191 protein-coding genes, 2 tRNA genes and 2 pseudogenes are annotated in these 188,873 nt (G+C 60.8%); 73 read left to right on the forward strand and 122 right to left on the reverse strand.

Annotation, left to right across the window (positions count from 1 at the left end):
* Window positions 1–60 precede the first annotated feature (60 nt).
* From QLQ16_RS10075 to QLQ16_RS10175, 21 genes are all read right to left on the reverse strand, one after another.
* Entirely contained in the window at window positions 61–2,010 is a 1,950-nt protein-coding gene (locus QLQ16_RS10075; protein WP_283224566.1) for an Ig-like domain-containing protein, read from the reverse strand.
* A 37-nt stretch (window positions 2,011–2,047) separates the two neighbouring features.
* Window positions 2,048–3,007, reverse strand: coding sequence for an OmpA family protein (locus QLQ16_RS10080; RefSeq protein ID WP_283224567.1), 960 nt, complete (start codon window positions 3,005–3,007; stop codon window positions 2,048–2,050).
* Between the two features lie 223 nt (window positions 3,008–3,230).
* The gene (locus QLQ16_RS10085; protein ID WP_283224568.1) at window positions 3,231–3,518 is read right to left on the reverse strand and encodes a hypothetical protein; all 288 of its coding nucleotides are present in this window, start codon (window positions 3,516–3,518) and stop codon (window positions 3,231–3,233) included.
* A gap of 18 nt (window positions 3,519–3,536) precedes the next feature.
* Window positions 3,537–4,700, reverse strand: coding sequence for a beta-N-acetylhexosaminidase (gene nagZ, locus QLQ16_RS10090; protein ID WP_283224569.1), 1,164 nt, complete (start codon window positions 4,698–4,700; stop codon window positions 3,537–3,539).
* 36 nt (window positions 4,701–4,736) lie between these two features.
* Complete coding sequence (gene acpS / locus QLQ16_RS10095) at window positions 4,737–5,135, reverse strand: holo-ACP synthase (protein WP_283224742.1); 399 nt, start codon at window positions 5,133–5,135, stop codon at window positions 4,737–4,739.
* Complete coding sequence (locus QLQ16_RS10100; protein ID WP_283224570.1) at window positions 5,132–5,881, reverse strand: pyridoxine 5'-phosphate synthase; 750 nt, start codon at window positions 5,879–5,881, stop codon at window positions 5,132–5,134. Before QLQ16_RS10100 ends, acpS begins: the two co-directional genes overlap by 4 nt.
* Window positions 5,878–6,627 carry a DNA repair protein RecO gene (recO, locus tag QLQ16_RS10105; protein ID WP_283224571.1) on the reverse strand — a complete coding sequence of 250 codons (750 nt, stop codon included), beginning with the start codon at window positions 6,625–6,627 and terminating at the stop codon, window positions 5,878–5,880. Before recO ends, QLQ16_RS10100 begins: the two co-directional genes overlap by 4 nt.
* A gap of 9 nt (window positions 6,628–6,636) precedes the next feature.
* Window positions 6,637–7,689: a GTPase Era gene (gene era, locus QLQ16_RS10110; protein ID WP_283224572.1), complete on the reverse strand. Its 1,053-nt coding sequence runs from the start codon at window positions 7,687–7,689 to the stop codon at window positions 6,637–6,639.
* Window positions 7,686–8,372 carry a ribonuclease III gene (rnc, locus tag QLQ16_RS10115; protein ID WP_283224573.1) on the reverse strand — a complete coding sequence of 229 codons (687 nt, stop codon included), beginning with the start codon at window positions 8,370–8,372 and terminating at the stop codon, window positions 7,686–7,688. The genes era and rnc overlap by 4 nt, the downstream gene beginning before the upstream one ends.
* An 11-nt stretch (window positions 8,373–8,383) precedes the next feature.
* Entirely contained in the window at window positions 8,384–9,349 is a 966-nt protein-coding gene (lepB, locus tag QLQ16_RS10120; protein WP_283224574.1) for a signal peptidase I, read from the reverse strand.
* Window positions 9,349–11,157 carry a translation elongation factor 4 gene (gene lepA / locus QLQ16_RS10125; RefSeq protein ID WP_283224575.1) on the reverse strand — a complete coding sequence of 603 codons (1,809 nt, stop codon included), beginning with the start codon at window positions 11,155–11,157 and terminating at the stop codon, window positions 9,349–9,351. The genes lepB and lepA overlap by 1 nt, the downstream gene beginning before the upstream one ends.
* Before the next feature lie 495 nt (window positions 11,158–11,652).
* Complete coding sequence (locus QLQ16_RS10130; protein WP_283224743.1) at window positions 11,653–13,089, reverse strand: DegQ family serine endoprotease; 1,437 nt, start codon at window positions 13,087–13,089, stop codon at window positions 11,653–11,655.
* 89 nt (window positions 13,090–13,178) lie between these two features.
* On the reverse strand, window positions 13,179–13,613 hold the full coding sequence (locus QLQ16_RS10135; RefSeq protein ID WP_283224576.1) for a hypothetical protein: 435 nt from the start codon (window positions 13,611–13,613) through the stop codon (window positions 13,179–13,181).
* An 81-nt stretch (window positions 13,614–13,694) separates the two neighbouring features.
* Window positions 13,695–14,939: a beta-ketoacyl-ACP synthase II gene (gene fabF / locus QLQ16_RS10140; protein ID WP_283224577.1), complete on the reverse strand. Its 1,245-nt coding sequence runs from the start codon at window positions 14,937–14,939 to the stop codon at window positions 13,695–13,697.
* 6 nt (window positions 14,940–14,945) lie between these two features.
* Window positions 14,946–15,182 (reverse strand): acyl carrier protein, encoded by a 237-nt coding sequence (gene acpP, locus QLQ16_RS10145; RefSeq protein WP_019427049.1) that lies wholly within the window; start codon window positions 15,180–15,182, stop codon window positions 14,946–14,948.
* Window positions 15,183–15,245: 63 nt separating this feature from the next.
* Window positions 15,246–15,989 carry a 3-oxoacyl-ACP reductase FabG gene (gene fabG, locus QLQ16_RS10150; RefSeq protein ID WP_283224578.1) on the reverse strand — a complete coding sequence of 248 codons (744 nt, stop codon included), beginning with the start codon at window positions 15,987–15,989 and terminating at the stop codon, window positions 15,246–15,248.
* Entirely contained in the window at window positions 15,986–16,936 is a 951-nt protein-coding gene (gene fabD, locus QLQ16_RS10155; RefSeq protein ID WP_283224579.1) for an ACP S-malonyltransferase, read from the reverse strand. Before fabD ends, fabG begins: the two co-directional genes overlap by 4 nt.
* Window positions 16,937–17,004: 68 nt before the next feature.
* Window positions 17,005–17,982, reverse strand: a complete 978-nt coding sequence (locus QLQ16_RS10160) for a beta-ketoacyl-ACP synthase III (RefSeq protein WP_283224580.1) — start codon at window positions 17,980–17,982, stop codon at window positions 17,005–17,007.
* Complete coding sequence (gene plsX, locus QLQ16_RS10165; protein ID WP_283224581.1) at window positions 17,979–19,043, reverse strand: phosphate acyltransferase PlsX; 1,065 nt, start codon at window positions 19,041–19,043, stop codon at window positions 17,979–17,981. The genes QLQ16_RS10160 and plsX overlap by 4 nt, the downstream gene beginning before the upstream one ends.
* Before the next feature lie 111 nt (window positions 19,044–19,154).
* Window positions 19,155–19,337, reverse strand: coding sequence for a 50S ribosomal protein L32 (rpmF, locus tag QLQ16_RS10170; protein ID WP_283224582.1), 183 nt, complete (start codon window positions 19,335–19,337; stop codon window positions 19,155–19,157).
* Window positions 19,338–19,475: 138 nt separating this feature from the next.
* The gene (locus tag QLQ16_RS10175; protein WP_283224583.1) at window positions 19,476–20,021 is read right to left on the reverse strand and encodes a YceD family protein; all 546 of its coding nucleotides are present in this window, start codon (window positions 20,019–20,021) and stop codon (window positions 19,476–19,478) included.
* 25 nt (window positions 20,022–20,046) lie between these two features.
* Here QLQ16_RS10175 and QLQ16_RS10180 point away from each other — a divergent pair, with 25 nt between their 5' ends.
* Together QLQ16_RS10180 and QLQ16_RS10185 are read left to right on the forward strand one after the other, a co-directional pair.
* Window positions 20,047–20,667 (forward strand): Maf family nucleotide pyrophosphatase, encoded by a 621-nt coding sequence (locus QLQ16_RS10180; protein ID WP_283224584.1) that lies wholly within the window; start codon window positions 20,047–20,049, stop codon window positions 20,665–20,667.
* Window positions 20,664–21,434 carry an SAM-dependent methyltransferase gene (locus tag QLQ16_RS10185; RefSeq protein ID WP_283224585.1) on the forward strand — a complete coding sequence of 257 codons (771 nt, stop codon included), beginning with the start codon at window positions 20,664–20,666 and terminating at the stop codon, window positions 21,432–21,434. The genes QLQ16_RS10180 and QLQ16_RS10185 overlap by 4 nt, the downstream gene beginning before the upstream one ends.
* A 4-nt stretch (window positions 21,435–21,438) precedes the next feature.
* On the opposite strand, the gene QLQ16_RS10190 is transcribed toward QLQ16_RS10185, so the two are convergent.
* The 4 genes from QLQ16_RS10190 to QLQ16_RS10205 are packed head-to-tail and all read right to left on the reverse strand — an operon-like array spanning window position 21,439 to window position 24,436.
* Window positions 21,439–22,425: a S49 family peptidase gene (locus QLQ16_RS10190; protein ID WP_283224586.1), complete on the reverse strand. Its 987-nt coding sequence runs from the start codon at window positions 22,423–22,425 to the stop codon at window positions 21,439–21,441.
* A gap of 2 nt (window positions 22,426–22,427) precedes the next feature.
* Complete coding sequence (locus tag QLQ16_RS10195; protein WP_283224587.1) at window positions 22,428–22,793, reverse strand: Rieske (2Fe-2S) protein; 366 nt, start codon at window positions 22,791–22,793, stop codon at window positions 22,428–22,430.
* A 13-nt stretch (window positions 22,794–22,806) separates the two neighbouring features.
* Entirely contained in the window at window positions 22,807–23,475 is a 669-nt protein-coding gene (locus QLQ16_RS10200; RefSeq protein ID WP_283224588.1) for an HAD family hydrolase, read from the reverse strand.
* Window positions 23,447–24,436, reverse strand: a complete 990-nt coding sequence (locus QLQ16_RS10205) for an RluA family pseudouridine synthase (RefSeq protein WP_283224589.1) — start codon at window positions 24,434–24,436, stop codon at window positions 23,447–23,449. Before QLQ16_RS10205 ends, QLQ16_RS10200 begins: the two co-directional genes overlap by 29 nt.
* Before the next feature lie 578 nt (window positions 24,437–25,014).
* Between QLQ16_RS10205 and QLQ16_RS10210 the strand changes: the two genes are divergently transcribed.
* Entirely contained in the window at window positions 25,015–27,897 is a 2,883-nt protein-coding gene (locus tag QLQ16_RS10210) for an Rne/Rng family ribonuclease (protein WP_283224590.1), read from the forward strand.
* Between the two features lie 62 nt (window positions 27,898–27,959).
* On the opposite strand, the gene QLQ16_RS10215 is transcribed toward QLQ16_RS10210, so the two are convergent.
* From QLQ16_RS10215 to hemC, 5 genes are read right to left on the reverse strand one after another with little or no spacing between them, the layout of a single operon-like run.
* The gene (locus QLQ16_RS10215) at window positions 27,960–29,459 is read right to left on the reverse strand and encodes an FAD/NAD(P)-binding protein (RefSeq protein WP_283224591.1); all 1,500 of its coding nucleotides are present in this window, start codon (window positions 29,457–29,459) and stop codon (window positions 27,960–27,962) included.
* 29 nt (window positions 29,460–29,488) lie between these two features.
* Complete coding sequence (locus QLQ16_RS10220) at window positions 29,489–30,781, reverse strand: heme biosynthesis protein HemY (protein ID WP_283224592.1); 1,293 nt, start codon at window positions 30,779–30,781, stop codon at window positions 29,489–29,491.
* A gap of 4 nt (window positions 30,782–30,785) precedes the next feature.
* Window positions 30,786–31,823 (reverse strand): uroporphyrinogen-III C-methyltransferase, encoded by a 1,038-nt coding sequence (locus QLQ16_RS10225; protein WP_283224593.1) that lies wholly within the window; start codon window positions 31,821–31,823, stop codon window positions 30,786–30,788.
* Window positions 31,820–32,617 (reverse strand): uroporphyrinogen-III synthase, encoded by a 798-nt coding sequence (locus QLQ16_RS10230; RefSeq protein ID WP_283224594.1) that lies wholly within the window; start codon window positions 32,615–32,617, stop codon window positions 31,820–31,822. The genes QLQ16_RS10225 and QLQ16_RS10230 overlap by 4 nt, the downstream gene beginning before the upstream one ends.
* A 6-nt stretch (window positions 32,618–32,623) precedes the next feature.
* Entirely contained in the window at window positions 32,624–33,541 is a 918-nt protein-coding gene (gene hemC / locus QLQ16_RS10235) for a hydroxymethylbilane synthase (RefSeq protein ID WP_283224595.1), read from the reverse strand.
* Window positions 33,542–33,615: 74 nt separating this feature from the next.
* On the opposite strand from hemC, the gene ppc reads away from it, so the two are divergent.
* The 6 genes from ppc to QLQ16_RS10265 all read left to right on the forward strand — a co-directional run bounded on the left by ppc (window position 33,616) and on the right by QLQ16_RS10265 (window position 42,090).
* Window positions 33,616–36,537, forward strand: coding sequence for a phosphoenolpyruvate carboxylase (gene ppc, locus QLQ16_RS10240; protein WP_431310407.1), 2,922 nt, complete (start codon window positions 33,616–33,618; stop codon window positions 36,535–36,537).
* Window positions 36,538–36,583: 46 nt separating this feature from the next.
* Window positions 36,584–38,032, forward strand: a complete 1,449-nt coding sequence (gene argH / locus QLQ16_RS10245) for an argininosuccinate lyase (protein WP_283224597.1) — start codon at window positions 36,584–36,586, stop codon at window positions 38,030–38,032.
* 113 nt (window positions 38,033–38,145) lie between these two features.
* The gene (locus tag QLQ16_RS10250) at window positions 38,146–38,634 is read left to right on the forward strand and encodes a bacteriohemerythrin (RefSeq protein ID WP_283224598.1); all 489 of its coding nucleotides are present in this window, start codon (window positions 38,146–38,148) and stop codon (window positions 38,632–38,634) included.
* A gap of 171 nt (window positions 38,635–38,805) precedes the next feature.
* Window positions 38,806–39,960 (forward strand): alpha-hydroxy acid oxidase, encoded by a 1,155-nt coding sequence (locus tag QLQ16_RS10255; RefSeq protein WP_283224599.1) that lies wholly within the window; start codon window positions 38,806–38,808, stop codon window positions 39,958–39,960.
* Between the two features lie 92 nt (window positions 39,961–40,052).
* Window positions 40,053–41,282 (forward strand): DNA polymerase IV, encoded by a 1,230-nt coding sequence (dinB, locus tag QLQ16_RS10260; RefSeq protein WP_283224744.1) that lies wholly within the window; start codon window positions 40,053–40,055, stop codon window positions 41,280–41,282.
* Window positions 41,248–42,090, forward strand: coding sequence for an enoyl-CoA hydratase-related protein (locus QLQ16_RS10265; RefSeq protein ID WP_283224600.1), 843 nt, complete (start codon window positions 41,248–41,250; stop codon window positions 42,088–42,090). The genes dinB and QLQ16_RS10265 overlap by 35 nt, the downstream gene beginning before the upstream one ends.
* 197 nt (window positions 42,091–42,287) lie before the next feature.
* Here QLQ16_RS10265 and polA read toward each other — a convergent pair whose 3' ends face one another.
* Window positions 42,288–45,128 (reverse strand): DNA polymerase I, encoded by a 2,841-nt coding sequence (polA, locus tag QLQ16_RS10270; protein ID WP_283224601.1) that lies wholly within the window; start codon window positions 45,126–45,128, stop codon window positions 42,288–42,290.
* Window positions 45,129–45,223: 95 nt separating this feature from the next.
* Between polA and QLQ16_RS10275 the strand changes: the two genes are divergently transcribed.
* Together QLQ16_RS10275 and QLQ16_RS10280 are read left to right on the forward strand one after the other, a co-directional pair.
* Complete coding sequence (locus QLQ16_RS10275; RefSeq protein ID WP_283224602.1) at window positions 45,224–46,174, forward strand: homoserine kinase; 951 nt, start codon at window positions 45,224–45,226, stop codon at window positions 46,172–46,174.
* Window positions 46,175–46,186: 12 nt separating this feature from the next.
* A complete protein-coding gene (locus tag QLQ16_RS10280; RefSeq protein ID WP_283224603.1) occupies window positions 46,187–46,984 on the forward strand; it encodes a BPSS1780 family membrane protein in 798 nt (265 codons plus the stop codon).
* Here QLQ16_RS10280 and QLQ16_RS10285 read toward each other — a convergent pair.
* Window positions 46,941–47,417, reverse strand: coding sequence for an FKBP-type peptidyl-prolyl cis-trans isomerase (locus tag QLQ16_RS10285; protein WP_283224604.1), 477 nt, complete (start codon window positions 47,415–47,417; stop codon window positions 46,941–46,943). The genes QLQ16_RS10280 and QLQ16_RS10285 overlap by 44 nt on opposite strands.
* 165 nt (window positions 47,418–47,582) lie before the next feature.
* Window positions 47,583–49,988, reverse strand: a complete 2,406-nt coding sequence (locus QLQ16_RS10290) for a UvrD-helicase domain-containing protein (protein ID WP_283224605.1) — start codon at window positions 49,986–49,988, stop codon at window positions 47,583–47,585.
* Between the two features lie 213 nt (window positions 49,989–50,201).
* Between QLQ16_RS10290 and QLQ16_RS10295 the strand changes: the two genes are divergently transcribed.
* Together QLQ16_RS10295 and QLQ16_RS10300 are read left to right on the forward strand one after the other, a co-directional pair.
* On the forward strand, window positions 50,202–50,408 hold the full coding sequence (locus tag QLQ16_RS10295) for a hypothetical protein (RefSeq protein ID WP_283224606.1): 207 nt from the start codon (window positions 50,202–50,204) through the stop codon (window positions 50,406–50,408).
* 180 nt (window positions 50,409–50,588) lie between these two features.
* Entirely contained in the window at window positions 50,589–51,566 is a 978-nt protein-coding gene (locus QLQ16_RS10300; protein WP_283224607.1) for a GMP reductase, read from the forward strand.
* A gap of 137 nt (window positions 51,567–51,703) precedes the next feature.
* Here the strand turns inward: QLQ16_RS10300 and QLQ16_RS10305 are convergent, their stop codons facing one another.
* From QLQ16_RS10305 to QLQ16_RS10355, 11 genes are all read right to left on the reverse strand, one after another.
* Complete coding sequence (locus QLQ16_RS10305) at window positions 51,704–52,435, reverse strand: sulfite exporter TauE/SafE family protein (RefSeq protein WP_283224745.1); 732 nt, start codon at window positions 52,433–52,435, stop codon at window positions 51,704–51,706.
* 2 nt (window positions 52,436–52,437) lie between these two features.
* On the reverse strand, window positions 52,438–53,310 hold the full coding sequence (locus QLQ16_RS10310) for an alpha/beta hydrolase (RefSeq protein ID WP_283224608.1): 873 nt from the start codon (window positions 53,308–53,310) through the stop codon (window positions 52,438–52,440).
* Between the two features lie 95 nt (window positions 53,311–53,405).
* Window positions 53,406–55,562: a TonB-dependent receptor plug domain-containing protein gene (locus QLQ16_RS10315; protein WP_283224609.1), complete on the reverse strand. Its 2,157-nt coding sequence runs from the start codon at window positions 55,560–55,562 to the stop codon at window positions 53,406–53,408.
* Between the two features lie 68 nt (window positions 55,563–55,630).
* A complete protein-coding gene (locus tag QLQ16_RS10320; RefSeq protein WP_283224610.1) occupies window positions 55,631–57,082 on the reverse strand; it encodes a DEAD/DEAH box helicase in 1,452 nt (483 codons plus the stop codon).
* 40 nt (window positions 57,083–57,122) lie between these two features.
* Entirely contained in the window at window positions 57,123–57,692 is a 570-nt protein-coding gene (gene dcd / locus QLQ16_RS10325; RefSeq protein ID WP_283224611.1) for a dCTP deaminase, read from the reverse strand.
* A gap of 70 nt (window positions 57,693–57,762) precedes the next feature.
* Window positions 57,763–58,848 carry a BMP family ABC transporter substrate-binding protein gene (locus QLQ16_RS10330; RefSeq protein WP_283224612.1) on the reverse strand — a complete coding sequence of 362 codons (1,086 nt, stop codon included), beginning with the start codon at window positions 58,846–58,848 and terminating at the stop codon, window positions 57,763–57,765.
* A 93-nt stretch (window positions 58,849–58,941) separates the two neighbouring features.
* The gene (locus QLQ16_RS10335; RefSeq protein ID WP_283224613.1) at window positions 58,942–59,991 is read right to left on the reverse strand and encodes an adenosine deaminase; all 1,050 of its coding nucleotides are present in this window, start codon (window positions 59,989–59,991) and stop codon (window positions 58,942–58,944) included.
* Between the two features lie 115 nt (window positions 59,992–60,106).
* Window positions 60,107–61,243 carry a BMP family ABC transporter substrate-binding protein gene (locus QLQ16_RS10340; RefSeq protein ID WP_283224614.1) on the reverse strand — a complete coding sequence of 379 codons (1,137 nt, stop codon included), beginning with the start codon at window positions 61,241–61,243 and terminating at the stop codon, window positions 60,107–60,109.
* Between the two features lie 44 nt (window positions 61,244–61,287).
* Window positions 61,288–62,208, reverse strand: coding sequence for an ABC transporter permease (locus tag QLQ16_RS10345; RefSeq protein ID WP_283224615.1), 921 nt, complete (start codon window positions 62,206–62,208; stop codon window positions 61,288–61,290).
* Window positions 62,208–63,284, reverse strand: a complete 1,077-nt coding sequence (locus tag QLQ16_RS10350) for an ABC transporter permease (protein ID WP_283224616.1) — start codon at window positions 63,282–63,284, stop codon at window positions 62,208–62,210. The genes QLQ16_RS10345 and QLQ16_RS10350 overlap by 1 nt, the downstream gene beginning before the upstream one ends.
* Window positions 63,271–64,800, reverse strand: a complete 1,530-nt coding sequence (locus QLQ16_RS10355; RefSeq protein ID WP_283224617.1) for an ABC transporter ATP-binding protein — start codon at window positions 64,798–64,800, stop codon at window positions 63,271–63,273. The genes QLQ16_RS10350 and QLQ16_RS10355 overlap by 14 nt, the downstream gene beginning before the upstream one ends.
* Window positions 64,801–64,944: 144 nt before the next feature.
* Between QLQ16_RS10355 and guaD the strand changes: the two genes are divergently transcribed.
* Together guaD and QLQ16_RS10365 are read left to right on the forward strand one after the other, a co-directional pair.
* Entirely contained in the window at window positions 64,945–66,282 is a 1,338-nt protein-coding gene (gene guaD, locus QLQ16_RS10360; RefSeq protein WP_283224618.1) for a guanine deaminase, read from the forward strand.
* Complete coding sequence (locus QLQ16_RS10365; protein ID WP_283224619.1) at window positions 66,279–66,515, forward strand: oxidoreductase-like domain-containing protein; 237 nt, start codon at window positions 66,279–66,281, stop codon at window positions 66,513–66,515. Before guaD ends, QLQ16_RS10365 begins: the two co-directional genes overlap by 4 nt.
* Before the next feature lie 14 nt (window positions 66,516–66,529).
* Here QLQ16_RS10365 and QLQ16_RS10370 read toward each other — a convergent pair whose 3' ends face one another.
* From QLQ16_RS10370 to QLQ16_RS10380, 3 genes are read right to left on the reverse strand one after another with little or no spacing between them, the layout of a single operon-like run.
* On the reverse strand, window positions 66,530–67,231 hold the full coding sequence (locus QLQ16_RS10370) for a DNA alkylation repair protein (protein WP_283224620.1): 702 nt from the start codon (window positions 67,229–67,231) through the stop codon (window positions 66,530–66,532).
* Between the two features lie 3 nt (window positions 67,232–67,234).
* Window positions 67,235–67,561 carry a thioredoxin family protein gene (locus tag QLQ16_RS10375; RefSeq protein ID WP_283224621.1) on the reverse strand — a complete coding sequence of 109 codons (327 nt, stop codon included), beginning with the start codon at window positions 67,559–67,561 and terminating at the stop codon, window positions 67,235–67,237.
* The gene (locus QLQ16_RS10380; RefSeq protein WP_283224622.1) at window positions 67,558–68,514 is read right to left on the reverse strand and encodes a LysR family transcriptional regulator; all 957 of its coding nucleotides are present in this window, start codon (window positions 68,512–68,514) and stop codon (window positions 67,558–67,560) included. The genes QLQ16_RS10375 and QLQ16_RS10380 overlap by 4 nt, the downstream gene beginning before the upstream one ends.
* Window positions 68,515–68,610: 96 nt before the next feature.
* On the opposite strand from QLQ16_RS10380, the gene QLQ16_RS10385 reads away from it, so the two are divergent.
* Genes QLQ16_RS10385 through QLQ16_RS10395 form a run of 3 tightly spaced genes read left to right on the forward strand, consistent with a single transcriptional unit; the run spans window position 68,611 to window position 73,408 of the window.
* Window positions 68,611–70,767, forward strand: a complete 2,157-nt coding sequence (locus QLQ16_RS10385; RefSeq protein ID WP_283224623.1) for a thiamine pyrophosphate-dependent enzyme — start codon at window positions 68,611–68,613, stop codon at window positions 70,765–70,767.
* A 21-nt stretch (window positions 70,768–70,788) separates the two neighbouring features.
* The gene (locus tag QLQ16_RS10390; RefSeq protein ID WP_283224624.1) at window positions 70,789–72,366 is read left to right on the forward strand and encodes an indolepyruvate oxidoreductase subunit beta family protein; all 1,578 of its coding nucleotides are present in this window, start codon (window positions 70,789–70,791) and stop codon (window positions 72,364–72,366) included.
* A 49-nt stretch (window positions 72,367–72,415) separates the two neighbouring features.
* Entirely contained in the window at window positions 72,416–73,408 is a 993-nt protein-coding gene (locus QLQ16_RS10395) for a Bug family tripartite tricarboxylate transporter substrate binding protein (RefSeq protein ID WP_283224625.1), read from the forward strand.
* A gap of 96 nt (window positions 73,409–73,504) precedes the next feature.
* On the opposite strand, the gene QLQ16_RS10400 is transcribed toward QLQ16_RS10395, so the two are convergent.
* From QLQ16_RS10400 to QLQ16_RS10415, 4 genes are all read right to left on the reverse strand, one after another.
* Window positions 73,505–74,131, reverse strand: coding sequence for a Crp/Fnr family transcriptional regulator (locus tag QLQ16_RS10400; protein WP_283224626.1), 627 nt, complete (start codon window positions 74,129–74,131; stop codon window positions 73,505–73,507).
* Window positions 74,132–74,201: 70 nt separating this feature from the next.
* Window positions 74,202–75,500, reverse strand: a complete 1,299-nt coding sequence (locus tag QLQ16_RS10405; protein ID WP_283224627.1) for a glycerate kinase type-2 family protein — start codon at window positions 75,498–75,500, stop codon at window positions 74,202–74,204.
* 82 nt (window positions 75,501–75,582) lie between these two features.
* The gene (locus tag QLQ16_RS10410; protein WP_431310408.1) at window positions 75,583–76,572 is read right to left on the reverse strand and encodes a Bug family tripartite tricarboxylate transporter substrate binding protein; all 990 of its coding nucleotides are present in this window, start codon (window positions 76,570–76,572) and stop codon (window positions 75,583–75,585) included.
* 79 nt (window positions 76,573–76,651) lie between these two features.
* Entirely contained in the window at window positions 76,652–77,716 is a 1,065-nt protein-coding gene (locus tag QLQ16_RS10415; RefSeq protein WP_283224747.1) for a tartrate dehydrogenase, read from the reverse strand.
* Window positions 77,717–77,814: 98 nt separating this feature from the next.
* On the opposite strand from QLQ16_RS10415, the gene QLQ16_RS10420 reads away from it, so the two are divergent.
* The gene (locus QLQ16_RS10420) at window positions 77,815–78,726 is read left to right on the forward strand and encodes a LysR family transcriptional regulator (RefSeq protein ID WP_283224628.1); all 912 of its coding nucleotides are present in this window, start codon (window positions 77,815–77,817) and stop codon (window positions 78,724–78,726) included.
* A 233-nt stretch (window positions 78,727–78,959) separates the two neighbouring features.
* Here QLQ16_RS10420 and QLQ16_RS10425 read toward each other — a convergent pair whose 3' ends face one another.
* A complete protein-coding gene (locus tag QLQ16_RS10425; protein WP_283224629.1) occupies window positions 78,960–79,778 on the reverse strand; it encodes a hypothetical protein in 819 nt (272 codons plus the stop codon).
* A 308-nt stretch (window positions 79,779–80,086) separates the two neighbouring features.
* On the opposite strand from QLQ16_RS10425, the gene QLQ16_RS10430 reads away from it, so the two are divergent.
* On the forward strand, window positions 80,087–81,490 hold the full coding sequence (locus QLQ16_RS10430) for an 8-oxoguanine deaminase (RefSeq protein WP_283224630.1): 1,404 nt from the start codon (window positions 80,087–80,089) through the stop codon (window positions 81,488–81,490).
* A 1-nt stretch (window position 81,491) separates the two neighbouring features.
* Here the strand turns inward: QLQ16_RS10430 and QLQ16_RS10435 are convergent, their stop codons facing one another.
* The 3 genes from QLQ16_RS10435 to QLQ16_RS10445 are packed head-to-tail and all read right to left on the reverse strand — an operon-like array spanning window position 81,492 to window position 83,905.
* Window positions 81,492–82,001 (reverse strand): hypothetical protein, encoded by a 510-nt coding sequence (locus tag QLQ16_RS10435; protein WP_283224631.1) that lies wholly within the window; start codon window positions 81,999–82,001, stop codon window positions 81,492–81,494.
* Between the two features lie 12 nt (window positions 82,002–82,013).
* Window positions 82,014–83,030, reverse strand: coding sequence for an AraC family transcriptional regulator (locus QLQ16_RS10440; RefSeq protein ID WP_283224632.1), 1,017 nt, complete (start codon window positions 83,028–83,030; stop codon window positions 82,014–82,016).
* Between the two features lie 35 nt (window positions 83,031–83,065).
* On the reverse strand, window positions 83,066–83,905 hold the full coding sequence (locus QLQ16_RS10445; RefSeq protein WP_283224633.1) for an oxidoreductase: 840 nt from the start codon (window positions 83,903–83,905) through the stop codon (window positions 83,066–83,068).
* A gap of 195 nt (window positions 83,906–84,100) precedes the next feature.
* Between QLQ16_RS10445 and QLQ16_RS10450 the strand changes: the two genes are divergently transcribed.
* The 3 genes from QLQ16_RS10450 to QLQ16_RS10460 all read left to right on the forward strand — a co-directional run bounded on the left by QLQ16_RS10450 (window position 84,101) and on the right by QLQ16_RS10460 (window position 86,287).
* Window positions 84,101–84,448, forward strand: coding sequence for a CidA/LrgA family protein (locus QLQ16_RS10450; RefSeq protein WP_283224634.1), 348 nt, complete (start codon window positions 84,101–84,103; stop codon window positions 84,446–84,448).
* Entirely contained in the window at window positions 84,445–85,173 is a 729-nt protein-coding gene (locus QLQ16_RS10455; RefSeq protein ID WP_283224635.1) for an LrgB family protein, read from the forward strand. Before QLQ16_RS10450 ends, QLQ16_RS10455 begins: the two co-directional genes overlap by 4 nt.
* Window positions 85,174–85,240: 67 nt before the next feature.
* Window positions 85,241–86,287 carry an Ldh family oxidoreductase gene (locus QLQ16_RS10460; RefSeq protein ID WP_283224636.1) on the forward strand — a complete coding sequence of 349 codons (1,047 nt, stop codon included), beginning with the start codon at window positions 85,241–85,243 and terminating at the stop codon, window positions 86,285–86,287.
* Between the two features lie 60 nt (window positions 86,288–86,347).
* Here QLQ16_RS10460 and QLQ16_RS10465 read toward each other — a convergent pair whose 3' ends face one another.
* From QLQ16_RS10465 to xdhC, 5 genes are all read right to left on the reverse strand, one after another.
* Window positions 86,348–87,841, reverse strand: coding sequence for a tripartite tricarboxylate transporter permease (locus QLQ16_RS10465; protein WP_283224637.1), 1,494 nt, complete (start codon window positions 87,839–87,841; stop codon window positions 86,348–86,350).
* Between the two features lie 46 nt (window positions 87,842–87,887).
* The gene (locus QLQ16_RS10470; RefSeq protein ID WP_283224638.1) at window positions 87,888–88,361 is read right to left on the reverse strand and encodes a tripartite tricarboxylate transporter TctB family protein; all 474 of its coding nucleotides are present in this window, start codon (window positions 88,359–88,361) and stop codon (window positions 87,888–87,890) included.
* An 8-nt stretch (window positions 88,362–88,369) separates the two neighbouring features.
* On the reverse strand, window positions 88,370–89,353 hold the full coding sequence (locus QLQ16_RS10475) for a tripartite tricarboxylate transporter substrate binding protein (RefSeq protein ID WP_283224639.1): 984 nt from the start codon (window positions 89,351–89,353) through the stop codon (window positions 88,370–88,372).
* A gap of 137 nt (window positions 89,354–89,490) precedes the next feature.
* Window positions 89,491–90,702 carry a urate hydroxylase PuuD gene (locus QLQ16_RS10480; protein ID WP_283224640.1) on the reverse strand — a complete coding sequence of 404 codons (1,212 nt, stop codon included), beginning with the start codon at window positions 90,700–90,702 and terminating at the stop codon, window positions 89,491–89,493.
* Window positions 90,703–90,879: 177 nt separating this feature from the next.
* Window positions 90,880–91,668, reverse strand: a complete 789-nt coding sequence (xdhC, locus tag QLQ16_RS10485; protein ID WP_283224748.1) for a xanthine dehydrogenase accessory protein XdhC — start codon at window positions 91,666–91,668, stop codon at window positions 90,880–90,882.
* 85 nt (window positions 91,669–91,753) lie between these two features.
* Between xdhC and QLQ16_RS10490 the strand changes: the two genes are divergently transcribed.
* Entirely contained in the window at window positions 91,754–92,290 is a 537-nt protein-coding gene (locus QLQ16_RS10490; protein ID WP_283224641.1) for a hypothetical protein, read from the forward strand.
* A gap of 4 nt (window positions 92,291–92,294) precedes the next feature.
* On the opposite strand, the gene QLQ16_RS10495 is transcribed toward QLQ16_RS10490, so the two are convergent.
* From QLQ16_RS10495 to uraH, 5 genes are all read right to left on the reverse strand, one after another.
* A complete protein-coding gene (locus QLQ16_RS10495; RefSeq protein WP_283224642.1) occupies window positions 92,295–92,951 on the reverse strand; it encodes an HAD family hydrolase in 657 nt (218 codons plus the stop codon).
* A gap of 78 nt (window positions 92,952–93,029) precedes the next feature.
* Window positions 93,030–95,390, reverse strand: a complete 2,361-nt coding sequence (gene xdhB / locus QLQ16_RS10500; protein ID WP_283224643.1) for a xanthine dehydrogenase molybdopterin binding subunit — start codon at window positions 95,388–95,390, stop codon at window positions 93,030–93,032.
* The gene (gene xdhA / locus QLQ16_RS10505) at window positions 95,391–96,863 is read right to left on the reverse strand and encodes a xanthine dehydrogenase small subunit (protein ID WP_283224644.1); all 1,473 of its coding nucleotides are present in this window, start codon (window positions 96,861–96,863) and stop codon (window positions 95,391–95,393) included. It abuts the gene before it with no gap.
* A 182-nt stretch (window positions 96,864–97,045) separates the two neighbouring features.
* Window positions 97,046–97,438: a nuclear transport factor 2 family protein gene (locus tag QLQ16_RS10510; RefSeq protein ID WP_283224645.1), complete on the reverse strand. Its 393-nt coding sequence runs from the start codon at window positions 97,436–97,438 to the stop codon at window positions 97,046–97,048.
* Between the two features lie 29 nt (window positions 97,439–97,467).
* Window positions 97,468–97,821, reverse strand: coding sequence for a hydroxyisourate hydrolase (gene uraH, locus QLQ16_RS10515; RefSeq protein ID WP_108287030.1), 354 nt, complete (start codon window positions 97,819–97,821; stop codon window positions 97,468–97,470).
* A gap of 130 nt (window positions 97,822–97,951) precedes the next feature.
* On the opposite strand from uraH, the gene QLQ16_RS10520 reads away from it, so the two are divergent.
* The 4 genes from QLQ16_RS10520 to QLQ16_RS10535 all read left to right on the forward strand — a co-directional run bounded on the left by QLQ16_RS10520 (window position 97,952) and on the right by QLQ16_RS10535 (window position 102,818).
* A complete protein-coding gene (locus QLQ16_RS10520; protein ID WP_283224646.1) occupies window positions 97,952–98,617 on the forward strand; it encodes a GntR family transcriptional regulator in 666 nt (221 codons plus the stop codon).
* Window positions 98,618–98,638: 21 nt separating this feature from the next.
* A complete protein-coding gene (gene puuE / locus QLQ16_RS10525) occupies window positions 98,639–99,589 on the forward strand; it encodes an allantoinase PuuE (RefSeq protein ID WP_283224647.1) in 951 nt (316 codons plus the stop codon).
* A 117-nt stretch (window positions 99,590–99,706) separates the two neighbouring features.
* Window positions 99,707–101,482 (forward strand): 2-oxo-4-hydroxy-4-carboxy-5-ureidoimidazoline decarboxylase, encoded by a 1,776-nt coding sequence (uraD, locus tag QLQ16_RS10530; protein ID WP_283224648.1) that lies wholly within the window; start codon window positions 99,707–99,709, stop codon window positions 101,480–101,482.
* An 82-nt stretch (window positions 101,483–101,564) separates the two neighbouring features.
* The gene (locus tag QLQ16_RS10535; RefSeq protein ID WP_283224649.1) at window positions 101,565–102,818 is read left to right on the forward strand and encodes a M20 family metallopeptidase; all 1,254 of its coding nucleotides are present in this window, start codon (window positions 101,565–101,567) and stop codon (window positions 102,816–102,818) included.
* Here the strand turns inward: QLQ16_RS10535 and QLQ16_RS10540 are convergent, their stop codons facing one another.
* Window positions 102,819–104,153 (reverse strand): FAD-dependent oxidoreductase, encoded by a 1,335-nt coding sequence (locus QLQ16_RS10540; protein WP_283224650.1) that lies wholly within the window; start codon window positions 104,151–104,153, stop codon window positions 102,819–102,821.
* Between the two features lie 327 nt (window positions 104,154–104,480).
* On the opposite strand from QLQ16_RS10540, the gene QLQ16_RS10545 reads away from it, so the two are divergent.
* The 6 genes from QLQ16_RS10545 to QLQ16_RS10570 all read left to right on the forward strand — a co-directional run bounded on the left by QLQ16_RS10545 (window position 104,481) and on the right by QLQ16_RS10570 (window position 112,257).
* Window positions 104,481–105,962 (forward strand): nucleobase:cation symporter-2 family protein, encoded by a 1,482-nt coding sequence (locus QLQ16_RS10545; RefSeq protein ID WP_283224651.1) that lies wholly within the window; start codon window positions 104,481–104,483, stop codon window positions 105,960–105,962.
* A 201-nt stretch (window positions 105,963–106,163) separates the two neighbouring features.
* A complete protein-coding gene (locus QLQ16_RS10550; protein ID WP_283224652.1) occupies window positions 106,164–108,461 on the forward strand; it encodes an NADP-dependent malic enzyme in 2,298 nt (765 codons plus the stop codon).
* Window positions 108,462–108,631: 170 nt separating this feature from the next.
* Complete coding sequence (locus QLQ16_RS10555) at window positions 108,632–109,666, forward strand: ABC transporter substrate-binding protein (RefSeq protein WP_283224653.1); 1,035 nt, start codon at window positions 108,632–108,634, stop codon at window positions 109,664–109,666.
* A gap of 139 nt (window positions 109,667–109,805) precedes the next feature.
* Window positions 109,806–110,624, forward strand: coding sequence for an ABC transporter ATP-binding protein (locus tag QLQ16_RS10560; RefSeq protein ID WP_283224654.1), 819 nt, complete (start codon window positions 109,806–109,808; stop codon window positions 110,622–110,624).
* 15 nt (window positions 110,625–110,639) lie between these two features.
* Window positions 110,640–111,407, forward strand: coding sequence for an ABC transporter permease (locus QLQ16_RS10565; RefSeq protein WP_283224655.1), 768 nt, complete (start codon window positions 110,640–110,642; stop codon window positions 111,405–111,407).
* Window positions 111,408–111,426: 19 nt separating this feature from the next.
* The gene (locus tag QLQ16_RS10570) at window positions 111,427–112,257 is read left to right on the forward strand and encodes an urease accessory protein UreD (protein WP_283224656.1); all 831 of its coding nucleotides are present in this window, start codon (window positions 111,427–111,429) and stop codon (window positions 112,255–112,257) included.
* 118 nt (window positions 112,258–112,375) lie between these two features.
* On the opposite strand, the gene urtE is transcribed toward QLQ16_RS10570, so the two are convergent.
* The 5 genes from urtE to urtA form a co-directional block, all read right to left on the reverse strand.
* Window positions 112,376–113,080 carry an urea ABC transporter ATP-binding subunit UrtE gene (gene urtE, locus QLQ16_RS10575; protein WP_283224657.1) on the reverse strand — a complete coding sequence of 235 codons (705 nt, stop codon included), beginning with the start codon at window positions 113,078–113,080 and terminating at the stop codon, window positions 112,376–112,378.
* A 2-nt stretch (window positions 113,081–113,082) separates the two neighbouring features.
* On the reverse strand, window positions 113,083–113,958 hold the full coding sequence (gene urtD / locus QLQ16_RS10580; protein WP_283224658.1) for an urea ABC transporter ATP-binding protein UrtD: 876 nt from the start codon (window positions 113,956–113,958) through the stop codon (window positions 113,083–113,085).
* Window positions 113,955–115,079 carry an urea ABC transporter permease subunit UrtC gene (urtC, locus tag QLQ16_RS10585; RefSeq protein ID WP_283224659.1) on the reverse strand — a complete coding sequence of 375 codons (1,125 nt, stop codon included), beginning with the start codon at window positions 115,077–115,079 and terminating at the stop codon, window positions 113,955–113,957. Before urtC ends, urtD begins: the two co-directional genes overlap by 4 nt.
* 14 nt (window positions 115,080–115,093) lie before the next feature.
* Complete coding sequence (urtB, locus tag QLQ16_RS10590; RefSeq protein WP_283224660.1) at window positions 115,094–116,677, reverse strand: urea ABC transporter permease subunit UrtB; 1,584 nt, start codon at window positions 116,675–116,677, stop codon at window positions 115,094–115,096.
* Between the two features lie 219 nt (window positions 116,678–116,896).
* Window positions 116,897–118,174, reverse strand: a complete 1,278-nt coding sequence (urtA, locus tag QLQ16_RS10595) for an urea ABC transporter substrate-binding protein (RefSeq protein ID WP_283224749.1) — start codon at window positions 118,172–118,174, stop codon at window positions 116,897–116,899.
* 225 nt (window positions 118,175–118,399) lie between these two features.
* On the opposite strand from urtA, the gene QLQ16_RS10600 reads away from it, so the two are divergent.
* From QLQ16_RS10600 to QLQ16_RS10635, 8 genes are all read left to right on the forward strand, one after another.
* The gene (locus tag QLQ16_RS10600) at window positions 118,400–118,702 is read left to right on the forward strand and encodes an urease subunit gamma (RefSeq protein WP_283224661.1); all 303 of its coding nucleotides are present in this window, start codon (window positions 118,400–118,402) and stop codon (window positions 118,700–118,702) included.
* Between the two features lie 35 nt (window positions 118,703–118,737).
* The gene (locus tag QLQ16_RS10605; RefSeq protein ID WP_283224662.1) at window positions 118,738–118,902 is read left to right on the forward strand and encodes a hypothetical protein; all 165 of its coding nucleotides are present in this window, start codon (window positions 118,738–118,740) and stop codon (window positions 118,900–118,902) included.
* Window positions 118,903–118,909: 7 nt separating this feature from the next.
* On the forward strand, window positions 118,910–119,236 hold the full coding sequence (locus QLQ16_RS10610; protein WP_283224663.1) for an urease subunit beta: 327 nt from the start codon (window positions 118,910–118,912) through the stop codon (window positions 119,234–119,236).
* Between the two features lies 1 nt (window position 119,237).
* Window positions 119,238–120,956, forward strand: coding sequence for an urease subunit alpha (ureC, locus tag QLQ16_RS10615; protein WP_283224664.1), 1,719 nt, complete (start codon window positions 119,238–119,240; stop codon window positions 120,954–120,956).
* Entirely contained in the window at window positions 120,956–121,552 is a 597-nt protein-coding gene (gene ureE, locus QLQ16_RS10620; RefSeq protein WP_283224665.1) for an urease accessory protein UreE, read from the forward strand. Before ureC ends, ureE begins: the two co-directional genes overlap by 1 nt.
* Window positions 121,542–122,231 (forward strand): urease accessory protein UreF, encoded by a 690-nt coding sequence (locus QLQ16_RS10625; protein WP_283224666.1) that lies wholly within the window; start codon window positions 121,542–121,544, stop codon window positions 122,229–122,231. The genes ureE and QLQ16_RS10625 overlap by 11 nt, the downstream gene beginning before the upstream one ends.
* Window positions 122,228–122,899 carry an urease accessory protein UreG gene (gene ureG / locus QLQ16_RS10630; protein ID WP_283224667.1) on the forward strand — a complete coding sequence of 224 codons (672 nt, stop codon included), beginning with the start codon at window positions 122,228–122,230 and terminating at the stop codon, window positions 122,897–122,899. Before QLQ16_RS10625 ends, ureG begins: the two co-directional genes overlap by 4 nt.
* A gap of 32 nt (window positions 122,900–122,931) precedes the next feature.
* A tRNA-Ser gene (locus tag QLQ16_RS10635) sits at window positions 122,932–123,019 on the forward strand.
* A gap of 53 nt (window positions 123,020–123,072) precedes the next feature.
* On the opposite strand, the gene QLQ16_RS10640 is transcribed toward QLQ16_RS10635, so the two are convergent.
* Window positions 123,073–124,038, reverse strand: coding sequence for a Gfo/Idh/MocA family protein (locus tag QLQ16_RS10640; protein ID WP_283224668.1), 966 nt, complete (start codon window positions 124,036–124,038; stop codon window positions 123,073–123,075).
* Window positions 124,039–124,121: 83 nt separating this feature from the next.
* On the opposite strand from QLQ16_RS10640, the gene QLQ16_RS10645 reads away from it, so the two are divergent.
* Together QLQ16_RS10645 and QLQ16_RS10650 are read left to right on the forward strand one after the other, a co-directional pair.
* Entirely contained in the window at window positions 124,122–124,490 is a 369-nt protein-coding gene (locus tag QLQ16_RS10645) for a hypothetical protein (RefSeq protein WP_283224669.1), read from the forward strand.
* On the forward strand, window positions 124,487–125,044 hold the full coding sequence (locus QLQ16_RS10650) for a hypothetical protein (protein WP_283224670.1): 558 nt from the start codon (window positions 124,487–124,489) through the stop codon (window positions 125,042–125,044). Before QLQ16_RS10645 ends, QLQ16_RS10650 begins: the two co-directional genes overlap by 4 nt.
* Before the next feature lie 24 nt (window positions 125,045–125,068).
* On the opposite strand, the gene hemW is transcribed toward QLQ16_RS10650, so the two are convergent.
* From hemW to rph, 3 genes are read right to left on the reverse strand one after another with little or no spacing between them, the layout of a single operon-like run.
* Window positions 125,069–126,280: a radical SAM family heme chaperone HemW gene (gene hemW / locus QLQ16_RS10655; RefSeq protein WP_283224671.1), complete on the reverse strand. Its 1,212-nt coding sequence runs from the start codon at window positions 126,278–126,280 to the stop codon at window positions 125,069–125,071.
* On the reverse strand, window positions 126,277–126,891 hold the full coding sequence (rdgB, locus tag QLQ16_RS10660) for an RdgB/HAM1 family non-canonical purine NTP pyrophosphatase (protein WP_283224672.1): 615 nt from the start codon (window positions 126,889–126,891) through the stop codon (window positions 126,277–126,279). The genes hemW and rdgB overlap by 4 nt, the downstream gene beginning before the upstream one ends.
* Before the next feature lie 18 nt (window positions 126,892–126,909).
* Complete coding sequence (rph, locus tag QLQ16_RS10665; protein ID WP_283224673.1) at window positions 126,910–127,668, reverse strand: ribonuclease PH; 759 nt, start codon at window positions 127,666–127,668, stop codon at window positions 126,910–126,912.
* Between the two features lie 176 nt (window positions 127,669–127,844).
* Here rph and QLQ16_RS10670 point away from each other — a divergent pair, with 176 nt between their 5' ends.
* The 4 genes from QLQ16_RS10670 to QLQ16_RS10685 all read left to right on the forward strand — a co-directional run bounded on the left by QLQ16_RS10670 (window position 127,845) and on the right by QLQ16_RS10685 (window position 131,984).
* Complete coding sequence (locus QLQ16_RS10670; RefSeq protein WP_283224750.1) at window positions 127,845–128,747, forward strand: YicC/YloC family endoribonuclease; 903 nt, start codon at window positions 127,845–127,847, stop codon at window positions 128,745–128,747.
* An 11-nt stretch (window positions 128,748–128,758) separates the two neighbouring features.
* Window positions 128,759–129,379, forward strand: coding sequence for a guanylate kinase (gene gmk, locus QLQ16_RS10675; RefSeq protein WP_283224674.1), 621 nt, complete (start codon window positions 128,759–128,761; stop codon window positions 129,377–129,379).
* Between the two features lie 30 nt (window positions 129,380–129,409).
* Window positions 129,410–129,610: a DNA-directed RNA polymerase subunit omega gene (rpoZ, locus tag QLQ16_RS10680; RefSeq protein WP_108322400.1), complete on the forward strand. Its 201-nt coding sequence runs from the start codon at window positions 129,410–129,412 to the stop codon at window positions 129,608–129,610.
* Between the two features lie 103 nt (window positions 129,611–129,713).
* On the forward strand, window positions 129,714–131,984 hold the full coding sequence (locus QLQ16_RS10685; RefSeq protein WP_431310409.1) for a RelA/SpoT family protein: 2,271 nt from the start codon (window positions 129,714–129,716) through the stop codon (window positions 131,982–131,984).
* Window positions 131,985–131,989: 5 nt separating this feature from the next.
* On the opposite strand, the gene greB is transcribed toward QLQ16_RS10685, so the two are convergent.
* The 37 genes from greB to QLQ16_RS10870 all read right to left on the reverse strand — a co-directional run bounded on the left by greB (window position 131,990) and on the right by QLQ16_RS10870 (window position 164,980).
* A complete protein-coding gene (gene greB, locus QLQ16_RS10690; protein WP_283224675.1) occupies window positions 131,990–132,562 on the reverse strand; it encodes a transcription elongation factor GreB in 573 nt (190 codons plus the stop codon).
* A gap of 136 nt (window positions 132,563–132,698) precedes the next feature.
* Window positions 132,699–132,950, reverse strand: a complete 252-nt coding sequence (locus QLQ16_RS10695) for a DUF6900 domain-containing protein (RefSeq protein WP_283224676.1) — start codon at window positions 132,948–132,950, stop codon at window positions 132,699–132,701.
* A gap of 145 nt (window positions 132,951–133,095) precedes the next feature.
* The gene (locus QLQ16_RS10700; protein WP_283224677.1) at window positions 133,096–133,881 is read right to left on the reverse strand and encodes a DNA adenine methylase; all 786 of its coding nucleotides are present in this window, start codon (window positions 133,879–133,881) and stop codon (window positions 133,096–133,098) included.
* A gap of 165 nt (window positions 133,882–134,046) precedes the next feature.
* Window positions 134,047–134,583, reverse strand: coding sequence for a hypothetical protein (locus tag QLQ16_RS10705; protein ID WP_283224678.1), 537 nt, complete (start codon window positions 134,581–134,583; stop codon window positions 134,047–134,049).
* Window positions 134,580–135,110 (reverse strand): N-acetylmuramoyl-L-alanine amidase, encoded by a 531-nt coding sequence (locus QLQ16_RS10710; RefSeq protein ID WP_283224679.1) that lies wholly within the window; start codon window positions 135,108–135,110, stop codon window positions 134,580–134,582. Before QLQ16_RS10710 ends, QLQ16_RS10705 begins: the two co-directional genes overlap by 4 nt.
* A gap of 75 nt (window positions 135,111–135,185) precedes the next feature.
* Complete coding sequence (locus QLQ16_RS10715; RefSeq protein WP_283224680.1) at window positions 135,186–135,629, reverse strand: hypothetical protein; 444 nt, start codon at window positions 135,627–135,629, stop codon at window positions 135,186–135,188.
* A 12-nt stretch (window positions 135,630–135,641) separates the two neighbouring features.
* A complete protein-coding gene (locus QLQ16_RS10720) occupies window positions 135,642–136,790 on the reverse strand; it encodes a hypothetical protein (protein WP_283224681.1) in 1,149 nt (382 codons plus the stop codon).
* A gap of 55 nt (window positions 136,791–136,845) precedes the next feature.
* On the reverse strand, window positions 136,846–140,943 hold the full coding sequence (locus QLQ16_RS10725; RefSeq protein WP_283224682.1) for a phage tail protein: 4,098 nt from the start codon (window positions 140,941–140,943) through the stop codon (window positions 136,846–136,848).
* Window positions 140,940–141,428, reverse strand: a complete 489-nt coding sequence (locus QLQ16_RS10730; RefSeq protein WP_283224683.1) for an NlpC/P60 family protein — start codon at window positions 141,426–141,428, stop codon at window positions 140,940–140,942. Before QLQ16_RS10730 ends, QLQ16_RS10725 begins: the two co-directional genes overlap by 4 nt.
* Window positions 141,425–142,291: a DUF2163 domain-containing protein gene (locus QLQ16_RS10735; RefSeq protein ID WP_283224684.1), complete on the reverse strand. Its 867-nt coding sequence runs from the start codon at window positions 142,289–142,291 to the stop codon at window positions 141,425–141,427. Before QLQ16_RS10735 ends, QLQ16_RS10730 begins: the two co-directional genes overlap by 4 nt.
* A gap of 29 nt (window positions 142,292–142,320) precedes the next feature.
* Window positions 142,321–142,935 (reverse strand): DUF2460 domain-containing protein, encoded by a 615-nt coding sequence (locus tag QLQ16_RS10740; protein WP_283224685.1) that lies wholly within the window; start codon window positions 142,933–142,935, stop codon window positions 142,321–142,323.
* Window positions 142,936–142,942: 7 nt separating this feature from the next.
* Complete coding sequence (locus QLQ16_RS10745) at window positions 142,943–145,501, reverse strand: hypothetical protein (RefSeq protein WP_283224686.1); 2,559 nt, start codon at window positions 145,499–145,501, stop codon at window positions 142,943–142,945.
* 21 nt (window positions 145,502–145,522) lie between these two features.
* A complete protein-coding gene (locus QLQ16_RS10750; RefSeq protein ID WP_283224687.1) occupies window positions 145,523–145,816 on the reverse strand; it encodes a hypothetical protein in 294 nt (97 codons plus the stop codon).
* The gene (locus QLQ16_RS10755; RefSeq protein ID WP_283224688.1) at window positions 145,813–146,214 is read right to left on the reverse strand and encodes a hypothetical protein; all 402 of its coding nucleotides are present in this window, start codon (window positions 146,212–146,214) and stop codon (window positions 145,813–145,815) included. The genes QLQ16_RS10750 and QLQ16_RS10755 overlap by 4 nt, the downstream gene beginning before the upstream one ends.
* Before the next feature lie 8 nt (window positions 146,215–146,222).
* Window positions 146,223–147,026, reverse strand: coding sequence for a hypothetical protein (locus tag QLQ16_RS10760; RefSeq protein ID WP_283224689.1), 804 nt, complete (start codon window positions 147,024–147,026; stop codon window positions 146,223–146,225).
* Window positions 147,027–147,090: 64 nt separating this feature from the next.
* Window positions 147,091–147,561: a hypothetical protein gene (locus QLQ16_RS10765; protein WP_283224690.1), complete on the reverse strand. Its 471-nt coding sequence runs from the start codon at window positions 147,559–147,561 to the stop codon at window positions 147,091–147,093.
* A complete protein-coding gene (locus QLQ16_RS10770; RefSeq protein WP_283224691.1) occupies window positions 147,558–147,863 on the reverse strand; it encodes a head-tail joining protein in 306 nt (101 codons plus the stop codon). Before QLQ16_RS10770 ends, QLQ16_RS10765 begins: the two co-directional genes overlap by 4 nt.
* 15 nt (window positions 147,864–147,878) lie before the next feature.
* Window positions 147,879–148,208, reverse strand: coding sequence for a DUF2190 family protein (locus QLQ16_RS10775; protein WP_283224692.1), 330 nt, complete (start codon window positions 148,206–148,208; stop codon window positions 147,879–147,881).
* 8 nt (window positions 148,209–148,216) lie between these two features.
* Complete coding sequence (locus QLQ16_RS10780) at window positions 148,217–148,750, reverse strand: HNH endonuclease signature motif containing protein (protein ID WP_283224693.1); 534 nt, start codon at window positions 148,748–148,750, stop codon at window positions 148,217–148,219.
* A 1-nt stretch (window position 148,751) separates the two neighbouring features.
* On the reverse strand, window positions 148,752–150,983 hold the full coding sequence (locus QLQ16_RS10785) for a prohead protease/major capsid protein fusion protein (RefSeq protein WP_283224694.1): 2,232 nt from the start codon (window positions 150,981–150,983) through the stop codon (window positions 148,752–148,754).
* Between the two features lie 73 nt (window positions 150,984–151,056).
* Window positions 151,057–151,347 carry a hypothetical protein gene (locus QLQ16_RS10790; protein ID WP_283224695.1) on the reverse strand — a complete coding sequence of 97 codons (291 nt, stop codon included), beginning with the start codon at window positions 151,345–151,347 and terminating at the stop codon, window positions 151,057–151,059.
* The gene (locus QLQ16_RS10795; protein ID WP_283224696.1) at window positions 151,344–151,766 is read right to left on the reverse strand and encodes a hypothetical protein; all 423 of its coding nucleotides are present in this window, start codon (window positions 151,764–151,766) and stop codon (window positions 151,344–151,346) included. The genes QLQ16_RS10790 and QLQ16_RS10795 overlap by 4 nt, the downstream gene beginning before the upstream one ends.
* Complete coding sequence (locus tag QLQ16_RS10800; RefSeq protein WP_283224697.1) at window positions 151,763–151,963, reverse strand: hypothetical protein; 201 nt, start codon at window positions 151,961–151,963, stop codon at window positions 151,763–151,765. Before QLQ16_RS10800 ends, QLQ16_RS10795 begins: the two co-directional genes overlap by 4 nt.
* Window positions 151,964–152,067: 104 nt before the next feature.
* Complete coding sequence (locus QLQ16_RS10805) at window positions 152,068–152,628, reverse strand: hypothetical protein (protein ID WP_283224698.1); 561 nt, start codon at window positions 152,626–152,628, stop codon at window positions 152,068–152,070.
* A complete protein-coding gene (locus QLQ16_RS10810) occupies window positions 152,625–153,908 on the reverse strand; it encodes a phage head spike fiber domain-containing protein (protein WP_283224699.1) in 1,284 nt (427 codons plus the stop codon). Before QLQ16_RS10810 ends, QLQ16_RS10805 begins: the two co-directional genes overlap by 4 nt.
* Window positions 153,901–154,560, reverse strand: a complete 660-nt coding sequence (locus QLQ16_RS10815; RefSeq protein WP_283224700.1) for a hypothetical protein — start codon at window positions 154,558–154,560, stop codon at window positions 153,901–153,903. The genes QLQ16_RS10810 and QLQ16_RS10815 overlap by 8 nt, the downstream gene beginning before the upstream one ends.
* Window positions 154,561–154,594: 34 nt before the next feature.
* Window positions 154,595–156,073 (reverse strand): phage portal protein, encoded by a 1,479-nt coding sequence (locus QLQ16_RS10820; protein WP_283224701.1) that lies wholly within the window; start codon window positions 156,071–156,073, stop codon window positions 154,595–154,597.
* A gap of 5 nt (window positions 156,074–156,078) precedes the next feature.
* Window positions 156,079–156,303 carry a phage head-tail joining protein gene (locus QLQ16_RS10825; protein WP_283224702.1) on the reverse strand — a complete coding sequence of 75 codons (225 nt, stop codon included), beginning with the start codon at window positions 156,301–156,303 and terminating at the stop codon, window positions 156,079–156,081.
* Between the two features lie 20 nt (window positions 156,304–156,323).
* On the reverse strand, window positions 156,324–158,378 hold the full coding sequence (locus QLQ16_RS10830; RefSeq protein WP_283224703.1) for a phage terminase large subunit family protein: 2,055 nt from the start codon (window positions 158,376–158,378) through the stop codon (window positions 156,324–156,326).
* Window positions 158,375–158,989 (reverse strand): hypothetical protein, encoded by a 615-nt coding sequence (locus QLQ16_RS10835; RefSeq protein WP_283224704.1) that lies wholly within the window; start codon window positions 158,987–158,989, stop codon window positions 158,375–158,377. The genes QLQ16_RS10830 and QLQ16_RS10835 overlap by 4 nt, the downstream gene beginning before the upstream one ends.
* A 152-nt stretch (window positions 158,990–159,141) precedes the next feature.
* Window positions 159,142–159,936 (reverse strand): hypothetical protein, encoded by a 795-nt coding sequence (locus tag QLQ16_RS10840; protein WP_283224705.1) that lies wholly within the window; start codon window positions 159,934–159,936, stop codon window positions 159,142–159,144.
* A gap of 111 nt (window positions 159,937–160,047) precedes the next feature.
* Complete coding sequence (locus QLQ16_RS10845; protein ID WP_283224706.1) at window positions 160,048–160,389, reverse strand: hypothetical protein; 342 nt, start codon at window positions 160,387–160,389, stop codon at window positions 160,048–160,050.
* A complete protein-coding gene (locus QLQ16_RS10850; RefSeq protein WP_283224707.1) occupies window positions 160,386–160,721 on the reverse strand; it encodes a hypothetical protein in 336 nt (111 codons plus the stop codon). Before QLQ16_RS10850 ends, QLQ16_RS10845 begins: the two co-directional genes overlap by 4 nt.
* 364 nt (window positions 160,722–161,085) lie before the next feature.
* A complete protein-coding gene (locus QLQ16_RS10855; protein WP_283224708.1) occupies window positions 161,086–163,728 on the reverse strand; it encodes a VapE domain-containing protein in 2,643 nt (880 codons plus the stop codon).
* Between the two features lie 3 nt (window positions 163,729–163,731).
* Window positions 163,732–164,040 carry a hypothetical protein gene (locus QLQ16_RS10860; RefSeq protein WP_283224709.1) on the reverse strand — a complete coding sequence of 103 codons (309 nt, stop codon included), beginning with the start codon at window positions 164,038–164,040 and terminating at the stop codon, window positions 163,732–163,734.
* A complete protein-coding gene (locus tag QLQ16_RS10865; RefSeq protein ID WP_283224710.1) occupies window positions 164,037–164,504 on the reverse strand; it encodes a phage regulatory CII family protein in 468 nt (155 codons plus the stop codon). The genes QLQ16_RS10860 and QLQ16_RS10865 overlap by 4 nt, the downstream gene beginning before the upstream one ends.
* 221 nt (window positions 164,505–164,725) lie before the next feature.
* Window positions 164,726–164,980, reverse strand: a complete 255-nt coding sequence (locus QLQ16_RS10870) for a transcriptional regulator (RefSeq protein ID WP_283224711.1) — start codon at window positions 164,978–164,980, stop codon at window positions 164,726–164,728.
* A gap of 62 nt (window positions 164,981–165,042) precedes the next feature.
* On the opposite strand from QLQ16_RS10870, the gene QLQ16_RS10875 reads away from it, so the two are divergent.
* Entirely contained in the window at window positions 165,043–165,528 is a 486-nt protein-coding gene (locus QLQ16_RS10875; RefSeq protein WP_283224712.1) for a hypothetical protein, read from the forward strand.
* 95 nt (window positions 165,529–165,623) lie between these two features.
* Window positions 165,624–166,352, forward strand: coding sequence for a hypothetical protein (locus QLQ16_RS10880; RefSeq protein WP_283224713.1), 729 nt, complete (start codon window positions 165,624–165,626; stop codon window positions 166,350–166,352).
* On the opposite strand, the gene QLQ16_RS10885 is transcribed toward QLQ16_RS10880, so the two are convergent.
* Both QLQ16_RS10885 and QLQ16_RS10890 read right to left on the reverse strand, forming a co-directional pair.
* Window positions 166,338–166,598: a hypothetical protein gene (locus QLQ16_RS10885; protein WP_283224714.1), complete on the reverse strand. Its 261-nt coding sequence runs from the start codon at window positions 166,596–166,598 to the stop codon at window positions 166,338–166,340. The genes QLQ16_RS10880 and QLQ16_RS10885 overlap by 15 nt on opposite strands.
* A gap of 10 nt (window positions 166,599–166,608) precedes the next feature.
* Window positions 166,609–167,067 (reverse strand): hypothetical protein, encoded by a 459-nt coding sequence (locus tag QLQ16_RS10890; protein WP_283224715.1) that lies wholly within the window; start codon window positions 167,065–167,067, stop codon window positions 166,609–166,611.
* A 144-nt stretch (window positions 167,068–167,211) separates the two neighbouring features.
* On the opposite strand from QLQ16_RS10890, the gene QLQ16_RS10895 reads away from it, so the two are divergent.
* The 17 genes from QLQ16_RS10895 to QLQ16_RS10975 all read left to right on the forward strand — a co-directional run bounded on the left by QLQ16_RS10895 (window position 167,212) and on the right by QLQ16_RS10975 (window position 177,196).
* Window positions 167,212–167,595, forward strand: coding sequence for an Lcl C-terminal domain-containing protein (locus QLQ16_RS10895; RefSeq protein WP_283224716.1), 384 nt, complete (start codon window positions 167,212–167,214; stop codon window positions 167,593–167,595).
* Window positions 167,596–167,629: 34 nt separating this feature from the next.
* Window positions 167,630–167,800 carry a hypothetical protein gene (locus QLQ16_RS10900; RefSeq protein WP_283224717.1) on the forward strand — a complete coding sequence of 57 codons (171 nt, stop codon included), beginning with the start codon at window positions 167,630–167,632 and terminating at the stop codon, window positions 167,798–167,800.
* Window positions 167,797–168,117, forward strand: coding sequence for a hypothetical protein (locus tag QLQ16_RS10905; RefSeq protein ID WP_283224718.1), 321 nt, complete (start codon window positions 167,797–167,799; stop codon window positions 168,115–168,117). Before QLQ16_RS10900 ends, QLQ16_RS10905 begins: the two co-directional genes overlap by 4 nt.
* 312 nt (window positions 168,118–168,429) lie before the next feature.
* Window positions 168,430–168,615: a hypothetical protein gene (locus tag QLQ16_RS10910; protein ID WP_283224719.1), complete on the forward strand. Its 186-nt coding sequence runs from the start codon at window positions 168,430–168,432 to the stop codon at window positions 168,613–168,615.
* Entirely contained in the window at window positions 168,612–168,914 is a 303-nt protein-coding gene (locus QLQ16_RS10915) for a hypothetical protein (protein WP_283224720.1), read from the forward strand. Before QLQ16_RS10910 ends, QLQ16_RS10915 begins: the two co-directional genes overlap by 4 nt.
* Window positions 168,907–169,320, forward strand: coding sequence for an Lcl C-terminal domain-containing protein (locus QLQ16_RS10920; RefSeq protein WP_283224721.1), 414 nt, complete (start codon window positions 168,907–168,909; stop codon window positions 169,318–169,320). The genes QLQ16_RS10915 and QLQ16_RS10920 overlap by 8 nt, the downstream gene beginning before the upstream one ends.
* Before the next feature lie 28 nt (window positions 169,321–169,348).
* On the forward strand, window positions 169,349–169,813 hold the full coding sequence (locus QLQ16_RS10925; protein WP_283224722.1) for an Lcl C-terminal domain-containing protein: 465 nt from the start codon (window positions 169,349–169,351) through the stop codon (window positions 169,811–169,813).
* Window positions 169,814–169,852: 39 nt separating this feature from the next.
* Complete coding sequence (locus QLQ16_RS10930; protein ID WP_283224723.1) at window positions 169,853–170,215, forward strand: four helix bundle protein; 363 nt, start codon at window positions 169,853–169,855, stop codon at window positions 170,213–170,215.
* A 272-nt stretch (window positions 170,216–170,487) separates the two neighbouring features.
* A complete protein-coding gene (locus QLQ16_RS10935; protein ID WP_283224724.1) occupies window positions 170,488–171,576 on the forward strand; it encodes an RNA-directed DNA polymerase in 1,089 nt (362 codons plus the stop codon).
* Window positions 171,573–173,696, forward strand: a complete 2,124-nt coding sequence (locus tag QLQ16_RS10940; protein ID WP_283224725.1) for a ParB/RepB/Spo0J family partition protein — start codon at window positions 171,573–171,575, stop codon at window positions 173,694–173,696. Before QLQ16_RS10935 ends, QLQ16_RS10940 begins: the two co-directional genes overlap by 4 nt.
* On the forward strand, window positions 173,693–174,202 hold the full coding sequence (locus QLQ16_RS10945) for a hypothetical protein (RefSeq protein WP_283224726.1): 510 nt from the start codon (window positions 173,693–173,695) through the stop codon (window positions 174,200–174,202). The genes QLQ16_RS10940 and QLQ16_RS10945 overlap by 4 nt, the downstream gene beginning before the upstream one ends.
* Complete coding sequence (locus tag QLQ16_RS10950) at window positions 174,199–174,543, forward strand: hypothetical protein (protein WP_283224727.1); 345 nt, start codon at window positions 174,199–174,201, stop codon at window positions 174,541–174,543. The genes QLQ16_RS10945 and QLQ16_RS10950 overlap by 4 nt, the downstream gene beginning before the upstream one ends.
* 185 nt (window positions 174,544–174,728) lie before the next feature.
* On the forward strand, window positions 174,729–174,998 hold the full coding sequence (locus QLQ16_RS10955; protein ID WP_283224728.1) for a hypothetical protein: 270 nt from the start codon (window positions 174,729–174,731) through the stop codon (window positions 174,996–174,998).
* The gene (locus tag QLQ16_RS10960) at window positions 174,995–175,246 is read left to right on the forward strand and encodes a hypothetical protein (RefSeq protein WP_283224729.1); all 252 of its coding nucleotides are present in this window, start codon (window positions 174,995–174,997) and stop codon (window positions 175,244–175,246) included. Before QLQ16_RS10955 ends, QLQ16_RS10960 begins: the two co-directional genes overlap by 4 nt.
* A 41-nt stretch (window positions 175,247–175,287) precedes the next feature.
* Complete coding sequence (locus QLQ16_RS10965) at window positions 175,288–175,746, forward strand: class I SAM-dependent methyltransferase (RefSeq protein WP_283224752.1); 459 nt, start codon at window positions 175,288–175,290, stop codon at window positions 175,744–175,746.
* Entirely contained in the window at window positions 175,743–176,144 is a 402-nt protein-coding gene (locus tag QLQ16_RS10970; protein WP_283224730.1) for a hypothetical protein, read from the forward strand. The genes QLQ16_RS10965 and QLQ16_RS10970 overlap by 4 nt, the downstream gene beginning before the upstream one ends.
* Before the next feature lie 338 nt (window positions 176,145–176,482).
* Window positions 176,483–177,196 (forward strand): tyrosine-type recombinase/integrase, encoded by a 714-nt coding sequence (locus tag QLQ16_RS10975; protein ID WP_283224753.1) that lies wholly within the window; start codon window positions 176,483–176,485, stop codon window positions 177,194–177,196.
* A gap of 45 nt (window positions 177,197–177,241) precedes the next feature.
* Here the strand turns inward: QLQ16_RS10975 and QLQ16_RS10980 are convergent.
* From QLQ16_RS10980 to QLQ16_RS11005, 6 genes are all read right to left on the reverse strand, one after another.
* Window positions 177,242–177,318, reverse strand: a tRNA-Arg gene (locus QLQ16_RS10980).
* 55 nt (window positions 177,319–177,373) lie between these two features.
* Window positions 177,374–178,891, reverse strand: a complete 1,518-nt coding sequence (locus QLQ16_RS10985; RefSeq protein ID WP_283224731.1) for an ABC transporter substrate-binding protein — start codon at window positions 178,889–178,891, stop codon at window positions 177,374–177,376.
* Window positions 178,888–179,718, reverse strand: coding sequence for an ATP-binding cassette domain-containing protein (locus tag QLQ16_RS10990; RefSeq protein ID WP_283224732.1), 831 nt, complete (start codon window positions 179,716–179,718; stop codon window positions 178,888–178,890). The genes QLQ16_RS10985 and QLQ16_RS10990 overlap by 4 nt, the downstream gene beginning before the upstream one ends.
* Window positions 179,715–180,704, reverse strand: coding sequence for an ABC transporter ATP-binding protein (locus QLQ16_RS10995; protein WP_283224733.1), 990 nt, complete (start codon window positions 180,702–180,704; stop codon window positions 179,715–179,717). Before QLQ16_RS10995 ends, QLQ16_RS10990 begins: the two co-directional genes overlap by 4 nt.
* Window positions 180,701–181,543 (reverse strand): ABC transporter permease, encoded by an 843-nt coding sequence (locus QLQ16_RS11000; protein ID WP_283224734.1) that lies wholly within the window; start codon window positions 181,541–181,543, stop codon window positions 180,701–180,703. The genes QLQ16_RS10995 and QLQ16_RS11000 overlap by 4 nt, the downstream gene beginning before the upstream one ends.
* Complete coding sequence (locus tag QLQ16_RS11005) at window positions 181,536–182,498, reverse strand: ABC transporter permease (protein WP_283224735.1); 963 nt, start codon at window positions 182,496–182,498, stop codon at window positions 181,536–181,538. Before QLQ16_RS11005 ends, QLQ16_RS11000 begins: the two co-directional genes overlap by 8 nt.
* A 43-nt stretch (window positions 182,499–182,541) precedes the next feature.
* Between QLQ16_RS11005 and QLQ16_RS11010 the strand changes: the two genes are divergently transcribed.
* The 3 genes from QLQ16_RS11010 (at window position 182,542) to QLQ16_RS11020 (ending at window position 185,208) form a co-directional block, all read left to right on the forward strand.
* Complete coding sequence (locus QLQ16_RS11010) at window positions 182,542–183,558, forward strand: P1 family peptidase (RefSeq protein ID WP_283224736.1); 1,017 nt, start codon at window positions 182,542–182,544, stop codon at window positions 183,556–183,558.
* A gap of 169 nt (window positions 183,559–183,727) precedes the next feature.
* Window positions 183,728–184,366, forward strand: coding sequence for an MBL fold metallo-hydrolase (locus QLQ16_RS11015; RefSeq protein WP_283224737.1), 639 nt, complete (start codon window positions 183,728–183,730; stop codon window positions 184,364–184,366).
* Between the two features lie 185 nt (window positions 184,367–184,551).
* Window positions 184,552–185,208: a class I SAM-dependent methyltransferase gene (locus QLQ16_RS11020; RefSeq protein ID WP_283224738.1), complete on the forward strand. Its 657-nt coding sequence runs from the start codon at window positions 184,552–184,554 to the stop codon at window positions 185,206–185,208.
* Between the two features lie 10 nt (window positions 185,209–185,218).
* Here the strand turns inward: QLQ16_RS11020 and QLQ16_RS11025 are convergent, their stop codons facing one another.
* A complete protein-coding gene (locus QLQ16_RS11025; RefSeq protein ID WP_283224739.1) occupies window positions 185,219–186,010 on the reverse strand; it encodes an exodeoxyribonuclease III in 792 nt (263 codons plus the stop codon).
* A 10-nt stretch (window positions 186,011–186,020) separates the two neighbouring features.
* On the opposite strand from QLQ16_RS11025, the gene pyrE reads away from it, so the two are divergent.
* The 3 genes and pseudogenes from pyrE to QLQ16_RS11040 form a co-directional block, all read left to right on the forward strand.
* Window positions 186,021–186,725: an orotate phosphoribosyltransferase gene (gene pyrE / locus QLQ16_RS11030; RefSeq protein WP_283224740.1), complete on the forward strand. Its 705-nt coding sequence runs from the start codon at window positions 186,021–186,023 to the stop codon at window positions 186,723–186,725.
* 635 nt (window positions 186,726–187,360) lie between these two features.
* Window positions 187,361–187,693 carry a hypothetical protein gene (locus QLQ16_RS11035; RefSeq protein WP_283224741.1) on the forward strand — a complete coding sequence of 111 codons (333 nt, stop codon included), beginning with the start codon at window positions 187,361–187,363 and terminating at the stop codon, window positions 187,691–187,693.
* Window positions 187,694–187,717: 24 nt separating this feature from the next.
* Window positions 187,718–188,125, forward strand: a pseudogene (locus QLQ16_RS11040) (IS21 family transposase); the annotation flags it as partial.
* Between the two features lie 206 nt (window positions 188,126–188,331).
* Here QLQ16_RS11040 and istA read toward each other — a convergent pair.
* Window positions 188,332–188,873: pseudogene (gene istA, locus QLQ16_RS11045) on the reverse strand (IS21 family transposase); the annotation flags it as partial.

Raw genomic sequence — 188,873 nt, forward strand, 5'->3', positions numbered from 1 at the left:
CCGGAACATGCGTCCTGCCCACAGGTGCCGACGGTGTCGGCGTTGAGACCCTGTCCCCGATCAATTCAGGTGGGGGAGTTTGAGGTGGCCATAAGTGGGGGAATTTGGGTGGCCATCAGGGAGTTCATCATTGTTGAATGTAGAGGGAGAGGGAGACGACGACGGTTTCACCTCTATCACTGCTGACTGAAGCTGGAACTCCCACCTTTCATTTTTGTTAACTACGCTGTAGATATTTCCTGCGAGATCTGTATAAGAAATCGAAAAACGATCCTTATCGAATGCCGTTATAGCGTCACCTTGTGCAATCGGAATCACGGAGGAGTACGAAAAAGTACCAGCCTCCGCGACGTCAGTTGGACTGCCTGCTATCAGCTTCAAGCTTTGATAGCGAATATGATCAGTAAATGTCTGGGCACCCTCACTGTAGAAAATTGGGGCCTTCAAATCCACCGTGAACGACTGATCCGTCGATTTCAGAATATTGCCGGCCAAATCAACGATTGAAGCCTTGAGCACATATTGGGTATTGGCTCCTTCACCACCCAATATTTGATTAGTGTTGTTGTAAGTCCATGCGCCATTGGCTTCAACATCGACGTAAGACTGCGACTTGACTTTGCCATCCGTACCCAAAACTTGAACCCGGACTTTGCCTGTGAAACCAGTGTTGCTGTTTCCGATGTTTCCATGGAAAGTGAGCGCTCTTTGATTGGTTAAATAATCTGAACCTGCATTTGGATTTGAAACCAAATCGCCTGAGTCCTGATCAAGCTTCGTCACCGCAATGGTAAATTGCGAATTGGTATCCGGATTGGCATTGGTGTCAATCGTGATCTCTTTTTGAACAAGCTCAGCCCCAACCGCGTTGCCTGCCTTGTCCACCACTTGTGCCTTCAGCTTGTAGGTGCCATCGGCCAACTTCTGGGCCGAGTTATCCCATGACCACCCCCATTGCCCACCCGTATTGACAGGCTCCACATATTGAAAAGCCAGCACTTTACCTGTTGAGTCCAGCAGTTGCAGTTCAACAAGATCCCCGTTCTTTACGAACGTGTTGGTGACCGTCCCTTTGAAAGTCAAGGTGTTGTCCGACGTATTGAAGTCAGACGGACTGACACCAGTATCCGCATCGATAGAGCCAATCTGCACCGAGACGCTTTGGTTGTCACTGTCCGCTGACCTGTCCACCACAAACGAGGGGCCCGCCAACGATTCAGACACATTCCCTGCCGCATCTTTCACCACCACCGAATACGTCACCTCCCCATTGGCCAATGCCCCGTCATCCGGAATCTGCACCACGAATTGACCCTGATCGTTCTTGGTCGTTGAGGTGTACGTTTTGCCTGCAATGGTCACTGTGGCGCTGACTGCATCGGCATCTGCGGTGATCAGCAACCTGGGGGTGTTGTCCGAGGTGATGCTGTCGCTGTTGCTCACGCCCGTGTCATCTTCGGTCGCCAACTTGGCTGCCGTGACTTTGGGTGGCTTTGTGTCGCCTGCGCCTGTACCGCCCCCGCCACCACCTGCCCCGACCAAAGCCAAAGGAGCTGCCCAAATGGGATTGAAGCCTGCTGCAGTCAAGACCCCGACAGCGGCACCCGAAGCCACCACGGGCTCACCGCCGAGCGCCATACCCACGAACTTGCCGCCATCAGACAGGCTAGCCACCGTTGACGATGTCGCGCCAGACTCTGGAATATAGGCGTGGTAAACGCCAGCTTCCGCCTCTCCGATCAAAGCATTGAAGTCGGGGACGGTGTTTTCGAAATAGTCGGTGATCAACAGGTCCGTGGCATTGGAGCCCGAAAAGCTGACACTCAAATCTTTGCCAATGCGCTTGGCCCGGATATTGTCAGGTGCCATGCCTGTGGTTTCATCAACCAGCAAATACTTTGCCGCAGGCTGTGACTTGATTTTGACCGGCTGGTTAGCGGCGGCTGGGATATCAACCGTCGTGGACTTCTCCGAGCCATGGTTAATTTTGACTTTGTAGGATTTTTTCATCGTTCAAGGTGTATTTGTTATTGGGTTTCACGAAGGCTTAGCGCTTGGCGCCAGTGACCACAATTTCAACGCGACGGTTGGGTGCGTGACAAATTTTGTTTTCAGGCGTGCGTTTTCTGCCGCAACTGACTTTGATCAGATGCTCTTCGCCTAAACCCTCCACTTTGAAACCCCGCGTCGGATGGACGCCTCTGGACTTGAGCTGATCAGCAACCACTTGCGCACGCTTCAAGGACAGCTTCTGGTTGAGTTTGGCTGAACCAATGGCGTCGGTATGGCCCACCACGCGGATACGCTCGACTTTGCTGTAATCGCGCAGCAGGTTTTGGACCAGGTTTTCAATCGCGTTGAAACTCGACGCTTTGAAGTCGGCTTTGCCGAACTCAAACAAGGCATCGGTTTCCAGTGCATACAAGCGGGACGGCACAACTTTGGGCGCAGGCACCACCACTGGCGCGGCCAACACGGCTGGTGCAGGAGTTGCTGCAAAGGCAGTTACGGCCGTCACGGTTGCCGGGGTCTGACAAGGCTGTACAAGAGGTGCTCTGGAGACCGTGTGAATTTGCTGGGCGGTCTCCGTCAGATCGCGTCGCGCCTGTTCGCTGGAGACCTCAATCAAGGCACCCCAAGCGTTTGGAGCTTCTGCCACTTTGAGAAACAAGGTTTTGCCCGCTTGGAATGACCAGGGCTGAACCGGCGTGGTGTTGCCCATATGCTGATATTGCGCGTCATTCAGGACAGCATGAATCTCCACCTTGCCAGGGCTTGAACAAAACTCGGTGTAACCACCTTTGAGCAATGACGTGTGATAACGCCCTGCCAGATAGACATTGACCGGCTCTAAGGTTCCCACAGACCGCATGCGGTAAATGATGATGCGTGATTGGTTCAGGGGAGCTGGTTTGATGGAGGCGAATTTTTCACCGAAAACCTCCATGACAGGTGCAGCGGGTCCGCTGCTTTGCACGGGTGTTTGTGCGAACAAAGAGGTGGCCAAGCCAAGCCCCCCTAAAACGCCAACCCATTTTTGGATGCATCGAACAAACGACGCGGGACGCTCTACAAAGTGATCCACCTAAGCTCCTTCGGTCTGACAAGGGAGCTTTAATGTAAATTAATATTTAAGTTTTATTAGAAGAAATTTAGGTATATTTAAATATTACTTTTAGTGAACTGCTGTTGCCAATGCTTGATGAATTTTTCTTCATGCATTGCATGAACTACGGGTTTTCCCTGGGTGCATTGCGCCCCACCAAGTCTTCGCGCACTTCACGCGCCTGCACATCGATCACATCGGAAGAGGTGGGCCCGGCACCACTTTGAAAGCGCTGGCGCATCCCTTGGTATTGCTGCCAAACGATGGCAAGCTGCGGTTTGCGTCCAGTGAGGAGCCAGCGCACAGAGGCATACACGACATAAAGCACAAGTGCTGCCAACATACCCACCAAGAGCAGCATTCCCAAGAGGGTCAACAGCAATCGCAAGATCCAGCGCATCAAGGTTTCCACAAGCATCTTTCTCAAAAATCAAGGCAGCCGGTCGAGCGCCTGCATGTAATCAGCCGAACGCACCAATTCGTCCCAAGCCCGAGCGGGCGAGCGGGGCAAGAGGTTCAGGCGGCGCTCTTCACTGACCTCGTTGGGCTGCCAGTGGCCTTTGACTTGGGCTTCGGCCAATTGGTCGAGCACCTCGTCCAGTTCAGCGCCAGCGTTGACGGCGGAGCGGTTGCACAACAGCGCCAGATCACAGCCCGCTTGCAGCGCGGTGATCACCGCCTCGGTGTAGCTCAGGGTGCGGCCGTCCATCTGGCGGGCAGCCGCCATCGACAGGTCGTCGGTGCAGACCACGCCCTGAAAGCCGAGTTGTCCGCGCAAGATGTCTTGCAGCCAGCGCGGCGAAAAACCAGCCGGGCGGCTGTCGACCTTGCTGTAGATCACATGCGCAGGCATCACGGCGGTGAGCACGCTGGTGAGCCATCGGTAAGGCTGCGCGTCGTCGGCCAGGATGGCTTTGAGGCTGCGCTTGTCGATGGGCAACGCCACATGCGAGTCGGCCTTGACCGCCCCGTGCCCGGGAAAGTGCTTGCCGCAGTTGCCCATACCGGCTTGCAACAGGCCTTGCATCAGGCTGCGGGCCAAGAGGCTCACCACACGCGGGTCGCGGGCAAAGGCGCGGTCGCCAATGACTCCGCTTCGGGAAGCGCCGGGCCGCCCCAAGCTTCCCGAGCCCCCTTGGGGGGCAGCAAGGGCGTGCCCTTGCGTGGGGGCTACATCCAAGTGGTCCAGATCGAGCACGGGTGTGAAGCTGAAATCGACGCCGCAGGCCCGCAATTCGCTGGCCAGAACGAAGCCCGCCGAAGTGGCCGCTTCGCAGGCCTTGAGGACACCCGAGCCGGGTTGGCCTTGGTCGTCATGACCCCACATTTCGCCAATCGCCCGCATGCTGGGCAAATGCGTGAAGCCGTCGGTGCGAAAGCGTTGCACACGGCCGCCTTCGTGGTCCACCGCAATCAGCAAGTCAGGTCGGATGCTTTTGATGTCGGCGCACAAATCACTCAGCTGTGAGCGGCTTTGCCAGTTGCGGCCGAACAGGATCATGCCGCCCACCAAGGGGTTGGCCAGGCGGCGGCGGTCCACGGCGCTGAGGCTGTGGGCTTCGATGTCCAAAATCAGGGGGGCGTGAATGCTCATGGCTTGTCTAGGCAGTTCGGGGTGAACAAGGGGATTTCAAGGCTGGCGGGTTTCCACCACACAAAAGCTGGCGGCGTATTCCGATTCGTCGGTCACGGTGATGTGGGCGCTCAGGTTTTTGGCTTCAAACCAATCCTTGAGCACCCCATGCAGCACGATGACCGGCTGGCCACTGGGCAGTTTGCCGACCTCGCACAAGCGCCAAGTCATGGGCATGCGCATGCCCAGGCCAATCGCTTTGCTGAAGGCCTCTTTGGCCGAAAAGCGTGTGGCGAGGTAACGCACACCGCGCTCGGGCCAGCGGGTGCTGCGGGCTTTCCATGTCGCCATTTCGGCATCCGACAAGACCTTGGCGGCAAAACGTTCGCCGTGCCGGTCCAGGCTGGCCTGGATGCGGCGGATGTCGCAAATGTCGGTGCCGATGCCGTAGATCATTTGTGCAGACAAGCCAGATAAGCCTGCACCGTGGCGGCATAGCCCATCTCCAGCGCGTCGGCGATCAGGGCGTGACCAATCGAAACCTCTTGCAAGCCCTTCACGGCGGTCACAAAGGCCGGCAAATTGTCCCGGTTGAGGTCATGCCCTGCATTGAGACCCAAACCGGCTTGGCTGGCGGCTTGCGCTGCATCGGCATAGCGCTGCAACTGGACGGCGTTGTCGGGCGTGCCCCAGGTGGCCGCATAAGGCTCGGTGTACAGCTCCACGCGGTCGGCGCCCGCAGCACGGGCAGCGGCCATTTGCTCTGGCACAGGATCCATGAACAGGCTCACCCGCACGCCCAGCGCTTTGCACTCATCGATGAGGGGCTTGAGGCGCTGGGCGTCTTGCGGGAAAGTCCAGCCGTGGTCGCTGGTGAACTGGCCTTCGCTGTCGGGCACAAAGGTCACTTGGTGTGGACGCACGGCACGCACGTGGTCCATCAGGTTGTGGAAGGGGTTGCCTTCGATGTTGAATTCTCTGTCGGGCCAGGCTTGCATCAGGGCGTGAAGCTCGCTCACATCGCTGGCGCGGATGTGGCGTTCGTCGGGCCGGGGGTGGATGGTGATGCCCTGTGCGCCCGCTTGCAGGCACAGCTGGGCCGCACGTGTGACGCTGGGGATGCCCAGGTGGCGCGAGTTGCGCAAGAGCGCCACTTTGTTCACGTTCACCGACAGGGCCACGTTGGAGGAGGAATGGGTCATAAGGTTTGAAGGTCCAGCATCATTTGGCGGGTGCGCAATGCACCCACACCGCAATGGTAGTTGAGCATTAGGCGCATGGGGCGTTGTAACTGGATCAGCAAGTCGCCGCAGTCGCGCACCAAAGCCGTCATCGGATGCACGTCGTCCAAAGCGGCTTGCAGCGCCAGCCACTGGCGGCCCGTCAGCGCATGGCGGTCATCGGCCGGCACCCATTGCAGGCCTGCTTCTGGCACCAAGGCATAGTGTTCATCGTCCCCCAAGGATTTGAGGGTGAGGGTCTGGGCATTGAGCGCGGGCAAGAGGCCAATGTCCTTGAGCAAGATCAGCTCAAAGCCGCGCAGGGCCCATTGCAGCGCACTGGGCTCGCCACTGGCCAGCAAACGCACCGCTGCGGCATAGACCTCGAACAAATGTGCGTGCGCATCGTCGCGCACCAACAAGCGCATGAGCAACTCATTGAGGTAGTAGCCCGACAAGAGGGCCTCACCCGTGGGCATGACATGCCCACCCACCCATTCGGCCGACTTGAGGGTGCGGATGTCGCCGTCACCGCCAAAGGTCAGCGATAAGGGCTGCAAGGGCAAGAGCACCGGACGAAAACTGGAACTGGGGCGCTTGGCCCCTTTGGCCACCACCGCCACACGGCCATGGTGGCGAGTGAAAACTTCCAGGATCAGACTGGTTTCGCTCCAGTCGTAGCGGTGCAGCACATAAGCTGGCTCATCCGCGATCCGTTGGGTCGCCATGTGGGGTGTTTATTCGTAGCCGAAGGAGCGCACGCGGGCTTCGTCATCGGCCCAGCCCGAACGCACTTTGACCCACAGCTCGATGAAGACCTTGGCGTCCAATAGCTTTTCCAGCTCCATGCGGGTCTCGGTGCCGATGCGCTTGAGCTTTTCACCCTTGTCACCGATCACCATGGCCTTGTGGCCTTCGCGCTCGACCACGATGGTGGCCGCAATGCGCAGCATGCGTTTGGAGGTGCGGCCGGGCTCTTCGTCAAACTTGTCGATCACCACCGTGGAGGTGTAAGGCAGTTCGTCCCCCGTCAGACGGAAAAGCTTTTCGCGCACCATTTCACTGGCCAGGAATTTCTCGCTGCGGTCGGTGAGTTCGTCTTCGCCGTGCCACCAGGCTTGCTCGGGCAGGTATTTCTCGCAAACACCGAGCAAGCGTTCGATGTCTTTGGGCTGCTTGGCCGACATGGGAAAAAACTCGGTGAAGGCGTGACGCTCTTGCATCTCGCCCAACCAAGGGGCGATGTCACCGCGGCGGTGCACGTTGTCGAGTTTGTTGGCCACCAGCAAGACCGGGATGCCGGGCTTGAGCAGGGCCAAGACCTTGGCGTCTGCCGTGGTGAAGCTGCCCGCTTCGACCACGAACAAGACCAGGTCCACATCGCCCACCGCGCCCACCACGGTTTTGTTCAGCGACTTGTTGAGCGCTGTGCCGTGGATGGTCTGAAAGCCGGGCGTGTCGACAAACACAAACTGGTTGGCGCCTTGCGTGCGGATGCCGGTGATGCGGTGGCGCGTGGTCTGGGCCTTGCGCGAGGTGATGCTGATCTTTTGGCCCACCAAGGCATTGAGCAAAGTTGATTTGCCCACGTTGGGCTTGCCCACAATGGCCACCAGGCCGCAGCGCTGCCCCTCAACGGCCACAGGTGCGGCCAGAGGCTCCACGGGCAACGCGGCAGCTTCTGCGCTGTCACGCGGCTGGATGGTCACGCCAGCGATCTGGACCGGGCGGCGCACGATCTGTTCATGCGCGGTGCGCTCGGCTTCGCCAGGTTTCTTGTCGGTGCTCATGCGGCGCTTTCTGATTTGAGGGTGTTCAACATGGCCGCGGCTGCGGCCTGTTCGGCTGCGCGGCGCGATGCGCCCGTGCCTTGTTCTGTTTTTCGCAATTCGGTCACTTCGCACGAGACTTCAAACACCTGCCGATGGGCGGCACCCGAGGTGCCGATGACGGTGTATTTGGGCAAGGCCAATTTGCGGCCTTGCAGCCATTCTTGCAATTCGGTTTTGGGGTCTTTGCCCACCGCTTGCATGTCGGGTTTGATGTCCACTTTTTCGAACAAGCGCTCCACCAAGGCTTGGGCGTCTTTGTAGCCACCGTCCAAGTACACCGCCCCGATGATGGCCTCCAAGGCATCGGCCAAGATGGAAGGCCGGTTTTGACCGCCAGAGCGCATCTCGCCCTCGCCCAAACGGATCACAGAGGGCAAGTCCAGCGTCTTGGCCAATTGGTGCAAAGTGTCTTGCTTGACCAAGTTGGCCCGCACACGGGACAAATCACCCTCGGGCAGTTGCGCCAGCTGCACATACAGCATGTGCGCTACCGACAGGTTCAAGACCGAGTCGCCCAAAAACTCCAGGCGCTCGTTGTGATCTGCGCTGAAACTGCGGTGCGTGACCGCCTGCTGCAATAAGCCAGGCTGGCGAAACGCGTAACCCAGGCGAATTTGCAAAGCGGACAGGAGTTCGGACATGGGCAGCGCCATCAATCAAAAGCGCCGATGCGCTTGAGGTTGCCAAAGTTCATCCAGACCAAGAAGGCTTTGCCCACGATGTTGGCATCGGGCACGAAACCCCAGTAACGGGAGTCGGCCGAGTTGTCGCGGTTGTCACCCATCATGAAATAGTGGCCCGCAGGCACTTTGCAGCGCACACCTTCGACGGTGTACTGGCAGTTTTCACTGAAGGGGAAAGGGTCCACACCTGGCACAAATGCAGGACGGTCGTTGTCCATGATCGCTTGATGCGGCTTGCTGCCCAGCTTCTCGCTGAAGTGCTTGAAGTAGCGCATGGTCGATTCGTCGAAATAATCGGGCAAGGCTTGGGTCTCGATGGGCTGGCCATTGAGGGTGAGCCTTTTGTTCAGATAAGCCACCTCGTCGCCCGGCACACCCACCACGCGCTTGATGTAGTCCACACTGGGTTTGGGTGGGTAGCGAAACACCATCACATCACCGCGCTGCACAGGCGTGCCTTCGGTCAGCTTGGTGTTGAGCACCGGCAAGCGAATGCCGTAGTGGAACTTGTTCACCAAGATCAAATCGCCAATTTGCAGCGTCGGGATCATCGAGCCCGAAGGGATCTTGAAGGGCTCGAACAAAAACGAGCGCAAGATGAACACCACCACAATGACGGGGAAAAGGCCCGCCGTCCAATCGAGCCACCAAGGCTGCATCAGCAGCTTGTCGCGCGCGTCCTGGATGTCGGTGTCGATTTTCTCGATGCCCATCTTGTTGAGATCAAGGCGGCGCTGGGCGGCTTGCGCTTCGAGTTGCTCAGCCGCTTGTTGGCGGCGCGGCAAGAACACGAAACGCTCGGCCAACCAGTAGACCCCGGTGATGACCGTGGCCATGAACAAGAGCAGTGCGAAGTTGCCCTCGATGAAACCGAGGTACCAGCTGCCGGCATAGCCGACAAAAGCGGCCAACACCAAAGACGTCAAAAACTGCATCAATCTTCCACCTGCAAAATCGCCAAGAACGCCTCTTGGGGCACCTCGACCGAGCCAATCTGTTTCATCCGCTTTTTACCCGCTTTTTGTTTTTCGAGCAGTTTGCGTTTGCGGGTGATGTCGCCACCGTAGCACTTGGCCAACACGTTCTTGCGCAAGGCCTTGATGGTTTCACGGGCAATGATGTTGGCGCCAATGGCCGCCTGGATGGCCACGTCGAACATCTGGCGGGAAATGATCTCGCGCATCTTGGCCGCCACGGCGCGACCGCGGTACTGCGCCTGGGTGCGGTGCACGATGATGGACAGCGCATCGACCTTTTCGCCGTTGAGCATGATGTCGACTTTGACCACGTCCGACGCACGGTATTCCTTGAACTCGTAGTCCATGGAGGCATAACCTCGGCTGACCGATTTGAGCTTGTCAAAAAAGTCGAGCACGATCTCGCCCAATGGCATCTCGTAGGTCAACATCACTTGCCGGCCGTGGTAGGCCATGTTCATCTGAACGCCGCGCTTGAGGTTGGCCAGCGTCATGACGGGGCCCACATAGTCTTGCGGCATGTACAGGTGCACCGTCACGATGGGCTCGCGGATCTCTTGCAGCTTGCCCTGATCGGGCATCTTGGAGGGGTTTTCCACCATGATGACTTCACCGTCGCCTTTGACCACTTCATAGACCACGCTGGGTGCGGTGGTGATCAGGTCTTGGTCGAACTCGCGCTCCAGACGCTCTTGCACGATTTCCATGTGCAGCAAACCGAGGAAGCCGCAACGAAAGCCAAAACCCAGCGCTTGCGACACTTCAGGTTCGTAGTGCAGCGAGGCGTCGTTGAGCTTGAGCTTTTCGAGGGCGTCGCGCAAGGCGTCGTACTGGTTGGCTTCGGTCGGGTACAAACCGGCAAACACCTGCGGCTGGATTTCCTTGAAACCAGGCAAAGCTTCAGTGGCGGGGCCCATGTTGTTGGGCAGCTTTTTCTCCAGCGTCACGGTGTCGCCCACTTTGGCGGCCTGCAACTCCTTGATGCCCGCGATGATGTAGCCCACCTCACCGGCCTTGAGCGCGTCGCGTGGCTGGTTGGCGGGGGTGAACACACCCAGGCTGCCCGCTTCATAGACAGCATTGCTGGCCATCATGCGGATGCGTTCGTTTTTGAGCAGCTGGCCGTCCACCACGCGCACCAACATGACCACACCGACGTAGCTGTCAAACCAGCTGTCGATGATCATCGCCCGCAAAGGCGCGTCAGGGTTGCCTGTGGGCGCAGGCACCTTGGCCACGATGGCTTCTAAGATTTCATCAATGCCCATGCCGGTCTTGGCCGAGCAAGGAATCGCGTCTGTCGCATCGATGCCGATCACATCTTCCACTTCTGCTCGCGCGTTGTCAGGATCGGCGTTGGGCAAATCCATCTTGTTGAGCACCGGCACCACTTCCACGCCCAAATCGAGTGCGGTGTAGCAGTTGGCCACGGTCTGCGCTTCCACGCCTTGACTGGCATCGACCACCAACAAAGCACCTTCACAGGCCGACAGCGAGCGCGACACTTCATAAGAGAAGTCCACGTGTCCAGGCGTGTCGATCAGATTGAGGTTGTAGATCTGGCCATCTTTGGCTTTGTATTGCAGCGCAGCGGTTTGGGCCTTGATGGTGATGCCGCGCTCTTTCTCGATGTCCATCGAGTCAAGCACCTGGGCTTCCATGTCACGCGCTTCCAAACCTCCGCAACGCTGAATCAAGCGATCGGCCAGCGTGGATTTGCCGTGGTCAATGTGCGCAATGATCGAAAAATTTCTGATGTGATTCATCAACGAAGGTCTGCAAGTAGGTGTGGATCAATGATCCGAAAAAGAAAAAAGGGCGCGTCTTTTGAATGACGCGCCCTGAACCAACAATCTATGGCAACTGCGATAGTTGGGACTTCATTGTAGGCAAATTGCCTGGTTCGCAAAGCCCCCAAATCGCTTCAGACCGGTCGTTGCTGCTGTGCAACATGAAAATTATCCACAACTTATGCACAAGCCATCGAATATTTCATGGAACAACTTGTGGAAGGTCTGTGAATCAACGGTGGATTCATCCGGTGAATCTCGCATCGTGAATTCGTACCTGTCTGATATGCCATGAATTCATGGTCAAGACGTCTGATTTTATCCAAATTCGTTATGAGAACCCATAGAAGTTAGCGTTCGCCCACATGCAAAGATTGACATCCATGGTCGAAAAAAATATTTCTATCCCCCCTGAACCCGGTGGAAATAACCCAGCAAAGCCGCGGGGCTCTTGACAATCACCGCGCCCATTCATTTGGCAGGTCGGATCAAGACGTACTGAGCGGCATCGCCCCGGCGGATCAACAAGCTCACCGGACGGCTTTTGTCGAGCTTGGCCACCACCGACTCGAACTCCTTGACATTGACCACTTCCATATTGGCCACGGCCAGGATGAGGTCGCCCTCTTGAATTCCCGCTCGCGCTGCGGCATCACTGGCACTGTCGACCACCACACCCCCGCGCACCCGCGCCTCTTTTTTCTGGGCGGCGCTCAGGTCACTGACCACCAACCCGAAACTGGAAGCTTTCGTCGGAGCGGATTTTTTCTCAGTGACAGGGGCCTCGGCCTTTTCCGCTTCGATTTCGGCCACCGTGATGCTCAGCTCCTTGCTGGCACCGCGGCGAAACACCGTGATCGGCGCGCGTGTGCCCGGCTTGGTGTTGCCCACCCAGCGCGGCAGGTCCGACATTTTTTCGATCGTTTTGCCGTCGAACCTGGTGATGATGTCGCCCGCCTCAATGCCCGCCTTGTCGGCAGGGGCACCCTCTTCCACGCCGCGCACCAAGGCACCCTGTGCTTTACCCAAGCCAATCGACTCGGCCACCTCTTTGGTCACCGGTGCAATCTGCACACCGATGCGGCTGCGGGTCACACGGCCTGTTGCCCGCAGTTGATCGCTCACGCGAATGGCTTCATCCATCGGAATGGCAAAGGAAATGCCCATGAACCCACCCGAGCGGGAATAGATCTGGCTGTTGATGCCCACCACTTCACCGCGCATGTTGATCAATGGGCCGCCTGAGTTGCCAGGGTTGATCGCCACATCGGTCTGAATGAAGGGCAGGTACTCGCCCGTGTCACGCTGCTTGGCGCTCACGATGCCGGCCGTCACCGAGTTTTCAAGCCCAAATGGTGACCCGATGGCCATGACCCACTCGCCCACTTTGAGGCGACTGACATCGCCCACTTTGACGGCCGGCAAACCCGTCGCCTGAATTTTGACCACTGCGACATCGGTGCGTTTGTCCGCCCCAACGATGCGGGCCTTGAATTCGCGCTTGTCGGTCAGCGTCACCATCACTTCATCAGCGCCATCGACGACATGGGCATTGGTCATGATGAAACCATCCGAACTCAGGATAAAACCCGAGCCTACACCGCGAGGTTGTGCTTCTTCAGGCGATTGTTGGCGATTGGGCCGGGGTGACTGGCGCGGCACATTGGGCATGGGGGTGCCAAAAAAGCGCCTGAACAACTCCTGCATTTCTTCGTCTGGACCTCCAGCGCCTGCCGCATTGGTGCGCACCTTTTCCAAGGTCCTTATGTTCACCACCGATGGACCCACCTGCTCCACCAACTCTGTGAAATCGGGCAGGCCGCGCACCGCTGATGCGGCATTTTGAGCCCAGGCTGCTTGAGGCAAGCCAACACCAGCAGCTCCCCACAAGAGCAAAGCGCCCGACATGGCCAGTGCATATTTCTTCAATGCCATTTTCAACATCGATTCATCCCTTGATTTGAAACCCTGCGCAGTGTTGCGCCCAGTGTGAAGACTCATATTTTCAGCGGCGAAGCGCGCCTGAGCTCAGGTCTTGCATCGCCCATGGGGCGCGAATATACAGCGCAACGAAAACCATGCCAAGACAAGGGCATGGTGGCGCGATGGAGCAAAGCAAACTGTCGGCGAAGGGGGGCTCTAACAGGGGCATTTAAACCTTGGCAAACCACAAAGAGGCTGTGCCCCGTGTCCAGCAACACGTGCACATGAACGGGGTGTTCATGGCGCTGAAGATCTTGCCAATGCCAGCCCTGACCATCCCAGAGCAGTTGACCTTCAGAAAGAAAATCGCGTTTCGCCAAGACCATGGCAGTGGTCACCGAGATGAGCCAACACATCAGCGCCATGATCTCTAAAAAGCCCTTGTTCTGGCTGAGCTCTCGCCAAGCCAACAAAGCGACTGCGGACAGCACTGCCAAAAGCCAGCTCAAGCGCGCTCCCCAAACAAAACGCCCCACCGGGTAAACCACAGGCGGGGCGTTGTGCATGGCGCGAACCTTGACTTGGACTCGTCAGATGCGTTTGAACACCAGAGAGCCGTTGGTACCGCCGAAGCCGAAGTTGTTTTTCAGGGCCACGTCGATTTTCATGTCGCGCGCCGTGTTGGCGCAGTAGTCCAGATCGCACTCGGGATCGGGGTTGAGCAGGTTGATCGTTGGTGGCACTTTTTGATGGTGCAAAGCCAACACGGTGAACACGCTCTCAATACCGCCTGCACCACCCAAAAGGTGACCGGTCATGGACTTGGTTGAGCTGACCACGGTTTTGTACGCATGATCGCCCAAAGCCGCCTTGATGGCATTGGTTTCGTTGATGTCACCCAGCGGCGTGGAGGTGCCGTGAGCGTTGAGGTAATCGATCTGGTCGGCATTGACGCCGGCGTTGCGCATCGCATTGATCATGGCGCGGCGTGGGCCGTCCATGCTCGGCGCGGTCATGTGACCGGCGTCAGCGCTCATGCCATAACCACCCAGCTCGGCATAAATTTTGGCGCCGCGTGCTTTGGCGTGTTCGTACTCTTCGAGCACCATCACGCCAGCACCTTCGCCCAAGACAAAACCATCTCGGTCTTTGTCCCAAGGACGTGAAGCCGCTGTGGGGTCGTCATTGCGTGTCGACAAGGCCCGCATGGCGGCAAAACCACCGACACCTAAGGGCGAAACGCAAGCTTCGGAGCCACCCGCAATCATCACATCCGCGTCGCCGTATTCGATCAAACGACCGGCTTCGCCAATGCTGTGCAAGCCTGTGGTGCATGCGGTCACAACGGCCAAATTGGGGCCTTTGAAACCACTGCGCATCGAGACATGACCTGAAATCATGTTGATGATCGAGGCTGGCACGAAAAATGGAGAAATTCGACGCGCGCCGCGCGCTGTGTATTCGGTGTGGGTGTCTTCGATCAGCGGCAAGCCGCCGATGCCCGAACCAATCACCACACCAATGCGGCAGGCCTCGTCTTCCGTCAGGGCTTCGCCTGTCAGCAGACCGGCGTCTTGGATCGCCTGTGTTGCTGCAGCAATGCCGAAGTGGATAAAACGGTCCATCGTCCGAGCTTCTTTGCTCGAAATGTAGGACTCAAGATCAAAGTTCTTGACTTCACCCGCAAACTTGCAAGCTATGGCTGAAGCATCAAAACGTGTGATCGGGGCAATGCCGGACTGACCGGCAATGAGGCTGGACCATGCATCGGCGACCGTGTTGCCCACGGGGCTGATGCATCCCAAACCCGTGACAACAACGCGGCGCCGGGTCATCGTCGATCAGGCCTTCTTGCTTTGGGCGTAGTCGATCGCAGCTTGCACCGTGGTGATTTTTTCTGCGTCTTCGTCAGGAATCTCGATGCCAAACTCGTCTTCGAGTGCCATCACCAGTTCCACTGTGTCCAAGGAGTCGGCACCCAGATCGGCCACAAAGGCTTTTTCGTTGGTGACTTGTGACTCTTCAACGCCGAGTTGTTCAGCAATGATTTTCTTGACACGTGCTTCGATATCGCTCATGGGGTCCCTCTGAGGGTTGTGAAAAATGAAGATTTTACCTGTCTGGAAGGGGTTTCCAGAAAATCAGGCCATGAACATGCCACCATTGACATGCAATTCTTGACCTGTGACATAGCCCGCGTGCGTTCCGGCCAGGTACGCGACCGCGTGGGCGATGTCTTCAGGCTTGCCCAAATGGCCCAGAGGAATCTGGCCCAGCAAGGCTTTTTGTTGTTCTTCGGGCAAGCTCGCGGTCATGTCGGTCTCAATGAAACCAGGGGCCACGCAGTTCACGGTGATGTTGCGACTGCCCAACTCGCGTGCCAGCGCACGGGTCATGCCCGCCACACCGGCCTTGGCAGCGGCGTAGTTGGCCTGGCCGGGGTTGCCGGAGGCGCCCACCACGCTGGTGATGCTGATGATGCGGCCATAGCGCTGCTTCATCATGGGACGGATCACCGCGCGGCTCATGCGAAAGACTGCCTTGAGGTTGGTGTCGAGCACCGCATCCCAATCATCGTCTTTCATGCGCATGGCCAAGGTGTCGCGGGTGATGCCCGCGTTGTTGACCAGCACTTGCAGGCCGCCGTGCTCTTTGACGATGGCATCGATCAGGGCTTCGCCAGCGGCCGCGTCATTGACATTCAAGTTCGCACCGCGACTGCCGGGGAAGGCCGACAGGGCCTGGCTGATCTTGGCAGCACCGTCATCGCTGGTGGCGGTGCCAATGACCACAAAACCTTGTTGCGCCAGATGCAAGGCAATAGATGCCCCAATGCCGCGCGATGCACCGGTGACCAGTGCAATTTGTTTTTGGGCTTCGCTCATGCCAGCAATCCTTTGATTTCAGACAGGGTGGCGGGGTCGTACAAGGCCACGCCATTCAATTCAGCATCGATCCGCTTGGTCATGCCCGCCAGCACCTTGCCGGGGCCGCATTCGACCAGGGTGCTCACGCCACGGGCCTTGATGGCCTGCACGCACTCGACCCAGCGAACGGGGCCAAAAGCCTGACGGTACAGCGCGTCGCGGATGCGGTCGGCATCGGATTCGATGGCCACATCGATGTTGTTGAGCACCGGAATCTGGGGCACACCCAAAGTCAGTGTGGCGAGCTTCTCACGCAGCTTTTCGGCTGCCGGCTTCATCAGGCTCGAATGGAAAGGTGCCGACACGGGCAAGAGCAGTGCACGCTTGGCGCCCATGCTTTTGAGCACTTCGCAGGCTTTATCGACTGCAGCCTTGCTGCCCGCGATCACGGTTTGCGCTGCATCGTTGAAATTCACGGCTTCCACGACTTCAACGCTGTCTGCGGCAAATGTGGCTTGGGCTTGTTTACAGCCCTCAATGACTTTGTCGGAAGCCAGGCCCAAAATCGCGGCCATCGCGCCCACGCCCACGGGCACGGCTTCTTGCATGGCGGCAGCGCGCAGGCGCACCAGGGGAGCGGCTTGCGTCAAAGTCAACACACCGGAAGCCACCAAGGCGCTGTATTCACCCAAGGAGTGACCCGCCACCACGGAAGGCTTGGCGCCGCCCTCGGCCAGCCAGGCACGGTAAGCAGCAACGGCCGACACCAACATCACGGGCTGGGTGTTGGTGGTCATGGCCAGCGCTTCTTTGGGACCTTCATGGATCAATTTGGCCACGTCTTCGCCCAGTGCGTCCGAGGCTTCTTTCAGGGTTTCGAGCACCACGGGATGATCACCCCAAGCGTCCAGCATGCCCACAGATTGCGAGCCCTGGCCGGGAAAAACAAAAGCAAATGTTGTCATGTGCAAATTGGGTATCTGTAAAGAATCCGGGTGAGCGTGCCGAGCATCGCTGACCCGAGCCTGTCAAATCAATAACGCAGGAGCACCGAGCCCCAAGTGAAGCCGCCACCCACGCCTTCGAGCATGAGGGTCTGACCGCGCTGGATGCGGCCATCGCGCACGGCGGTGTCCAGCGCCAGCGGGATCGAAGCGGCCGAGGTGTTGCCGTGCTGATCGACCGTCACCACCACCTTGTCGGTGCTCAGCTTGAGCTTTTTGGCGGTGCTTTGCATGATGCGGATGTTGGCCTGGTGAGGGATCAGCCAATCAATGTCGGCATCGGTCAGGTTGGCTTTGGCCAGACTGGCACGGGCGGTTTCTTCGAGCACGCCCACCGCCAGCTTGAAAACGGCCTGGCCGTCCATCTTGAGGACGGGGTCACCCAAAATGCTGCCCCGGTTGACGTGACCGGGCACGCACAGGATGTCCTTGTGCTTGCCATCGGCATGCAAATCAGTGGCCAAAATGCCCGGCTTGTCGGAAGCTTCCAAAATGACCGCGCCTGCGCCGTCACCAAACAACACGCAGGTGGTGCGGTCCTTGAAGTCGAGGATGCGGCTGAACACCTCCGCGCCAATCACCAAGGCGCGCTTGGCCGAACCCGACTGGATCATCGAATCGGCAATCGTCAGTGCGTAAATGAAGCCACTGCACACCGCTTGCACGTCAAATGCAGGACAGCCTGCGGTGCCCAGTTTGTGCTGGACCATGGTCGCCACCGAGGGGAACACCATGTCTGGCGTGGATGTGGCCACAATGATCAGGTCAAGCTCGTCGGCAGAAATGCCTGCGGCGGTCAAAGCCCTGCGCGCAGCTTCGGTTGCCAGATCGCTGCTTCCTTGGGCATCGGCAGCGAAGTGGCGGGCACGGATGCCCGTGCGCTCCACGATCCAATCGTCAGAGGTTTCAACACCTTGCTGCGCCAACTCGGCAGCCAGGTCGGCGTTGGTCAGGCGTTTTTCGGGCAGGTAACTGCCCGTGCCCAAGATGCGGGAATAAATTCTCATGGTGTGGTGACCGCTGCTTCTGCCCGATCGGCTTGCGCCCCCATCAACAAGGGGGCGGCATGCGCGATGCGTTCACGAACGCGATCCAGCAATTGGTTTCGGGCTGCATCATAAGCCCGGTTCAAGGCTGTCTCAAAAGCAATCTCGTCGGCCGAGCCGTGGCTCTTGAACACCAGCCCGCGCAAGCCCAGCAAAGCCGCACCGTTGTAACGGCGATGATCAACACGATTTTTAAATGCAGATAAGACTGGATAAGCCAAAATGGCTGCAATCTTCGTGAAGATATTGCGAGAAAACTCAGTTTTAAGGAAGCCACCGATCATGGTGGCCAAGCCTTCGCTGGCCTTCAGGGCCACATTACCGACAAAGCCGTCACAGATGACGATGTCGACCGTGCCTTTGAAAATATCGTTGCCTTCCACGTTCCCGTGGAAGTTCAAATCACCCGCATTGCCTGCAGATCGCAACAATTCGCCAGTTTTTTTGATGATTTCATTGCCCTTAATGGCTTCTTCACCGATGTTGAGCAAACCCACCGTGGGGTTTTGCTTGTCCTGCAGGACGGAAACCAAGGCCGAACCCATCACCGCAAACTGCAGCAAGTGCTCTGGTGTGCAGTCCACATTGGCCCCCAGGTCGAGCATGGTGGTCCCGCCACCTTTGAAGTTGGGCATTTGGCCTGCAATGGCTGGGCGGTCAATGCCGTCCATGGTCTTGAGCACATAACGGGCAATGGCCATCAAAGCGCCCGTGTTGCCTGCCGAGACGGCAGCACCCGCCTTGCCATCGCGCACCTGCTCGATGGCGATGCGCATGGAGGAGTCTTTTTTCTTGCGCAGTGCAATTTCCAGCGGATCGTCCATCTCCACCACTTCGGTGGCGGGCACCACATGGGCGCGAGGATCCGACAAAGCACTCAAGGCCTCCGGACGCCCCACCAAAAGCAAATGGGCATCGGGATGTGTCAACAGGAAGCGTCGGCATGCAGCCAGCGTGACGCGCGGACCGTGGTCACCGCCCATGCAATCGACTGCCACAGTGATCGGGGTAGGCGAGGTCATGGCATCCTTGAGCTCAAAACAGAAATAAACAAATCAAAGACCACAAAAACAAAAGCCCGATGCTACTTTAAAAGTAGCGCCGGGCCTCTGGAGGCTGAGGGCTGACGCCGATCAGGCTTCGGATTTGTTTTTCAGCACCTGACGGCCACGGTAGAAACCGTTGGGGCTGACGTGGTGACGCAGGTGGGTTTCGCCGGTGGTGGGTTCCACAGCGATGCCAGGCACGTTCAGTGCATTGTGCGAACGGTGCATACCGCGCTTGGAGGGCGATTTTTTGTTTTGCTGAACAGCCATGATGGCTCCTTGGAAGCTTGGAGGCCGCGCAAATACAACGCAGCTTCTGGTTGATGAGAGTGGTCACCCAGCAAAGAACTGAGCGAAGCCATCGATTATAGCCTAAGCCAGAGCCGCTGAACAGACCCGAGCAAAAGATCAAGACTTGCCCGTTTTCAGTCCGGCCAAAACCCCAAAGGGGTTCGGTTTGGCCGACTCGGATTCAAACTCCGGGTCCACCGCCGACATGGGCATGACTTTGGGGCAGACCTCGTGCAAAGGCACCAAGGGCAAAGACAAAATCAACTCGTCCTCGATCAAGGCCAGGGCATCAAAATCTCGGCTGATCACCAAAATGTCCTCTTCGGCCTCATCGTCCAGCGCCGCGGCCGTGGTTTCATCGGCCACAAACCGGAAGGAGCGTTCGGCCTCGACCGTCTCTAGTACCGGCGTCAAGCAACGCTGGCACTGCATGGGCAAATCCACCGAGGCCTGCAAATCGAGCCAAATCTGATCGGCACCGCCCGACTGGGGCACCAAACGCCCCATCAAGCGCCAGAGCACTTGGCCCGCTTGCAAGTCACCGGCAAACTGCTCGTCGAGCAAACGCGGCAAAGTGCCCAAGGGCGACTGCCCTTGGAGGTTTGCGCCATCGCGGGCAAAGGCCACGACATCCAAATGCGAGGGGTCCAACTTTTTTTCCATGCCTGCAGTGTAAGAGAATCCCCCCATGAGCATTTCCGCAACCCCTCCTGTTTTGTTGTCCGGCGACCAGCGCCCGGTGGTGCTGGGTTCGACCTCGCGTTACCGCCGCGAATTGATGGAACGCCTGCGCATTCCCTTCTCGGTGGCCGCCCCTGATGTGGACGAAACACCCGCTGCTGGCGAATCGCCGCGCGATCTGGCTTTGCGTCTGGCCTTGGCCAAAGCCAAAGCTGTGGCCGCCAAACACCCCGATGCGGTGGTGATTGGCTCTGACCAAGTGGCCGATCTGGCGGGCCAGCCTTTGGGCAAACCAGGCGAGCACGCCCGTGCCGTGCGACAGCTGCGCCAGATGCGCGGCCAAACCGTGGTGTTTCAAACCGCTTTGGCCGTGGTGTGTCTGGCCACCGGTTTTGAAGCGGTCGATCTGGCCGCTGTGCGTGTGGTCTTTCGCGACCTGAGCGATGATGAAATCGAGGCCTATTTGCAAGCCGAGAAGCCCTATGACTGCGCTGGCAGTGCCAAAAGCGAAGGCTTGGGCATTGCCTTGCTCGAATCCATCGACAACGACGACCCCACCGCACTCATTGGCCTGCCCTTGATCCGCACCGCACGTCTGCTGCGCCAAGCTGGAGTGAAACTGCTGTGAACGCCACGCCAACCCCAGGTCGCCTCTTTTTGGTGCCCACCCCACTGGACTTTGGCTGCGCCGAACAAGCCCCAGTGAGCGATGTCCTGCCCGACAGCACCCTGGCCGTTGCGGCCAGCTTGCAGCACTGGGTGTGCGAGAACGCCAAAAGTACACGGGCTTTCCTCAAGCGCGTGAACGCATCACACCCGTTGGCGGCACCGCTGGCCGAGCAACAGATCACTGAACTGCCGCGCCACGTGCACAAAAAAGGCGACCACCAATCGGGCTTTGATGGCAAACCCTTGCTGGCCGCCGCTTTGAAGGGCCACAACATCGGACTGATCAGCGAAGCGGGCATGCCCGCTGTGGCCGACCCGGGCAGCTCGGTGGTGCGGGCCGCGCACGATCTGGGCTTGCGTGTGATCCCGTTGGTGGGCCCCGTGTCATTGCTTCTGGCCTTGGCTGCCAGCGGCCTGAATGGCCAGAACTTTGCTTTTGTGGGCTACTTGCCACAAGACGCCGGCGAGCGGGCCGCGCGGCTCAAACAGCTCGAATCGCTGGCCCACAAAACCGGCCAGACCCAGCTATGGATTGAAACGCCTTACCGCAACGCCGCCATGCTCAGCGGCTTGTTGCAAAGTTTGCAAGGCGGCACGCGCTTGGCCATCGCCAGCGGCCTGACCTTGCCTTCAGCGCGCATCCAGAGTCACACCGTCGCGCAATGGAAAAAGGGCCTGCAAGGCCCTGATGGTCACACGCCCGCGGTTTACGCCATCGGGCCCTGAAGGGTCAGCGCAGTGCCGAACCCATGCGCAAGGCGTGGACAGCGCCCTCGCCCATCGCGGCACCAAAGCGCTTGGCCAAGCGCTCAGCCACGTTTTCGTGACGCGAGTAATCGATCACGTCCGGTGCTTTGACCACATCACGGGCCACGCCATCCAAGCTGCCCAAAGCGTCGGCCAAACCCATGTCCACGGCTTGTTGACCGCTCCAGAACAAGCCGCTGAACATCTCAGGCGTTTCTTTCAGGCGGTCACCCCGCCCCTGACGGACCACCTGGATGAACTGGGAATGGATCTGATCGAGCATGGCCTGTGCGTGCTTGCGCTGGGCTTCGGTTTGCGGGCTGAACGGGTCCAGAAAACCCTTGTTAGCGCCAGCCGTCATCAGGCGGCGTTCCACACCCAATTTGTCCATCAATCCGGTGAACCCAAAGCCGTCCATCAAAACGCCAATGCTGCCCACGATGCTGGCCTTGTCGACAAAGATTTGGTCGGCAGCTGCCGCAATGTAATAAGCAGCCGATGCGCAGGACTCTTCCACCACCGCGTAAATCGGTTTTTTGTGCAGCGCTTTGAGGCGGCGGATTTCGTCGTTGATCAAACCAGCTTGAACAGGGCTGCCCCCAGGCGAGTTGATCAACAACACCAAGGCTTGCGAGCCCGAATCTTCCAGCGCACTGCGCATGGCAGCCATGACGTTTTCCGCGCTGCCCTCGCCTTCCCCACCGATCTCGCCTTTGATGGCCACCATGGCCGTGTGCGGCATGCTGGGGCTGGTCGAGGGCGAGTTGTAGCTGAAAGCTTGCCAAGCGATCAGGGCGATCAAGAACAACCAGGCCAAGCGCAAAGCGGTTTTCCAGCGGCGCGCCGTTTTTTGCTCATGCAAAGTGGCAAAGGCCAGCTCCTCCAAGGTGCGGCGCTCCCAACTGCGGTCAACCGCAGGCGCTGCATCGGCCGAGGTCGTGGTGAACTGGGGTTCGCGAGGGTCTTGCATGGTCAAAATTCAACAGGTTTCAAGTTGTAGGCAGTATGCCAGTGAACCACGCCATCGCGCTCTGACAACTCGATTTTCACCAAGCCTCCACGGCAAGGCCCGCCCGAGCAGGCCCCTGTGTCGGGCTGGTAAGTGGCCCCGTGCGTGGCGCACATCAACCAACGGCCCGTGTTGTCAAAAAATCGATCGGGTTGGTAGTCCATCTCCATCGCCACATGGGTGCAACGGTTCAGGTAGGCGTACACACCACCTTGGTAACGGATGGCAAATGCACGGCAAGTTTGTCCTGCATAGACGATGTCAAAAGGCACCGCCCGCCCACCGTTGACCAGGTCAGCGCTGTTGCACAAAGGGATCGTCGCGTCCATGAACACCCCCGCTTCAAGCGTGTTGCAACAACCAGTCGTGCAGGTCTTGCACGCTGTGGGCCACATGGCGTGGCTTTAAGACATGGAATGCCTCGGGTTCGTGCGCGCCATAACTCACACCGACGCTGGCACAACCGGCGTTCAAGGCCATCTGCAGATCGTGCGTGGTGTCACCGATCATCAATGTCCGCTCGGGCTCCACGCCAAATTCACGCATCAACTCGTGCAGCATCAAGGGACTGGGTTTGCCCGCGGTTTCATCGGCGGTGCGTGAGCCATCGAACACATCGCGCAGGGCCACGTCGCGCAAGGCTTCGTTCAAGCCCTGACGGCTCTTGCCTGTGGCCACCGTGACCCAATGGTGCCGCGCCTTCAAGGCATGGAGCAAGGGCAAGACACCGTCAAAAAGACTGATGTCGTTTTGGTGCGCCATGTAATGGTGCCGGTAACGCTCACCCAGCTGGGGGTATTTGTCTTGAGGTACGTCCGGTGCAGCATGGGCCAGCGCAGGCATGAGCGCCATGCCGATCACATAAGAAGCCGCTTCACGGGAGGGCTCTTGCCCGCCCACATCGACCACGGCCCGCTGGATGCAACGCGTGATGATGGCCGTGGAGTCGAACAGGGTGCCATCCCAGTCGAAGGCGATCAAATCAAACTGACGGGGTCTTGAGCTGGACATGGTCAACGTAGGCTTTCAGTTCAGGGGGCAAATCGGCTTGCAAGGCCACACGCTCGGCCGAGACGGGGTGGTTGAACTGCAAACGCCAGGCATGCAGAAACATCCGCTTGAGGCCCTGCTTGGGCAGCGCCTTGTTCCATTCAAAGTCGCCGTATTTGTCGTCACCAGCAATCGGATGGCCATTGCTGGCCAGGTGCACCCGGATCTGGTGGGTGCGCCCGGTTTTGATGGTCACCTCCAGCAACGTGGCACCGGCCAGGCGCCGCGACACCTTCACCAGCGTGATCGAGCGCATGCCGTCCGGATCCTCCGGGGTGGTCACTTTGACGCGCCGCTCGCCATCGGGCAACAAAAACTTGTGCAGCGGTTGGTCAATCACCTTGAGTTTGGCGGGCCATTCGCCTTTAACCAGCGCCAAGTAGGTCTTGCCGGTTTCGCGTTCTCGGAACTGGTCCTGCAGGTTTTTCAGAGCGCTGCGCTTTTTGGCCACCAGCAAAATGCCGCTGGTGTCACGGTCCAGCCGGTGAACCAGCTCCAGCAATTTGGCTTGCGGGCGGGCCTGGCGCAATTGCTCGATCACACCAAAGCTCACGCCCGAGCCACCATGCACCGCGACCCCGGCAGGTTTATCGATCGCCAAGAGGCTATCGTCTTCTAAAAGGACGGGGAATTCTCGTCCCGGGGCCGGCTTGGCCGCCTTTTCGGCCACTTTGTCGGAAATGCGCACCGGCGGCAGGCGCACTTCGTCGCCGTTTTCCACCCGGGTTTCCGCACTGGCGCGGCCCTTGTTGATGCGGACCTCGCCGCTTCGGATGATCCGGTACACATGGGTTTTGGGCACCCCTTTGAGGTGGCGCATCAAAAAGTTGTCCAAACGCTGACCGGCAGATTCCTCGTCCACCAACAACCATTTGACGGCGGGCGTCGCCGCAGCAGATTCGGCCCCTATAATGTGATTCACTGGCAATTGGCTGTAAGTGGTTGATTCAAATGGAAATGAATTCCTGAGGACAGGAGTTTAGTCCACCACCACCGCGCCAAACCAGAAGGTCGATGCCACCACCGGCACGATTTGCAGACTGAAGGCCAACGCCGACAGTGGCCAATCGCCCCGGAGGTTGGGCCGACGCTCAGAAACCCAGATACGGAATACCCCAAGTTCAGCAGCCTCAGAAGGCTGCTGAACGGATCAAAGCGAGATGTTTGTGTTGTTCGGAACTTTGCTGATGTGGATGGAGTGGCTCACAAAGCCAAGCTCTGTCGTCACGCCGCGTGCCGGGCAGTTTGTCTTGGACACCGGGGGAAGCCCCCGGCAGTGGACGAATCTCTGCACAACTTTCCACTCGCCCCATCCACGCGCCACGATCCCCATTCCTGTGCTCACGCGCAGCTGAATGGCGGTCACCATCGGCAATTCCCTTCGTTTCGAGCGTCAGCTTTGGCAACGTGGACCCCTAGAGGGTCGGTTGTAAATCGCTCGTGTGCGTGCTTCAAAGTACTGCACCACCCGCGCGACACTGATTAAAGAAGGAATGCATCATGAAACGGATGCTGATCAACGCTACGCAGGCTGAAGAACGCCGCTTGGCCATCGTCGACGGACAAAAACTCCTCGACTACGAAATCGAAATCGAAGGCCGCGAACAGCGCAAGGGCAACATCTACAAAGCGGTCGTGACCCGCGTAGAGCCTTCGCTGGAAGCTTGCTTTGTGGACTACGGCGAAGACCGCCATGGCTTCTTGCCCTTCAAGGAAATCTCTCGCCAATACTTTGCCGAAGGCGTCTCCGTCAGCCAGGCCCGCATCAACGATGTGATCCGCGAAGGCCAGGAACTGATGGTTCAGGTCGAAAAAGAAGAACGTGGCAACAAGGGCGCAGCCCTGACCACCTTCATCTCGCTGGCCGGTCGCTACGTGGTGCTCATGCCCAACAACCCCCGTGGCGGTGGCGTCAGCCGCCGCATCGAGGGCGATGACCGCGCCGAGCTCAAAGAAGCGATGGACCAGCTGGAATACCCCAAGGGCATGTCCATCATCGCCCGCACCGCTGGCATCGGCCGCTCCGCGCCCGAGCTGCAGTGGGATCTGAACTACCTGCTCAAACTGTGGAGCGCCATCGACGGCGCTGCACAAGGCAAAGGCGCTTTCCTGATTTATCAAGAGTCGAGCTTGGTGATCCGCGCCATCCGCGATTACTTCAACAACGACATCGGCGACATCCTGATCGACACCGACGACATCTACGAACAAGCTCAGCAGTTCATGAGCCACGTGATGCCCGAATTCGCGCCCCGCGTGAAGCGCTACCGCGATGACGCACCGCTGTTCAGCCGCTTCCAAATCGAGCACCAGATCGAATCGGCCTATGCACGCACCGTGCAACTGCCTTCGGGCGGCGCCATTGTGATCGACCACACCGAAGCCTTGGTGTCGGTGGACGTGAACTCGGCCCGCGCCATCAAGGGCGGCGACATCGAAGAAACTGCCACCCGCACCAATTTGGAAGCCGCCGACGAAGTGGCCCGCCAGATGCGCCTGCGCGATCTGGGCGGCCTGATCGTGATCGACTTCATCGACATGGAAGAGAGCAAGAACCGCCGCGAAGTGGAAAACCGCTTGCGCGACGCGCTGCGCCAAGACCGCGCCCGCGTGCAGTTCGGCACCATCAGCAAGTTCGGCCTCATGGAAATGAGCCGCCAGCGCTTGAAGCCTGCATTGAGCGAGGGGGCGTCCATCCCCTGCCCACGTTGCGGCGGCGCTGGCCACATCCGTGACACCGAAAGCTCGGCACTGCAAATTTTGCGCATCATCCAGGAAGAGTCCATGAAGGACAACACCGCCGCCGTGCACGCCCAAGTGCCCGTCGAAGTGGCTGCCTTCTTGCTCAATGAAAAGCGCCCCGAGATCGCCAAAATCGAATTGCAGCAACGCATCAGCGTGCTGCTGGTGCCCAACAAGTCGCTGGAAACCCCGCACTACAAGCTCGAGCGCTTGAAGCACGACGACCCGCGCTTGGACCGCATTGAAGCCAGCTACAAGATGGCCGAGATCGTCGAAGACGCCACCACCGTGACCCGCCGTTCACAAGAGCCCACCAACAAGCAAACGCCGGTCATCAAAGGCGTGTTGCCTGACGCCCCCGCGCCAGTGGCGCCGGTCAAGGTGGAAGCGCCTGTGGCCGCCAAACCAGTCAAAGCGGCAGCGCCCGTGAAAGCTGCCGCTGCCAGCGGCGGTTTCTTTGGCTGGCTCAAGCGCTTGTTCGGTGGCAGCACCGAAGCCGCCAAGCCCGCCGTGGCCGACAAGAAAGACGAAAAAACCCGCGAAGGCCGCAACGGCGAGCGCAATGGTGAGCGCCGTGAAGGTGGCCGCGATGGCCGCCGTGACGGTCGCCGTGATGGCCGCCGTGGCGATCGCACTGAGCGCCCCGAAGGCGAAGCCCGCGCACCCCGTGAAGGTGGTCGCCGTGGTGAAGGCCGCAACGAAGTGCGTGATGGCGAAGGCCGCCCCGCACGTGGCGAGCGCACAGAGCGCTCGGCTGGCGAGCGCCAGCCCCGCGAAGGTCGCCGCGAACGCGGTGACAACAACCGCAACGAGGCCCCAGCCGAGTTGGCCGCCGATGGCACCGAAGTGCGCACCGAGCGCGCACCACGTGGCGAAGGTCGCCGTGAACGCGGCGAAGGCCGCCGTGAACGCGGCGAACGCCGCAACAACGACAAAGCCCCAGGCGAGTTGAACACGGCTGACAACGCCGTGGCCATCGAAGGCCAGGAAGCGCCCGCAGACAACGCCGCGCAGACCGAGAACAACGGCGAGCGCCGTGAACGCCGCTCACGCGACCGTTATGGCCGCGACCGCCGCGAACGCGCTGGCGAAGCCCGCCAAGACAACGGCAGCGAAAACGCCAGCGACAACGCCATCAACGATGCCGCCCCCGCGACTGAGGTGACCGAACAAGAACGCCCCGCACAGCGCTCTTACTTCGAGCGTGCACAGCAAGCCGCCGCCGAAACCGCCCCACAGCAGGCCACGGCTGCTGCCGAAACCCCAGCTGTGGTCACGCCCGAAGCAGCGCCTGCGGCCCCTGTCGCTGCAGTGGTTCCTGCAGCAGTGGTGCCCGCCCCAGTGATCACGCAAGTGTCTGCCGCTGCACCGAGCGCTGCCCCCCAGCCTTCACGCGGTCTGCCCAAAGTGGCCAGCTACACCTTGCCGCTGGAAAGCCTGCAAGACATCGCGCAAACCTCCGGTCTGGTCTGGGTCAACTCCGACGCCGACAAGATCGCAGCGGTGCAAGCGGCCATCGCCGCCGAACCCAAGCCTGTGCATGTGCCGCGCGAGCGTCCACCCGCCGTGGTCGTGAACGAGGGTCCGCTGGTCTTGGTGGAGACACGCAAAGACCTGAAAGACATGAACTTGCCTTTCTGAGCGTGATGCGCTGATCACATCAGCGTCGCCCCCCAAAGCCGAACCCCTGGGTTCGGCTTTTTTCATGCGCCTTGTATAACCCGCAGCATGTCCGGCACCGTCCGGGCCACATGGCCACCGATGAACATGGCGCCGATGGGGTCTCCGAAGGTGCCCAAGGTGGCGGGACCCACCACGCGCAAATCGGCTTGCGCCTGCCCTGCCGCATTCAAGGCGCAGCACTGGGCATCCACGGCCAAGCCCATGCGCACATCGTCCAGGCGCACATGGCCTTGCGCGGTCAAGCTCTGCAGCAAGGGGTTTTCAGCCAGGCCCGCCGCCGTGTCCAGGCCCGTGCAATTGACCACAACATCGAATGTTTCGGCGCTGTGCTGCCGCTGTCCATCGACTTTGCGCGAAAGGCTCAAACGCAAACCGGGGCCCGATGTGGCCTGGGCCGCTGCCTGAACCTGTCCTGCCCAAAACTGCAACTGGCCAGCGGCCAAGGCCTTTTGCACAGCGGTGTCGGTTTGTGGCACCGAGCGAAATCGGTGCACGTCGTACCAAACCCGCAAGCGCTGGAAAAACCTGTGCTTTTGTGCCAGCGGCAAGCGCGGCCACAACTGCCACAAAGCATCGCGCAGTTCATCAAACGGCACCGTCCAGCCCACGCCTTCGACCGAGACCTGCGCCATGCGTTGGCGAAGCGCTCTGAGCAAAGCCCTGACGGTTGGCGCAGGCCCCGCTTGTTGCAAAAAGTCAGGGACGGGGTTGGCCAATCGGTCCATGAGCACACCCCCTGGCAATTGGTCGAGCACTCCGGGGGAGTCGATTTGGGTCAGCACAGGCAACACCGGCCCTTGCGGTTTGGGCATCAAGCCACGCCTGGACATCACCACCAGAGGGCCCGCATGGCCTTGGCCCAGCAAAGTGGCCAGGGCGTCACGCGCGGTCAATCCGCCGCCCAAGACCAAGACCCGCGCATCCAAGGGGATGGCCTTCAGGCGCTGGGTGTCCAAACCGTTTTCGATCACCGCAGGGTGATCCCGCCAAGCGTCTGCAAACGGTGGGGGCAAGCGCAAAGGCGGGTTGCCAGTGGCCAACAAGAGCATGTCCGCCTGAATCACCTGACCAGCTCGTGTGCGCAAATGCCAGCCCGTGGCGGTGCGCTGCGCGTCCACGGCCACGTCTTGGACATGCGAGATCTGGCAGCCATTGACCGACCCATGAGCGTGGGCCTCCAGCGTCTGGGCCAGATAGCGCGCAAAGTCAGATCGGCGCATGTACCGCGCACCATCGGCATGCAGGGCATGGGGGTCGGTTTGATTCAAGCCTTGCGCTTGACACCAACGGGTGAAATGCCAGGCCTCTTGCGGGATGGCCGTGTGCACATAAGTGGGTGCATTCAGGCGGTGATCAGGGTCGGTGGTCGAGTAGGCCATGCCTTGCCCCAACTGGGCACGCGGCTCAACCAGGGTGATGGCCAAGGGCTGCGCGGTTTGCCGCACCAACTGAACCGCCAAACAAACGCCGGTGTAGCCGCCGCCCACAATCAGCACCCGGGGCAAAGCAGCGTGGTTCACCGCGGGCCGCCGATCAAAACCCAAGCGGTTCAGGCGCCGACCAAGGCGGCTTGCTTCCAAGCCTGCGCGGCGGCGGCAGCGTCTTCGCGTTGTTCGGCCAATTCGGCCAGCGCCAACCAGGTGCGGCGCTGCAGCTCAGGCTCTTGCAAGCCCTTGGCCGCTTGCGTCAACAAGGCCTGGGCCTTGCCCCACAGGCGGTGGCGCAAACACACCATGCCCGCCAGGTACTGCAAACGCGGATCACGCGGCTGGGCCTGTTGCAAACCCTCCACACGGGCCAGGCTTTGTCGCGCATCGGCGGCTTGCGGATCGGGCAGGCTCAACTCCAGCGCTTGCACGACGCGCAGCTGTTGAAAAGGAGACCAGTCGGCGGCACCTGCCTGCATCGGTGCCCACAATGGCTCCAACCACAAGCGGGCTGTGGCCGCCGCCCCGCCCAAGGCCATGAAGCGCAAGGCCACTTCGGCCGCCACATCGGGCATCTTGCGTTGGCTGGGGTTCAATTTTTGCCAGAGCTTTTGCACACCCTCTGCGTCACGCACTTGCGTGAGCCACTCCAGGATCAAGCCACGCACCAGGCTCTCGGCTGCTGCAGGCGAGAAGGCACGGTGCTTGGACAGCAGCACCGCGGTGTCGAGCGCTTGCGCGGTTTGCCCCGCCAAACGCGACGCTTTGAGCAACAAGCGCATGGCCACCATGCGGCGCCCCACAGCGGTGGGCAACTCTTGCAGACGGTCCAGACTGGCCTTGGCGTCGCGGTCATCGAGCAACCAGCGTGCCGCGCGCAACTGCACGCCTTCGGTCAGCGTCTGTCGCTCGGCAGCCGTGCCTTCTTGGGCTTGCATGACGGCTTGGGCCAAATGGTGCTGCCGGAGGGCCTTGTCTTGCAAAGCGTGGGCCGACTCGGCCGCCAAGACGTGGGAGAGTGTGCGCAAGGACACCGCATGGTCCAGCGTCAAGCCGGCCGCTTGCATGGCGGATTCTTTTTCCAGGGCGTTTTGCGCCGACTTGCGGGCCCGCAAAAAACGCCCGGCCATGAAGTGGCTGATCGCATCGAGCAAAGCCGCATGGGCGGCGCGCTCTTTTTGCTGCAAACGCCAGCGCTGCGCCTGCTTAGGCAAAGCGAACAAAGCGGCCAAGGCTTGCTGCGCCACGACCACCAAAAACACCACCGAAGCCAAGACCAGGAGCACCAAATTGAGCGACAGGTCCACACGGTAAGGCGACAGGAACACCGTCACCGTGCCTTGGTTGTTGCCAGCCAGCCATGCACCGGCTGAGGCCAGTGCAAACAAACTCAATAGCCACAGAGCTGCGCGCATGGACTTACCTTCCTGCCGCAGCGGTGGACAAGGCGGTCAGCGACGCCTCCAGGCGCGGCAACTCGCTGGACTTCATTTGCACACCCGCTTGCTCCAGCAATTGAAGCATTTGGGTAGTTTTGCGCGAGGTCCCATCGGCGTAGCGGCGCACCATGACCGCAGCCGAGCCCAAGTCGTTGCGGGCCGCGTCTTTTTGCCGGGCCAGCAAACCCAAACGGGCATTGAGCAGCTTGAGTTTGAGGTTTTCGCGCAAGAAAAAGCTTTGCTCTGGCGAAACCAAGGCGGCATCGGGGGAGTCGATGCGGCTCACACGCACCAAATCACGCAGCTGGTCGCCAAAACGGTTCAACCCTGCCATCCACCAAGAAGGTGCCACAGGCGCGCCCTGGGCATCCACTTTGGGCTGGGGCATCTGCGCGGGCAGTTGCTGATTGGCCAGCACCAGGCTGTCCACCATGGCCACGCCCTCGTCCAACTTGATCAACAAGCCGGGCAGGTCAAAAGCGGGGGTGGCGTTCAACCGCTCCAGGTCTTTTTCGAGGGCCCGCTGCACTGGGGCCAGACGCGGCTGGGCCGCGCGTTGCACCCGCTGCTGGGCCGATTTGAGGGCGGCCACCAAAGGCTCGGCGCTGCCGGTCAGTTGGGCTTGCTGCTGAGCCATGCGCAAGGCCGCTTCGATGTCCACCACCAGGTTTTCATCGCGTGAGCGTGACAGGCTTTGTATCAACTCGTCCAGCTGGCTGCGCTGCAGGGCCACTTCGCCCAAGCGGGCCTCGACCAGCCCCAGTCGAGCGGCGCTGTCCTTGACGGTGTCTTGCGCCTGCTTGGCCCAGGCTTTGGCTTCGAGCGACTGCTGACCGGCATCGGCGCTTTGCCGCGCCAGCTGCTCTTGAATGCGAGAGAGTTTTTGCCACAAGGCCACCGACACCAGCAAAGCCACAGCGGCCACGCCCAGCGCCAGCCAGATTTTCCAGTGCCGCAGGAAAGGGGCAGCAGGCGCTGCGGTTTCAGGGGCGGGTGCTTGATCGGGCATGGAGGTCATGAAAGTGATTTTATCGATTCAGCTTGCGATTTCAGTGACGCAGGCACCAGATGCACACGCCCCCAGCCCGACAGGCGCAAACGCTCGGCAATGCGTGGGTGGGTGGCCAAAGCTTGTGCCGTGGACACGTCCAGCCCCGGGCAAGCCTGCTGCAAATGCACCGCCGCCTCTGAGCTGCTGAACAGCCACCACGCACCGCTGTGCGTGGCTTGTTGTGCCCGGGCTTGCTGCGCATCGGACAAGGCCGGTGCGCGGCGCACATAGGCCACGGTCTGTGCAAGCTTCAGGCCCACGTCTTCGATCTGCTGGGCCAGCCAGTCGCGCCCGGCCAGCTGGCCTGTGGCGTCTGCCCCGCGCACGATCAAAACGGTGGCCTGAGCCTGAGCCTGCGCCTTGGCTGCACGGGCGCTTTCAGACACGACGGCCCACAAAGCCTCCGAGTCGAACTGTTGGGCATCGGCAGGGGGTGCATCGATGTGGTCTGCAGGCCATCCCGCCGCCAGCAAGGCCGCTTGTGTGCCCGGACCGGTGGCCCAAGCGCGGCAAGCGTGCAAGGCCACGCCTGCAGGCTGAGCGGCCATGAAAAAGCGCACCGCATTGGCGCTGACAAACATCACCGCGAAGCACTGGGGCACCAGCTGCCAGGCCGACTGCAATGCCTGCACATCGGGCAGCGGTGCAATCTCGATCAAGGCAAAGGCCTCGGCCTGCACGCCTTCGGCCTGCAAGGCCTGCACCCAAGGCCCGGCTTCGCGCTCGGGGCGGGTGACCAGGACCGTGGTCAGGGCTGACATGGCGGCTTAATGCGCCCCGCCCTGCTGCAGCGCCTGCGCCACGCGCAGGCCCAAGGCCTCGGCTGCAGGCAAGTCCGTCGCAGCGATGTCCGACGCCGCCGTCACCAAGGTGGTGTCGCCTTGCGGGTCGCCCCAGGCCGCTTGCAGCTTGAGCGCACCACCGTCCATGACCGCGTGCGCCGCCAAAGGCATGGAGCAGCTGCCGCCCATGGCGCGGCTCACGGCCCGCTCGGCGGCCACGCGCTGCCAAGTCACGCTGTCGGCCAGCGGCGCCAGCAAGGCACGCAAATCAGCGCGGTCGCTGCGAATTTCAATGCCCAAGGCGCCTTGGCCTGCGGCGGGCAGCATCTCGGTGGTTTCAAAAATATGGCGAATGCGGTCGGTCAACCCCAAGCGCTTGAGGCCTGCCGCTGCGAGCACGATGCCCGCATACTGGCCTTCGTCGAGCTTGCGCAAACGGGTGTCCAAGTTGCCGCGCAAAGGCTCGATCTTCAAATCGGGGCGCAAGGCACGCAGCAGCACCGTGCGGCGCAGGCTCGATGTGCCCACCACCGCGCCTTGCGGCAAGTCTTCAAGCCGGGCATAGGTGGAAGACACCCAAGCATCACGTGGGTCTTCGCGCGCCATCACGCAAGCCAGCTCAAAACCTTCGGGCATGTCCATGGGCACATCCTTGAGCGAATGCACCGCGATGTCGGCGCGGCCTTCGTGCAAGGCCACTTCGAGTTCTTTCACAAACAAACCCTTGCCACCCACTTTGCTCAAACTGCGGTCCAGGATCTGGTCGCCTTGCGTGGTCATGCCCAGCAATTGCACGGTGCAGCCCAAGCCTTCGAGCAAAGCTTTGACATGCTCGGCCTGCCACAGCGCCAGTCGGCTTTCACGGGTGGCGATGACGATGTGGGGTGCTTGCGGCTTGGACACGTGGGATTTCCCGGCAAAAAGGCCTCATCAAGATGAAACCGGTTGGTAATTAATCAGGGCTGGCCGATGCTAGCATGAGGCACGGCGCCACAAGCGCTGCACACCCCCTTGCCGAAACACCCTTCACCGCACACCTCTCGATGAAACAGGCCCCCAAAGACACCGCCGCAGCACCCGCCAAAACCGCCGCTCGCGCCAGCAAAACCGACAAACGCGACAGCGAACGCCCCCTGGTCGAAGACATTCGCCTCTTGGGTCGCATTTTGGGCGACGTGATCCGCACGCAAGAAGGCCCCGAAGCGTATGAACTGGTGGAGCAAATCCGCAAGCTGTCGGTGGCTTTCCGTCGCGACGCCGACCATGAAGCCGACAAGGCGCTGAAAAAGCTGCTCAAGGGCCTGCCTGGCGACCGCGCTGTGAGCGTGATCCGCGCCTTCACTTATTTCTCGCACCTGGCCAACCTGGCCGAAGACCGCCACCACATCCGCCGCCGCGCCATCCACGAACGTGCAGGCCACACCCAAGAAGGCAGCATCGACGTGGCGCTGCAGCGCCTGCGCTGGGCGGGCATCACGCCCAAAAGCATTTCGGACATGTTGGCCACCAGCTTCGTCTCACCTGTGCTCACCGCCCACCCCACCGAAGTGCAGCGCAAAAGCATTCTGGACGCCGAGCGCGACATTGCCCACCTGCTGACCGAGCGCGATGCCATCAAGGCCCGCGCCGCTGCGGTCAATGCCGCCAAGGACGCACTGACCCCCAAAGAGCTGGCAGCCAATGAGCAACAAATCCGTGCCCGAGTGATGCAGTTGTGGCAAACCCGCCTGCTGCGCTTCACCAAGCTCACCGTCGCGGATGAGATTGAAAATGCGCTGAGTTACTACGAAGCGACTTTTTTGCGCGAAATCCCCAAGCTCTATGCCGAGCTGGAAGAAGCCCTGCCCGGTCAGCCCATTGCCAGCTTTTTGCGCATGGGCCAGTGGATTGGCGGTGACCGCGACGGTAACCCCAATGTGACCGCGAAAACCTTGGAACACGCGCTGACCCGTCAAAGCGATGTGGCCCTGCGCCATTACCTGACCGAGGTGCACTACCTGGGCAGCGAATTGTCCCTGTCGGCCATGTTGGTGCCCTTTGGCCCCGACATGCTGGCCTTGGCCGAGCGCTCGCCCGACACCAACGAACACCGCCAGGACGAGCCCTACCGCAGAGCGCTCACGGGCATTTACGCGCGCCTGGCCGCCACCCTCAAAGGCCTCACGGGTGGCGACGCCGCACGTCACGCCGTGGCCCCGCAAAACCCCTACGGCAGTGCCGAGGCCTTTTTGGCCGACCTGCGCGTGATCGAAGCGTCTCTGTGCAGCCACCACGCCGAGGCCTTGGCCGCCCAGCGACTGCACCCGCTGATCCGCGCCGTCGAAGTGTTTGGCTTCCACCTGGCCACGGTGGACCTGCGCCAAAGTTCAGACCAACACGAACAAGTGGTGGCCGAACTGTTGACGACAGCCCGTGTCGAAAAGCACTACAGCCAGCTCGACGAACACGCCAAGCAAGCCCTGCTGCTGGGCCTGCTGAACGATGCCCGCCCGCTGCGCGTGCCGGGTGCCGACTACAGCGAACATGCCGTGTCGGAGCTGGCCATTTTTGAAACCGCCAAGCGCATGCTCGGCAGCTTTGGCCAGCAGTCGATCCGCCACTACATCATCAGCCACACCGAAACCGTGAGCGATTTGCTCGAAGTCTTGCTGCTGCAAAAAGAAGTGGGCCTGATGCGCGGCACGCTGGACGGTGACGCCATCAACGACCTCATCGTGGTGCCGCTGTTCGAGACCATCGAAGACCTGCGCAACGCCGCACCCATCATGCGCGACTTTTATGCCCTGCCCGGTGTGGCCGCGCTGATCCAGCGCTCGGGCGGCGAGCAAGACATCATGCTGGGCTATTCGGACAGCAACAAGGACGGCGGCATCTTCACCAGCAACTGGGAGCTCTACCGCGCCGAGATCGCGCTGGTCGAGTTGTTTGAGAAACTCGAACGCAGCCACGGCATCACCTTGCGCATGTTCCACGGCCGAGGTGGCACGGTGGGCCGGGGCGGTGGCCCCAGCTACCAAGCCATCTTGGCGCAGCCGCCCGGCACCGTGCGCGGTCAGATCCGCTTGACCGAGCAAGGCGAAGTCATTGGCGCCAAATTCGCCAACCCCGAAATCGGCCGCCGCAATCTGGAAACCCTGGTCGCCGCCACTTTGGAAGCCACCCTGCTGCAACCCACCAAACCCGCCACACGGGCTTTTCTGGACGCGGCAGCCGAGCTGTCCGAGGCCAGCATGGACGCCTACCGGGGGCTGGTGTACGACACCCCGGGATTCACCGACTACTTCTTTGGCGCCACCCCACTCAAAGAGCTGGCCCAGCTGAACATCGGTTCGCGCCCCGCATCGCGCAAAGCCCTGCAAAAAATCGAGGACCTGCGGGCCATCCCCTGGGGCTTCAGCTGGGGCCAATGCCGCCTAACCCTGCCCGGCTGGCTGGGCTTTGGCTCGGCGGTTCAAGCCTTTTTGGACAAACCCGACGCGGCCGAGCGCAAAGCCGCGCTGGCCTTGCTGCAAAAAATGTACCGCCAGTGGCCGTTTTTCCGCACCCTGCTGTCCAACATGGACATGGTGCTGGCCAAGAGCGACCTGGCCTTGGCCTCCCGGTATGCCGAACTGGTGGGCGATGCCCGCCTGCGCAAAAAAATCTTTGCTGCGATCGAAGCCGAATGGCACCGCACGGCCGACGCCCTGGCCCAGATCACCGGCGAGAAAAACCGCTTGGAAAGCAACCCGGCGCTGGCCCGCTCGATCCGCCACCGCTTTCCGTACATCGACCCCCTGCACCACCTGCAAGTCGAGCTGATCCGCCGCTACCGGGCAGGCTTGGCCGATGAACGGGTGCAGCGCGGCATCCACATCTCGATCAACGGGATCGCGGCGGGCTTGCGCAACACGGGTTGAGATCTGATTTCGGGCGGCGGCTTGCCGCCCGATAAAATCGGGGGCTATGACAAACCAACTCGACAAAAAATCCCAAGCCTGGTCCGCGCTCTTTTCTGAACCCATGAGCGAGTTGGTCAAGCGCTACACCGCCAGCGTGTTCTTTGACAAGCGCCTGTGGCAAGCCGACATCCAGGGCTCTTTGGCGCACGCCGAGATGCTGGCCGAGCAAGGCATCATCAGCACCAACGACCACGCCGACATCCTGCGCGGCATGGCGCAAATCACGCAAGAGATCGAGTCCGGCGCTTTCGAGTGGAAGCTCGACCTGGAAGATGTGCACCTGAACATCGAAGCGCGTCTGACCCAGCTGGTGGGCGACGCGGGCAAGCGCCTGCACACAGGCCGCAGCCGCAACGACCAAGTGGCCACCGATGTGCGCCTGTGGTTGCGCAGCGAGATGGACCTGATCATCGATTTGCTGGTGGACCTGCAAAAGTCGCTGGTCGATGTGGCCGAGCAAAACGTCGAAGTGATCCTGCCGGGCTTCACCCACCTGCAAGTGGCCCAGCCCGTGAGCTTTGCCCACCACCTGTTGGCCTATGTGGAAATGTTCAGCCGCGACGCCGAGCGCATGAGCGACGTGCGCCGCCGCACCAACCGCCTGCCTTTGGGCAGCGCCGCCTTGGCCGGCACCACCTACCCGCTGGACCGCGAACGCGTGGCCCGCACTCTGGGCATGGTCGATGAACAAGGCAACGCACAGGTTTGCCAAAACAGCCTGGACGGCGTGAGTGACCGCGACTTTGCGATCGAATTCACCGCCGCAGCTTCGCTGTGCATGGTGCACATCAGCCGCTTCTCTGAAGAGCTGATCTTGTGGATGAGCCAAAACTTTGGCTTTGTGCGCATTGCCGACCGCTTTACCACCGGCTCGTCCATCATGCCGCAGAAGAAAAACCCCGATGTGCCCGAGCTGGCACGCGGTAAAACCGGTCGCGTGGTCGGCCACCTGATGGGCCTGATCACCCTGATGAAGGGCCAGCCCCTGGCCTACAACAAGGACAACCAGGAAGACAAAGAGCCGCTGTTCGACACCGTGGACACGCTCAAAGACACCCTGCGCATTTTCAGCGAAATGGTCGGCGGCCAGGTCACCCCCGCCACCGGCCAAAAAGAAGGCGGCATCACCGTGAACGCTGCCGCGATGGAAGCGGCTGTGAAAAAGGGCTACGCCACGGCCACCGACTTGGCCGATTACCTCGTTAAAAAGGGCCTGCCCTTCCGTGACGCCCACGAGGTGGTGGCCCACGCGGTCAAGACTGCCCAAGGCCTGGGCGTGGACCTGTCAGAGCTGCCGCTGGAAACCCTGCAAAAGTTCGACAGCCGCATCGAAGCCGATGTGTTCGGCCCACTCAGCCTGCAAGGCTCGCTGAATGCCCGCAACACCTTGGGCGGCACAGCGCCTGCGCAGGTGCGGGTGCAGATTGCGCGGCACCGCGGCCGTTTGGCTTGAAACCCCTGGGGTGATCGTGGGCTGGCTGGGTGAACGCCCAGCCAAGCCGCTTCCTCCGCCATAATTTGGCATCTCAACGCCCTTGCAGGCGTTAAACCACTCCCATGACCGACATGACCACTGCTGCCCCCACCCTGATGCCCTGGACCGAATCGCTCACCACCGGCGATGCGCGCATGGATGAGACGCACCAAGAGTTTGTGGACATGATCAACAAGATCCTGGCCACGCCTGAGGCTGAGCAATTGCCCATCTACAAAGAGTTCCTGAACCACACGGTCGAGCACTTTGCACAGGAAGAACGCTGGATGCTGGCCACCGGCTTTTCGGCCGACAACTGCCACGCCGAGCACCATGCCACCATCTTGGAAACCATGCGCGTGGTGGAAGCCCACTACCTCGACAGCGACACGACCATCATCAGTCGCATGGCTGAAGCACTGGCCGAATGGTTTCCAGGTCATGCCAACAGCATGGACGCGGGCTTGGCCGCTCACCTGAAGTCCGTGGGTTTTGACAGCGTGACCGAAACCTTGGCCGACCCATCGGCCATCAAGAACGTGACCATGTCCGGTTGCGGCAGCGTCAGCTGCACCAGCTGAGCGCAGCTCAGCCGATCGCCCAGCAAAGTTCGGCTCCTGCGGGGCCATCCCTTCAACCGGACACCAAGAAATTTCACAGCGGCTGTCCCAAGTTTCACAGCCCTGACGGCCTTCGGCGGCTAGGATGCCTGTTGCTTTTGACAACAGACAAACCACCCGGAGACCGCCCCCATGCCCGTGATCACCAACATCGAAGACCTGCGCGTTTTGGCCGAAAAGCGCGTGCCGCGCATGTTCTACGACTATGCCGACAGTGGCTCCTGGACCGAGGGCACCTACCGCGCCAACGAAACCGACTTTCACAAGATCAAGCTGCGCCAGCGCGTGGCTGTGAACATGGAAAACCGCACCACCGCCACAAAAATGGTCGGCATCGACACCAAAATGCCCGTGTGCATCGCCCCCGTGGGCCTGACGGGCATGCAGCACGCCGACGGCGAAATGCACGCGGCCATGGCGGCCAAGAAGTTCGGCATCCCCTTCACCCTCTCGACCATGAGCATCTGCTCCATCGAAGACATCGCAGCGCACACGCAAGCGCCGTTTTGGTTTCAGCTCTACATGATGCGGGACCGCGATGCCATGATCCGCATGATCGACCGCTGCAAGGCCGCCAACGTGAGCGCCCTGGTGCTCACGCTCGATTTGCAAGTGATCGGCCAGCGCCACAAAGACCTCAAAAACGGCCTGACCGCGCCACCCCGCCCCACCCTCGCCAACATCATCAACCTGATGACCAAGCCCCGCTGGTGCCTGGGCATGGCCGGCACGAAACGCCACACCTTCGGCAACCTGGTGGGCCACGTCAAAGCCGTGACCAACATGAAGTCGCTGGCCTCGTGGACCAACGAGCAGTTTGACCCGACCCTGAATTGGGAAGACATCGCCTGGGTCAAGAAACAATGGGGCGGCAAGCTGATCTTGAAGGGCATCATGGACGTGGAAGACGCCAAGCTGGCCGTGGCCAGCGGGGCCGATGCCATCGTGGTCAGCAACCACGGCGGTCGCCAACTGGATGGCGCACCCAGCAGCATCGAAGCCCTGCCGGCCATCGTGGCCGCCGTGGGCAGCCAGATCGAAGTCTGGATGGACGGCGGCATCCGTAGCGGCCAGGACGTGCTCAAGGCCTGGGCCCTGGGCGCCAAAGGCACCATGATCGGCCGCGCCATGGCCTATGGCTTGGGTGCCATGGGTGAAGAAGGCGTGACCAAAGCGCTGCAAATCATCCACAAAGAGCTGGACGTGACCATGGCCTTTTGTGGCCACACCGACATCCAGAACGTCAACACCAACATCTTGCTGCCGGGCACCTTCCCGACCGCCTGAGCGCTGGCGGCTCGCGCTATGCTTGAAGGGTGACCATCGCCCCTTCCGTCGCCACACCATTTAGCCCTGTGCGCCGCATTGCCCACCTCGACATGGACGCGTTCTACGCGTCCTGCGAGTTGCTGCGCTACCCGCAACTCAAGGGAATGCCGGTGGTCATTGGCGGTGGCCGGCGCAAAGAAGACGATCTGCTGGGCAAGCTGCAGGCGGCCTACCCCGACGGCGAATGGACCGAGGACAACTTTGCCGAGCGGCTCGATGAGATTCCAGTCGACTTCTTTCCGCGCATCGAGGGCTACACCGGGCGAGGCGTGATCACCACCGCCACCTATGCGGCCAGGCAGTTCGGCATCGGCTCTGCCATGGGCCTCATGAAAGCGTCCAAGCTGTGTCCGCAGGCCATTTTGTTGCCGGTGGACTTTGACCGTTACCGGCATTTCTCGCGCACCTTCAAAGCCATCATCACCGACATCGCCCCCGTCATGCAGGACCGGGGCGTGGACGAGGTCTACATCGACTTCACCCACGTGCCCGGCGGCCAACGCGAGGGCGGGCGCGTGCTGGCACGGCTGATCCAGAAAAGCATTTTTGACGCGACGGGCTTGACCTGCTCTGTGGGCGTGGCGCCCAACAAGCTGATCGCCAAGATGGCCAGCGAGTTCAACAAGCCCAACGGCATTTCCATCGTCCGCGAAGACGACCTGCAAACCCTGATCTGGCCGCTGGCCTGCCGCAAGATCAACGGCGTGGGGCCCAAGGCCGATGAAAAGCTCAAAGGCTTTGGCATCCACACCATTGGCGACCTGGCCGGACGTGAGCTGCACTGGTTGGTAGAAAACTTTGGCAAAAGCTACGGTGCGTGGCTGCACGAGGCGGCCTGGGGCCGCGATGACCGCCCGGTGGAGACCGAGAGCGAGCCCGTCAGCATGAGCCGCGAAACCACGTTTGAGCGCGACCTGCATGCCGTGCGCGACCGCGAAGAGCTGGGCGCCGTTTTCACTCGCCTGTGCCAGCAGGTGGCGGCCGATTTACAGCGCAAGGGCTACGAAGGCAAAACCATCGGCATCAAGCTGCGCTATGACAACTTCCAGGCGGTCACCCGCGACCAAACCCTGAGCGAATACACCGCCGACCCCAAGCAGATCCGCCAGATCGCGGGGCAATGCCTCAAGCGGGTGGACCTGTCACGACGTCTGCGCCTTCTGGGCGTACGGGTGGGCTCGCTGGTCAAAGCCGGGACAGTGCCAGCCGAGTCCGCGCGTTACCCTTCACCGCAGGAGACACCCCATGAACAAACTGAGCTGCTTTTCCCTGACGACTGAGGGCCATGTGGCCCACCTGGTGATGAACCGCCCCGAGGCGATGAACACCATGCATCCTACCTTTTGGCGCGAGCTGCACGAGGTGCTGACCGACATCCACAAAGCGGGCACGGCGCGGGCGCTGGTGATCTCGAGCACCGGTAAACACTTCAGCGCGGGCATGGACCTGCAAACCTTTGGCAGCGCCATCCAGATGGACGACACCAGCGCCGAAGGCCGCTCGGCCGTGTACGACCTGCTGACCGACATGCAGCACACCTTCACCTTGCTCGAAGAGTTGCGCATCCCGGTGATCGCGGCCATCCACGGCGGCTGCATTGGCGGCGCGGTGGACATGGTGACCGCCTGTTGCATGCGCTATGCCTCGGCCGACGCGTTCTTTTGCATCCAAGAAATCAACATCGGCATGGTGGCCGACGTGGGCACGCTGCAACGCCTGCCCAAGCTGCTGCCCATGGCGCTGGTCAAAGAACTGGCCTACACGGGCCGCCGCCTGAGTGCCGACAAGGCGCTGGCCCACGGCCTGGTGAACGAAGTGCTGCCCACCCACGAAGCCACCGTGGCCGCCGCCGTGCAAGCGGCCAAAGAAATCGCCAGCAAACCGCCCGTGGCCATCTGGGGCACCAAGCAAGTGCTGCACTACGCCCGCGACCACAGCACCGAAGACAGCCTGCGCCACATGGGCTGGCTGCAAGGCGCGATCTGGAGCAACGCCAATGTGCGCGAGGCGATCAGCGCCATGCAACAAAAACGCGAGGCGAACTTTGCGCCGCTGCCAGCGCTCAAGGGCTTCAGGGAGTTCGGCTGAATCTCAGCTCGGCGATGGCTCATCCTCTGATCCGTCATCGCGAGCGAAGCGTGGCGATCCAGTGCCAGACCCATCACGGCCACTGGATGGCCACGTCGCTGCGCTCCTCGCAATGACAGCCAGTGCCATCGCGAATGGCGCCCAGCAGCCCAGCACTTGACCCAACTACGTGCGCTGCACGGTGCGACGGGCGTCAATCAGTGCGCCTGCTCCCAATTAGGCCCAAAACCCACTTCGGCCAAGAGCGGCACTTTCAGATTGGCCACACCCGCCATGATGCGCGGCACCTCGGTGCGCACCCACTCGATTTCTGATTCAGGCACCTCAAACACCAGTTCGTCGTGCACCTGCATGATGACCTTGGTGGCCTTGCCTTGTTCGTCGAGCGCCTTTTGCACCGCGACCATGCTCAGTTTGATCAGGTCGGCGGCCGTGCCCTGCATGGGTGCGTTGATGGCGGCGCGTTCGGCCCCGGCGCGGCGCGGGCCGTTGGGGCTGTTGATCTCGGGCAGCATCAGGCGGCGGCCAAACACGGTCTCGACATAGCCCAACGCCTTGGCCTGTTCGCGGGTGGCGTCCATGTAGTGTTTGACGCCCGCAAAGCGCTCAAAATAGCGGGTGATGTAGTTCTTGGCCGCGGTGTTGTCGATGCCCAAGGCCTTGGCCAGACCAAAGGCGCTCATGCCGTAGATCAGGCCGAAGTTGATGGTCTTGGCGTAGCGGCGCTGCTCGCTGCTCACGGTGTCGGGCGTGGCGCCAAACACCTCGGCCGCCGTGGCCTTGTGCACGTCCAGCCCTTCGTGAAAGGCTTTGAGCAAGGCCGCGTCGTCGCTCAGGTGCGCCATGATGCGCAGCTCGATCTGGCTGTAGTCGGCGCTGGCAATCACACAACCCGCCGGCGCCACAAAGGCCTCGCGCACCTTGCGCCCTTCGGCGGTGCGCACCGGGATGTTTTGCAGGTTGGGGTCGTTGCTGGACAAACGGCCTGTGACGGCCACCGCTTGCGCGTAATTCGTGTGCACACGGCCCGTGCGCGGCAAAGCCAGCTGCGCCAGCTTGTCGGTGTAAGTGCCTTTGAGCTTGGCCAGGCTGCGGTGCTCCAAGATGCGGGCGGGCAGCGGGTAATCCTCGGCCAGTTTCTCGAGCACCTCTTCGTCGGTGCTGCGTGCCCCGGTGGCGGTTTTCTTGATGACAGGCAGGCCCAGCTTGTCAAAAAAGATTTCGCCCAGCTGCTTGGGACTGGCCAGGTTGAAGGGCTGGCCGGCGATCTCGTAGGCCTCGGTTTCGAGCTGAACGATGCGCTCGCCCAGCGCCTGGCTTTGCGCGGCCAGCGTGGGCGCATCGATCAGCACACCGTTGCGCTCGATGCGGTAGAGCGCTTCGCTGGTGGCAATTTCCAGGTCGTAAACGTACTTGAGCCCGGCGTACGCCTCGATCTGCGGCCACAGCGCCAAATGCACGTCCAGGCACTGGTCAGAGTCTTCGCAGGAATAGTGCGCAGCTTTGTCCACATCGACCTGCGCAAACGGGATCTGGTGCGCACCCTTGCCGCACAGGTCTTCGTAGGTCACGCCCCGGCGGCCCACATGGCGCTCGGCCAGACTGCTCAGGCCGTGCGGCTTGTGGACTTCGAGCACATAGCTCTCCAGCATGGTGTCGTGCGCGTAGCCCTGTACCTCGATGCCGTGGTTGGCGAACACATGGCGGTCGTATTTGATGTTCTGGCCCAGCTTATGTCGGGCCGGGTTTTCCAGCCAGGGCTTGAGCTTGGCCAGCACATCGGCCTGCGGCAGTTGCTCGGGCGCACCCGGGCCGTTGTGGGCCAGCGGGATGTAGGCCGCTTCGCCGGGCGTGACGCTGAGCGAAATACCCACGATCTCGGCGCGCATGGCGTCGAGCGAAGTGGTTTCGGTGTCAATCGCAGTAAGGGCTGATTGCTCGATGCGAGCCAACCACTGATCGAACAGGGCCCAGTCGAGCACCGTGTCGTATTTCAAATCACCTTGCACGGCGCTGGCGGCACTGTCCAACTCGGGCAGTGCCGGGGCCGCTTCCGTCTCGTCGCCACCAAACAAATCCCCCATGCCCGTGTCTTTGGGTTTGGCCGCTTTGGCTTTGGCCACAGGCGCGGGCACGGCCCCACCCAGCGACTGCACCAGCCCCTTGAAACCATAGGTCTGGTAGAAATTGAGCAGCTTGTCTTTGTCGGGCTCGTGCAGGTGCAAGCTGGCCAGCGAGGGCAAATCGGGCACCCAGCCGTTCAGGTCGCAATCGGTTTTCATGGTCACCAGCGCCCGGCCCTTGGGCAGCCAGTCCACCGCCTGGCGCAGGTTCTCGCCCGCCACGCCCTTGATCGCGTGGGCGTTTTCCATGAGCTTGTCGAGCGAGCCGTATTCCATCAGCCATTTGGCCGCCGTCTTGGGGCCCACCTTGGCCACACCGGGCACGTTGTCCACCGTGTCGCCCACCAGGGTTTGGTAGTCGATCATCAGCGAAGGCGGCACGCCAAACTCTTCGGTGACACCCGCCACATCGCGCACCTTGCCGTTCATCGTGTCGATGATGGTGATGTGCTCGTTGACCAATTGGCTCAAGTCCTTGTCGCCGCTCGACACCGTGACTGGGATGCCTTGCTGAGCGGCCACATGAGCCAAGGTGGCGATCACGTCGTCGGCTTCCACCCCAGGCACGTCCAGCACCGTCCAGCCCATCAGGCGCACCAATTCGTGGATCGGCTCGATTTGGCTGCGCAAATCGTCGGGCATGGGGCTGCGGTTGGCCTTGTATTCGGGGTACAGCGCGTCGCGGAATGTGGGACCCTTGGCATCGAAAACGCAAGCGGCGTAGACGGTGGGCACATCTTTGCGCAGCCGCTCCATCATGTTGATCATGCCGCGAATGGCCCCGGTGGCAGCGCTGGTGGGGTCGCCGGGCACGGCCCGCAAGTCCGGCATGGCATGGAAGGCGCGGTACAGGTAGCTGGAGCCATCGACCAGCAAGAGGGTCGGCTTGGATGTTTCGGGGGTGTTTTCGCTCATCCCCCGATTGTGTACCGGCTCCAAGCACTTTCTTGCCCCTCTACAATCGACACTTTCCCATCCGGCCAGCCCTCTGGCCCCTCACAAGCTTTCCCATGGCGGTATTCACCGAAGTCTCCGAAGCCCAGGCCGATGACCTGATGCAGTCCCTGAATCTGGGCAAGCTGACCGCTTTGCGCGGCATTGAGGGCGGCATTGAAAACACCAACTACTTCGCCACCACAAGCCAAGGCGAGTACGTTCTCACCCTGTTCGAACGCCTGACGAAAGAACAGCTGCCTTTTTATCTGTTCTTGATGAAGCACCTGGCCGGACGCGGCATTCCGGTGCCCGACCCTGCGGCCAACCGCGATGGCGACATCCTGCACACCGTGAGCGGCAAACCCGCTGCCGTGGTCAACAAATTGGCCGGCAAAAGCCAGCTGCAACCCCAGGCGGTCCACGCCGCCGCCGTGGGCGACATGCTCGCGCGCATGCACCTGGCAGGGGCCGACTTCAACCGCAGCCAGCCCAACTTGCGCGGCCTGCCCTGGTGGAACGAGACGGTGCCGGTGGTGCTGCCCCACCTCGATGAGGCCCAAGCGGCCCTGCTGCGCAGCGAACTGGCCTTTCAAAACCACATCGCCGCCAGCTCCGCCTACAGCGCCCTGCCCCGTGGCCCGGTGCATGCCGACTTGTTCCGCGACAACGTGATGTTCGACGGCGAGCAGCTGACGGGCTTTTTCGATTTCTATTTCGCGGGTGTGGACACCTGGTTGTTTGACCTGGCCGTGTGCCTGAACGACTGGTGCATCGATCTGCCCAGCGGCTTGCACGACAGCGAGCGTGCCCAAGCCATGCTGAAGGGCTATGCCGCTGTGCGCCCCTTGAGTGCGGCGGAGCGCGACTTGCTGCCCGCCATGCTGCGTGCGGGCGCTTTGCGCTTTTGGATTTCACGCCTGTGGGACTACCACCTGCCACGCGAGGCCTCGATGCTCAAACCCCATGACCCCACACACTTTGAACGGGTTTTGCGCGGGCGAATTGCGCAACCCCTGTCGCTTTGATCTACTGAGCCCATGCAACTGAACATCGTTCCGGCTCGCACCGGCTTGACTTGGGCCCGCCAGGGCATCCGCACTTTTTGGCGTCAACCGCTGGCCCTGTCGGGCTTGTTCTTTTTGTTCATGGCGGTGGTCTCGGTGATGTCCATCGTGCCGCTGATTGGCGGCGCCTTGGCGCTGGTGCTGCTGCCCGCCTTGACCTTGGGCATGATGGCCGCCACCGAAGTGGCCGAAGACAAACGTTTTCCCATGCCCGGCCTGTTGTTTGCGGCCCTCAAATCCGGCCCGCAACGCAAAGCCATGCTGCAGCTGGGCGCTTGGTATGCGCTGGCATTTCTGATCATCATGGGCGTTTCGATGGTGGTGGACGGCGGCACCTTTGCCCGCGTGTACCTGACGGGCGCCAACATGACGCCCGAAGTCGTCAACTCAGCATCGTTTCAAGCCGCGATGTGGGTGTCCATGGTGCTCTACGTTCCACTGGCCATGATGTTTTGGCATGCCCCCGCGCTGGTGCATTGGCAAGGCGTGGCCCCGGTCAAAAGCTTGTTTTTCAGCTTTGTGGCCTGCTGGCGCAATCTGCGCGCCTTCATGGTCTACGTGGCGGTCTGGTTTGGCGTGTTCATCGGGGTGGCGCTGGTCTCGATGTTGGTCGCCAGCTTGCTGGGCGATGCCAGCTTGCTGATGGCCATTTTGATGCCCGCCGGGCTGATGGTCGCGGCCATGTTTTTCACCTCGATGGTGTACTCGGTCCGCGACTGTTTTCAGGTCAGTGGTGATGCCCATGCGCACCGTGCGCATGACGGTGTGTGACCTCTTCGGCTGAAGCGGCACGCACTTCCAGCACCTTGAGGCTCAAGCTCAGGTTCTGACCGGCCCAGGGGTGGTTGCCGTCCAGGATGACCTGGTCGCCTTTGATCTTGATGACGGTGAACACCTGCTCTTGGCCTTCGGGCGTGCGGCCACGCAGCTGACCGCCGACCTTAACGCCGGGCGGAAAGTCTTTTTTGGAGATGGTCTGCACCAGCGTCTCGTCGCGTTCGCCAAAGGCATCGGCTGCGGCCAGCTTCAAAGTGGTCTCAAAGCCCACGTCCTGACCTTCCAGCGCTTCCTCGATCTTGGGCAGGGTGTTCTCGTAGCCGCCATGCAGGTACGAGGTCGGCTCTTGCGCCTTGTCCAACAGTTGGCCTTGGGCGTTCACCACTTTGTAGTGCATGGTGACGACGGTATCTTTTCCAATTTTCATGGGCTTCTCAAGTGTTCAAAAGTGATGATTGTCGTTCAGTCTGGCGTCCGCCAAGTCAGAACAAGCGAACCATCGCCAGCAGGGCTGGCTCCTACACATGCAAGCCAGAAGGCATTTTTGTAGGAGCTTGCCTGCAAGCGATGGCCAGCAGAGGTGCACATCCGCTCACACCAGCGTGAGTTTGGCCACGCTCAGCGCCAGCCATTTCACGCCGTGGCGCGGGAAGTTCACCTGAGCACGCGCATCGGCCCCTGTGCCCTCCACCGCCAGCACTTTGCCTTCACCAAACTTGGTGTGAAAAACTTGCTTGCCTGCGGTGATGCCGTGCTCCGGCGCGGCTTTTTGCACCGGCACCGGCGGGCTCTTGTAGGTTTCGGTGCTCAGGCTGCTTTGGCCCCAGGCTGGGCGGGCATGGCGGTTTTGGGCAGGGGTTTGTGGCCAGCCACCACCGCCGCCCAATCCACCGCTATATCCGCCACCGTTGCCGCCCAGATTGGCAAAGCCCGCCTGCTTGGGCGTGATCCACTTGAGACAGTCTTCGGGCAATTCGTCAAAAAAGCGGCTTTTCAGGTTGTAGCGCGTCTGGCCGTGCAGCATGCGGGTTTGCGAATGGCTCAGGTACAGGCGCTTGCGGGCACGGGTGATGGCCACGTACATCAGGCGGCGCTCTTCTTCGAGGCCGTCAAAATCGTTCATCGAGTTCTCGTGCGGGAACAAGCCCTCTTCCAGACCGGTGATGAACACCGCGTCAAACTCCAGGCCCTTGCTGGCGTGCACGGTCATCAGCTGCACTGCGTCTTCACCAGCTTGGGCCTGGTTGTCGCCCGCCTCCAGCGAAGCGTGGGTCAAGAAAGCCGCCAGCGGGCTCATGGTCACGCCGTCTTCGCTGAACTCATCCGTGGCAGGTGCATCGCTGGACAGGCCCTGGCTGGCCGGGCTTTGCGTCAAAACTGAGCCGCCCTGCGTCATGGCCACCGCGCTGCGGCCAAAGCCTTCTTGCGTGACAAAGCTTTCGGCGGCGTTGACCAGTTCTTCCAAGTTCTCCACCCGGTCCGCGCCTTCTTTTTCGGCGCGGTAGTGGTTGACCAAGCCGGTCTTGTCCAGCACCAGGTCAATGATTTCGCGCAGCGTCAGCCCTTCAGTCTGCTCGCGCAACACATCAATCATGGCCACAAACGCGGCCAAATTGGCGCCTGCCTTGCCGGTGGTGGCGCTCACCGCATCGTGCAACGAGCAGCCTGCGGCGCGGGCCGCGTCTTGCAATTGCTCGATGGAACGCGCTCCGATGCCGCGTGGCGGAAAGTTGACCACCCGCAAAAAGCTGGTGTCGTCGTTGGGGTTCTCCATCAGGCGCAAATAAGCCAGCGCGTGCTTGATCTCGGCCCGCTCAAAGAAGCGCAAGCCGCCATACACCCGGTACGGAAACCCGGCATTGAACAGTGCAGTTTCCAGCACCCGACTTTGCGCGTTGCTGCGGTACAGCAGCGCCACTTCCTTGCGCTCAAAACCGTCTTGTTTGACCAGCTGGCGCAATTCATCGACCAGCCACTGCGCTTCGGCAAAGTCGCTGGCCGACTCGACCACACGCACCGGCTCGCCCGCGCCCTGATCGGTGCGCAAGGTTTTGCCCAAGCGGGTCTTGTTGTGGCTGATCAGGTGGTTGGCCGAGTCCAGGATGTTGCTGAAACTGCGGTAGTTCTGTTCCAGCTTGATCTGGTGCTGCACCTGGAACTCGCGCACAAAGTCGGCCATGTTGCCCACGCGGGCCCCACGGAAGGCGTAAATGCTCTGGTCGTCGTCGCCCACAGCTAGGATGGCGCCTTCGCTGCCCTCGCCCGGCAAGCCCACCAACAGCTTGAGCCAAGCGTATTGCAGTTTGTTGGTGTCCTGAAACTCGTCCACCAACACGTGGCGAAAGCGGCGGCGGTAATGCTCGCGCACATGCGCGTTGTCGCGCAGCAGTTCATACGAGCGCAGCATCAGCTCGCCAAAATCCACCACGCCTTCGCGCTGGCATTGTTCTTCGTACAGCTGGTACAGCTCCACCTTGCGGCGGGTCTCGTCGTCGCGCACCGTCACATCACCGGGGCGCTGGCCGTCTTCTTTGCAGCCCGAGATGAAATACTGCAACTGCTTGGGCGGAAAGCGGTCTTCGTCCACATTGAACTGCTTGCACAGCCGCTTGACAGCCGACAACTGGTCTTGCGTGTCCAAAATTTGAAAGGTCTGCGGCAAACCCGCCAACTGGTGATGCGCCCGCAAAAACCGGTTGCACAGGCCGTGGAAAGTACCAATCCACATCGCGTTCACGTTCACCGGCAGCATGGCCTGCAAACGCAGCTTCATCTCCTTGGCGGCCTTGTTGGTGAACGTCACCGCCAAAATGCCACCGGGCGAAACCTGCGAAGTCTGCAGCAGCCAAGCGATGCGCGTGGTCAACACCCGCGTCTTGCCCGACCCCGCCCCCGCCAAAATCAGCGCGTGCTCGGGCGGCAAGGCCACCGCACGGTGTTGCTCTTCGTTGAGCTGGGCGAGCAAGGGGGATGAAGTGTGGGGGATGTCTGACAGCATAGGCAAGGATTGTAGAAGCTGCACCGTTGGCCATCGGCCTGACCTGCGCCTGCACTGCCCACTGGGCAACACAGGGACAGCCCTCGATGGCGAAGCCCGTGGGGGCTCACAACCGTTGACAAACAAGGGTTTTCTCTAGAACCGCCACCCTCTGACAAGGCGCATACTGTATATACCGTTTATGGACAGCATTGACCCCTTCAACAACTTCACATGTTTCGCCTGACTTTCTCGCAGCTCATGAGCCGCCTGGCCTGCTACATGTACAAGCCCAGCGCCACCGGCTCCTACGACTGCGGCTCCACGCAGCTGGGCATGGTGGCTTCATCCACGGTGGCCCACGCGCATTGGCCCGCCGCCCCCCAAAACGATGCGCCGCGCCTGAAAATCAATGTGCGGCCCCAAGTCCCCCAACCCTGATTCCAGGCACTTTCGACCTGTCAGACAATCCGGGTAGAATCAGCCACCGGGCCCAAGATTCTTGCGCCCGGTTTTTTTTGCCCTGAATCTGCAACGGGTTCAACCTGAGGGTCAAGAAAACCGGCCAAGCCAAGCGCTCACTCGTTCTTTCAACGATCCTTTTTGGAGCTTGGTTTTCTCATGGAAATTTTTGATTACGACAACATCCTGTTGCTGCCACGCAAGTGCCGCGTGGAAAGCCGTTCCGAGTGCGACGCAGGCGTCACCTTGGGCAGCCGCACCTTCCGACTGCCGGTGGTGCCCGCCAACATGAAAACGGTGATCGACGAGTCGATCTGCCTGTGGATGGCGCAAAACGATTACTTCTACGTCATGCACCGTTTTGACCTGGACAACGTCCAGTTCGTGCGCGACATGCATGCCAAGGGCGTTTACGCATCGATCTCGCTGGGCGTCAAAGCCCCCGACCGCGCTACCGTGGACGAGCTGGCCGCCGCTGGTTTGGTGCCTGAGTACATCACCATCGACATCGCCCACGGCCATGCCGACAGCGTGCGCGACATGATCGGCTACATCAAGGCCAAACTGCCCACGAGCTTTGTGATCGCGGGCAACGTGGCCACGCCCGAAGCCGTGATCGATCTGGAAAACTGGGGCGCGGACGCGACCAAAGTGGGCGTGGGCCCCGGCAAGGTCTGCATCACCAAGCTCAAGACCGGTTTTGGCACGGGCGGCTGGCAGCTGTCGGCCCTCAAGTGGTGCGCCCGCGTGGCCACCAAGCCGATCATTGCCGACGGAGGCATCCGCAGCCACGGCGACATCGCCAAAAGCATCCGCTTTGGCGCGAGCATGGTCATGATCGGTTCGCTGTTTGCTGGCCACGAAGAGTCGCCCGGCAAGACCGTCGAGGTCAACGGCGAGTTGTTCAAGGAGTACTACGGCTCGGCCTCTGACTTCAACAAGGGCGAGTACAAGCACGTGGAAGGCAAGCGCATTCTGGAGCCTGTCAAGGGCAAGCTGGCCAACACCCTGATCGAGATGGAGCAGGACGTGCAAAGCTCGATCAGCTACGCCGGTGGCACCAAGCTGATGGACATCCGCAAGGTGAACTACGTGATCCTGGGCGGCGACAACGCCGGTGAACACCTGTTGATGTGAACCCACCGCAGCGTTCGTGATCGAGGGGAGCCATGGGCTCCCCTTTTTTGTGTCCTGCGGTTGGTCGGGGCGTGAGCGACGACAAGGTACGTTGTGGGGCGGGCTTTGTCAGAGCTGAAGCTCTGACCTACAGGGCATCATTGCAAAGCGCGCAGCGCCAGCATCAAGCCGCTGGCCACGAGCAAGCCGCAGATGATTTGCCGCAAACGGGCCACGGGCACGCGGTGCGCGATGCGGTGACCCAGCCACACGCCCAGCAAGGCCACGCCCATCAGCACGCCCCATCGCTGCCAGATCACGGCGCGGCTCAAGTGCCCATCCCAAGCCATGCCGAGCAGCACGGTGCTGGCGGCCACGGTGATGATCATGGGAGTGCTGGCGCGCATCTGCTGCACGTCACGCAAACGGCGGCTGAGCCAAGCGACCACCAAGGGGCCTGCGGTGCCAAAAATCAGCTCCACCACGCCAATGGCCGTGCCCACAGGCAGGGCCCAGCCTGTCGCAGGCTGCGGGGCAGGGGCTGCAGCGGGGCGCAAGGCATTCAGGCCCACGGCGGCCACATACAAGCCCAGCAGCATCAAAGGCCAACGGGCCTGCAGGTGCGGCATCAGCCACAAGCCGATCAAGGTCCCAGCCACCAGGCCGGGCAGCAGGCGGCGCAGTTCACGCCACTGCACTTGCCGCCAATTGAGTCCGCTGTGAAACGCTGAAGCGGGCACGTCCATGAGCAAACTCATGGCCACCACTTCGGGCAAGGGCCATTGCCATGCCAAAAGCGGCACGATGACCAGGGCCGAGCCAAAGCCGGTCAGGCCCAGCACGGTGTAGCCCAGCAAGACCACCCCCAGGGGGTAGAGCCACTCTTGCACGCTCAAGCGGGCAAATCGATCAAGGCCTTGGCCAAGGCATGCAGGCGCGAGCCAGATCGGGTCAGGTCGGTCACCACGCTGAAATGGTTCAGGCCCGGCAGGTCTTCACAGACCGGCACCGTCTTAGGCCCCCAGGCTTGGTGGATCAAGCGGTTGTGGCGCAAAAATTCGGGGCTTTCATCGCCCCCCACCAAGGTGTAGAGCACGCCTTTGGATGGGCGCTGCCATTTGGCGGGGCTGGCCATGCGCACATGGGCAGGGGTGATGCGCAGATCGGCCTGCACAAACGGGGTCTTGCGGATCGGCTCGAGGTCATACAGGCCTGAGATGGACATGGTTTTGCGCACCAGGCCAGCGGGCAAATCGCGGCCAACTTTTTTCCAGTCACAGCCCAGCATCATGGCCGCCAAGTGTCCACCTGCCGAATGGCCGATCACGGTGATGTTGCTGCGGTCGCCCCCGTGCTCCCCAATGTGGCGCCAAACCCAGGCCAAAGCCCGGCTCATTTGCACCGCGATGTCAGGGATGGTCACCGGTTGCGCCTCGGTGCCGGGGCACAGGTCGTAGTTGACGACCACCACACAAGCGCCCATGTCGCGCAAGGCCGGGGCCACAAAAGAGTGGTCAGATTTATCCAGGCTGCGCCAGTAACCCCCGTGGATGAAGACCACCACCGGCGCGCCAGCACGGGGCGCGGGAAACACGTCCAGCGTCTCCTTGGGGCCTTCACCAAAGCGCAAGTCCAGCTGCGGCTTGAGGGTTTGACGCGCCTGCTCAGAGGCTTGGCGCCAATGGTCGAAGTGCTCGGCAAAATCCGGCACCAAGGCCCGGTTGTTGTAATTGCGGTCGTGCCAAGCAGCGTCTTTGAGGGCCATGGGGTGTCTCCTGAAAATTCACCACCATCTTGGCACAGGCCTTGCGCCCCAGCTGCCCAATGCGGGACAGCCGCCCCGCGCCTGCACACCCGTGGTCAGATTTTCATTTCCAGGCGCAATTGCACCATGCGCCAATTTGAGGTGTGGGTACGTGCGGTTTCGGAAACGGCGTTGCCGATGTATCGGGTCCCTGTCACATAGTCTCGGGGCGTGAGGTTGCTGACCGTCAGGCGTATGCCCGTGTTGGCCGACAGTTTCCACAAGCCATACACATCGACCACACGCTTGCTGCCTTGGTAGGCCCACTGCTGCTCACTGCGCCGGGTGTCGTAATCGGGGTTCCAGTTGAAGTTGCCCCCCAGGGTCAAGGGCATGCTGCGCACGCGGTAATCGCCACCGAAGTTGGCGGTCATGCTCGGCTGCTGGTCAAGCCGGTTGTCCGGCCCGGGAACCTGCAGAACCTTGGAGTGGAAAAAGCTCATGTTGCTGCGAATGTCGATCGGCAACGCCTCCGGCCAAGCCTGGTCCAAGCGGAACTTGGCATCCAGCTCCAGGCCTTGCGTGACGGCATCGCCCACGTTGATGGGGGTTGACACCCACTTGTTGGTCGAAGCGTTCAAAGCCGTGCTGTAACGAATCAAATCGCTGATGTTGCGTCGGAACACGTTGGCGCTCAGCACACCGCCAGTGGCCAAATAACGCTCAAAAGACACATCGATGCCCGTGGCCAATTCGGGCCGCAAATCCGGATTGCCCACGCGGTCAGGACGGGTCGGACTGTTGGGCTCACGCGAGGGCACATAACGCGCCACCAAGTTATACAGCGTAGGGGTCTTGTAACTGCGCGTCAGGCTCATGCGCACCTGGTCACGCTTGTTGGCATCGGGCTTCCATACGGCATGCAGCAAGGGTGTCCAGACCGAGCTGTGGTTGGATTTGAAACCTTGCTCGTTGGTGCCTTCGGTCACGATCGACTCGTACCGCAGGCCGCTATGGGCCGACCAATTGGCGTTGATCTTGAACTCATCTTGCGTATAAGCGGCCCAGCGAAAGGTGCGGGCTTGCAAATCACCACCATCCTCGCTCACGGCCGCATTGGCCTCCTCCACGCGACGCACACCTTCCAGCTCCAGACCACTGACGACCTGGTGGCCGTTGGCCATGGCATGGGTCCACTTGCCGTTGAGGGTGTAGGAACGGTCCACGAAATTTTGTGTCTCAAACGTGTTCAGCAACAGCGGCGTGCTCGCCCCCGTCTGGTCGAAGCGGTAGTCGTACTGGGATTGACCGACTCCAAAACGCAGCTCCAGCCGGTCATCGGCGGACAAGCGCTGAGCCCACTGCCCATTCAGACGCCCCATCGAATAGGTGCTGCGGTTGCGTGTGTTGGCGGCATCCGTCAGCGCGGGCGTTGCCCCCAACATTTGACTGGACCGGATCGTCCCCAAAGCCTCGTATTCGGAATGGATCAAAAACGGGGTCAGCGTCAGGCTTTTGCCTTGTTCGCCACGCCACTGCAAACGGGCATTGGCATGTATGGCCTGGCGACGCCCCACCGACTCGATGTCGCGGATGCGCACGTCATCGCCTGGATCGGCCTCGCTCACGGTGTGGTTCACTTCAGGACGCTTTTGATCCATGGCCGACAAGGTGAAGGTCCCTGCCAGCGGCTCTGTTTGAATGTTGTGTACCCAATTGACCTGTGTGGAGCCTTCCCCGCGCTCTTGGGTGCGGGTGATTTTCAGATCGTCGGGATTGGCTTTTTGCCCTTCGCGCAAGACGATGTTGATGGTGCCGGCAATGGCCCGCGCACCGGTTTCAGCGGTGGGTGCCCGCAAAATTTCAATCCGCTCCACTTGCTCGGGGGTGAGGGAGTCAATGGAAAAACCGGGGGGCACACGCTCACCGTCCATCAGGATTTGGGTATAGCCGCCGCCCAGGCCTCGCATGCGGATGGCACCACCGCGCCCAGGGGCGCCGCCAATGGTCACGCCTGGCAAACGCTTGAGCACCTCGCCCAGTGTGGCATCGCCTTGTTTTTCGATCTCTTCGCGGCCAATCACGATCTTGGCGGCGGTGGATTCCCGGCGGGTTTCGGTGTCATTGTTGCGGTTGCTGCGGATTTCGATCCGGCCCAGGTCGGTGGCGGGAGCGGTTTGGGCAACCGACAAAGCCGGCAGGGCCACGCAGCCTGCGACCAAGAGATGGCCCAGCAAGGGTGCGACAGCAAAGGATTGAGGGAATTCACGCATGGCGTGATTTTGACAGCGCCAGAGGCCTGGCATTTGAAGCCCGGGTAAAGACCGGGCTCCAGCGGTGATCATTCGCCGGTTTTGAACAGCGCAGCCACTTTGCGCTTGGGTTTGATGTTGGCCGAAATCGATGAACGGGGCGTCTTGGGCGCCGCCGACTCCCAGCTGGGCGCGGCATCGGCTGCAGGCGCTTCGTAGGGCTTTTCAAAGAAAGGATCGCGGTTGACGGGCGCGGGGCGGAAGCCACCACGGCGCTCACGCGGCTCAGCGGCATCGCGCGGATCAAAGTCTTCGCGGCGACGGCCTTCGTAGGCACGACCACGCGGGCGCTCGTCCGAACGTTCGCGGTCTGTGCGCTCGCCACCAATGCGCGAACGGTCGTCAAGCTGCAAGGTTTCGACCTCGAGCTTTTTCTTGATCAGCTTTTCGATGTCACCCACCAAGCGGGTGTCGGACGGGCTGACCAAAGTCACCGCCAAGCCCGACGCACCTGCACGGCCTGTGCGGCCAATGCGGTGCACATAGTCTTCGGCGTTGAAGGGCACATCGAAGTTGAACACCGCAGGCACATCCTTGATGTCCAGACCGCGGGCGGCCACATCGGTACAAACCAACAGATCAACTTCGCCTTGTTTGAAGGCTTCCAAAGCCTTGAGGCGTTCGTCTTGGCTCTTGTCGCCGTGCAAAGCGGCGGTGCGCAAACCTTCGCGCTCCAGCGAACGGGCCAAACGGCCACAACCGAGTTTGCTGTTCACAAAGATGAAGGCTTGTTTGATGCCGCGGTCGGTCAAAACCTTGCGGATCACGCGGCGCTTGTCGTCGTCTTGAGCGGCATAAAAACGCTGCTCCACCGTCGAGGCGGTTTCGTTGGGGCGGGCCACTTCGATGGTGACCGGGTTTTGCAGATAACTGCCGGCCAGGCGCTTGATCTCAGGTGAGAAAGTGGCCGAGAACAGCAAGGTGGTGCGCTGCTTGGGCAAGAAGCTCAAGATGCGCTGCAAATCGGGCAAGAAGCCGATGTCCAGCATGCGATCGGCTTCGTCCAGCACCACGTACTCGACTTGGTTGAGCACCGCGTTTTTGGCTTCGATGTGGTCCAGCAAACGGCCAGGTGTGGCCACCAGCACCTCAACGCCTTTTTTCAGCTCCAGGGTTTGGGGCTTCATGTCCATGCCGCCAAAGACCACTGCGCTGCGCAGCTGGGTGTACTTGGCGTACATCTTAATTTGTTGGGCCACCTGATCGGCCAACTCGCGGGTGGGCAAGAGCACCAAAGCGCGCACAGGGTGGCGGGCTGGCGAGGTGGAGGGGTTTTCGTGTTTGAGCAGGCGTTGCAGCAAAGGCAGCGAGAAAGCCGCTGTTTTGCCCGTGCCCGTTTGGGCAGCGCCCATGACGTCTTGGCCCGTCAACACCACCGGAATGGCTTGAGCCTGAATGGGCGTCATGGATTCGTAGCCCATTTCGGCCACGGCTCGTGCCAGCGTGGGTGCCAGCGATAAATTGGAAAAAGATGCAGTCATTAGCCCTGCATTGTCGCATTTTGGGCTGACACGCCCAAAATCACGTCTTAGGCAGGGTCACACCCACTTGGCCCTGGTACTTGCCACCACGGTCTTTGTAGCTGGTTTCGCAGACTTCATCGCTCTCAAAGAACAAGACCTGGGCGCAACCTTCGCCCGCATAAATCTTGGCGGGCAAGGGGGTGGTGTTGGAAAACTCCAGCGTCACATAGCCTTCCCACTCGGGCTCAAAGGGTGTCACGTTGACGATGATGCCGCATCGGGCGTAGGTGCTTTTGCCCAAGCAAACGGTCAGCACATTGCGCGGAATGCGGAAATATTCCACCGTGCGGGCCAGTGCAAAACTGTTGGGCGGGATGATGCAGACGTCGGACTCGATGTCCACAAAGCTTTTCTCGTCGAAATTCTTCGGGTCCACCACCGTGCTGTAGATGTTGGTGAACACCTTGAACTCGGGCGCGCAGCGGATGTCGTAGCCGTAGCTGCTGGTGCCGTAGCTCACGATTTTCTGGCCGGCGGCGTTTTGGCGGATCTGGCCGGGTTCAAACGGCTCGATCATGCCGTGCTGCTCTGCCATGCGGCGGATCCATTTGTCGCTCTTGATGCTCATGGTGTGCCCTTGTGTCAATGCCGCTATTTTAGGGGGGCTCGCCCTACGCTCGGGGCGTAGGGCTTTGCGTTCATCGGCTGATCTTGCCCTGCACGCCCTGGACCAGGTAGTTCATGCCCAAAATCTGACCGTCGTTCAGGCTTTGGCCTGCGGAGATCACTTCGCGGCCCTCGTTGTCGGTGATGGGGCCAGCAAAGGGCAGCAATTTGCCCGCGCCCACCTGCTTTTGTTTGGCCAAGATTTCGTCTTGCACCTTCTTGGGCACCTTGGGGCCAAAGTCGCCCACGCGGATCATGCCGTCCTTCACACCGCCCCACACGCTGCCCGAAGTCCAGCTGCCGTTGATGGCGGCCTTGACTCGGGCGGTGTAGTAGTCACCCCACTGGTGGGTCACGGCAATGATCTGTGCATCGGGGCCGGCTTTGCGCATGTCCGAGTGGTAGGCCACCGCCATCTTGCCGCGCTCTTGGGCTGCGGCCATCACGGCTGTGGAGCCGGTGTGGAAGGCGATCACATCCACGTCTTGGTTGAACAAGGCCATGGCCGCTTCGCGCTCTTTGGGTGGATCGAACCAGGCGTTGAGCCAGACCACTTTGACGATGGCTTTGGGGTTGACCGAGCGCATGCCCAAAGTGAAGGCGTTGATGCCTTGCAGCACTTCAGGAATGGGAAAACCCGCCACATAACCGGCCACATTCGATTTGGTCATGCGCCCAGCGGCGATGCCGGCCAAATAGCGGCCTTCGTAATAGCGGGCATTCGAAGCCGCCACGTTGGCCGCGGTCTTGAAGCCGGTGACCGACTCGAACTTCACATTCGGAAAGTCCTTGGCCACCTTGAGCGTGGGCTCCATGTAGCCAAAGCTGGGCGTGAAGATGATCTGGTGGCCTTGGCTGGCCAGGTCGCGGATCACGCGCTCGGCATCGGCGCCTTCGGGCACATCGGCCACAAAGGTGGTCTTGACCTGATCACCCAAAGCCTTCTCGACGGCCTTGCGGCCCTCGTCGTGCTGACGCGTCCAGCCCGCCTCGGTGATAGGCGAGACATAGACGAAGCCGGCCTTGATCGGCTCGGCAGATTTGGTGGGTGTTTGTGCCTGAACGGCAATCGGAAAAAAGCAAGCGGCCACGAGCGTGGCAGCGAGGTTTTTGTACATGGTAGTCCTCTACATGGCCCCGAAATTGAACAAAACAAAGCCCGCCGGGGCAGCGGGCTTTGGCATTATTTTAGCGGCGCACGACCTGCGCCCTCAGTCTTGTTCCGCAAAGCCCAAGAAACAGGCTTTGAGTTCATGCATCCAGTGGTGTTTGTCTGATTCGGTCGCGAAGCTCGCTTCGATGCTGTTGGCGGCCAATTTGTAGGCTTGCTGGGCATTCAGGTGCAGGGCTGCAAAGGTCTGCAGGTAGTTGTCGTTCAGGTAGCCACCAAAGTAGGCGGGGTCGTCTGAATTGAGGGTCACGCACAAACCTGCGTCTAGCATCTGGCCCAGGTTGTGATCGGCCAAGGTTTTGAACACGCACAGCTTGAGGTTGGACAGTGGGCACACCGTCAGCGGCATGCGGCTGTCGGCCAGGCGTTTCATCAGCGCCGCATCGTGGATTGCCTGCACACCGTGGTCGATGCGTTGAACTTGCAAGATATCCAGGGCGCTCCAGATGTAGGCGGGCGGCCCCTCCTCGCCCGCATGGGCCACCACATGCAGGCCCAATTCGCGGGCACGCGCAAAAACACGGGCAAACTTTTCAGGCGGGTGGCCCACTTCGCTCGAATCAAGCCCCACGCCGATGAACTGGTCACGCCAAGGCATGGCTTCTTCCAGCGTGGCCAATGCATCGTCTTCCGACAGGTGGCGCAAAAAACACAGGATCAAATCGGCGCTGATGCCCCACTTCGCCTGTGCATCGCGGCAGGCGCGGTGCAAGCCCTCGATGACCGCGCCCATGGCCACGCCACGGGCGGTGTGGGTTTGCGGGTCAAAGAACAACTCGGCCCGCACCACATGGTCAGCAGCAGCCTTCTCAAAGTAAGCCCAGGCCATGTCGTAGAAGTCTTGCTCGTGCAGCAACACGCTGGCCCCGGCGTAGTACAGGTCCAGAAAACTTTGCAAGTTGGTGAAGGCATAAGCCCTGCGCAAGGCGGCCACATCGGCATAGGGCAGCTGCACACCGTTGCGCTGGGCCAGTGCAAAAATCAATTCAGGCTCCAGCGAGCCTTCGATGTGGATGTGCAGCTCAGCCTTGGGCATGGCCTTGAGCAAGGCGGGCAAGCGATTGGACGGGATGGCGTGGACTTTGAACATGCGGATTCCCCAAAACAACAGGTGTCTCCATGTTACGCCCGCACCCAGAAAAAAGGCTGCCCGAAGGCAGCCTTTTTGGGGAATTCAACAACCCAAAGGTTGTCAGATCGCCGGCTTACTTGCCGCCAGGGATCTTGCCTTCCACGCCCTTGACGTAGAAGTTGATGCCACCCAAGAACTTGTCGTCAGCGACGGCGTCCTTGGCCAGCACTTCTTTGCCGTCTTGACCCATGATCGGGCCCTTCCAGATTTCGAAGGTACCGGCTTTCAGGCCGGCTTTGATCTCTTCCACTTTCTTCTTGGTGTCTTCGGGCACGTCAGCGGCCACCGACACGAAGTCAATGGCGCCTTCTTTCACGCCCCACCAGCTTTGACCGGTGGCCCACTTGCCTTCGAGCGCGTCACGTGTGGCCTTGATGTAGTAAGGACCCCAGTTGATCACGGCCGAACCCAGGTGGGCTTTGGGGCCGTAGGCGGTCATGTCGGAGTCCCAACCAAAGGCGCGCTTGCCCATCTTCTCGGCGGTCTGCAGCACAGCAGGCGAGTCGGTGTTTTGCATCAGCACGTCAGCGCCGCCATTGATCAGGGCTGTGGCGGCTTCGGTTTCTTTCGGTGGGTTGAACCAGTCGTTGACCCAAACCACTTTGGTCTTGATCTTGGGGTTCACGGATTGCGCACCCATGGTGAAGCTGTTGATGTTGCGGATCACTTCAGGAATTGGGATGGAGCCGACCACACCAATGGTGTTGGACTTGGTCATCTTGCCTGCCACGACGCCAGCCATGTAAGCGCCTTGGTAGGTGCGGCTGTCGTAGGTGCGCATGTTCTCGGCGGTTTTGTAGCCGGTGGCGTGCTCGAACTTGACGTCCTTCAAATCGGCAGCGGCTTTGAGCATGGGCTCCATGTAGCCGAAGGTGGTGCCGAAAATCAGCTTGTTGCCTTGACCGGCCATGTCGCGGATCACGCGCTCGGCGTCAGCGCTTTCCGGCACTTTTTCGACGAAGCTGGTGACGATCTTGTCACCGAATTCTTTTTCCAGGGCTTTGCGGCCGTTGTCGTGCGCAAAAGTCCAGCCACCGTCACCCACAGGGCCCACATAGGCAAACGCGATCTTCAGGGGTTCGGCTTTGGCAGCTGCTGGCGCTTCGGCCTTGGGGGCCTCTTCTTTTTTACCGCAGCCGACCAGTGCAGCGGCAGCCACAGCGGTCAAGGCGACCATCTTGACGACGGTGCGTTTGGAGATGTCTGTCATGTCAGTTCCTTTTGTTGGACAAGGTTACAGGGAGCGAAAGAATATTATGAACCGGGATGGAAGGGTTTTCCCAGCGATGCCGGCATGTTGATGCGAATCCAGGTCGGGTTGCGCGAAATCAGGGCCAACACCACGATGGTCGCCACATACGGCAGCGCCGTGAGCAATTGGCTGGGCACATCTACCCCCATGCCTTGCAAATGGAATTGCAGCATGGTCACGCCGCCAAACAGGTATGCGCCCAGCAAGACCCGTATCGGACGCCAGGTGGCAAAAGTCGTCAGCGCCAGAGCGATCCAGCCCTTGCCCGCCACCATGCCCTCGACCCACAAGGGGGTGTAAACCACCGAGATGTAGGCGCCCGACAAGCCGCACAGAGCGCCCCCGGCGACCACCGCCACCAAGCGGATGCGTCGCACCGGGTAACCCAACGCATGGGCGGAATCGGGCGACTCGCCCACCGAGCGCAGCACCAAACCGGGGCGGCTTTTGTACAAAAACCAAATGAGGCCCAGAACCAGTGCCATGGTCACGTACACCAGCGGGTGTTGACGGAACAAAGCGGGGCCGACCAAGGGGATGTCTGCGAGGTAAGGCACAGCGTACGAAGCACGCTCGGGCACCTTCTCTTGCACATACGCAATGCCCGCAAAGGCCGAGAAACCGGCGCCAAACAAACTCAACGCCAAGCCGGTGGCATATTGGTTGGTGCCCAGCCAGATGACCAGCACGCCAAAAATGGCGGCCAGCACAGCCCCCGCGCCCATGCCTGCGGCAAAACCGATCCAGTCGTTGCCGGTGTGGACCACAGCGGCAAAACCGGCGATGGCCGCGCACAGCATCATGCCCTCGGCCCCAAGATTGAGCACACCGGCTTTTTCATTGATCAGCAAACCCAAAGCGGCCAAGGCCAACACGGTGCCCGCGTTCAGCGTGGCGGCCACCAACAGTGCGTACGATTCCATCAGGCTTTCCCTCCCTGGGCCGACGCGACCCAGCGCAAGCGGTAGGCCACCAAGGTGTCACACGCCAGCAAACAAAACAAAAGCAAGCCCTGGAAGACGCCGGTGATTGACTTGGGCAGGCCCAGACGCGATTGCGCCAGCTCCCCACCGATGTAGAACATGCTCATCAGCACCGCCGACAGCACCATGCCTGCTGGGTGCAAACGCCCCACAAAGGCCACGATGATGGCGGCAAAACCGTAGCCCGCAGGCACATAAGGCGTGAGCTGGCCAATCGGCCCAGCCACCTCCAAAGCACCGGCCAATCCGGCTGCACCGCCTGAAGTGAGCAAAGCCACCCACAAAGCCTTGCGCGAAGAAAAACCCGCATAACGTGCGGCATCAGGCGCCAGGCCGCCCACCTGCTGGGCAAAGCCCGCCCGGGTGCGGAACAAAAACACCCACAACGCGCCCGCACAGGCCAACGCGATCAACAGGCCGACGCTCACGCGCGATCCGGTCATCAGGCGAGGGATTTGCGTGACCGCTTCAAAGGTCTTGGTCTGCGGGAAGTTGTAACCGGCCGGGTCTTTCCAAGGGCCATAAACCAAATAGCTCAGCACCATGTCGGCCACATAGACCAGCATCAGGCTGACCAGAATTTCGCTGGCGTTGAAGCGGTCGCGCAGCAAGGCCGTCAGACCCGCCCACAGCATGCCGCCCAGCACCCCCGCCAAGATCACGGCCAACACGATCCAGCGGCCCGTCTCCTTGCCCGCCAGCAGCGCCATGCCACTGGCGCACACCGCCCCAATCACGAACTGGCCCTCGGCCCCGATGTTCCACACATTGGAGCGAAAGCACACGGCCAAGCCCAGTGCAATCAACAAGAGCGGCGTGGCCTTGACCATCAACTCGCCCAAGGCATAACCCGATTTGAGGGGCTCCCAGAAAAACATCTGCAAGCCGCGCACCGGGTCTTTGCCCAGCGCGATGAACAAGATCACCCCCAGCACCACGGTGAGCACCAGCGCCAGCACCGGCGAGGCATAGGTCCACAGGCGCGAAGCCTGAGGACGCGCTTCAAGCTTGAGCATGCTGCACCTCCTGCGCGGGGCTGGGCCACAGGCCGCTCATCCATTCGCCAATCCGCTCCACCGTGGCTTCGGCCCGGGGCAACGAGGGCGACAAACGGCCCTTGGCGATCACATGCAATCGATCCGAAATTTCAAACAACTCTTCCAGCTCCTCACTCACCACCAGCACCGCGCAACCCGCGTCGCGCAGCGCCAAAATCTCAGCGCGGATCTGCGCCGCTGCGCCCACATCCACACCCCAAGTCGGTTGCGAGACGATCAAGAGCTTGGGGGCAGCACTGATCTCACGCCCCACGATGAACTTTTGCAAATTGCCGCCCGAGAGCGACCTTGCTGCCGCATCCGGCCCCGAGGCCTTGACCTTGAAGCGCGCGATGATGCTGCGCGCCTGATCGGCCAGCGTGCCCATGCGGATCCAGCCGCCAGAGCCCAGCGCCTCGCTGCGCGTGAGCAGCAGGTTGTGCGCCAGACTCATGGACGGCACCGCACCCCGGCCCAGACGCTCTTCGGGCACACAGTGCAAACCCAAACTGCGCCGGGCACGCGGGGCCCAATGGCCCACGCCCTGCCCTGCCAAGGTGATCGACGAGGCTGGCGAACGGGTGTCTTCCCCCGACAAGGCCCACATCAGTTCGCGCTGACCGTTGCCCGAGACCCCGGCCAAGCCCACCACTTCGCCGCTGCGCACTTGCAGGTCAATCCCCTGCAAATCCACACCAAACGGGTCTTGCTTGTTCAACTGAAGGCCATTGACCGAGAGCACCACCTCGCCCGGCGAGCGGGGCTTGGGGGCCAGGGCTGGCGGCTCGGCGCCGATCATCAGGCGGCTCAGGCTGGCGTTGGTCTCCTGGCTGGGATCGCACACACCGGTCACTTGGCCGCCGCGCAGCACGGTGCAAGCGCTGCACAGCGCCCGGATCTCGTGCAGCTTGTGCGAGATGTACAAAATGCTCACGCCCTGGCTGACCAGCTTGTGCAGCACGACAAACAACTTCTCGACCGCCTGAGGTGTCAGCACCGAAGTCGGCTCGTCCAAGATCAACAACTTGGGCTCGGTCAGCAAAGCGCGGATGATCTCAACCCTTTGCATCTCGCCCACGCTCAAGGTGTGCACCGGCCGCTCGGGCTCCAAGTCCAGGCCGTATTCGCTGGCCTTGACCACGATGCGCTCGGTCACCTCGGCCAAGCTCATTGACTTGTCCAGGCCCAGCCACACGTTTTCGGCCACGGTGAGCGTGTCAAACAGGCTGAAGTGCTGAAACACCATGCTGATGCCCAGCTTGCGGGCTTCTTGAGGGTTGCGAATCTGCACCGGCTGGCCGTTGAACACCACCTGGCCCTCGTCGGGTTTGACCGAGCCGTAGATGATTTTCATCAAGGTGGACTTGCCCGCGCCGTTTTCGCCCAGCACGGCGTGGGCCTGCCCGGGCATCACGGTGAGGGACACGTCCTGGTTGGCCACCACGCCCGGGTAGCGCTTGGTGATGCCTTGCAAAGACAAAAGGGGAGTGGTCATGTCTGCGCGAAATGGGAATCTGAATAAGTCACCAGCAAAGTCCGTGCCTAAAGCGTTGGCGCAAGCCTTGCGAGCGAAGAGATTGACGCACAATGTAACACCGTCGTACGCCTTGATGACCCCGTATTTGCCCCTGAATTGCGCATGAGCACAAGCACCCCACCCACCGAGACCCAAGGCTGGCGCGCCAGCCTCTTGTGGTTTCCTGATTCTCAAATCCCCCAGGCCCGCCACGAAAGCGACGGTTTGCTCGTCACCGCCCGCGAGGCCGACGGCATCGTGCGCATTCAGGCCATTGGGCCCTACCGCGACTTGGCTGCGCAACACCCCGATCTGCCCACCACCCACTGGCCTGGCCTGTGCATCGCGCCGGGCTTTGTCGATCTGCACATCCACTACCCACAAACCGATGTGATCGGCTCGCCCGCCGACGGCCTCTTGCCTTGGCTGGAGCACTACACCTTTCCGCATGAAAAACAGTTTTCGGACCCCGCCTACGCCCACGAAGTGAGCGCGTTTTTTCTGGACGAGCTGATGCGCCACGGCGTGACCACCGCGCTGTGCTTTGCCACAGCGCACTCGGAGTCGGTCGATGCCTTCATGGCCGAGGCGCAAAAGCGGCGTCTGCGCATGGTCACCGGCAAGGTGCTGCAAGACCGCCACAGCCCCGACGGCCTGCGCGACACCGACACGGCTCTGAGCCTGCACCAGACCGAAGAACTGATCCGCCGCTGGCACGGCGTGGACCGCTTGGGTTACGCCATCACACCGCGCTTTGCGCCCACCAGCAGCGATGCGCAATTGCACGGTGCGGGCGAGATCGCCCAGCAGTTTCCCGATGTGTGGATCCAATCACACGTGGCCGAGAACGTGGACGAGATCCGATGGGTGCAAGAACTCTTTCCCCAGGCCCGCAGTTATCTGGACGTGTACGACCGTGCAGGCCTTTTGCGCCAAAGATCGGTGTACGCGCATTGCATTTACCTGGACGAAGCCGACCGACATCGCATGGCCGAAGTGGGTGCCACAGCCGCCGTCAGCCCCACCAGCAACCTGTTTTTAGGCAGCGGTTTTTTTGACTACCTGGCATCCGACGCAGCCGGTTTGCGCTACGGCCTGGCCAGCGATGTGGGCGGCGGCACCAGCTTCAGCCCCTTTCAAACCATGCATGCGGCCTACACCGTGGCCCGTCAAAATGTCGGCCGCCCCGGCATCAGCCTCGCGCCCGAACACCTGTGGTGGCAACACACCGCAGGCGCTGCGGCCGCGCTGGACTTGGATGGCCAAGTGGGCAACCTGCTGCCGGGCTGCGAAGCCGACTTCGTGGTGCTCAACCCAAACGCCACAGCCCTTTTGGCGAGGCGCACCGCACAAACCGAAACCCTGGCCGAATGGCTGTTCGCCATGATCGTGCTGGGCGATGAGCGGCTGATTGCGCACACGGTGGTGCAAGGGCAGTCCGTGTCGGACAATAAGCCATGAGCTGCGACAACGAACACCCCATCATCGACCCCCACCAAACCCAGCGCGAGTCCGTGCGCCGTGGCATTGCGCAGTTTCAGCAACGCCTGCATGCAGCGGGGCACGATTTCAGAGAGCCACCACCCGAGCCCACCTCATGTTGTGGGCGGGGCTGCAACGGCTGCGTGTGGGAAAGCTATGACGATGCGCTGATGTATTGGTACGAGGATGCGGGCGCATTGCTGGCTGGTTAAAGCTGTGTACAAGTTCAACTCAAATGCTTGCCCGCCTCACGGCGCGTCAGACCAGACAACTGGGCAGTGTGCTCAATTAAAAAAGTTTTAACAGCCTGGGGCTGCGTGCGGGCATGGTCGCGCAGGGCCCAGCCGATGGCTTTGCGGATGAAAAAGTCTGTTTCGGGGGCCAGCGTCAGCGCGTAGCGAAAAAGCCGTGCCTGATCGGTCTGATCGCGCCAACCCAGTTGGTGCAGCATGGCCACCCGGCGCACCCACAGGTGGGGGTGTACCAAGCAAGCGTCCATGTGGCGCTGCACATCGGGCTGGCTGGCTTTGGTGCGCAGCAGCACGTCGCCCACCACCCCGGCCAGACCGTCCACCGTGTCCCACCACGGGTCGGCCTGGACCAACGCCAAGATGCGCGGCAAGTCATCCACCGCCAGTCGCTTGTGGTGCTTGGCCAGTAGGTCGATGGCGGTGTACCGGAACTCGCGCTCGGGCAACTGCCAAAGGGCGTGGGCCAACGCCAGCAGTTCATCGGCCACTCCGGTGAACTTGGGCAAGCCCTGGAGTGCCTCCTTCAACGCCTCTCGCCGTGGGCCTGCGCGGATGCCCAGAAACTCAAATTGACCGAGCATGTAGGCCTTCATGGGCACGGCCTGCTGCGCATCAGCCTGGGCACGCAGGGCCGCTTCGATCGCCGGCAAGCACATGGCAACAAAACGCTGGGTCATGGCTCAGGCCTTGGACATCGCGATTTCAATGGCCTGTGCGCTTGCAGGCCGCACCAGCCGCGCCACTTCTTGCCCATCGCGCAAGAACACCAGCGTGGGCCAAAGCTTGATGCGGTAGCTGCGGCCCAGCGCACGGCCCGGGCCATCTTCGATTTTGAGGTGTTGCCACTGCGGCTGCTCTGCCAGCGCCTGCGCTACCAAGGCTTGTGCAGCACGGCAATGTCCGCACCATTCGGTGCCAAATTCCAGCAGGATCAAGCCGGGCAGCGCCTGCACCTCGGTCAGGCTGGGCGATTCGATGGCGCTCAAGTAGGGTTTGAAGGTGCTCATGACTCGACCTCGGTGGAACTGGATGTGTGGGTGGTGCTGAACAAACGGGACACATGGGCCCGCAGCCACTGCAGGCAGGGGTCTTTGTCAAAGCGGGCGCTCCAGTGCATGGACACGGTGAAGTCGCGCAGGGGCAAATCGGGCTCGAGGATGGCCAAGGCGCCTGCATCGGCAAAGCCTTTCGCAAAGTTGTGGGGCATCAAGACGGCCAGATCACTGCTGCGCACAATGCCGGGCAGCGACAGGAAATGGCTCACCGTCAAGCGCAAGCGGTGCTGCCAGTGCATCAACTCCAGAATGCGCAAGGTGTCCGCATGGGTGCGCACGGCAGCAAACTCCAGTTCGGCCAAGAGCGCATGCACCTCGTCTGGATTCGGGCTCCCCGCGTTCTTGAGTTGGGCCCAGCGCTTGGCCACCGGGTGGCCTTGGCGCAGCAGCAACACATAACGGTCACTCAGCAAAGGCTGCTGCAAGGTCTCGCCCACCTCGGGCAAAAAACCAATCGCCAGATCCAGCTGGCCGTTGTCCAGGGCCGGGCCGATTTTGTCGTGCGCCAGCGGCATGGCTTCGAGCCGCATGCCCGGCGCCAGCCGCTGCAAGGCCAGCACCAAATCGGGCAAAAACCGGGCTTCGCCAATGTCGCTCAAATGCACACGCATGACGCGTTCCGAGCGCATGGGGTCAAACACCTGAGACACATTGAGCGCCTCTTCGATGGTGCCCAAAGCCAGCTGCACCGCTTGTGCCAGCCGGTCGGCACGCGGCGTGGGCCGCACGCCCGCGCCGCTGCGCTCGAACAGGGCATCGCCCAGCACACTGCGCAAGCGCGCCAGGCCTTGGCTGGCCGCCGGCTGCGACATGCCCAGTTGCTGCGCAGCCAGGCTCACGCTGCGGGTGCGCCAGACCGCGTCAAACAGGCGGAGCAGGTTCAGGTCCAGGTCTTTGATATTCATTCAGCGCATACCATTTATTCCGAATATTTTATGCACTTATACGTAAGATGGTCTTGGACTCGCTGATTGCGGGCTCAACAACGCAAGGAGCGTGCTTTGGAAGTTTCATTTCACGAAGAGATCAAGGCCCTGCGCATGGGCGATGGCGAGGTCTTTCACGGCGAGGGCATCCTGGCCATCACCAAGGGCCTGCTGCAATCGGGTGTGAGCTATGTGGGGGGCTACCAAGGCGCACCGGTCTCGCACCTGCTGGATGTGATGGTGCAGGCCAAGCCTTATATGGACGAGCTGGGCGTGCATGTGGAGGCCTGCTCGAACGAAGCCTCGGCTGCAGCCATGCTGGGCGCGTCCATCCACTACCCGATTCGCGGCGCGGTGACCTGGAAGTCGATTGTGGGCACCAACGTGGCGGCCGATGCGCTGTCCAATTTGTCATCGCCCGGCGTGACGGGCGGCGTGCTGATTGTGGTGGGCGAAGACTACGGCGAGGGTGCCAGCGTCATTCAAGAGCGCACACACGCCTACGCCCTGAAGTCGGGCATGTGCCTGCTGGACCCGCGCCCCGAGCTGGGCCAGATGGTGAACATGGTGGAGCATGGCTTCAGGTTGTCTGAAGCGTCCAACATGCCGGTGATGATGGAGCTGCGCATCCGCGCCTGCCATGTGCGCGGCCAGTTTGTGGCCAAGGACAACCAGGCCCCCAAGCTGTCCAAAAAGCACCTGATCAACGAGCCTGCAGGCTTCAATTACATGCGGCTGGCGCACCCGCCCGTGACCTTTGCGCAAGAAAAGCGCAAAGTCGAGCACCGCTTGCCCGCCGCCCGCCAATACATTGCCGAGCAGCGTTTGAACGAGCACTTTGAAGGCAGCACCCACCGCCACCTGGGTCTGATCGTGCAAGGAGGCCTGTACAACACGCTGATGCGTGCCTTGCAACAGTTTGACTTGGCCGATGCGTTTGGCGTGTCCAGTCTGTCGGTGATGGTGCTCAACGTCACCTATCCGCTGGTGCCGGATGAGCTGGTGAATTTCTGCAAAGACAAATCGGCCGTGCTGCTGCTCGAAGAAGGCCAGCCCGAATACATCGAACAAGAACTGGCCCTGATGTTGCGCCGCCTCGATTTGCAAACCCCGCTGCACGGCAAAGACATGTTGCCCTCAGGCGGCGAGTACACCGCCGAAGTGATGGCCCAGGGCTTGCTGAAGTTCTTGGACCGCCACCAAGCCGAAGCCGTGCCCGAGGCCACACGCCAATGGCTGCACAGCAATGGCGAACGCCGTCAGCAAGTGCAAGCCCAACTGGGCAGCCCCGTGCCCGCGCGGCCACCGGGCATGTGCATTGGCTGCCCGGAGCGGCCCGTGTTTTCTGCACTCAAACTGGCACAACAAGATGTGGGCCCGGTGCACATCTCGGGCGACATCGGCTGCCATGCGCTGGCCACCTTCGAGCCGTTTTCGGTGGGCCACTCCATCCTGGGTTACGGCATGAGCTTGGCCAGCCGGGCGGGCGTGTCGCCCCTCATGAAGCGGCGCGTCTTGTCGGTCATGGGCGACGGCGGCTTTTGGCACAACGGTTTGCTCACCGGCGTGCAAAGTGCACTGTTCAACGGCGACGACGCGGTGCTGCTGATTTTCAAGAACGGCTACACCTCGGCCACCGGCACGCAGGACATCATCAACACGCCCACCGACATCGCCAAAGAACTGGCGGGTGACAAGCGCCAAAGCATGGTGCACACCAACCAGACCATCGAGTCCACGCTCAAAGGGCTGGGCGTGCAGTGGCTGCGCACGGTGCACACCTACGAAGTGAGCCACATGCAGGCCACGCTGACCGAGGCTTTCACCACCGAGTTTCAGGGCCTCAAAGTCATCGTGGCCGAAGGCGAATGCCAGCTGGAGCGCCAACGCCGCATCAAGCCCTGGCTGGCTTCGCTGCTGTCCAAAGGCAAGCGGGTGGAACGCGTGAAGTACGGCGTGGACGAAGACGTGTGCAACGGCGACCACGCCTGCATCCGCTTGTCGGGCTGCCCAACCCTCACGCTCAAAGACAACCCAGACCCTTTGAAAGTGGACCCGGTGGCCACCGTGATCGATGGCTGCGTGGGCTGCGGCCTGTGCGGCGAAAACGCCCATGCGGCCACGCTCTGCCCGTCCTTCTACCGCGCCGAAGTGGTGCAAAACCCCAAGCTGCACGAGCGCCTGTGGGCCCGCTGGCAAAGCCTGGCCACACGCTGGTTGCAACCGGCTTGAACCACGCCTGAGAGAAACCCCATGACCCAACCGATTTCCATCTTGCTGTGCGCCCTGGGCGGCGAAGGCGGCGGCGTGCTGGCCGACTGGCTGGTCGACGTGGCCCGCCACGCCGGCCACCCGGCGCAAGCCACCTCCATTCCCGGCGTGGCGCAGCGCACCGGGGCCACCACCTATTACCTCGAGGTCTATCCCCTGCCCCACAGCCAGCTGCAAGGCCGCTTGCCTGTGCTGGGCCTGAACCCGCTGCCGGGCAGACTCGATGCGCTGGTGTCGTCCGAGTTGCTGGAAACCGCTCGCCAAATTGGCAATGGCCTGGCTTCAAACGACCGCACGCTGGTGATCAGCGCCTCGTCGCGGGCGCTCACCACCGCCGAGAAAATGACCATGGGCGATGGCCGACGACCCGAAGGCCCGATGCTCGATGTGGTGGCCGCCCACAGCCAGCGCCACCATGTGATGGACATGGCCCGCCTGTGCCAAGAAAGCGGCACCATGGTCAGCGCCGTGATGCTGGGTGCCATTGCGGGCAGTGGCTTGCTGCCTTTCGCACGAACGCATTACGAAGCCGTGTTGGAAGGCCCCAGCAGCTCGGCCAAGGCCAGCTTGCGCGGCTTTGCGCTGGCATTCGATTTGGTCACGCGCCAGCGCGAACAGGCGCAGTATGTCGAGCATGTGATGAAACCGGCTGTGGCCGCGCCCTCTGCATCGACTGCCCTGCCTGCAGATGTGGCCGCCAAGTTTCCCGCCGTGCTGCACCCCCTCATGGGCTTGGCGCACCAGCGTTTGATGGAATACCAAGGCCCCGCTTATGCCCGCCTGTATGTGCAGCGGCTTGAACGCCTGTTGCACGCGGAAACCAACTCGCCCGACAGCACCCGCCCCGTCACGTTTGAGGCCACCCGCTGGCTGGCCTTGTGGATGGCGTTTGACGACATCATCCGTGTGGCAGACCTGAAAAGCCGCGCCAGCCGCTGGGACCGCGTGACGCAAGAGGTCAAGGCCAAAGACGGCGATGTGCTCAAGGTGTACGACCACTTCAAACCCGGCGTGCCCGAGCTGGCCGCACTGTTGCCGCAAGGCCTGGCCAACCGTCTGCTGCGTTGGGACCGCGCCCGCGTGGCCAATGGCAAAGCGCCGTGGTCCATACCGCTCAAGGTGGCACGCCACGCGCTGTGGGGCATGGCCAGCTTGCGCTTCTTGGCCAGCCTGCGCGTGCTGCGCCCCCTGGGCAGCCGCTACGCCACCGAGCAAGCCCTCATCGAAGAATGGCTGAGCGGCATTGAAAGCGCCACACACCAATCGCCCGCACTGGGTTTGGAGCTGGCCCGATGCGGGCAGCTCATCAAAGGCTACGGCAGCACCAACGAACGCGGCAAGGACAACCTGCTGCACATCCTGCGGCACGTCTGCGGCCCCGCCTCCCAGCTGCCATTGGATGAACAAGCTGCGGCCGTGGCACACATCCGCCAAGCGGCTTTGCAAGACGAAGCGGGCCTGGCTTTGGACCAAGCCTTGCTGCAACACGGTGCGCCAGCCCGCCCCGTCAAGGAACAGCCGGTGCTGTGGATGAAAAATCCGCGACTGCAAAAAACCTGATCTGGCTTCATCATCGACACCGGCCCCCTCAAAACCCAAGGAGACAAGCATGCCAACAACAAAATTCTTCTCTCGCCGCGCAGTGGGCACCGCCCTGCTCGCCATCGCGGCGGGCCCTGCCCTGTGCCTGAGCGCCGCTGCGCAAAGCTGGCCCACCAAGCCCGTCAAGATCGTGGTGAACTTTCCACCGGGCGGCGCAGCCGACCAGATAGCCCGCGCCATTGGCGTGCCCTTGGGCGAGGCGCTGGGTCAGCCCGTGGTGGTCGAAAACAGAGGCGGCGCCAACGGCAACCTGGGTGGCGAGCTGGTGGCCAAATCACCGGCCGACGGCTACACCCTGCTCATGAGCTCGGGCGGCATGGTCTCGGTCAACCCGCACATCTATGCCCGCATGCCTTTTGACCCGGCCAAAGACCTGGTGCCTGTGGCCTCGGCTGCCCGCGTGCTGGTTTTTTTGGTGGCCAAGCCCAACTTTCCGGCCAACAACATCCAGGAATTTTTAGCCTATGTGAAGGCCAACCCAGGTCGTTTGTCTTATGGCTCGGCTGGCAACGGAAGCTCGCCCCACTTGGCTGGCGAAATGATGAAAAGCCAAGCCGGTCTGTTTGCGGTGCATGTGCCCTACCGCGGTGCGGCACCTGCGCTGCAAGACGTTTTGGCGGGCCAGCTGGACTATTACTTTGACCCCGGCATTGGACTGGGCCAGGTGCGTGCGGGCAAGCTCAAGCTGCTGGCCGTGGGCAGCATGAAGCGCTCACCACTGTTCCCCGACGTGCCCACGCTGCATGAAGCGGGCCTCAAAGGTTTTGATGCCGACTCGGTATTTGGCTTTTATGCGCCTGCGGGCACGCCCGCCGATGTGGTCAACCGCGTCAACCGCGAGATCAACAAAATTTTGGGTACGCAAGCCTTGAAGGACCGCATCCAGAACCTGGGCGGTGAAGCCCTGCCTTTGACACCCGCCGAGTTTGGCGCACGCGCCGCTGACGACTCCAAACGCTTTGGCGCCATCATCCGAGAGCGCAAAATCGTCGGGGACTGAAACCTCAAACTTCTGCCGGTCTGACCTTCAGGTCCGACCTTTGTTCGCTTCGGCTCAAGCCCCATGTCGGGGCTGAAGCCACCGACCTGCAGAACATCAAACCCCGGCCAGCTCCCGCAAGGCCTGTGGGTTGGGCAAGCCCAGCACCCGGCCTGCGCCGCTGATGAGCTGGCGGTCTCGCAAATGGCGCAGCACGCGCGAGAAGGTTTCGGGCGCGATGCCCAGTTGCGCGGCGATGGTGCGTTTGCGCTCACGCAAAGTGACGGCCAAACCACCCGCTTTTGCGTCGGGCTCGGCATGGCGCAGCAGCCATTCGGCGCAGCGGGCATCGGCATCTTTGGCCAAGCGGCTGACCGCCAACTCGGTTTGCTGGCGCTGCTGTTTGGCCATGTCCATCACCAAGGTTTGCGAGGGTCCCGGCATGCTTTGCACCTGCGCCAAAAACTCAGGGGCGGCCACGTATTGCAGTTGCACCGGCGTCAAGGCCACGGCATCGACCACATGCGGCAAGCCCAACAGACCAGCGGCAGCCTCGAGCCAGCAAGGGCCTTGGACCTCCCCCAACTGGTGCAGCATTTCGCCTTCGTGCAAAAAGCCCAGCACCACCTTACCTTGCACCAAGTGCAAAACCTGATCAGACGCATCGCCACGGTGCAACAAGACCGTGCCAGCCTCCAAAGCGGCGGGGTATTCAAACGAGGGGGAAACAGCAGTGACAACCATGATGGGCTTGACTGTGCCAGAGGCCAGCGCCCATCGTTTTGACGCAAATCAATAGGCGCTCAGGTGCCGATCACGCCACCCAAATCGCCCTGAAGTCGTTCACATTGGTGTGTGTGGGGCCGGTGACGACCAGATCGCCCAGTGCTTCAAAGTAGCCGTAGGCGTCGTTGCGTTGCAAATAGGCGTCGATCTTGTGGCCCAGCGCCAGGGCGCGAGCCAGCGTGTCGGGGCTCACTTGCGCCCCGGCATTGTCTTCGATGCCGTCGATGCCATCGGTGTCCGCAGCCAGCGCCCACACGCCGCTTTGGCCTTGCAGCGCCTGGGCCAGGCCCATGCAGAACTCGCCTGCCCGGCCGCCACGTCCACGCGGGGTGCCAGCCCCTTGGGGCTTGATGGTCACGGTGGTCTCGCCACCGCTCAGAATCACGCAGGGCTTTTGGAACGGGCCTTGCCCTTTGGCCGCAGCGCGGGCCAGTGCGGCGTGCACCTTGCCCACCTCGCGCGATTCGCCTTCAATCTCGTCGCTCAAGATGTACGCGTTCACGCCCATCGCACGGGCGGCCTCGGCAGCGGCCTCCAGCGCCTGTTGGGGCGTGGCGGTCATGTGAACGCTGTGGCCGTCAAACACGCTCGAACCGGGCTTGGGCGTCTCGAGGGTGCCCGCCTGCAAGGTCTGCACCACAGCGGCCGGCACATCGATGGCGTAGCGCTGCAAGATGGCCAGCGCATCGGCGCAGGTGCTGGCATCGGCCACCGTGGGGCCGCTGGCGATGATGGACGGGTCATCGCCCGGCACATCGCTGATGGTGAGCGTGACCACCCGCGCAGGGCTACAGGCCGCCGCCAAGCGACCGCCCTTGATGCGCGAGAGGTGCTTGCGCACGCAATTCATCTCGGCAATGTTGGCCCCGCTGGCCAGCAATTGGCGATTGATCGCTTGTTTGTCTTCCAGGCTGATGCCGTCTGCAGGCAAGGTCAGCAGCGCAGAGCCGCCTCCCGAAATCAGGCACAACACCAGATCGTCGGCCGTGAGGCCTTGGGTCAATTCCAAAATCCGCTCGGCCGCTTTCAAACCCGCTGCATCGGGCACGGGGTGAGCGGCCTCAACCACCTCGATGCGCTCGGGCAGGCCCGCAGGCCTTGGCGGTGTGTGACCGTAACGCGTGACCACCAAACCCGACAGCGGTGCGTCTTGCGGCCACAAGGCCTCCACCGCCTGGGCCATCGCGCCACCGGCTTTGCCCGCACCCAGCACCAGCGTGCGCCCCTTGGGTAACGAGGGCAAATGCGCGGCGGTGTTGTGCAGGGGCAAGGCACGTTGCACCGCCACGTTGTACAGGTGGCGCAGCGCGGTTTGGGGGTCGGTCATGGCAGCAACATTTCAAGCAAGGTGAACAGCCTTGAAGGATAAAGGCATTCACCCCACATGCCACTGGCGTTCAAGCCCGTTTTCAATCGGCGTACACGCCGGCCGACTTGATGATGGGCGCCCACTTGTTGACTTCGGACATCACAAAAGACTTGTGCCCGGCCGGGTCGTTGCGTGCGTCGTTGATGACCGAGGCACCGCCAGCGTCTTGCTTGCGGATGAACTCAGGGTCTTTGACGGCCAATTTGAGGGCGTCGTTGAGCTTTTTCAGCACCGCCGCTGGTGTGCCCTTGGGCGCGTACAAGCCTTGCCAAATGGTGACGGTGAAGTCCTTGAGACCGGCCTCTTGCATGGTGGGCATGTCTTTGAGCACGGGCGAGCTCAAACGCGTGGGCGTGGTGACCGCGAAGGACTTGACCTTTTTGCCTTCGATCTGCGGGATCGTGGTGGTGGTCTGGTCACACATCAGGTCCACCTGGCCACCGATCAGGTCGGTCATGGCGGGGGCTGTGCCTTTGTAGGGGACCGAGGTCATGTCCACTTTGATGGTGGACTGGAACAACATGCCGCACAGGTGCGAAGCCGAGCCTGGCCCCGCGTTGGCGATGTTGATCTTGCCTTTGTTGGCGTTGATCCAAGTGACCAGCTCGCCCATGTTGTTGGCAGGCAAACTGGGACGGCCAATCAGGTTCATCGGGTTCTCGCTGACCAGGCCCAGGTACTCAAAATCTTTCTCCACGTTGTAGGGCAAGTTGCGAAAGAAGCTGGGCAGCGTGGCTTGAGCGATGTGTGTGAACAAAAGCGTGTAGCCATCCGCCGGGGCCTTGGCGACTTTGTTCGCGCCGATGGAACCTGATGCGCCTGCCGAGTTGTCGATCACGATGCTGTGCCCACCCATGACCTTGCTCATGGACTGCGCCAGATCGCGAGCAGCCTTGTCGGTGGGGCCGCCTGCGGCATAAGGCAGCACGAAGGTGATGGACTTGTTGGCCGCCGGATAGTCTTGTGCATAAGCGTTCACAGACAGGCACATGGCCAGGGCCGCGGGGGCACACAGAAGCTTGGATCGCATGTTCTCACCTTTCAAAAATGTTTAAAACGCAAAGTCAATCAAATGGAAAGATCATTTTGATCAAGCCATCAAAACCGCATCAAACCAAGGCTTTGCACACCGCCGAGGTGACATCCACGGTGCGGGCTGTGCCGCCCAAGTCGCCCGTGTGCAGCGCCGGATTGGCCGTCACCGCCTCCACGGCTTGCATCAAACGCTGGGCTGCAGCGGGCTCGCCAATGTGTTCCAAAAGCATGACCACCGACCAAAACGTGCCCACCGGGTTGGCCAGACCTTTGCCCATGATGTCAAAGGCCGAGCCGTGGATGGGTTCGAACATGCTGGGGTAGCGGCGCTCGGGGTCGATGTTGCCGGTGGGTGCAATGCCCAGGCTGCCCGCCAATGCTGCTGCCAAGTCGCTCAGGATGTCGGCATGCAAGTTGGTGGCGACGATGGTGTCCAGGGTTGCGGGGCGGTTGACCATGCGGGCCGTAGCGGCGTCGACCAGCTCCTTGTCCCACTTCACATCGGGATACTCTTTGGAGATTTGCACCGCGATCTCGTCCCACATCACCATGGCGTGGCGCTGGGCGTTGCTCTTGGTCACCACCGTGAGCAGCTTGCGGGGGCGTGACTGCGCCAGCTTGAAGGCGTAGCGCATGATGCGCTCCACACCGGCACGGGTCATGATGGACACATCGGTGGCCGCCTCGATCGGGTGGCCTTGGTGCACACGGCCACCCACGCCGGAGTATTCGCCTTCGGAGTTTTCGCGCACGATGATCCAGTCCAGGTCTTGGGGCGTGCAGCGCTTGAGCGGTGCATCGATACCCGGCAGGATGCGTGTGGGCCGCACGTTGGCGTACTGGTCAAAGCCCTGGCAGATCTTCAGGCGCAGCCCCCACAGCGTGATGTGGTCGGGGATGTGCGGGTCACCGGCCGAGCCAAACAAAATCGCGTCCTTGTTGCGCAAGGCGTCCAGGCCATCGGCGGGCATCATCACGCCGTGCTCGCGGTAGTAGTCACCGCCCCAGCCAAAGTTTTCAAACTCAAAAGCAAAAGTGCCACAGGCTTTTGCTAAGGCCTGCATGACCTCTTGGCCTGCGGGGATGACTTCTTTGCCAATGCCGTCTCCGGGGATGGTGGCGATGCGGTAGGTTTTCATGGTGTTTTCGCGCTGATGAAAAAGATGGCCAAATTGTGCGACGTTCATGCTTCAATAAAAATCCTAAAATTCAAGCCATTGTTAACCTGAGATCAACAATGCAAGCACGTCTGCAAGCCGCCGATCTGGGCTTTTTTTCGGCACTGGCCATGGCCGGGAGCCTGAGCACCGCTGCCCGCGAGATGCGCATCACCACGGCCGCCGTGAGCAAACGCCTGTCGCACATGGAGTCGCGCCTGGGGGTGCCGCTGCTCAACCGCACCACGCGCCGCATGAGCCTCACGGTGGAAGGCGAAACCATGCTGCGCCACGCCCGCAGCATCCTGGCCGAGATGGCCGATCTGGAACAACAACTGGGCGCCAGCCGCTCCACGCCCAGCGGCCTCTTGCGCGTGAATGCCACACTGGGCTTTGGCCGCAGCCACATGGGTCCGCTGATCAGCCGCTTTGCGCAGCACCACCCGCAGGTCGACGTGCAACTGCAGTTGTCGGTGGACCCGCCCGCCCTGACCGACGACGCTTTTGATGTGTGCATCCGCTTTGGCCCGCCGCCCGACACACGCGTCATCGCCCGCAAGATCGCAGACAACCAGCGATTGCTGTGCGCCTCACCGGCTTATATCGCGCAGCACGGCGAACCCAAAAGCCCGGCCGATCTGGCGCGGCACAACTTCATCAGCATCCGCCAAGGCGGCGAAGCCTATGGCGTGATCAAGCTCACACGGGGACGCTCGGGCAAAACCGAGACCGTCAAGACCCGTGGCAACCTGACCACCAACGACGGCAGCATCGCGGTGCAATGGGCGCTGGACGGCCACGGCATCTTGCTGCGCGCCGAATGGGACATCCGCGAACACTTGGCCAAAGGCCAGCTGGTGCAGGTGCTGCCGCAGCACCGCACGCCTGATGCCGACATTTATGCAGTCTACCCGGCGCAGCACAAATCGGCGGCGCGAGTGCGGGCGTTTGTGGACTTTGTCGCGGAAGCGTTCAGGCCAGCCAAGCCTTGAAAAGGGCGGAGGCTCCATTGTTGGTCAACCAGTCACTCCACGCACCGCAGACTGAGTTCAATTGCTTTGCGGAGTGGCTGTGGGACGAACCTGGAAGTGTCCGATTAAGGCTGTGAGCGGACTACCGTATTGGTTCATTGATCGTCAGCAGCCGACCCATTTTCGACTTCTGCGGCTTCGGGACGAGAGCCCGCTCCACAGAAAGGAGCCGCCATGGCCAGAGCACAAATGACCTAGGCAACTTTCATTTTTTGCTCGGCTTCAAGCTTGCCGATCAACTCGTGAATCAATTCTGACGTTTTGAGAAATTCGGCGTCTAGGCCCAAAATCTGAAGACGCTCTTTGATCACCATGAACAACAATTGACACACATAGTGCATGCACCTTAGCAGATCGAGTATGGCTAGCAATACAGCTTCGCGGCCATGAGCAAACACAGTGATGATCTCGTATTTGTCATGACCCAAATGCTTGACATCTGAACTCAGTGCAAGACCGTCCACATTCGGATGGGCGCCATAGTCAATAAGCTGGTCATACATTTCGGAAATCCTTGCTGCTAAGTCCTTGTTGGCACCCTCCAGCAGGCTCAATAGATCTCTCCATTGAAAGAGCTTTCTCGACATCTTTCGCCCTTCTTCGCCATCACCCCTTTCTTCCCATGCCCTTCTATGCACGTCTGAAACGCTGCATACCCACGCATACACTGCGCATTCGAGCAAAGATCTCATGAGGACGGTTGCCTCGAATAGTTGGCCGCTAACAGAAAGTCGAACTGCCGCACGGTACGTCCCGAAGCAGCGCATAAAGAGTTTCACTGAGGTTCGCCGCGGCGGATCGATTTCATGAAAAAAAGTAGGAGCCTTCTCGGTTACAGATTGATCTATCCGAATCAAGATGTCAAACCACTCTGGAAGACCAGCGAACGATGCGAGTATCTGCTGTTCTAGATGTGCCAAGAATTTCGTTAGCTCGCTTTCCCCCCAGTGCTTTGGTACAGGGCGATGCTCCATGCGGCTTTCGACAACTACACCGGACGATACTTCTTTCATAGGAAACCTCCTTGATCTTTCGTCGCACTATAGTTCAGCCGATCACACATGGAGATGTCTGATTCACCGACTGAAGTCAACATTCGACTAACGGTTTTTGATTTCTGCTTTTGGCCGATAGCTGCAGCGCCGTTTGCGACGATCGTTGACCGCAATCGCTGCATAACTGCCCCTCAAATCGCCCCCCCTTAAAATCTGTCCACTGCACAGCCCGGGACGCGCGGCAACGTGGTGCTCGCCCTCCCCTGTGTGCACGGGGGCCAGGGGATTCGGCCGCGACTTGTTTCACCCTAGACCAGGACAAGTCCATGACCACACTGCTCATTCACCGCGCCCGCTGCATCGCCACCATGGACGATGTCAACACAGAACTGAAAGACGCCTCGCTCCTGATCCGCGATGGCCGCATCCAACGCATCATCCCCGCGACCGAGAACATCGACGAACTGCTCACGCAAGTGGACGAAGTCATCGACGCCCGCCGCCATGTGATGGTGCCGGGCCTGATCAACACGCACCACCACATGTACCAGTCGCTCACGCGGGCGATTCCGGGGGTGCAAAACGCCGAGCTGTTTTCTTGGCTTCAAGGCCTCTACCCGATCTGGGTGGGCCTCACACCCGAGATGGTGCGGGTCTCAGGCCAGGTGGCCATGGCCGAGCTGTTGTTGAGCGGCTGCACCACAAGCAGTGACCACCTCTACATCTACCCCAACGGCGTGCGGCTGGACGACAGCATCGAAGCGGCGCACAGCATCGGCATGCGATTCACGGCCACACGCGGCAGCATGAGCGTGGGCGAAAGCCAAGGCGGACTGCCGCCCGACAGCGTGGTCGAGCAAGAGCCCGCCATCTTGAAAGAAACCCAGCGGCTGATCGAGACTTGGCATGACACGAGCTACGGCTCGATGACGCACGTGGCCGTGGCCCCCTGCTCGCCCTTCAGCGTGAGCCAAGACCTGATGCGCGAAGCGGCCAAACTGGCCCGCGCCCATGGCGTGCGCCTGCACACCCACCTGGCCGAAAACGACCACGACATCGCCTACACCCGCGAAAAGTTCAACTGCACCCCCGCGCAATACGCCGAGGATTTGGGTTGGGTGGGCGACGACGTGTGGCACGCGCATGGCGTGAAGCTCGACGAAGAAGGCACTTACCTGTTTGCACGCACACGAACCGGCATTGCCCACTGCCCGTGCAGCAATATGCGCCTGTCCAGCGGGATCTTGCCCTTGCGCAAAATGCTCGACGCGGGCGTGCCCATTGGCCTGGGCGTGGACGGCAGCGCCAGCAACGATGCGGCGCATTTGCTGAACGAAGCCCGTCAGGCCATGTTGTTGGCGCGTGTGGGCCGGGCCTTAGAACCTTTCGGCTGCGACCACGGCCCCGCCGAGATGACACCCCGCGACGCCCTGCGCTTGGCCACACGCGGCGGCGCCGAGGTGCTGGGCCGCGCCCACGAGCTGGGGCAAATCAAAGCAGGTTTTTGCGCTGACATCGCCATGTTCCGCACCGACACGCTGAGCATGGCGGGCGGCGCGGTGCACGACCCGGTGGGGGCGCTCTTGCTGTGCGCCAGCGACAACGCCGACTACACCATCGTCAACGGACGCGTGGTGGTACGCGAAGGTGAGATCACCACCGTGGACATGGGGCCTCTGATCGAGCGGCACAACCAACTGGCTTTGCAGCTGGCTTTGGGTGTGAACTGAGCTAGTTGGCCATGTCTGCCAGCGCCCTCAAATAAGCCTCCCCACGCGACTCGGCAAACAAGTCCAGCGCCAGCGTGAAGCCAGCCTGCACCACAAGCCCGATGCCAATCGCGGTGGCCGCGTCCGATTTGGAGAAGAACGCGATCAGGCAGGCCCCGAGCACGAGCAGGGCCAGCTCAACGCTTTTGTACAGCTTGAAATTGGCCATCACCGTTTGCATGCGCGCGGTTTCGGCTTGTTTGAACTCGGCTGGTGCGCTCACGAGTTGGGTTCTGAGATTGGCCAGTTGTGCATCGGTGCGCGCAAAAATGGTGACACCGACCACCAGCTGCATCAGCGCCACCACCACCAAAGGCAGCGACATCCAGCGCAGGCGGTGGCCATGGGTCCACAGCCAAAGCGCCAGGCCTATGGCCATCAAGGCCGCCAAGTTGAAGAGCACGCTTTCTTGCTTCTCCCCGACAAAATAATCCGTCATGTCTTTCACCATGTGCAGGTCTCCCGTGTTCATGTTCTGTGCCCCTCAATGCCACTGGGCGTCCATGCCCACGCGCCCCAGCCGATAGGCTGCAGGCGTGGTGCCCGTCCAGCTTCTGAAGGCCCGAATGAAAGAGTTACTTTCCTGAAAGCCCAGCAGCCACGAAATCTCTCCGGCTGAAATGTCGGTGCGGCTCAGGTAATGCCGCGCCAGCTCTTGCCGCACCTCGCTGAGCAGTTCCTGAAAACCCACCGACTCGTCGGCCAGTTGGCGCTGCAAGGAACGCTTGCTCAGGGCCAAACGCTTGGCCACCGCGTCGATGCTGCTGATGCCTGCGGGCAGCGTCTCCAACAACACGGCCCTGACGCGCTCGCGCATCTTCGCTTGTGCATCGAGTTCGGAAAGCCGTTGCTTCAGACCCGGCTCAAACGCCGCCCACATGGCCATGTTGTCGGTCAAGAAAGGCCGACGCGCATCGTCCGCAGAAAAGGCGATCAGGATCTGTTCAGAGGCCCCCAAGGCGCAGCCCAGATAGGCTTGATAGGGTGCAAGTTTCAAAGGCAAATCCGGTACAGAGGCCGCCAAGGGCTCGATCCGCTCACGCGTGGCCAGCCGAGCCAGTTGCGTGAAGAACACCAGCTCCGAGACACCCAGACTGCGGGGAATCGGTGCGGTGCTCCCGTAGCAGCGGAGTGAGACCTGCGTGCGGTCTGCGCGGATGTCAACCTCCATGTGCAAGGGGCCGATCAAGCGTTTGTAATGCGCCAGCCGCTGCAGCGCGGTGTTCAGGTCGGGGCTGCACAGGCAGGCGAACAGGGCCGGGTCAAAGGCCTCGACCGACATGACCTGCGCGAGCTTCAGGGCGAGTTCGTCATGGCCTGCGGCTTGCTCCAGTCCGCGCCACAGGTCAAAGTACTGCGCGGGCGACAAGCTCGCGCCCGGGCGCGCAAACAGGTCGCCCGGCAGCCGCGCCAGGCTCAGCACATCGGACGGGGCGTAACCCATGTCGAGGATGAGCAGTTTCCAGCTCATTTGCACGGCAAAGCGTGTGGCCTGTTTCACGGTGGGGGCTTTCTGGCGTGTTCTGTGGATTGGGCTTACTTGGCTTGGCTCATGATGGTCATATCAAAGATACGGTCCCCGAAATACTTGCGGATGAACATCAAGGGCTTGGCCATTTTGCCGATGACGTAGCGGGTTTGGGGTCGGCGCGAACGCACAGCCTGCAGTATGGCATCGGCCACCACCGAAGGCGGCGAGGCGGCACCCGCTTTGGCATAGGTGCTGCGCATGGCCTTGGCCATGCCCTGCGCCATGGCGCAGTAAGGGCCTTGGCCCGAACGCGCCAGCATGGGCTCGAGCATCACACCGCCCCATTCGGTGGCAATCACACCGGGCTCGATGATCACCACGTGGATGCCAAAGGGCGCCAGCTCGAGGCGCAAGCAATCGCTCCAGCCTTCTACCGCGTGCTTGGTGGCGTGGTACCAAGAGCCCAGCGGGGTGTAGATCTTGCCGCCCATGGACGAGATGTTGATGACCTTGCCCGCCCCTTGGCGGCGCATGTGCGGCAGCACCAATTGCGTGAGCCGCGCCATGCCAAACAGGTTGACTTCAAATTGGTAGCGGGCATCGGACAAGGTTGAATCCTCCATCGCGCCGTACATGCCAAAGCCCGCGTTGTTCACCAACACGTCGATGCCGTCATGGCTTGACTCGATGGTGTTCACGGTGGCGACGATGTCGGCGTCTACCGAAATGTCCATTTGCAGCGGTATCGCGCCCAAGGCCTGCAGGTCTTCCATTTGGGCCAAACGACGCGCCGCGACGTAAACCACCAAGCCCTCTTGCAGCAGCCGCTTGGCCGTTTCTTTGCCCATGCCGGATGAAGCGCCGGTAACGAGGGCCACTTGTTTTGCGGGGTATGTAGATGCCATGAAAAACTCCGTTCGTGAATGTGTTTCGAATGCCGTGATGGTCGCCGTTGGGGCGCGAAGCGTCACCATCGGATCGCGCCAATGCGCATGCCGAAGATGCCAAGACTCTTTGCCGTCCTTCAAGGAGCAAGTTGTTCGCTCAGGTCACAACTGTTAACACTGAGCAAGCCCAATTCGCTGTCCTACACTGAGGCCATGATCCAAGGTCTCGTTCAACTCTTCCTGTTTCAGGCTCTTGGCGAGCTGCTCTCCAAGTTCGCACTGCCCTTCATCCCCGGCCCGGTGTTGGGTTTGGTGTTGCTGCTGGTGTTTTTGGCCCTGCGCGGCCATGTTCCAGCTTCCATGGACCTGGTGGGCAGCGGCATCTTGCAGCACCTGGGGCTGTTGTTCATTCCCGCCTCGGTGGGCGTGGTGCTGTATTTGCCCCTGTTGCAAGCCAACGCCTGGGCCATCACGGCGGCGCTGGTGCTGAGCGTGGTGGCCACCGTGGCGGTCACCGCCTTGGTGCTCAAACTGTTCGCCAACAAGGACAGTGCGCCGTGAACAACACCCTGCCGCCCATCTCCGACATTTGGGTCTACCTCTCGGGCAGCCCGCTGCTGGCCTTGGTGCTCACGCTCAGCGCTTACCTGCTGGGCCTGACCTTGTACGAGCGCAGCCAGCGCAACCCGCTGGCCAACCCTGTGTTGATTGCGGTGGTCGTGGTGTGCATCGGCATCAGTGTGATCGACATGCCCTATGCGCAATACTTTGAAGGCGCACAGTTTGTGCACTTCTTGCTGGGCACGGCCACGGTGTCGCTGGCCATTCCGATTTACAAAGGCTTTGCCTCGCTCAAGGGGCGCATGGGGGTGTTGCTGCTGTCGCTGCTGGCGGGTGGCATCACCTCGGTGCTGACGGCCGTGGGGGTGGCGCGTTGGTTGGGTGTGGACGAATCCTTGGTGCGCGGCTTGGTGGCCAAATCGGTCACCGCGCCGATTGCCATGGGCATTGCCGAGCGCGTGCAAGCCTCGCCCACCCTGACCGCCATCTTTGCCGTCAGCACCGGCATCTTGGGCGCAGTGCTGGGCCGCTATGTGCTCGACGCCCTGCGGGTCACTCCATGGTGGCAACGCGGCTTTGCCCTGGGCGTGGCCGCGCACGGCATTGGCACCTCACGCGCTTTCAGCGTGAACGCCGAGGCTGGGGCCTATGCCAGTCTGGGCATGGGGCTGCATGGCATCGCGGGGGCAATGCTGATTCCGTATGCCGTGGCTTGGTGGTTATAGAGCTTGGATTTCGTCGCGAGTCCGCAGCGTGACAGGGCCTGGCAGGCTTGTTTTTATGATGAAGCCCATGAACTACGCCGCTTCTGACCTCTTGGCTTTTGCCGATCAATTGTTGCAATCTGCAGGCCTGCCGCCGGACAAGGCGCAAGCCGTGGCCGATGTCTTGCTGGAAGGCGACTTGCTGGGCCACACCACCCATGGCCTGGCTTTGCTGGCGCCATATCTGGCCGAACTGGAGTCGGGCAAGATGCGCAAAGACGGTGAGCCCTTGGTGGTGTCTGACCACCCAGCCGCCGTGACTTGGGACGGCCAGCGCTTGCCAGGCCCTTGGCTGGTGCTCAAGGCCATCGACCTGGCCACGCAGCGGGCCCGCACACAAGGCACGGGCACCGTGGTCATTCGGCGCAGCCACCACATTGCCTGCCTGGCGGCTTACCACCAGCGGGTGACGGACCAAGGGCTCATGATGCTCTTGCACTGCTCGGACCCCAACGCCGCCAGCATCGCCCCCTTTGGCGGGCTGGACCCGGTGTTCACGCCCAACCCCATGTCGGTGGGCATTCCCACTTCGGGGCTGCCGGTGCTGATCGATGTGTCCACCTCATCCACCACCAACGGCATGACCAATCGCCTGCACAAAGAGGGTGGCCTGCTGCCCGCCGAATGGGTGATGGACGGCCACGGCCAACCCAGCCGAGACCCGGCTGTGCTGTTCAACGAACCCAAGGGCACGATCTTGCCGCTGGGCGGCATGGATTCGGGGCACAAAGGCTATGGCCTGAGCTGGATGGTCGAAGCTTTGACCGGCGGCCTGGCCGGCCATGGCCGCGCCGATGCCCCCGAGGGTTGGGGCGCCACGGTGTTTTTGCAAATCATCGATCCGCGTGCGTTTGCGGGCGCAGACGCCTTCAACCTGCAAATGGACGAAGTCTCACGCCAGTGCCATGCATCGCGCCCAGCACAAGCGAGCACCTGGGTGCGCACACCGGGTGAGCGGGGCCTGAAGCTCAAGGCCAGCAGCGCCAGCCAAGGCGTGACGCTGTACCCGAACATCATGCCCATGCTCTTGCCTTGGGCCGACAAACTCAAGGTGGCAGCGCCCTCAGCCCTTTAAAAAAACAACCCGGCGCTTAGGCCGGGTTGCAGCTGATAACGTTTGTCCAAAAGGAATGCGTCAAGCAGCATGTGCTGGTTTGCGCAAGGCTTTCAGCAACAAGGGCGTCAACCAGACCAGCGCGGTCAAGATGGCCAACGCCAGTGCAATCGGTCGCGACACAAACGCACTCAAATCGCCGTTGGACTTGATCATCGAGGTGATGAAGTTTTCCTCCAGCATGCCACCCAGAACCACGCCCAAAATCGCCGGTGCCACCGGGAATTCATTGGCCTCCAGCACATAAGCCAGGATGCCCGCCACCAGCATCACACCCACCTGAAACACCGAGTTGTTGATGGCAAACGTGCCCACCACACAAAACAGCAAGATCATGGGCATGAGGATTTCACGCGGCACCTTCAAAATGCGTTTGGCCACCTTGATGCACAAAATGCCTAAGGGAATCATGATGAGGTTGGCCACAATGAAAAGCAAAAACACGGCATAGATGTTTTGCGGATTGGTGGTGAACAAGGTTGGGCCGGGATTCATGTTTTTCATGTAGAGCACGCCAATCACGATCGCCGTGATCGAGTCGCCCGGAATGCCAAACACCAAGGCCGGAATCCAAGCACCCGCCAGGGCACTGTTGTTGGCCGAGCCCGACTCCACAATGCCCTCCACATGCCCGGTGCCAAATTTCTCAGGCTCCTTGGAAAACTTCTTGCTCATGGCGTAAGACATCCAGGCGGCGATGTCGGCTCCGGCACCGGGCAACGCACCCACGGCTGTGCCCAGCACGCTGCCCCGCAAAATTTGTTTGGGGTATTTTTTGGCCAGCGCCCATTGGCCCTTGAGCACACCACCCACCTCTTCCACCACCAACTCGGCCGGGGGACTGGTGTCCACCACGTAGCGGATGATTTCGGAGATGGCGAACATGCCAATCATCATGGCGATCATGCCAATGCCGCCCGACATTTCGGTGTTGCCAAAGGTAAACCGAGGAAAACCAGCCGGGTTACCCAAGCCCACGCAAGCCACCAGCAAGCCCAAGAACAGCATCATCAGCCCCTTGACCGGCGAACCGGTGGTGATGAAGACCGCGCAAGTCAGGCCCAGCAGCACCAGCCAAAAGTATTCGAAGGAACTGAAGTTCAGTGCAAAGTCAGCCAAGGCGGGGGCAGCGACGATCAGCACCACCGTGCCAAACAGCCCCCCCACAGCCGAAAACACCAGGCCCGCACCCAGCGCTTTCTCCGCTTGCCCCTTGCGTGTCATGGCATAGGCCTCGTCGGTATAGGCGGCCGATGCGGGCGTGCCGGGAATGCGCAGCAAACAACCCGGGATGTCGCCTGAAAAGATGGCCATCGCCGTGGCCGTGACCATGGCCGCCACCGCAGGGATCGGCGGCATGAAGAAGGTCACCGGCACCAGCAAAGCCGTGGCCATGGTGGCGGTCAAGCCCGGCACCGCCCCGACGAACAGACCGTACAAGGAGGCGAGCACCATCACCATCAAGGTGTAGGGCTCAAACACCATCGAAAAAGCTTGGCCAATGGCTGTCCACATGGGATAAGACTCCTCAGACGGTCGGTGTTGAAAGTGGCAAAGCCTGTTACCAGGCCAACGGCGTCAAGATGCCCCAGGGCAAGGGCACACGCAGCAATTTATAAAAAGCAAAGTGAACCACCAAAGTGGCCACCATCGCCCAAAAAACCGAACGGCCCCATGTGACTTGCAAGGATCTGAAAAGCGCCAACAGCATCAACATGGCCGTGATCAAAAACCCCAGCTCATCCGACACCAAGATGTAGAAAACGACCGCGCCCAACAACACGGCCAAGGCCCGTGCATGCCGTGGCGATCGAACCCAATCTTCCCAAGCCAGCCAAGGACCGTGGGCTCGGTCACGCCAGCCTTGCCAGACCAGCACGGCGCCGCCGGCACACAGGCCCACCGCAATCAGGCCCGGAAACAAAGCGGGTCCGACCGGCTGACCCGGAATGTTGGGGTAGCCGCGCACAGCCCAGAGCACCGCAGCGCCCAAGGCCATGAGCAAGACGCCCCAAAAAGCGTCGTTGATTTTCATGGGCTGTCTTACTTGACCAGGCCCACAGCCTTCATGGTCACGCCCATTTCCGCATCGGACTTGGCCATGAACTTGGCCATGTCGTCAGGCCCGCCGTAGATCACACCCAGGCCACGGCTGGTCATGAAGTCGTTGTACTCTTTGCTGGCCACGGCCTTGCGCACAGCATCGGCCAACTTGGTCTGAATGGGTGCGGGCAAACCTTTGGGTGCCAGCACACCACGCCACGCCGCCATGGTCCAGTTGCTGCCGGTCGCTGACTTCAAAGTGGGCACATTGGGGTACAGCGTCGAGGGTTTGGCATCCATGATGGCCAGGCTCTTGACCTTGCCAGCGTCGATCAACGAACGCGCTTCGGGCAATGAGACGGGCGCCACTTCGACGCCACCAGCGACCATGTCCTGCAAGCCTGGTGCAGCGCCGTTACTGGGCACCCAAGGCAATGCGGCGGGGTCGATTTTTTGATCGAGCAGCAAGCCAGCGATGGCCAAATGCCAGATGCCGCCCTGGCCTGTGCCCGATGCTTTGAACTTGCCGGGGTTGGCCTTGATGGCAGCGAGCAAGTCGTTGACGTTTTTATAGGGCGCATCGGCACGCACCTGAATGCCCGCTGGATCAGCATTGACCAATCCAATAGGGGTGTAGGAAGCGCCCGTTAATGGGGTCAGTCCTTGCCAATGCATCATGCCGATTTCAACGGTGGCCAGACCGATGGTGTAGCCATCTGCAGGGGCCGAGGCGATGGCCGCATGGCCCACCACACCGCTGCCGCCGGTGCGGTTGACGACGGTCACAGGTTGACCCAGGTCTTTTTCGAGCAAGCTGGCCACGATGCGGGCCACCGCATCGGTACCACCGCCTGCACCCCAAGGCACGATCATGGTGATCGGACGGGTGGGGTAATTCTGGGCGGCTGCGGGCAATGCAGCTGCAAAACAAGCCAGGCCAGCAACAGCGCTGGCCACCAAAGTACGACGCGAGCGATTGAACATGGGTGTCTCCTTTTGATTTTTACAGCCGAGCCCGGAGGGACCTGCTGCATCAAAATTTATACCCATCCGATGGTCATACCAAGAGGGTCAACCAGATTCCAAGTAACTCTGGCGACTGCCTCGCCGCGTGACAAGACTCAGTCGACCTTGGCACCCGACTGGAACCAACGCCCGATCAGGGCGCGTTCCTCGTCGGTGATACCCGTGGCATTGTTCATGGGCATTTGCTTGCTGACCACCACTTGCTGGTAGACGTTTTGCGCGTGCTGCTTGATCAACTCCGGGCTGTCCAGGCGGACGTTTTTCATTTGCACCTGCTCGCCGTGGCAGCTGTAGCAGCGCTGCTCGATCACGGTTTTGACTTGCGCAAAGGCCACAGGCGCTGCCGGGGCGGCTGATGCCACAGGCGCTGCAGGCTTCAAGGCCACGATGACGCCCGCAATCAGCACCACACCCACGGCCGCAAATGGCCAAGGATTGGCCGCGCGGCCCAGGTGGAAGGCATGGCGTTGCACAAAGAACTGACGGATCAAAGCACCCGCAAACATCATCACAAACAAGAGCACCCAGCGGTGTTCGTGCGTGTACAAGAAGCTGTAGTGGTTGCTCAGCATCGCGAAGATGACCGGCAGCGTGAAATAGGTGTTGTGCACGCTGCGTTGTTTGCCGCGCTTGCCGTGGATGGCCAAGGCATTGGCGTCATAGGCTTCGCCACTGGTCATGGCGGCCACCACTTTGCGCTGGCCAGGGATGATCCAGAAGAACACGTTGGCGCTCATGGCGGTGGCGATCATGGCGCCCACCAGCAAAAAGGCTGCACGGCCCGCAAACAGCTGGTTGGCCAACCAGGACGCGAACGCGATGACCACGATCATCAAGCCAGCGACGATCAGCTCACCGTTTTTGCGGAAGCCGAACACGCGGCAAACCACGTCATAAACGATCCAGAAGGCCGCCAAAAAACCCACCGCTGTAGAACCCGCCACCACAGGGGACCAGTCCATCAGCGATTTGTCGATGAGGAAGGTGCCCGCGTTATAGAGGTACAGCACGGTGAACAGCGCAAAACCGCTCAGCCAAGTGGAATAACTTTCCCAATAAAACCAGTGCAACTTGGTGTGGATTTTCTTGGGCGCCACCATGTACTTTTGCGGGTTGTAAAAACCACCGCCGTGCACTGCCCACATCGCGCCACCCACGCCTTTTTCGAGCAGGTCGGGCGAGTTGGGTTTTTGCAGGTTGTTGTCCAGAAAGACAAAGTAAAACGAAGAGCCAATCCAGGCGATGGCGGTGATGACGTGCACCCATCGCAGCAAAAGATTGGCCCATTCCAGCAGATACGTTTCCATGAAGGATCTCCGACCATCTCACCACCGCGGGCCCTGTGAGCGATCATTCGGTCGCGAACATGAAACCCGAGGGTTTCCAGCGCCGCTGCGACCAGTGCACCGAAGTGTATACAGTTTTGACTTGCGAATCCAGCGCCTCTAACCCCGAAGTCCTCAGGGAAAACCAGAGCGCTGGGTTTAAAGCGTTTGCAAGAGTTGTGCCGCGACCGCCACGGCGATGACTTCGGGCTCTTTGCCGGCGATGCCCGGCACCCCGATGGGGCAGGTGATTTGCGCGATTTCGTCGGCACCAAAGCCCCGGTCTTCCAGCCGGTGGCGGAAGGTGGCCCATTTGGTTTTGCTGCCGATCAGGCCCACAAAGGGCAAATCGCCCCGCTCGCGCAGACGCTTGAGGCAAGCGACCACCACGTCCAGGTCTTCGGCATGGCTGAAGCTCATGATCAACACGCGGCTGCCGGGCAGCAAATCGGCCACCGCAGCCTGCACCGGGTTGGAGTGCTCGCAGTCCACGCCGTCTGGCACATCGGGCGGGAAGATCTCGTCACGGCTGTCCACCCAGCGCACCGCAAAAGGCAAAGGGGCCAGTGTTTTGACCAAGGCTTTGCCCACATGGCCGCCGCCAAACAGCGCCAGCGGCGTGCGCTCGGGCCTGAGCTGCGCTGTCAGGCGGGGCACATCGTCAGCGCTCACCCGCTCGAACTGCAAGGCCACCGCACCGCCGCAGCACTGCCCCAAACTGGGGCCCAAGACGTGGCGCAGCTCGGTGACTTCGGTTTGCCCGGCCAGCAGCAGGCGGGCATGGGCGATGGCCTGAAACTCCAGGTGACCGCCACCGATGGTGCCCAGCTCGCCCTGTGCAAACACCACCATGCGGGTGCCTGGGCCGCGTGGCACCGAGCCCTGGGTGGCCAACACGGTGACCAACACCCCCGACGCTGTGGCCAGTTGCTGCAATGACAATTCCATCCAATTCACGTGAGATTTCCATTTCTGCGCCGGTCGATTCACACCGGGGTGCGTCAGTGACACAATTGATCTGTAAACACCGAGTATGCCAACGACCAAGGACCTGCAAGTGAAGACATTGCGCACCACCCCTAAAGCCATCGTCACCGCCCTGATGGGCTTGGGCGCAGCGGGCCTGGCCTTGCTCAGCGGATGCACCACAGACCGCGCCAAACCACCCACTGGCTACTCCAGCCAAAGCTGGCCGGATCTGCCCGAAGCCAAACCCCAGGCAGCGGCACCCGTCACAACCGTGACGCCCAAAGAGTACCGCAAAGACGCCGCAGGTCATTTGTATGTCTTGAACAAGGACCGCATCTTCAAAGGCCGCATGCCCCCCATGTTGAAAGCCGTGGGCGTGCTGGATGTGGACATCGACCGCCAAGGGCAAGTCAAAGCCCTGAGCTGGAAGCGGGCCCCCAAGCATGCGCCCGAGGTCATGGCCGAGATCGAGCGCATGGTCAAGGCCGCGGCCCCCTACCCCGCCCCCAAAAATCTGAGCCAGGTTACCTACACCGACACCTGGCTGTGGCACAAGAGCGGCAAGTTCCAGCTGGACACCCTGACCGAAGGCCAGGACTGAAAGATCAGTCGAGCCAAGCACTCAAAGCGTGCAAGTCGGCGATGAAATGCACGCGCTCGGCGACTTCGGCGGGCAAGCCCTGACGGGGGTGCAGGCTGAAAACCTCCATGCCCGCAGCAAGGCCCGCTTGCAGGCCGGGCAAACTGTCTTCCACCACCCCACAGGCTGAAGGCGCTATCCCTAAGGCGGCTGCGGCATGCCAAAACAAACCCGGCTCGGGCTTGAAGCTGCCCACCTCGGGCGCGCAAAACAAACGCTCGCCAAAATAGGGCCTCAAGCCGGTGATGCCCAAAGTGATCTCTGCTTTTTCGCGGGGGCCGTTGGTGCCGATGGCAAAAGGCATGTGACGTGCCTGCAATGCCTGCAACAAAGAGGTCGCACCAGAGATTTCGTCCAAGCCTTCGCGAAAGCGTGTGGCCATGTTCAGGCGCAGTTGCTTGAGAAAAGCCACCTCATCGAGCGGCTGGTGCTGCGGCGACACATGCGCAGCGATGGTGCTGACGCAACGCGCCATGGGCACCCCGCCAAAGCACGCATGCATCTCTTCGCGGCCCCACGGCGCACCCAGGTTTGCCGCCATCTGGTGCAGCACATCCAGGCCGGGCGCTTCGCTGTCCACCAGCGTGCCATCCAGGTCAAAAATCAGCGCAGCAATGGGCATGAAGTCCTTTTGCTAAGGCCCAAGAAAAAGGCCGCCTGATGGACCACCAGGCGGCGCTTGAGAAGAGCCGTGTTCAGCTCACAGACCCGCTTGGGCCTTGACGCTTTCGCAAGCCATCAAGATGCGCTCAGGCGTGGCCGGTGCGTCCATGTGCACCACGGCTTTGTGGTCGGCGCTGGCAGCCACCGCATCGCGCAGGGCAAAGAAGGTCGACAGGCCCAACATCAAAGGTGGTTCGCCCGTGGCCTTGCTGTTGAAAGGCGTGGGCTTGTTGTTCTGGTTTTCAAACAACGACACCTTGAAGTGCTCAGGGATGTCGCCCGCCACGGGGATCTTGTAAGTGCTGGGGCCGTGCGTGAGCAGCTTGCCCTTCTTGTCCCAGATGCACTCTTCCATGGTGAGCCATCCCATGCCTTGCACAAACGCGCCTTCGATCTGACCTTTGTCCAATGCGGGGTTGATGCTGCGGCCCACGTCATGCACGATGTCCACGGCTTTGAGCCACCACTCGCCGGTGCGGGTGTCGATCTCCACTTCGCTCACGGCAGCGCCGTAGCAGTAGTAATAGAAAGCACGGCCGTTCAAAGTGGTGAAGTCGTATTTGATTTCGGGCGTCATGTAAAAGCCCGTGACCGACAAGCCCACACGGTCGAGCCACGCTTGCTTGGTCACGTCGGCCCACTTGACGGCTTTGCCGCCGCCGTGGACTTCGTTGTTGGCGAAGGTCACATCGCTTTCGGCACAACCCAGCATGCGTGCGGCCACGGGCTTCAAGCGCTCACGCATTTGCGCTGTGGCGTTCATGATGGCCGCGCCGTTGATGTCGGCACCGCTCGAAGCCGAGGTGGCCGAAGCGTTGGGCACTTTTTGCGAGTCGGTGGCGGTGATGCGCACATGGTCCACGCTGATGCCCAAACCATCGGCACACACCTGTGCCATCTTGGTGTTGAGGCCCTGGCCCATTTCGGTGCCGCCGTGGTTACAGCTCACCGAGCCGTCCATGTAAACCACCAGCAGCGCGCCGCCTTGGTTCAAGTGGGTGGCCGTGAAGCTGATACCGAACTTCAAAGGCACGAGCGACAAACCACGCTTGCGGGTTTTGCTCTTGGCATTGAAGGCTTTCACCTGAGCGCGGCGCTCAGCGTATTGGGATTCCTGCTCGACCTGCGCGATCACCTTGTCACCCACCCAGTCTTCGATGAGCTGGTTGTATTGGGTGGTCATGGTGTCGGGCGTGCCACTGATGGCGGGGTCTTTGTAGAGGTTGAGCTTGCGCACTTCCAGGGGGTCTTTGCCCAAGGTCATCGCGATCTCGTCCATCACCGTTTCGATGCCGAACATGCCTTGGGGGCCGCCGAAACCCCGGAAAGCGGTGGCGCTTTGGGTGTTGGTTTTGCAGCGGTGGCTCACCAGCTTGAGTGCGGGCAGGTGGTAGGTGTTGTCGATGTGCAGGCAAGCGCGGTCGTTCACAGGACCGGAGTAATCGGTGCTGTAGCCGCAGCGCGACATGAGCGTGATGTCCGCGCCCAAGACGCGGCCGTTGTCGTCAAAGCCCACTTCGTAGTCGATGCGGAAATCGTGGCGCTTGCCGGTGATGGTCATGTCGTCATCGCGGTTCACGCGCAGCTTGACCGGCTTGCCCAGCTTGTGTGCGGCCAAGGCGGCGCTTTGGCTGAAGATGCTGGCGTTGCCTTCTTTGCCGCCAAAGCCACCACCCATGCGGCGGCAAATCACTTCGACGTCGTTGGTGTGCAAATTCAAGGCGTGCGCGGCTTCGCGCTGGTTGCCGTCGGGGTGCTGGGTCGACACGTACAGGGTCAGCTGGCCGTCTTCTTTGGGCACCGCGTAGGTGATCTGGCCTTCGAGGTAAAACTGCTCTTGCTGGCCGGTGCGGGTCGTGCCCTTGATCTTGTGGGGCGCTTGGGCAATGGCAGCCGCGGCGTCACCGCGTGTGATGCCTTTGGGCGGCATGATGAAGCTGCCCGCCTCCATGGCCTCTTCCACCGTCAAAATCGGCTTGAGCTCTTTCACCAAGACTTGGGCTTTGTGGGCGGCTTCGCGGGCATAGAGCATGTTGCGCGCCACGACCACGGCCACAGCCTGGCCCACAAACTCGACCTTGCCTGCGGCCAGGAACGGGTCATCGTGCACGATGGGGCCGCAGTTGTTTTCGCCGGGAATGTCTTTGGCGGTATAGACCGCCACCACGCCGTGCTCTTTGAGGATGGCTTCGCGGTCAATGCCGTCGCCAATCAACTCGCCATGCGCCACGGGCGACAAGATGAGCGCGGCATACAAGGTGCCCGCGTGTTCAGGGATGTCGTCGATGTAAGTGGCCGAGCCGGTCACATGCAAGTGCGCGGACTCGTGGACCACGTCGGTGCCTTGCTGAACGCCTGACACAGGCAGCAGGTTTTTGAGTGCGGTAGGAGCGTTCATTCAAGCCACCTCTTTCTGTTCTTCGATGAATTCCAAGGCCAGGTTACGGGCCACCAAAGCGCGGTAAGCCCATGTGGCACGCAAGCCGTCGCGCGCGGTGAAGCTCGCGGCAATCGCGGCATCCAAATCAGCCGATGTCACATCGGCTGGTGCCTTGCCTTCGAGCACGGATTCCAACTTAGGCGCACGCGCTGGGAATGGACTCAGGCCGTTGTAGGCCAGTTTCACGCCGCTCAACTTGCCGCCTTGCAGTGTGTAGCTGATGGCCGCGCAGGTGGCCGAGATGTCTTGCTCAAAACGCTTGCTCACCTTGTGGGCGCGGAACACTTGGCCCGCCACGGGCTTGGCCAACTCGACCGCTTCGATGAACTCACCGGGCTCCATCACGTTTTTCTTCATGCCGGTGTAGAAGTTTTCCAGCAAGACGTTGCGGGTTTTGTCACCCCGGCGCAGCACCAAGTTGGCACCCAAGGCCAGCAAGCAAGGCATGGAGTCGCCGATGGGCGAGCCGTTGGCGATGTTGCCCGCCAGCGTCGCCGTGGAGCGGATGGGGGGCGAACCAAAGCGGCGCAGCACTTCGGCAAAGTCGGGGTAGGCCTTGGCGATCAAGGTTTCGACTTGCGTCAAGGACACGGCCGCGCCAATGCGCCAAACCTTGCCGGTGTCTTGGATTTGGCGCAGCTCGGCCACATTGCCCAAATACATGATGTGGTCAGGACGTGCGAACTGCTTGTTCACCTGCAGACCGATTTCGGTGCTGCCTGCAAGCAGTGTGGTGGTGGGGTTCTTGACCAAGTAATCGGCCACTTCGGCGATCGTTGCAGGCGAAACGAACTCGTTGCCCTTCTTGGTACGCACCACGGGCTGCACGATGATGTCGCCATCCAGGCTGAGCGTCGGCACGCTGGCGCGTTTGATTTCTTTGAGCAGTGGCACATCGGCGCTGTCGTCCAGCTTCAAGGCTTGCGGCTTGGCGCAGGCCTTGGTAGCCGACTCGATGATCGGCTTGTAGCCGGTGCAGCGGCACAGGTTGCCGCTCAATGAATCTGTGATCTGCTGGCGATTGGGCATGGGCAAAACCTGCACCAGGTTCACCAAGCTCATCACGATGCCAGGCGTGCAAAAACCGCACTGCGAACCGTGGCACTTGACCATTTCTTCTTGCACCGGGTGCATGGTGCCGTCGGCTTTTTTAAGGCTCTCAATCGTCTTGACCGATTTGCCGTCCAGCGAGGGCAACAACTGGATGCAAGCGTTGGTGGCCACATAGTCCACGCCCGTGCCTGCGGCATTGAGCTCACCGACCATGACCACACAGGCGCCGCAATCGCCTTCGGCGCAGCCTTCTTTGCTGCCGGTGCGGTGGAGCTGCTCTCGCAGGTAGTCCAAAACAGTGGTGGTGCGGCGCTCGCCTTGGGCTTCGACAATTTGGCCGTCGAGCACAAAACGCACAGTGTTGGTGACTTGGGTCATGGTGCAGGGGGGAATGGGTAAATAAACGGTAGAAGCCCGATTTTAAAGACCCCCGAGCAAAGACGTGCGTTTTTTTCCAATGGATCAACCGGGTTCTGACCCCTTTTTTGATTTTTGGTCATCCATAGGTCTTCAAACTGCAGTCACAAACCCGTGATTGGAAGCACCGGAGGTCTTGGCCATCAGGTCGGTTGGCCGTGAAAAGCCTTGTTGGCAATCTTCCAACCTTCGGCGGTCTGGAGGAGCACAAAGTAATCCACAAACGTGGTCGCGCCGTGTACCAAGGTCACGCGTGCACACGCTGCGGTGCCGGTGACTTCAACCCAGTCGATGCGGCGCTGGCGGCTGGCTTCGTCTGCTGCGGCTTGGCCTTTGAAGCGCTCACAGTAAAAGTCTAAGGGCCACGATGTGAAAGTCCCTTCTTTGATCGATTCAATGTGCGCAGTTGGCAAAAATGCCTGGCGCATGTGGGCGGCATCGTCTCGCGCGTGGCCCAAAAAATACTGCTCAATCGGCTGGCAAGCCGCCAATTGCTCGGCACTCAAGTCAGCTGCAGTGGTGATGGAGGTGGGCATGGGTTGTCCTTGTGTGGTGTCAATGGGGCTCAAGAGCCGCGATAAGTCGAATAGCTCCACGGGCTGGCCAACAGCGGCACGTGGTAGTGCTGGTCTTCGTGGGCCACGCCAAAGTCGAGGCTGACTTTGTTCAAGAAGTTCGGCTCGGGCAGTTCGACGCCCTTGGCCTTGAAGTAGCCCGCCACATCAAAGACCAAGCGGTAAGTGCCTTTGCGCAAGCTGGCGTGGTCGTACAGCATGCCGTCGGGGTTACGGCCATCGTGGTTCAGGGTGAAGCTTTTGACCAAGGTGGCCTGCTCGCCTTGCGTGGTGTACAGCGCCACTTGCATGCCGGCAGCGGGGCAGCCGTGCATGGTGTCCAAAACGTGTGTGCTCAATCCCATGGTGTTGCTCGCTTATCAAGGGGTTTTTGAAAGGTCTTTGGGCATGGCCCAATCCGGTCGACCGAAGTGTATACAATTTTGCTTTTAGTGGCTATCATTTCGAAAAACAGCCCCTGAGGCCCTCCGAGACATGGAAACTTCCACCACCCACCACATCGTCGAGTCCCTGACACGGGCGATCGTTGAACACCGACTTTTGCCCGGCTCCAAGCTGGCCGAGCAAAAGCTGGCCGACCATTTTGGGGTGTCGCGCACGCTGGTGCGCCAGGCGCTGTTCCAGCTCTCGCAAAACCGACTGATCAAACTCGAACCGGCCCGTGGCGCTTTTGTGGCCGCCCCATCGGTGGAAGAGGCCCAGCAGGTGTTTGCGGTGCGCCGCATGCTCGAAGCGGAAATGACGCGGGCTTTTGTGGGTCAAGTCACGCCTGAGCAAATCACCGCCTTGAAAGAACACATCAAGCAAGAGCGCGAAGCCGTGAGCCAGGGCGATGTGACCGGTCGCACCGAGCTGCTGGGCGACTTCCATGTGCGCATGGCCGAGCTGATGGGCAACCATGTGCTGGCCCAGGTGCTGGGCGAGCTGATCTCGCGCTGCGCCCTGATCACGCTGATGTACCAGTCGCGCAACGAGGCCGAACATTCCACCGATGAACATGAAGCCATCGTGGCTGCGCTGGCAGCCAAGAATTCCGACAAAGCGGTGCAACTGATGCACGAGCATTTGCTGCATGTGGAAGAAAGCCTGACCTTCGACCGCAAAGTCCCCACCCACGACATCGCTTTGGCCTTGGCCTGAGCCTCTGCACCGAACATCGCCATGAGCACCTACGACTCCACACTCCCCTACCCCCGCGACCTGCAAGGCTACGGCCGCCATGTGCCCCATGCCCAATGGCCGGGCGGCGCCCGCGTGGCCGTGCAGTTTGTCTTGAACTACGAAGAAGGCGGCGAAAACTCGGTGCTGCACGGCGATGCAGGCTCCGAGCAGTTCTTGTCTGAAATGTTCAACCCAGCCTCCTTTCCTGAGCGGCACATCAGCATGGAAGGCATTTACGAATACGGCTCACGCGCGGGCGTGTGGCGCATCCTGCGCGAGTTTGAAAAACGCGGCCTGCCGCTCACGGTGTTTGGTGTGGCCACCGCGCTGCAAAAGCACCCCGAATTGACCGCTGCCTTCCAAGAACTGGGCTACGACATCGCCTGCCACGGGCTCAAGTGGATCCATTACCAAAATGTCGACGAAGCCACCGAGCGTGCCCACATGGCCGAGGCGATGGAGATCATTCAGAAGTTGACAGGTGAACGCCCTCTGGGCTGGTACACCGGGCGCGACAGCCCCAACACGCGCCGCCTGGTGGCCGACTTTGGCGGCTTTGAATACGACAGCGACTACTACGGCGACGACCTGCCCTTTTGGATGAAGGTGCGCAAGTCAGACGGCACCGATGCACCGCAACTCATCGTGCCTTACACCTTGGACTGCAACGACATGCGCTTTGCGCTGCCTCAGGGTTACTCGCACGCCGACCCGTTTTTCCAGTACATGAAAGACACCTTTGACGCGCTCTATGCCGAAGGTGACCCGAATGGCGACAACGCCCCCAAGATGATGAGCATTGGCATGCACTGCCGCTTGCTGGGTCGCCCAGGTCGCATCACGGCGCTGCAACGCTTTTTGGACCACATCCAGTCGCACGACAAAGTCTGGGTGGCGCGGCGCATCGACATCGCGCGGCACTGGAAAGCCACACACCCTTATGCCGGCTGACGCCTTGTAGGCGCATGCCCGGCAAGCAACAACTTGTGAGCCTGCAAGCGCTGAATCGCCAGCAGGACTGGCTCCTACAAAAACATTCACATCTGAAAACAAGCGCGGAAACACACCATGCCCTTGACCCTTGAACAACTCAACAGCGCCAGCCGCGAAGACGCCGCGCAAATGCTCGACGGGCTTTACGAGCACTCGCCCTGGATCGCCGAGCAGGCGCTCAACGAGCGCCCCTTCAAATCGCTGGCCCACCTCAAGCACGCCATGTGCGAGGTGCTGGCGCATGCTGGGCGCGACGCGCAGCTGGGCCTGATCCGTGCCCACCCCGAGCTGGCCGGCAAAGCCATGGTCAGCAAAACACTGACGGCCGAATCGACGAACGAGCAAACCAAAGCGGGCCTGACCGACTGCACGCCCGACGAGTTCGCCAAGATCCAAAAGCTCAACGCCGACTACAACGCCAAGTTCGGCTGGCCCTTCATCTTGGCGGTGCGCGGCCCGCGTGGCGTGGGCTACAACAAGCAGCAGATCATCGACGCCTTCGAGCGCCGCCTGCACGGCCACCCCGAGTTTGAGCTGGCCGAGTGCCTGCGCAACATCCACCGCATCGTGGAGATCCGCTTGAACGACAAGTTTGGCGTGGAGCCCACGCTGGGCCATCAGGTCTGGGACTGGCAAGAGAAGTTGGCCCAACACTCTGACCCTGGCTTTGCGGAACACGGCCAGCTGACGGTGACCTATTTGACCGACGCGCACCGCGCCTGCGCGCAGCGCATCACGCAAAACATGCGCGACTGCGGTTTTGACGAGGTCTACACCGACGCCGTGGGCAATGTGGTGGGCCGCTTCCACCCGGCCACAGCGGGCGGCAAATACCTGCTCACGGGCAGTCACTACGACACCGTGCGCAACGGCGGCAAGTACGACGGTCGCTTGGGCATTTTTGTGCCCATGGCCTGCGTGCAGCAGCTGCACCAGCTGGGCAAACGCCTGCCCTTTGGCATCGAGGTCGTGGCCTTTGCCGAAGAAGAAGGCCAGCGCTACAAAGCCACTTTCCTCGGCTCGGGCGCACTGATTGGCGACTTCAAGCCTGAATGGCTGGACCAGCAAGATGCCGACGGCATCACCATGCGCACGGCCATGCAGCATGCGGGCCTGTGTGTGGACGACATCCCCAAGATCCAGCGCGACCCGGCGCAGTACCTGGGCTTTGTCGAAGTCCACATCGAGCAAGGCCCGGTGCTCAACGAAGTGAACGTTCCGCTGGGCGTGGTCACGTCGATCAACGGCAGCGTGCGTTACCTGTGCGAGGTCATCGGCACCGCCAGCCACGCCGGCACCACCCCCATGGACCGCCGCCGCGACGCGGCCTGCGCAGTGGCCGAACTGGCGCTGTACATGGAGCAACGCGCCGCCCAAGACGGCGACTCGGTGGCCACGATCGGCCAGCTGAATGTGCCCGGTGGCTCGATCAACGTGGTGCCCGGCCGCTGCGCCTTCAGCCTGGACATGCGCGCCCCCACCGACGCGCAGCGCGATGCGCTGGAAGCCGATGTGCTGGGCCAGCTCCAAGCGATTTGTGAGCGCCGAGGCGTGCGACACACCGCCGAGCAAACCATGCGCGCAGCCGCAGCCCCCAGCGCCGCCGAATGGCAAGCCCGCTGGGAACGCGCCGTGAGCGCCCAAGGTGTGCCGCTGTTCAAACTGCCCAGCGGCGCGGGCCACGACGCGATGAAACTGCACGAAGTCATGCCGCAAGCCATGCTGTTCGTGCGCGGCGAGAACGCAGGCATCAGCCACAACCCGCTCGAATCCACCACCAGCGACGACATGCAGCTGTGCGTCGACGCCTTCACCCATGTTTTGAACCAACTCTCACAGGAAAAATCATGAACCCCCACGTTCGTCACTTCGTGTACTCACTGCCCCCCGAGGGGGCCCTGCTCTCCTTGGGGCGGCCCGGCGGAGAGCAGTCATGAGCGCTACCGAAATGCAATACCAACAACTCGACGCTTGGATCGACGCGCACTTCGACGAGCAGGTCAAGTTCCTGCAAGCGCTGGTGCAGGTGCCGACCGACACCCCACCCGGCAACAACGCCCCGCACGCCGAGCGCACCGCCGAGCTGCTCGCGCCCATGGGCTTTGACGCCGAAAAACACGCCGTGCCCCAAGCCGATGTGAAGGCTTATGGTCTCGAGTCCATCACCAACCTGATCGTGCGCCGCAAGTATGGCGAGGGCAAAACCATTGCCCTGAACGCCCACGGCGACGTGGTGCCCCCCGGCGAAGGCTGGACCCACGATCCGTATGGCGGCGAAGTCCAAGACGGCGCCATGTACGGCCGCGCCACCGCCGTGAGCAAGTCAGACTTTTCCACCTTCACCTTTGCCACTCGCGCGCTCGAGTCATTGAACGCCCCCCTTAAAGGCGGCGTGGAGCTGCACTTCACCTACGACGAAGAGTTTGGCGGCGAGATGGGCCCCGGCTGGCTGCTGGCCCAAGGCCTCACCCATCCCGACCTGATGATCGCGGCGGGCTTCAGCTACGAAGTGGTCACCGCCCACAACGGCTGCCTGCAAATGGAAGTGACGGTGCAAGGCGAGATGGCACACGCGGCCATCCCCGACAGCGGCACCGACGCGCTGCAAGGCGCGGTGCACATCCTGAACGCGCTGCACGCGCTCAACGCCGACTACAAAAAGACGACCTCGTCCGTCAAGGGCATCACCCACCCGTATCTGAACGTGGGCCAAATCAGCGGTGGCACCAACACCAACGTGGTGCCCGGCAAGGTCGTGTTCAAACTCGACCGCCGCATGATCCCCGAAGAGAACCCTGCCGAAGTGGAAGCGTCCATCCGCCAGACCATCGAGTCTGCAGCGCAAAGCTTCAACCCACCCCGTGGCGGCAAAGCGCTCAAGGTCGACATCAAACGCCTGCTGTTGGCCAACGCGATGAAGCCGCTGGCGGGCAACCAGCCGCTGGTGGACGCCATTCAGAAACACGGCCAGACCGTGTTCGGCCAAGCCATCCCGGCTGTGGGTACACCGCTGTACACCGACGTGCGCCTGTATGTGGAACGCGGCATTCCGGGTGTGATCTACGGCGCAGGCCCCCGCACCGTGCTGGAGAGCCACGCCAAACGCGCCGACGAGCGCGTGCAGCTGGAAGACGTGCGCCGCGCCACCAAGGTGGTGGCACGCACGCTGCTGGATTTGCTGGCCTGATCAGCCGCCGGTGAAGTCTTTCACCATGTTGCCGTACCACTGCAAGTCTTCTTGCCACAGGGCTTGGCGGCGGAAGTTGTCGTCGGTCACGGTTTGCAGGATGTGGCCTTCTGGGCCCATCTTGTAGTCGAACTTCACGCTGATCGCTTCGAGCGGTTCAGTGTTGACCAGCATGTAGCAGAGGTTGTCGATGATGACCGGCTTCATGGCTTGGTTTTTGGACTGCTGCGCGATGTAAGTCGACACGCTGCGGCCCATGCGGTTGGCGACATGGCCGCTCTTGGGGTAATGGCCAAACTGCGGTGACACTGCGCCCACGCTGTCGCCGATCACAAACACATTCGGGTCGTCCTTGAGGTTGTAGAACTCCGGGTGCACCGCTGCCCAGGTGCTGGGTTTGCCCTCCGGGGTTTTGCCAATGGCGCCCATCTTCCAGACCAGATCGGCCGCTTGGTGGTGACCCATGAAGATGGCGTCGTCGAACTTGAAATCGCCCGCCATGGTTTTGACCACCTTGTTGTAGGGGTCCAGCTCCTTCACGCCCGCATTGGGCACGTAGGTGATGATGTCGTCATACAGCTCGTCAAAGGCCATGCGGTAGCCGCCGCCAATGGGCATGATGCGCGGCTTGGGGTCGAGTATCAAAATCTTGGCCGGAATTTTGTGGCGCTTGAAATGGTCGGCCATCAGGCAAGCCCGCTCATAGGGTGAGGGTGGGCAGCGGTGTGGCGGCGGGGGCAGCGTCATCACAAACGTGCCGCCCTTGAAGCCTTTGATTTTTTGCTTGAGCGCCAAGTGCTCAGAGCTGGGCACATAGGCGCTGGAAAAATGCTTTTGGGTGTAGGCCGCCGCTGCGCGGTCGTTGCCAAACCAAGGCTCATACGTCACGCGAATACCGGCGGACACCACCAGCCAGTCGTAGTCCACAAACCCTTGCGCGGTGTGCACGCGCTTTTTGTCGCGGTCAATGTCGGTGATTTCGGTTTGCACAAAGGTGTAGCCCATGCGCTCAGCCGCAGCCGTGTAGGAGTGCACCAAAAAAGAGGTGTCCACCACATCCACCAGCCATTTGTTGCTCAAGGGGCAGGACCAGAAAATCGGGTTCTTTTCGAGCAGCACCACTTCCAGGTCGGGTGCGTCCTCGCGCAAATGACGCGCCGTGGCCAAGCCACCCCAGCCCCCACCCAAGATGACCACGCGGCGCTTTTTGCCTTTGGGCATCAACTCGGTAGAGGGAGAAAAAAGAAAAGGTTGAGCGATGACAGCAGGGGACGCGGCCGACAGCGCGCCCAGTGCTGCCGCGCCCTTGAGGAGGGTGCGACGTGCGGTGGTCATAAAGGACTTCCGTGAATAAAAAGAGAAACCTGTCGGCGCATACGAGGAGCGAGGCTCCAATGCCTCGAAGGCAGGTGGTGTCACGCCCATGGCGTGAGCGCTGATGTTACGCGAACGACTCACCCCAAAATGAAGAGCCAAGCCCAAGCATGCCAAAGTGAGCCAACGACCTTCTGTCACTTGTTTGAAAACACCCATCCTGGGTCTGTACAGGGTTTTCACGCATCCACATCGCATTCTATTTTGTATACAGTTTGAAACACAAAGAAGCACACATTTAGTTTCTTTGCTGTTTTCACCTCTGTTTACTTTTCAGGAGCCCCCTCCATGAGTTCAACCATCCACCCCGTGGACGAGCATTTGCCCAATGGCAAGCTCGCCGCTTTGGGCCTGCAACATGTGCTGGTGATGTATGCCGGCGCGGTGGCCGTGCCCCTGATCGTCGGCCGCGCCCTCAAACTCAGCCCTGAACAAGTGGCGATGCTGATCTCGGCCGACCTGTTTTGCTGCGGTTTGGTCACGCTGATCCAATCGCTGGGTGCCACACAGTGGTTTGGCATCAAGCTCCCCGTGATGATGGGCGTGACGTTTGCTTCTGTGGCCCCGATGGTGGCCATGGCCAACAACAACCCGGGCGTTCAAGGCGCGGGGCTGATCTTTGGCGCCATCATTGGCGCGGGGGTGATCTCCATCTTGATTGCGCCCATCGTGAGTCGGATGCTGCGGTTTTTCCCGCCTGTCGTCACCGGCACCATCATTGCCGTCATCGGCATCAGCTTGATGCGTGTGGGCATCAACTGGATTTTTGGCAACCCCTTCGGCCCCACAGCGCCCAGCATCCCTAACCCGGAACACCTGGCCTGGCTCGATGCCGCCAAACAAGCGGCCAGCACGGGCGCGGTGCCCCCGGTGCCTGCCGGCATGAACATCGTCGGTACTGTGCCCAACCCCAAGTACGCGCAGCTCTCGCACATCGGCATTGCTGCCATCGTGTTGGCATCCATCTTGTTGATTGCCAAGTACGCCCGAGGTTTTGTGTCCAACATTTCGGTGCTGCTGGGCATTGTGATCGGTGGCGTGGTGGCCACGGCTGCAGGCCTCATGAACTTCGACAAAGTCAGCAAAGCCGGCTGGTTTGACCTGGTGCTGCCCTTCGAAATCGCCGCACCCGTCTTTGACCCGATCCTGATTCTGACCATGACCTTGGTGATGATCGTGGTGATGATCGAGTCCACCGGCATGTTCCTCGCCTTGGGCGATCTGACGGGCAAAAAAGTCGATCAAAAAATGCTCACCGCCGGTCTGCGCACCGACGGTCTGGGCACCTTGATTGGCGGCATCTTCAACACCTTCCCTTACACCAGCTTCTCGCAAAACGTGGGCCTGGTGGGCGTGACGGGCGTGAAAAGCCGTTTCGTCTGCGTGGCAGGCGGCGTGATCTTGATCGTGCTGGGTTTGCTGCCCAAAATGGCGGCCCTGGTCGAGTCGCTGCCCACCTTTGTGCTCGGTGGTGCGGGCTTGGTGATGTTCGGCATGGTGGCTGCCACCGGTATCCGCATCCTGGCCAACGTGGACTACAAGGGCAACCGCAACAACCTGTTCATCGTGGCCATCTCAATTGGCTTTGGCATGATCCCGCTGATCGCCCCGCGCTACCTGCAGTGGATGCCCCACAGTATCCACCCGCTGATCGAGTCGGGCATCTTGCTGGCCTCCATCAGCGCGGTGATCTTGAACCTGTATTTCAACGGCTCCAAGGGTGACAGCAGCGAAGCGATCGAAGCTGCCAAACAAGCCGACTCGCACTGAGCCAGCGCCAGTCCCTGTAGGCGCTTGCCCTGCAAGCGCTCTGCTGCGCTGATCGCCGGCAGGGCTGGTTCCTAAAAATCACATCCTCAAAAGGCCAAGCCAAGTGCTTGGCCTTTTGCTTTTTGGTGAGGTAATCCCCATCCAAACCGAGTTACAAATGGGTTACGCTCAAGAAGTAATCCCCTCTCCGTTGGAACCAAGATGAGCGACAACCTCTCCCCCGCCGAACAAGCCTTGCGCGACGCCGCACGTGACTACCACCGCTACCCCACACGCGGCAAGATTTCGGTCAACCCCACCAAACCCATGTCCAACCAGCGCGATTTGTCGCTGGCCTATTCACCCGGCGTGGCTTACCCCTGCCTCGACATCGCCGCCGACCCGTCCAAAGCCCACGAATACACCTCGCGTGGCAACTTGGTGGCCGTGATCACCAACGGCACCGCCGTGCTGGGCCTGGGCGACATCGGCCCACTGGCCAGCAAGCCGGTCATGGAAGGCAAAGGCGGTCTGTTCAAGAAGTTCGCCGGCATCGACGTATTCGACATTGAGCTGGCCGAGCGCGACCCCGACAAGCTGGTCGAGATCATCGCCAGCATGGAGCCCACCTTGGGCGGCATCAACCTCGAAGACATCAAAGCCCCCGAGTGCTTCTACATCGAGAAGAAGCTGCGCGAGCGCATGAACATCCCGGTCTTCCACGACGACCAGCACGGCACCGCCATCATCTCGGCCGCTGCCATGTTGAACGGTCTGGAGCTGGTGGGCAAAGACATCGGCCAAGTCAAAGTGGCCGTGTCGGGCGCAGGCGCTGCCGCCATCGCCTGCCTGGACGTGATGGTGGGCTTGGGCGTCAAGACCAGCAACATTTTTGTGTGTGACTCCAAAGGCGTGATCTACGAAGGCCGCCCCGGCGGTTACGACGAGTCCAAAGCCCGCTACGCGCAAAAGACCGAAGACCGCACCTTGGCCGACGCGGTCAAGGGCGCTGACGTGTTCCTGGGCTGCTCGGCCCCCGGCGTGATGACGGTGGAGATGGTCAAGACCATGGCCGACAAGCCGATCATCCTGGCCCTGGCCAACCCCGAGCCCGAGATCCGTCCCGAGCTGGCCAAAGCCGCACGCCCCGACTGCATCATTGCGACGGGCCGTTCGGACTACCCCAACCAGGTCAACAACGTCCTGTGCTTCCCCTACATCTTCCGTGGTGCACTCGACTGCGGCGCCACCAAGATCACCGAGGCCATGAAGCTCGCCTGCGTGCGCCAAATCGCGGACTTGGCCAAGGCCGACATCAGCGAAGAAGTCGCCAGCGCTTACGCCGGTCAAGACCTGACCTTTGGCAGCGACTACCTGATCCCCAAGCCGTTTGACTCGCGCCTGATCTTGCGCATCGCGCCCGCCGTGGCCCAAGCTGCGGCCGACTCGGGCGTGGCCACGCGCCCGATCACCGACATGGATGCCTACCGCCAGCAGCTGCAAAGCTTTGTCTCGCAAACCGGCCTCTTGATGCGCCCCATCTTCAACGCCGCCAAGGCCGTGCCCCACAGCGCCAAGCGCGTGGCCTATGCCGACGGCGAAGACGACCGAGCTCTGCGTGCGGCCCAAATGGCCATCGACGAAAAACTGGCCCACCCGATCTTGATCGGCCGCCCTTCGGTCATCACCGCCCGCATCGAAAAAGCTGGCCTGCGCATGCGCCTGGGGGTGGACGTGGACAACGTGAACCCCGAAGACGACCCGCGTTTCCGTCAATACTGGGAGCACTACCACGCACTGATGAAGCGCAACGGCGCGACGCCCGCCGTGGCCAAGGCTGCGGTGCGCCGCTCCAACACCATCATCGGCTCACTGATGGTCTCGCTCGGTGACGCCGACGCCATGATCTGTGGCCTGGCCGGCACTTACATGACGCACTTGGAGCGCATCGACGCCATCCTGGGCAAGCGCGCCGGTGTGGGCAACTATGCCGCCGTGAACGCCCTGATGACCAACCAAGGGCCGCTCTTCATCACAGACACCTATGTGCAGGAAGACCCAAGCGCCGAGCAACTGGCCGAAATCGCTTTCATGGCCGCCCAAGAAGTGCAGCGTTTTGGCATCGTGCCCAAGGTGGCTTTCCTCTCGCATTCGAGCTATGGCTCGTCCAAGCGGGCGTCTGCCCGCAAGATGCGCTTGGCGCGTGACCTGTTCGTGGCGCAGCACCCCGACATCGAGTGCGATGGCGAGCTGCACGGTGATGCGGCCCTGCAGCCCGAGATCCGCAGCGCCTACATCGAAGACAGCACCCTGACCGGCTCGGCCAACCTGCTGGTCTGCCCCAACCTGGACGCGGCCAACATTTTGTACAACGTCATGAAAACCACCACCAGTGGCGGCGTGACGGTGGGGCCAGTCCTCATGGGCACGGCGGCCACCGCGCACATCTTGACGCCCGCAGCCACCGTGCGCCGCGTGCTGAACATGACGGCTTTGGCCGTCGCCTGCGCCAACGCTTGAGGCACTGCGCTCCAGAAAGCCCTGTTTTGGTGCATAAATCCCAGTGAGTTCGCACCAATAACGGGGATTTCTAGGGGATCAACCTGACATGGGGCGTCAGGCGTGTGGTCAATAATGGGCATTGAATTTGCTAGAAAAGATTCACCGTTTATTTGACCCAGGAGCTCCTCATGAACAAACGTTTCTTACTCAAGGCCACCGCCGCGTTGGCTGCCGTTGCCGCTTTCGGCACTGCACAAGCCCAAACCACCCCCATCAAATTCCAACTCGACTGGCGCTTTGAAGGCCCATCGGCCTTCTTCTTGCAACCTGTGGCCAAGGGTTACTTCAAGGATGCCAAGCTGGACGTGACCGTGGACTCCGGTAACGGTTCGGGTGGCGCGGTCACCCGTGTGGCTTCGGGCACTTACGACTTGGGCTTTGCCGACCTGGCCGCCCTGATGGAGTTCCACGCCAACAACCCCGATGCGCCCAACAAGCCTGTGGCCATCATGATGGTCTACAACAACACGCCCGCATCGGTCATGGCTTTGAAGAAGTCCGGCATCAAGACCCCCGCCGACCTGGCTGGCAAAAAGCTGGGCGCGCCTGTGTTTGACGCGGGTCGCCGCGCCTTCCCCATCTTCCAGAAAGCCAACGGCATTGGCAACGTGGCCTGGACCGCCATGGACCCACCGCTGCGTGAAACCATGCTGGTGCGTGGTGACGTGGACGCCATCACCGGCTTCACCTTCACCTCCCTGCTCAACATCGAAGCGCGTGGCGTGAAAGCCGAAGACGTGGTCGTGATGCAGTACCCCGATTTCGGCGTGAAGCTGTATGGCAATGCCATCATCGCTTCGCCCAAGATCCTGAAGGAAAACCCAGCGGCCGTGAAAGCCTTCCTGTCCGCGTTCAGCAAAGGCGCCAAAGACGTGATGGCCGATCCTGCCAAGGCGATTGAAACCGTCAAGGCCCGCGACGGCATCATCAACGTGGAACTGGAAACCCGCCGCCTGAAGCTGGCCATCGACACCGTGATCAACAGCCCCTCGGCTCGCGAAGAAGGCTTTGGCCAAGTCAGCGGCCCACGCTTGACACTGATGGCATCCCAAGTGTCCGACGCGTTCAACACCAAAACACGCGTCAAAGCCGAAGACATCTGGAACGGCTCTTTCTTGCCCACTGCCAAAGAGCTGGACATCCTGCCCAAGGGCAAGAAGTGATCTGCATCCGGTCTGATCACGGATCGGGCCGGCGCGGCTGAACACCAGCCACCGCCCACCCACAACCGCAGCCCCGAGCTGCGGTTTGTTTGGGCCTCATTTGTATACACGTTCGAACACCATTTCCCGAGTTCACACCATGTCCCAAGACGCATTCGTTGATTTCCAGAATGTCTGGCTGGCCTACAACGACGAGTTGCTGGCGCAAAACCACTTCGCGGTGGAAGACATCAACCTGCAGGTCAAGCAAGGCGAATTCATCGCCATCGTCGGCCCCTCGGGTTGCGGCAAATCGACCTTCATGAAGCTGACCACCGGCCTGAAAATGCCCAGCAAAGGCCGCATCCTGGTGGATGGCCAACCCGTCACCGGCCCGCTCAAGATCAGCGGCATGGCCTTTCAGGCCTCGTCATTGCTGCCCTGGCGCACCACGCTGGACAACGTGCTGCTGCCCCTGGAGATCGTTGAGCCCTACCGCTCCAACTTCAAGCAAAAGAAGGCCGAGTACGTCGAACGCGCCCGCAAATTGCTCAACACCGTGGGCTTGGCCGGTTACGAAGACAAGTTTCCGTGGCAACTGTCAGGCGGCATGCAACAACGCGCCAGCATCTGCCGCGCTTTGATTCATGAACCCAAAATGCTGCTGCTCGACGAGCCCTTTGGTGCGCTCGACGCCTTCACCCGTGAAGAACTCTGGTGCATCTTGCGCGACCTGTGGACCGAACAAAAGTTCAACGTGATTTTGGTCACGCACGACCTGCGCGAATCGGTCTTTTTGGCCGACACGGTCTATGTGATGAGCAAGAGCCCAGGCCGCTTTGTCGTGAAAAAAGAGATCGACCTGCCGCGCCCACGCGACCTGGAGATCACCTACACCCCAGAATTCACCAACATCGTTCACGAGCTGCGCGGCCACATCGGTGCCATGCGCAAGACCGGCGCCACGATCAACCAATAAACGGGAGCCACGCACATGAAACAAAAAACACTGGAACGCTGGTCCCCCTGGGTTTTGCTGGTCCTCAGCATCCTGATTTGGGAAGGACTGTGCCGCGCCTTCAACGTGTCGGAATTCGTCTTCCCCAGCCCCTCGCGCATCGCACAGCAAACCATCGAGTTCCGCGACGTGATCGCAGGCCACGCCTGGCGCACCTTCTGGGTGACCATGGTGGGCTTTGGCATCGCCATCGTGGTGGGTGTGCTCTTGGGCTTCATCATTGGCAGCTCGCGCCTGGCTTATGCCGCCGTGTACCCGCTCATGACCGCCTTCAACGCCCTGCCCAAAGCGGCCTTCGTGCCGATCTTGGTGGTGTGGTTTGGCATCGGCATCGGCCCCGCCATCTTGACGGCATTCCTCATCAGCTTCTTCCCGATCATGGTGAACATCGCCACGGGTTTGGCCACGCTCGAGCCTGAGCTCGAAGACGTGCTCCGCGTGTTGGGCGCCAAGCGCTGGGACGTGCTGGTCAAAGTCGGCCTGCCCCGCTCCATGCCTTACTTTTATGGCTCGCTCAAAGTCGCCATCACACTGGCTTTTGTGGGCACCACCGTGTCTGAGATGACCGCCTCGAACGAAGGCATTGGCTACCTGCTGATCTCGGCGGGCTCGGCCATGCAGATGGGCTTGGCCTTCTCAGGCTTGGTGGTCGTGGGTGCCATGGCCATGGTGATGTACGAACTGTTCAGCTATATCGAAAAGCACACCACCGCTTGGGCCCACCGCGGCTCGCAAGGCGAGTGATTTTGGAGCGCCTGACGGGATGACCTGGCACGCCAGCCTGAGCCTGGACTACACGCAGGAATCCGATCGCAGCGTGGCCCGCTACACGCACAAGGGCCCGCTGCGGATCTTGCAAAGCCTCTACCCCGAAGGCGATGCGGTCTGCCACAACGTGCTGGTGCACCCGCCCAGCGGCCTGGTGGGTGGTGACACACTCGACATGACCGTCACCGTGGGCTCTGGCGCGCATGGTCTGGTCACCACGCCCGGCGCCACCCGCTTTTACCGCTCTGATGCAGGCCTGGCCACGCAACAAGTGCATGCGCGTGTCGAGGCCGATGCAAGGCTGGAATGGTTGCCGCTGGAAGCCATTGCATACAACGGTTGCGACGGCCTCAACCGCGCGGTGTTCGACTTGGCAGCCGGGGCTGAAATGATGACCTGGGACATCACGGCGCTGGGCCTGCCCGCCGCCGATTTGCCCTTTGTCCAAGGCAGCTTTCGCCAGCACATGGAAATTCCAGGTGTATGGCTGGAGCGCGGCACGATCAGCGCCAGCGACAACCGATTGATGAACAGCCCTTTGGGACTAGCAGGCCAGCGCTGCATGGCCACGCTGGTGTTTGCAGCGGGCAGCGCCATCGCCGCAGAGCGCTCAGACCGCGCCTTGGCGGTTGCACGTGACTTGCTCGAAGCGTCAGAATTGCGCCTCATGGCAGGCGCCACCGCGCCGCACCCACAGGTCATCGTGCTGCGCGTACTGTCGCCTGTGACCGAGCCCGCCATGCAGCTGCTGCGGCAAGTGTGGGCCGCGTGGCGGCATGAGATGTGGGGCATGAGCGGTACTGTGCCCAGGCTTTGGAATCTGTGATGTCACGCAGAGCATGTCGGAGCTCAAGCCACCGACCTACCCAAGATGTGCAGGTCGGCGGCTTGAGCTCCGACAAGTGAATGTGCAGTGTTGATGGTTGCGATGTGCAATCGCCCCCTCAAATCGCCACCAACTGCTGAATGCTCTTCGCCTTCATCTCACTGCCCGGCCCGCGGGCGATCACTTCGCCGCGCTCCATCACCAGGTACTGGTCGGCCAGTTCTTCGGCAAAGTCGTAGTACTGCTCGCACAGCAAAACACCCATGCGCTGGCCTTGCAGGCCCACGTCGGCCAGTTGGCGGATCACGCGGCCGATGTCTTTGATGATGCTGGGCTGGATGCCTTCGGTGGGTTCGTCCAAGATCAGCAAACGCGGTTTGGCGGCCAAGGCGCGGGCGATGGCCAACTGCTGTTGTTGACCGCCTGACAAGTCACCGCCTCGGCGGTGCAGCATCTGCTTGAGCACTGGGAACAACTCAAACAACTCGGGCGGTATGGGCGTGCCGCCCGGCTGGGTGGCCAAGCCCATCAACAGGTTGTCTTCCACCGTGAGGCGGGCAAAGATTTCGCGGCCTTGGGGCACGTAGCCAATGCCTGCGGCGGCGCGTTCATAGGGTTTGGCACTGGTGATGTCTTGGCCGGCCAGCGATACGCTGCCGCTTTTGATCGGCACCAGGCCCATCAGGCTTTTGAGCAGCGTGGTCTTGCCCACCCCGTTGCGGCCCAACAGCACGGTGACTTGACCTTGTGCTGCGCTCAGGCTCACATCGCGCAGGATGTGGGAGCCGCCGTAGTACTGTTGAATGTTTTTGACTTCAAGCATGGTCAACGTCCCAAATAAACTTCAATCACCCGCTCGTCGGCCTGCACCTGGTCGAGCGTGCCTTGGGCCAGCACCGAGCCGTCGCACAGCACGGTGACGATGTCCGAGATGGTGCGGATGAAGCTCATGTCGTGCTCCACCACCATCAGCGAGTGTTTGCCCTTGAGCGTCAAAAACAGCTCGGCGGTGCGTTCGGTTTCATGGTCGGTCATGCCGGCCACGGGTTCGTCCAGCAGCAAGAGCTTGGGGTCTTGCATCAGCAGCATACCGATCTCCAGCCACTGTTTTTGGCCGTGGCTGAGCACACCGGCCAAGGTGCTGACGCTGCCTGCCAAATGGATGGTGTGCAGCACTTCGGCCAGGCGGTCTGACTGCGCTGAATCGAGCTTGAAGAACATCGAGGCCTTCACGCCTTTGTTCGTCTTCAAAGCCAGCTCCAGGTTTTCAAACACTGTGAGGTGTTCAAACACCGTGGGCTTTTGGAACTTGCGGCCAATGCCCAGCTGAGCGATCTCGGGCTCGTTGTGGCGCAGCAAATCGATGGTGCTGCCAAAGAACACGCTGCCTTCGTCCGGTCGGGTCTTGCCGGTGATGATGTCCATCATCGTGGTCTTGCCCGCGCCGTTGGGGCCGATGATGCAGCGCAGCTCACCGGGCGCGATGTCGAGCGACAGCTTGTTGATGGCCTTGAAGCCGTCAAAGCTCACGCTCACGTCTTCGAGGTACAAGATGCGGCCGTGGGTCACGTCCACTTGTGCTGCGTCTTGCACCACACGGCCATAGCCTGCGCTGCGGCCACCGGACTCGGTGGCTTGGCTCACCAGCTTGGCGTGCTCGGCCACACGCTGGGCGCCTTTTTGCAAGAGATCGGGCGTCATGCAGCACCGCCTTTTTTCGTCAAAGTCTTGGACTTGATCTTGGCGACCAAGCCCACCACGCCCTGCGGCAAATACAAGGTCACCGCGATGAACAGCGCACCCAAAAAGTAGAGCCAAAATTCTGGCGCTGTGACGGTGAGCCAGCTCTTGGCACCGTTGACCAAGAAGGCCCCCACAATCGGTCCGATCAAGGTGCCACGACCGCCCACAGCGGCCCACACGGCGATCTCAATCGAGTTGGCAGCGCTCATCTCGCCGGGGTTGATGATGCCCACTTGCGGCACATACAAAGCACCCGCAATGCCGCACATCACGGCCGAGATGACCCAGATGCTCAGCTTGTAGGGCAGTGGCGAATAGCCCGAGAACATCACACGCGTTTCGGCATCACGGATGGCCATCAGCACGCGGCCATATTTGCTGCCCACCAACCAACGCGAGAACAAGTAAAAACCCAGCAGCGTCAAGCCGGTGATGACGAACAGGACCATGCGCATGCCAGGGGTGGCAATCGGCAGGTCCAATATCCGCTTGAAGTCGGTGAAGCCATTGTTGCCGCCAAAGCCGGTCTCGTTGCGGAAGAACAAGAGCATGGCCGCATAGGTCATGGCCTGGGTGATGATGGAGAAATACACCCCTTTGATGCGCGAGCGGAAAGCGAAGTAGCCGAACACGAAGGCGATCAGGCCCGGCGCCAGCACCACCAAGAGCAAGGTAGCGATGAAGCTGTCCGACAGCAGCCAGTGCCAAGGCAGCTCTTTCCAGTCCAGAAAGACCATGAAGTCGGGCAAGTTGCTTTTGTAGTTGCCGTCTTGGCCGATCTGGCGCATGAGGTACATGCCCATCACATAGCCGCCTAAAGCGAAGAACAAGCCGTGGCCCAGCGACAAGATACCGGTGTAACCCCAGATCAGGTCCATGGCCAGGGCGCAGATGGCGTAGCACATGATCTTGCCGATCAAGGCGATGGCGTAATCGCTCAAATGGAAAGCGCTGCCTGCAGGCACCAGCAGGTTGAACACCGGGGCCAAGACACCGACCACGATCAGCGCCAGCAAGAACACCGACCAGGCCTTGCGGGTGAGCAAAGGGGCGGCTTGGGGTAATGAGAATTTCGTCATGTTCATGCCCCTTTTCACGCTTCGGCGCTGCGACCCTTCATCGCGAAGATGCCTTGGGGGCGCTTCTGGATGAAGATGATGATGAACACCAGCACGCAGATCTTGGCCAGTACAGCGCCGGTCCAACCTTCGAGCAACTTGTTGACCAAGCCCAAGCCCAGCGCGGCATAGACCGTGCCCGCCAACTGGCCCACGCCGCCGAGCACCACCACCATGAACGAGTCCACGATGTAGCTCTGGCCCAAGTCAGGGCCAACGTTACCCACTTGGCTGAGGGCGCAGCCGGCCAAGCCCGCAATGCCCGAGCCCAGCGCAAACGCATAGGTGTCGATGCGGGCAGTGTTGACGCCCATGCACGAAGCCATGGGGCGGTTTTGCGTGACGCCACGCACAAAAAGGCCCAGACGGGTCTTACCGATCAGCAAGGCCATGCCCACCAAAACGGCGGCCGCAAAGGCCACGATGATCAAACGGTTCCAAGGCAGCTGCAAATTGGGAAGCAAGGCCAGCGAGCCGCTCATCCACGAGGGGTTTTCCACACCCACGTTTTGCGCACCAAAGAGGCTGCGCACGCCTTGCATCAGCACCAAGCTGATGCCCCAGGTGGCCAGAAGTGTTTCCAGCGGGCGGCCGTACAAATGTTTGAGCACGGTGCGCTCCATCACGGCGCCCACCAGGGCCGACGAAAGAAACGCCAAGGGCACAGCCGCCAGCAAATACCAATCAAACGCGCCCGGCAGGTATTGGCGAAACAACACTTGCACCACATAGGTGGCGTAGGCACCAATCATCATCAGTTCGCCGTGGGCCATGTTGATCACGCCCATCAGGCCATAGGTGATGGCCAAGCCCAGCGCCACCAGCAGCAAGATGGAGCCCAAACTGGCACCGGTGAACAAAGTGCCCAGACGCTCGCCCCAACGCAGGCTTTGTTGCACCGTGGCCAATGCGGTCTGAATTTGTTTTTTGACCGCAGGGTCTTCTTCCTCAGCCATGCGCTGGTTGAGCAAGAGCAAGGTCTCGGGTTGTTGGCTGGCGGCCAGCTCTTGGGCGGCCAGCAAACGGTCATGGGCCACGCTGCTGCCCAGCAGCGCTGCGGCACGGGCCTGGCGCACCAAGCTCTTGACGGTCTCGTCCTGCTCGGCGTCGAGGGCCTTGTTCAGGAGCGGCGCACGGCTGGCGTCGGGCTCTTTGAGCAGCGACAAGGCGGCCAAGCGGCGCACCTTCACATCGGGGCTGAACAACTTGAGCGCTGCCAAGGCGGTGTCGAGTTCGCCGCGCAGGCGGTTGTTCAGCATCACATCTTCGGCATCGTCGGGCACAGGCACCGATTGGCCCGTGACCGGGTCTGTGCCTTGGCCATCGCGGACCATGATCACCTGGTCCTTGCTGATCTTGACGACATCGTCCGACAGCGCCTGCAGGTAAACCGCCGTTTTTTCATCGCCCTGCGCCACCACTTGGGCCAAGGCTTGCACACGCGCATCGCTGTCTCCGACCGCGATGCCTCGGGCCTCCTGAATCGTCAAGGCCTGCGCGGCCGTCAGGCCCCACACCGCACTGGCGATCAACGCGCCTTTCACAATCCATCTTTTCATCTTACTCATCTCTTGGTCTGCCAAAGCTGGGCTCGCAGATTCAACGCTCACAAACGAACATGTCGGGGCTAAAGCCACCGACCTACAAGTTACGCTGAGGAAAGTAGGTCGGAGCTTCAGCTCCGACAAGAACCTCTGCCGGGGCTCAAGCCACCGACCTACCTGAAGATCACGTAGGTCGGAGCTTCAGCTCCGACAAGCATTCACGCTTTCAAACGATCACTTCTTGACAGGCTCGTCAGGCTTGACGTCGTTACCAGGAATGAACGGGCTCCATGGCTTGGCTTTGACCGGGCCGGGTGTCTTCCAAACCACGTTGAACTGGCCGTCGGCCTTGATCTCGCCGATGAACACCGACTTGTGCAAGTGGTGGTTTTTCTCGTCCATCTTGCTGGTGATGCCGCTGGGGGCCTTGAAGGTTTGACCGGCCATGGCGGCGATCACTTTGTCGGTCTCGGTGGACTTGGCTTTTTCCACCGCTTGCTTCCACATGTTGATGCCGATGTAAGTGGCTTCCATCGGATCGTTGGTGAGAGGCTTGTCTTTGTGACCAGCGATGCCCTTGGCTTTGGCGTAAGCGGCCCACTTCTTGGTGAACTCGTCGTTGGCGGGGTTCTTGATGCTCATGAAGTAGTTCCATGCGGCCAGGTGACCCACCAAAGGCTTGGTGTCCACGCCGCGCAGTTCTTCTTCACCCACCGAGAAGGCCACCACAGGCACGTCTTTGGCCTTCAGGCCAGCATTGCCCAATTCTTTGTAGAAAGGCACGTTGGAGTCACCGTTGATGGTGGACACCACAGCGGTCTTGCCACCGGCAGAGAATTTCTTGATGTCGGCCACGATGGTTTGGTAATCGCTGTGACCAAACGGTGTGTACTTCTCGTCGATGTCGCTGTCTTTCACGCCTTTGCTTTTCAGGTAAGCGCGCAAGATTTTGTTGGTGGTGCGGGGGTACACATAGTCGGTGCCCAGCAAGACCCAACGCTTGGCAGCGCCGCCTTCTTTGCTCATCAGGTAATCCACCGCAGGGATGGCTTGCTGGTTGGGCGCAGCGCCGGTGTAGAACACGTTCTTGGACAGCTCTTCACCTTCGTACTGCACGGGGTAGAACAGCAAGCCGTTCATTTCTTCCACAACCGGCAGCACCGATTTGCGCGACACCGAAGTCCAGCAACCGAAGATCACCGAGACTTTGTCTTGACCGAGCAACTGTTTGGTTTTCTCAGCGAACAGGGGCCAGTTGGAAGCGGGGTCCACGATCACGGGCTCGAGCTTTTTGCCGAGCATGCCACCCTTGGCGTTGATCTCGTCGATGGCCATGAGCACGGTGTCTTTGAGCACGGTCTCGGAGATGGCCATGGTGCCTGACAAGCTGTGCAGCACGCCCACCTTGATGGTGTTGCCCGCTTGCGCTTGCGCCTGGGTTACAAAGGTCAAGCTGCCTGCAACGAGGGCGGCAGCAGTAGCGAGGGCTTTGAGATGGCCACGACGGTTCATCATGAGATCACTCCAATCAGGAAGTTAGTTGTTCAACAAAAAGGGCGGAGCGCTTGCAACGCTGAAACCTCTCTTGCAATCACCGTGCCAACTTTTCAAAATGCCTGCATGCACCAGAACATGACCCAGCGGCTTCCTAGAAAAATGACACACTCCCTATAAAGAGGCATGCTCTTTGCTACATTGAAGCCACCGCACCGATTCACTTTCAAAGCACGCACCAATATGGAACTCACCCCTCGCGAAAAAGACAAGCTGCTGATCTTCACCGCCGCTTTGTTGGCCGAACGCCGCAAGACCCGTGGCCTGAAACTGAACTACCCCGAAGCCATCGCATTGATCAGCGCTGCGGTCATGGAAGGCGCACGGGATGGGAAGACTGTGGCCCAACTGATGAGCGAAGGTCGCACTGTTTTGACGCGTGCCGACGTGATGGACGGCATCGCAGAAATGATTCCCGACATCCAAGTGGAAGCGACATTTCCCGACGGCACCAAATTGGTGACCGTGCACCAACCCATCGTTTAAGCCGACCCCATCAAGACCTCAACGGAGCACATCTCATGAAAAAAATCGCAGCACTTTTCATCGCCTCAACCGCCCTGCATGCCTTGGCCCACGACGGACACGGCCTGAATGGCGCGCACTGGCACAGCACCGATGCCTGGGGCTTTGTGGTCTTTGGCGCCATGGCGCTGGCCGCTTGGTTCATTGGTCGTGGCAAGTGAGGCGATCATGACGCCTGGAGAACTTTTGATTGACAGCGGCACGCACCCGATCAACGAGGGGCGGCGCACCTGCACCCTGGTGGTGCAAAACGCCAGTGACCGCCCCATCCAGGTGGGCTCGCACTACCACTTTGCCGAGACCAACGCCGGTCTGCGCTTTGACCGGGCCACCGCGCACGGCATGCGGCTGAACATCGCCTCAGGCACCGCCGTGCGCTTCGAACCCGGCCAGCAACGCACGGTGGAACTGGTCGACTACGCGGGCGATCGCGTGGTGTATGGCTTTAGGGGTCTGACCCAAGGCCCGCTCGACAACGCCAAGAAAGCAGACTGACATGGCCCACATCGACAAACGTGCATACGCTGAAATGTTTGGCCCCACCGTGGGCGATCGGGTTCGCTTGGCCGACACCGCCCTGATCGTCGAAGTTGAAAAAGACTTCACGCTGCAAGCCGGGGGCTACGGCGAAGAGGTCAAGTTCGGTGGCGGCAAGACGATCCGCGACGGCATGTCGCAATCGCAGCGCATGAACAGCGAAGGCGCAATGGACTGCGTGCTGACCAACGCCCTCATCATCGACCACTGGGGCATCGTCAAAGCCGACATCGGCCTCAAGGGCAACCGCATCGCCGCCATTGGCAAGGCGGGCAACCCCGACACACAACCGGGCGTGGACATCGTGATTGGCCCGGGCACCGAGATCATCAGCTGCGAAGGCTTGATCGTCACCGCAGGCGGCATCGACAGCCACATCCATTTCATCGCACCCCAGCAGATCGACGAAGCGCTGGCCAGCGGTGTGACCACCATGCTGGGCGGCGGCACGGGCCCGGCCACCGGCACCTTTGCCACCACCTGCACGCCGGGCCCTTTCAACCTCGAGCGCATGCTGCAAGCGGCCGACGCCTTCCCGATGAACCTGGGTTTTCTGGGCAAGGGCAACGCCAGCTTGCCTGCCGCGCTGCACGAACAGATCAACGGTGGGGCGATTGGCATGAAGTTACACGAAGACTGGGGCACCACGCCTGCGGCCATCGACAACTGCCTGAGCGTGGCCGAAGAAACCGACACACAGGTCGCCATCCACACCGACACGCTCAACGAATCGGGTTTTGTGGAAGACACGGTGGCCGCGTTCAAGGGCCGCACCATCCACACCTTCCACACCGAAGGCGCAGGCGGCGGGCATGCGCCGGACATTTTGAAGGTGGTCGGCGAAGCCAATGTGCTGCCGTCGTCCACCAACCCGACACGCCCCTACACCATCAACACGCTCGACGAGCATGTGGACATGCTCATGGTCTGCCACCACCTGGACCCGGCGATTGCCGAGGACCTGGCCTTTGCCGAGAGCCGCATCCGCAAGGAGACGATTGCGGCCGAGGACATCCTGCACGATTTGGGCGCCATCAGCATGATGAGCAGCGACAGTCAGGCCATGGGCCGGGTGGGCGAAGTCATCATCCGCACCTGGCAAACCGCGCACAAAATGAAGCAGCAACGCGGCAGCCTGCCCGGCGACACCGACCGCCACGACAACGCCCGCGTCAAGCGCTACATCGCCAAATACACGATCAACCCCGCCATTGCACACGGCATCAGCCACGAAGTCGGCAGCATCGAGGTGGGCAAATGGGCCGATCTGGTGATCTGGAAGCCCGCCTTCTTTGGTGTGAAACCGGCCCTCATCATGAAAGGCGGGTTCATCGCGCTGGCGGCCATGGGCGACCCGAACGCGTCGATTCCAACGCCCCAACCGGTGCACTACCGTCCCATGTTTGGCAGCTTTGGCGGTGCGCTCACGCGCAACTCGCTGACCTTTGTCTCGCAAGCGGGTTGGCAAGCGGGCATCGGTGCACGTTATGGTCTGCAAAAAACCCTGTCGGCTGTGAAGAACATCCGCCAGGTGGGCAAGAAAGACATGATTCACAATGACTACGCGCCCCGCATGGAAGTCGATGCCCAGACCTACGCGGTGCGCGCCGACGGACAGCTGTTGGTGTGCGAGCCCGCGACCAGTCTGCCCATGACGCAACGCTACTTTTTGTTCTGATGATCATTTGCTCCAAACTCATGCCGCAAGGCCGTGGCCTGGCCCGCGTGCTGGTCCAACGCGCCAACACCATCACGCTGGATTGGGATACCCGCCAAAAAAGCCGCTTTGATGCCACGGACAGCGCAGGCCGCCAGCTGGGCATCTTCTTGCCCCGTGGCACCGTCGTGCGCGGCGGCGATGTGCTGGTGGCCGAAGACGGCTCGCTCATTCGCGTGGAAGCTGCACCGCAAGCCGTGTTGCGCATCACCGCCTGCACCGAACACGGCTCCCCATTCGACCTGACCCGCGCCGCCTACCACCTGGGCAACCGCCATGTGCCTATCGAACTCCAACCCGACCACCTCAAGATCGAACCCGACCATGTGCTGGCCGACATGCTGCGGGCCATGCACATGACAGTGGTGGCCGTTTCGGAGCCCTTTGAGCCCGAAAGCGGTGCTTATGGTGACCACGGTGGGCATTCTCACGATGGGCATGGGCATGACCACAGCCACGATCAAGCCCCGGTCGCAGCCAAGCGCATCGCCATCCCAATCCGTTCGGCCCTTGCGCAGCCCCATGTACACGGCCCAGGCTGCAAGTATGAGCACTGACACCGCGCCTTCGGGTTTGTTGCAACTGATCTGGCTCGCATCACCTGCTTTGCCGATCGGCGGCTTTTCGTACTCCGAAGGCCTGGAGGCCGCCATCGAACAAGGCCTGGTGCACGACGAAGCCAGCGCCACCGACTGGGGGGTGGACCAGCTGCACCTGACGCAGTCGCGTGGCGACATGGCGGTGCTGGCACAAGCCATCCCCGCTTGGCAGCAGCACGACACGGCCCGCCTGCAAACCTTGAACAACTGGGTCATGGCCACCCGCGAAACCGCCGAGATGCGCCTGCAAACCGAACAGATGGGCAGATCATTGCTCGACTGGCTGCGCAACCTGCAGCAAGCCAGCGAAGCACAACTGAGCTGCTGCGCCCAACTGCCACCTACCTACCCGCTGGCCATGGCGCTGGCTTTGTCACTGGCGCAGGCTCCACCAGACCAAGCTTTGCAAGCCTGTGCTTTTGGCTGGGCCGAAAACATGACCCAAGCCGCCCTCAAGGCCGTGCCGCTGGGCCAAAGCGCAGGCCAACGCATGCTGGCGCGCCTGGCCCGGGAAATCCCCTTGGCTGTGCAAACCGCCATGCACCTGAGCGACGAGGACCGCCAGGCCTTCAACCCCATGCTGGCCATCCTGTCCGCCCGCCACGAAACCCAATATTCACGCATCTTCCGATCATGAACAGCACATCCTCTTCTGCACTCCACCACATCCCCAATCGCACCAAAAAACTTCCGCCCCTGCGCGTGGGCATTGGCGGGCCGGTCGGCTCCGGCAAAACCACACTGCTCGAGATGCTGTGCAAAAACATGCGTGAACGCTGGGACCTGATCGCCATCACCAACGACATCTACACCAAGGAAGACCAGCGCCTGCTCACCGTCAGCGGCGCCCTGCCTGCCGAGCGCATCATGGGCGTGGAAACCGGCGGCTGCCCGCACACCGCCATCCGCGAAGACGCGTCGATCAACCTCGAAGCGATTGACCGCATGCTCGAAAAATTTCCGAACGCCGACGTGGTCTTCATCGAAAGCGGCGGCGACAACCTGGCCGCCACCTTCAGCCCCGAGCTGAGTGACCTCACGATCTACGTGATCGATGTGGCTGCGGGCGAAAAGATCCCTCGCAAAGGCGGCCCCGGCATCACCAAAAGCGATTTGTTCGTGATCAACAAAACCGACCTGGCCCCGCATGTGGGCGCCGACCTGCAGGTGATGCGCGACGACACCCAGCGCATGCGCCCCAACCCCGAAACACGCCCCTGGGTCATGACCAACCTGAAAACCCTGGACGGACTGGCCGAGGTGGTGGCTTTCATTGAAAAGCGCGGCATGCTGGGCCAAGCTTGAAGACCTTTTAAGTCGCTACAATTCACCCCCAGGGAAGCGTGGCAGAGTGGTCGATTGCACCGGTCTTGAAAACCGGCGACTCGAAAGGGTCCGTGAGTTCGAATCTCACCGCTTCCGCCAAGACACAAGACGAAACGCCCCTCTTCAGGGGCGTTTTGCATGGGGCAAGCCCTTCAGACCTTGCCCACCAGCATGGACTCCACCAACTCCTGCACCGCCAAAGCCTCTTGCGCAGTGGCGAGTTTGTGCGGCTGGCCACGCAACCACAAGTCCGCCTCGCTCAACTGACGCTGCAATGCACTGGTGCGCGGGTCTTCGGTGGACCAGTCCAACGCTTCGACCCATGGGCCACCGTCCGAGCGCCAGAGTTGATAAAACTCCCTGAATTGGTGGTTCATGCGGCTGCCGCGCACGGTGACTTCCTGCCGATCCGATTGCCGCCCCCCGGTGGTGGCCATGACCGTGACGGGCTTGCCGTCTGCGGTGGTCAAACGGGCCAACATGTCCAGCTCACACAGATCGGGGTCTTGCGGATAGCGCGGCAAGGCCTGCTGCAAGGTCAGTGGCCCGAGAAAACGCCCGGCCAAAAACAGAAAATGGGAGATCACTTCGCGGGTGTAGCCGCCTTCATGACGCAGGCGCAGCCAATCGGCGTCTTTTTGCCAGGCGCGGGGCCACGCCGGGTAGTTCACCACGATGTCGATGCCGAGCAGCTCACCCGTTTCACCTGCAGCGATGGCGCGGTTGAGCTCCTCAAAGCCCCGCGAGGCGGCCTGGGTGAAATTGACCACGCCTGGCAAACGCGCTCGGCGCAGTTGGTCGACCAGATCGCGGCTTTGCGCGTTGTCGGTGCCCAAGGGTTTTTCCATGAAAACGCCCTGCCCGGCGGCAGCGGCCTGCAAGGCGTAGGTTTTGCGGGGTCCGGGCGGACAGGCCAGATAGACCGCATCGGCCCCGGCCATGGCCGCCTCTGCGCTTTGCGCGACAGGGACGTTCGGCGCCATTTCGAGGGTTTTGGCCACCGCAAGAGGCGATGGATCCCAGACCCCGCAAACTTCAAAAGCCCGGTGCTGCAAGGCGTTTTCGAGCATTCGGCGGCCCATGATGCCCAAGCCGATGATGGCCAATCGATGTGTCATGCGTTTCTCCTTTTGTAACAAGCTTAACGATTCTGCGGCCAGGTCGGTTTTGGGTTTTACAAAAATTCGATAAAATCAAATTTATGGAAAAAACCAGCAGTCCTTTTGTATCTGCCTACCTGCGCTTTTTGCAGTTGGCCAGAGTCATCCAGGCCCTGCCAGACGGCATGGAGATGGACGCCAACGAGAAAGCCTTGTTGCAAGCCGTGGTTTTGCGCTGGTACGAAAACCAGCCGATGACGGTGCGCGAGGCCATCGCCTTGGCTGATTTGGGATCTCCTGCCACGCTGCACAAACGCATCACCCGGCTGCGTGAAAAAGACATGCTGAGCACCTTGAACCTGGAAGGCGATCGCCGCGCCAAGTTCTTGATTCCGACACAGCGGACCTTGGATTACTTCAGTCATCTGGGGCAGTCCATGCAAGTGGCACACCAAGATTTGCCTGCATGAGCCCTTTGATCCAAAGAACCTTACAAAAAACAGCACTGACTCTGATCAGTGCTGTTTTGTTTGTGGGCTTCTTCAAATTCAATGACTGGATTTTCCACACCCTGGAGCACAGCAGGGGGGTGAACTGGGTGTTCTTGCCCGCGGGTTTCAGGGTGATTCTGGTGTTGGTGCTGGGCTTGCCCGGTGCGCTGGGCCTGATGCTGGGCAGCTGGTTCATCGATTGGGAGGTGATTGATGGCTCCAACCCCTTGCTGGGCTTGTTGAACGGGGTGGCCGGCGGATTGACCCCTTGGGTGGTGATGAAATACCTGCACAAACACCACTGGCTCAGCGAACAACTGCAAAAACTGGACCCCTTGCAATTGCTGAATTTGACGCTGATTTCTTCGGCCGCCAGCGCTGTGGCCCACCAACTGGTCTGGCTCTTGATGGATCGACCCAACATCAACGTGTGGGTGGATGTTTGGCCCATGTTTTTTGGCAACGTGACAGGCGCCTTGCTGATGCTCTACAGCTTCAAGTTCGCCCTGGACCGACTGCGCATCAAAACCTGACGCACACCGGGCCAATTGCTGGCCTCAATCGGCCTCGGCCAAAAACAGCGCCTGCAAATCGCTCAAAAAATCAAAGCCCCTGTCGGTCGGCCAGACCCGGTGCAGGTCTCGGCCAATCAGCCCTTGTTTTTCCGCCTCTTGCAAACCCTGCTGGATGCTGGTCATGGCCAGGCCCGTGCGGTCTACGTAATCGGCCAGATCAAAACCACCGCGCAAACGCAAGGCGTTGAGCATGAACTCAAAGGGCAAGTCCTGGCGTGACACCTCGGTGCTTTGGGTGACGGGCTCGCCTTTCATGGCCTGCTGCATGTAGAGCGCAGGTTCACGGTAACGCACTTGCCGAAGCACTCGGTGCGCAAAACTGAGCTTGCTGTGCGCCCCGGCGCCAATGCCCAGATAGTCCCCAAACTGCCAGTAGTTCAGGTTGTGGGCGCACTGATGGCCGGGCTTGGCATAGGCCGACACTTCGTACCGCGCCAAGCCAGCCAACGCAGTCAGCTCGGTGATGCGGTCCATCATTTCGTAGGCCAGATCGTCTTCGGGCAAAGCGGGCGGGAACTTGGCGAACACCGTGTTGGGCTCGATGGTCAGGTGGTAGATCGAGATGTGCGGCGGCGCAAAGGCCAATGCAGTCTGGATGTCTTGCGTCAGGCCTTGCAACGTCTGGCCCGGCAAGGCGTACATCAGGTCCAGATTGAAGGTGTCAAACACCTGGGCCGCTTCGGTCACGGCGGCCAGGGCCTGCTCGCGGTCGTGCACCCGGCCCAGGGCCTTGAGGTGCGCATTGTCAAAACTCTGCACGCCGATCGACAAGCGGGTGATGCCCGCCTGGCGGAAAGCCTTGAAGCGGTCTTTCTCGAAGGTGCCGGGGTTGGCCTCCATGGTGATCTCGGCGTCTGGCGCCAAGCGCACACGGGCGCGAATGCCACCCACCAAACGGTCTATCGCTTCGGGCGAAAACAGGCTGGGTGTGCCACCGCCCAAAAACACGGTCTGGATGCTACGACCCCAGATCAGCGGCAGGCTTGCTTCCAGGTCGGCGAACAAGGCATCGATGTAGGCGTCTTGTGTGGACGGCGCGTCGGCCCCGGCCCGGAATTCGTGCGAATTGAAGTCGCAATACGGGCACTTCTTGATGCACCAGGGCAGGTGCACATACAGCGACAGGGGCGGCAAAGCGTTCAGCTGCAGCACGCCGGGGCGCATGGCGTGCACCGGGTCAAGGTGTGGACTCATGCGGCGGAACCATCCAGCCAACGCTCACGCATCAGCGCCAGCATGGCCTGTGCGGCACGGCCCCTGTGGCTGTTGGCGTTTTTGACTTCGGTGGGCAGCTCGGCAAAGGTCTTGCCAAATTCCGGCAAGAACAACACCGGATCGAAGCCAAATCCATGGCTGCCCCGGCGCTCAGGCGCGATCTGCACCACCACCCGGCCGACGGCAATCAGGGGCTCCGGGTCGTCGGCACTGCGCACGGCCACCAAGGTGCTGACCATGGCGGCGCGGCGGTTGGTGACACCCTGCATTTGCGCCAGCAGCGCGGTGACATTGGTGTCATCGCCTTTGGGGTAGCCAAAGCGGGTGGCGTAATACGCCGTGTCCACACCCGGCTGCCCCCCAAAAGCATCCACACACAAACCCGCGTCATCGGCCAGGGCGGGCAAGCCGCTCAGCTGCGCGGCATGGCGGGCTTTGGCCAAAGCGTTTTCAACGAAGGTCTTGAAGGGCTCTGCCGCTTCGGGGATGTTCAGCTCGGACTGGCGCACCAGCGTCATGCCCAGCGGCACCAACAGGGTTTGCAGCTCGGCCAGTTTGCCCGCGTTGTTGGAAGCCAGAACAATTTTCATGAAGCCACCCACCGCGCTTCAGGCGCTGAAAGTCAGGGTCTTGGGCTCATCGTGCGCCTGCTTTTGCAGCTGCACGAGTTGTGCAATGCCTTTTTCAGCCAGAGCCAGCATACGGTCCATCTCGACGCGGGTGAAGGCCACGCCTTCGGCCGTGCCCTGCACTTCCACAAAGTTGCCCGCGCCGGTCATGACCACGTTCATGTCGGTGTCACAGGCCGAGTCTTCGGGGTAATCCAGGTCCAGCAAGGCGGTGCCGTTTTTCAGGCCCACCGAGATGGCAGCCACCCGGTCGATGATGGGCGACTCGCTCAGTTTGCCCGTGGCCATGAGCCAGTTGACCGCGTCTTGCGCCGCCACAAAAGCGCCCGTGATGCTGGCGGTGCGCGTGCCGCCATCGGCCTGCAGCACATCGCAGTCGAGGTGAATGGTGCGCTCGCCCAGTTTTTTCAGGTCAAACACCGCCCGCAGCGAGCGGCCAATCAGGCGCTGAATCTCTTGAGTGCGGCCGCTTTGCTTGCCGCGTGCGGCTTCGCGGTCACCCCGGGTGTGGGTGGCGCGGGGCAGCATGCCGTATTCGGCGGTCACCCAGCCTTCGCCGCTGCCTTTTTTGTGGCCCGGCACCTTTTCTTCGACCGAGGCGGTACACAGCACGCGGGTCTGGCCAAACTCAATGAGCACCGAGCCTTCTGCGTGCACGGTGTAACCGCGGGTGATGCGCACAGCGCGCAAAGCGTCGCTTGCGCGACCGGTTCGGACGTAAGAGACGGTGGTGTTCATGTTGGCACTGAAAGGGGGTTGTCTGCTGAGCCCGGCCATGCGCAGGCGGGGCGGTCCCAAGAGTTTGAGATAATGCCTCGTTTCATGTTCAGCTGTCAGGCTGGGCATTTGCAGCGCATCGCGGCCAGTCTGGCTTGGCGCTGTCACAAGGAACTTGATAGATGCCAGTTTACAGTATGACCGGGTACGCCAGCGTGCAGCACAGCCCGCTGGGTGCAGGCGGTGACACCCCTGCCAGCACGGCCCCGACAGCCCGGATGGGCCTGGAAATTCGATCGGTCAACAGCCGTTTTCTGGACCTGTCTTTTCGCCTGCCCGAAGAACTGCGCCAGCTCGAACCCGGCCTGCGCGAGCTGATCACCCGGCAAATCAAACGCGGCAAAGTGGAGGTGCGGGCCAGCCAGGATGCCGGTGACGGCGCGGCCTTGCAAGCCCCCAACCACCAGGCCCTGCAAAAAATCGCCGCCTTGCAAGGCAAGATTCAGGATTGGCTGCCCGATGCCCGCGCTTTGAGTGTGGCCGACGTGTTGCGCATGACCGCAGGCAGCTCTGGCCAGGCCGCACCCGACGAAGCCGCCTGGATGCAACTGGCTGCCCAAGCCGTGGACGCCCTGCGCGAAGCCCGCGCCCGCGAAGGCGCCCGCCTGACCAAGATGCTGCAAGGCCACATTGCCCAGCTGCGCAGCTTGGCCGATCTGGCCGTGCCGCTGGTGCCGCAGTTGGTGGAACAACAGCGCCAGCGCTTTTTGGAGCGCTGGAAAGACGCCATGGCCCTGGCCGACGGCAGCCACCTGCCCGAATCTGCGCAAGACCGGGCCCTCACCGAGGCGACCGCGTTTGCCATCCGCATCGATGTCGCCGAAGAGCTGACCCGCCTGCGCTCGCACCTGGACGAAATCAGCCGCTTGCTGGACAAGGGCGGCGACATCGGCAAGCGCCTGGACTTTTTGATCCAGGAGCTGCACCGCGAGGCCAACACCCTGGGCTCCAAATCGGCCGTGCTGGAGATGACCCGCATCTCGGTGGACATGAAGGTGCTGATCGAGCAAATGCGCGAACAAGTCCAAAACATCGAATAAAGAGCCTGAACATGGATTACCCAGGAAACCTGTTTGTCGTGGCCGCCCCCAGCGGGGCTGGCAAATCCAGTCTGGTCAAGGCCTTGATGGAGCTGGATTCGCACGTGCAGCCCACTGTGTCGCACACCACCCGCGCCCCCCGAGGCCAGGAAAAGCACGGCCGCGAATACTTTTTCGCCTCGGCGCAGGAGTTCGACGCCATGGTGCTGGCCGACGCCTTTGTCGAGTGGGCCCATGTGCATGGCCAGCGCTACGGCACCTCCAAAAAGATGATCGAAGACCGCATGGCCCAAGGGGCCGATGTGGTGCTGGAAATCGATTACCAGGGCGCCCTGCAGATCAAGAAGATGTACGCCAACGCGGTGCTGATCTTCATCTTGCCGCCCAGCTGGGAAGAGTTGCGCTCGCGCCTGGAGCGCCGGGGCGAGGATGCGCCCGAGATCATCGAGCTGCGCCTGCAGAATGCGGCGGTGGAGATGGCACAAGCCAAAGAATTCGACTTCGTTATAATCAACGAAGTATTTGACCGTGCCCTGTTTGACCTCAAAGCGGTTGTTCACGCCCAGCGGCTCAAATACCACGTCCAGCGCCGTGCCCGGCCTGACACCTTTCAAGCCCTCAAGATGGCTTGAACCCCGTACAGACATTTTCAAGGAACACACATGGCCCGCATCACTGTTGAAGATTGCCTGGAACAGATCCCCAACCGCTTTCAGCTGGTTTTGGCCGCCACTTACCGCGCCCGCATGCTGAGCCAAGGCCACACGCCCCGCATCGAAAGCAAAAACAAGCCCGGCGTGACCGCCTTGCGCGAAATCGCTGCTGGCAAGGTCGGCATCGAAATGCTCAAGCGCGTGGCCTGAAGCACGCCCCATCCGGCCGTGGCCGGATCCCATCAAGCCCCAGTCATGGGGCTTTTTTGTGCCCGCCAGAAACACCCGCCAACGCTTGCGTTACATTGACGTCATGAGCACTGCCATGCCCCCGTCCACCCCAGCAGGTCACAGCCGCCACAAGGCCGTGCCTCCTGCTGCGGCCAACGCGGCAGCGGCCAGCTTTGCGGTGCTGGAGGCCCAACTCGGTTACCTGAGCGAAGCCGAAACCGACATGGTGCGCAAAGCCTACAAATTTGCCGACGAAGCCCATTTGGGCCAGATGCGCAAAAGTGGCGAGCCCTACATCACCCACCCGATCGCGGTGGCCGGCTTGTGCACCGAATGGAAGCTGGACGCCCAGGCATTGGCAGCAGCCCTGTTGCACGATGCGATGGAAGACTGCGGCGTCACCAAGATCGAGTTGATCGAGCGCTTCGGCTCCCAGGTGGCCGAATTGGTGGACGGTCTGACCAAGTTGGACAAGCTGGAGTTCAACACCCGCGAAGAAAACCAGGCCGAGTCGTTTCGCAAGATGCTGCTGGCCATGGCCCGCGATGTGCGGGTCATCCTCATCAAGCTGGCCGACCGCACCCACAACATGCGCACCATGGGCGACATGCCGCGCAGCAAGTGGGGCCGCATCGCCTCGGAAACCCTCGAAATTTATGCCCCGATTGCGCACCGCCTGGGCCTGAACCAGATCTACCGCGAACTGCAAGACCTGGCCTTCAAGCACCTGCTGCCCTGGCGTTATGCGGTTTTGACCAAGGCGGTCTCGCGCGCACGCAACCGCCGCCGCGATTTGATTCAAAAGGTGCAGGCCGATGTCGAAGCCGTTTTTGCACAGGCCAAGATGGATGTGCGCATCAGTGGCCGCGAAAAAACCCTCTACTCCATCTACAAGAAGATGGATGAAAAGCACCTGAGCTTTGCCCAGGTGACCGACATTTACGGCTTCCGGGTCATCGTGCCTTCGGTGATTGACTGTTACACGGCCCTGGGCTGGTTGCACCAGATCTACAAGCCTGTGCCCGGCAAGTTCAAGGACCACATCGCCATTGCCAAGGTCAATGGCTACCAGTCGCTGCACACCACCTTGGTGGGGCCATCGGGCGTGAACGTCGAGTTTCAGATGCGCACCGAGGGCATGCACCTGGTGGCCGAATCGGGCGTGGCAGCGCACTGGCTGTACAAAGAGCACGAATCGGCCAGCGCCCAGTCGGAGCGCCTGGGCACGCAGTGGCTGCAATCGCTTTTGGACATCCAGACCGAAACACGCGACGCGGCCGAGTTCTGGGACCACGTCAAAGTCGACCTGTTCCCGGATGCCGTCTATGTGTTCACCCCCAAGAGCCAGATCATGGCTTTGCCACGCGGCGCCACGGTGGTGGACTTTGCTTATGCCATCCACAGCCGGGTGGGCGACCACGCCATGGCCGCTCGCATCAACGGCGACCAGGTACCCCTGCGCACCGAGCTCAAAAACGGTGATGTGGTCGAAGTCATCACTGCGCCCGTGTCGGCCCCCAACCCAGCTTGGCTGGGCTTTGTGCGCACCGGGCGCGCCCGCTCCAAGATCCGCCACCACCTCAAGACCATGGCGCAAACCGAATCGGTCGAGCTGGGCGAAAAACTGCTGTCCCAAGCCCTCCGCGCCGAAGGCATCGACAAGCTCCCTTCTGACGAGGAGAACGATCAGATCATTTGGGACAAATTGCTGCGCTTCACGGGCAACCGCAACCGCGCAGATTTGCTGATGGACATTGGCCTGGGCAAACGCATCGCCAGCATTGTGGCCAAACGCCTGACCGCTTTGCTGTCCGAGCGGGGCCAAAAACCCGATGCACTGCTGATGACGCGGGAACGATTCACGGCGCACGAATCCATCTCGCAAGGGGCCATCACCCTGGACGGCAGCGAAAACGCGTCGGTGGTCTATTCCCGTTGCTGCCGCCCACTGCCCGGTGACGACATCGTGGGCTACCTGGGCCGTGGTGAAGGCCTGGCTGTGCACACCCGCGACTGCGCCACCGCGCGCAAGCTGGAACACAAGGACAGCGAGCGCTTCATTGGTGTGGAGTGGTCGGACGAACTGAGCCGCAGCTTCGAGACTGCCATCAACGTCAGCGTGGTCAACGGCAAGGGTGTGCTGGCCCGTGTGGCGGGTGCACTGGCCGTCGCCGAGACCGACATCGTTCACGTGGACATGGGCAGCGATTCACCGCAAGACATGGCCGAGTTGAAATTTGTCATTGCGGTGCGGGATGTGGCGCATCTTGAGCAAGTGCTGCGTCACCTCAAGCGCACCCCCTCGGTGGTCCGGGCTGAGCGCCAGACCCACAAAGGCAACGCCCCCGCCTGAAAAGCCTAGCCTGCCAGCCCAGATCCCGCAGGGGCCGGATAGCGGACCTGCAACACCTCGATGTCCAGCACGCCTGCAGGCGTGACCAACTTGAGTTCATCGCCCTCGCGTGATTTGAGCAAGGTGCGTGCGATCGGCGAGACCCAACTGACCTGACCTTGCAAGCTGTCGGCTTCGTCGATGCCCAAAATGGTGACCGTGCGCTCGACGCCTGAGGCCTCGGCGTAGGTGACCGTGGCCCCAAAGAACACCTGATCGCTGCCATGGTGCACGGCCGGGTCCACCACTTCGGCGATTTCGAGCCGCTTGGTCAGGAAACGGATGCGCCGGTCGATCTCGCGCAAACGCTTTTTGCCGTAGAGGTAATCGCCGTTTTCTGAGCGGTCCCCGTTGCTCGCGGCCCAATGCACGATCTCGACCACCTTGGGCCGCTCGTCATCGATCAGGGTGAACAGCTCGGCGCGCAGTCGGGCGTAGCCACCTGGCGTCATGTAATTGCGTGCACCTGAAGGCAAAGCCGGCAAACCCAGCTCGTCGTCATCGTCGCCGTCGGTCTCTTTGGTGAAGGCTTTGCTCATGTCCTGATGTTCAAGGGCAAAAATAGAAAAAGCCCACAACTCGCGTTGTGGGCTTTTTAATTTTTGGTGCGGCTGGCAGGAATCGAACCCACGACCCCTTGGTTCGTAGTTTTGCCGTCGCTGTTAAGTTGTTGATTCATAAAGAGTCGGTGCCGTTCGTTCCAACCAATTGTGCACTGTATTGCGCTGACTTTTGAGGGCCAATCCCCCAAAATTCGCCGCTTTCAATTTGCAGATTTCTGCCAGCCTCAAACGCGGCCTTCAGGGCAGCCTCGATGCTCCAGACTGCCAGGTCGTGGAAGTCGAGGCGGTCGCTCTTTTGGGTTTGCAGGGTTTCAAGGCCCAGGTGCTTTTGGGCGATTTGTTCGAGGGTTTTTTGTGTGGTCATGGGGTTGCTCCTGTGTGGCCTCCAGTACCGCTCTGAATCGGCACGCTTGCAAGTGGTTTTGACAGTGCCCGACCAAAACGGTCTGACATGGAAAAAGCCCCCCACCCTTTCGGGCGGGGGGCTATGTGGCTACGGTGCCACCGGGTTAAAAGAGGCCAGCGGGCTGTGTGGCTACGTCCCAGCTGCTGATGATCAGCTCCATGCGGTCGACGCCTTGGCCGCCGCCCACTGTGTATTTGATGGGCACCTCTTCGATGTGGAAGCCTGCAAAACACTCGCGGATCTGCGGGTGGTCGTTGATGCTCAAGATGGCCTTGCCTTTGATCTCGCGCATGAGCTTGGCCATGGCGACGTACTCTTCCCAAGGGAAGGGCACGCCGTAGCCTTCGGTCTCCCAATACGGCGGGTCAAGGTAAAACAGACTGTGCGGGCGGTCGTACCGACGCATGCACTCCTTCCAATCCAGCCGCTCAATGTAGCAGCTGGCCAGCCGCAAATGCGCGGCGCTAAGCGACTCCTCAATGCGCAGCAAATTGACAGCGGGCGCGGTGGTGGCCGTGCCCCAGCTTTGACCTTGCACACGGCCACCAAAGGCCTGGTGCTGCAGGTAATAGAACCGGGCGGCGCGCTGAATGTCGGTCAGGGTCTCGCTGGGCGTGATCTGGGTCCACTTGAAGATCTCGCGGCTGCTGAGCGCCCATTTAAACTGGCGCACAAACTCCTCCAAGTGGTTTTGCACCACGCGGTAGAGGTTGACCAAGTCGCCGTTGATGTCGTTGATGACTTCGACCTCGGCAGGCTGACGCAAAAAGTAAAGGGCTGCGCCGCCCGCAAACACCTCGACATAGCAAGTGTGATCGGGGAAGCGGTGCAGGATGGTGTCGGCAAGACGGCGTTTGCCGCCGAGCCAGGGGATGATGGGGTTGGCCATGGTGAGGGTGTCCAGGTAGGGTTGTTACACTAGCCCCGCCTCCCGGGAGGTGGCAGGGCCTTGGCTGGCTCACAGGCGTGTTCTGTAGTTGGCGGCTGGTCAGAGGTGCTCGTAACACCGCTGGCCGGTCGCCCTGTCCTGACGCAAGGTCAGGATGGAAGGCGATCAGTCGGCGGGCGTCGACCTCACGGTGTACGCGTCTGCACGGCAGCTGGCGTAGGCGGCGTTGATGTCGTCGGCTTCACGGGTGAGCTGCTGAAGTAATCCAGCAAGCTCTGCTGAAAGTAGCCCACCGGCTTCGGGGGCGTTTGTTGCACCAGCGTTGGCGGTGGCGGCAGGGCCACCTTCGGGGCCACCACCACCGCGCCCGCATGGGGTGGCGTTGGGGTCGCGCAACCGGCCAGCAGGCCCAGCAGCAAGGCGCAGGCGATCAGACAGCCGTGCAATGGTTTGGGTGTGTGTCGCATCTTTCAGCTCCTGGTTGTTTTTGGCTTCGTTGAGCGCCTGTTCGGCGGCGCGGGTTTTGTTGACCTCTTCGGCCAGTTGGGCGGCTGCATCGGCATGCAGGCGCTCGATGGCAGCGGTGTAGTCGGCCTCGGCACGGTCGTAGCCGCGTTGCTCGATGTGGCGCCCGAGCATGTACAGGCCGCCCAGCAAAGCGGCCACGGCCAGTACGCGCCACAACCATGCGCCGCCGATCACGACGCCACCTCATAAGCACACATGGCCCCGGCAATGGCCATGGCCACGCGCTCTTTGTCCGCAAGGAAGGCGCGCAGGTCGGCAGCGTTGCTGATGAACACCATCTCCACAATCAAGCCCCCTGCTTCGATGAAGCCCAGTCGCCCACGGGCGCTTTGCGCCTGGTCGATCCAGCCGAGCTGGCCGCGCAGTTTTTGGCCCGTCTCGGCCGCAATGGCGCGGGCGATGCGTTGGGCCACGAGCTTGAGGTGCGCGGGCGCGATGACCTCTACGCCCGATGCCTGCGCGTTGACTGCGGCGTTGCAGTGCAGCTCGACCGCCAGGTCGGTGCCGTTGATGAGCGCGATGGCGGTTTGGAGTGGCAGGTTTTCTGCGATGTTGCCGTCCATCAAAACGGTGTGGCGCATTTCGAGCAGGCGCTTGGCCACCAGGTCGCGCATGTCGAGGGCGATGGCGGCTTCGGTGTGGCCGTGAGCGCAAGCGCCGGGGTCTGCGCTGCTGTGGCCAGCGCTGATGAGGTATTTCATGGGTGCTCCTTTGGAAATGTTTGGGCGTAAAAAAACCCGCCGGGGCGGGTTGTGTCGATGGGCACAGCTGGCCGTCTACAAAGCAGCCGCCGCCGTGAACAGCGCATCGAGCGCGGCAGCATCTAGCCCCAGCGCTGGGGCCAGTTGCTGAACCCAAGCGCTGTCACGCTTGACGGCGCTGGAATACTCCCATTCGATCTGCGCGGCTTGGCGCTGCGCGGGGTCGGTGATGCTGACCAAGGCCGCGTCCACGTCACTGAGCTTGCCAATGCCCAGCAAGGCCAAGCGGGCTTGGCGCATGGTGACCTCAGCCGGGATGACTGCTGGCGGGGGTGGCGGGGGCGCATAGGCGGCCACCGCGCCGTGCTCACCCGCCAAGCAGGCGGCATGGATGTTGCGGCCATGCTCTTCGGGGTCGTTGGGGCTGGCGGTGAATGGAATCCAGCCGTAGTCGGGGTGGTTGATTTCGCAGTTGATAGCCGTTTGCTCTGCGTTGGCCCACTTCATGTTTTTGATCATTTGAAATTCCTTTTATGCGACGCGAAGAAAAAGGGTTGTGCGATGCTGGTCAGGCCAGCCATTGTTCCCCACCCCAAAAAGCCCGCCCATTTCTTTCCATGATCCAGCAATACCAGCGGTGCCACCAGAGTTGACCGCTGCCGCGTTTGCCCATTGCAACCCACCAGCAGGATAAATACCCGAGGGCTGATAAGCGGCAGACGACACGAGTGTTAAAAACGCATAAGTCCCGACGCCACCTCGCGCCGCACCCGCCGTAGCTGCAAGCACGTTCGCAGTTGTGGGTGTTGGAACAGTGACAGCACCAGTCGCACCATTGACACTGGTTACACCACCATTGCCCGCCGAATTCGCATAGTTGACCGACTGGCTGCCCATGTCGGTGATGCCATACCCCGCCACCGTTTTGGGTTTACCCGAAACACCCGACCATGGCACCGCGTCAGCCGCCCCCGCAAAGCCAACATAAACGGGCGCATGATAGGTGTCGCCGCTGTAGCCGCGCAGTGACCAATAACCCGACTTGTCCACACCCCACGCAGTTTGCAGGTTGTATGCGTCGTCCAAGTCGCTGCGATAGAGCTTGGTGACGCCGGGTCGGGCGGCGCTGGTTTTGGTGATGCGGTTGCCCAACGCCGTGGCAGTGCTGGCCGCAAAGTTGGGGTCATTGCCCAGCGCGGCGGCCAACTCGTTGAGCGTGTCCAGCGCAGCAGGCGAGCTGTTGACCACGTTGGCCACTGCCGCGGCCACAAAGGCGGTGTTGGCCAACTGCGTGGTAGCCGTGCCCGCTGTGGCCGTGGGCGCAGTGGGCGTTCCGGTGAGCGCAGGCGATGCCAGTGGGGCCTTGGCAACGAGCGCCGCTTGCAAAGCGCCGCCCTCCTGCGCTGCGCTGGCCGTGGCCGCGTTGCCCCCCACGCTGACGCCGGGCAGGCTGACCACCTCTTCGTCAGCGGTGTTGGCATCGTTGCGGCGGTACAGACGCAAAGACCGGCCACCGCTTATGGCCGCTGTGACGCCGCTCATGATGCCCGCCACTTTGTTGACTGTGGCGGCATACCCCGCCCAGGTGGCTGCGCGCACGATGTGCGCGCGCAGCGTGTCGAGCACATTGGGCTCGGTGTCGGTCAGCACGGGCCGACTCAGATCGTTGAGATCGCTCATTCATTGCCTCCAAAAAAACAGGAACAAAACCCGGAATAAAAACCGGAATAAAAAATCACACGCCGGTCATGAACAGGCTCACCGTGCCGCCCGTGCGGTTGTTGCTGGCGTCGTGCGCGAACACATACACCTTGGCGGGCAAGGTGCTGTCATCGATCACGTAATAAGGGGGGCGCGCCATGCTGTTAGCCCCCACGGGCGTGACCTGCACTGCACGCACATCCAAAAACGGCTTGGTGCAGGTGTAGGCCGTGCCTGCCAGATCGGCAGGGTTGAGCACCAAGGTGGCCGACTCGGTGATCTCGGTCACCTCGACCTTCACATACAGGTCATCGAGCACCACAAAGCCTTTGCCGTCGCTCACCACCGAGTACTCGACCTCGACGTGCTGGAAGTCGCTAAAACTCGCCGACTCGCCCACCAGCCAGGGCTGCCAGCTGGCGGTGCTGGCCCCCACCGATGCGCGGATGCGGATGGTGGGCGTGTAGCCCGCCACACTGCTGCTGAGCACGGTGGGGGTGACGCGCACCACGCTGGTGGCAATGATCTTGCCGCAGTCTTTGCGCTCGACATGCTTGCCACTGGCCGGCACAGGCTGCACCAAAACGGGGTAGCCCGCACTGACCTTTTGCTGGGCAGTGGTCCAGCCGTTGTTGCTGAGCCGCTGGCCCCAGGTGCGGCCATCGTAGGCGGGCAAAATGATTTGCCCCGCAGCCCCTCCCACAATGGTGCCATTGGTCAGCTCAGTGCTTTGCCAGTCTTCGTAATACTCGGTGCTGAGCACAAAGTTGTCGGGCATTTTGATGTTCAGGTCAATCTGCCGGGCTGCACCCACGTTGCCCGCAACGTCTTCGGCCACCAAGTAGGCCACCTTGGCCCCGCTGCTGCGGTACTGCAAGATGTCAGAGCGCGAGTCTGCGCCTGCAGAGCCGTAGAGCATGGCCGCAGCCAGTGCGGTGCCTGCCTCGCCGTAGTAAATGGCGTATTTGCGAATGGGCTGGCTGGTCTTGGCGTCTTGCCAGCGCAGGGTAACCAGGTTGACTTGCGTCTCTACCGCCGTCATAACCGGCTGCGCGGGGGCTTGCACCTGCAAGGTGGCTTGCGACACAGCGCCGATGTTGCCCGCCATGTCCACATAACGGGCATACAGCGTGTAGGTGCCCGCAGCCATCCAGCCGAAAGTGGTGGTGGTGGACTTGCGCCCATCGATGATGCTGGTGAACGCGCTGGCCCACGACAGCTCTACCCGGTCAAGCGCTTGCTGACTGGCCGCCACAGCGGGCGCTTGCCAAGACGCCTCGATGCTGCTGGTGCCAAAGCCCAGTTGCAATGCGGCAGGGGCCGATGGCGCCGACACCGAAAACGCGATGCTGGCAGCCGCGCCGCTGTTGCCTGCCAGATCGGTGTAGCGGGCGTACAGCGTGCGCGTGCCAGCCGAAAGCCAGCCCAAGTCAACGCTGGTAGCCGAGCGCGTTTCGATGATGTTAGAAAAATCAGCCCAATACGACAACTGCACCCCGCCCAGCGGCTGCTGGTCTGCCGCCACGGCGGGTGCACCCCAGCTGGCCACTGGGCCTTGGGTACCAATGGCCACCCCCAAGCCCACCGGGGCCGATGGGCTGCGCACCACCAGCGAAGCCGACGCCGTGGGCCCCACATTGCCCGCTACATCGATGGCGCGCACAAACAACTCTTTGAGGCCCGGCGTGACCCAAGGCAGCTGCACACTGGTGGCTTTGGTGCTTTGGATGAGGGTGGCAAAGTTGACAGACCAAGACAGCTCAACCCGATCCACCGGCTGCGCCGTGGCGGCCAGCGCGGGCATGGTCCACTTGGCCGCCAGGCCGGTGGTGTTGCTGGACAATGCCAAACCAACCACCGCCGCCGGGGCGGTGATGGTGATGGTAGCGCTGGCGGGGGTGGTACTGGTGTTGCCATACTGGTCAACATGTGCAGCCCACACCTTGAGCGGCCCCGCCAACTGCCAGCCCAGCAAATGACTGGTGGCCGACTTGTTGGCAACCTCGGCCCCTGCTGCCCAGCTCGCACCTAAGCGCACGATGGTGCTGGCGTAATCCACATCGGGGCAGGCCGCCCAGCTAACGCGCACGCCATTGCCTTCGATTTGAAGCCCCAGGCCCGTGACATTGGATGGTGGCAACTTGAGCATGCTGCCGGTGATGGTGTAGCTGTAGGCCTGCACTTCGGTCAGCGTTTGAGTGCCGCCGCCATAGGCGTTGAAGCTGCAAAACTTGAAGTACAGTGGCTGGCCGATCATGGCCACGTCGAGCGGGTCGCCTTTGCAAATGGCATCGTCTACCCGTACAAACTGCTGGCCACTGCCATGAGCCACCATAGGTGTGGTGTAAGCCCCTCGCACCAAGCCGCCCAGCGTGTAGGCATTGGGCGCGGTGAGTGTGGCCGTGGTGTGCGCCACAAACTCGCCACCGGCTGGCGTGCCCACCCAGCACAGGGTGTTGAGCAGCTGCGCGTCTTGCGCGGTGCCAGACAGCATTTGCCCGCCACGCCCTGCCAGCGCCACAGGCATGCTGTTGCCGTTGCTGGCCAAAGCGGCTGTGGTGGTGCCGTAACGTGCGCCACCGCGCACGGTGCCCACTTGCTTGTAAGTTACGCCGTCTATCGACGCCCACACATTGCACCCCCCCCACAAGTCGCCAGCAGTGCCCGCTTGGCCGCTCACGGCGCACCAAACTTCAAGACCAGTGGCGGTGGCCAACTCAATAGGTGGCTCAAAAAACACCGGGGTAGCCACGTTGCCCGGGGCTGCGTTGTAGTCCGCCGAAAAGCCCGCACCGGCCTGAGTGGGGTAAAGCGTGGCGCTGGCCACGCCAAAGGGATAGTCTTCAGCCCGCAGGCTGAGCAAGCCTTCGGAGTCTTCTTCCACGCTGATGATGCGCACGGGTGTGCGGTTTAGCCCCAGGCCTTCATCGGTCAGTGTGACCAGGTCCATGGGCTCCAGCAGCACATACCGCCAGCCCAGGCGAAACTCGTATTCGTTGCGCACATACAGCGAGCGCTGCAGCTGCAGTTGCGCGGCGCGGCGGGCCACAGCGGCTTCGCAGATGCCGTGCATTTTGATCGGGTCACGCGGGCGCAGGCCAAACTTTTCGATATTGGCTTGGTCTTTGGCCTCGACGATCTCGACGTTGTAGGCGTTGGCGCGGTTGAGGTATTCGACCTGCACCTGGTTGAACGCGTCTGCAGGTGTGCGGCGCAAGCACTTGACCGGGTCCTCACCCACCGAGCCAATGATGAAGTCGTCATCGGTCAGGTCATAGATGGGCGTGAGGTTGGGGGTGTAGGTGGCCCCGTTGCCGGTGATGGTTTCGTCACCGTAAGGGATGATCTTGAGCTTGCCCTCAGACCAGACGCAGGCCGAGTTGGTCATGTCGGTGATGGTCTTGAGGTGCTCACGTGCCTCAAGCTGCTGGGTAAAGGCTGGCGAGATGAACAGGCCCATGGCCCGGCAGTAATCCGAATACGTGGCCAAGCTGGCCAGACTGCCTGCAGGAAAGGCTGCACCATATTGGGTGTTGGTCAGCAAGTCTTGCACGATTGCGGATGGCTCTGCATCGACCACGCTGCCGCCAAACTGCAGCTTGGCGTCCACCTCGAAGGTGTGGTTTTCGACCTCTGCGTTGTTGGTCAGGGAAAAGTTGGCACTGTAGAGCAAGGCCGTGCTGGTGTAGCCCAAGGCCTGAGCCGGGTGGTTGGCAGTCAAGTGCGACCAGGTGGGCTGGCCGGGCATGCCGCTGGCAAAAGACAGGGCCAGTTGCTCGATGGCAGACTGGGCGGGCTGCGAACCAGACGCTGCAACGGCCTCAAACCTGTTTTTAGCTTGCCAGATGGATGTGATGCCCACCACCGGGCCCTCGCACAATGCCAGCATGACCGCCGCCTCATACGTGTAGGTGGTGCTTTGCTGTGACACACCACCGCCCCCACCTTTGCCGCCACTGTTTGTGGTGGTTGTGGTGGCAATGGCCACAAAGTCGCCGTACCAAATGAGGTTGCCAGAAATTCGGGTGCGACCGTACACGATGGGCAAGGCCAGGCCGTAGCTGCTTTGCTGCACGCGCAGTGCGCCCAGCCTTGGTTCGCTGGTGCTGATGGTGCCGCCGCCTCCGCTCATGGGGTGTCTCCTGTGGGTGCAATGGGTTGAAGGGGTGCTGCGCCAATGCGCATGACTTTGTAGGGCTTGCTGGCCAAGCGGCCAACGTCAAAACGGGTAATGACCACGGCCCGCTGGTCGCGGAAAGCGTGGATGATGAAAGGCCACTCGGTCACGATGGCCCCATGACTGAAGCACCGGCCCACCCGATAAACGATGACGTCGCCGGGCTGGGGGTCGCCCTCGGTCACGTCGGTGGCGTATTGCTGCAGCCAGCCCAAAAACCGCTCTTGGTCGTGGTGCAGCATGTGGTCTATGGGGTAAGGGCGCGGGTCAATGTGGGGGATGAGGCCCACCGACCCAAACACGCACACCAGGAGCATGGCGCAGTCAACACCCGCACCTTTGATGCTGCCTTCGTGGTGCCATGGTGTGCGCAACCAGGTGCAGGCTTCGGCCACGACTTGGCGCTGCAGATCTGTGGCGATGGTGGGCTTGTTGGTCATGTGGTGGTCTCTGGCACGGGCACAAATGGAAAGCCTCGAAAACGTGGCGTGTTGTTGAACTTGGCGCTGCAAGTGGCCTGCGTTTTGTCGCAGCCGGGGTAGACGCTGAAGGCATCGCCCACAGCCGGGGCGTTGGGCAGCGGCAAGGCAAACCAAAACTGGCCTGCGCTGTGCGCCTTGACGGTGCGCTGCACACCGGCATTGGCACCACTGGTGAAGGTGAGCACCCCTTGGTCAAACCAGCCAGCCGCTTGAGCCAAGCCGCTTTGCAGCCACTGGCCCGTGCCGTTGGTGCCGGTCACGGTGCCGGTGACGGTGCGTGCTGCCTTGTTGACGGCGCAACCACTGTCATACAACGTGTGCATGCACGATGCCTGATAGATGTTGCGGGGCAGCTTGGTGTTGAGCAGCTCCAACGCGCTCTTGACATCTACAGGCATGGCCGAACGGGTGCCCGACACATCGGACACGCGACCATAAAACATGACCACCGCGCCCACAGGTGGCAGCGCCCAAGACGACAAAAACGCCTTCTGCAGCATGACCATTGCACCGTCCAGAGCACCCTGTAGCGATGCGGGGATAAAAGGCTCACCATCCAGCAAATGCCCGCTCATGCCGGGTTTGGGGCTGACGGTCATGTCGAGTTGATCGACCTCCAGCCCCACCACGGTGCGCACGGTGCCGCGCCGAATGAGCGGGCCACGGGCGCTGTAGGTGGTGCCTGCGTGGGTGATGTCAATGTCGGCGCTGGTGTAACGCAGCACGGTGCCTGTGACCAGGGTGATGGTGTACAAGTCGGCCATGATGAATTGGCTGCTGCCGTTGAGCAGTGCGATCAGTTCGGGCGTGTGGGTTTTCATGGGGTCGTGGTCAGGGTTGACGCCCGGGCTTACTCGGTGTCTTTGAGGGTGATCAACTCGATCTTTTTGAGCGCCCAGAGCTGGTACAAAAAGCGATCAAAGTCGGCGCTGTCTTGCATGAAGCGGCAGCGCCAGTAGTAACTACCAGACCAGCTGAGCACAGCACCAACGGCAGGCGCACTTGCAAAAGTGACCACACCGAATTCCGCAACAGTGCAGCCGCTTGTCTGCACCACACCGTTGACCATGATCACTGGATCAGCCCCGCCATGCACGACCAGTTGGGGTGCAAGCACGGGCTCGACGTTGCCGCCATAGGCGCGCACCAGCTGGTATTGCGTTTGGCCAGACACGCCAACGCCAAACTGCTGATTGACCACGGCATTGTCTTCAGGGTCCAGATACAGGAAGCTTTCGAAGCTGCCCTTACGGGCATTGAAAAAGCCCACCATGGCCTGCAGCTCAGCCTGTGCGCCGCTGCGCAGCACCTCATAGCCAAGGCTGATTTTGTAGCGTGGGAAGCTGTAAAACGCGCCACGCAGCTCACGGCCACTGGCCGCTTTTTGAATCCCGGTGGACCACATGGGCGTTTTGACGGTGCCCCACTTGAGGCCCGGCATGGTTGGGAAGATTGCAGCAGTCATGACAGAGTTAGCCTTGCAGGCGGTAGTCGCGCTTCATGGTGGTCAACAGCTTGGCCAGGTCGCGCTTGTGAATGAAATCGCCCCCCGTGGTGTTGATGACCACGGTGCCGCCGTCGCCGCCCTGCCCGGTTGGGCCACCTTGCGCAAGCGAGTCGCGCAGGGGGTTGGCCAGGTGGGCGGGCAGCACCATCTCTTGCTCGTGCAATTGCGTGAGGGGGTTGAGGCCGCGCGGGATGTCGAAGCCGCGTGAGGCGCTGGGAATGCGGGTGGTGGTGGTGGATGTGCCGCCACCGCCGCCCTTGCTGCCCATTACCATCGACATCATTGCGGCGAAGGCTGCTGCGGCCAACACCGGGCCGATGTAAGGGATGCCCGCTTGCGACTCAGCAGCTTTGCCAGCAGCCACTGGGGCAATGGCGGCCAGCTTGGGGGCGGTTTCGCCAGCCACCAACGCAGTGGTGGTGCCTGAGGCCAGGGCCTGGTTGCTGATAGCAGCACCAGAAAGCATTTTGTACAGCGCTGATTCGCGAATGACGCGAGCGGCCACCATGGCCAAGGGCTTGCTGATCATCTCTTGCGCAAACACCGCAGTGGTACTTTTAAAGATGTTGGCAAGTCCTTCGCGCAAGGTTTGCGCGCGGGTGAGCATGCCGGTGATCGCGCTCTCGAAGGATGACTCCATCGACTTAAACATGTTCAGCTCAGGCCCCGCTTGGGTTGCGGCAATCTGGCCCTTGATGCCTTTGAGTCGCAGTTGGTGTTGCAGCTCAAGCTGTTCGATCTGCGCATCAATCTCGGCCTTTTTGATCGGGTCTTTTTGTGGGTCCACGGCCAGTAGGGCTTGCTGCAAATATTGAAGCTTGATGGCGTGCATGCGCTCTTCAAACTGCGTTTGCTGCACCAGCAGTTGCTCTTGCGTCATCAAGCCCATCGCCAGCTTGTGTTCAGCGTCTTGGCGGTCAAACTCGACGTCGGCCAGCGCCTTGTCGCGCTTGCGCTGAAAGCCAATGTCATCGAGCTGCTGCAGCTGCAGCACTTGCTTGCGCTTTTCTTCCAGCACCTTGCCCATGGCCGCTGCAGCTTCTTTGCTGTCGGCCCCATACATGGCCGCCGTCTTAGCGTGGGCCTGCTCGGCCAGGGTGATGCGCTCGGCGTAGTTGTTTTGGGCGGCTTGTTTGCGTTGCTCCAGGTCGGCCATCTCGACGGTGAACGACTCGGTGCGCAGGCCGCGCTCCAGGTCGCGCCATTTCTTTTCGGCGCGGGCTTTGTCTTCGGCACTCACACCCGCGCGGTTGGAGACTTCTTTCCAGTAAGCGGCTTCTTCGGCTTTGCTGTATTGGCGCAGGGTGCCTTGGGCTTGGGCTTCTTTTTCAAACAAGGCGATCTTTTTGGCCAGCTCGGCTTCGTAGATCGGCATTTGCGAGGGTTCTTTGGGTTTTGTAGGTCCGCCGTCCCATTCTTTACCGCCTTTGCCAGGGCCGCCGCCATTGCCGACTTTTACGTCCTGAGAAAAGATGCGTTTGATGTCTTCAACCGCTGTTTTGGATGCATAAGTCATACGGTTCATGGAGCCTTGCCAGGCCGCACCCACGTTTTGCCCAATGGATTGCACGGCTTTGACGGCACCAGAAAAATCACCCGTCACGATTTTGTAAAGCGCCTCAGCAATGCCGCGAATGGGCTCGACCAAGGTGAACAAAGAAGCGCTAACGACTTCAGCAAGCTGCACCACCGCCACCTTGACCGTCAAAAAAACAGCAGTGAGGCTGCTGAATGCAATGCGCGCACCCGCAATGGCCGCAGGCATGACGGCGTTGAACATGTTCACCAGCGTGGTCATGATGGGCATGAGCGAGTCGCCAATGGCCTTCTTGATGCCCTGCATGCCAAAGCCCGCACGGTCCATGGCGCTGTCGTATTCGCCCCAGGCCTTGACGGCGTTTTCACCCACCTCAAGCCCCATCTCAACCATTGTGGCCTTGTTTTCGTCCAGCACATCTCGGTTGTAGAGCATGAGCTTGCTGGACGCGTCAATGCCGCGGCCAAACAGGGCCTGCGCGGCCATGGTGCGGTCGGTGCCTTCTTTGTAGGTGCCCAGCACCTGGATGCCGTCAAGCACCAGGTCGTTGAGGGGGCGCAGATGGCCAGACGCATCGCGGGTGACCAAGCCCAGTTTGTTCATGACGGATTCGTTTTCCCTCAGTTGGCGGGTCATGCCCTTGGCTGCGCCCTCAAATTCCCCCGTTTGGGCCCCAATGTCCTCCATGGCCATTTGCACGGCCTTGGCCTCGTTGGTGGTGATGCCAAGGGCGCGGCTCAGGTCCATGGCGCTTACGGTCATGGCAGCTGTATCGCGGATGCCTGCGACAAAAATGCCGCCGGACAAAACGGCCGCAATGCCAGCAAATGCCGCCTGCAAGCCCGCCAAGGGACCACCAGCCAAACCGCCCAGCGCGGCACCTACGCCACCCTGACCGGCTTTGGCCGAATCGACCAAGCGCCGCATGGATGCCTCAAACGGGTTGATGTTGGCGTCAACGCGGAAACCGGTGATGTTGTCAGTCATTGTTTTCTTCCTTCAAAGAGGTCAGTCGATCAAGTCCAGCATGGGGTCTGCCATGCGGCCTTCAAAGGCACGCATACCTGCCATGGCAGCGGCCATGGCAATGTCTTGCTGGGTGCTGGGTGTGGCGGATGCACTGGGCTGGGCCATGCGCGGGGTTTCGGGGCTGGCCCCGGGCTGCATGCCCAAAAAGCTGGCAATGCGGCGCAACTGCACAGCGGGGGGCGGGACTTCGTGCCACCAGTCGCACAGGGCGAAGTAGGTGGGCAGGTCGCACTCGGAGCGGACGTGTTGCCACGTCCACCCCGTGTTGCTCACGATGTGAGCGACGATGCGGTCCCAGCGGATTCCCCCAGCTTGCCGCCCTCCCCGGCGGCGGCTTGGGCTGCTTGCTCTTGGGCATCGGCTTCGAGCTTTTGGCGCAAGAGGCCCGATGTGTCCATGCACATTTGCAGTACGTCGATGACGTTTTCCAAGCCCACGTGCTGGGCGACTTGGGCGCGGTCAAGCTCGGGGTAGTTGCGCTGCAGGCAGGCGGTGGCAAGGTCTGTAACGAAGAACAGGTCGCGGTGCGAAAAGTTGGCACCGCTGGCAAATGCTTCGTTGATCTTGTCCAGCCGCTCGGCCATCAGTTCGAGCGTGCCCAGACTGGCCGGTGGCAGCGTGTAGGTGTTGGCCCCCAGCGTGAGGGGGATGCCCTTGATGAGTGTGTGCATGCTCATGATCAGTACTGGCAGATGTAGCCCACGCTGCCCGATGCGTCGGCAAAGGCCTCTGCATCAAAGTCGGTCATGGTGAAGTCGTCGTTTTTGAAGGGCAGGCCCTGCTTGCCCATCACGCAGGCATTGAGCTTCATGACCAGCTTTTTGCCCATGTATTCGTTGTAGAACAGGGCGCTGAAGGTGGGGGTGTAGCCCATCAGGTTGTTGGTGATGCCGAACAGCTTGCTTGCGGCATCGGATGCTTTGCTGTACTCGTAGCTGATCAAGATGCCTTTGCCAGTGTCTGCCGCAGCGAAGGTGTAGACGCCTGCGCTCAGGCTGTATTGGCCTGTCGCAGGGGATGTGGCCACCCGTGTCAGGGGTTTGCCGGTCAACACGTCAAGCACGCCCAGGTCGGCCACATAGGCGCCCGAGTCTGGCGGCGCGATAGTGACGGTGTAGGGGCTGCTGGCGGGCACGGCGCTGGCGAAGTCAATGACCGCCGACTTGCGCGATGCGGCGGGCTGCGAGCCGAGCAGCAGGCTGCCAAGCACACCGGCGTCAAAGTCGCCGGTCTTGGCTTTCCAGCCGATCTTGGCTTTGCCACGGGCCACAGCCACGGCAAATTGTTTTTCGCCGTGCAGGGTTTTGGTTTCGTAGTCGATGTCGACCGACACGTCTTGCAAGACGGCAACGGCAACGGGGGTGGGCACTGCAATGGCGTTGCCAGCAGCGTCGGTGGTGGGGACGGCAATGAGTTTGCCTGCGCCAAAGAGGATCATGGTGGTGGCTCCGGGTGATGGTGGGGTGAAGGGGGACGGGTGCATGGATACCCGCCTGCGCGGGTATGACGCTTGTTTGTCATTCCCGCGAAGGCGGGTATCTATGTGGTTAAGGGCCGGTCAAAGTCAGCTCGCGCATGGCCAAGGTCAGCTCATATGTGTGGCTGGCCCAGCCAGCCGCGCCGTCTGCAGACTCTTTGCGCCAAGTGCTGCGCCGCCAACGCACGCGCAGGGCTTTGTCGCCGAGCGACGGGTCGGCCATAAGCAGTGCGTGTGCTGCAGCCCAAATGGGGCCTGCCAGCTTGCGGGCTGACACTTCTTGGCCCGCAGCGTTGATGGCGCTGCGGGTGTAGATGGCCAGGTCAATCTGCACGGTGGTGCGCAACACGCTGCGGGCTGGGTGTTGGTCGCCCAGCACGTCAGCGGCGGCATCGGTCAGTGACACGTTGATCGCGGGGGCGTCGTCGTGGGTGTAGGCCTGGGTGCGGTCTTCATAAACCGCCGTCACGCCCGTGGTGCTTGTTACGGGGGTGATGGCAGCAATGAAGGCGTCCAGTGCGTCGTCGATCAGTGTGGTCATGCGCGTTGCACCTCTAGGGCAGCACGGGTGAAGGTGCCGTCGCCTTGCTTGCGCGGGGGCTGGGTCACGCGGTAGACCGTGCCTTCGATCGTGAGCGAAGTGCCCACGGCCAGCGCGGGGGCGTCGGTCGTGGTGTATTCGATGGCGAATTGGGCGGTTTGCACCGATTCGCCAAAGATCACTTCTTCGGGCTGCACAAAGCCAACAATGAAGCCCATGTCACCCGGCACCTGTGTGCGTGTGGCACGGGTAGCGAGGCCATGGGCTTCAAAGACGGCTAAAAAGCCGTGCGGGTCAAACATGGCTTGACCCGCCGATCAGCGCACCGCGCCGTCGAGGTAGACGGTGCCGGTGGTTGAGGCGTTGATTGCCGATTCGGTGGCGGCGCCCACCAGTGTGCCGCCGGTGACGTTGGTCATGAGTTGGGCGGCGTCGTCCCAGTAAATTTTGTCGCCCACGGCCCATACTTGCGGGCTGACTTTAGGGAGGCTGAAAACGCCTTCGAGCTTGCCCTCGACCGCTGCACCAGCTGCGGCTGCTGTGACAGCGATGGCGACCAGTGCGCCGACTTTGAATGGGGCACCCGATGCAATGGCATAAGGGGCAGTGAAGGTGAGCACGTCACCTTTTTGGATAAAGCTTTTCATGATTTTTCCTAGAGAGTTTGAAGGTTGATGCCAGTTATGTGCTTACGGATACGCCCCTTTTTGAGGGCGTAGTAGTAAGCCGTGCTGACATTGAATTGATGGCGAATCTCGCGGCAACTTGCACCGCTGCAAATTTGTTTCCAAATCTGTATAACGGTTTCATCGCTCATGGTTGAAAGGTGCGACGTTTCGCCAAAAATCATCGTTCCGTGTTGCCACTTGTGACCAATGTTTTCACATTGACTGACATAGCCAAGGTTGCTTGGCTTGTTGTTTTTTGGATTTCCATCCAAATGGGCAACTACAGAATTTTTTGGTGGATCGCCATGGAAAGCCATGGCAACAAGACGTGAAACTGAGTGCCGTTTCTTTTGCCCATATGGGCGCAAAGTAACGTGTGAATACCCACGGTCATCAGTCCACGCCTTGAGCTTACGCACAGCAATTTTGTAGCCCCATCGGCCACGCTTGGTGCTGTACACAAACCCATTGACATCGACGTAATAACCCGGCACGCCGGGTATCTCAGTCAGTCCATCCAATTTATTGACCCGCGTTTTTGTACAAGCCACGATGGTCGATCGCCTTGGCGGCAAACACGTGGCGGGCCTTGATCTCGACACCGTCCACCTCGAAGCCTTCGCGGCGGGTGGTGAACAGGCCGTTTTCGCCTTCCAGGTAGGCGTATTCCACGGTGTCCACACGGTTTGGCGAGCTGGCCAGATACCACTGGTTGCCAGTCACGCGGTTGTCCACGATCACGCTCAAGGATGTGTTGAAGGCTGGGTTGATGTCCACCGACTTGGCCGCCACAAAGTTGGAGCTGGTGTACTTGAGCGCTTCGGCTTCTTTGTCGGGGCCGACGATCAGGATCTCGGGGGCCAAGTTCAGCACGCGACCGTTGGCACCAGTTTGCTTGCGCATGGCGGCGCGGCCTGCACCCAGGGTGACGTCGCTGATCGCGCCTGCACTGCCTGCCAAGTTTTTGTGGTTGGCGTGGAACAGGGCCACGCCGTCAGCCATGGCAGGGCTGCCGATCAGTGCGGCATAGACCAGGTCGCCTTCGAGCGCTGCAGCTTCTTCAGCGATCATCATGGGGATGCGGCTGAAGGCAGACAGGTCGTCGTTGATCAGCGCTTCCCAGGTGATGGCGATGATCGCGCCGTACTTGCTCAGGCTGTATTTTTCAGCGGTATCGCTGAAAGTGGCCAGCTTGTATTCGCCGCCCTCGTTGATCTTCTTGAACTGGCTCATGCCCGACAGTTGCAACAGCGATTTTTCGCGGAAGTCTTTGTTGGTGGACTGCCGCGCCCAGCCGGTGAAGGTGCGGGGTGCTTGCTCGTAAGCGGCACGCAGGCTGCGGTTGACGGTGCTGGCCAAGATGGCGGGGAAGTCGCTGGTGCCCATCATGCCTGCATTGCGGCGGGCGTCGGCATCCAGGTTGAGTGCGGCCATGGCGATTTCGCGGCGGCTCAGGCCATCGGCATTGCCACCGGCAGCGGCGATGGAGCGGCGGGCCATGTCCATCAGGTCCATGCCACGGAAGTTGCGGGCACCGGCCACGTCGATCTTGGTGCCAGCGAACTCGGTGGCGTTGGGGTTGTTGCGCAAGACCAGGGCGTCGCTCATGCGGGTGCGCAGGGTGTCTTGCTCGTCACGCACGGTGGTGACGTGCGTGGCACCGCGCACCGACTGGGCGCGGCTGGCTTCGGCCAGTGCGTCCAGAATCTGGGCGCGGGCTTGGTCCACGGTCACGCCAGCGTCGATCAGGCGAATGGCCAGTGCGTCGGCTTCGGTGCCCAGTGTGCTGCGGGCAGCATCCACGGCGGTGCGGATGTCTGCACTGCGTTGGCGCTCAGCCTGCATGCCTGCTTGGCGGGCTGCTTCGGCTTCGACGGTGGTTGCAGCGCGGGTGGCGTTTGCAGCCGAGGTTGCTGCGGCTGCAGCTGCGATTTCTTCGGGGGTCATAGTGGTGCTTTCAAAGTTGCGGGTTGAGGAAACATCGGCTGTTGCCACCGCCGTGGTGGATTGCTGAGCTGCAGCAGGGGCTGCAGGCTGTTGTTCGGTGTTGGTGTGGGTGCGGGTGGTGACTTCGGTCATCACGCAAGGGAAGGCACGCAGTTCGCGGCCATCGGGGGCTTTGAAGTTGCCGCCCTCACTGCGCACGACTTGGCTGTCCATGTCGGCTGGGATGGGCACCAGCGAGACCTCCATGGGGGTCCAGCGGGTAACGCGGTAGACCCACATGCCAGCGTCTTCGCTTGGGGCCACCATCTCGACGGCGTTGCGGGAATAGCCCACCGACACGTTGCGGATGACGCCGTCTTCCAGGTCTTGCACCACGCCTTTGACGCTGTCGCGGCGGCTGAGCTGGCTTTGGCACACACCCTGCCCGTTGCGGATCTCGGGCTGGTCGCACACGCCGAGCTGGTCTTCCAGATCCCAGGCGTTGTGGGTGTTGAGCAACGGGGCCCCACGCTCTAAGCGGCTGAGGTCAATGGCTTGCTCAGAGACCTCCAGCTGCTCCAGGTAGTAGCGGCCATTGGCCCAGTCGTAGCGCTTGACGGGTGCGCCCGTGGTGAACACGATTTCAAAACGTGCGGCGGGGGCTTGTGTTGCCGCATCGCCTTCGGCCCGCGTGGCTTGGTCGGGGGGCGCATCGCGGCGCACGTTGCGCACCGCCATTTGCAAGCTGGCCAGCGGCATGTCTTGCGTGCGGGTGGTGGGGGAATCAGGCGCGCGCGGCTGCGCGCCCGGGGCATTTGCCTGGGGCATAGCGGGTCCTTTGGTTGGGGGTGTTAAGTGGTGACGCTCGTGCGTCGATGAGCGCAGGGTGGTGCGGGGAGCTTTACTTCTTAATCCCCGCCCGAGCCATCATCAGCTCCAGCTGCAGCTCCACGCGTTTCATGGTCTCCAGCATTTCTGATCGAGTGACGGAGGCCGCAGACACGGCCTCAATTCGCGCCTTGAGCTGGGCCACGTCTTTGTCCGTCTGCTCTACCTTGCTGGTCAGCACCTGGATGGATTGGTACGTGGCAACGCCCGATGTGATGGCCCCAATGGCTAAGGCGGCAAATACAGGCGGCAATACTTTGTCGGTGAACCACGACCAGGGGTGCGGTTTTACGGGGTGCGTCATGAGGTCCTCAGTGTCAAAAGCATTTCAGGGGTCACGCGCTCAGTGGGCACCCGGCCCGTCATGGCCAGCCAGCACCACTCAAAGCAGTACATGCGGTCATAGTCGCGAACGCGCAAACCCACAAAGGCCAGCAGGCTTACCCAGTCATACCGGGCACCCTGGTAGTGCGCAAACAACTTGAGCGCGGAGTGATGCCAATGGGCGTCACCCAGGTCGATCAAGTCCCAGTTATCGGGCGACCACTGGCCCGCCGGTAGGCTGTGCAGCCCGTGCGCCGCCGTGGCATGAAACAACTCGCCATTGATGACGATGCCGCCGTGGCAGTACTGGCTGACCAGCCTTGCCTTGATGGCCCAGCACGCCAGGCGCTGAAGCCACGTGGCATTGGTGGGGGCTGTTTTTCTGAGGGCGAGTTTCATTTATCCTCCAGCGGCAGCGTGGTCACCCACCGCAGCACCGCAACCGCCATGCCCACGGCGGCAGTAAACCACCCGAAATCATCCGGCGCGAGAAATTGCTGGAACAAGCCGATGTTCGCTTCCAGCACACCCAGCACCACCAGCGCCAGGCTGAACCACATCATTTTTGAGCGCAGTGCGCCGATCAGTTTGTTCATTTGTCAAGCTCCATAAGAATTAGCCCACTCAGTCAGCCAAGGGCCGACTTGGGCGAGTGCGGCCACGGTGGTGGCCATGATGGCGAGGACAACAGCGGTGAGCTTCATTGCATGACCTCCACCACGGCCTTAAGCCCTAAGTGCTCAATGGCTTGCTGCCACGGGCATGTGTAGACACGGCACGCTGCAAACAGCGCTTGCACTTGTGCCAGCGTGACGGGCGGGCTGGCCTGCGCGATCTGGAGCGCTTGGGCCTTGATGGCTTCAAGCCGCTCGGGCGGCGTGGGTTCGTCAGACGGCGGCAGCGCGGCGATCAGCGCTTTCTCGACCTGTGCGGCCTTGGCGTTGATGGCAAGCGCCACGACTTCCTCAGGGTGGCCTGCACTGTCCACGGGTGGCATGGCAGGCGTCACCGGCTCTTGCCCCTCTACCGGCTCGGGCTGCACCCACATTTCGCTGTCGTGCGTTGGCAGCAGGTAGGCAAACTCAGGCCAGATCAATCCGGCGCTGATGTAGTGTGTGGGCGGTTTTCCGGCAGTTGGCGAGAGCATTGCCTGAAACATCCCGCCACCAGACCCGGCAGGGGCGGCGGCTTCGGCCAGTGCACGGGCCATGGGTGCAAATGCAGCGGGCACGATGATGGTGCGGTGTGTCCAGTCCGTCATACGACCCCCGTGATTTGATAGGCCTTGGCCAGTGCTTTGCGGATCTTTGCGCGGGTGGCGTCGGACTGGGCGGGGGTTATTAGAATGGCGCCGAATTGGCCCATAATGTTGTACCCATAGCCATACAAACCGACCCCAAGGCGCGTCCATGTCGAAAGATTTGCATTGCGAACCTCCACGATGCGCGTCACCTCGTGGCCGACAGCGGCGGCGAAGACTGAATTGCTCGGAGTAGAGCCGCCCGGGACGGCCACCCCATTGACTGCATAAGTCGGTGCGCCTGCATTTGACGCCGAGCCACTGCCCCCAAGTACGCCTGCATATCTACTGGCACCGCCGGGCTGATAGATCAGCACTGCCTGTCCGTCATTTGCTGCACGTCGCATGAGCAAATACACATCAGCATTTGCAGGCATCGTTCCAGCTGCAAATGGAGCAGTCCCAAGCTCGTCATCAGCGCCGTCGAATTGAAGCATCAGCGGCGCGGCTGTGGTGTCGTAGTCAGTTGCCGTGGTGACGCGCTGGTAGCTGGTGGCGGTGAGGCCGGGCTCGATTTGAAACCTAGCAACAGACAAGACTCCACTGCCGTCCGCTGTGTACGTCTCGCCCCCCAAGACCTTCGACGAGCACATTGCAACGTAGAGCACCATAGATGCTGCTGACGCCGTAAAGTTTGCAGATATTTTGTACTTTCCAGCCACATCGCTGACAACAGACACATTGGACATGCCCGCGCCAGCAAGCAAATGGGTGCCATTATCAAGATCAAAGTAACAATAACCATTCGTGCCAGACACTATATCCAGCATAAAGTGTCGGCTGCCAGATATGCGCTCAACTTCGCATGAAATCGAATAAACATTGCCAGACGTCACGGCAATGATTTGCAGAATTCGGTGCTGCCCATTGCCTGCCGTCTCAGAGACAACACCACCAGTCGCCACGCACCCGCTCTTACTCCATGCAGCATTCTCAAACTGCTCCGAATAAGTCAGAAAGTTCTTGCGTGCAGTCAAAATCGGGCGGGCTGTCGATGTGGTTTGCAGAGCGGGCCGCGCATTTCCAGACCTATCTACAGCACGCCCAACAGGCTGCTCAACGGCACCGACAGCAGAAGTGCCGCCAGAGTCTTGATACAGCGTAGCCGCTCCACCCGCCAAACCTGCCCGATGGGACTCAGCATCCCACCACAGCACGGGGTTGACGCTGGCGATCTTGAACGCCGAGCGCACAGCCGTGGCCATGCTGGTCAGCGTCAGGGCTTGGGTGAGGTTACGCATACGCAGCCACCGCGCCGCTGGTCAGAGTAATGGCCGTTACAGGGCCAGTCAGCAAAGTGCCTGCAGGCAAGGTGATGCCCGTGATAGACCCGGACGAATTCGTGCGCGTGAACACAGAAAACACGGTGTCGGTCAAACACACCACCTGCCGGGCTGCAAGGCCCGTGACAGAGCCTGTGCCTGTGATGTAGTTCACACCGCTTTCGCCGTTGGTATCTTGGCTGACCACTTTCAAGCGGCCATTGTCCAGCGCAGAAGGCAGTCGGTCGCGCACTTGCTGCTGGGTGGCTTCAAGCGCAAGGCCAGCAGCCGTGAGCTGGGCGGCGGTGAGCGCGGTGGAGCCCACCAGCGTGAGACAAGCCGAGCTGGGGGCCGACGCCAGGTCAGTCGCCATGGTCTGGTTGCGCCAGATGGTGCTCACAGTTGTGGGCGTCGCACCGGACACGTCAATGATCTGGGTGGCCGTGATGGTGTCGCCAGCATCAGAGCCTGCAAATGCTGTCTTGCAGTAGTAGGTGCTGACGACGAGTTCGCGGTCGGGGGTGGGGCCGGAGCCAGCACCAGAATCCACAATCAATTTGCCGTCTGCTGTGGCTTTCAGATACACAAGTGAACCGGGCGCACCGTCCACTTCGGCTAAGAGTCGTTCCATGGTTTTCTTTCGGTCAAGGGTTTAAAGCAGGGGCTCAGGCCACTGGTGGTGTTTTGAGCATCTCGGCACCCGTCAGGCCCAGCTCGCTGGTGGCTGCGTCGGTGTCGAGCACGATGTTGGCCTCGGCCAGTTTTTTCTGTTCGGCTTGGCGCTCGGCGATGTAGGCGTCGAGCGTGGTGCCTTTTTCGCGCAGCCATTCGCTCACGGTCATGCCGCCGCCACGGATGGTTTCTTTGGCGGTCATGGCGTCTTTGAGCGGGTCGACCTGTGGCTTGGCGGGCATGGTGTAGGCGTCCAGGTCTTGGTCGCCCAGTGGCACGCCTTGCAGGGCCGCTGCTTCGCGCCACCAGGTGCGGATGCGTTGCAGCACCACGGGCACCAGGCTGAGCCATTGCTCTTGCTCAATGAGGCCACGAAACTCGATCAGGCCCATGCGGTTGCTGGCGAAGTTGGCTTGGCTCATGTCGCCTGTCAGCTGCGCGTAGGTGATGCCACTGCCCACAGCCAGGGCGTGCAGCTCAAAGCGGCTGAATTCGCCACCAGCACCGCTGGCTTGGGGGCTGTTGAAGGTGACTTGTTCGCTGGCTCCGATGCGGGCAATCAGGCCTGGGCGCATTTTCTCTACGCCGTTGGTGCTGCTTAGGCCCAGCGCTTTGTCGGGCTTTTCGCTACTGATGATGGCCATGATGCAGGCTTCCATCTTTTTGCGCACCAGCTCTGCGTCGTGCCAGTCGGCCAGGTCGCGGTAGCGCATGAGGCTGACAGCCAGCTCACTCACGCCGCGCACGGCGCTGGGCCGGTCGCGCTTGTAGTAGTGGATGATTTCGCTGGCGGGCACGCGCTTGCTGATAAAGCTGCTGGTGCGCCACCCGGTCATCTCACCGGGGTGCTCGGGGTAGATCCAATACGCCACGCAGGTGCCCAAGGCGTCAAACTCTTTGCCAAGGATGCAATAGTTGCCGTTGGCCAGTGGGCCGGTTTTGCTTTCGTCCAGGTGATCGGCTTCGAGCACTTGGATTTGCATGGGGATGGCGTAACCGTCTGTGGCTTTGCGCCACCGACGGCGGATCAGCACTTCGCCCGCGCCAAAGCGCTCGGTCACGGCCAGCTTGATGTTGGCGGCCAGGTTGCCGGTGCCGTCTGCATCGCAGGCCAGGCTGTTGCTCCAGGCGTTCCACTTTTTGGCTTCGGCCTTGTTGGCGGGCACGATGCTGATGCCGTAGCCCACCACGTTGGAGCCAAACACGCCCACGGCCCGCTTGGCGTATTCGTTGTTGAGGATGGTGTCGCGGGCGCGGTTGCGGATGCGGCTGAGGCCCTCGCCCAGCTCGGCGTTGGCGCTGCCGCCTGTGGCTGTCCAGCCGCTGGTGCGGCGGCCACTTTTGGCGGCGTCGTAGCCGCGGGCGTGCTCTAGGCCCATGCGGCTGATGGAGCGCTTGAGCGCCCAGCCAGGAAAGGCTGCAGCGATGCCACGCTCCAGCACGTTAGCAGGGGCAATGCGGTGGTCTTGCATGGCGATCAGTCCCGGCAAAATTCAGCCACGGTGGACACGCCGCGTGCGTTGCCGCCGGTGCTGGCCAGCAAGCCGTTGGCGATCAGCTCGTCGCGCATCACGTTGCGGGCATTCATGAGCGAGGCCATGTCCTGGTACTGGATCTCTTTGCCGTCGTAGCGCACCTTGAGGGTGCCGCTGGCGATGGCTTTCTCGATGGCTTCGAGTTGGGTTACCGTAAATCCGGCCATGGTGAATTTCCTTTGGGGTGCTACCAGGTGTCCCTCATGTCGGGCACCCAGTCGTCTGTGTCGTCGTGCCGGGTCTGCGCGGGTGGCGCAGGGTCGGCGGGGGCCTCGCTGGTGGGCGGGGTGGTGTCGCCCTCGGGTGCAGGCGTCTGCATGTCGGGGGCGGTGTCGTTTTTGGTGTCGATGTCGGCTTGTGGGCTTTGCGTAAACATGTCGTGGACACGCGGCTCCAGCAGGCGCTCCAGTTCGTCCCAGTCCGCACCGCGGGCGGTGTGGATGGCGATGCGCGGGTGGTGCGCAGCGCAGTAGGCATAGACCCAGGTGTCAAGCGGTTCGTTGCGTTTGCCGGGCCGCTTGATCCACTTGCCGCTGTCGGCGTCATAGAACTCGCTGGCCACGCCCTCAAAGAAGGTGGCGGGCAATTCGGCGCTGTAGCGCACCATGCGGTCTGCATGCTGCTCGTGCATCAGGTCACCATCCAGCCGGGCAAACAAAGCGCTCTTGGCCGTGTCGGTGCCAACCATCCAGAGGTCCACGCCTTGCTTGTCCATCGCGCCGCTGTCGTTGCGCACGTCTTGCTTGCTGGGCCTGCCTAAGATGGGTTTGTTGGGCTGGCTGTAGCCCTTGACCACGATCACATCGTCGTGCCGGTATTTGCGGGCGTATTTGTAGGCCTCGTGCACCGTGACGCCGTCACCAGAGTCGATGGCGGTCATGCTGATCTTGAGGTCAACACCGTACGCATTGCGCACCGGCTTGCGCCGATAGGTCGTGATCACGCGCTCCCAGTCTTCTTGGCGGCTGGGGTCGCCGGGGATCTCGGTGTAGTCCACGGTGTGGCACCGCTCTCCCCTGCCCCATGCAACCAGGTGAAACGCAAAGTAACCCGCGCGCTGCACGTCCACGCCCAGCGTCAGAATCAAGTAGCCGGGCTGCACCGTGCGCAGCGGGTAGGCTTCGCCACGGGCTTGCAAGGCCGCGCTTTGCATCTGGTCTGAGTGGTCCTCGTAGGGCTCACCCAGGTGCAGGTTCACAAAGGTCTGCAGCTTGGCGGGGTCTACCTTCGCTTCCAAAAACTTGTTCGCACGCTCAGCCCAGCTAAAGCCCAAGCCCACGGGGCTGTACAGGCCGTTGATGTGGTAGCCCTTTTTGGCGCGGTCGGGATGGCGGTGCCGCCATTCGGCCAGACCGCCCATGGGTTTGTCGGCCAGCATCCAGGGCTTGTTGCGCTCCTCGATCTCGCTGCCACAGTGCTCGCACACGTACACGGCGGTGTCAGGCCAGTGGCGCTTTTTTCCGTCGTCGTCGGTGGTCTTCTTCCAGCGCAGATTTTCAAACACCAACACCTGCAGGGCTTGGCAGTGCGGGCACGGCACCCAGTACTGCGCCATGCTGCTTGACTCGTATTCATCGGTGATCACCGACGCGCCGCGCACCTTGGGAGTGCTGGTCTTCAATATTTTGCGGCGGGGAAAGTTGGCGGTGCGCTGCTCAGCCAACTTGACCGGCGAGCCTTCGTCTTTCAGCGATACGGGGTAGCGGTCGACTTCGTCCAGTGCCAGCTTTTTGATGGGCTTGGACGCCAGCTCAGACGGGCTGTTGGACCAGCCCAGGTAGAGCACACCGCCCGGGAAATTCTTTTCGGTGATCTTGTTGCCGCTGTCACGCTTGCGGCTGCTGGGGATCTTGGCCGAGATCCGATCCATCGCAGTGATGGCCGGGTCCAGGCGCTGGCTCACAAAGTCTTTCACAGCCTTCTCGGTGGGCTGCACGACCATCATCGGGCCGGGGTCCTGGTCGATGCTCTCAAAAACAAAGTTCAGCAGCACCTCAGTCTTGAGCACTTGAGAAGCGGCCATGATGACCACCTCTTGTGTGCGCGACCGTGAGCACAGTTCGTCCATGGGCTCCCGTGCATAGGGCGTGCGGCTGGTGCGCCACTGCCCGCCTTCGGGCGATGACTTGCTGGGCACTTGCCGATACTTGTCGGCCCACTCAGAAGTCCACAGCTTTTCGGGCAAGGCCCAGCCAGCGGCGGCAGCTTCAAGGATCGCGGCGTATCCGTCTTTGAGGTTCATGGGACCACCTGCAATGAGTGGGTGCGTGCCATCTGGAGCAGCTTGTCTTGCAGCGTTTGGCACACGCGCTGGACTTCGGTTTCGATCAGGCCGTACACCTTGCCCGGGTCTTGCTCGGGCGTCACCAGCGGGGTCAGGCGATCAGGCAGCGACAACAGCTCAGACCGCGCAGCCACCATGGCGTCGTGCACAGCGCGGGTAATCGGCGCGATCTCAGCCACGGAGCCTTTCAGCTTTGCCAGCTCGATCTGCTCACGCTCAGCACGGGCCTGCTCAGTCAGCGTGCGGGCATCGAGCAAGGGGCGGTGCCCACGGCCTGACTCTGCAGCCGGGGCCGCTTCGGGCGCAGTGAATGGCAGCTCGCCTGGCAGCGACACCGCCGACCCGGTAGAGGCCTCGCCAAACACACCGGCTTGCCGTTGCCCGCCACGCAACGGGTCAGCGGTCAGCGCCATGCCCAGGCGCACCGCCTCAACATCGACCGAGCCGTCTGCGTACTTTTGGCACCGCTCAGCCCGTATGGCTTTGTGGATCGCCGTGTCGCTCACGCCCAACTGGCGAGCGCATTCCTTGACCGATACACCGATCAAGTTGCGAGCGAGACGACCCATTGTTAAAACCTATTTCAAACCTGTAAAAAAAACCCGGGCGCACAAAGCAACCCAATGCAAACCAATTAAAAAAACCTGCAACCACCCGAGGGGGGAGGCCCGAATTACCCCCGGGGGGAGGGGGCCCGGGGAGGACCCGAGAAAATTTGAGGTCAGATCAAAGTCATTTGGACTTTGGGGATGGCGGTGCGCTTGGACTCAGCCACTGACCGCCGCAGCTCATCGGCGAAGCGATCCTTGATGACGCGCTGAGCGATGCCCGGTACGTCCAGTGTTTTGCGGTACGAAGGCTTGGTCACGAAGATGATGATCGGCTTGATGGCTGAGCCAGCAGCGCCGAAGTCTGACTTCTGCCAGATGCCATTGGGGTGACGACCACCGTTGGGGCGACCGACGAAGTAGCTTATGCCCCGTGTGCCCGTGCGTTTGTTGCCTTTGGCCATTGAGGCCTTGCGCTTGTCGTTGATGTTGGCTCGGTAACCCTGCTGACCAAACGCTTTGAAGTAAGACAGGATCTGTACGATCTGGCCACGGCTCATGTTGCCGTAGGCGTCGAGCTTGGCCCCGCTGCCTGGTACGGCTGCAGACCCAGCGGGCAGCAGGCCCGTGCGTTGGAGCGATCGCTCAAATGATTTGAGCTTGCGTTCACCACCGTAGACCAAGGGCGACAGGTAATCTCTGCCATGAGTGCCACGGCCCATGGCGACTCTGAAGTCCACCTCGGCCAGCAGCTTGCGCTTGGTGGCAGGGTAGAGGCGAAAGCCGCGCATGGTGTAGGCCGTGGGGTTGTCGATCAGTGAGGGCAGTTGCCGTTCGATCTCTTCTTTGGCCAGCTTGGCGGTGCGGGTCAAAGCCACCGCCGTGGCGTATGGCATTTGGTCACCAGCGACACGCGCCCACTGGCTGATCGTGGCTTCCAGGTCGCTTTTGACGCTGAATGTGATCACTTGAAGACCTCCAAAAGACAAAGCCCACCAGGGGTAAGCGGGTGGGCTTTTTTCTGTGCTGGGATTTCTACCAACGTCTGAAATGTATCGAAAACGTTTTACTCCTCAAAATTATTTCGTTCGGTCTTCACGACCGCGTGCGTACTCAGATTGCACCATGTGCAGACGTGTGTACAAGGTGCGCAGGCTGATACTGAGATTGCCTGCGACCTCACGTGATGTGGCCGGTGTGCAGTAGACCTGCAAGAGCAACAGTTGCTTGTCTTCGGTCAGTGTCAACACCCAGTCGTGGGTTCGGCTCAGCTCGATGTCTTTGATCGGGATGATGGCTTGGCTCACATTGCTGCGGCCTACGCTGTCCCAGCTGGCCGACATGCCCACACTGCCACGGCCATGGCCCAGCTGCACCCACTGGCCCCAGCGGCTCAGGTGTTGGTCTACCCACTGGATCATGCGGCCCCCGATGCGGCGTGGGCTTGCTCTCGCACCTGCTGCTGCACAGCATGCTCAGGCCACACAACCACAGACTGCACACCTAGCGTGACCATGAGCTGAGCCACATCACGGGCTATTTCGGTCAGGGTGAAGGGCGTGCCCACCACATGGCCGCGCTCAAAGGCATAGAAGCAATTGGGCTGGCCCTTGATGCCGCTGCGCACCAAGGCATAAGCGCCCTTGCCCAGCGTCTGGGCGTGGGCCTGGATGCTGGAATAGGTCTCAGGCATGTGGGCCTTGATGGTGCCGATCACTGCCTCAACTTCTTCTGGGGTCTTGAGAGTGTCCATCTGTCCATTACTTTCTATAGAAGGGTTGTGTGTAGGAAGGTGCGTTGCGCGAGCGCGCCTGTGCCTGTGCCTGCGCCGGTGTGCTATGCGGGTACTGTTAAAGGATCTGCCTGATTTGCTCAGGCAATGCAGCGGCTTCAACCCCCTCAAAGGGCCCTATAGCCGCCACAGCGCCCTCTATGGAATGCGCAGGCCACCTGGACACTTGGACACTCAGGGCACAGACATCAACGCGCGCATCCATGCGCCAGTGGTCTGGCATGTGCGTCGTGCACATGGGCGTTCAGCCACCCATGCCCGCTTTGGGCATGAGTCCAGACCACAGGCGCCATTCAGCAGCGCGGTCAAGGGGTTGAGGGTTGGGCTAGAAAGGTGCATCGTCCGAGAAATCCACGCCCGTGGGCGATGCGCCCGCTGACGCTGGTTTTGCTTCGACTTGGGCAGGCTGGTCAGCATCGACCGGAGGCCAGTCTTTGGGGCGCTCCCAGCCCCAGGCGCGTACGTTGTTGACCTGCTTTTTCATGTATTCCCAGCCCTGCTGGTTCATCCAGCTGCGCACTTGGCTTTCAAGGCCAGCGTTTGACTTTCCAGCGTCGACGTTCAATGCCTTTGTCAGCTGGGACAGCGTCACAAATTTGCTCAGGCAATTGATGCCCTCGCCTGGCTGGCCTGTCAATGATTCGCGGTTCAAAACGTGCATCAGCTCTGATGTGACAGCCGTCTCGACCAAACGGGCCTCTTGCACCGGCACAAACAAGCGCTCTTCCTGCTCACGGGTAGGGATGCAGTCCTCACCCGCCATGTAGAGGGCATAGGCCTCAGCAAACAGCTGAGCGCGGTACTTTTCAAGCCACTCGATCTTGATGATTTGCTTGACCGGGATAGGCCAAAAACGCCGATTGCCCGTTCGGTCGCGCAGATAGGTGGATTCGTTCGTGGTGCCCACCAACACACATTGGCGTGGATGCTCTTCAATCACCCGGCCATAGGCAGGCCGATACCTGTCCACCTTGGCCGTGATGAAGGCCTTGATGGCCGTGATCTCGGACTTGCCCATTTGCGACAGCTCACCCATCTCATAGGCCCAGATGCCCTGAACTTGCTCTTGGGATTCTTTGCCTTTGCCGATCTCAAACGGTGTATCGCTGTACCAAGGGCCGCTGGCCAATGTCTCGACCATGGTCGACTTGCGCAGACCGCCAGGGCCTTCAAGGACCGGGCAGTAGTCAAACTTGCAACCCGGCTCTATCACCCGCTTGACCATGCCCACCAGCCACTTACGGCCCACGATGGTCAAATACTCACTCATCTCAGGCGTCAGCGTCTCGGGTGTCTCACCGATGATGTGGATCAGCCACTTGTCGATGCGGCTGATGTTGTCCCACTCCAACTTGGTGAGCCACTCTTGGATGGGGTGCCATGGGTTTTCATAGGCCACCGTCTCCATGCCCTCCATGATGGCTTGGCGACTGATGGCGGGTAGGCCATATTCTTTGCTGAGCCAGTTGCCCAGCAGCAAATCAATGCTGCCCACAATTTTGCCCTTGCGCCCATGCGGGAAAGGCCAGTCCAGCCGGGCCTCCATGGTGTTGCTGAGCAGGTTGAAGCCCAGCACACCCGCCAGCCGGTCGTCGTAGCGCAAGGCGTTGATGATGGTCTTGCGGGAAAGGTTCCATCGGTTTTTGGCCGCGTCATAAAAACAGGCCAGCCACCAAGGCATGGGCTTGCCATTGTTGGGTTCACCCTCAGCGGTGCCCTCGCCTTTTTCTGCGGCAGCACCGGCTGATTCGCTGGCACTCGTGCCAACGGGGGGATCGATTTTTTTTGCGCCATCGGTGGCGGGCAAGGCGTAGGCCGTGCCGAAGAATTGCAACACACGGGCAAAGTCCCAGCCATCTGTGGTGATGGCGTCGGCTGCGTCCCAGCCGTCGGGCTTGATGCCTGGGCCGTCAATGGCCAGCAGCTGGGCGGTGCAAGCGTGCGCGGTCACCAGGTGATGCCCGATGCTGATCATGGCGGCCATGCCCGGCTGTTTGTGTGCGGGCTTGAAGGGCTTAGACAGCTTGAGGGCTTCGCGCTCGGGATCGTCAGCGCAGGCGTTCAGCTCTTTGACTGTTGGGTTTTCACGCTTGCTGTCGCAGTCTGGCCACAGCAGCACCGTGCAGCCCTTGAGCCACGACCAATCGGCCTTAGCCCAAGCCTTACAGCCACCAGGCCAGCCCACCACCACGTACACACCGGGTGCACCAGCATCCAGGCAGGCTTGCAGGATATTGGCCTTTTTTTCACCCTCGACAACAATCACGGTTTGCTGACTGGTGGGCAAGCTGTAACCCGGCAGGTAAAGCGGTCGGGGGTCGTCAAAACCCTTCCAATTCCATTTGAGCGTGCCATCCTTACTCGACTGAGTCCACACATAAGGGCAATCGTCCTTGCCACCGTCGCTTTTGAGGAAGCGCACCACGTAGCCGTGCAGATCGTTTCCGACGCGGTATTCGGCTGTGAAGACGATATCGGATGCCTTGCGGTGGTAGTGCCAGAAAGTGGCCTTGGGCGCAGTGGCTGGCACGGGGCGCACCACACTCCAATCCTCGTCGCTGCGGGGCCGTGGCGGTGCTGGCGGGGGCGTGGGGCGCTCTATGCGCTGGTGACCTGCGTCGCGCTGCACCCCGGCCACATCCTCCAGGCCTTCGTCACGCGCCACATGGAGCGCGGCTTTGCCCATGCTGAGGCCATGAGCAGCGGCATACAGGCTGACCAAGTCGCCGCCCTTTTCGTCGCTGGCAAAGTCGGCCCACTTGCCCGAGGTCATGTTGACTGAACAGCTTGAACCCTTGCCGCCTTGCAAGCTTCCACACACGTATTCATGGCCATTGCGCGAACCACCGGGCAGCCATGCTGGCACCAATGATTCAATGCGGTCCAGCAAGGCATCGGCCAGGTCTTTGAATTTGATCGGCGGCAGTTCATCACGCCCTGCTGGGGCGCTGGAGTTTGGTGACGTCAAAACTTACCTCGCCCAGCTGGCCATCGCCGCACCAAGCGCCGACCCTGCCATCAGGTCAGGCCGGGCATAGAGCGCCACCTTGCGCTTGCAGCCGGGCTGGGGCACCTTGTCTGCCACCGTCAGCTCTTTGCGGGCAATGGCGCGGCAGATGGCGTTGTCGGCTTCTTTCATGGTCCAGCCCAAGCCACGCACCAGCTGGCCCATGGTGAAGCGTTCGTGGGCCGTGACCCACTGAGACAGCGCTTGGCGCTTTTGGCCTGCGGGGCGTCCGGGTTTTTTGTCGGTGGCGGTCATGGTCATGGTGCAGGTCATGGGTGGTCCTCTGTGGTGGGTTTGCCCGCCTGGTTGCGGCGGGCCAGGGCTTCACGCAGGGGGCGCAGGCTGGCCATCAGTTCGCCGCACTCACGGTCAATGCGGGCCAGCTCGTTGTCGCTGATGGAGCCGTCTGCCAGATCTGTGGCGACCTCGGTGCACAGATCGCCAAACTCACGGGCCGTGGTGGCCAGACGCACCATGCAGTCGTCGGCATCGGCGTTGAATGCGGCAGGCAGCGGCACCAGCATCTGGCCGCAGTTGAGGGCAAAGGCTTCCAGGATGCGCATATCGCCCGTGCGCAGGGTGATTTTTTCGGCATCAAGCAGGCCCAGCTTGGCAGCGCCCGTGCCATTGAGTTCGTGCGCCAAGGTGGTGGCGTTTTTACCGATGCGCGGGGCCAGGCTGGGCGCACCGCCCGGGTAGTCGTGCACCACGTTTGCGGCCACATCTCGAATATCCATGATCACACCCCCATCAAACTGTTGTGAAAGACAAAGCGGCCTGCAGCGAAGACACTGCAGCCATGAACAAAAACACCCGCCACCCCCAAACGCCAAGCAGCACAGGCCTGCCCGCCTGTGCCGAGAGTGGGCGAGTAAATTCCACCGGAGACGGCGGTGTTTGGGGATTGATGGCGGCGGGTGGGAAACTTGCAGCACTTGGAGCAAATGCGTTGCGCATGTCAGGCGCCCTGCCCGTCTTGGCCGGCGGCTGGCTCGGCCAGCTCGGGCCAAACGTGGAGGAAAGTGTCTGGAAAGAGATCGCGCCGGGTCACCGCTCGCTCGGTGAACGCCTCGATAGCAGCACCGTGCACGATGGGCACCGAGCGCTTGCTGGTGACCCATTCAGAGACCACGGGAGGCTTGACCCCAAGGTGTTCGGCAAGCCGAACACGGCGACCAGCTACGGCATTGAGCCATTCAATAAATTTGTCCATGCATCCATCATAAGGCCAAGCCTAACAAATTGCAATAGGTATTGCCTAAAAGGCCGCGACTCATGAAAAATAAGGCAATGCTTGAAGGTAAAGAACTGGGCGCGGCCATCACATCCGCAATGGAAAAAAAGAAGGTAGGCCCTACCGTCTTGGCCGCTGCTTTTGGCATCAAGCCGCCTTCGGTCAGCGACTGGAAGACACGCGGGTGTGTCAAAAAAAATCACCTGCCTAAACTCATTGCCTATTTCAGCGATGTCGTAGGCCCTGAGCATTGGGGCCTGAACTCGGCTGAAAATGTGTTTGCGGTGCAGCCCAGCGCCCAACAGGAAAACCTTTCCCACAAGTTAATCCCGCCGGTCAACAATTACAAAGTAGCACTCGACACGCTTGCAGCGGGCCTAAGCGATCTGGATATGCAAGGCCGTGAACGCATCGCCCCGATGTTTGAAAGCTTCGCCAGATCGCCTGGACCTGTCTCAATTCAAGATATATTGGCCGTCCTCAGGCTCAACAGAAAAAGTGACGAAGACCTCACGCTGGCGGCGTGAAGGCAACATCTTTTTTTTGTCCTAAAAATTAACTTTTTTACTGCATTATGCTAAAAATTAATATTTTATTGATAAAATTAATTATATCAATCTCAATGACAATACACAGCAATGTTATTGCACAAGTATTCGATGCCACATGGACACAACTCCCAAAAACTTTTTCTGGTGATTCTGTTAAAAATTTGGCGGAAAAACTTAATACAAGAAAAAATGAGTTTGAGTCCAACGCAGACTACAACGCACGTCTAGAAAAATTAGTAACACCACATGATTATAAATATGTATTATTTTGCGAAGAAATCCCCTTTAAATTAGATTATGACGCTGACGCACAGGAATTTATATTTTCACGCAAATCATACAATGCGCATATTGAAGTTGCAAAGACCAGTAAGGAAGGCAAACCATACACTGGAACAAATTCATTTGGGGTATCTAAAAAAATCCGAAAAATTGAAGTTCACGAATATAATTTACATGATCAGGAGTGGCAAAACGATGCAGGGCAAGCATTTAAGTTTCCCTACCCGTCAATCCAGGCTGCTGCGTTGAAGAGTGACCTTGCCGTAGCACTAATCATCGAGCTTGCACCACACCGTCATTTTGGGAAAAGCTACAACTCTATGACGTCCCCTTTTTTTACACATAGCACATATTATTCTGAGCCGACAATTAGCAACCCACTGGACTATATGAGCCATTCATATATTATTACAAGCAACATAAGAAATATTGTTTTATACAAAAAATCTGATCGGAAAATTCTTTTAATTACAACACCATCAAAAACTAAACAATCTTCTACATCACCGATCCAATGACACATGAATCTGCTCAGCAGCGCACACAGCCAGACTTCGCTCGGCTGCATAACGCGCTTGACGAAGCAGCTGCAGCAGTTCGGCATGAACCGAGTCCAGGCACTGATCCGAAAATTGCGTTTGATCAGGCTCGGCTATGGCGGCAAATTGAGCAGTTGCGCCTGGTAGCCCTAAAGCTTGAGCGTCGAGTTCAACAGTCAAACAAACGCTGATGCCGCGTGATTGTTCTGTGATTTTTAGTTTCATAAAAACTTTTTCAGTTAACTGCGCGCAGATCATCTTGCACAAAATTGGACCCGACCTCATTTGCAGCACAAGGATCATCTGTGACCCAACAATCTTCAACCTTCCACTGCCCAGTCTCGCGTGAAATCGTGACATTCACCGTCACATTCAGGCCATCTGTCCACTCAACCATGCCGCGCGTGCCGGTAGACAGAACGTGTTCAGGCATCAAGCTTTGCGGTGTGCTCCCCCCCTCTGGCGAAGGGGTACTGAACTGGTCGATTTGCCCGCTGAAAGAAAACGTCATGCGCTGAGACTCGGCATCCATCTTCAGTGGTCCGAAGCGCCTGAAATACATTGGGAAAAACATCCCACTCGTAGGGCTCTCAAAAGCCACCCTGAAAACGCCTTGATCAGATGGGCCGCTGCGGTGCAGCTCAGAAGTGTTTGACTCTCCACCCACGGGTGGTTTTTTTTCGTCTGTTTGCATGTGAAAACTCCTGATTGAACGCCCGGACAGCTCGGGCGTTGAAGAATTTTCGCACAAATTAGGCTTAGCCTATTGACTAAACTTAGGCCAAGCCTAATAATTCACTCCAACCCGCCACCTATCGGCGGATTTTTGGAGTGAAACATGCAAACCACCACCCTCTCTGCCCTCCCCGCTTTGGGCACACCGCTTGACGGCGGCATCTTTGTCGGCCTGGTCACCCAACCCGATGGCACCCACACCGCCGTGGCCCTGCTGCCCGACCGTGCCACCCGCCTGAACTGGCAAGCCGCCACCGACTGGGCCAGCGGGCTGAACGCCCAACTGCCCACGCGCCAGATGATGGCCGCGATCCGAGCCAACACGCAAGACCGCCCCCAGTCTGGATGGCTCTGGACCAGCGAGTCGCACGAAGAAGACGCCTCTTGCGCCTGGTATTGCTACTTCGACGACGGCGACCAGATCGGCTACCGCAAGAGCTACGAAGGCTCGGCTGTCGCCGTCCGCTTGATTCACATCACCGCTTGATCCTTCAATCCTTTTTTTGACCGGAGGCACAGACATGACCTACCGCCAAGCGTTTGACCACTTGGGAAATCGCCGCAAAAACCACCGCTACGGCCCCGTGCGTCGCCACTATTTGGCCGTTTTGCGCCGCTGGCTGCTGGTGACACTGGGCATTGTGGCTTGGGCGGCATTGACCGCCGCCATCGACGCCAAGGTGCTGCCATGAGGGCCACTGGAATGGTGTTTTTGAGCCGTGGCGGTGCACGCCTAAACAAGGACAGCAAGGGCGAGCCAACCGTGACATTGATGTGCCTTGATCGCATCGCCAACCACCAGGTGGAGTCTTGGGCCCTGTTTTGGAAGGGCCAGGACGCCGCCGACTTTTGGCAGCACAACGCCACCAAACTCCAACCCGGCACACCACTGAACGTGACGGTGGAGAACATGCGCTCACACACCGCAGGGCGCACGGTCGAGATCACAGCCCGCGTCATCGGCTGCGAACTGGCCCCCACCCCTGAAAAAAAGGCGGTCGCAGCATGAAGCCACCTAGCCGCCCCGAGTGGCTGCGGAGTCACCCTCGCTTTCGACCAGCGTGCTTTACGCCCGAAGAGTGGGAGCTTTGGCGCAAGGGTGCGATGGAGCTGGCGCTCAAACGCTATCCACCACAAAGCCCTTGCGAAGACTGCACACCAGAACACCAAGCCGCCATGGTGACCGCCAAGCGATGCGACCACCCTGATGTGGTTTTCAAAACTGATTCACACGGATTTGTCTGTGGCGTTCGGCCCAAGCCAGAAACCACCGAAACAGCGCAGCAACCCACTCCAACAAGAAGAGGAAGGCCCCAAAAAAATGACCATTGAAATCACAACCGAAGTCGCATCCATCGCACAAATTGAGGCCCGCGCCCGCGAAGCCGCACAGATGTACGACAGCTTGATCGACGCCTGCCCCTACCCCCTGCATAGCACCAGCGCACGGGTGTTTGCCCAGGCGTTTGAGCAGGCCCGCGCCGAAGCACCGCAAAGCCTCGCATGACCACCACCTACGCCAACGCCGCACTGCTGCTGGTCAGCACCTTCGCCCTGGTGTTTTCGCTGGGGCTGCAAAGCCAGCTGGTGAACAACGGCCACTTTGTGGGCGCATTCATTAACTCGTTGGCCATTGGCACCGCCAACCTGGTGCTGTTCAAGCTGGCCCCCACAGCCAGCGGCATCGAGATTGCGTGCTACCTGATCGGCGGGCCATTCGGCATCGTTTGCAGCATGACGGCGTACCGCTGGATGCGCTCTCGCCAAACCCATTTTTTCACCACCAAAGGAGGCTCCAATGCCTGAGACCACAAGCACCACCAAAACCATCATTTCAGTCAGCTTCGCCAACCTGCCCGCCTTGGGCGCTCCACTTGACGGCGGCATTTTTGTCGGCGTCATCACACAGCCAGACGACACGCACAGTGCCGTCACGCTGCTGCCAGACCGGGCACAAGACCTGGCTTGGCAAGCCGCCAAGGACTGGGCAGAAAGCCTGAATGCCCAGATGCCCACGCGCCCCATGGCCGCACTGATCTTTGCCAACACCCAAGACCGCCCGCAGACAGGCTGGCACTGGACCAACGAAGAGCACAAAGACCACGCCTCTTGCGCCTGGTATTGCTACTTCGACTACGGCAGCCAGATCAACTTCCACAAGAGCTACGAAGGCTCGGCTGTCGCCGTCCGCTTGATTCACATCACCGCTTGATCCTTCAATCCTTTAACCCGGAGAAACCATGAACGCCATCACCATCCCGATCGAGGTTGAATTGACCCCGCGCAGCAAAGCCGTTATGGATGCGCTGTATCAGGCCATTGCGCCTCAATTCCAGTCGCCACCACCCGCTGCAACACCCGCCATCGAATTGCAACCAGGCGAGCACTACGCAGGCGTGGTGTTGGACACCGAAGGCAAAGTCATGCACCACCTGGTGCTGATGGCCAAAAAACCCACGAGCAAGCTCAACTGGCAAGACGCCATGGATTGGGCCACCAGCGCAGGTGGTCATCTGCCCACACGGCAAGAGCAAGCCTTGCTCTACGCCAACTGCAAACCATACCTGCAGCCCGTGTGGCACTGGTCCTGCGAGTCGCATGAAGAAGACGCCTCTTGCGCCTGGGGTTGCCTCTTCCTCAGCGGCTACCAGAACTGCAACCGCAAGAGCTACGAAGGCTCGGCTGTCGCCGTCCGCAGATTCTGATTTCTTCAGTCCTTCAATCCTTTTGACTTGAGCCCCACCATGGCACTGCATACCGATTTGCCCATTTACCGCACAGGCGTGCGGCTGCTGGATCTGGCCATCAAAGTCCAGGTGCAAATGCCGCGCACCGTCAAACGCGCACTGGGCGAGAAGATCACCCAGCACTGCGTGGACATGCTGGATCTGATGGCCTTAGCCAACGCCACTCAACGCGACGTGCGCGCTGGCCACATTGACCAGCTATTGACCCGCCAGCGGGCGGTGACTGTGCTGCTGCGCGTGAGCCACGACAGCCGATACCTGTCACCCAAGCTGTGGGCTGACTCTATCGAGTTGCTGGGCAGCATCGGCAAGCAGGCGGGTGGCTGGCTCAAGACAGCGAACAAGGCGCCTGCTGTATGACGGTCAAGGCCCTCATACCCGTGCGCACAGTGAATCTGGTCGCGCCCCTGGCCTACAAGGCCACGGCCATGCACACCACAGAAACGGCAGCGCACGCGCACTGCACGTCTGGTGCAGCCACCACCCTGATCGGCGCAAGCCTTCGGGGTGGCAGCGTGTCAAGCGCGATAGGTACGCCTCTTACGCCTGGAATTGCAACTTCAACAACGGCAACCAGAACAACAACCACAAGAGCTACGAAGGCTCGGCTGTCGCCGTCCGCAGATCCACACTTGTTCCACCAACTGGTGCAAGCCTACCTCGACTGCCGCCGCACCAAGCGCAATAGCGCCAGTGCGCTGGCTTTCGAGGCGCAGGCCGAGCACAACCTGCTGCAACTGCATGACGAACTGGCCTCTGGCACCTACCAGCCTGGGCAGTCTGTTTGCTTTGTCATCACCCACCCACGAGCCCGCGAGGTGTGGGCTGCTCAGTTTCGTGACCGCATCGTGCACCACCTGCTTTACAACCAGATCGCGCCACGGTTTCATGCCCGATTCACAGCCGACAGCTGCGCCTGTATTCCGGGCCGTGGCACGCTGTACGCAGCCAAGCGGCTGGAGCACCAGGTGCGCAGCATCACCCGCAACTGGAGCCAGCCAGCGCATTACCTCAAATGCGACTTGGCCAACTTCTTTGTCAGCATCGACAAGGCCGTGTTGCTGGAGCAACTGCAACGCCAAGTGACCGAGGCATGGTGGATGGAGCTGGCCACCTTGGTGCTGATGCACGACCCGCGCCACGATGTGCGCGTGCACGGCAGCAAGGCCGAACTGGCGCTGGTGCCCGCACACAAAAGCTTGTTCAACGCGCCAGATGGCCACGGCCTGCCCATAGGCAACTTGAGCAGCCAATTCTTTGCCAATGTGCTGCTGAACGACCTAGACCAATTTGCCAAACACCAACTGCGCGCACCGCACTATGTGCGCTACGTCGATGACTTTGTGTTGCTGCACCAAAGCCCCCAATGGCTCAACGCAGCACGCCAGCGCATCGAAGCCAAGCTGACCGTCCTGCACCTGCAAATCAACCCACGTAAGACGGTGCTGCAGCCCGTGGCGCGTGGCATTGACTTTGTGGGCCAAGTCATCAAGCCATGGCAGCGCACCACTCGGCGCAAAACACTGCGCACAGCCATGGACCGACTGACCGACATGCCAACCGAAGACCTGCACCAAGCAGGCAATAGCTACTTTGGACTACTGCGCCAAGCCACCCACAGCCACCACGACCGCGCACGACTGGCCAAGCTGCTGCTGCAGCGCGGGCACGCCGTTAAGGCCGACATGACCAAGATTTATCCACAAAGGAAAAGCGCATGACCACCTTCACCCAAGCCCCCCTCGCCCTGATCGTGCCCAGCACGACCAACCCACGCAAGACCTTTGACGCGCCCAAGCTGGCCGAGCTGACCGCCAGCATCGCGGCCATGGGCGTGCACCAGCCTGTGCTGCTGCGACCCCTGCCTGCGCACCGCCTTGAGGACACGGCACGCCTGCAACCCCGGCCGGAATATGAGTTGGTGTGCGGTGAGCGCCGCTACCGTGCCAGCTTGGCTGCCAAGATGCTGACCATCCCCGCGATGGTGCGCGACCTGACCGACGACCAGGTGCTGGAGATCCAGATCGTTGAGAACTTGCAGCGTGACGATCTAACCGAGCTGGAAGAAGCCGAAGGCTACGAAGCCTTGATGAAACACAGCAACCTGAACGCCGACCAGGTGGCCGCAAAGATCGGCAAAAGCCGCAGCTATGTGTATGGCCGCTTGAAGCTGCTCGACTTGTGCCAAGAGGCCCGCACCAGTCTGCGCGACCGCACCATCGACGCCAGCCGCGCGCTGGTGGTGGCCCGCATCCCTGACGAAAAGTTACAGATCAAGGCGATGAAGGAGATCGTGGCCGGTGATCGCTACTTCACCGGCATCAAAGAGCCCATGACCTACCGCGTGGCTTTGCAGCATGTGCAGCAAAATTACATGCTCAACCTGAGCACGGCCAAGTTCAAGATCACCGACGAAAGCCTGCTGGAAGGCGCGGGCAGCTGCAAGACCTGCACCAAGCGCACCGGCCACGACCCGGACTTGTTTGCCGACATCAAAGGTGCAGATGTGTGCACCGACCCGCCTTGCTTCCACCGCAAGGAAGAAGCCCACACCGCCCAGCTGGTGGAAGCTGCCAAGGCCAAGGGCCAGACAGTGATCACCGGCAAAGAAGCCGCCGAGCTGCGTGGCGCGGGCTACCAAGACAAGTTCACCGGCTACCGCCGCTTGGACGATGCCGCCGACAGCCCCACCGACCAGCCGCTGCGCAAGATCATCGGCGGGCTGATGAAGCAAGAAGGCATCAAGCCCGTGGCCATCGAGCACCCCAGCAAGAAAGGCACGCTGGTGGAATGCCTGCCCAACGAGGTGGCGCTGCGCTTGCTGAAGATGGCCGAGAAGCTGAGCCAAACCGAGCCCAAGGCCAGCAAGGAAGTGCAGGAGCTGGTGAGCGCCAAGAAGGCCAAGGCCGAAGAAAAAGCCAAAGGGCAGTTTGAGCAAGGCTGGCGGGACACGCTGGTGGTGGACACGTGGCGCGAACTGCAAGACAGCAGTGGGACGTTTTCAAACGACGTGCACCGCTACCTTGTTGTGCGTGCCGCCAGGAGCCTGAGCACCGACAACGCCGAGGCGATCTGCAAGGTCTTGAACTTGGGCAAAGTGTCGCCTGTCACCGCCGTGGTCGACCACGCCAAAGAAACCGAGCGACCCGACCAACTGCACATGCTGATCATCATGCAAGAAGCCAGCAGCGCTTACGGGCACAGCTACAACGGCACGGCCAACGAAGGCTTGATGCTGATCGCTGGCAAGGTCTTTCACGACCAACTGAAGCGCGTGATCGAGGACATCAAGCTGGAAACGAAGGCCAAAGTTTGGCCCAAAGCCGACGAAAAACCGCAAAAAGCGCCCACCGCGACCGCCCCTGCTGCGCAAGCGGAGGGGGGCGGGGGGGAGGCTAAAAAATCAAAGGCTGCGCTCCGCGCACCGAAGCCGAAGCTGCGTGCCGAAGCTGCAATGCAAGGCATCGCTGCCGCGCTGCAAGACGAAGAAGCCCGGGGCGACTTCGCCCCGGGGAGTTATCTAGGCGCTGACGCGCAAGGCAACGAAGTCGGGCCTGCTTCGCGTCCCGACGAGCCCCTGCAAACGGCTGTGGATGATCAAGCGGACATGGCCCCAGGTAAGGGGGCTAAGCCAGCGGGGCAGATCAAGCGGTCTGACGCATTGCTGGAGGATGCGGTCGAGCTGGTCAAGGCCGAGCAAGCCGTGAGCGTGCGCCTGATCAAAGCCAACCTGAGCGTGGGCACCACACGCGCCATGAAGATCATTGACGAGTTGGAGCGTGATGGTGTGGTGTCCAAGGTGGACGGCAACGGTGCGCGGAAAGTGTTGGTGGCAGCATGAGCCGCAACAAAAAACCCCGCAAAGCCTACCGCCCCAAGGCCATGACCACCGATACGCTTGGGCTGGCCCTGCACTTTGCGGCCAAGCCCACCCAGCAAGACCGCGCCGAGGTGCTGGGCCTGCTGCGCCAAGCCATCCAGGCGCTGCGCCAAGGCGTGGCCACCGAGCACGATTGGTCTGTGGCCGCTGGCAGCGTGACCGTGGCACAGGCCATCGAGCGCCAAGGCATCGTGCGCGGCCTGCATGAGCACATCGCCACCACCGATAAGGCGCTGCAGACGATCTACGACCGCGCCATGCGCACGGGCGCGTGGTGCCGCACAGCGCTGTGGTTCAACGAAATGGATGCGCTGGCCAACTTCTTGGAGATCCACGCCTTCCAGGTCGACCAGCTGGGCCGCAAAGAAATGCTGGCCGCGATTGACGAAGCCCATAAACAAACCCTTGCCCAGGGGCATACCGCCACGCTGGTGCACAACATTGACGCAGAAAGGATGGCCGCATGACCACGAAACACGACCCCTACGCCAGCGAAGAAGAAACCAAAGCCCTGCTGGTGCCGGACACACGCACGGACGCAGAGCGCAAGCTGGACCAAATGATGACCGAGCGAGGCGCTGATGAACAGGGTGCGGAACCAAGCCTGATCTTGCGCCAGATCGCGCTGGAGCTGCTGGACTCAGCGCCACCGGCTTACCCATGCGAGGTCATTCAAGCCGACTTCGGAGACAACACCGTGACGCTCCAAATGATGAACAGCAACTTCAAAGTTTCATCTGGGCTGTATCACCTGTCAAAAGCCCCCGTCACCAACCCACCAAGCCCAAAAAATCATGGAGACATTTGATGCTGTCACTCTTTTCCTCTCGGGCGTCTCGCTCGGACTCGTCATCGGCCACTGGCTCTGCAAGCGCACAGACGTGCCACTCGCATACCAGCGAGGCCGAGCAGACGGCTTCAACGAACTTTGGCCCCACGTGGTCAGATGCTGGGTCAAGGACATCCAATCTGATCGCGTCGCAAGCGCCCGAAGTGAAGCAACTGGTGGTGCTGGCAGCGACACAAAAACTGTTCACTAAGAGCTATTTCGACATCTCCAATTTGCGCGAGATTGCAGAGCTGATTGACGCCCCCACCAAGGGTGGCGCATGGGCCATGTTGCAGCCGTTGCACTACGTTGACTACGCCGACATGCCGCCCATGCTGCGCGAGGCTATTCCGCACCTGGTCAACGAATGCCTGACCGCCCGAGAGCGGGCGGCTACAGACGTCTTTACCGCACTGAAAGGGGTGAGCCTGTGAGCACGCTAGTCAAAATCAACGTCAAGGTCGTGAACCGCACCGACTTGGCCATCCTCGTCAACGACGGCCGCCGTGAAGCGTGGGTGCCGCTCAGCCAGGTGGACGAAGAGATCGAGGAGCCCACACCCCCGCTGGGCATCGTGGCCACCACCGCCATCGTGGTGCAAGACTGGGTGGCCACCGAGAAGGGCTTGCAGCCGAGCCAGCAGGATGACGCGACGATGGATTTGTTTGGGGGCGAGGCGTGACCCACCCACCCATCCTCGACGCCTGCTGTGGCAGCCGAATGATGTGGTTTGACCGCAAAAACCCGAACGTGCTGTTTGCCGACCGACGAAGCGAGACGATCACTGTCACCGACCGCTCCCATGGAAACGCCTCGGGCACGCGCACCATCCACATAGCGCCTGACACTTTGATGGACTTTCGCGCCATGCCCTTTCCCGATGAAACCTTCAAGCTGGTGGCGTTTGACCCGCCGCACCTAGTGCAGGCTGGCCCTAAAAGCTGGCTGGCAGCCAAGTACGGCAAGCTCAGCGACAACTGGCGCGAAGACCTGAACAAGGGCTTTGCAGAGTGCTTTCGCGTGCTGGAGCCCCATGGCGTGCTGGTCTTTAAGTGGAACGAAACTCAGGTGAAGCTGCGTGAAGTTCTGGCCCTGACACCACACCAACCACTGTTTGGCAACACCTCTGGAAAAAAAGCCGGCACCCACTGGCTTGTCTTTATGAAAGGCACCACACCATGACCCCCAAACGCGGCCTAACCCACGCCGAGGCCATGGCGTACGTGGGCGTGAAGCGCCGCACCTTTGACGAGGTGTGGCGTCCCAAGCTGGTGGGCATGCGTCAAGGCGCGTGCATGGTGTTTGACCGGCTGGATCTAGACCGGCTGTTTGACCAGTTCAAACAAGAGGCCGCTGGCCAGCCCGTGGCGGCCAACGATTCGACAAGCCCGGCCAGCACGGCGCACAATGGCGACCGGAACGAACGGCCCGCCATTCAAAAAGGAGAGAAATCATGGGCCAAAAAACAAGGGGCATCTACCCCGACACAAACGGGCTATGGCAGGTTGACAAGTGGAAGCGTGGCACTCGATTTCGCCAGCGCGGCCTCGCGAGCTATGACGAAGCGGAACGCTGGCTGATTGCCCAGCTGGCCGCTCAGCGCGAAGTGCTGGTGCATGGACAGCGCACCGCCGCCACTTTCAACCAGGCTGCAGCCCATTACATCAGCCTGCACGAACAGAAGGCCTCTTTGGAGACCGAGATTTACATGCTCAAAAGCGTCATGCCCCACATCGGGCACTTGGACTTGCGCCAGGTGCACGACGGCTCGCTTGCGCCCTTCAAGGCGCAACGGCTGGTCGAGGGGCGGGCGCACAAGACCATTAATCTGGCCTTGGGCGTCGTGCGCCGCATCCTCAATCTCGCGGCCACCAGCTGGCGAGACGATGCGGGCAAGACGTGGCTTGAGCAAGCGCCCATGATCACCCTGCTGCCACTCGTTGGGCACCAACGCGAGCCCACGCCCATCACATGGGCAGAGCAACGCGCCCTGCTGCCCAAGCTGCCCACCCACCTGGCCAACATGGCGCTGTTCACGCTGAACACCGGCGTGCGGGACGATGTGGTGTGCAGCCTCAAGTGGGAGTGGGAGATCAAAGTGCCCGAGCTGGGGATCTCGGTGTTTGAGGTGCCCCGCCAGCATGTGAAGGGGCGCAAGAAGTCACGGGTGGTGATCTGCAACAGCGTGGCGCAATCGGTCGTGGAAGCGGTGCGTGGCCAGCACGAGGAGTTTGTTTTTGTGTACCGGCGTGAACGGGTCAAAAACCTGTCTGAAGCGCCTGCAATGCCCTACCGGCGCATCCAGACCATGAACAACACCGCGTGGCAAACAGCCCGCAAAGCCGTGGGCCTGGGCGACTTGCATGTGCACGACTTGCGCCACACCGTGGGCATGCGCCTGCGCGAAGCCGGGGTGCCCGAGAGCACGATTGCAGACATCCTGTGGCACAGCACCAAGACCATGACCCAGCACTACAGCGTGGGCCAGATCGTGGAGCTGCACCAGGCGCTGGAAAAGGTGAAAGACGATGCAGGCCGGTGGAACAAGTCGCTGGCGATGCTGAAACGGGAGCAAGCGGGGGAATTTGCGGGGGCCACCCCCCCAAAAGTCCCCCAGCTGAAAGTGGCGTAGAAATGGAAAAAGCCCTAGAACATCACTGTTCTAGGGCTAACCATTTGGTGCGGCTGGCAGGAATCGAACCCACGACCCCTTGGTTCGTAGCCAAGTACTCTATCCAGCTGAGCTACAGCCGCATCATGCATCGAATTATAGCAAGCTTTTCAGGGCAGTTTTGGGCGGCCCCTCAATTTATTGCCAGGACACGGCCGACATGTCGTTGGCAAAAATCGGCGAGCTCGACCACAGACCTTTGAGGCCTTTGCGGTACACCGCGGTGTTGGTGGCGTTGAACAGGAACACGTTGACCGCATCCTTGGCGATCATGCGCTGCATGTCGCCAAACAGCTGCGTGCGCTCTTTGGCCGCCGTGGTGGCCGCGTGTTTGGCCGCCAAGTCGCGGAAAGCCTTGCTGTCGTAACCCCAGTAGTACTGCGGGTTGGCATAAGCCATGTAGTCCAGTGGTTCAACGTGGTTGATCACCGTCAGGTCAAAGTTGCCCTTGAAGGTGCCGCCCAGCCACTGCGCCCATTCGACGTTTTCAATTTTGGCCACGATGCCCACTTTGGCCAACTGCGCAGCCAGGATCTCACCCCCCCTGCGGGCGTAAGGCGGCGGGGGCAAGGTCAGGGTCACGTTCAGCGGGGTTTGCACCCCGGCTTCCTTGAGCAGGGCCTTGGCTTTTTCGGGGTCGTAAGCGTAGGTGTTGCTCAACTCCACATAGCCCGCATCGGTGGGCGCCATGTGGCTGCCGATGGGTTTGGCCAGCCCTTCAAACACGCCGTCGATGAAGGCTTTCTTGTCAACCGCGTGCGACAAGGCGCGGCGCACGCGCACATCGTCAAACGGCTTTTTGCGGTTGTTGATGGTCATGATGCCTTTACCGGCCGTGCTGCCCATCTCGACCACAAAGCGTTTGTCTGACTGGAATTGCTTGAGGCTTTGCGGCGACTGGAAACGCGGCATGCCGTCGATGTCGCCCGCCAGCAAGGCGGCCACCTGGGCGGCCGAGTCGTTGATGAAACGGAAAGTGACTTTCTTCACTTTAACGGAAGCGGCATCGCGAAAGCCATCCCATTTGGACAAAGTCACCGCAGAGCCTTTGGCCCAGCTGTCGAGTTTGTAGGGGCCTGTGCCCACGGGCTTGGTGGCGGCGTTGGCGGCGCTGTCCGGGTGCAAGATCACGGCGGTGTTCTCACCCATGCGGAACAGGAAGTTGCCGTCCGGGTTGCTCAGCACCAGCACCACGGTGTGTGCGTCGGGGGTCGAGATGTGGCTGATGTTGTTGAACACCGCGCCTTTGGCTTTGTTGGTGCTCTTGGCGTCTTTGGCCCGCTCGAAGCTGAACTTGACAGCGGCAGAGTCGAATGGCGCACCATCAGAAAACTTCACGCCCCGGCGCAGCTTGAAGGTGTAGGCCTTGCCGTCGGCGTCCATTTTCCAGCTCTCGGCCAGCAAGGGGCTGATGCTGCCATCCACATTGATTTTGGTCAGGCCCTCGAGGATGTTGTAGTGCACCACCTCGCCGATGGCGGCCGCCGGGGCCATGGTCGGGTCGAGGCTGGTGGGCTCCAGGATCATGCCCAGCGTGACGGTGTCCTTGCGCGACTGCGCTTGCGCCTGTAAAGGGGCAGCCACCCCAGTGGCGACCAACACGGCGACCGAGCTCAAAGCGAGGGTGCGGCGGGTCAAAGAAAAGACGTTTTTCATGGGGTCTCCTGCGTCAAAAATGAAGGGGGCTGGCCCGGAATGGCGGCCAATAACTTGCGAGTGTAAGGGTGCTCGGCCTGCTTAAAAATCTGGCTTGCGGGGCCTTGTTCCACCACACGACCCGACTGCAGCACCAGCACATCGTCGCACATCAAATTCACCACCGCCAGGTCGTGGCTGACGAACAGATAACTCAGGCCGTAGCGGTCTTGCAGGTCCATCATCAAATTAAGGACTTGGGCCTGCACCGACACATCGAGCGCACTGACCGGCTCATCGGCCACGATCAAGGCAGGTCGCGTGATCAAGGCCCGGGCGATCGCAATGCGCTGGCGCTGCCCGCCCGAAAACTCATGCGGGTACTTGTCCAGATCGCCGCTGCGCAGACCGACTTCGTGCAAGGCTTGCGCGGCCCGCTCCCGCAGCTCAGCTCGGCTCAAGGCCTTGCCCGCATGCAATGACGCCAGGGGCTCGGCCACGATGCGCCACACCAGCTGCCGCGGATCGAGCGAACCATAAGGGTCCTGAAACACCATCTGAAAGCCACTGCGTGCCTGCCGCAAGTCGGCCGCGCTCAAGGCGTGCAAGTCCACGCCATTCATCAGCACCTGGCCTGCACTGGGCTGATCCAGCGCCATCACCAACCGCGCCAAAGTGGATTTGCCCGAACCCGACTCGCCCACCACGCCCAGGCTTTTGCCTGCATGCAAGGTGAAGCTCACATCCGACAAGGCCTGCAAATGCGCGGGCGCAGACCACAGCCCTGCACGGGGCAAGGCAAAGCGCCGGCTCAGATGACGCACGTCGAGCAAGGGTGCCGCGCTCATGGCTGGCTCCAACGTGGACAACGCACTTGGTGCTCGAAAGCGCTCGGCAGTGCAGGCGCCAGCCTCAGCACGTCAGGACTTGCCTTAGGACAATCGCCCACCGCCTTGGGGCAGCGGTCTGCAAAGCTGCAACCTTGGGGCAAGTCCACCAGATCGGGTACGCGGCCTGCAATAGTGGTCAATCGGGTGCCACGCGACAGGCCCAATCGGGGCCGCGCGGCAAACAAACCCTGCGTGTAGGGGTGCGCCCGGTGTGCGAACAATTCGGGGGTGGATGCGCTTTCGACCACCGCGCCGCCGTACATGACCAACACGCGCTCGACCTGGTCTTGCATCAGGCCCAAGTCGTGGCTGATCAAGAGCAAACCCATGCCCTCTTCGCGCACCAATTGCTGGATCAGCGCCAGCACTTCTTTTTGCACCGTCACATCCAGCGCTGTGGTGGGTTCATCGGCGATCAGCAAGTCAGGTCCGCAAGCCAGCGCGATGGCGATCATCACCCTTTGCCTTTGTCCGCCGGACAACTGGTGCGGATAAGCATCCAGTCGCTCGCGGGCGCGGGGCAATTGCACGCGCTCGAGCAGCGCCAGCGCACGGGCTTTGGCCTGAGCCACACCCATGTTTTGGTGCAAGCACAAAGGCTCGGCGATCTGCTTCCAAATTGGGTGCAAAGGGTTGAGCGCCGTCATCGGCTCCTGAAAAATCATGGCCATGCGGGCACCGCGCAGCTGGCACATCTGCGGCTCGGGCATGCCCACCAGTTCGGCGTCGTTCAGGCGCATGGAACCGCTGACCTCTGCCCGCTCGGGGAGCAGCCCCATCAGGGCCAAAGCGGTCAGCGATTTGCCACAACCGCTCTCACCGATCAGGCCGAGGGTCTGCCCCTTGGCCATGCTGAAGGACACGCCGCGCAAAGCCTGCGCCCAGCCCCGCGCCGTGGGCAAGCCCACGCGCAGGTCTTTCACATCCAATAAAGCGGCTGTCATCGTTGTCTGGCCAATCGGGGATCGAGCAAGTCGCGCAAGCCATCGCCCATGAGGTTCAGGCCCAGCACCGCCAAAGCAATGGCCACGCCGGGGTACACAGCCAGCAGCGGCGCCTGGAACATTTGCGATTGCGCCTCGTTGAGCATGCGGCCCCAGCTGGCCTGTGGCGGCTGTGTGCCCAAGCCCAAATAAGACAAAGCCGCCTCGGCCAAGATGGCAATCGCAAATTGAATCGTCGCTTGCACGATGAGAACGCTCACGATGTTGGGCAGCACGTGGTCGAAGGTGATGCGCCCAGGGCCCTTGCCGGCCGCACGCGCCGCGGTGCAATAGTCGCGCGACCACACCGCTTGCGCCGCCCCGCGCGTGATGCGTGCGAACACCGGGATGTTGAAAATACCGATCGCCACAATGCTGACCACCAAACCGGGCCCGTAAATGGCCGTCAGCATGATGGCCGAAAGCAGCGCCGGAAAGGCGAAAGTAAAGTCCGCAGCCCGCATGAGCAGTTCATCCACCCAGCCGCGCCGCGCTGCCGCCAGCAAGCCCAGCGGCACGCCCGCGCCCAAACCGATGCCCACCGCAATGAAGCCCACCAGCAGGGAGTTCTGGCTGCCCACCAGCAACAAGGACGCGATGTCGCGGCCCAGGCTGTCGGTGCCCAGCCAATGCGCGGCACTGGGCGAGGCCAGTTTGTTCGGAATGTCGATGTCCCCCACCGGGTAAGGCGACCACAGCAGCGACAGCAATGCGCTCAAAATCAGCCAAGCCACCATGCACCCGCCCGCCACAAAGCTGGGGTGCCGCCGGGCGCGTGACCAAAAGCCTTGTTCAGCCATGGGCCACCTTGAGCCGCGGATCGATCCACGCATAGAGCACGTCGATGGCGAAGTTGATCAAGATCACCAAGGCCGACAGCAGCATGACCACGTCGCGCACCACGATCAGATCGCGGTTGGCAATGGCCTGAAAAATCAGCCGCCCGATGCCGGGCAGCACAAACACGTTCTCAATCACGATGGCGCTGGTGATCAGGTTGCCAAACTGCAAACCCATCACCGTGAGCACCGGGATCATCGCGTTGCGCAGCACATGGCCCCACAAGACCTCCCGCCGCGACAAGCCCTTGGCACGGGCCGTGCGCACAAAGTCTTCGCGCAGGGTGTCCAGCACCGCCGAGCGTGTGACGCGTGTGAGGATGGCCGTCTGCACCGCCGCCAGCGCCATGGCCGGCAAGAGCAAGGCTGCCACAGCGGGCCACACGCCACCGCCACTGTCCTCGGTCCAACCCGGAAAGCCGCCCGCACTCACCCACTGCAGGTGCACGGCAAACAGCAAGATCAGCAAGATCGCCAGCCAGAAGTTGGGAATGGCCAGCCCCAGCTGGCTGAGTGTCATCACGCCCACATCGCCCGCCTTGTTTTGTTGAGAGGCCGCATAGATGCCCACGCCTAGCGCCACCGCCACCGTGATGGCCATGGCCATCACCGCCAAGGGCAAGGTGACCTGCATGCGCTCGGCCATCAGCTCGGCGGTGGGGGTGTCATAAGAGATGCTGAGGCCGGTTTGCCCTTGGAGCAAGCCGCCCATCCAGCGGGCATAGCGCAAGGGTGCGGGCTGGTTCAGGCCCAGTTTTTCTTCCATCGCCGCAATCGATTCAGCGGTGGCTGTCTCGCCCAAAATGACTTGCGCCGCATTGCCCGGCAACAGCTCCAACACGGCAAACACGATGACCGAGGTGGCCACCAAGGTCAATGCAAAGCTGATCAGTCGTCTGAGAATAAATAATGGCACGCTCTCGCCTAAGATAAATGACCGCCGACAACACGAGTTCGACATGACATCGCCAAAGATTGTAAACACCGCCACCGGCTCCATCGTGGACGTGCTGGGCCTGCAAGTGGGCCATTTCACGCACAGCCAGCGCCTGACCGGCTGCTCGGTCGTGCTGGCCCCACAAGGTGCCGTGGGCGCTGTCGATGTGCGTGGCGCCGCCCCCGGCACGCGCGAGACCGATCTGCTCGATCCGTCCAACTTGGTTGAGAAGGTGCACGCCGTTTTGCTCAGCGGCGGCAGCGCCTTTGGGCTGGACGCGGCCAGCGGCGTGATGCGCTGGCTGGATGAACACGGCATCGGTTTTGAAACTGGATACGGCCGTGTGCCCATCGTGCCGGCCGCCGTGCTGTTCGACTTGCCTGTGGTGCGCCCAGGCGACCAAGCCCACATCCGACCCGATGCGGACGCCGGTTATGCCGCCTGCCAGGCCGCCTCCAACAAAACACCTGCCGCAGGCAATGTGGGCGCAGGTGCCGGCGCCAGTGTGGGCAAACTGTTTGGCTTGAACCGCGCCATGAAAGGCGGCATTGGCAACGCCAGTGTGCGCGTGGGCCCATGGGTGGTCGGCGCTTTGGTGGCGTGCAATGCCATTGGCGATGTGCTGGACCCGGCCACCGGCCAGGTCATCGCAGGCGCCCGCACGGCAGACGGCCAAAGCCTGCTCGACACCCAAGCGGCATTGCTGCGCGGCGAGCGCAGCACACGCCCGATGCCCGGCACCAACACCACCATCGGCGTGATCGCCACCAACGCCACTTTGAACAAAGCACAAGCCAAGCGCTTGGCCGTCAGCGCCCACGACGGGCTGGCCCGGACCATACGCCCCGCCCACACCACGCTGGACGGCGACACTTTGTTTGCGCTGGCCACTGGCACCGAAACATCCGCCCCCGATTTGATGCTGCTCACCGTGATGGCCGCTGAGGCCACTGCCTTGGCCACAGTGAATGCCATCTGCCAGGCGCGGGGCATTGAAACGAATCTGGGGGTTTTGCCTTCGGCCACAGATTGGCACTAATTCGCTGAATGAACAGGTCCATGGGCACAGGAAAATTGACACCGATGTCACAGAGCACGGCCTTGACCCTGCAAAACCGTCATGAGATCTGATCTGCTTGAGTTCTTGCGAAGATGGCATATATGCTCCAAGTCCTCAACATGGGTATCAAACACCAGATAATCCAAGGATGCTGCAATACCAAACCATCCCCGTCACACCCTTTCAGCAAAACTGCTCCTTGGTCTGGGACGACCAGACGCGTCAAGCGGCCATCATTGACCCGGGTGGCGATTTAGATGTGCTGCTGGGTGCAGTCAAGCAGCTGGGCCTCCAACTCGAACAAATCTGGATCACCCATGGCCATGTGGACCATGCTGCAGGCACAGCCGATCTGGCCGAGCAATTGCAGTTGCCCATCATCGGCCCGCACCCAGGCGACCAGTTCTGGATCGAAGGCCTCACGCAGGCTGCGGCCATGTACGGCTTCCCACCCGCACGCGCCTTCAAGCCCACACGCTGGCTGGATGACGGCGACACCGTGACGCTGGGCAGCCACACCCTGCAAGTGCGCCACTGCCCTGGCCACACGCCTGGCCATGTGGTGTTTTACTCGCCCGAAATCCAGCGCGCTTTTGTGGGCGATGTGCTGTTTGCCGGCAGCATCGGCCGCACCGACTTCCCGCAAGGCAACCACGAAGACCTGATCAACAGCATCACACAACGTCTGTGGCCGATGGGCAATGACACGGTGTTCATTCCAGGCCACGGCCCTGAGAGCACCTTCGGGCGCGAGCGCCAATCCAACCCTTACGTGCGCGGCACTTGATGGGCCTCTATTGGCCCGCTGGTTTCCGGCTCGTAGCCGGTCATGCATGACCTCAGCCCGAAAAAGCGTACAGTCAGGCCAACCCAGCGCCTTGTGAGTTTCGTCCCCGCGCTGTCACGACTGCACTTCTGAACGCATCAGCATTTGGCTATCTGACCAAACAGGAAAGCATCGCCGTCACAGGGGTGGATGACCTGATCATCCGCTCCCTGCTCGACAACAACCAATTCCACGACCCACTGGACGAGGCGCTCAACCTGGGCATCTCATCGGCCGCCTGGCCGCTGTTTGGCTTGTTGTGGCCGTCTGGCGCGCGCATGGCCGAGCGCATGGCGCAGCGGCCCGTCACCAGCGAACGGATTTTGGAAATCGGTTGTGGACTGGCCCTGTCCAGTTTGGTGGCGCACCGGCGTGGCGCCAACGTCACCGCCAGCGATTGCCATCCTTTGACGCATGCTTTCCTCGACAAAAACACCCAGCTCAACCACTTACAGCCCATCGCCTACCGGCATGGTTTGTGGGGGATGGCGACACGGCGCGAAGACGGCCAACCCGTCCTGACCCAAGCCCACGATGCACCCTTGACTGGGCTGTTTGACCTGATCGTGGGCAGTGACATCCTGTACGAGCGGGACGACGAGGGCACGCTGGCCAACTTCATCGACGAACACGCGGCGACCCGCTCGGAAATTTGGGTGATCGACCCCAACCGGGGCAACCGCGCAGCCTTTCACAAGCACATGGCGCGAGTGGGCTTTGCGATGCATGAACAGGTGCTGGCCCAAGCCGCACACGAAGGCGTGGACGCCTACAAGGGGCGCATGCTGACCTACACCCGCTAGGGGTTTGCCATCAGAGGCTGAAGTCGTAGCCGATCGTGATTGGCGCGTGATCCGAAAACTTCACGCCCTTGAAGATGTGCTCAGTGCGCGCCTTCTCGGCCACGGCCGGTGTGGCCAGGTGGTAGTCCAGACGCCAGCCGACATTCTTGGCGTAGGCCTGGCCCCGGTTACTCCACCAGGTGTAGCAATCGTCGGTGGTCTGGGGCTTGAGGTGCCGGTACACATCCACCACACCGCCTTCGGTGGTGAGCTTGGTCATCCAGGCGCGCTCTTCGGGCAAGAAACCGCTGTTCTTGAGGTTGCCCTTCCAGTTCTTCAGATCGGCCTCTTTGTGCGCGATGTTCACGTCGCTGCACACCACGAAATCACGCTCGGCCTTGAGGGCCATCAAATGCGGATAGATCTTGTCCAAAAAACGGAATTTGGCTTCTTGTCGCTCGGGGCCTGACGAACCACTTGGGAAATACACACTGATGATGGACAACTTGCGGGCGGGCGTGTCAAAACGCACCTCGGCATAGCGCCCCTCGGCATCGAACTCGTCGCCGTCAAAGCCGATCACCACGTCGCTGGGCTCATGGCGGGTGTACACCCCCACGCCCGAATAGCCCTTTTTCTGGGCAAAGTGGAAATGGCCTTTCAGACCGGCCAGCTCTTCGAACTTGCCCGCCACATCGGGCGCTTGGGCTTTGACCTCTTGCACGCAAATACAATCGGGGTTTTCTTGCGCCAGCCAGGCTTCGACCCCTTTGGTCGTGGCCGAACGGATGCCGTTGAGGTTAAGGCTGGTGAGTTTGAACAAGGATTTCCCCATGGTGACAGAACAGGCAAGCAGCGCCAACATGCAGGCGCTCGCTCAGGAATTTGTGCAATTTGCGATCGAATCGGGTGTGTTGCGCTTTGGTGAATTCAAAACCAAAGCGGGCCGCATGAGCCCTTACTTCTTCAACGCCGGCCTGTTTGACGATGGCGCCAAGCTCAGCCGACTGGCGCAATTTTATGCAAAAGCCCTGCTGGCCAGCAGCATCGAGTTCGACATGATCTTTGGCCCCGCCTACAAAGGCATTCCGCTGGGCGCGGCCGTCGCCATCGAGCTGGCCCGCTTGGGCAAAAACGTGCCCTTTGCCTACAACCGCAAAGAAGCCAAAGACCACGGCGAAGGCGGCTCTTTGGTCGGCGCCCCCCTGCAAGGCCGCGTGCTGATCGTCGACGACGTGATGAGCGCCGGCACCGCCGCCCGCGAATCCATTGCCCTGATCAAAGCCGCTGGGGCCACACCCCACGCCATGGCCATTGCTTTGGACCGCCAGGAAATGGCCACCGAAAAACAAGCCGATGGCTCGGTGCAAGACGTGCCCCACAGCGCCGTGCAATACGTGCGCAACACCTTAGGCATGGGCGTGTGCTGCATCGCGCAGCTGTCGGATTTGCTGGCCTACTTGTCCGCGCAAGACGGCAACGAGATGGGCCAACACCTGCCCAAAGTGCAGGCCTACCGCGACCGTTACGGGGTGTAAACACCTCTCGCCCTTGGGGGAACAGCCCGCCCCCAATGAGGCCAAGCCTGCGCAAAGGCTGACAGGGCCCCGTCACAACGGCACCGAGTCGCAACTCGAAGCTTGGGTGCACGACCCTCCCCCCCGATTCAACCCTGCGGTCACAAGATGCGCAGCGGCCATCTTGCGCCTTCTGCGAACTGACTGATATCTGGCGATGTCTGACCGAGAGCCAAGCCTCTTGCCAGCGGTAGCAAGTCACGTCCTCAATTTCTGGTTACTTCACGCGCGATTGGCTTTTTCAAAGCGCCGATGCGTTTTTTTACAAGGCATTGAAGCCCTCAAACACCATGACTCGACAACTTGGGCCCTCGAAGTGCGCCCACCAGCTTGAAGCAGCGGAATCCTCATTTAACTAAATTAATTAATTTGCAAATTATATATTTTGTTTATTAAACACAAGATATCTGTTTTTTGAAAATGTTGAAAATATTAATTTAATTACGAAGAGATACAAAATTTTAAAAGTGACGACTTTTTGAATAAAAAAACGATGTCTTCCGTGGATAATTGATCCAAAAAATACTTACTAAGTATGAATTGTTTTTTATACAAGTTAACCAGCAGGCATTCAACAAGTCAAAACGGAGATCTCCATGAAACAGTTGAGCAAAAGCTTACGAAGCATTAAACGACTGAGTCGAATGGGATGCATAACCCTGTCGTTGATGTTGATCGGTTCTGCAATTGCACAAGGCATTCCAGGCACCAGTTTTTCACGGCAAAGCACGGTCGGGGAAACCTATAACCTCAAAAACACCCAAATCGCAGCCGATCAAAGTCGGATCATTTTTTACAGACCGACCCATGCTAGGACAGGTGAAACATCAACCATCTACATTGTTGGTTTATTTTCAAAATTGAGCCATTTCCCCCATCTTTCACGACAGAGTTTGAGCCACGTTCAACATATCCTGCTAATTTTTTAGGCAGGGTGTGCAGGAGTGATCAACGTGGGAACACTTAGCAAATTGCGCCGTCTGGTACTACGTGAAGGCGTATCAGTTCGTGAAGCAGCCCAGAGGGTTGGAATTGCCCGCAACACAGCTTCGCGCTGGCTCGCTTTAGGCGATATGGTTGAGCCTCGCTATCGAAGAAGAGTGCCCTCTACTTCGATCTTGGAGCCTTATAAAGAGCAACTTGTGCTGTGGCTTAAAGCAGATGTACATCGCAATAAGCGAGATCGCAGAACGACTAAGCAAATCTTTGAAGGTATTCGCGAACTTGGATACGGAGGCAGTAAAGGACCTGTTTACGAGTATTGCAAGCATTGGCGAGATCAGCAAAAGAATGCACCAAGGCACGCTGGCTTTGTTCCACTGAGCTTTGAGCTCGGTGAGGCTTTTCAGTTTGACTGGAGCTTGTTGATTCATCAACCAAACTGAGCCAAGTTTCACGTCAAATATTGAGCCACTTGGTTATTGATATTTCTTTACTCGTTTGTGGATAAGTCTAGGGGCATCGCTGCTTCTTCAACTCCTTTCATCGACTTTGTTCGAATGCTCTTTGACCCCTTCGTCTTTGCGCTAGAGCTCCTGAATCGCCAACTTTGATTACCTGTTTCAACACACCGCTCAACTAACCACGCATTTAGCTCATCCAGTGATGCCCACCTTTTATCACTCGCATCTCTCCAGATTCCTCGACGTCGGTCTTGAACGTTCTTTTCTACAATTCCCTTCTCCCAGCCTGCTGCTCGATTGCAGAACTCGGGCTCAAAAAGGTAATGTCCGGTCATTGCTTCAAACCTTGCGTTGATACTCCTTTGCTTGCCGGAGCCAACTTTGTCGATCGCAGTCTTCATGTTGTCGTAGATGCCACGCTTAGGGACACCGCCGAAGACCTCAAAGGCTCTACGATGAGCATCAAACAGCATCTCATGTGACTGAGCGTAATAGGCGACCATCAAGAACGCCCGACTGGCAGCGAGTTTGATGTGTGCGACTTCCAAACGTCTTCTAAGTCCCTCAACAAACACATACTCACAGCTCCAGTCAAACTGAAAAGCCTCACCGAGCTCAAAGCTCAGTGGAACAAAGCCAGCGTGCCTTGGTGCATTCTTTTGCTGATCTCGCCAATGCTTGCAATACTCGTAAACAGGTCCTTTAC

The sequence above is a fragment of the Limnohabitans lacus genome, from assembly GCF_030053395.1.
Taxonomy (GTDB): domain Bacteria; phylum Pseudomonadota; class Gammaproteobacteria; order Burkholderiales; family Burkholderiaceae_C; genus Limnohabitans_A; species Limnohabitans_A lacus.

Excerpts from the sequence above, each read along its gene's own strand:
- QLQ16_RS10075 (WP_283224566.1), bottom strand. The coding sequence starts at position 2,010 with ATGAAAAAATCCTACAAAGTCAAAATTAACCATGGCTCGGAGAAGTCC.
- nagZ (WP_283224569.1), bottom strand. The coding sequence starts at position 4,700 with ATGAGCATTCACGCCCCCCTGATTTTGGACATCGAAGCCCACAGCCTC.
- acpS (WP_283224742.1), bottom strand. The coding sequence starts at position 5,135 with ATGATCTACGGCATCGGCACCGACATTTGCGACATCCGCCGCATCCAG.
- QLQ16_RS10100 (WP_283224570.1), bottom strand. The coding sequence starts at position 5,881 with ATGACCCATTCCTCCTCCAACGTGGCCCTGTCGGTGAACGTGAACAAA.
- recO (WP_283224571.1), bottom strand. The coding sequence starts at position 6,627 with ATGGCGACCCAACGGATCGCGGATGAGCCAGCTTATGTGCTGCACCGC.
- era (WP_283224572.1), bottom strand. The coding sequence starts at position 7,689 with ATGAGCACCGACAAGAAACCTGGCGAAGCCGAGCGCACCGCGCATGAA.
- rnc (WP_283224573.1), bottom strand. The coding sequence starts at position 8,372 with ATGTCCGAACTCCTGTCCGCTTTGCAAATTCGCCTGGGTTACGCGTTT.
- lepB (WP_283224574.1), bottom strand. The coding sequence starts at position 9,349 with ATGCAGTTTTTGACGTCTTTGGTGTTGGCCGCTTTTGTCGGCTATGCC.
- lepA (WP_283224575.1), bottom strand. The coding sequence starts at position 11,157 with ATGAATCACATCAGAAATTTTTCGATCATTGCGCACATTGACCACGGC.
- QLQ16_RS10130 (WP_283224743.1), bottom strand. The coding sequence starts at position 13,089 with ATGTCGGGCGCTTTGCTCTTGTGGGGAGCTGCTGGTGTTGGCTTGCCT.
- fabF (WP_283224577.1), bottom strand. The coding sequence starts at position 14,939 with ATGACCCGGCGCCGCGTTGTTGTCACGGGTTTGGGATGCATCAGCCCC.
- acpP (WP_019427049.1), bottom strand. The coding sequence starts at position 15,182 with ATGAGCGATATCGAAGCACGTGTCAAGAAAATCATTGCTGAACAACTC.
- fabG (WP_283224578.1), bottom strand. The coding sequence starts at position 15,989 with ATGAGCGAAGCCCAAAAACAAATTGCACTGGTCACCGGTGCATCGCGC.
- fabD (WP_283224579.1), bottom strand. The coding sequence starts at position 16,936 with ATGACAACATTTGCTTTTGTTTTTCCCGGCCAGGGCTCGCAATCTGTG.
- QLQ16_RS10160 (WP_283224580.1), bottom strand. The coding sequence starts at position 17,982 with ATGAGAATTTATTCCCGCATCTTGGGCACGGGCAGTTACCTGCCCGAA.
- plsX (WP_283224581.1), bottom strand. The coding sequence starts at position 19,043 with ATGACCTCGCCTACCCCGATCACTGTGGCAGTCGATTGCATGGGCGGT.
- rpmF (WP_283224582.1), bottom strand. The coding sequence starts at position 19,337 with ATGGCTGTTCAGCAAAACAAAAAATCGCCCTCCAAGCGCGGTATGCAC.
- QLQ16_RS10175 (WP_283224583.1), bottom strand. The coding sequence starts at position 20,021 with ATGGAAAAAAAGTTGGACCCCTCGCATTTGGATGTCGTGGCCTTTGCC.
- QLQ16_RS10180 (WP_283224584.1), top strand. The coding sequence starts at position 20,047 with ATGAGCATTTCCGCAACCCCTCCTGTTTTGTTGTCCGGCGACCAGCGC.
- QLQ16_RS10190 (WP_283224586.1), bottom strand. The coding sequence starts at position 22,425 with ATGCAAGACCCTCGCGAACCCCAGTTCACCACGACCTCGGCCGATGCA.
- QLQ16_RS10195 (WP_283224587.1), bottom strand. The coding sequence starts at position 22,793 with ATGGACGCGACGATCCCTTTGTGCAACAGCGCTGACCTGGTCAACGGT.
- QLQ16_RS10200 (WP_283224588.1), bottom strand. The coding sequence starts at position 23,475 with ATGTCCAGCTCAAGACCCCGTCAGTTTGATTTGATCGCCTTCGACTGG.
- QLQ16_RS10210 (WP_283224590.1), top strand. The coding sequence starts at position 25,015 with ATGAAACGGATGCTGATCAACGCTACGCAGGCTGAAGAACGCCGCTTG.
- QLQ16_RS10220 (WP_283224592.1), bottom strand. The coding sequence starts at position 30,781 with ATGCGCGCAGCTCTGTGGCTATTGAGTTTGTTTGCACTGGCCTCAGCC.
- QLQ16_RS10225 (WP_283224593.1), bottom strand. The coding sequence starts at position 31,823 with ATGACCTCCATGCCCGATCAAGCACCCGCCCCTGAAACCGCAGCGCCT.
- QLQ16_RS10230 (WP_283224594.1), bottom strand. The coding sequence starts at position 32,617 with ATGTCAGCCCTGACCACGGTCCTGGTCACCCGCCCCGAGCGCGAAGCC.
- ppc (WP_431310407.1), top strand. The coding sequence starts at position 33,616 with ATGAGGCACGGCGCCACAAGCGCTGCACACCCCCTTGCCGAAACACCC.
- argH (WP_283224597.1), top strand. The coding sequence starts at position 36,584 with ATGACAAACCAACTCGACAAAAAATCCCAAGCCTGGTCCGCGCTCTTT.
- QLQ16_RS10250 (WP_283224598.1), top strand. The coding sequence starts at position 38,146 with ATGACCACTGCTGCCCCCACCCTGATGCCCTGGACCGAATCGCTCACC.
- QLQ16_RS10255 (WP_283224599.1), top strand. The coding sequence starts at position 38,806 with ATGCCCGTGATCACCAACATCGAAGACCTGCGCGTTTTGGCCGAAAAG.
- dinB (WP_283224744.1), top strand. The coding sequence starts at position 40,053 with ATGGACGCGTTCTACGCGTCCTGCGAGTTGCTGCGCTACCCGCAACTC.
- QLQ16_RS10265 (WP_283224600.1), top strand. The coding sequence starts at position 41,248 with ATGAACAAACTGAGCTGCTTTTCCCTGACGACTGAGGGCCATGTGGCC.
- polA (WP_283224601.1), bottom strand. The coding sequence starts at position 45,128 with ATGAGCGAAAACACCCCCGAAACATCCAAGCCGACCCTCTTGCTGGTC.
- QLQ16_RS10275 (WP_283224602.1), top strand. The coding sequence starts at position 45,224 with ATGGCGGTATTCACCGAAGTCTCCGAAGCCCAGGCCGATGACCTGATG.
- QLQ16_RS10280 (WP_283224603.1), top strand. The coding sequence starts at position 46,187 with ATGCAACTGAACATCGTTCCGGCTCGCACCGGCTTGACTTGGGCCCGC.
- QLQ16_RS10285 (WP_283224604.1), bottom strand. The coding sequence starts at position 47,417 with ATGAAAATTGGAAAAGATACCGTCGTCACCATGCACTACAAAGTGGTG.
- QLQ16_RS10290 (WP_283224605.1), bottom strand. The coding sequence starts at position 49,988 with ATGCTGTCAGACATCCCCCACACTTCATCCCCCTTGCTCGCCCAGCTC.
- QLQ16_RS10295 (WP_283224606.1), top strand. The coding sequence starts at position 50,202 with ATGTTTCGCCTGACTTTCTCGCAGCTCATGAGCCGCCTGGCCTGCTAC.
- QLQ16_RS10300 (WP_283224607.1), top strand. The coding sequence starts at position 50,589 with ATGGAAATTTTTGATTACGACAACATCCTGTTGCTGCCACGCAAGTGC.
- QLQ16_RS10310 (WP_283224608.1), bottom strand. The coding sequence starts at position 53,310 with ATGGCCCTCAAAGACGCTGCTTGGCACGACCGCAATTACAACAACCGG.
- QLQ16_RS10315 (WP_283224609.1), bottom strand. The coding sequence starts at position 55,562 with ATGCGTGAATTCCCTCAATCCTTTGCTGTCGCACCCTTGCTGGGCCAT.
- QLQ16_RS10320 (WP_283224610.1), bottom strand. The coding sequence starts at position 57,082 with ATGACTGCATCTTTTTCCAATTTATCGCTGGCACCCACGCTGGCACGA.
- dcd (WP_283224611.1), bottom strand. The coding sequence starts at position 57,692 with ATGAGCATCAAGAGCGACAAATGGATCCGCCGCATGGCAGAGCAGCAC.
- QLQ16_RS10330 (WP_283224612.1), bottom strand. The coding sequence starts at position 58,848 with ATGTACAAAAACCTCGCTGCCACGCTCGTGGCCGCTTGCTTTTTTCCG.
- QLQ16_RS10335 (WP_283224613.1), bottom strand. The coding sequence starts at position 59,991 with ATGTTCAAAGTCCACGCCATCCCGTCCAATCGCTTGCCCGCCTTGCTC.
- QLQ16_RS10340 (WP_283224614.1), bottom strand. The coding sequence starts at position 61,243 with ATGACAGACATCTCCAAACGCACCGTCGTCAAGATGGTCGCCTTGACC.
- QLQ16_RS10345 (WP_283224615.1), bottom strand. The coding sequence starts at position 62,208 with ATGGAATCGTACGCACTGTTGGTGGCCGCCACGCTGAACGCGGGCACC.
- QLQ16_RS10350 (WP_283224616.1), bottom strand. The coding sequence starts at position 63,284 with ATGCTCAAGCTTGAAGCGCGTCCTCAGGCTTCGCGCCTGTGGACCTAT.
- QLQ16_RS10355 (WP_283224617.1), bottom strand. The coding sequence starts at position 64,800 with ATGACCACTCCCCTTTTGTCTTTGCAAGGCATCACCAAGCGCTACCCG.
- guaD (WP_283224618.1), top strand. The coding sequence starts at position 64,945 with ATGAGCACAAGCACCCCACCCACCGAGACCCAAGGCTGGCGCGCCAGC.
- QLQ16_RS10365 (WP_283224619.1), top strand. The coding sequence starts at position 66,279 with ATGAGCTGCGACAACGAACACCCCATCATCGACCCCCACCAAACCCAG.
- QLQ16_RS10370 (WP_283224620.1), bottom strand. The coding sequence starts at position 67,231 with ATGACCCAGCGTTTTGTTGCCATGTGCTTGCCGGCGATCGAAGCGGCC.
- QLQ16_RS10375 (WP_283224621.1), bottom strand. The coding sequence starts at position 67,561 with ATGAGCACCTTCAAACCCTACTTGAGCGCCATCGAATCGCCCAGCCTG.
- QLQ16_RS10380 (WP_283224622.1), bottom strand. The coding sequence starts at position 68,514 with ATGAATATCAAAGACCTGGACCTGAACCTGCTCCGCCTGTTTGACGCG.
- QLQ16_RS10390 (WP_283224624.1), top strand. The coding sequence starts at position 70,789 with ATGACCCAACCGATTTCCATCTTGCTGTGCGCCCTGGGCGGCGAAGGC.
- QLQ16_RS10395 (WP_283224625.1), top strand. The coding sequence starts at position 72,416 with ATGCCAACAACAAAATTCTTCTCTCGCCGCGCAGTGGGCACCGCCCTG.
- QLQ16_RS10400 (WP_283224626.1), bottom strand. The coding sequence starts at position 74,131 with ATGGTTGTCACTGCTGTTTCCCCCTCGTTTGAATACCCCGCCGCTTTG.
- QLQ16_RS10405 (WP_283224627.1), bottom strand. The coding sequence starts at position 75,500 with ATGACCGACCCCCAAACCGCGCTGCGCCACCTGTACAACGTGGCGGTG.
- QLQ16_RS10410 (WP_431310408.1), bottom strand. The coding sequence starts at position 76,572 with ATGCGATCCAAGCTTCTGTGTGCCCCCGCGGCCCTGGCCATGTGCCTG.
- QLQ16_RS10415 (WP_283224747.1), bottom strand. The coding sequence starts at position 77,716 with ATGAAAACCTACCGCATCGCCACCATCCCCGGAGACGGCATTGGCAAA.
- QLQ16_RS10420 (WP_283224628.1), top strand. The coding sequence starts at position 77,815 with ATGCAAGCACGTCTGCAAGCCGCCGATCTGGGCTTTTTTTCGGCACTG.
- QLQ16_RS10425 (WP_283224629.1), bottom strand. The coding sequence starts at position 79,778 with ATGAAAGAAGTATCGTCCGGTGTAGTTGTCGAAAGCCGCATGGAGCAT.
- QLQ16_RS10430 (WP_283224630.1), top strand. The coding sequence starts at position 80,087 with ATGACCACACTGCTCATTCACCGCGCCCGCTGCATCGCCACCATGGAC.
- QLQ16_RS10435 (WP_283224631.1), bottom strand. The coding sequence starts at position 82,001 with ATGAACACGGGAGACCTGCACATGGTGAAAGACATGACGGATTATTTT.
- QLQ16_RS10445 (WP_283224633.1), bottom strand. The coding sequence starts at position 83,905 with ATGGCATCTACATACCCCGCAAAACAAGTGGCCCTCGTTACCGGCGCT.
- QLQ16_RS10450 (WP_283224634.1), top strand. The coding sequence starts at position 84,101 with ATGATCCAAGGTCTCGTTCAACTCTTCCTGTTTCAGGCTCTTGGCGAG.
- QLQ16_RS10460 (WP_283224636.1), top strand. The coding sequence starts at position 85,241 with ATGAACTACGCCGCTTCTGACCTCTTGGCTTTTGCCGATCAATTGTTG.
- QLQ16_RS10465 (WP_283224637.1), bottom strand. The coding sequence starts at position 87,841 with ATGTGGACAGCCATTGGCCAAGCTTTTTCGATGGTGTTTGAGCCCTAC.
- QLQ16_RS10470 (WP_283224638.1), bottom strand. The coding sequence starts at position 88,361 with ATGAAAATCAACGACGCTTTTTGGGGCGTCTTGCTCATGGCCTTGGGC.
- QLQ16_RS10475 (WP_283224639.1), bottom strand. The coding sequence starts at position 89,353 with ATGTTCAATCGCTCGCGTCGTACTTTGGTGGCCAGCGCTGTTGCTGGC.
- QLQ16_RS10480 (WP_283224640.1), bottom strand. The coding sequence starts at position 90,702 with ATGGAAACGTATCTGCTGGAATGGGCCAATCTTTTGCTGCGATGGGTG.
- xdhC (WP_283224748.1), bottom strand. The coding sequence starts at position 91,668 with ATGGAATTGTCATTGCAGCAACTGGCCACAGCGTCGGGGGTGTTGGTC.
- QLQ16_RS10490 (WP_283224641.1), top strand. The coding sequence starts at position 91,754 with ATGCCAACGACCAAGGACCTGCAAGTGAAGACATTGCGCACCACCCCT.
- QLQ16_RS10495 (WP_283224642.1), bottom strand. The coding sequence starts at position 92,951 with ATGCCCATTGCTGCGCTGATTTTTGACCTGGATGGCACGCTGGTGGAC.
- xdhB (WP_283224643.1), bottom strand. The coding sequence starts at position 95,390 with ATGAACGCTCCTACCGCACTCAAAAACCTGCTGCCTGTGTCAGGCGTT.
- xdhA (WP_283224644.1), bottom strand. The coding sequence starts at position 96,863 with ATGACCCAAGTCACCAACACTGTGCGTTTTGTGCTCGACGGCCAAATT.
- QLQ16_RS10510 (WP_283224645.1), bottom strand. The coding sequence starts at position 97,438 with ATGCCCACCTCCATCACCACTGCAGCTGACTTGAGTGCCGAGCAATTG.
- uraH (WP_108287030.1), bottom strand. The coding sequence starts at position 97,821 with ATGGGATTGAGCACACACGTTTTGGACACCATGCACGGCTGCCCCGCT.
- QLQ16_RS10520 (WP_283224646.1), top strand. The coding sequence starts at position 97,952 with ATGGAAACTTCCACCACCCACCACATCGTCGAGTCCCTGACACGGGCG.
- puuE (WP_283224647.1), top strand. The coding sequence starts at position 98,639 with ATGAGCACCTACGACTCCACACTCCCCTACCCCCGCGACCTGCAAGGC.
- uraD (WP_283224648.1), top strand. The coding sequence starts at position 99,707 with ATGCCCTTGACCCTTGAACAACTCAACAGCGCCAGCCGCGAAGACGCC.
- QLQ16_RS10535 (WP_283224649.1), top strand. The coding sequence starts at position 101,565 with ATGAGCGCTACCGAAATGCAATACCAACAACTCGACGCTTGGATCGAC.
- QLQ16_RS10540 (WP_283224650.1), bottom strand. The coding sequence starts at position 104,153 with ATGACCACCGCACGTCGCACCCTCCTCAAGGGCGCGGCAGCACTGGGC.
- QLQ16_RS10545 (WP_283224651.1), top strand. The coding sequence starts at position 104,481 with ATGAGTTCAACCATCCACCCCGTGGACGAGCATTTGCCCAATGGCAAG.
- QLQ16_RS10550 (WP_283224652.1), top strand. The coding sequence starts at position 106,164 with ATGAGCGACAACCTCTCCCCCGCCGAACAAGCCTTGCGCGACGCCGCA.
- QLQ16_RS10555 (WP_283224653.1), top strand. The coding sequence starts at position 108,632 with ATGAACAAACGTTTCTTACTCAAGGCCACCGCCGCGTTGGCTGCCGTT.
- QLQ16_RS10560 (WP_283224654.1), top strand. The coding sequence starts at position 109,806 with ATGTCCCAAGACGCATTCGTTGATTTCCAGAATGTCTGGCTGGCCTAC.
- QLQ16_RS10565 (WP_283224655.1), top strand. The coding sequence starts at position 110,640 with ATGAAACAAAAAACACTGGAACGCTGGTCCCCCTGGGTTTTGCTGGTC.
- QLQ16_RS10570 (WP_283224656.1), top strand. The coding sequence starts at position 111,427 with ATGACCTGGCACGCCAGCCTGAGCCTGGACTACACGCAGGAATCCGAT.
- urtE (WP_283224657.1), bottom strand. The coding sequence starts at position 113,080 with ATGCTTGAAGTCAAAAACATTCAACAGTACTACGGCGGCTCCCACATC.
- urtD (WP_283224658.1), bottom strand. The coding sequence starts at position 113,958 with ATGACGCCCGATCTCTTGCAAAAAGGCGCCCAGCGTGTGGCCGAGCAC.
- urtC (WP_283224659.1), bottom strand. The coding sequence starts at position 115,079 with ATGACGAAATTCTCATTACCCCAAGCCGCCCCTTTGCTCACCCGCAAG.
- urtB (WP_283224660.1), bottom strand. The coding sequence starts at position 116,677 with ATGAAAAGATGGATTGTGAAAGGCGCGTTGATCGCCAGTGCGGTGTGG.
- urtA (WP_283224749.1), bottom strand. The coding sequence starts at position 118,174 with ATGAACCGTCGTGGCCATCTCAAAGCCCTCGCTACTGCTGCCGCCCTC.
- QLQ16_RS10600 (WP_283224661.1), top strand. The coding sequence starts at position 118,400 with ATGGAACTCACCCCTCGCGAAAAAGACAAGCTGCTGATCTTCACCGCC.
- QLQ16_RS10605 (WP_283224662.1), top strand. The coding sequence starts at position 118,738 with ATGAAAAAAATCGCAGCACTTTTCATCGCCTCAACCGCCCTGCATGCC.
- QLQ16_RS10610 (WP_283224663.1), top strand. The coding sequence starts at position 118,910 with ATGACGCCTGGAGAACTTTTGATTGACAGCGGCACGCACCCGATCAAC.
- ureC (WP_283224664.1), top strand. The coding sequence starts at position 119,238 with ATGGCCCACATCGACAAACGTGCATACGCTGAAATGTTTGGCCCCACC.
- ureE (WP_283224665.1), top strand. The coding sequence starts at position 120,956 with ATGATCATTTGCTCCAAACTCATGCCGCAAGGCCGTGGCCTGGCCCGC.
- QLQ16_RS10625 (WP_283224666.1), top strand. The coding sequence starts at position 121,542 with ATGAGCACTGACACCGCGCCTTCGGGTTTGTTGCAACTGATCTGGCTC.
- ureG (WP_283224667.1), top strand. The coding sequence starts at position 122,228 with ATGAACAGCACATCCTCTTCTGCACTCCACCACATCCCCAATCGCACC.
- QLQ16_RS10640 (WP_283224668.1), bottom strand. The coding sequence starts at position 124,038 with ATGACACATCGATTGGCCATCATCGGCTTGGGCATCATGGGCCGCCGA.
- QLQ16_RS10645 (WP_283224669.1), top strand. The coding sequence starts at position 124,122 with ATGGAAAAAACCAGCAGTCCTTTTGTATCTGCCTACCTGCGCTTTTTG.
- QLQ16_RS10650 (WP_283224670.1), top strand. The coding sequence starts at position 124,487 with ATGAGCCCTTTGATCCAAAGAACCTTACAAAAAACAGCACTGACTCTG.
- hemW (WP_283224671.1), bottom strand. The coding sequence starts at position 126,280 with ATGAGTCCACACCTTGACCCGGTGCACGCCATGCGCCCCGGCGTGCTG.
- rdgB (WP_283224672.1), bottom strand. The coding sequence starts at position 126,891 with ATGAAAATTGTTCTGGCTTCCAACAACGCGGGCAAACTGGCCGAGCTG.
- rph (WP_283224673.1), bottom strand. The coding sequence starts at position 127,668 with ATGAACACCACCGTCTCTTACGTCCGAACCGGTCGCGCAAGCGACGCT.
- QLQ16_RS10670 (WP_283224750.1), top strand. The coding sequence starts at position 127,845 with ATGACCGGGTACGCCAGCGTGCAGCACAGCCCGCTGGGTGCAGGCGGT.
- gmk (WP_283224674.1), top strand. The coding sequence starts at position 128,759 with ATGGATTACCCAGGAAACCTGTTTGTCGTGGCCGCCCCCAGCGGGGCT.
- rpoZ (WP_108322400.1), top strand. The coding sequence starts at position 129,410 with ATGGCCCGCATCACTGTTGAAGATTGCCTGGAACAGATCCCCAACCGC.
- QLQ16_RS10685 (WP_431310409.1), top strand. The coding sequence starts at position 129,714 with ATGAGCACTGCCATGCCCCCGTCCACCCCAGCAGGTCACAGCCGCCAC.
- greB (WP_283224675.1), bottom strand. The coding sequence starts at position 132,562 with ATGAGCAAAGCCTTCACCAAAGAGACCGACGGCGACGATGACGACGAG.
- QLQ16_RS10695 (WP_283224676.1), bottom strand. The coding sequence starts at position 132,950 with ATGACCACACAAAAAACCCTCGAACAAATCGCCCAAAAGCACCTGGGC.
- QLQ16_RS10700 (WP_283224677.1), bottom strand. The coding sequence starts at position 133,881 with ATGGCCAACCCCATCATCCCCTGGCTCGGCGGCAAACGCCGTCTTGCC.
- QLQ16_RS10710 (WP_283224679.1), bottom strand. The coding sequence starts at position 135,110 with ATGAAATACCTCATCAGCGCTGGCCACAGCAGCGCAGACCCCGGCGCT.
- QLQ16_RS10715 (WP_283224680.1), bottom strand. The coding sequence starts at position 135,629 with ATGATCAAAAACATGAAGTGGGCCAACGCAGAGCAAACGGCTATCAAC.
- QLQ16_RS10720 (WP_283224681.1), bottom strand. The coding sequence starts at position 136,790 with ATGAGCGATCTCAACGATCTGAGTCGGCCCGTGCTGACCGACACCGAG.
- QLQ16_RS10725 (WP_283224682.1), bottom strand. The coding sequence starts at position 140,943 with ATGAGCGGAGGCGGCGGCACCATCAGCACCAGCGAACCAAGGCTGGGC.
- QLQ16_RS10730 (WP_283224683.1), bottom strand. The coding sequence starts at position 141,428 with ATGACCAACAAGCCCACCATCGCCACAGATCTGCAGCGCCAAGTCGTG.
- QLQ16_RS10735 (WP_283224684.1), bottom strand. The coding sequence starts at position 142,291 with ATGAAAACCCACACGCCCGAACTGATCGCACTGCTCAACGGCAGCAGC.
- QLQ16_RS10740 (WP_283224685.1), bottom strand. The coding sequence starts at position 142,935 with ATGACTGCTGCAATCTTCCCAACCATGCCGGGCCTCAAGTGGGGCACC.
- QLQ16_RS10745 (WP_283224686.1), bottom strand. The coding sequence starts at position 145,501 with ATGACTGACAACATCACCGGTTTCCGCGTTGACGCCAACATCAACCCG.
- QLQ16_RS10755 (WP_283224688.1), bottom strand. The coding sequence starts at position 146,214 with ATGCACACACTCATCAAGGGCATCCCCCTCACGCTGGGGGCCAACACC.
- QLQ16_RS10760 (WP_283224689.1), bottom strand. The coding sequence starts at position 147,026 with ATGCACCCGTCCCCCTTCACCCCACCATCACCCGGAGCCACCACCATG.
- QLQ16_RS10765 (WP_283224690.1), bottom strand. The coding sequence starts at position 147,561 with ATGACCACACTGATCGACGACGCACTGGACGCCTTCATTGCTGCCATC.
- QLQ16_RS10770 (WP_283224691.1), bottom strand. The coding sequence starts at position 147,863 with ATGTTTGACCCGCACGGCTTTTTAGCCGTCTTTGAAGCCCATGGCCTC.
- QLQ16_RS10775 (WP_283224692.1), bottom strand. The coding sequence starts at position 148,208 with ATGAAAAGCTTTATCCAAAAAGGTGACGTGCTCACCTTCACTGCCCCT.
- QLQ16_RS10785 (WP_283224694.1), bottom strand. The coding sequence starts at position 150,983 with ATGCCCCAGGCAAATGCCCCGGGCGCGCAGCCGCGCGCGCCTGATTCC.
- QLQ16_RS10790 (WP_283224695.1), bottom strand. The coding sequence starts at position 151,347 with ATGACGCACCCCGTAAAACCGCACCCCTGGTCGTGGTTCACCGACAAA.
- QLQ16_RS10795 (WP_283224696.1), bottom strand. The coding sequence starts at position 151,766 with ATGAAACTCGCCCTCAGAAAAACAGCCCCCACCAATGCCACGTGGCTT.
- QLQ16_RS10800 (WP_283224697.1), bottom strand. The coding sequence starts at position 151,963 with ATGAACAAACTGATCGGCGCACTGCGCTCAAAAATGATGTGGTTCAGC.
- QLQ16_RS10805 (WP_283224698.1), bottom strand. The coding sequence starts at position 152,628 with ATGACGGACTGGACACACCGCACCATCATCGTGCCCGCTGCATTTGCA.
- QLQ16_RS10810 (WP_283224699.1), bottom strand. The coding sequence starts at position 153,908 with ATGCGTAACCTCACCCAAGCCCTGACGCTGACCAGCATGGCCACGGCT.
- QLQ16_RS10815 (WP_283224700.1), bottom strand. The coding sequence starts at position 154,560 with ATGGAACGACTCTTAGCCGAAGTGGACGGTGCGCCCGGTTCACTTGTG.
- QLQ16_RS10820 (WP_283224701.1), bottom strand. The coding sequence starts at position 156,073 with ATGCAAGACCACCGCATTGCCCCTGCTAACGTGCTGGAGCGTGGCATC.
- QLQ16_RS10825 (WP_283224702.1), bottom strand. The coding sequence starts at position 156,303 with ATGGCCGGATTTACGGTAACCCAACTCGAAGCCATCGAGAAAGCCATC.
- QLQ16_RS10830 (WP_283224703.1), bottom strand. The coding sequence starts at position 158,378 with ATGAACCTCAAAGACGGATACGCCGCGATCCTTGAAGCTGCCGCCGCT.
- QLQ16_RS10835 (WP_283224704.1), bottom strand. The coding sequence starts at position 158,989 with ATGGGTCGTCTCGCTCGCAACTTGATCGGTGTATCGGTCAAGGAATGC.
- QLQ16_RS10845 (WP_283224706.1), bottom strand. The coding sequence starts at position 160,389 with ATGATCCAGTGGGTAGACCAACACCTGAGCCGCTGGGGCCAGTGGGTG.
- QLQ16_RS10850 (WP_283224707.1), bottom strand. The coding sequence starts at position 160,721 with ATGGACACTCTCAAGACCCCAGAAGAAGTTGAGGCAGTGATCGGCACC.
- QLQ16_RS10860 (WP_283224709.1), bottom strand. The coding sequence starts at position 164,040 with ATGACCTGCACCATGACCATGACCGCCACCGACAAAAAACCCGGACGC.
- QLQ16_RS10865 (WP_283224710.1), bottom strand. The coding sequence starts at position 164,504 with ATGGATATTCGAGATGTGGCCGCAAACGTGGTGCACGACTACCCGGGC.
- QLQ16_RS10870 (WP_283224711.1), bottom strand. The coding sequence starts at position 164,980 with ATGGACAAATTTATTGAATGGCTCAATGCCGTAGCTGGTCGCCGTGTT.
- QLQ16_RS10875 (WP_283224712.1), top strand. The coding sequence starts at position 165,043 with ATGAAAAATAAGGCAATGCTTGAAGGTAAAGAACTGGGCGCGGCCATC.
- QLQ16_RS10880 (WP_283224713.1), top strand. The coding sequence starts at position 165,624 with ATGACAATACACAGCAATGTTATTGCACAAGTATTCGATGCCACATGG.
- QLQ16_RS10885 (WP_283224714.1), bottom strand. The coding sequence starts at position 166,598 with ATGAAACTAAAAATCACAGAACAATCACGCGGCATCAGCGTTTGTTTG.
- QLQ16_RS10890 (WP_283224715.1), bottom strand. The coding sequence starts at position 167,067 with ATGCAAACAGACGAAAAAAAACCACCCGTGGGTGGAGAGTCAAACACT.
- QLQ16_RS10895 (WP_283224716.1), top strand. The coding sequence starts at position 167,212 with ATGCAAACCACCACCCTCTCTGCCCTCCCCGCTTTGGGCACACCGCTT.
- QLQ16_RS10900 (WP_283224717.1), top strand. The coding sequence starts at position 167,630 with ATGACCTACCGCCAAGCGTTTGACCACTTGGGAAATCGCCGCAAAAAC.
- QLQ16_RS10905 (WP_283224718.1), top strand. The coding sequence starts at position 167,797 with ATGAGGGCCACTGGAATGGTGTTTTTGAGCCGTGGCGGTGCACGCCTA.
- QLQ16_RS10910 (WP_283224719.1), top strand. The coding sequence starts at position 168,430 with ATGACCATTGAAATCACAACCGAAGTCGCATCCATCGCACAAATTGAG.
- QLQ16_RS10915 (WP_283224720.1), top strand. The coding sequence starts at position 168,612 with ATGACCACCACCTACGCCAACGCCGCACTGCTGCTGGTCAGCACCTTC.
- QLQ16_RS10920 (WP_283224721.1), top strand. The coding sequence starts at position 168,907 with ATGCCTGAGACCACAAGCACCACCAAAACCATCATTTCAGTCAGCTTC.
- QLQ16_RS10925 (WP_283224722.1), top strand. The coding sequence starts at position 169,349 with ATGAACGCCATCACCATCCCGATCGAGGTTGAATTGACCCCGCGCAGC.
- QLQ16_RS10930 (WP_283224723.1), top strand. The coding sequence starts at position 169,853 with ATGGCACTGCATACCGATTTGCCCATTTACCGCACAGGCGTGCGGCTG.
- QLQ16_RS10940 (WP_283224725.1), top strand. The coding sequence starts at position 171,573 with ATGACCACCTTCACCCAAGCCCCCCTCGCCCTGATCGTGCCCAGCACG.
- QLQ16_RS10945 (WP_283224726.1), top strand. The coding sequence starts at position 173,693 with ATGAGCCGCAACAAAAAACCCCGCAAAGCCTACCGCCCCAAGGCCATG.
- QLQ16_RS10950 (WP_283224727.1), top strand. The coding sequence starts at position 174,199 with ATGACCACGAAACACGACCCCTACGCCAGCGAAGAAGAAACCAAAGCC.
- QLQ16_RS10965 (WP_283224752.1), top strand. The coding sequence starts at position 175,288 with ATGTGGTTTGACCGCAAAAACCCGAACGTGCTGTTTGCCGACCGACGA.
- QLQ16_RS10970 (WP_283224730.1), top strand. The coding sequence starts at position 175,743 with ATGACCCCCAAACGCGGCCTAACCCACGCCGAGGCCATGGCGTACGTG.
- QLQ16_RS10975 (WP_283224753.1), top strand. The coding sequence starts at position 176,483 with ATGATCACCCTGCTGCCACTCGTTGGGCACCAACGCGAGCCCACGCCC.
- QLQ16_RS10985 (WP_283224731.1), bottom strand. The coding sequence starts at position 178,891 with ATGAAAAACGTCTTTTCTTTGACCCGCCGCACCCTCGCTTTGAGCTCG.
- QLQ16_RS10990 (WP_283224732.1), bottom strand. The coding sequence starts at position 179,718 with ATGAGCGCGGCACCCTTGCTCGACGTGCGTCATCTGAGCCGGCGCTTT.
- QLQ16_RS10995 (WP_283224733.1), bottom strand. The coding sequence starts at position 180,704 with ATGACAGCCGCTTTATTGGATGTGAAAGACCTGCGCGTGGGCTTGCCC.
- QLQ16_RS11000 (WP_283224734.1), bottom strand. The coding sequence starts at position 181,543 with ATGGCTGAACAAGGCTTTTGGTCACGCGCCCGGCGGCACCCCAGCTTT.
- QLQ16_RS11010 (WP_283224736.1), top strand. The coding sequence starts at position 182,542 with ATGACATCGCCAAAGATTGTAAACACCGCCACCGGCTCCATCGTGGAC.
- QLQ16_RS11015 (WP_283224737.1), top strand. The coding sequence starts at position 183,728 with ATGCTGCAATACCAAACCATCCCCGTCACACCCTTTCAGCAAAACTGC.
- pyrE (WP_283224740.1), top strand. The coding sequence starts at position 186,021 with ATGGTGACAGAACAGGCAAGCAGCGCCAACATGCAGGCGCTCGCTCAG.
- QLQ16_RS11035 (WP_283224741.1), top strand. The coding sequence starts at position 187,361 with ATGAAACAGTTGAGCAAAAGCTTACGAAGCATTAAACGACTGAGTCGA.